Raw genomic sequence first — 211,121 nt, forward strand, 5'->3', positions numbered from 1 at the left:
GCATTGCGCGGCGTGCCGCGCTGCCAGCTGCCGTCATCGGCGCGTACATGGGGGCTGGCACGGTTGGCCTGCTGCATGAATTCGGCATAGACCGATGTGGTTCGCGTCATGCCCAGAGGCACATACAGGGTCTGGCGCGACAGACTCGCCCAGTCGGTATTGGCAGCGCCTGCGACGCCCACGGCGGCGGCGGTCAACCCGGCATTGGTGTAGGCGTATTCGCTGCGCAGCGGCTTGACGGGCAGCAGGCGCAGCCGCTCCAGCACCACCTGCTGGCCGTTGCCCAGCTCCTCGAGCTTGTCGCCCGCATGGTCGGGCAGGCCGCTGCGGTGGGCAAACAGATCGCCCACGGTCAGCACCGCGCTGCTGCCCGGATTGCGCAGCGCAAACCAGGGCAGCAAGTCCTGCATGCGGCTGTCCCAGGAGACCCGTCCCTGGCCGACCTGGCGCGCCACCACGGTGGCAGCCAGGGATTTGGAGACCGAGGCCAGCTGGAACACGGTGTCGGCATTCACGGCCGCACTGCCGTCGGTCTCGCAAAGCCCCAGGCCTTGGGCGGCAAGCGTTTGCGTGCCCTGGACCACGGCCCAGGCCATACCCGGAACACCGCTGACACGGCGCAGCGTCGCGGCCAGCTCGGGCAGTCGCCGGGCTGCCTCCGCGGCGCTCAGACCTTTTGCCGGCCCATCGTCTCCGCCGCAGCCCGCCAAAGCCAGCCCGGAGCCGGCCGCGATGCCCAGGCCGGCTCCGGCGCGGACGGTGCGATCGAGCATCTGGCGTCTGGTCCATTCAGTCTTGGATGGCTGGCTCATGATTTCTCCTCCCGGTTGGTGGGTCTGCGCTTGCAGAGGGGCAAGTTTCTGGCGAACTGCTTTTTGCTCCGCAGTATGGATTCCTGCAGGCCATTCTGGCAATTTGAAATTTCACACGAATTTCGTGTTGCACGAAATTCGTGTACCATGCGAGGCATGAAGAACGTCACCATCACCGTCGAAGACAGCGTGCTTGACTGGGCGCGCATTGAAGCGGCCAGGCGCGGCAGCAGCGTCTCGCGCATGCTGGGTGACTTCATGGCCGAGCTGATGCAGCGCGAGGATGCCTACGAGCGAGCCTATCTGGCCTGGCGCACGGATGAGCGCACCTGGCAAGCTGCCGGCCAGTCTGCCAAATCCGTGGCGCGCAGTGCCAGCAGCAAGCGTGCTGCAGTGCAAAGCAATGCCGAAGCCGAGGTGGCCAGGTGAACCCCGTATTTGTCGATACCTCGGTGCTGATCGCCGCGGAAGATGCGGCCGGCGGTGCGCTGTATGCGGCCACGCTGGAATGGCTGGATCTGCTGTGGCGCAGCCGTAGCGGCCGCACCAGCAACCAGGCGCTGGTGGAGTTCTATGACCAGGCGACCACGGCAGCCTTGCCCCTGCCTCAGGGCGATGCCCGCGCCGCCATCCGCCGCTACCAGACCTGGACGCCCTGGAAGACCGACGCCGCCACGCTGGAGACGGCCTGGGCCGTGCAAGCCCGCCATGCGCTGGACTTTGGCGACTGCCTGGCCGTGGCCTGCGCCCAGCACAGCGGCTGCAACCAGATGCTGAGCCTGCATCTGCCTCATGGGGCGGAGTTTGGCGGCGTAACCGTGGTGCACCCGCTGGAGCAAGCCGCCACGCAGAATCTTGAGGCTTGAGCGCCAGAATTGCAGCGATCGGTATCGACTGCATTGGCCAACGCAAGCCTTGTGTGAAGGAGTGAACCCATGACTGCTCAAGACATCCAGACCAAAGCCCTGCAACGCATTCGCGCCGATGTACGCGCCATGCAGGGCTACCATGTGCAGCCCGCGCAAGGCCTGCTCAAGATGGACACGATGGAGAATCCCTACCGCCTGCCGCCCGAGCTGCAGAAAAAGTTGGGCGAGCATCTGGGCGGCCTGGAAATCAACCGCTACCCCGGCGAGCGCCAGGAAGTGCTCAAGCAGATGCTGGCCGACTACGCCGGTGCTCCGGCCGGCACATCGGTGCTGCTGGGCAATGGCTCGGACGAGATCATCACCCTGCTGGCGCTGGCCACGGCCCAGCCTTGCAACAATGCCCGCGCCAAGATGCTGGCGCCCATGCCGGGCTTTGTGATGTATCCGCTGTCTGCCAAGCTGCAGGGCCTGGATTTCGTGGGCGTGAATCTGACGAGCGACTTCGACCTGGACGTGCCGGCCATGCAGGCCGCCATTGCTGAGCATCAGCCTGCCATCACCTATATCGCCTATCCCAACAATCCCACCGCCACGCTGTGGGCCGAGGACAAGGTTCAGGCCGTGATCGACGCCGTGGCCGAGGTTGGCGGTCTGGTCGTGATGGACGAGGCCTACCAGCCCTTCGCCAGCCGCAGCTGGATCACCCGCATGAAGGCCGACCCCGCGCGCAACGCCCATGTGCTGCTGATGCGCACTCTGTCCAAGTTCGGTCTGGCCGGTGCGCGCCTGGGCTATCTGATTGGCCCTTCGGCCATCGTCAACGAGATCGACAAGGTGCGCCCGCCCTACAACATCAGCGTGCTCAACTGCGAGACGGCGATTTTTGCGTTGCAGCACGAGTCCCTGTATGCCGAGCAGGCCGCTGCCATCCGCGCCGAACGCCAGCCGCTGATCGATGCCCTGGCCCTGCTGGACGGCGTGCAAAAAGTCTGGCCCTCCGAAGCCAATATGGTGCTGCTGCGCGTGCGCGATGCCGGCAAGGCCCAGATCGAGATGAAGCAGCGCGGCGTGCTGGTCAAGAACGTATCGGCCATGCACCCCTTGCTGCACAACTGCCTGCGCCTGACCGTGGGTACCCGCGAAGAAAACGCCCAGATGCTGGCGGCACTGAAAGAAAGCCTATGAGCAATATCGTCCCCTCCATCGCCCAGAACCTGCCGCGCATTGCCGAAGTGCAGCGCAACACGGCCGAGACCCGCGTCGCCGTGCGCGTCAACCTCGACGGCACGGGCAAGGCCAGCCTGAACTCCGGTATCGGCTTTCTCGACCACATGCTGGATCAGATCGCGCGCCACGGCCTGATCGACATGGACATCGAATGCGCGGGCGATCTGCACATCGACGGCCACCACACGGTCGAAGACATCGGCATCACCCTGGGCCAGGCCTTCGCCAAGGCCATCGGCGACAAGAAAGGCATTCGCCGCTACGGTCATGCCTATGTGCCGCTGGACGAAGCCCTGAGCCGCGTCGTCATCGACTTCTCGGGCCGTCCCGGTCTGCACATGGATGTGAAGTTCACGGCCGGCAGCATCGGCCAGCTCGACACGCAACTGGTCTTCGAATTCTTCCAGGGCTTTGTCAACCACGCCGGCGTGACCCTGCACATTGACAACCTGAAGGGCTTCAACGCCCACCACCAGTGCGAAACTATCTTCAAGGCCTTTGCGCGTGCCATGCGCTTTGCACTGGAGCATGATGAGCGCATGGCCGGCGTGATTCCCTCGACCAAGGGTGCTCTGTAATCAGGAGCGTCTTGCGCCTGTTTAAACTGCACTTCAAAGCTGTTTGTCTTTAAAAACCAATCTCCATAAGCGGTAGCTGCTATGAGTTTGAAGAACAACACCGTGGCCGTGGTCGATTACGGCATGGGCAATCTGCGTTCGGTCTCGCAGGCGGTGCGTACGGCCGCAGCCGATACCGGCTGGGACGTGGTCGTCACGGCCGATCCCGATGTGGTCCATGCCGCCAACCGCGTGGTCCTGCCCGGTCAGGGGGCCATGCCCGACTGCATGCGCGAGCTGCGCGAATCGGGCCTGCAGCAGGCCGTGCTCGATGCCGCCGTCAACAAGCCGCTGTTCGGCGTCTGCGTGGGCATGCAGATGCTGCTCGACCACAGCGACGAAGGCGATGTGCCGGGCCTGGGACTGATTCCCGGCAATGTGCGCAAGTTCGATCTCGAAGGAAGGATGCAGGCCGACGGCAGCCGTTTCAAGGTGCCGCAGATGGGCTGGAACCAGGTGCAGCAGACGCAGCAGGGCGGCAAGCACCATGCGCTGTGGGCCGGAATTCCCGACGGCAGCTTCTACTACTTTGTGCACAGCTTTTATGCGCAGGTGCAACAAAGCGCGCATTGCGCGGCCGAGACCGACTATGGCGGCCTCTTTGCATGTGCCGTCGCACGCGATAATATTTTCGCAACCCAGTTCCACCCCGAGAAAAGCTCGGACCAGGGACTGGCGCTGTTCCGCAACTTCCTGGGCTGGAAGCCCTAAGGGTCAACATTGAACCAGTCTTTGCGCGCATCGCATCCCTGGCTTGGGCGGTCTGCAGCGTTGCAAATCCTCGCCGGGCGATCAGCCCGGCTGTGGTTTGCGCCTCGCAGCCCATCTCAATCCAGTGCGCGCTGCATCGCAGGACTTATTCACTGTCAACCCGATTTTTCAACCGGCCATTTCTGACGGCCAAACTTGCTAGCAGATCACCATCATGTTGCTCATCCCCGCTATCGACCTCAAGGACGGCCACTGCGTTCGCCTGATTCAGGGTGATATGGACCAGTCCACCACTTTCGGTGAAGACCCCGCAGCCATGGCCGCCAAATGGCTGGATGCGGGCGCCCGTCGCCTGCATCTGGTGGACCTGAACGGCGCCTTTGCGGGCCAGCCCAAGAACCTGTCGGCCATCAAGAGCATCCTCAAGGAAGTCGATGGCGAGATTCCCGTGCAGCTGGGCGGCGGCATCCGTGATCTGGATACCATCGAGCGCTACATCGATCTGGGCATCGAGTACCTGATCATCGGCACCGCTGCCGTGAAGAACCCCGGTTTCCTGCAGGACGCCTGCAGCGCCTTTCCCGGCCACATCATCGTGGGCCTGGACGCCAAGGACGGGAAGGTGGCCATCGATGGCTGGAGCAAGCTCACCGGCCAGGATGTGATCGAGACCGCCAAGCGCTTCGAAGACTGGGGTGTGGAATCCATCATCTACACCGATATCGGTCGTGACGGCATGCTCAGCGGCATCAACATCGACGCCACCGTCAAGCTGGCCCAGTCGCTGAAGATTCCGGTCATCGCCTCGGGCGGTCTGGCCGGCATGGCCGACATCGAAGCGCTGTGCAAGGTGCAGGACGAGGGCGTGGAGGGCGTTATCTGCGGCCGGGCCATCTATACCGGCGATCTGGACTTCGCCGCCGGCCAGGAGCGTGCGGACGAGCTCACGGGTGAGTGATTTGACGTTTCAGGCCCAGGCCGTTGACTGGAAAGGGCTTCCTGCCATTGCTTTGAAGCTGGGTCAGGGGGATTCGGCGCTGATCTGCCTGCAGGGCGCCCAGGTGCTGTCCTGGATCGGCCAGGGGCAGGAACGCCTGTTTCTCAGTCCCCGCGCATCCCATGACGGCAAGAGCGCCATTCGCGGCGGCATTCCGGTCTGCTTTCCCCAGTTCAACCAGCGTGGTCCCTTGGTCAAGCATGGCTTTGCGCGCCTCAGTCACTGGCAGGCCGATGCTGCGCGGCCATTGGGCGAGGATGGTGTGCAAATCTCCTTGCGCCTGACGGACAGCGAAGCATCGCGCGCCGTCTGGCTGCACGCCTTTGAGGCAGTGCTCACGATTGAGCTCAGGCCCGGCGCGTTGCGTGTGGAACTGGCTGTGCATAACCGCGGCCGGCAGGACCTGTCTTTTACAGCGGCCTTGCACGGTTATCTTCGCGTTGCGCAGGTCGAGCAGACCAGCTTGCATGGTCTCGAAGGTTTGAGCTATTGGGATGCTGCTGCGGCTCAGCCGGACACCCATGTCACGCAGGAGGGCTGCGTCAGCTTCGGTGCGGAGACCGATCGCGTCTATCCACGTGCGGCTGCAGCCCTGCAGCTGCAAAGCTCGGGCCGGCCCTGGCTGCAGCTTGCCCAGGATGCGTCCTGGAGCGAAACCGTGGTCTGGAATCCCGGCCCTGCTCTGTGCGCCACGCTCAAGGACATGGAGGCCGACAGCTGGCAGCAAATGCTGTGTGTGGAGGCTGCGGCCATTGATGCTCCTGTGGTTCTTGGACCCGACCAGCGCTGGAAGGCGGCGCAAACCTTCGAATGCTTTTGAGGCTTTGAACGAGGCTGGGGGATGCCACCCCGAGCCTGGGTCTGTCCTCGTGCGAAGACCTGTTGGCCGTCAGCCTGCTCAGCCCTGTTGCAGGCTTCATGGGCCGCAGCTGCAGAGGCAAGGCGGATGGCGACTTATCGGGATTTGGTGCTCAGGGCATTCGCCAATGCATCGACCAGAGGCGGGTTCAGATAATGCGGGCCGTCGAATGCAAAGACCGTCCAGCCTTGGTAGGCCGCCAACTGCGGCAGGAATTCTTCTGCCATGGCGCTGCGAAAGCCGCCGCCCTGCGCAGGCCGGAAGGCCTCGGCAATCACGCGAACACGCGCCTGGCCCAGATGGGCGGTCAGCATTTGCAGGTATTCGCGTGCCACGCTGGGAGTGCGCGCGTGGACGCCGACTCCATCCTGGAAAAACACGCCCACATCTTCGGGTATCCAGCGCATGATCCAGTCAACCAGCGCCTGGGGACCCATATTGGCATTGTCATAGGCGCTGATCCACAGCGGACGAGGCAGCTTGTTGAGAACCTCGGTGAGAAGGCTGGGCGCAGCCCAGGTCGGATCGACTTCGACCGGGAAGTACCAGCCGGCAACCCGCAGTGGCAGCGCCGTGATAGCGGCTTTCAAAGCATAGGACTGCATTGCCAGATCCGCGAGACTGGCGCGGGCCTTGGCTTCGTCATGCATGCCGGCCAGGCCGAGAATCAGCTCCTGCGCCCAGGGCTCTGCAGCAATGCGCTCCCAGTCCGGGAGGTTGCGGCTCATGGAGGGCAGATAAGTGCCGGGCACCAGGCTCAGATTGTCCACGGCCGTCCATTGCACCAGCAGGCGGCGGATGCCCAGACGCTGCCATGCTCCATGGGGCCGCAGAGTGTCGGCACTGGGCTGCCAGACCATGCCAGGCAGACGCAGGCCGGGCTTGGCCTGTGCATCAGGCAGGCTGCAGCTCAGCGCCCAGGCCAGGCCCAGCGCCTCGCGTCTGGTGCATTGTTCCATCGTCATATCTATGGATCGAGCCGCTTTCTCCTTTCGGAGAAAGCGCTTTTCTTTCATGGCAGCTGACTCGGAACCGTCCAGGTGAAGCCCAGATTGGAGATGCCGCTGACAAGGCTCTTGAAGTCCGCCAGACCAGGGGTTCCAACCTGCGGCTCAAGCCAGAACGGGTGGAAGAAGAACGAGGCATAGCCGTCACGCACCGTCTTCACATACTGGGCATTGGTGAGAATGTCCTGCCATGTGTAGTTGTAAAAGGAGGTCGGATCGATCTGGGAGATGTCGTATTCGATGTTTCCCAGGCTTTCCGGCAGCACTTTCTGGCCGTAGTAGTCGGTCTGTATGGGGTAGGGGAAGATCTGGCCCACGGCAAAATCCTTCTCCACCGATGCAGTGAAATTGGGCTTGTCTGCGGTGTAGTACACCACGCGCTGATAAGTCTTGGCAAAGACCTGCGTAGTGGCCTTGGATGCCAGCGCCGAGCCCTGGTAGTGTGGGGTTTCCCAGGCTGTAGCGCGATATCCATTGAGAGACAACTCCAGCAGACCGGCCCGATAACGTCCCAACGCCCAGGTGGTCGAGTCTTCGGGCACGGGCTTGTTGTTGACAATGTCCCAGAACTCGTAGTCATCGCCACTCACGGCCGTATAGCGGTTGCGCATATTGCTGTACTGGTGCGTGTAGCCATGCATCACGATTTCGCCGCCGCGCACCAGTGCATAGTTGAGAGCTCTCTTCAGATTGGTAGCCAGTGACATTGGCACCTGCATAGGCACTCCCGAGTTATAGACGCCAAGAGGGTCGCGGTAGTACGGAATGGTCGCAATCGAAAACGGTATCCGTTGCTGGTAGAGGTAGTCCGTCAGCGATTTCATTGCCGCCACACTGACCAATGCGCTCACGTCTTCAAGACGGACCATGGCCTTGTGGCTTTCGGCATGGTTCACCCCCAGCATGTCATGCAGCATGTCTGCCAGCACGAGATAGCGATCGCGTGGTCCGATATAGCTGAACGGCAGATCCGCCACATACCAGAAGTTGCCCGACCTCACCACATAGGGCGCCTGCTCGCCGGTCTTGGGATTGGACATGGAAACCAGGTTCTGGGCCTTGGTGGTATCGGTGATGGCCGTCAGCCCCACATCGGGATCCGCATTCACGGCTCCGGTGCTGCTGTCGTATGCGTAGTATTTGACAAAGGGCAGGTTTTTGTAGGTGATGGTGTCGAAGAACCCCGGTGTGGTGTTGCTTGAGGTTGGTGCGGCATTGAGCCCGCGAAGCGCCGTCAGGTTGAAGCCATAGCGGGACTGGAAGCCGTAGGCCGCATCCCAGGCAAACTGCCAGATGTTGTACTTGAACCAGACTATGGTCTTGCTCGAGCTGGCGGCATCGGCCATGAAGGCGGCGGGCACCGGGTTGTCGTAATACGAGCCCAGATAGAACGTGGCATCGTAGCCGCTGAGTTTGCCTGCCGTGTAGTTCTGCACCGGGAGCATATCGACCTTGCTGTCGAAATGTCCGAGCAGATTGCGCAGCATGATGGCATAGCCCATGCCGAGCTTGGTGTAGGCCGTATTGGGCGGCGCGTCATAAAGGATCAGTGTGCGCGGACCTGTTTGCGCAAAGGCGCCAGGGCTCGCAAAGAGCATGGCTAGCAGCCATGCCCCAAGAATGCGTCCTAGGGTTTTCATGAGACTCTCCTGAGATCAGTACACGGTGAGGTCTATTGCTGCTGGCCACGGAATGGGCCACCCGGATTGGGCTTGTCCTTCGGGGGATTGCCGGGGGATGGGTTGCCGGGTTTGCTCGGCAGTTCATCCAGCGTGTCATCCCGTGTGAAATCCTTCTTGAAATGCCCTTTGTGGTGATGCGCACGTTCGTTGCGCTTGCGCTCTTCGGGGGCTGAGCCGATATCCATGCGGATCTGGGAGGCCCCAGGCGGCAATGGCGGCGGCATGACGTTCGAGGCCAGGGACCAGTTGGCCCAGGTCAGCAGCGCCAGCGCGAGCAGCGCGCGCGTGGCCTGCCTTTGATCATGGGAGTGCATGAGAGCCTCCTTTCTGGAGGGCAGAAAGAAAAAATGTCGAAGAACTCCATCTCCACAAACTCTAGAAATGGCGATGGGTTCGGGTCTTAGAGGCGTGCCATCTCAAAATACCAAGGCGGCACGTAGAAACACGCCTTTCCCTCGTTCGTCCCCGGCAAGCCGGGCGCGATACTGCAGGGAGAGGTCGAGGTAGGAGCGAGGTGCATGGTCACGGTCCTCGCGGAACCAGAAACGCATGCTCACACCAACGCCAGCGCCAACCGAGCTTTGCTTGCCCGAGGCTGTGCGTTCAGAGTTGTAATCAGCACCCAGGACTGCATGCGGAAACAGCACCAGTCTTGAGTCGCTCCCCCCCATTCGGAAACTGCGCCCTGCTTGGGCTTCGAACGTCGCGTAGTTCTGCTTGCGATGAATGAAGCGACCTACTTCGGCGTACATATTGAACGTGTTCCAGCTGGGCACATCCACGCGCAGGTCGGTGCCCATGCCGCCCGAATATCCCATGCGCAGCAACCAGTCGTTGCTGGACAGCGAGCCGATGCGCACGCGCCGTTCGGCCGCGAGTATGAGGTTGTGATCGCTCAGCGGCTTGGCACGGACACCGACGGCACCCTGGGTGGTTTCTCCGCCCGTGGGCACATCGTGGCGGCTGTAGACCGTTTGTGCAGCGCCGCCGTACAGCTCCCAGAAGCGGCCGTCGCCGAACTTCTGCGGGCGCCAGTACACCTCGCTGACGAGCTGGGCCACGTCGCCATAGAGTCCGGGCTGGGCGCCTGCCGCGCCCAGGGCAATGCCCCGATAGCCCAGCAAGGTGTTGATGCCCCAGGAGCGGTCCCGGTCGGCAACTTCACGCCGCGTCTCATATTGCTGCTGCGGCGTCATGGCGAGCCTGCCTTCATGTGCTGCGGCAATGGCCTGCTTGAAGTAGTCGATGGACTGCTCGTTCTCGGCCAGCCTGCTGGCTGCGTAGGCGCCATCGCGCAGCGCCGTGTCCGGCAGGCGGCTCTGGTCACGTGCGCGGTTGAAGATGGACAAGGCACTGCGATCATCCCCCACGCGGACGGCCAGATAGGCCAGATTGGGGTCGGCGCTTTGCTGCAGCTCAGGCTCCGAGACGGCCTGTGCAAAGCGTGCAGCAGCCTCGTCTCGCCGCCCCAGCTGAAGCAGCAGGTCCACCTCGCTGGACAGGGACAGGCCGCCCATCTGTAATGCCGTCCGTGCGTCGGCGTTGGCGGCCTCGGTCATGCCCTGCTCGTGGCGCAGGCGACTGCGCAAGGCCAGCACTTCGACTGCATCGGGCTGTAGCTGCAGTGTTTGATCGGCCTCTTCAAGCGCCTGCGCCTTCTGGCCTGCAGCCAGCAATGCCTGCAGGCGAAGCTGACGGTAGGGTAGATGTCCGGGGTTGAGCTGCGAGGCCGCCCCTGCCTTTTCTGCCGCCAAAGCATATTGCCCATCGCTGTAGGCTTGATAGGCCTCATGGGCGACTTTGTATGCCGGGTCTGGCGCTTCCTGCCCAGGCCAGATTTCGCAGCCGGGCACATCGCCGGCGCTGAAGCAGTTGACCAGGGGCAGTGGCAGCTCGTAGCTGCGTGACATGGTTGAGGAGCGCAGGGCCTTGAGCTGCTCTCGGCGGCTGCTGACGTCGGCATTGCTGTCCGTCTCCAGCGCCTGCACAAGTCGCTGCGCCCGATCGGTCTGACCGGCGGCCAGTGCCGCATCAACGGCAATGACGCCGTAATTCTGCCGTTCCGAGCGCGCCAGATGGGGGGCCGCCAGTGCAGCGTCGAAAGCCTGTACAGAAGCATTGCCGCGACCCTGTGCATGCAGGGCCACACCCAGCAGCACCTGCAGTGCTGGATCGTTCTGCAGTGCCAGCCCTTGCTCTGCCACGCGCTGTGCCTGGGCCGCCTGCCCATCCTGAAGCAGCAAGCCCAGCCACTGAAGGCGGGGAGCCAGCGCATCCGGCGCTATTCGGACGCTGGTCTCGGCATACCTGAGGGCCTTGACCATGTCGCCTTGCTCGCGTGCCTGCAAGGCCTGCTCGAAGGGACGCAGTGCGCGGCGCTGACGTATGGATGTGCGCAGCATCTGCCAATCGGAGTCCGACTGCAGTTGCTTGACCTTGTCCAGCCTTGTTGCCCGGGCTTCGGCCTCGTCGAAGCGCCCGTTCTCTACGAGCAGGTAGACCAGCAGGCGCTGATAGTCAAGACGCCCGGGGGCCGCAGCTACGGCCTGCCTTGCTAGAGGCAATGCCGTGGCGAAGTCACGCCGCTCGGTGGCGGCATAGGCCTGGCTGGCCTTGGCGTAACCAGCAGGCATGGCCTGTGCTGCCGGGCTCTTGCGCGGGCGTGGCGTGGTGTCCGCTGTCGAGGAGGCAGCCTTTGCCGGCTCCGGTGCTGGCGCTGCTGAAGGCGTGGCTGTGCCTGGCGTCTTCGGTGGAGCCTTGGCCGCAGGAGCGGGCAGGGCTTGAGACTCGGGCTGTCTGGCCGGAACGGCTCCCTGATGCATATCGCGCAGAGCCTGGGCCAGACGCGCATCGCCAGGGTGGCGCTGAAGCTGGGCCTTCAGTACAGCTTCGGCCTGTGCTGGTTGGCCAAAGCGGCGATGGGCTGCGGCCAACTGCAAGGCGATCTCGGTGTTGTCCGGTGCCAGACGCTGAGCCTGCTGCAGCTCGGAGATGGCGCGCTGGCCATCGCCGCGCGCCATGGCCTCATACGCCTTGTCGATCCGGGGATAGATCTGAAAGCGCTGTCTGGGAGTGATATCCGGACCTAGATCCACCGTCTGCGCCAGACCATCGTATGGAGTGGCGCATGCCAGGGAAAGAACCAGAATAGGACGAGAAAGCTTCATATATTGGCACCTAAGCAACGGACACGATCGGGGCGGCATCAAGGCGGCGCAAAAGTTGCGCCATGGTGACCTGCAGCTGTTGCTGCAGTCGCAGTGCTTCATCCAGCGTAGCCTGCGTCAACGCCCCCTGGTTCACCAGGAACAGGCCCAGGCTGTCATCGCTTTGCTCATGTCTGAGCAGCAAGGCATTCAGCACGGCTGTGTCGATGCGGCCCAGGGCTTGAAGCACTTCGCCCAGCATCAGCTGCCGCGATACATAGAATTTCCACAGCTCTTTCGCCTGTTCGGCGGATACGCGTTTGCGCTCCACGGCCCAGGCCAGCAGTTCGCGAGCCGGCTCCCCATGTTGTCTTGCATACAGACGCCGCAGCTCGACCGTGACCTCTCCCTTGGGGGCAATGAGGTAGCGCACGGGCCTCTCCAGCTTGCGCTCCAGGGCTGCGTGCGAGACCGGATCTATGACCGACTCGCTGGCCAGGATCAGTGTTTCTCCCTCCTCGCGCAGCGGCACCACGCTGTAATGCAGTGCCAGATGTGCAGGCAGCAGCGCCGCGATCTCGTCGGGGATCAGACGCTCTCCCAGAAATTCCCATGAAACACCAGCCTGCTGGGCAACTGCAGCTGCCAGCTGTGCGGTGCTGATCAGGTCCTTGTGCACCAGCGCACTGCCCAGGCGCAAGCCGGGAGTGGGGCGCAGCAGCGCTTCCTGCAGCTGGCTCTCTGTCAGGGCACCTTGTGCGATCAGTATCTGTCCCAGGGGCTGGCGCAGTCGGGGTCCCTCTCCCAGCATGGGAAAGTCATGGTCGGTCTTGGCCCAGGCCATGCGCCGGATATCCTTGGCCTGCAGCGCCTGGGCGATGGCCCGCCAGTTGGCCAGAAAGTTCACTAAATTGCCCCATAGCAGGCGCGGAAGCGACATCAATCCCTGGACGATGCCGTAGTAGCTGGTGACGAAGAACATGCGCTGGGCAATACGGTTGAGCATCAGCACGAAGTTCGCAGCCAGCAGTGCATACAGCCACCAGTCGCCCTGGAAGATGGAGAGAAACCGGTAGCTGTCCGGTACCAGGTGCTGGTAGAGCCAGATGGCAATCAGCTGCATCGCCAGCAGCATGGCCAGAAAGCTGGCGAAATTGGTGAGAGCACCCTTGCGGTCACGCCAGAGAAAATAGTTCAGCACGCCGCTATTGGTCCAGCGCAGGGTCTTGAAGCCCTGGATCACGATGCCCGTGATCCAGCGGGACTTCTGTCGCACCGCCGCATTCAGCGTATCGGGGAAGAACTCTCGCACGCAGATGACGCTGGCTTCACGCGCGCTGCGCCCGTGTCGGCGTGGCTGGTCGGGATCGGCAGGCTGGTCCGCGTCATGCACGGGAAAGCGCACGAAGATCTCGCGCATGCCCAACTGCTTGAGCCGGAAACCGATGTCGTAGTCCTCGGTCAGGCTCTGGGTGTCGAAGGCCACGCCGTCGCCCATCTCCAGCAGCGCCGTGATGGCGCGGCGGCTGAAGCAGGTGCCGACTCCGGCACTGGGCACCTGGCCCACCAGGGCCTCGCGCACCACGATGTCCTTGGCATGCAGCTCGGCAAACTCGTCCAGATAATGCCCGCCGGTGAACTCGCGCAGCGGCCGCTCCAGGGGGTAGACCGGCAACTGGATCAGATCCTTGCGATCCACGAGAAAGTTGAACAGTCTCAGCTCCAACCTGGACAGCACGTCTTCCGAGTCATGCAGGATGAAGCCTGCAAACTCGATGCCCGAGCGCTGCTCGAACTGGAAGATGGCATCGAGCACGTTGTTGAGGCAGTCGGCCTTGCTGGTCGGCCCGGGGCGTGCGCAGACCACGCTGTGCACATTCGGGAAATGGGCTCTTACCTGCTCCACATCGGCGTGGGTCTGGGGGTCGTTGGGGTAGGTGCCGATGAAGATGTGGTAGTTCTCATAGTCCAGCGTGGTTGCCGCCAGCTGCGCCATCTTGCCGATCACGCCATGCTCCTGCCAGGCGGGCACCATGATGGCCAGCGGCTTCTCGTCCACGCCGAGCAAGGCCTTGTGATTCATCTGCTCATGGCGCGAGTACACGGTCAGTGCACGCCAGGTGCGCCGCCCCCAGTAAAAGAGGTCGATGAACAGATCGTCCAGTCCGCTGATGAAGATCACTACCGCAATGACGATGGCGATGCTCTTGAGGACATAGAGATATCCGGTGAACAGGTCAAGCCAGGACATGGCGCGTCCTTTCTGCGGCTTTCTGTGCCAGGCCTGCGCGATCAGGCCTCAGCATCTGGTGCAGTCTTTTCTCAGTGCGTTGTGCTGCAGTCCCGTCACCAAACGGGTTGCTGCTGGCCTGCATGCTCCGGTAGGCAGCATCGTCATGCATCAGGTGGCGCACGGACTGAACGATCCTGCTTCTGTCGGCTCCAACCAAAGCGGCGCAGCCGGCTTCCAGCACCTCGGGACGCTCGGTCTCGTCGCGCAAGACCAGCACAGGTACCTTGAAGGTCGGTGCCTCCTCCTGCAGTCCGCCGGAATCGGTCAGCACCAGCCAGGCATCGGCCAGGGCCTGCTGCATGGCCAGGTAATCCAGCGGCTCTGTCAGCTTGACATTGGGAAGTCCGCCCAGCAGACGGTATACCGGCTCCTTGACCACCGGATTGAGGTGGACCGGGAACACCACCGGCATCTGGGGAAACTCGCGCGCGATATCGGCAATGGCTTCGCACACATGGTCTACATCGGGGCCCCAGTTCTCTCGCCTGTGCATGGTCACCAGAATATGGCCTCGGCCCTGCATGCGGCGGTGGATGTGGTGATGCTGGCTGGCCCAGAGCTGGGCATCGACGACGGTGTTGCCGGTGAGCTCGATCTTTTCCTTGGCCACGTTTTCGCGCTCCAGCGCCTGCTGGGCCCTCGGGGTGGGGGCCAGATGCAGGCTGGCGATGCGCCCTATCATTTGCCGCAGGCCTTCCTCCGGAAAAGGTCGGTGCAGGTTGTAGGTGCGCAGGCCGGCTTCGACATGGACGACGGGCACCTTGAGATAGAAGCCGGCCAATGCACCCTGAAACGCGCTTTCTGTGTCGCCCTGCACGATCACTGCCTCACAGCTCGTATCCGTCAGCACGGACTCCAGCTGAACCCTGCAGCCTGTGGCGAATTCCAGCAGAGAGCTTCCTTGCCTTTGCAGCACATGATCGGGCTGGATATGAAAGCAGTCCAGCATTTGCGCGGCCATGTCGCCATGCTGGCCGGTGTGCAGCCAGATGGGGCGGGCCCAGTGCGTCTGTTTCAGTGCGTGATAGACAGGGGCCAGCTTGATGATTTCGGGCCTGGTCCCGGACACGATGAGCAACTGCACGATGTCTGGCTTGGCGTGAAGAGCCTCGGAGTCCTGATTCATTGCGTTCTCCCTTTGAGTCAATTGGTATCAGACGTTCTTCATTCGTACCTGCTCAAAATCATCTTTCACGCTCTGCTTGGGGTATGTCAGCCAGCTCCTCGTGCTGGCCACAATTGGTGCCGGCTCTATCTGCTGCATGAGCGGCGCAGCTGCATCGGCGGGCTAACCGTCTCTGGCAGCCGTGACCAGCCTCTCGGCACAGCGGCTGGCCTGATCGCCATCCTGCGCTTCCACCATCACATGCAGCAGCGGCTCCGTGCCGCTGTGACGCACCAGCACACGCCCGGTAGAGCCCAGTTCGGCCTCGACCTGCGCCTGCACTCGTGCCAGCAAGGTATTGCTGCGCCAATCCCGGTCTGGCGACCAGTGCACATTGAGCAATGCCTGAGGGTAGAGCTGCACCGGCAGCAGCCATTGCGACAGCGTGCGGCCGGTGCGCACGCAGGCCTGCAATATCTGCAGCGCGTTCACCAGACCGTCGCCCGTGCTGTGCCGGTCCAGTATCAGCAGATGGCCTGACCCCTCGCCGCCGAAGGTCCAGCCCCTGCGGCTGAGCTCCTCAAGCACGTAGCGGTCGCCGACCTTGGTGCGCATGAAGTCCACATCCAGCACCCCGAATGCCCGCTCCACCGCCATATTCGTCATCAGCGTGCCGACGGCGCCCGCAATGCTCTCGTCATGCTCCAGGCGGTCGGCGACGATCAGGTACAGCAACTCGTCCCCGTTATAGAGCCGCCCGGCGGCATCGACGACCAGCAGGCGATCCGCATCGCCATCCAGGGCGATGCCGAAATCCGCACCGCAACCGGAAACGGTCGTGGCCAGGAGCTCAGGGTGTGCGGCTCCGGCCCCCTGGTTGATGTTCATGCCATCGGGAGCGCAGCCTATGGCCACCACTTCGGCACCGAGTTCATGCAAGACCATGGGCGCTATCTGATAGGCCGCACCATGGCCGGCATCGACCACGATCTTCAGTCCTCGCAAGGTGAACGCATGGTCGCTAGTGCTCTTGCAAAACTCTATATAGCGACCGGCGGCGTCATCCAGGAGCTGGGTTTTTCCGAGTGCGATTGCCGGGACCCAATGCGGCTCATCCAGCAGCATTTGCTCGACTGCTACCTCCCAGACATAGGGCAGTTTGGTGCCTTTGGCGCTGAAGAATTTGATGCCGTTGTCCTCGAAGGTGTTGTGGCTGGCGCTGATGACCACTCCCAGACTGGCACGCAAGGCCCGCGTGAGATAGGCCACTCCCGGTGTTGGCAGCGTCCCAAGCAGCACCACGTCCACGCCAGACGAATTGAAGCCCGACACCAAGGCGCTTTCGAGCATGTGACCCGAGATACGCGTGTCCTTGCCAATCAGCACCGTCGGGCGCTCTTCGTTGCGATGAAGCATTCGTCCGACGACATGGGCGAGATGCAGAGCGAAGTCCGGCGTGATGGGGAAATACCCAGCCCGCCCACGGATTCCGTCGGTACCGAAATATTGGCGTCTCATATCCATGATGATCACCTGTGCCTGAATACATTCATCGAATGGGATGGGTTTCCGGGTTCGGTCAACTATTTATGGGTTCAACACTGTCGAAATATTAAAAACTATTGATTTATTTTTTTCATAGTTTCACTAGCAAAAACAATCCGAACAAGAAGGCAGCGTAAAAAGAAACATCTTTTTACGTCATGAATATTTGGAAGCCGAATTGGGGTTTTATACACAATATTTAAGGTATTTCGCTGCCTGGTCGAGATTGCTTTGCATTGCTGTCAACCCTAGCGTCAGGCGGCTTGCCGAAGCCCAATCCGCAATAGCTTTGCTTGTCACGCAGTCATATGCCGCTCTCGGCAGTGCAGCTTCTCGCAGGTGTGGAGGCTTCTCATTGAGAATATCAGTGCCTTTATTTCCGGATCGCCTGTGGCATGCCTGGTCAGGAGTGGGCGATGGTTCTATGTGCGCCAGTTAATCGCAGCCGGAATATCGATGCAGGAAAGAGATTGCGGCTGAAAACAATAAATCGTGAGGCCGGCTCTGTGTTTACTGTTATTCAATTGGGAGCACGGGGATTTTGTGCCGCTTTATGGATTGGGGCTGCTGCTGAGTTGAATCGTTTCAAATCGAGCGGGTTTGACTCGCGATGCGATGGCTGTGGCCGGGCTGCGTGCCGCCGAAGCCAGTTGGCGTATTGCGGCAGCGGCAGGGGGCGCCGTCGGCAGATGCCCTAGGCAGCGGCGAGGCCGTGGTATCTTTGGCCTCCTTGTTCGTAGATATTCCGAGACTGGTCCATGCTTGCCAAACGCATCATTCCCTGCCTTGACGTGACCGGCGGCCGCGTGGTCAAGGGCGTCAATTTTCTGGAGCTGCGCGATGCGGGCGACCCGGTGGAAATTGCCGCACGCTACAACGCCCAGGGTGCAGACGAGCTGACTTTTCTGGACATCACGGCCACCAGCGATGGCCGTGACCTGATTCTGCCCATCATCGAGGCCGTGGCTTCGCAGGTATTCATTCCGCTGACCGTGGGCGGTGGCGTGCGCAGCGTCGAAGATGTGCGCCGCCTGCTCAATGCCGGAGCCGACAAGACCAGCTTCAACTCCGCCGCCATTGCCAACCCGGACACCATCAATGCCTGCAGCGACAAGTACGGCGCGCAATGCATCGTGGTGGCCATCGACGCCAAGCGCCGCACGCCCGAGGACGAGCAGCGCATCGGCCCCGGCGGCACGCCCATGGGGCCGGGCTGGGATGTGTACAGCCATGGCGGCCGCAAGAACGTGGGGCTGGATGTGGTGCGCTGGGCCGAAGAGATGGCCAGGCGCGGTGCCGGCGAGATCCTGCTGACCAGCATGGACAAGGACGGCACCAAGAGCGGCTTCGATCTGAAGCTCACGCGTGCCGTGGCCGATGCCGTGGCAGTGCCCGTGATCGCCTCGGGCGGTGTCGGCAATCTCGAAGATCTGGCCGATGGCGTGACCATTGGCGGCGCCGATGCCGTGCTGGCCGCCAGCATCTTCCACTATGGCGAGTACACCGTGCAGCAGGCCAAGGAATGCATGCGTGCGCGCGGCATTCCCGTGCGTCTCTAAAGTTTTTTTGAGAGCGGCTTGCGCAGGTTACAAGCGGCTTTCCATATGTTTTATGGTTGATGTTGGCTGCTGGCCTGCGCTGGCAGCTATACAAAGCAAAGGTCTGCAATGAGCTGGCTCGATCAAGTCAAATGGGATGCGCAGGGTCTGGTGCCCGTGATTGCGCAGGAGCAAAGCAGCGGCGACGTGGTCATGTTTGCCTGGATGAACCGCGAGGCACTGGAAAAGACCGCCGAGCTGGGGCGTGCCGTCTACTTCAGCCGCTCGCGCAACAAGCTGTGGTTCAAGGGCGAGGAGTCCGGCCATGTGCAGACCGTGCATGAGATGCGCATCGACTGCGACAACGACGTGGTTTTGCTCAAGATCACGCAAGAGGGGCATGATCCCGGTATTGCCTGCCATACCGGCCGCCACTCCTGCTTCTACAGCGTTTTCAAGGACGGACAGTGGCTTGCTGTCGATCCGGTCTTGAAAGATCCTGCTTCCATCTATAAATAAAGTCATGTCTGAACAAAACACCGCGTCGATCGAGGGCGCACTGGCCCGTCTGGCCGCCGTGATCGAAAGCCGCAAGGTCGCCAATGGCGGCGACCCTGAAAAAAGCTATGTCGCGCGCCTGCTGCACAAGGGGCCTGACGCCTTTCTGAAGAAGATCGGCGAAGAGGCCACCGAGGTCGTCATGGCCGCCAAGGATGTCGATCATGGTGCGGACAAGGGCAAGATCCTCTATGAAGTGGCGGATCTGTGGTTTCATTCCATGATTGCGCTGTCGCACTACGGGCTGACACCCGCAGAGGTGGTGGCCGAGCTGGAGCGCCGCGAGGGCACCAGCGGTCTGGAGGAAAAAGCCCTGCGCAAGGCCCAGGAACGCGCTGCTCAGGAAGGGGCGGCCAAGCAATAAGGAGGAAGCGCATGAATGACGATCGCGACATCATCGATGTAGGCAGCAGCAGCTCTACCGAGATCGAGGGCCTGAAGGCCTGGGGCTGGGTCAGCTATCTGCTGCACCTGGTCGTGGCCGTGGCCGCCGTGCTCCCGGGCGCGCAGGTCAGTGTGCTGCTGTTGCTGATTGCAGTTGTCATCGATCTGGTCAAGCGTGATGATGCGCGTGGCACCTGGCAGGAGAGTCATTTTTCCTGGCGGCTGCGCAGCGTGCTCTGGGCCATTGTGCTCTATGCGGTGACTTTCCCGTTCTTCCTGCTGGGCCTCTTGATCTTCAACCCTGCCTGGGTGCTGATCTCCATCTGGTTCCTCTACCGCATCGTCAGCGGCATGATCGCCATGAACAAGAATCGCGCGATCCAGCCCTGAACCGCACTTGCCAGACACCCAAGCCCCCGCTTTACGGCCGGGGCTTTTTTGTTTTTGCAAGCGGTTGTGCTGCGCTGCAACAGATTCGGGGTGGCAGGCTGACACGGGGCCCGGGCCTGTGCAATGCTCGCTGTGCTGGATAAGCTCCAGAACTTGCGCAGATTCGAATCGGGCATGGTGTTTTGTCCATGGATATGCCCGCTGTGCCTTCTTGCTTGCGTAAGTCCCAAGCCCCTTGCTTGGTTCCTCAACCCTCACAGGATCGTGCCATGGCTGCAGAGACTTCCCATACCCTCAACCTGGCCCTGCAAGGCGGGGGATCGCATGGTGCGCTGACCTGGGGCGTGCTGGATGCATTGCTGGACGATGACGGACTGATCTTCGAAGGCATCAGCGGCACCAGCGCCGGTGCCATGAACGCCGTGGCGCTGGCCCATGGTTTCGCGCAGGCGGCCGCGCAGGAAAAGAAAGTGGACGATGCCCGTTACCTGGGACGGCAACTGGCGCGCCAGTCTCTGCGCGAGCTGTGGGAGGGCGTGGGCACCATGGGCAGCGTGGGCAAGATGTTCTGGGCCGCACCGTTGCCGGGCAGCAAGCAGTTCATGGGCGTGCTCAACCAGTTTCTGTCGCCCTATCAGACCAATCCGCTCAATATCAACCCGCTGCGACAACTGCTCACCCGGGTGGTGGACTTCGAGATGCTGGCGCATCCCGAGCACCCCAGCGTGGTGCCCAAGCTCTTCATCTGCGCCACCAATGTGCGCACGGGCGGCGGCAAGATCTTCAAGGGCGAGCAGGTGACGGCAGACGCCATCATGGCCTCGGCCTGCCTGCCGCAACTGTTCAAGGCAGTGGAGATTGACGGGGAGTGCTACTGGGACGGCGGGTTCTCGGGCAATCCGGCCCTGTATCCGCTGATCTACGAGACCCGGAGCAGGGACATCCTGCTGGTGCAGATCAATCCCAAGGAGTCCGATGTCTCGCCCGACACGGCCCGCGAGATCATGGATCGCATGAACGAAATCACCTTCAACGCCAGCTTGCTGGCCGAGTTGAGGGCCATCGAGTTCGTGGTCAAGCTGCTGGAGCAAAAGCGCCTGGACCCCGAGCGCTACAAGCATGTGCTGATGCACCGTATCGATGGCGGCTCGGTGCTCAAGCCCTTTGGCGCCTCAAGCAAGGTGCGCGCAGACATGGGCATGGTGCGCAAGCTGTTCGAGCTGGGACGCGAGCGCGGTCAGCAATGGCTGCAGCTCAACCGCGAGCACCTTGGCGTCAAGCAGACGCTGCGATTCAACGAGAATAGGGGATAGCCCCGCAGGGGACGACGCCATTGCCTGCTTCCTGGCCTCCTAGGCCATGAATAGCGCAGGGCGTCCGGAATACTGAACCGTAGAGATACCAGAGACCATGCACGACCACCACGACCCCCATTGCATTTTCTGCCGCATCGCCAAGGGCGAGATTCCTTCGCGAAAGGTCTATGAAGACGAGGAGCTGTTCGCCTTCCATGACATTCACCCGGGGGCGCCCGTGCACTTTCTGGTGATTCCCAAGAAGCACATCCCCTCCATGGCCCAGGTCGGCGACGAGGATGCGCCCCTGCTGGGTCGCATGATGGCGCTGGCTCCCAAGCTGGCGATGGAGCAGGGCTGCAACCCTTATCCCGATGGCGGATTCCGCATCGTGGTCAACACCGGCAGCGAAGGCGGGCAGGAAGTGCACCATCTGCACCTGCACGTCATGGGCGGCCCGCGCCCCTGGCTCAAGGGCTGATCAGGCGGCGCACCGGGCCTGCACGCGGCGATAGAGCTGTGCGCTGCAGGCTTTTTGGGTGATTGATTCGTATCTGTCACAAGCCCCGTCTAAAATGGTTTGCAATTTCTAGGAGATTCTCATGGGCTCGTTTTCTATCTGGCACTGGGCGATCGTGCTGCTCATCGTGGTTCTGGTGTTCGGCACCAAGAAGCTCAAGAACATCGGCTCCGACCTGGGCGGTGCCGTCAAGGGCTTCAAGGACGGCATGAAGGACGGCGCGACTGACGCCGATGCCAATGCTGCGACCGGCCAAGTGGCCAACCAGCAGGCTGCCGAAAAGGCCACCATCGACGTGGAAGCCAAGCAAAAGAGCTGATCGCGGCAGGACTGACATTTAGATGTTTGATATTGGCCTGTCCAAAATGGCGCTGATCGGTGCCGTGGCCCTGGTGGTCATCGGTCCCGAGAAACTGCCGCGCGTGGCCCGCATGGTGGGCACCTTGCTTGGCAGGGCACAGCGCTATGTGTCCGACGTCAAGGCCGAGGTCAACCGCTCCATGGAGCTCGATGAGCTGCGCAAGATGAAGGACACGGTCGAGACCGCCGCGCGGGACGTGGAGTCCAGCATGCGCAATCAGGCCTCCGATCTTGAAAAGGACTGGAGTGATGCGACCAAGGACCTGCGCGACGACTCGAACATGACTTCGGCTTCGTCCTTCGGCTCCTATGACGCAGAAGGCGGCTACACCGGTCTGGATACGCACAGCAGCGTGGTGCCCAGCTATCGCCATCCGCGCAAGAACTGGCGCGTCAAGCGCGGTGCCGTGCCCCAGTGGTACAAGGCCCGCGCCGGGGTACGCAGCAAGGTCCAGTCGGGTGCGGCACGCGTGGCGCGCTTTCGCCCCAAGAAGTTCCATTGAACATGCAGCTCAGCAGCCTGCCGGCCGCAAGGTCCGCCATGGCCGGCCCCAGGGGCCAGGCCCTGCTGCCCGCATGTCGCTCTTTGCCCGTGATCCGCGGGCGTTGTTGTTTCTCAAGCGTGTGGAGCCGATCGGGCTCCGGCGCGGTTTTGCACCATGTCCGAACCCTCTAAAGAAGACGAACTCGCCGGCACGGAGCAGCCGTTTGTCCAGCACCTGATGGAGCTGCGTGATCGCCTGCTCTACAGCCTGTATGGCGTTTTGATCGGCGTCGGGCTGTTGATGTTCTGGCCGGGCCCCGATGGCCTGATCGACTTCATCGCCCTGCCCATCAAGGAGCATATGCCGCCCGGCGCCAAGCTAATTGCGGTGGGCGTTTTCTCGCCCTTCTTTGTGCCGCTCAAGGTGTTGATGATGGTGGCCGTGCTGCTGGCGCTGCCCTGGATCATGTACCAGATCTGGGCCTTTGTGGCACCGGGCCTGTACAGCCACGAGAAGAAGTTCGCCCTGCCGCTGATCCTGTTCGGCAGCCTGCTGGCCTATGCCGGCATTGCCTTCGTACAGTTCTTTGTGCTGGGCAATATGTTCAAGTTCATCCAGCACTTCACGCCGGCCAGCGTGGCGGCCACGCCCGACATCGCCTCGTATGTGGAAGCGATTCTGTCGCTCTACATCGCTTTTGCGGCGGCTTTCCAGGTGCCCATCGTGGTGATGCTGCTGGTGCGCTTCGGACTGGTGGAGATCGAAAAGCTCAAGGCCTTCCGCGGCTATTTCGTGGTGCTGGCCTTTGTGATTGCTGCCGTCATCACGCCGCCCGATGTGATCTCTCAGCTGGCCCTGGCCTTGCCCATGTGCCTGCTCTACGAGATCGGCATTCTGGGCGCCGGCTGGTTCAGCAGGGTATCGCGTGCGCCCGATGCCGAGGAAGGCTCGGGCTCGGAAGTGGAGAAATCCTCGGACGGCCACTGATCTTCGATCAGACTCTCTGCAAAGCCCTTGAAGCAATTCAAGGGCTTTTGTTTTGATGGCTGCCTGCACTTTTTTCCATCAGCGCTTGAGTCATATCTCTTGATGAATCGTGTTGAAGAAGTTGTGGCTGGCCCGGCCGGAGCATGAAAAAAGCCAGCGGCTGGCGCTGGCTTTTCGGTTTGTTGGCGCTGCAATCAGCGGCGTGGGCGACCCTGTTGCTGCAAGGTGCTGGCTGCTGGGCGGGCTCCCGGAGTGATGTCCAGCACCACTTCGCTGTCGCCGCGGCGCACATCGAACTTGGCGGCTTCGCCGGGCTTGAGCGAGGCCACGGCCGTCAGCAGTTCGGAGACATTGCGGGTCGCGGTCTCGCCCACCTTGACGATTACGTCGCCGGGACGCATGCCGGCCTGGGCGGCGGGGCCGGCCTGCAGCACGCCGGTGATGATGACGCCGGCATCGGCCTTGACGCCAAAGGTCTCGGCCAGCTCGGGCGAGAGCTCGTTGGGTTCCACGCCGATCCAGCCGCGCGTGACCTTGCCGTCCTTGACGATGCCGTCCAGCACCATCTTGGCGGTGGAGACGGGAATCGCGAAACCGATGCCCATGCTGCCGCCTGAGCGCGAGTAGATGGCCGTGTTGATGCCCAGCAGATTGCCGTTGGCATCCACCAGCGCACCGCCGGAGTTGCCGGGGTTGATGGCAGCGTCGGTCTGGATGAAGTTCTCGAAGGTGTTGATGCCCAGCTGGCTGCGGCCCAGAGCGCTGATGATGCCGCTGGTCACTGTCTGGCCCACGCCGAAGGGGTTGCCGATGGCCAGCACGCGGTCGCCCACAGCGACCTGATCGGAGTTGCCCAGCACGATGACGGGCAGCTTGTCGAGCTCGATCTTGAGAATGGCCAGATCGGTCTCGGGGTCTGTTCCTATGATCTTGGCCTTGGCCTGACGGCTATCGGTCAGCGTGACCTCGATATCGTCGGCGCCTTCCACCACATGGTTGTTGGTGAGGATGTAGCCATCTTGACTGATGATGACGCCGCTACCCAAACCAGATTGCTCCTGCGGACCCTGATCGCCAAAGAAGAACTGGAACCAGGGGTCGTTGGCGCGCGGGTGGCGAACCGCTTTGCTGGTGTTGATGCTGACCACGGCGGGCGAGGCCTTGCGCGCGGCAGGCGCAAAGCTGCCGGGAGCGACTTCACCCGCTGGAGTGGATGGCGCCTGCAGCAGCGAAACACCGGCACTGCTACGGATATTTCCGCGCTGAAGCCAAGTGGGCTGTAGGGTGGCCACTACAAAATAGATAGCCACCAGTACGGTGACGACCTGCGAAAACAGCAACCAGGTGCGTTTCATGTAATGCGTATAGGTAGTGAGGGGAACAAGCCCACATTGTGAAGCATGGCTGCGCCAGGCGTCGAAGCGAACATTTGCTTGCAAGCAAATGCATAACGCAAAGCTTTGCAGAATGCAGGGCTCATGGCTATAGGACTGCAAGCTCCTAAAGTTTTATGTGTCCAGGATATATGAGTGAAAACCCTAGAATGTTTTTTCGACTGCGCTTACGCCGCCGTTACTGAAGTGACTGCCCACAAGGTGCTCATATTCGGTCTGGTGTGGCTTTGCATCTGAAGCCCGCCGCAATCGGTCTGCCACTGCACGTTGACCCGTGATCAGCGGCCTTATCCGCGCTGTCCTGTTGTTCGATCTAGGAAACACCATGACTACGCTTGACCACGCTGCATCGGCTGACGCGCCGGCTGCAGCGACGAATCGTCTCCTGAACCGGGAGGACTACAAGACCCTGGGCTTATCGGCCCTGGGCGGAACGCTGGAGTTTTACGACTTCGTGGTGTTCGTCTTTTTTGCCAATGTGATTGGCAGCCTGTTCTTTCCAGCCTCGCTGCCGGAGTGGATGCGCCAGCTGCAGACGCTGGGCATTTTCGCGGCCGGCTATCTGGCGCGCCCCATCGGTGGCATTTTGATTGCCCACTTCGGCGACATCCTGGGCCGCAAGAAGATGTTCACGCTGTCGGTGTTCCTGATGGCCGTGCCCACGCTGGTCATCGGCCTGCTGCCGACCTATGAAACCATAGGCTTGGCCGCTCCCATCCTGCTGCTGCTGATGCGTGTGATGCAAGGGGCTGCCATCGGCGGTGAAATGCCCGGTGCCTGGGTGTTCGTGGCCGAGCATGCTCCCCAGAAGCGTTACGGCTTTGCGATTGGCGCACTGACCTCCGGCATTACCGGCGGCATTTTCCTGGGCTCCATCATCGGGGTCTGGCTCAACAGCACCTACAGCCAGGGCGAGATCCACGACTGGGCCTGGCGCATCCCCTTCATCCTGGGCGGTGTCTTCGGTCTGGTGTCGGTGTATCTGCGCAAGTTCCTGCACGAGACCCCCATCTTCCAGGAACTGCAGGCCCGCAAGGCCGCTGACCGCGAACTGCCGATAAAGACCATCCTGCGCGACCACCGGGAAGCCTGTGTCGTCGTGGCGCTGATGACCTGGGTGCTGTCCACGGCGATCGTGGTGGTGATTCTGTTCACACCAGCTTATCTGCAAAAGGTGTTCCACATCGAGCCTGCCATGGCCCTGAAGGCCAATGCCGTGGCGACCGTGACGCTGACCATAGGCTGCGTGTTCTGGGGCTGGCTGTCCGACAAGATCGGCACCAAGCTGACCATGCTCATCGGCTGGGGCGGCATGACGGCCACGGCCTATCTGTTCTACCTGAACCTGCCTGGCAACGAGGCATCGCTGATCTGCAACTATGCGACCGTGGGCTTCTTCGTGGGCTCCATCTCGCTGCTGCCCGTGGTGGGTGTGCGGGCCTTCCCGCCCGAGGTGCGCTTCACCGGTCTGTCCTTCTCCTACAACATGGCCTATGCCGTGTTCGGCGGTCTGACTCCCATGCTGGTGTCCGTGTGGCAGCAGGTGGATGTGATGGCTCCCGCCCACTATGTGGCGGCCATGGGCGTGCTGGGCATGGCCATGGGCTTCTGGCCTCTGGCCTGCAAGGGTTGGCAGCCGCGCAAAGCGTGAGCCTGCACAGGCGGATGAGAAAAGGCAGTCAGCAGTGGCTGCCTTTTTTTTCACTGCTCGCGCGTTTGCGGCGGCGCGGCTGCATGAGCTGCGCGGACACAGTGCTCAGCACCATGTCGGCAAAGGCGCTGCCGCCCGCCGATATATGGTTGCGCATGGCCTCGGCAGCAACTTCGCTGTTGCCCGCCAGAATGGCGGCCACCACGGCTTCATGCTCGGCCTGGGAGTGCAGTAGCCGCTCCGGCTTTTCGAACATCTTGCTGCGGTACGGTGCGACCCTGAGCCTGGCCTCGCGGGTCTGCTCGACGATAAAGGTGTTTCCGCTGGATTGATATATCAGATCGTGCAATCTGGCATTCGCTTGCTCATAGGCTATCGAATCGGCTTTCTGGGCATGGGCAGCGGTCTGCGCGAGAGCGGCCTGCAACTGCGCTCTCTGCTCAGCGTTGATGCGCCGGGCCGCCAGGCGCGCCAGCACGCCTTCCAGCTCGGCAAGCCCCTCCATCATCGCAATCAGCTCGCGGGGATCGAGGTGGCGCACGTAGATGCCCACGCGCGGAAGAATGCTCACCATCCCCTTGGCGGACAGCAGCAGCAAGGCCTCGCGGACCGGCGTGCGCGAGGCCTGGAAGCGCTCGCACAGCGCCTGTTCGTCGATGGCGGCACCTGGCCGCAATGCGCCGTTGCGCAGATCCTGCTCCAGAGCCAGGCGGATGCGGTCCTGCATGCTGGGCGCGTCTAGGGTTTCTTCCCTTGGTGAAGGTTTGGGGTTCATTGTTCAATATTAGATATATCTATTTATATGTCTGATACGCATGAATCCAAGACTGCACTACCAAGACCATATCGCAACCATTACTCTCCAGCGCCCCACGGTGGCAAACCGCCTGGCGCCCGATGACTTGCCGGTGCTCATGGAATCCATCGAGAGCGTCAATCGCAGATCGGAGGTGCGGGTGCTGGTGCTGCGTAGCGAAGGCAAGTATTTCTGCAGTGGCTACGATATATCACAAATCGAAAACAGCCAGAGCGAAGGCAGCAGCTTCGGCGAAATGGTGGACGTGGTGGAGCAGTGCCGTGCGGTGACCATCGCAGCCATCCAGGGCGGCGTCTATGGCGGCGGGACCGATCTGGCGCTGGCTTGCGACTTTCGCGTGGGTTCGATGGCGGCAGACATGTTCATGCCTGCGGCGCGGCTGGGCCTGCATTTCTACGCCTCAGGAATGGAGCGCTATGTCAGTCGCCTGGGACTCGATACCGCCAAGCGCCTGTTCCTGACCGGCGAGCGCCTGGATGCCGAGCAGATGAAGGCCTGCGGCTTTCTGACGCATCTGGCGGCGGCGCCGCAGCTCGACGAGACCGTGGCGGCTCTGGCCGAGACGATCGGCGCAATGGCGCCCCTGGCTTTGTCCGGCATGAAGAAACACCTGAATCTGATTGCCTGCGGCCGCCAAGACCGCGAGGCGATTGCGCGCGACGTGCAGCGCTCGGTCGAATCCGCGGATCTGCGCGAAGGCGGCCTGGCCTGGCGCGAGAAGCGCGTACCGGTTTTCAAAGGCTGCTAGCGCCGCTGTTGCGCCGAAAAACAACCCTAACTTCCATCAAGGAGACAAGCATGTTCAAGAAAGCATTGATATCGGTCTGCCTGCTGAGCGCCAGCGCCCTGGCACTGGCGGACGCCTACCCGTCGCGCCCCATCACCCTGATGGTGGGCTTTCCGCCCGGCGGCGGCGCCGACGCTGTGGCGCGCATCGTCAGCGAGAAGCTGGGGCGGGTGCTGAACCAGGCGGTGCTGGTGGACAACCGCCCCGGCGCCGGCACGACGATTGCGTCGGATCTGGTGGCGCGGGCGCCTGCGGACGGCTATACCTTGCTGTTGGGCTCCGCCAATCTCTACGGCACCGACCAGATTCTCTATAAGAGTGCGCGCTACGACGGTGCCAGGAGTTTCACGCCCATCATGCGCTGGAGCGATTCGCCGATGCTGCTGGCGGTGAAAAAGGACTTTCCCGAGAAAACCGTGGCCGGCCTGATAGAGCGGGCGCGCAAGAACCCCGGCAAGCTGAGCTATTCCTCATCCGGCACGGGCGTGGTCACGCATCTGGCGGGGGCCTCGTTTGCGCATGCGGCTGGCATCGACATGCTGCATGTGCCGTTCAAGGGCGGGGCGCCGTCGATTCAGGCCGTGGGTGCGGGCGATGTGGACATGACTTTCGGAACGCCCCCCTCGGTGATGCCCATGGCCGCCGGCGGCAAGCTGCGCATCATGGCCGTGACGACGGCCCAGCGCTCGCAGCTGTTCCCCGATCTGCCGGCCATGCAGGAGTCCGGCATCGATGGGGCGGACTTCACGCTCTGGTTCGGTCTCTACGGGCCGGCCAAGCTGCCCAGGGAGATCACGCAAAAGCTGTTCGAGGCCAGCCGCCAGGCCTTGAGCGACCCGGAAGTCAAGGCCAAGCTCGAAAAGCAGGGCGTCGTGGCCTATCCCTCGGCATCGCCCCAGGAGTTCGAGGCCTGGGCCCAGGCCGACGGCAAGAAGCAAAAAGCCGTTGCCGAGCGCGCCATGGCAGGGCAATGAAGCGGTTTCCAGCAAAGAGAGTTTTCCATATGTCTGACATGAATATGTTCACCGCCCTGCGCGCGGCTTTCCCGGTCGATCTGGACGAGGTCGCCATCGAGGCGGTATCGCCCCAGGCCCCGGCCGATGCACCGCTTTTCTATACCTGGCGCGAGCTGGATCGCATGAGCGCACGCATGGCGAATCTGTTGGCCTCGCTCGATTTGCCCGCCGCCAGCCGTATCGCGGTGCAGGTGGAAAAGTCGGTCGAGGCACTGATGCTGTATCTGGCCACCTTGCGTGCCGGTCATGTGTTCCTGCCGCTCAATACTGCCTACCAGAGTGCCGAGATCGAATATTTCATCGGCAATGCCGAGCCCGCCGTCGTAGTCTGCACGCCCGCCAATATGGACTGGGTGGCAAAGGTGGCAGCGGACTGCGGCACGCAGCATGTTTTCACGCTGGGTGAAGCGCAGGACGGCAGCCTGCTAGAGCAGGCGCTGCGCTTCGACGAGGTGCATGCACCCGTGCCGCGCCAGGCCGATGATCTGGCCGCCATCCTCTACACCAGTGGCACCACGGGGCGCAGCAAAGGGGCGATGCTCTCGCATGGCAATCTGCTCTCGAACGCGCTCATGCTCAAGCAGTACTGGGGCTGGCGCACGCGCGAGCAGGGCGGTGACGTGCTGATCCACGCCCTGCCTATCTTCCATGCGCACGGGCTGTTCGTCGCCATCCATGGTGCGCTGATCAATGGCAGCAAGATCATCTGGATGTCGAAATTCGACGCCAAAGCCGCGATCGCCGCCATGCCGCGCGCCACCGTGTTCATGGGCGTGCCTACGCTGTATGTGCGCATGCTGGCTGAGCCGACGTTGACCAGGGAGGCGGCCGGCCGGATGCGGCTGTTCATCTCGGGCTCGGCGCCGCTGCTCATCGAGACCTTTGGCGAGTGGCGCCAGCGCACAGGCCACACCATTCTCGAGCGCTATGGCATGAGTGAAACCATCATGCTCACCTCCAATCCCTACGGCCCCGATGCACGCCACGGCGGGCAGGACGAGCGCCGTGGCGGCACCGTGGGCTTTGCGCTGCCCGGTGTGAGTGTGCGCGTGGCGGGCGACAGCGGCCAGCCGTTGCCCACGGGCGAGGTCGGTGCCATCGAGGTCCGGGGACCCAATATCTTCAAAGGCTATTGGCGCATGCCGGAGAAAACGGCGCAGGAGTTCACGGCCGATGGCTGGTTCAGGACCGGCGACGTCGGCAGGCTCGACGAGCGTGGCTATGTCAGCATCGTGGGTCGCAGCAAGGATTTGATCATCAGCGGCGGTTACAACGTCTACCCGGCGGAGATCGAAGGCTTTATCAACGATATGCCCGGCGTGGCCGAGAGCGCCCTGGTCGGTGTGCCGCACCCGGATTTCGGCGAGGTGGGGGTGGCGGTGGTCGTTGCCAGGAGCGGCCATCCACTCGACGGCGCCGCCATTGTCGCCGCGCTCAAGTCCCGGCTTGCCAACTTCAAGATTCCCAAGCGCTGCGTTGTCGTCTCGGAGCTGCCGCGCAACACCATGGGCAAGGTGCAGAAAAACCTGCTGCGTGATCGCTACCGGGACTTGTTTCTCTGAAAACCATAGCTGCTACCTCATGGCAACAAAGGTATTTAGGTGTATTTCGTACTGAAATGCTTTGATTGCATGCGTTAGCAGCTCCTTATCTTGAAGTGCGGCGGGTGCGACAATCATGCCCATGATGATCACTCGCCAAGACATGCTGCAGGCGTTCGACGCCTTGCTGCAGCCCGAACGCTTCAAGGACTACGGACCCAACGGCCTGCAGGTCGAAGGCAAGAGCGAGATTCGTCGCATCGTCAGCGGTGTGACGGCCAGTCGCGCCCTGATCGAGGCGGCGATCGAGGCCGGGGCCGATGCCATCTTCGTGCACCACGGTCTGTTCTGGCGCGGCATGGATGGTCGCATCACGGGCTGGCTCAAGGAGCGCATCCGTCTGCTGCTGGCGCATGACATCAATCTGTTTGCCTATCACCTGCCGCTGGATGCCCATGCCGAACTGGGCAATAACGCGCAACTCGGGGCGCGGCTCGGAGTGCAGGGACAGGCCGCATTCGGCGACCAGAACCTGGGCTGGCTGGCCGATGTGGACTTTGCCGATGCCGCCGCTCTGGCAGGGCATGTGCAAAGCGTGCTGGGGCGAAAGGTGACGCTGGCCGGTGTGCAGGAGCACAAGCCGATTCGCAGGCTGGCCTGGTGCACCGGAGGGGCGCAGGGCTTTTTCGAGTCCGCGATTGCCGCCGGCGCCGATGCCTATATCACCGGCGAGATCTCCGAGCCCCAGATGCATCTGGCGCAAGAGATGGGCGTGAGCTTTATTGCTGCCGGCCATCATGCGACCGAGCGCTATGGTGCTCCGGCCGTGGCTGCCCATGTAGCCCGGGAGTGCGGGCTGGAGCACCGCTTCATCGATATCGACAACCCGGCCTGATCCGCTCCTGGACCTTCGTCTTTCACTTTTGATGGCTGCAAGCACTTTGGAACAGGAGGCTTGCGGCAACTCTGATGCCTATGTCCGTCATTGCTTCAACCCAAACCATCGCCATCACCCAGGGCGACTGCGCAGGCATAGGGCCTGAAATCATCGCCAAGGCCTTCCGGGCTGCGCCGCAGGCCATGCGCGGCTGCTTTGTAGTGGGCGAGTTGCAGACTCTGCGCCGGGCCACGGCGCTGGCCGCCAGGGCCGTCGACGGCGATCAGGCCATTGCCCAGCCCGTGGTGGTGATCGATGAGCCGGGCGAAGCCTGGTCTGTTCCGGAAGGTGCCGTCGCGCTGCTGAACTTGCCGGGGTTGGCGGGGCCTCAGCCCTATGGCCAGATTTGCGCGGCTGCCGGGCAGGCCGCGGCGCAATGCGTGGTCTGGGCCGCGCAAGCGGCTTTGCGTGGCGAGATTGCCGCCATGGTTACGGCGCCCTTGCATAAAGAGGCACTGCATCTGGCGGGCGTGACTTTCCCCGGGCACACGGAACTTCTGCAGGCCGAGGCGGCCGCCCATGCGGGCGTTTCGCTGGAGCAGATGCCGGTGCGCATGATGCTGGCCAATGACGAGTTGCGTACCGTGCTGGTCAGCATCCATGTGTCGCTGCGCGAGGCCATCGAGGCCGTGACAGGGCCGCAGATTCTGCAGACCTTGCGCATCACGCATCAGGCGCTGGGCAAGAGCCTGGGACGTACGCCTCGCATTGCCGTGGCAGGGCTCAATCCGCATGCGGGCGAGGGCGGCATCTTCGGACGTGAAGAAATCGAAATCATTGCTCCGGCGATCGCGGCAGCACAGGCCGAAGGCATGGATGTGCAGGGACCGTTTGCGCCGGACACAGTCTTCATGCGGGCTCGAAATACGCCAGCCCACCCGGGTGAATTCGATGTGGTGTTGGCGATGTACCACGACCAAGGGTTGATCCCAGTCAAATATTTGGGTGTGGAAAAAGGCGTCAACGTGACCCTGGGTTTGCCGCTGGTACGCACCAGTCCCGACCATGGCACGGCCTTTGATATCGCCGGTCAGGGAGTGGCCGATGAGGCCAGCCTGCTTGAAGCCGTGCATATGGCCCGCAGCCTGGCGAGTTGATGGGGCTTCAACTGCTGGTTCACCAGTCGTCAATGCTTCAGGCATCCAAGCACTTGCCGGATGGATTCATGCAGTGTGCTGGGTCGCGCTGAATGCTCGATGCCATGAAAAAAGCCTGCTGGAGGTCAGCAGGCTTTTCATCACTGGGCTGAACGCTCTCAGGCCTTGCGATTGAGGCTGTCGCGGATCTCGCGCAGCAGCTGAATGTCTTCGGGCGTAGCGGGTGCTTGCTCCGGTGCAGGCGGAGCCTCGCGCTTGAGGCGGTTTATCTGTTTGACCATCATGAAAATGATGAAGGCCAGAATCACGAAGTTCACCGCAACCGTGATGAAGCTGCCATAGGCAAATACGGGAATGCCGGCTTTTTTCAGCGCATCCAGAGTGCGTGGAACTCCTTCGGGCATGGTGCCCAGAACGACGAACAGGTTGGAAAAGTCCAGCTTGCCGAAGAGCAGGCCCACCAGAGGCATGATGAGGTCGTTGACCACGGAGTCAACGATTTTCCCGAACGCGCCGCCGATGATCACGCCCACGGCAAGATCCATGACGTTTCCCTTGATTGCGAACTCGCGGAATTCTTGCATCATGCCCATAAGCAGTTCCAGTCACTAAGAGTTTGAGATAGCGCAGTATTGCGTGACTTTGGCGGTTGTCAACGTCGGACTGGGGCTGGAATAACCATAACCCCACCGCTAGAATTTGCAGTTGACCCCAAATCAAGCGATGTACTTCGAGGAAATCCATGAGTGACTCTCCAGTCGACTCCAGCAAGCGCACGTGGATCATCACGTCAGCATGTGCTGGTGCCGTGGGCGGTGTGGCAACGGCCGTCCCTTTTGTGAGCTCCTTCCAGCCTTCTGAAAAAGCTAAAGCAGCAGGTGCTGCGGTAGAGGTGGATATCTCCAATCTCAAGGATGGTGAGAAGCTCACCGTCGAGTGGCGTGGCAAGCCGGTGTGGATCATCAAGCGCACACCCGAGCAGCTCAAGGACCTGCCAGGCCTCGATGGCGAACTGGCAGACCCGACCTCGGCGCGTCATCCCGAAGAGTTCACGCCGCCCTATGCGCAAAATGAAGCGCGCTCCATCAAGCCTGAAATCCTGGTGGTCGTGGGCATCTGCACCCACCTGGGCTGCTCTCCCACCGACAAGTTCGTCGCTGGGCCCCAGCCTTCGCTGCCTGCAGACTGGAAGGGCGGTTTCCTCTGCCCCTGCCATGGCTCCACCTTTGACATGGCCGGCCGGGTGTTCAAGAACAAGCCTGCGCCGGACAACCTGCAAGTGCCGCCACATATGTATCTGTCCGACACCAAGCTGCTGATTGGTGAAGACACCAAGGCAGCCTGAGGGAGACAAGAACAATGGCTCACGAATTCAAGCAAATCGACCCGAACTCCACAACCGGAGCGAAGGCCATGAACTGGCTGGAGAACCGGTTTCCGACGGCATTCGATGCGTACCGCGTCCATATGTCGGAGTACTACGCTCCCAAGAACTTCAACTTCTGGTACATCTTCGGCTCGCTGGCGCTGCTGGTGCTGGTGATCCAGATCGTCACCGGCATCTTTCTGGTGATGCACTACAAGCCCGATGCCGAAAAGGCGTTTGCTTCCGTGGAATACATCATGCGTGATGTGCCCTGGGGCTGGCTGATCCGCTACATGCACTCCACAGGCGCCTCGGCGTTCTTTGTGGTGGTCTATCTGCATATGTTTCGCGGTCTTCTGTACGGTTCTTACCGCAAACCGCGCGAACTGGTCTGGATCTTCGGTTGCGCCATCTTCCTGGTGCTGATGGCTGAAGCCTTTATGGGCTATCTGCTGCCCTGGGGTCAGATGTCGTACTGGGGCGCCCAGGTGATCGTGAACCTGTTCTCCGCCATCCCCTTTGTCGGTCCCGATCTGGCTCTGCTGATCCGTGGCGACTATGTGGTGGGCGATGCGACTCTGAACCGCTTCTTCAGCTTCCACGTGATCGCCGTGCCTCTGGTGCTGCTGGGTCTGGTCGTTGCGCATTTGCTGGCGCTGCACGACGTGGGCTCCAACAATCCCGACGGTATCGAGATCAAGGGCCCGAACGCGCCCAAGGATGAAAAGGGCCGCCCTCTGGATGGGGTGCCCTTCCACCCTTACTACACGGTGCATGACATCTTTGGCGTGACGGTGTTCCTGTTCCTGTTCTCGGCCGTGGTGTTCTTTGCGCCCGAGTTCGGCGGCTACTTCCTGGAGTACAACAACTTCATCCCCGCCGACCCGCTCAAGACGCCCAATCACATTGCCCCTGTCTGGTACTTCACGCCCTTCTATTCGATGCTGCGTGCCATCACCAGCGAGATGATGTATGTGCTGATCGCCTGCGTGGTGCTGGGTGCAGGCTACGGCATTCTCAAGTCGCGCCTGCCTGGTTTTGCCAAGGGCGCCGTCGCCATCGTGGCCCTGGGTGCCATCGCCATGATGCTGTCCATCGACGCCAAGTTCTGGGGCGTGGTTGTCATGGGTGGTGCGGTCATCATCCTGTTTGCCTTGCCCTGGCTCGATTGCAGCCCGGTCAAGTCGATCCGCTATCGTCCCAGCTGGCACAAATATGTGTATGCAGTGTTTGTGGTGAACTTCGTCGTCCTGGCTTATCTGGGGGTGCAGCCTCCGTCGCCGGTGGGCGAGAAGGTGTCGCAGGTCGGCACGCTGTTCTACTTCGGCTTCTTCCTGCTCATGCCCTGGTGGAGCCGCTTGGGTGAAACCAAGCCCGTGCCCGAGCGTGTCACCTTCAAGCCTCACTGAAGCAGGAGAGAACAAGAATGAAGAAACTGATTCTGACCCTGGTTGCAGCCCTGGGTATTGCCGGCGCTGCGCAAGCTTCTGAAGGCGGCATCCACTGGGACAAGGCGCCAGTCAACACCAGCGACACGGCATCCCTGCAAAATGGTGCCAAGATCTTTGTCAACTACTGCCTGAGCTGCCACTCCGCTGCCTTCATGCGTTTCAATCGCTTGAAGGACATCGGTCTGACCGATCAGGACATCAAGGACAATCTGTTGTTCACCACCGACAAGGTAGGTGAGACCATGAAGGCAGCCATCAATCCCAAGGAAGCCAAGGAGTGGTTCGGTGCCAACCCGCCCGACCTGACCGTGATCGCGCGCTCGCGTGCCGGCTCGGGCGGCTCGGGCGCTGATTACCTGTATACCTTCTTGCGTACTTTCTACAGGGATGACACCAAGGCCACGGGCTGGAATAATCTTGCCTTTCCCAGCGTAGGCATGCCGCATGCGCTGTGGGAGCTGCAGGGTGAGCGTCGCGCCATCTTCGAAGAGCATGACGACCATGGAACTAAGACCCAGGTCTTCAAGGGTTGGGAGCAGGTGTCTCCTGGCAAGATGAGCGCAGTGCAGTACGATCAGGCAGTTGGCGATCTGGTGAATTACCTGCAATGGATGGGGGAGCCGGCTCAGAACACCCGAACCCGTATCGGGGTGGGCGTGTTGATTTTCCTGGCCTTCTTCATCTTTATCGCTTGGCGCCTGAATGCCGCGTTCTGGAAAGACGTGAAATAGGCTTTGCCGCCGTGCAGAAGTTGTCTGCAGCCAAACCGTGTTAGTGCAGAGTGGGGTGCCGTGGGCAACCCACTCTTTTTGATTTTTAGGAGTCTCCACCATGATGGTGCTTTATTCGGGAACGACTTGCCCCTTCTCACACCGCTGCCGCTTTGTGCTGTTTGAAAAAGGCATGGATTTCGAGATCCGCGATGTGGACTTGTTCAGCAAGCCCGAAGAAATCGCCGTGATGAACCCCTATGGTCAAGTGCCAATCCTGGTCGAGCGCGACCTGATTCTGTACGAGTCCAACATCATCAACGAGTACATCGATGAGCGCTTTCCCCATCCCCAGCTGATGCCTGGCGACCCTGTGGACCGTGCCCGTGTGCGTCTGTTCCTGCTGAACTTCGAAAAGGAACTGTTCGTGCACGTGAGCGCTCTGGAAGAGCGCAACGTCAAGGGCAATGAAAAGGCTCTGGAGAAGGCTCGTGCCCATATCCGTGACCGCCTGACCCAGATGGCGCCCATCTTCCTGAAGAACAAGTACATCATGGGCGAGAACTTCTCCATGCTGGATGTGGCGATTGCTCCCCTGCTGTGGCGCCTGGACTATTACGGCATCGAGCTGTCCAAGAATGCTGCCCCTCTGCTCAAGTATGCCGAGCGCATTTTCTCGCGTCCCGCTTACATTGAAGCACTGACTCCTTCTGAAAAGGTCATGCGCAAGTAATTGCACATGAGCGCAGAGCGGGCATGTTGAAGGGCTCTCCTTCATCTGCCCGCTTTTTTGTCTTTGCAATCTTCTGGATTTGATTCGTCAGGAAATGAGATGACAGCCCCTGAAACGACTTCAACCCGTCCGTATCTGCTGCGGGCATTGTTTGAATGGTGTACCGACAATGGTTTGACGCCGCATATTGCCGTGCGTGTGGACCGCAGCACCCAGGTGCCCATGGAGTTTGTGCGTGATGGTCAGATCGTGCTCAACATCAGCTATGACGCGACCAGCGGCCTGCTGATCGGCAATGAGTATGTTGAATTCAAGGCACGCTTTGGCGGCCAGCCACGGGAAATCATGGTGCCTGTGGCGAACGTCATGGCCATCTATGCCCGCGAGACCGGCCAGGGCATGGCCTTCCCGCCCGAGGAGGACGAAGTCCCCGAGGACGACGATGCGCCATCGATGGAGGATGCCGAGCCCGACATGGAGTCGGATGAGGAGTCCTCGGCCGAGCGTGTGGTGCAACTGGTTCCCGTCAAGGCGGAAGCAGAAGCTTCCGGCGAAGATGATGCTCCTCGTACGCCGCCACCCGCAGGTGGTCGTCCGGCGCTCAAGCGTGTGAAGTAGTCCGGCCAGTGTTTTTGCCGGCAGATCGGGAAATTTCAGGATTCTTCTTTTGGGGCTGAATTTCTACGTTAGAATTCAGTCTTCGCCGGTTTAGCTCAGTTGGTAGAGCACCCGCCTTGTAAGCGGTAGGTCGTCAGTTCGAATCCGACAACCGGCACCAAACAAATAGGTCTCTTCGGAGGCCTTTTTTGTTTTTCTGCCTCTAAAAAGGTCTTGTCAGGCCTGAACCTTGATGCGGATGCTGTTGACGGCCCAGCCTTTGGTGCGCAGATGAGCCGCCATGGCCGGCAGCAATTGGCGCACTTTGGCCGCAGCAGCGTTGTTTTTCACGATCAGGCACCAGCCGTCTTCATCAATGGGGCCGGCCTGCAAGCTGGCGCGCAGCATGGGCGGAACCAGGGGTAAAACGGCTTTGAGCCGGTTGCTGGAGTCCTGAGTCAGGGCTGCCAGGCGCGCCAATGTGGGAGAAGACTCCATGGCATTGATGGCAGTTACGGCGTGATGGCGGCGAACAATGGTCATGCGAGCGGCAAACAGTTGGGCAAGGGCAAGCCCGAGCTTAGCTCAGCCGAGAATGAATGCCGCAGTGCCGGCTATTTGCGCGCGCGGTGCAATCCCATACGTGCTCTGGAGTAGCGAAAAGCCAAGGCAGGCTTGCGCGGTTAGAATCATTTTTTGGTTCTGTCCCTGTTTGGGGTGCGTCAGGAGGTTTTTTCACCCATTTCGGGTGTGGCTCTTGACTGCCGCAGGGACGGCCCCATCTGAAGACCAACAATCAAGGGATTCTGGACACATTGCTTTGCGCAACAGGCAAAAAAGCAATGTGCCTTCGCACGCATGGCCACCAATTTCCTCACCAAACTGTTCGGCAGCCGCAATGACCGGTTGCTCAAGCAATACCGTAAAACAGTCGCTCGCATCAATGCGATGGAGCCTGAGTACGAAAAGCTCAGCGATGAGGCATTGCGCGCCAAGACGCAGGAGTTCAAGGACCGCGTTGCCAAGGGCGAGGCGCTGGACGAGTTGTTGCCCGAAGCCTTTGCTGTAGTGCGTGAAGGCTCCAAGCGCGTCATGAAGATGCGTCACTTCGACGTGCAGATGCTGGGCGCCATGGCGCTGCATTACGGCAAGATTGCCGAAATGCGCACCGGAGAAGGCAAGACGCTGACCGCGACGCTGCCCGTGTACCTCAATGCCCTGTCGGGCGAGGGCGTGCATGTCGTGACCGTCAACGATTACCTGGCCAATCGCGATGCCACGACCATGGCTCGCCTCTACAACTTCCTCGGCCTGTCGGTGGGCATCAACCTGCCCAATCTGTCGCGTGAACAGAAGCAGCAGGCCTACAACTCCGACATCACCTACGGCACGAACAACGAATACGGCTTCGACTACCTGCGTGACAACATGGTGTACGAGCCCGGCGACCGCGTGCAGCGCGTGCTGAACTACGCCATCGTCGACGAGGTGGACTCCATCCTGATCGACGAGGCGCGTACTCCGCTGATCATCTCCGGCCCGGCCGAAGATCACACGGCCATGTACGTGGCCATGAATCAGATCGTGCCGAATCTGGTGCGTCAGGAGGGCGAAGCCGATCCCCGCACGGGTGAGGGCGTGACCAAGCCCGGCGATTTCACGGTCGATGAAAAATCCCATCAGGTCTACCTGACCGATCAGGGCTATGAAGCGGCCGAGCGCCTGCTGGCCCATGCCGGCCTGATCGCCGAAGGCTCGTCCCTGTACGACCCCTCCAACATCTCTCTGGTGCATCATCTGTACGCCGCGCTGCGTGCCAACCAGCTGTATTTCCGCGACCAGCACTATGTGGTGCAGAACGACGAAATCGTGATCGTGGACGAGTTCACCGGCCGTCTGATGGCCGGCCGTCGCTGGAGCGATGGCCTGCACCAGGCCGTGGAAGCCAAGGAAGGTGTGGCCATCCAGGCCGAGAACCAGACCATGGCCTCGATCACCTTCCAGAACTACTTCCGTCTCTACAAGAAGCTGTCGGGCATGACCGGTACGGCCGACACCGAAGCCTACGAATTCCAGGAAATCTATGGCCTGGAAACCGTGGTGGTGCCGCCCAACAAGCCCAGCAAGCGCCAGGACCAGCTCGATCGCGTCTACAAGACCACCAAGGAAAAGTACGACGCGGCGATCAAGGACATCCGCGAGTGCTACGAGCGCGGCCAGCCTGTGCTGGTCGGCACGACCTCGATCGAGAACTCCGAAATCATCGACCAGCTGCTGACCCGCGAAAAGCTGCCCCATCAGGTGCTCAACGCCAAGCAGCATGAACGCGAGGCCGACATCATTGCCCAGGCGGGCAGCGAAGGCATGATCACCATCGCCACCAATATGGCCGGCCGTGGTACCGACATCGTGCTGGGCGGCAATATCGACAAGCAGCTCAAGGCCATCGAGAGCAACGAGGCACTCAGCGAGACCGAGCGCAACCAGCAGATCGAGCAGCTGCGTGCCGACTGGCAAGTGGCCCACGACAAGATCGTGGCACTGGGCGGTCTGCGCATCATCGCCACCGAGCGTCATGAATCGCGCCGTATCGACAACCAGCTGCGCGGCCGCTCGGGCCGCCAGGGCGACCCCGGCTCTTCGCGTTTCTATCTGAGCCTGGACGACCAGTTGATGCGCATCTTCGCGGGCGACCGAGTCAAGGCCATCATGGACCGCCTGAAGATGCCCGAAGGCGAAGCCATCGAGGCCGGCATCGTGACCCGCTCCATCGAGTCGGCGCAGCGCAAGGTCGAAGCACGCAACTTCGACATGCGCAAGCAACTGCTCGAATATGACGACGTTGCCAACGACCAGCGCAAGGTGATCTACCAGCAGCGCAACGACATTCTGGATTCCACAGACCTGAATGGCATGCTGGCCGCCATGCGCGAGGACGTGATCACCGACCTGGTGCGTCAGTACGTGCCGGCCGAGTCCATGGAAGAGCAGTGGGATGTGCCCGGCCTGGAGAAGGCGCTGGCCAGCGAATGGCAGATCGATCTTTCCTTGCAGCAGGACGTGGCGGGTTCCGAATCCATCACCGACGAAGACATTCTGGAGAAGGTCGTCAAGGCAGCCCACGATCTGTTCGACGCCAAGGTGTCCTTGATCGGCCAGGAGAACTTCACGCAATTCCAGCGCGCCGTGCTGCTGCAGAGCTTCGACACCAACTGGCGCGATCACCTGGCCGCGCTGGACTATCTGCGCCAGGGCATTCACCTGCGCGGCTATGCCCAGAAGCAGCCCAAGCAGGAATACAAGCGCGAGGCTTTCGAGCTGTTCCGCCAACTGATCGATCAGGTCAAGACCGAAGTCACCCGCGTGCTGATGACGGTCCAGGTCCGCTCGCGCGAAGAGATGGACGAAGCCGCCGTCGCCATGAACGAGCGCGGCGCGCAGAGCCTGGAGCACATGAGCTATGCCTCGCCCTCGGAAACCGAAGGCATGAGCATCGAGGACGACGTGATGCTGGCCGAGCCTCTTGCCATGCCCGAGGGCGTGCACGTGGGTCGCAACGACCCTTGCCCCTGCGGCAGCGGCAAGAAGTTCAAGCTTTGCCACGGCAAGCTGTCCTGACCCCCTGAGGCGCTTGGCGCCTTCCCCCTGAAGGGGACTCATTGCGGTGGCGCCCCTTGCTGGCCGTCTCTGGCTTGGAGCATGCGTTATCGAACAACACGGGCTGCGGCCCGTGTTTGCATTGGGGCGCAGCTTTTTGCGCAACAAAATCCGGCAAGTCCGTTCAGGCCTCTGTTTGTTCCGATAATGGGGAACGTTTTAACTTTCGACCCCTAGGCTGCTGCACGGGGCGCGCTCTTGGCCGGAGACATCGAGCAAGAGCCGCCTCGCGGCGAAGATGTCGTCCCCCTCAGGGGGAAGCCGCGCAGCGGCTCAGGGGGAGGCTTTTCTCAGGAACATACAGAAATGTCCGTGAATCTTTCCGCTCCCGTCGCCGCTGATCTGCTGGCGATCAATGGCGTTCGCATTGGTGTTACCGAAGCCGGCGTGCGCAAGGCCAATCGCAAGGACCTGACGGTGTTCCTGCTCGACGAAGGCGCCTCGGTGGCCGGCGTGTTCACCCAGAACCGTTTCTGCGCCGCTCCCGTGCAGATCTGCCGCGAGCATCTGGCGGCCGGCACCGGCATCCGCGCCATGGTCATCAACACCGGCAATGCCAATGCCGGCACCGGCGCCGCCGGTCTGGCCAATGCCCGCGCCACCTGCGCGGCTCTGGCCAAGGAGCTGGACCTGGGCGCGGGCCAGATCCTGCCTTTTTCCACCGGCGTGATCATGGAAGAGCTGCCCGTGGACCGCATCGTGGCTGGCATGCCCAAGGCCATTGCTGCCGCCAAGGCTGATAACTGGGCCACGGCTGCCGAAGGCATCATGACCACCGACACCTTGCCCAAGGCTTTCAGCCGCAGCGTCAGCATTGGCGGCAAGACGGTTTCCATCACCGGCATCAGCAAGGGCGCGGGCATGATCCGCCCCAATATGGCGACCATGCTGGGCTTTCTGGCTACCGATGCGGCGATTGCCCCCGAGCTGCTGCAGCCCCTGGTCAAGGAACTGGCCGACGGCTCCTTCAACCGCGTGACCATCGATGGCGACACTTCCACCAATGACTCGTTCGTGCTGATCGCCACCCACAAGGCTGGCAATGCCCAGATCACGGCGCTCTCCAGTGCCGAAGGCGAGCAGCTCAAGGCAGCATTGCTGGAAGTAGCGCAAAAACTCGCGCAGGCCATTGTTCGCGATGGCGAGGGTGCTACCAAGTTCATCAGCGTCAAGGTCGAGGGTGGCAAGAATGAGGAGGAGTGCCGCCTGGTCGCTTACTCCATTGCCCACTCGCCCCTGGTCAAGACGGCCTTTTTTGCTTCCGACCCCAACCTGGGCCGCATCCTGGCCGCTGTAGGCTATGCCGGCATTGCCGATCTGGATCAGACCAAAATCGATCTGTACCTGGACGATGTGCATGTGGTGGTCGATGGCGGTCGCAATCCTTCCTACAAGGAAGAAGACGGTCAGCGCGTGATGAAGCAGCAGGAGATCGTGGTGCGCGTGCTGCTGGGTCGTGGCGATGCCGCGCAGACGGTGTGGACCTGCGATCTGAGTCACGAATATGTGACGATCAATGCTGATTACCGGTCGTAAATGAGCACCCCCTGAGGCGCGTTGCCTAGGCGGTTCCGCCTGGGCAACGCGCCTTCCCCCTCTCTCGATGCGTTGCATCGGGAGGGGGACGATACCTTCGCTGCGAGGCGGCTCTTGCTCGGTATCTCTGGCTTGGGCCGCGCCAGCCTCATGCCTCGCAGGCGACTGCGTGTGCTTCAATTTCAGGAGCTTCTTGCGCTTGTCTATATTGAGTTTTGATTGCTTTTTATTCTGAAATCAAGATTAAGCAAGCGCAAGAAGCTATAAAAACATGGAGATCTGGTCGTGCAAGATGTGATGAACCCTTTGGAGCGCTTGGTCGAGCGTGCCGAGCAATTGATGCAGCGCATCGAGTCCGTGCTGCCCCAGCCCCTGCAGGCGCCCGCCGACTGGGATGCGGCGATTGCCTGGCGCTACCGCAAGCGCGCCAACGGCTGCGGCGTGCTGGAGCCGGTGCGCCATGTGGGCGCCATGCAGCTGTCCGATCTGCAGAACATCGATGTGCAAAAGGAAAAGATTGCGCGCAATACCGAGCAGTTCGTCAGTGGTCGCACGGCGAACAACGTGTTGCTGACGGGGGCGCGCGGCACGGGCAAGTCCTCGCTGATCCGCGCCTGTCTGCACAGCTTTGCGCCCCAGGGCCTGCGTCTGATCGAGGTGGACAAGGCCGATCTGACCGATCTGCCCGACATCGTCGACGTGGTCGCCGGCCGCAGCGAGAAATTCATCATCTATTGCGACGATCTGAGCTTTGAAGAGGGCGAGCCAGGCTACAAGGCCATGAAATCCATGCTGGATGGCTCGGTTTCCGCAGCCACGCCGAATGTGCTGGTCTATGCCACCAGCAATCGCCGCCATCTGTTGCCCGAGTACATGACGGACAACCTGGCACAGCAAAAAAGCGAGAACGGCGAGATCCATCCCGGCGAGGTGGTGGAGGAAAAAATATCGCTGTCCGAGCGCTTCGGCCTCTGGGTGAGCTTCTACCCCTTCAGCCAGGACGAGTATCTGCGCGTGGTGGCGCAGTGGCTGTCTGCGCTGGGCATGGACCAGGCCACCATCGAGGCGGCCAGGCCCGAAGCCCTGGTCTGGGCGCTGGAGCGCGGCTCGCGCAGCGGTCGTGTGGCCCACCAGTTCGCGCGCGACTACGCGGGCCGCAACGAGCGCCCCGTGACGGTCAAGAAGCGCATTGAAGATGTGGACGGTCTGGCTGAAGAAGCAGACCTGGAATGAAGAAAGAGTTTTGTGGAAGTGACTGCTGAAACACAGGCGCAGCGCAAGCACACGGAAGTGGCCGTGGGCGTGCTGTTGCGCGAATCCGATGGGGCGCTGCTGATTTCAAGCCGCCCTGCAGGCAAGCCGTATGCAGGCTACTGGGAGTTTCCTGGCGGCAAGCTGGAGGCAGGCGAGAGCGTGGAGCAGGCTTTGCGCCGCGAGCTGATCGAAGAGCTGGGCGTGACCATTGGCCAGGCCCATGCCTGGAAGGTGACCGAGCATGACTACCCGCATGCGCTGGTGCGTCTGCATTGGTGCAAGGTGACGGAATGGACGGGCGAGTTCGAGATGCGCGAGGGCCAGCAAATGGCCTGGCAGCAGTTGCCGCTCGATGTGCACCCCGTCCTGCCCGGTGCCTATCCCGTGCTGCAATGGCTGAGCGAGGAGCGCGGCCTGGTCTTTGATCAAAGCCATTACGAGGCGCAGCAGCCTCTGGTCTGAAGCGGTATGCTCTGAAATAAAGAGCGCCTTGCTCTGGTTGAATCTCGATTTTCTTGGTCAATCAAGCTGAAATCAAGACATTCCATGCGCAAGGCGCTCTTGTTTTTTGCTGCCTTGCTTAGTTTTCCGTGCGTGGATCACCAAACGGCGCATCTTCGGGAGGTGTCTGAGCCGGGACGCGGAACTCTTCATTGCCCCAGGCGCCCAGGTCGATATTGCGGCAACGCTCGCTGCAGAAGGGGCGGAATTTGTTGCTGGGCAAAAAAACGCTGGGGCCGCCGCAGGTCGGGCATTTCACCATGGTGGGGGATTGCTTGTCAGTGCTCATGGCGTAGATGTATCACAGCTGGAAAACACGGGTGGCCGACCCTGAAAGCCATTGAGCCGCAATGTGCGGCTCAATCGGGACGAGAAGACTGCCGGGGACTTATGCGCAGAGCGTGAGCTCGAAAGTGGCGTCGTCATTGCTGGGCTGGGGCTTGCTGCCATGGGCCAGCTTGAGCAGGCGCACCGACACCAGCAGGCGGTTGCCGCTGATTTCCGGCACCAGATTCAGATGCGGCTCTATGCGCAGGCGCAGCAGCTGGAAGCTGCGGCCGGCCGGCATGGCCTGCTGGAACACGCCTTGCTCGGCCACCACGCGCTGGGGAATGCCGGTTTCGCGCAGCAGCTGCAGGATCAGCTCAAGCGCCTGACCCAGCGGGGTCAGCTCGCCGGCCCAGTCTTCGAGGTCGCGCTGGCGGTAGCGCGGATCGAGATTCTGCCAGGCGTGATAGGCCGGCAGGTCAAAGCTGCAGGTGCCGCCGGGTATGCCCACACGGCTGCGTATGGACATCAGCCATTCGTTTTCGGTCAGCGCCTGGCCGGTCTTGCCGGTCTGTGCATTGATGGTGGCAAAGCAGCTCTCCACCTGGCGCGCCACCTGGTGCAGCATGTGCTGGGAAATATCGGGGTTGTCGCGCAACACGTCCAGCAGGTGCTTCTGGCGCTCCAGGTCCTTGATGACGTCGGCTCGCAGATCGCTGCGCGAAGCCACATCCATGATCTCGAAGATGGTGATCAGGGCGAAATGATGATCGACCGAATGCGCGCGGGTCAGCAGCTCGCGCAGACGGCGATACAACTGCTCAAGACGCAGATAAGTTCTCAGACGCTCGTTAAAAGGATATTCGTACAGGATCACGTTTGCTGGGCTCCTCGGGGTGCACAGGAATCAGCGGTCAACGTGCACATGCGGCGATCACACGCACAGGCCAAGCCATGGTCTGCATCATAGCCCGAACCATGCAGCGATTTGATCGGTATATGCGTGGAGAGTTCCGATTGTGACCCCGTCATCGTTATAGATGACCCAGTCGGCCGTGGCCAGGCGCTGGGCACGCGTGGCCTGGGCGTCGATGATGGCCTGCACGGCCTCGCGTGTGAGAGCGCTGCGTGCCATGACGCGCTCTGTCTGAGTGCTTTCGCGGCAGTCCACGACCAGCACGCCATCCAGGCGTGTTCGCCAGTGGCCGGACTCGACCAGCAGCGGAATGTCGTGCACGATGAGTTTGCTGCCCGCAGCCACGGCTGCTTCATGCTGCTGCCGGGTCTGCTCGGCGATCAGGGGGTGGAGAATGGCTTCCAGGCGCTGGCGCGCGGACGGATCGGCGAAGACCAGCTCGCGCATGCGGGCGCGGTTGAGGGCGCCCTGTGCGCCGATCAGATCGGCACCAAAAGCCTGAGCGATGAGGGGCAGGGCCATGCCGCCGCTTGCCGTCAAGCTGCGCGAGATATGGTCGGCATCGATCAGCGTCGCGCCGCATGCCTGCAGCCTGGCAGCAACCGTGCTTTTGCCGCTGCCGATGCCGCCCGTCAGCCCCAGTCTGAATGGTGAGCGCTCAGGTGCGACTTTCATGGCTTACAGGCCTGCAAAGCTGAGCACCGCCTGCGGGCCCCAGATCAGGCTGACGAAACCGCCGCCGGCAAGAAAAGGGCCGAAGGGCACATAGCCGCCTTCTCGCAGCTTGCTGTTGATCTTGAGTGCAATGCCGATGACGGCGCCCACGACCGATGCCATGAGAATGATGGGCACCAGTGCCTGCCAGCCAAACCAGGCACCGAGTGCGGCAAACAGCTTGAAGTCGCCGTAGCCCATGCCTTCCTTGCCCGTTGCCAGCTTGAAGGCCCAGAAGATCAGCCATAGCGACATATAGCCTGCGACGGAGCCCCACAGCGATTGTTGCAGAGGCACGCTGGTCCACTGCAGTGCGGAGGCGATCAGGCCGGCCCAGAGCAGGGGCAGAGTGATGGAGTCCGGCAGGAATGTGGTGTCCCAGTCTATCAGTGCAAGCGCCAGTAGCGCCGCGCTGAAGCCGCACCAGGCAAAGCCGGTGGCGGTCAGGCCGTCGCGGCCCAGGCAGAAGGCAAACAGCGCGGCGCAGACCAACTCAACCACAGGGTAGCGCAGGCTGATGGGCTTTTTGCACTCGGCGCAGCGTCCGCGCAGAAACAGGTAGCTCAGCACGGGAATGTTCTCGTACCAGGCGACCTGATGGCCGCAATGCGGGCAGCGCGAACGAGGCTGGCTCAGCGTGATGGCAGGCTTGGCCGGCGGCAGCTCGATTCTGGCGCCCTTGTCCTTTTGTTCCTCGGCCCATTGCGCACCTTCGGCATGCCATTCCTGCTCCATCATCAGAGGCAGGCGGTGGATCACCACATTCAGAAAGCTGCCGATCAGCAAGCCCAGCACGCCGCCGACAGCGGCATTCAACACCAGTTCGGAAATCATCAGACCACTTGACCCAGCTTGAAGATAGGCAGATACATGGACACCACGATGCCGCCGATCAAGGTGCCCAGGAAGACGATGATGATGGGCTCCATCAGGCTGGAGAGGCCCGCCACCATTTCGTCGACTTCGCTTTCATAGAAATCGGCTGCCTTGCCCAGCATATGGTCGATGGCGCCCGATTCCTCGCCGATGGCACACATCTGCAGCACCATGGAAGGGAAGATGTTGGCATTGGCCATGGCAACCGTGAGGCTGGTGCCTGTGGAGACTTCCGACTGAATCCTGTCGGTGGCGTTTCTGTAGAGGTAGTTGCCCGAGGCGCCTCCCACGGAGTCCAGCGCCTCGACCAGCGGCACGCCGGCGGCAAACATGGTGGACAGCGTACGTGTCCAGCGGGCCACGCAGGACTTCTCGATCAGCACGCCGAAGATGGGCAGCTTGAGTATGGTGCGGTCCATGAACTGCTGCACGCGCTCGTTGCGCTTCCAGGCCTGCATGAAGAAATAGATGCCGCCGCCCAGCACGCCGAAGATCAGCCACCAGTACTGAACAAAGTAATCGCTGATGCCCATCACCAGCAGCGTGGGCGCGGGCAGGTCGGCGCCAAAGGAGGTGAAGACCTCCTTGAAGGCAGGGATCACGAAGATCATGATCACGGTCACCACGACGAAGGCCACGATCATGACCGATGTGGGGTACATCAGCGCCGACTTGATCTTGGACTTGATGGCTTCCGTCTTTTCCATATAGGTGGCAAGACGGTCCAGCAACGATTCCAGAATACCTGCGGCCTCGCCGGCCTCCACCAGATTGCAGTAGAGGCTGTTGAAATAGAGCGGAAACTTGCGAAAGGCAGCGCTCAGCGAGGTGCCGGTTTCCACATCGGATCGAATGTCGTTGAGCAGCTTGGTGACGTTAGGGTTGGTGTTGCCCCGACCCACAATGTCGAAAGACTGCAGCAGCGGCACGCCGGCCTTCATCATGGTGGCCAGCTGGCGAGTGAACAGCGCAATGTCCTTGGGCTTGATCTTCTTGCCGCCGCGGGTCCTGCGCTTCTTGATCTTGGACGGAGTCACGCCCTGGCGGCGCAGCATGGCCTGGATCTGGTTTTCTCCGCCGGCACGAGTTTCGCCGCGAACGATCTTGCCGTTGCGGTCCTTGCCTTCCCACTCGAAGAGAAATTCCTTGATTCCCTTGGACGCTGCGCTTGCCATGGCGTTCCCTCACTGATACTGGTTTTATTCGTTGGTGACCGCCAGCACTTCTTCGAGTGAGGTCAGACCCAGCTTGACTTTATGCAGGCCCGAGCCGCGCAGAGAGCGTACTCCCTCGGCCTTGGCCTGTGCGGCAATCTCCAGGGCGCTGCCGTCACGCAGGATGATGCGCTGAATTTCTTCGCTGATGGGCATCACCTGATAAATACCGACACGTCCCTTGTAGCCGTTGTTGCAGGCAGGGCAGCCGACAGGCTTGTAGCTGACCCAGCTGCCGTCGAGTTCGGCTTCGTCGTAGCCGGCATCGATCAGGGCGTCGTGCGGTATGTCGGCGGGCTCCTTGCACTGCGCGCACAGGCGTCGCGCCAGACGCTGGGCGGTGATCAGGATCACGCTGGAGGCAATATTGAAAGGGGCGATGCCCATATTGCGCATGCGCGTCAGCGTGGTCGGAGCGTCATTGGTGTGCAGCGTGGACAGCACCAGGTGTCCGGTCTGGGCGGCCTTGATCGAGATGTCGGCGGTTTCCAGGTCGCGGATTTCACCGACCATGATGATGTCCGGGTCCTGACGCAGAAAGGACTTGAGCGCAGCGGCAAAGGTCAGGCCGGCCTTCTCGTTCACATTCACCTGGTTGACGCCGGGCATGTTGATTTCGGAAGGGTCTTCGGCGGTGGCAATGTTCACGCCCGGCTGGTTGAGCAGGTTCAGGCAGGTGTAGAGCGACACGGTCTTGCCCGAGCCCGTGGGGCCGGTGACCAGAATCATGCCGTAGGGGCGGTTGATGGCCTTGAGCAGGCGCTCTTTTTCCTCGGGTTCGTAGCCGAGGGCATCGATGCCCATCTTGGCCGAGCTCGGGTCCAGAATACGGATCACGATCTTTTCGCCAAACAGCGTGGGCAAGGTGCTGACACGAAAGTCGATGACGCGATCAGGGCCGACCTTGAGCTTCATGCGGCCGTCTTGCGGAACGCGTTTCTCCGAGATGTCCAGGCGCGAGATCACCTTGATGCGCGAAGCCAGCTTGTCCTTGATCGCGATAGGAGGAGAGGCAATCTCACGCAGCTCGCCGTCGATACGAAAGCGCACGCGGTAATTGTGTTCGTAGGGCTCGAAGTGCAAGTCGGACGCGCGCATATTGAAGGCGTCCAGCAGCATCTTGTGCAGAAACTTGACGACCGGCGCATCCTCGACCTCGGCGCCGACGGCATTGTCTTTTTCCTCGGGAGCATCCTCGATCTTGACGTCGTCAAAGTCAAAGTCTCCAGAACTGGAATAGGTGTCCAGAGATTCGCTGACGCTCTTGCCGGTCTGCTCGACGAGCTTTTGCAGCTTGTCGGCCTCGACAACCACCCAGTCCACCAGCAACTGAGTCGTGAATTTGATCTGTTCGGCAGCTTCCTGCTGAGTAGGGTCTGCCGTGGCGATGGTGAGCCGATTGCCGCGCTTGCTGAGTGCCAGCACGCGATAGGCGTTGCTGATTTTCGGGTCCAGCAGCTCGCGCGGAAGTTGCTGGACGTCGATGGCATTGAGGTCCAGCAGCGGAGTGCTGAACATCATGGAAATGGTTTCGGCAATTTCCAGCGCGCTGATTTCACCAGACTGGCTGAGCTCGGTGATGAACGGGGTCTTGCCTGTGGCGGCTTTCTTGGCTGCGTTCTCGGCGGCTTGCTGCGAAACCTTTCCTGCGGAAATCAGGGCCCTGCCCAAACCTGGGATGGCAATGGGCGCAGGAGTGTTCTTTTGCAGAGTGTCGGCAGCAGCCATGTATCCAAGTCTGGGAGGGGAGTAGAGGATCTATCCTACCATTCTTGTTGTGGCAAACGGCAGGTCGCCAGGCGCGCATGCATGCGTCAATGCCGCGTCATTGAACATGGCGCAAGAAACTGCGACAAAAATGAGATTGGTCGGGGTGAGAGGATTCGAACCTCCGGCCTCTACGTCCCGAACGTAGCGCTCTACCAGGCTAAGCTACACCCCGCAGGCTTTGTTTGTCGAGCACCGTGGTGCACCTGGCGATTCAGGTGCGGCGCTCCAAAAGCTGAGAGGCCAATTGTAGCAAACTTGCGGTGTATGCATTGCTTGGCAGCGAGGCCAGTGCATCAATGGCGCGCTGGGCTTCCGCGTGCGCGGCGGCTCGGGCGACGTCAAGGGCACCGGTGCTGCGCACGATTTCCACCACGGCATCCAGTTGATCCGTAGAGCCTTGTTCGATGGCGTTGCGCACGATGGCGGCCTGCTCGGCGCTGCCGCGCTGCATGGCGGCGATCAGGGGCAGGGTGCATTTGCCTTCGCGCAGGTCATCGCCAAGGTTCTTGCCCATTTCCTGAGTGTTGCCGGTGTAGTCCAGCACATCGTCAATGATCTGGAACGCCGTTCCAAGTGCCTGGCCATAGGCGGCACAGGCCTGCTCCACTTCAGGCGTGGCACCCGCCAGCACGGCTGCCAGCTGGGCGCTGGCCTCGAAGAGCTGGGCGGTCTTGGAGCGGATGACGTGCAGATAGCCGGCTTCATTCAGCGAAGCATCATGGGTATTGATGAGCTGCTGGACTTCGCCTTCTGCGATCACGTTGGTGGCGTCGGACAGGATTTGCAGCACGCGCATGCTGCCCACTTCCACCATCATCTGGAAGGAGCGGGTGTGCAGAAAGTCTCCGACCAGAACACTGGCAGGGTTGCCAAAGGTCTCGTTGGCCGTGGCCCTGCCACGACGCAGCGTGGATTCGTCCACCACATCGTCGTGCAGCAAGGTCGCGGTGTGAATCAGCTCCACCACGGCGGCCAGAATGTATTTGTTCTTGCCCTGATGCCCCAGGGCACCGGCGATCAGCAGCAGCAGCGCCGGGCGCAGGCGCTTGCCGCCCGCGGCAATGATGTATTGGGAGATCTGTGCGATCAGGGGGACGCTGGTTGTCAGTCGCTGAGCAATGACGATATCCACTTCGCGCATGTCATCTGCGATCAAGGCAAGCGGATTGGATGTGGAAATTTCTGTAGTCAAGGTGATGAACCGCCAAGTGGACTCACGATTATAGGAAGATGCAACAGGGTTTTGCGTGGTGTCCTCAGAGCCCGTTCAAGTGAACAGAGGCTTTGCGGGCAGTCTGTGGCATTGCGGTCGCTTGCAAGGAGCAAGCCTTGCCACGCACCTGCGTGGCATCCCATTCCGCGCGGCCTCCGGAGATCCTGAATCGGTTCCTAGGGGTATGACAGCAGAAAAAATGCATGCGTGCTAGAATTGCCGGCTCCGTGGAAATCATTTCATGGAACTCTCAGACTTTAGAGGTTTTCAATGTACGCAGTCATAAAAACCGGCGGCAAGCAGTATCGCGTTGCAGCTGGCGAAAAGATCAAGGTAGAACAGATTGCTGCGGACGTAGGCCAGGAAATCGTGATCGACCAAGTTTTGGCCGTCGGCAACGGCGCTGAAATCAAGGTTGGTGCCCCCCTGGTGTCCGGTGCATCTGTAAAGGCAACTGTGGTTGCTCACGGCAAGCACGACAAGGTGCACATCTTCAAGATGCGCCGTCGTAAGCACTATCAAAAGCGCCAAGGCCATCGTCAGCAGTTCACCGAACTGCAAATCGTGGCAATCGCTGCTTAATTTTAGGAGCTAAGTCATGGCACAGAAAAAAGGCGGCGGCTCTACGCGTAACGGACGTGATTCCAAGCCAAAAATGCTGGGCGTGAAGGCCTTTGGTGGCGAGCTGGTGACAGCTGGTTCCATCATCGTGCGTCAGCGCGGCACCAAGTTCCACCCCGGTGAGAACGTTGGCGTGGGCAAGGATCACACCCTGTTTGCACTGGTTGACGGCCACGTGTCGTTCGGTGTGAAGGGCGCTCTGTCCAAGCAAACAGTCAACATCACGGCTGCATAAGTCGTCTTTGACTCAAACAAAGCCCCGACTTGTCGGGGCTTTGTTGTTTGAAAAGGCTCCAGGCAGCAGATTTCTGGCAGATGGGGCATGGTAATAGACCACTCAAGTGTGGCCCGGAGCTTCTGGTGCACACTGATTTTGTAGACTGGATGCCTCATGAAGTTCGTTGACGAAGCTTTTATCGACATTGCGGCCGGTGACGGCGGCAATGGTTGCGTGTCTTTCCGGCACGAGAAATACAAAGAATTTGGCGGCCCCGACGGTGGCGACGGCGGCCGTGGCGGTCATGTGTATGCCGTGGCCGATGTGAACCTGAACACGCTGGTGGATTACCGCTATTCGCGTCGCCACGAGGCCAAGCGCGGCCAGCACGGCATGGGTTCCGACATGTTTGGCGCCGCCGGCGACGACATCACGCTGAACATGCCCGTGGGCACCATCATCAGCGATGCGGATACCGGCGAAGTGCTGTTCGAGCTGCTGGAGCCCGGTCAGGTCATCACCATTGCCAAGGGCGGTGACGGCGGTTTCGGCAATCTGCGTTTCAAGAGCGCCATCAATCGTGCGCCGCGCCAGAAGACTCCCGGCTATCCCGGCGAGCGCCGTAACCTCAAGCTGGAGCTCAAGGTGCTGGCCGATGTGGGCCTGCTGGGCATGCCCAATGCGGGCAAGTCCACCTTCATCACGGCCGTCTCCAACGCCCGTCCCAAGATCGCCGACTATCCCTTCACCACCTTGCATCCCAATCTGGGCGTGGTGCGCGTGGCCGCCGAGCAGAGCTTTGTGGTGGCCGACATCCCCGGTCTGATCGAAGGAGCTTCCGAAGGTGCGGGCCTGGGTCACCAGTTCCTGCGCCATCTGCAGCGCACGCGTCTGTTGCTGCATATCGTGGACATTGCACCGTTCGACGAGGGCGTGGACCCGGTCGAGCAGGCCAAGGCCATCGTGGCCGAGCTCAAGAAGTACGATGCCGAGCTCTACGACAAGCCGCGCTGGCTGGTGCTCAACAAGCTGGACATGGTTCCCGAGGAAGAGCGTGCCGCCAAGGTCAAGGACTTCGTCAAGCGCTTCAAGTGGAAGGGCCCGGTCTATGAGATCTCGGCGCTGACCCGCGAAGGCTGCGAACCGCTGATCCGCAAGATCTACGAGCATGTACACAACCAGCAACTCGCGGAGCAGGCGCCCAAGGAAGTGGACCCCCGTTTTGCGGGAGGTGAGGATTCTGGTCTGGATATGACCGATCCGCGTTTTGCCTCTTACGATCCGGAATAAGCTAGAGGGTATAACCCAGCAGCGCACTTGGTGCGCTGTTTTGCTTTGAATTTAATAGCTTATTGCGCTTTACCCATAAGCGCCAGAGGCTTAAAACACTGTAAATTCTCATGTCTTCCAATGTGCTGCGTGATGCCCGTCGCATCGTCGTCAAAGTCGGCTCCAGCCTGGTTACGAATGAAGGTCGTGGTCTGGATGAGGCCGCCATTGAAGAGTGGAGCCGCCAGTTGGCGGCATTGGTGAATGGTGAAGACGGCGTCAAGCGCGAAGTCATAATGGTCTCCAGTGGCGCCATTGCCGAAGGCATGAAGCGCCTGGGCTGGGCCACGCGTCCGACCGAGGTGCATGAGCTGCAGGCCGCAGCCGCCGTCGGCCAGATGGGGCTGGCCCAGATGTACGAGACCAAGCTGCGCGGCGAAGGCGTGCCCAGCGCCCAGGTGCTGCTGACCCATGCGGATCTGGCCGATCGCGAGCGCTATCTGAACGCCCGGACCACGCTGCTGACGCTGCTGCAACTGGGCGTGGTGCCCGTCATCAACGAGAACGACACGGTGGTGATCGACGAGATCCGTTTCGGCGACAACGACACCCTGGGCGCGCTGGTGGCCAATCTGGTCGAGGCCGATGCACTGGTCATCCTGACCGATCAGCGCGGTCTCTACAGCGCCGATCCGCGCAAGAACCCCGATGCCAGGTTTATCGACGTGGCCGAAGCCGGCAACCCCGAGCTCGAAGCCATGGCCGGTGGTGCGGGCCTGTCCATCGGTACGGGCGGCATGATCACCAAGATCCTGGCGGCCAAGCGTGCGGCGGGCTCCGGTGCTTCCACCGTGATCGCCTGGGGACGTGAGAAAGACGTGTTGCTGCGTCTGACGCGTGGCGAGTCCATAGGCACGCTGCTGGTTGCCAACACGCACAAGATGCAGGCGCGCAAGCAGTGGATTGCCGACCATCTGCAGCTGCGCGGTTCGGTGACCGTGGATGCGGGTGCCGTCTCCAAGCTGCGCGATGAAGGCAAGAGCCTGCTGCCCATAGGCATGATCACCGTGGAGGGCGATTTCTCGCGCGGCGAAGTGATTGCCGTGCGTGATGAGAACGGTGCCGAGATCGCCCGTGGTCTGGCCAGCTATGCCAGCGCCGAGGCGCGGCTGCTGTGCCGCAAGAGCTCCTCGGAGATTGAATCGCTGCTGGGCTACTCGGCAGGTCCCGAAATGATGCACCGCGACAATATGGTGGTTGCCGGACACTGAGCCTCGGCTGTCAACAAAAAAAGCCGTAATGCTGCAAGGCATTACGGCTTTGTTCATTGCAGAGGCTTGTGATCGGGCGGATTGTCTATGCCGGTCTGCGGGTCCGGGTCAAAACTGGCACCGGGCGGCAGCTCTATGCCGGGGTTGATGCGAAAGCTCCCTGTGCGGGCAGGGTACATGACCTGATGGTGCTGCCCAGGATGGGGAGTGCCGCCAGTGGTCTGGCCTGCCTCCTGATCGCGTGGCCGCATGCCGCTGCGCAGATAGCGGTTGCGCTGCTGCTCGCCGCGCGGCAGAAAGCGCGCCAGCTCGGTCAGCGCCATTTCATAGACGCCGCGTTTGAATTCGACCACCACATCCAGAGGAACCCAGTAGTCATTCCAGCGCCAGGCATCGAACTCAGGGTGGTCGGTGGCACGCAGGTTCAAATCCCAGTCATGCCCGACCAGTTGAAGCAAAAACCATATCTGCTTCTGGCCTTTGTAATGCCCGCGCGCGTCGCGGCGGATGTACCTGTCTGGCACCTCGTAGCGCAACCAGTCCCTGGTGCGGGCAACCACGCGAACGTGATTGGGCTTCAGCCCCACTTCCTCGTGCAGCTCGCGGAACATGGCTTGCTCGGGTGTCTCACCCCGATCAATGCCACCTTGCGGAAACTGCCAGCTGTGGGTGCGAATGCGTTTTCCCCAGAACACCTGGTTTCTTTGGTTGAGCAGGATGATGCCGACGTTCGGGCGAAATCCGTCCCGGTCAAGCATAATCAAACCCCAAATTTTTGAATTGTGTTCATTATGCATGGCCCCTTGTGATCGACAAGCGGGCCATGCCTATTTCCACTGAATTGCCAGTTCCATGAAAGCCTCCCAATTTCTCATCTCCACCCTGAAAGAAGCTCCGGCCGACGCCGAAGTGGTCAGCCACAAGCTCATGATGCGGGCTGGCATGATCAAAAAGCTGGGTGCTGGCATTTACAACTACATGCCCATGGGCCTGCGCGTGATCCGCAAGGTCGAGGCCATCGTGCGCGAGGAAATGAACCGCGCCGGCGCCATCGAAACCACCATGCCCGTGGTCCAGCCTGCCGAGCTGTGGCAGGAAACCGGCCGTTTCGAGAAGATGGGCCCCGAGCTGCTGCGCATCCAGGATCGCCATGGCCGTGATTTCGTGATCCAGCCCACGTCCGAAGAGGTGGTCACCGATATCGCGCGCCAGGAGTTCAAGAGCTACAAGCAGCTGCCCAAGAACCTCTACCAGATCCAGACCAAGTTCCGCGACGAGCGCCGTCCCCGCTTCGGCCTGATGCGCGGTCGCGAGTTCATCATGAAGGACGCCTATTCCTTCGACAAGGATCGCGATGCGGCCCAGATCAGCTATCAGACCATGCGCGAAGCCTATAAGCGCATCTTCGACCGCTTCGGCCTGCAGTACCGCGCCGTGCGTGCCGATTCGGGCGCCATCGGCGGCGATCTGAGCGAAGAGTTCCAGGTCATCGCTTCCACGGGCGAGGACGCCATCGTCTACTGCCCGAACAGCGACTACGCGGCCAATATCGAGAAGGCCGAGAGCCTGGCGCCCACCCAGGCCCGTCCTGCCGCCGTCCAGGCCATGCAAAAGGTCGCCACGCCCGGCAACAGCACCTGCGAAGCCGTGGCCGAGCAGCTGGGTCTGCCTCTGGCGCAGACCGTGAAGTCGCTGGTGCTGGCCACGGACGAGCTCGACGACAAGGGTCTGATCGTCAAGTCGCAAGTGTGGCTGCTGCTGCTGCGCGGCGATCACGAGATGAACGAGATCAAGGTCGGCAAGGTCGAGGGCCTGGCGGGCTTCCGTTTCGCGACCGTAGGCGAGATCGAAGAGCATTTCGGTGCCAAGCCCGGCTATCTGGGCCCCATCGGCCTCAAGAAGCCCGTGAACATCGTGGTGGACCGCGATGTGGCCGTAATGGCCGACTGGGTCTGCGGCGCCAACGAGGAAGACTTCCACATCACCGGCGTGAACTTCGGCCGCGACCTGCCTGAGCCCGCCGTGGTGGCGGATCTGCGCAATGTGGTGGCGGGCGACCGCTCGCCCGACGGTGCGGGCGAGCTGGCGATCGAGCGCGGCATCGAGATCGGCCATGTGTTCTACCTGGGCACCAAGTACTCCAAGGCCATGGAGGCCACTTTCCTGGGCGACAACGGCAAGCCCCAGCACTTCGAGATGGGCTGCTACGGCATTGGCGTGACCCGCCTGCCCGCCGCTGCCGTGGAGCAGAACCACGACGAGCGCGGCATGATCTGGCCCGATGCGATTGCGCCGTTCACCGTGGTGATCTGCCCCATCGGCATGGGTCGCAGCGAGGCCGTGAAGGCCGAGGCCGAGAAGCTCTACGGCGAACTGCTGGCACTGGGCGTGGACGTGATCCTGGACGACCGCGACGAGCGCCCTGGTGCCATGCTGGCCGACTGGGAGCTGATCGGCGTGCCCCACCGCGTGGTGCTGGGCGACCGTGGCCTGAAGGAAGGCGTGGTCGAGTACCAGCAGCGCCGTGACACAGAAGCCACAAAGCTGGCGACGAATGAGGTGCTGGCTCACCTCAAGAGCCGCCTGGGCTTGTAAGCTGCTGTTTCCATGCCCGAGACCCTGCTGAGCCGACGCCATTGCCTGAGGACTGCCGCTGCGCTGGCCGCCCCGGCGGCCGGCTGGCTGTGGCCGCAGGCGGCCTGGGCCGGCGGGCAGCTCGAAGAGCCGCTGGCCGACTCTGTGCGTACGGCACTCAGCGCGGCCGTGGCGGGCTCGGGCGCGCCGCCCGAGCTGGAGTTCGCCTCCACAGCGGCGCGCATGAGCTATCTGCGCTGGCTGGTCGCCAGCAGCGACAAGCTGGCCAAGCGCAAGCCCGACCTGCAGGCGCGGCGCGAATTCCTGCAGACCGTCTGGTACGAGTCCAAGCGCGCGGGCCTCGATGTGTCCATGGTCATGGGCCTGATACAGGTGGAGAGCGGTTATCGCAAATACGCCATCTCCAGCGTGGGCGCGCGTGGCTATATGCAGATCATGCCGTTCTGGATGCGGCTGATCGGTGACGGCGATATCGGCAAGCTGTTCCACATGCAGACCAATCTGCGCTTCGGCTGCGTGATCCTGCGCCACTACATGGACCGCGAAAAAGGCGATGCCTACATGGCACTGGGCCGCTACAACGGCAGCCGGGGCCAGCCCCAGTATCCGAATGCCGTGTTCGGCGCCCAGCGGCGCTGGCTGGTGGAAGAGCCGCAGCCGGTCTGATGCCGTGACGATATACAGAAAAAAAGAGAGCGCCTGGCGCTCTCTTTTCATTGGTTTCAGCAAGAAAAGAACCTGAAGTCCTTTGGGGATAAGCGCAAGAAGCTACTGATTCAGGAGTGGCTGCTTTTGCCAGCCTGGGACTGGGCAGCGCTGCCCTGCACCTTGGCCGCTGCGGCCGCCGAAGGTGCGGCAGATTCGGCCGCGGGCTCGGGCAGATGGGTCACCATGACCTGGTCGATGCGATAGCTGTCCACGTCCAGCACCTCGAACTTGAAGCCGCCCCAGGTGACGGTATCGGTGCGGCGCGGCACGCGGCGCAGCATGACCATGAGAAAGCCGGCCAGCGTTTCGTACTCGTCGTCATGCGGCATATCGTCCAGATGCAGCACGCGCATCACGTCCTCGATGGGCGTGATGCCGTCGATCAGCCAGGAATGCTCGTCGCGGCGGATGATCTGCTCCTCGTCGGCCGGGCCGACCAGATCGCCCATCACTGTGCTCATCACGTCGTTGAGCGTCACCACGCCCACGACCAGGCTGTATTCGTTGACGATGACGGCAAAGTCCTCGTGCACCATGCGGAACTGCTCCAGCACCTCGGCCAGCGTCAGGCGGTCGGGCACGATGAGCACCTTGCGGATCAGGCTGTCGTCGCTGAGCGACAGCGGCTGGTTGTTGAGCGCGCGCTGGAACAGGTCCTTGGCATCCACATAGCCGATCACATGGTCGATATCGCCGTCGCAGACCGGGTAGGTGGAGAAGGGCTCCTCGGCAATGCGGGCGCGGATGATGGCGTCGCTGTCGTCGCGGTAGAAGAAGGCCACGCTGTCGCGCTGGGTCATGGCCGAGGCCACGGTGCGCGAGTCCAGCTCGAACACATTGGCAATCACCTGCTGCTCGCGGGCGGCCAGCACGCCGGCCTTGGTGCCCGCTTCGGTCATGGCCAGGATGTCGTCGCTGGTGATGCGCTCGTCGCGCGTCGCAGGCAGGCCCAGCAGGCGAAACAAGGTGTCGGTCGCCAGGTTGTAGAACCAGATGATGGGCTTGAAGATCACCACAAACCAGCGCATGGGCGCGAGCACGCGCACCACATAGCGCTCGGGCTCGTTCATGCTGATGCGGCGTGGCAACAGATCGGCCAGCAGGATGAAGGCCGAGGTGACTATGAAAAACGAGAGCAGGAACCCCAGAGTTGTAGAGAGGCTGGGCGAGAACCAGATCGAGAAGAACTCGGTCAGCGCAGGGCTGAACGCACCCTCGCCGACGATGCCGCCGAGTATGGCGACGGCATTCTGTCCCACTTGCACCACGGTGAAATATTCGCCCGGCTGCTCCTGTACGCGCAGCGCATGCTCGGCTCCCTCGTTGCCGTCGTCGGCCATCTGGCGCAGGCGCAGGCGGCGCGAGGCGGCCAGAGAAATCTCCGCCACAGAGAAAAAGGCGCTGAGCAGAATCAGCAGAACAATCACCGCAAGGCTTTGGGACACACTCATAGGCAGGGCTGCTGCGGCACCTGGCAGTGCCTGCGGCCGGTTATCAAGGAGTCTCTATTCGACCACATAAAGCCTGCGGCAGACAGCTGTACTGGCTTCAGGGCTGAAGCGCGGCTACCGAATGGGCCAGGCGTGCCAGCGCATCGGCCTCGGTATTGCGGTGTCTGGGCACCCATTGCAGCACCAGCTCGTCAAAGTCCTGCATCTGTGCGCGGGCGGCCTCGAACAGCTGGCTGAGCCGGGCGATGGGCCGCGCGGGCTTGGCCGTGGGCGGGCCAAGCTGCTCCAGCAGGACCTGTGAGTCGGTACGCACGGTCAGGCTGCGCGCGCCGAGATCGCGTGCCAGCTTCAGGGCGGCCATCAGCGCGCGCAGTTCGGCTTCGTTGTTGCAGCCGCTGCGGTGCAGATCCTGCGACAGCGTATGGCGGCTGCCATCGGGCAGCTGCAGCAACACGCCCAGGCTCATGGGGCCGGGGTTGGGCAGGGCACTGCCATCGATATGGATGCAGCAGTGGTGAGGGGGAACAGGTTTGGGGGGCGGCATGAAAAAAGCCACCGGGGTGCCGGTGGCTTGCAGACGGGGTTGGGCTTACTTGGCGGCCAGCACTTGCTGCAGCTCGCCCGATTCGTACATCTCCATCATGATGTCCGAGCCACCGATGAATTCGCCCTTGATGTAGAGCTGGGGGATCGTGGGCCACTGGCTGTAGTCCTTGATGCCCTGGCGGATTTCCTGGTCTTCCAGCACGTTCACGGTGGCGATGGACTTGGCGTCCACGCCGCAGGCCTTGAGGATCTGGATGGCACGGCCGGAGAAGCCGCACTGGGGGAAGCTGGCGTTGCCCTTCATGAACAGCAGGATATCGTTGTTCTTGACCAGGTCGTCGATGCGTTGTTGAGTGTTGCTCATAGTGGGCTCCGGATTTTGGAAATGGCGGTACCAGCCGCGATGTCTGCAATTATTTCACCGACCGCAAGGAATGCGATGCTGTGAGGAAATCTTGCTGACAGGATATTTTGGGGTGGAGGTCTGGAAATCAAGCCTTGCCGCTCCGGCAGCCGCCCGTGCAGCGCGCAATGCCGGCCAGGTCGTGGCGGTGCTGGACCTGTTCGAAGCCGGCCGCCTGCATGAGCCGCGCCACGTCTTCGGCCTGATCCCAGCCATGCTCGAAGAGCAGCCAGCCGCCAGCCTTCAGGTGTGTCGGGGCCTGGTCGATGATGCTGCGTATGTCCTCCAGCCCATCCGCGCCGCTGGCCAGGGCCGACAGCGGCTCGTGGGTCAGCGCCGCCAGATGCGGGTCGTCGGCGCGAATATAAGGCGGGTTGCTGACGATCAGATCGACAGGTTCCAGCCCGTCCAGAGGCTCCAGCCAGCTGCCATGGGCGAACTGCACGGGCAGTTGGAGTCGGGCGGCATTGCTGCGGGCCACGGCCAGGGCATCGGCGCTGGCGTCCACGGCGATGACCCGGGCTGAGGGGCGCTGGCTTTGCAGGGCCAGGGCGATGGCGCCGCTGCCGGTGCCCAGGTCTATAACGCGAACCGGCTGCCTTTCGGGCATGAGCTCCAGCGCCCAGTCCACCAGGGTCTCGGTATCGGGGCGCGGGTCCAGCACCCTGCTGTCCACGGCCAGATCCAGGCCGTAGAACTCCTTGTTTCCGGTCAGGTAGGCGACAGGCGTGCCTTGCTGGCGCAGGGCGCACAGCTGGTCCCAGCGTTGCTGCTGCTCCTGACTGAGGGCATCGCAGTCATGGGTGATGAGCCAGGCGCGGGCATGCGCTGGCTGCTGCATCAGGTGCAGCAGCAGCATCTGTGCATCGACACGCGCCAGGCCTTGGCGGGCGGCTTGCTGCAGGGCTTGAGCGACGGAGAAAGTGGGGGGCGAGGGTTCGGTCATGGCTTGGCCGGCGGCCATCTTCTTCGGAAATTCAGTAGCGGTATATCTCGGGGTCGCCCGCCTTGTAGAGCGTGCCGTACAACTGGGTCGACGACTGGCCGGGCTCCAGCATGGGGCGCGAACGTATTCCCAGCAACAGATGCTCCAGCGCCTGCTGAAGATTCTCGCCCTCGAAGCTCATACCTACAAAAGACCAGGAAAAGCAGCGTCCATCGCCGGCCATCAGCAGCTGGCCGTGGGAGTGGTGAACTTCGGCAACTGCTATCAGCCGGGTGTCCAGGCGCTGTTCCCAGGAGAGCAGGGCGTCGTCCGCATCTTCGCCGGTGAAATGCGCTTCGAGCCAATCAAACTCTATATCGCTGCTGGCGCATTCCAGCCCCTTGCCCACCTGGCCTATGTGCAAGCCCGCCAGGTTCTGCAGCGCAGCCACGGCGGGGTGGCAGGCCGGACCGGGCTGTTGGTCCAGAGCGCTCCGGACAAGCGCCGGTATGGCGACCTCTCGCTGCGGGGTCCAGCCCTGGGCTTGCAGCAGCTCAATGACGACAGGTGACTCGAAATTCAGCATGGCGGATTCTTAACGTCCGGGCGCCGAGATGAAGGGGCGCGATTGCAGGATGATGAGCTGATCGCCCTGCACGGCCCACTCGATGTCCTGGTCCTTGCCGCCAAAGCGTTGCTTGATGCCGGCTCCGGCACGCGCCAGTCGCTGCACCAGCGTATCGCTGAGCACGGCGCGGCCGGCAGTCACGGTCACTTCGCGCACGCCGCCCCTGGCATCCAGCTGCAGCGCCACATCGTCCTGGGAACGGTTGAGCACCTGCACGGCCTTGCTGCGGCTGGAGTAGAGGATTTGCTCCGCGACCCGCTTGCCCTCGACCACGCGGATGCCTATGCCGCGCTTGGCGGCGATATAGCTCATGTGGCGGTGCGAGGCATCGAAGGGGTCGCGGGTGATCATCACGCCAGAGGCGGAGGAGTCCACGGCTTTTTGCACAAACACCGACATCATCAGCTGCGCATCGTCGATGCCCGCTGCCTGTCTGGCTTCCCAGGCCTCGAAGTTGTAGATCGAGGCCCAGACCTTGCGCACCGCGGCGACCAGGTCCGTGTCGCTGCGTACATTGGGCACGGTGGTGTAGAGGCCTGCTCCGCTGAAGCTGGGCAGGTCCTCGGAGCTGGAAGAGCTGCGCACGAACACGCCCTGGCTGCCCAACTGGCCGGACCAGCGCCGGACCCAGGCATCGGCCACGGCCGGGCTGACGGGCCATTGCTCGATTTCGGCCTGCAGTGCGGACAGGGCCTGCCTTCGGATGCCTGCATCCGTCGCGAAGCCGGGCTGTTGGCGCATGCGGGCAATGCGCTCGGCCAGGCCGTTGGAGCGCATGAAGTCGGCATAGGCGGCAAACGGAATGCAAAAGCCATCGGGCACGCTGACGTCCGCGAGGCGGGCGGACTGGATCTCGCCCAGATTGGCGGCCTTGGCACCGCAGCGGCGGCGATCCGCGCTGCGCAGGGCCGCCAGGGGCACCAGTTCGCTGCGACTCAGATCGGGCTGAAGCAAGACCTTGCGGCCCTTGGGCGGCGGTTGCTGGGCCTGCTTTTCGGCGCTCTGTTGTTCGGCAGCCGTGGCGGCGCGCAGCGCAAAGCCGGCGGGCTGTACGTCGATATGCACCCAGCGGCCGTTGAAGTCCGCGTATTGCTCGGCCGCTTTTTGCACATAGGCATTAGGTATGCCCCAGCCACGCGCCAGCAGATTGACATGGGATAGCACCGTGGAAGGGCGCTCCGTCACCACGCCGGCCACGGGCGGCAGGCTGATGGGTACTTCGCGCAACAGCACGATGTCCCTGGGCTGGAGGTCATTCACGGCTTCGGCCTGGTTCAGGATGCGCAGCCGGCCCACGGCCTGGCCCTGGTTCAGCGGCAGATAGGTCTGGGCTCCCAGCAACTGGGCCTGGGTGACCGCTGCAACACCCGCCTGCTGGGCCACGGCTTCCTGCTGCGTGGAGTTGGCCTTGAAGCGCACAGGGGCGAAGAAGCCGGTTTTCAGCGCGGCCGCCGTGGTCTGCAGCAGCTCGGGCGTGAGCTGGTCGCCTTCCCAGAACTCGTAGCTGTAGTCCTTGAGCACGGGCTGCCAGCTCAGCGTGCCGAGAATGAAGCGGCGGCCCGGCTCGCGGTAATTGCGGTTGAGCTCTGGCTTGCCGCCCCGCAGCAGGCTTTTGGCACGTAGAAAATCTTCGTGAAACGCGTAACGCGGCGTGTTGATGAAATGCAGCGGCGTGCTCTTGCTTTGGCGGTCGATCACAAACAGCACATGGGGCATGGCGCTGACCGGATCGAAGATGCGGGCCACGCGATCGAAATCGGCGCGGCTGGTCAGGGCCGGCAGGCTGGCAGGAGCGTTGCGGTTGCCGCTGGCGTCAACCGGGCGCCCCGCACCCGAGTCATAGGCCGATGGCTTGCGCAAGGCCTGAGCCTGGGCGGCGGTCGATGCGAACAACAGGCCGGATAGCAGGGCAGAAACCAGAACCGGCAAAAAGCGCTGTGTCATCTTGAAATTGTTCCCATTTCTGGCGAAGCGTTCGAACGGACCCGGCTCGAGCCGGCTGCAGCCTGCCGGTGCCTGCAGACTCAGGAAGCGGCCAGCTCTGCCAGCAACTCGGCCTCGCGTGCATGTTGCAGGGCCTGGATCACGTCGCCCAGATCGCCTTCCATCACAGCCAGCAGCTTGTACAGCGTGAGGTTGATGCGGTGGTCGGTGAGGCGGCCCTGGGGAAAGTTGTAGGTGCGGATGCGGTCGCTGCGGTCGCCCGAGCCGATCAGGCCCTTGCGCATGGCCGCTTCCTTGGCGGCCCGCTCGCTGCGTTCCTTTTCCTGGATGCGGGCCTGCAGTACCTGCAGGGCCTTGGCCTTGTTGCTGTGCTGGCTGCGCCCGTCCTGGCATTCGGCCACGATGCCCGTGGGCAGGTGGACCACGCGCACGGCGGAGTCGGTCTTGTTGATGTGCTGGCCGCCGGCACCGCTGGCGCGAAAGGTGTCGATGCGCAGATCGGCGGGATTGAGGGTGATGGCCTCCGCCTCGTCGGGCTCGGGCATCACGGCCACGGTGCAGGCGCTGGTGTGGATGCGGCCCTGGGTTTCGGTGGCGGGCACACGCTGCACGCGGTGGCCGCCCGACTCAAAGCGCAGCGCGCCGTACACATTGTCGCCCTCAATGCGCAGCACGACTTCCTTGTAGCCGCCGATTTCGTTTTCGCTGGCGCTCATCACTTCCACCTTCCAGCCCACGTTGGCGGCGTAGCGGGTGTACATGCGGGTCAGGTCACCGGCAAACAGGGCCGATTCGTCGCCACCCGTGCCGGCGCGGATTTCGACAAAGGCGGGGCGGGCATCGTCGGGGTCCTTGGGCAGCAGCAGGCGCTGCAGTTCGTCCTCGAGCTTGATCAGCTCGGCCTCGCCGCTGCCGATCTCTTCCTGAGCCATTTCGGCCATGTCGGGGTCGTCCAGCATTTCACGCGCGGCGGCGATGTCGGCTTCGGTCTGCAGGTAGCGGGTGTAGCGACTGGCAATGGCCGTCACATCGGCATGTTCGCGCGAGATGGTGCGGTACTGCTTCATGTCGCCCATGATGTCTTCGCGCGAGAGCAGAAAATCCAGCTCCTGCAGGCGTTGGGCATAGCGTTCGAGCTGGTTGCGCAAAAAGTCTTGCATAGGGGGTACCTAGGGCTTGGGAAAGGTGAGAGTGCTCACCTTTGTGGAGTCAGGGAAGAGGGATGGCCACGGTCGGGCCTTGCGCTGCGCTAGGACGGCAGCGACCAAGCGGGCGAGCGCCGCTAAAGCTTGCTGGGGTTGCGGCTGGCGCGCAGGAACAGACGGGAGACGGTGTCTGCAGTCTGGGCGCGCTCTTCGGCATCGCCCTTGTGCAGCTCGGCCATGGTGCCGTGCAGCATTTTCTGTGTGAGGCCGCGCGAGAGCGCTTCCAGCACGGTATCGATGTCTTCGCCCTTGGCCAGTAGCTTTTTGGCGCGGGCAATTTCCAGCGCACGCCATTCGTCGGCCTGGGCATTGACCTGCTGGATCAGCGAGACCGCGCCGCCCACGGGATTGCGCTGGTCCATCCACTGCATAAAGCTCTGCACGCCGGTGTCGATGATGACTTCGGCCTGTTGCACGGCGGCCTGGCGCTGGGCCTGACCGGTGCGCACGACGGTTGCCAGATCGTCCACGGTATAGAGATAGACGTCGTTGAGGTCTTTGACCTCGGATTCGATATCGCGGGGCACGGCCAGATCGACCATGAAGATGGGGCGGCGCTTGCGCTTCTTGAGAGCGGACTCCACGGCACCCAGGCCGATGATGGGCAGGGTGGATGCCGTGCAGCTGATGATGGCGTCGTACTCGTGCAGATGCTCGGGCAGGTCGGCCAGACGCATGGTGCCGGCGCCGAACTGGGCGGCGAGCTTCTCGCCGCGCTCCATGGTGCGGTTGGCGATGGTGATCTGCCTGGGGTTGCGGGCGGCGAAGTGGGTGGAGACCAGCTCGATCATCTCGCCCGCGCCCACGAAGAGCACGCGAATCTTGCTGAGGTCTTCGAACAGCTGGCCGGCCAGGCGCACGGCAGCGGCAGCCATGGAGATGCTGTGTGCGCCGATCTCGGTGGAGCTGCGCACTTCCTTGGCCACGGCAAAGCTGCGCTGGAACAACTGGTTGAGCGTGGTGCCCAGGGCACCCGCAGTCTCGGCCGCGCGCACGGCGTTCTTCATCTGGCCGAGGATCTGCGCCTCGCCCAGCACCATGGAGTCCAGCCCCGAGGCCACGCGGAAGGCGTGGCGGGCGACCGAGCCATCCTGCAGCAGATACGAGTGCTGGCGCAGCAATTCAGGCGCCACGCCGCCGCTGTTGGCCAGCCAGTGCATGGTGTGATCCATGGCAGGGGCGTCGGCAGCGCAGTAGATCTCGGTGCGGTTGCAGGTGGAGAGGATGGCGGTTTCCACGGCGCTGTGAGCCCTGCCAGCGTGGGACAGAGATGCGCGCAGGCCTTGCAGCGTCGGCGCGATCTGATCGAGCGCGAACGCAAAACGGCCCCGCATATCGAGCGGAGCCGTGTGGTGATTGATACCTAAAGCCCAGACTGCCATAACAGGGGATTATAAAATTTAGTACCGAATTGGGCACCCCCCGGGCTCAAAGCCTTGGAATCGATTGTTGCCATGGATTTTGTTGCGAGCGTTAATCATTTACTCAACTTCCTCGCCCCTGCGTTTTTTCTCGCTCTGGGCCTGGCAATCTGTGCTCGCGTTTTAAAGCAAAACAAGGCTGGAGCCCAATCCTTGATTGCGCAGGTAGCTATTAATTTCATATTGGGTGGGGCGGTTTTGCTGCTCAGTCTCTGGCTGTTTTCACGCGACGGCAAGATGCTCGCTTATGCCGCACTGGTCTGCACAAGTGCCTGCTGCCAGTGGGTGCTTTCCAGAGCCTGGCGCTGATTGGCGTACCGGCCGGAAAGCTGTTTTGCGTGAAATCTTGATCTGACTCAAGAGTGCCTGTTGTATTCGCGCCAGTGTCTGGCCAGGCCTCAGTCGCTGACGGCCCTGGGCCCGGCCTGCTCCAGTATCCAGCGGCGAAACTGCTTCAAGGTCTCCGTGGGGGGGCGGTTGCCTTGCTGGCACAGAAAGTAGCCGCGTTCGATATGCACCGGCGCATCCAGCGCCAGAGCCACGCGGCCCGAGGCCAGATCCTCCTCCACCAGGCAGCGCTGTACCATGGCCACACCCATGCCCGCGGCCACGGCCTGCACCAGCAAGGCCACGGTCTCAAAGTCCGCGACCGGGGCGGGGCAGGGCTGGCTCAGGCCCCGGGCCTGCATCCAGCTGGCCCAGTTGCCCGGGTAGTTGGTGTGGAATAGCAGCGGGCGGCTCAGCAAATCCTGCTCGCTGCGGATGGGGTTCGGTCCCTGCAGCTCGCGCGGGTGGCAGATGGGGATGAGGTCGCGGCCGATCACATACTCGGCCTCCACGCCCGCCGGCCATTGCTGGCTGCCGACGCGAATCCAGGCATCGATCTCAGGCGCATTGAGTGGATCGTCGCGCCGGTAGGGCGCGAAGGAAAGCATGATTTGCGGATGACGGCGGTTGAAGTCGGGCAGGCGCGGAATCAGCCAGTGGCTGAACAGCGTGGGAACGACCGACAGGCGCAGCTGCGGCCCGTGGCGGCGCCTGCGGGCGGCGGCCGACGCGGCCTCTATCGCCATCACGGCAGGCTCTATCGCCTGCAGATAGTCCTGTCCTGCTGCGGTGAGCGCGTTGCGTCTGCCCAGGCGCTCGAACAGGGCAAAGCCCAGATGTTCCTCAAGCCTGGCGATGGCCCGGCTGATGCCGCCCTGCGTCATATACAGCTCCTGCGCAGCGAGCGAGTAACTGCCCAGGCGGGCGGCCGCGGCAAAGGCGTGAAGTTCGGAGAGGGAGGGAGAGTGCATGCGCATGACGGTTTGGATTATGACGGTTGGTAATACTTGCGTGCCGTCTTGTCGCTTTTCGCCATGCGGCCTGGGGCACAGAATGAAACAAAGGTCGGAGCGTCCGGTGAAACGCTCTGAACCGGCCCATAACCAGTCTTTCAAGAGATCCAAGGAGAAGCCGCATGGCCATTCGTCGTACCGTTCTGTCGTCCATTGCCGCCTGCGCAGCGGCAGCCGCGCTGTCCCCCGCGTTCGCTGCCAATGCCGCAGCGGACTACCCCAATCGCCCCATCCGCCTGGTTGTGCCCTTTGGCGCCGGCGGGTCCACCGACATGGTGGCGCGTCTGCTGGCCGAGAAAATGAGCACGGTGCTGGGCAAGTCCGTGGTGGTGGACAACAAGGGCGGCGCGGGCGGCTCCATCGGGGCGACTGAAATCGCCAAGGCGGCACCCGACGGCTACACCATCGGCATGGCCACGGTGTCCACCCATGGCTCCAATCCGGCCATCTTCCGCAAGCTGCCTTATGACGCGATCAAGGACTTCGCCCCCATCACCAATGTGATGAGCGTGCCCAGCGTGTTCGTGGTGAACGCCAGCGTGCCTGCCAAGACCATGAAGGAATTCATTGCACTGGCCAAGGCCAACCCCGACAAGTACACCTTTGCATCGCCGGGCACGGGTTCCCTGGGTCATGCCAATATCGAGAACTTCATGAATCTGGCTGGTATCCAGTTGCTGCACATTCCCTACAAGGGTGCGGGCCAGGCCATTACCGATGCGCTGGGCGGGCAGGTCAATGCCATGACGGACAACCTGCCTTCGACCCTGCCGCATATCAAGGCCGGCCAGCTGCGTCCTCTGGCCGTGCTGGCGCTCAAGCGCAGCGATGTGCTGCCCGATGTGCCCACCTATACCGAGCTGGGCTATCCTCAGATGGGTGACGGCGGCTGGTTCGGCCTGGTGGCGCCTGCGGGCACACCCAAAGCGATCATCGACAAGCTCAACGCTGCGGCGCACAAGGTCATGGCTTCGCCCGACTATCTGGAAAAGCAGAAGTCCATCTCCGGCGAGTCCATGGGCAACACGCCCGAGCAGTTTGCCAAGCAGATCAAGACCGCGATCGAGCGTTACACGGCCGTGGCCAAGCGCGCCAATATCAAGCTGGACTGATGAAGGTTTGAATGTCTGTGCCTGATTTTCTGCAAGCCAGACCGGCCGAGCCGGTGCTGGTGCACCCGGCCCGGGGCGAGGTTCTGCCCATAGTCTGCGACTCGCCGCACAGCGGCACGGCCTACCCCGAGGACTTCGGCACCGTCGTGCCCATGAGTCTGCTGCGCCGCGGCGAGGACACGCATGTGGCCGCGCTCTGGGACCGCTGGCCCGAGTTCGGCGCCACATTGCTGGAAGCGACTTTTCCGCGTACCTATGTCGATCCCAATCGCAACGAGTCCGACCTGGACCCTGCGCAGATCGAGGGCGAGTGGCCGGCGCCGCTGTCGCCCAGCATCAAGACACAGCAGGGACTGGGCCTGATCTGGCAGCGCATCAGCAAGGCCGGCGTGGCCACTTCCTTGTATGAGCGCAAGCGCACCGTGGCCGAAGTGCAGCACCGTATCGAGCGCTACTGGCGCCCCTATCACGCGGCGCTGGCGCAGGCCATCGACGACAGCGTGGCGCGCTTCGGGGCCGTGTGGCACCTGAATCTGCACTCCATGCCCAACGATGTGTACCAGCGACTGGGACGCAGCGATGCGCCGCCGCTGGCCGACTTCGTGCTGGGCGACCGCGACGGCACGACCTGCGCGCCCGAGTTCATCCATCTGGTGGGCGATACGCTCAAGGGCTTTGGCTACAGCGTGGCCTACAACGAGCCCTACAAGGGTGTGGAGTTGATCGGGCGCATAGGCCAGCCGCAGCTCAATCGCCACTCGATGCAGATCGAGATCCGTCGCCCCGTCTATATGGATGAGGACACGCGCGAACCGAATGCCGGCTTCGAGCCGCTGCGCACGCATTTTGCCGAGCTCATGCAGGTGCTGGCGGACTATGTGCGCCAGCAGATGACCAGAGGCTGAAACCAGTCCATCGCTCCAGGCCCGGCTTTGCCGGGCTTTTTCATGTCACGGTCAAATGTCAAAAAACTGTGGCTAGGATGCCGCGATTGAGGGATTCCTTATCGAAGCTGCTATCAGAATCAGTTACGCTCGCAGGTTGGTGTCATCGTATGTCTGATGTAACAACAAGCGTCTAGGAATCGTACCGGAATGAAGTTCACTCCCATCGCAGCGCTGGTCATGTCGAGTCTGGCGGCCTTTGCCCAGAGCGCATCCGCGCAAACCGGTGCGGAAGGTCGCATGAATTTTTTGCGCGATTCCAGAGCCGCCACATCGGGCCCCCAGTTTGAATTCAGCCGTCTGCAATACGGCCCGCTGCCGATTGCCGGCACACGCGTGGCCTCCACTGCCGGTCCGCTGCAGGCTGCCGAGCGCGGCGATGCCAAGGCGCAGAACCAGCTGGGCGAAATGTATGTGCATGGACAGGGCGTGCCCCAGAATGCCGCCACAGCCGCGCAATGGTTCCGCAAGGCCGCAGCCCAGGGGCATGCGGGTGCCCAGAACAGCCTGGGGGCACTGTATGCCAACGGCCAGGGCCTGCCGCAGAACTATCGCGAGGCTGCCCAGTGGTATGGCCGCGCGGCGCAGCAGAACAATGCCGTGGCCCAGTACAACCTGTCCCACCTCTATCAGGAAGGTCTGGGCGTGCCCCAGAGCTTCAGCACCGCTGCCCAGTGGCTGGAAAAATCCGCTGCGCAAGGCCATGTGACGGCCCAGTTCGAGCTGGGCCAGCGCTACCTTAAGGGCAATGGCGTGGCCGTGAACTACATGACGGCTGCAGACTGGTTCAAGAAAGCCGCCGATCAAGGCCATGCGGAAGCGCAGAACCAGCTGGGCTCCATGCTGTCCGACGGCGTGGGCGTGAAGCTGGACCCCGTGCAGGCTGCCCAGTGGCTGCAGCGCGCTGCCGAGCAGGGCGATGCCAGGGCCCAGAACAGCCTGGGCCGCATGTATATGGATGGCGTGGGTGTTCCGCGCGACTACAAGCTGGCGGCGTCCTGGTTCCAGAAGAGTGCCGAGCAGTGGAATGCCGACGGCCAGAACCATCTGGGCCGTCTGTATCTTTACGGTCTGGGGGTGGAGCAAAGCCCTGCCTATGCGGCGCAATGGTTCCAGCGCGCGGCCGACCAGAATCATGCCGATGCACAGTACAACCTGGGCACCATCTATGCCGAAGGTCTGGGCACGCCCCAGAACTACGGCACGGCCCTGCAGTGGTATCAGAAGGCAGCCGAGCAAGGCCATGCCGCCGCCATCAACAACGTGGGCACCTTGTACGCCGAAGGCCGTGGTGTGCCGCAGAACTATGCGACGGCCATGCAGTGGTTCCGCCGCGCAGCCGACAAGGGCGATGCCTCGGCCCAGTTCAACCTGGCGCGTCTGTATGCCGATGGTCAGGGCAGTGCCGCCAGCCCCGCTCAGGCGATGAAGTGGTATGCCGCGGCAGCCGAGCAAGGTCATTCTGGTGCACAGAACCGCCTGGGCGTGATGTACGCCGAAGGCCAGGGCGCTGCGCGCGACTACGGCAAGGCCGTGCAGTGGTATCAGCGTGCGGCCGAGCAGGGCGATGCCGCTGCCCAGTACAACCTGGGCATGGTCTATGCACAGGGTCAGGGTGTGGCGCGTGACAATGCCAGGGCCTACTTCTGGTACAACCTGGCAGCCATGGAGCTGGGTGGCGACGCCGCCAAGCGCCGCGACGAAGCGGCCAACAAGCTCAGCATTGCCCAGGTGGCCGAGCAGCAGAACAAGGCGCTGGCCTGGCAGCCCAAGCGCTGATTGCCGCTTGGCACTCAGGCATCCAAGCGCTTCCATCGAGAAGCGCTTTTTTATGCCGGCCGGCTCCCGCCATGGCTCAAATCATGGCTCGAATGCTGCGATCCAGCGCAGGCTGGCTACCAGATCAGGCTGCCCGGACAGCGCTTCGTGCGGCCGATGATTTCTAAAACCAAGGAGACAACAATGAAGAAGACTTCAATGAACATACTGGCCGGCCTGATGGCTGGCGCAGGCCTGCTTTTGTCCGCGTGCGCACAGGCTCAGGACGCCTTTCCCACCAAGCCGATTCGCATCGTGCTGGGCTTTCCCGCCGGCGGACCGCTGGACCAGCATGCCCGTCTGCTGACCGACAAGCTGCAGGGCGTGCTCGGTCAGCCGCTGGTGGTGGATTACAAGCCCGGAGCGGGCGGCTCGGTGGGAGCACAGGACGTGATGCGCTCGCCCGCCGACGGCTACACGCTGATGCTGGCCAATACCGGCGTGATGGTCATCAACCCTGCGCTCTACAGCAAGCTGCCCTACAACACGCTCAAGGATTTCACGCCGATTGCCCGCACCGCCATGCAGCCGCTGGCGCTGCTGGTCAACAACAAGGTGCCGGCCAAGACGCTGACCGAGTTCACGACCTATGCCAAGGCCAACCCCGGCAAGATCAACTTCGGCTCGGCCGGCAACGGCGGTATCAGCCATCTGGTGCCCGAGATGTTCAAGAGCGCTGCAGGCGTGGACCTGGTGCACATTCCCTACAAGGGCAGCGCGCCTGCGTTCACCGATCTGATCGGTGGCCAGGTGCAGTTCATGGCCGAGAGCATTCCCCAGGCGGCCGCTTATCACAAGCAGGGCAAGGTGCGCGCCCTGGCCGTGACCAGCAAGGAACGCAATCCCGCGCTGCCCGAGGTGCCGACCGCCATAGAGTCCGGCCTCAAGGGCTTCGAGGTAGTGGGCTTCTATGGCTTCCTCGCGCCTGCCGGCCTGCCCAAGGAGGTGACGGCCAAGCTCAGCAATGCCTTCCAGCAGGTGATGAACCTGCCCGATGTGAAGAGCCGCATGGTGGAGCAGGGCGCCGATCCGGCCTTCCTCGGCTCCGAGGCCTTCGGCAAGTTCCTGGCCGGCGAGACTCCGCGCTGGGCGGCAGCCGTCAAGGCCTCGGGTACGAAGCTGGATTAACCCCCTGAGGCGCTGCGCGCCTTCCCCCTTTCTCTACGCGCTTTGCGCTAGGTAAGGGGGACGACAGCCTCGGTGCGGGGCGGCCCTTCCTCGCTGTCCCTTTGCTGGGGCACGCCAGTTTTTGATGCCTTTGAGCGCAAAAAAGCCCGGTCACTTTGCGTGGCCGGGCCTTTGTTTTGCTATGGGTATCGAAGCTGCTTGCGCTTGATTAGAGAGAAATTCAGCATTGATTGATACTGAAATTCAAGATGGATCTGCGTAAGCAGCTACTGATTTACAGCTGAGCGCCTGTCTGCGCAGGGCTGAACATGTCCACATGATCGGTGATGATGCCGTCTGTGCCCAGGTCTATCAGGCGCTGTGCGGCCCATTGGTCGTTGACGGTGTAGCTGCTGCAGTAGAGGCCGGCGCCATGCACCTTGGCCACCAGCTCGGGTGTCCACAGCGCATGGTTGAGCACCATGGCGCTGCAGTCCAGCTCCAGGGCCAGCTTCAGGTCGGAGTCGCCGCTGGCGTCGGCCAGCTTGTCCACCAGCAGGCCGCGCGGAATATGGGCTGCGGTCTCGCGGGCGCCCTTGAGCGACTCGGACTTGAACGAGGTGAACAGCGGCTGTACCTCGGTTTGCGGCCAGATGCGCTGCATCAGCTCGCCGCAGGCACGGCCGGTTTCCAGTTCCTGGCCCGGGGTCGGCTTGATCTCCACATTCAGGTGCAGATGGTTGGCCAGGCACCAGCGTGCCAGGGCTTCCAGCGTGGGCAGGGCCTCGCCCGCATAGGCGCGCGAGTGCCAGCTGCCGGCGTCGAGCTGGGCGATCTCGCCCATGCTCAGTTCGCCGCCAATGCCGTGGCCGTTGGTGGTGCGCTCCAGCGTGGCGTCATGCATCAGAAACAGCACGCCGTCCTGGCTGAGCTTGGCATCGCATTCAAAAAAGCGGTAGCCATGCTGCGCGCCCAGACGGAAGGCGCTCATGGTGTTCTCAGGTGCCAGCTTGCCGGCGCCGCGGTGGGCCACCCAGCGGGGATAGGGCCAGGGTTTCAAAGCAGTAGTCATAGTGGATTTGCGCCCATGTAGACGTGAAAAAAGCGCCGTCAGCGTGGGCTTGGGCGCTTGGAGAAGTTTATGGCAGAAGGAATTCTGCAGTCATGAGCGTATGCATGCGATGAGATTGAGTCGGTCATTGGCGTCCGTGGACTCGTTCTTGAGGGCTGCGCATTCACGGTGCCAGGGCACCGAGACAGGGCCGCCTCGCAGCGAAGTTGCCGTCCCCCTCGGGCGCCAGGCGCCCAGCAGGGGAAGCGGCGAAGCCGCTCAGGGGGTGTTTCGATTTATACGCGTTTGCCGGTTTCGGCGTTGAACCAGTGCAGGCGGTCTTCGCGCGCCGAGATGCGGGCCGTTTCACCGGGCTTGGGATAGGGCTTGCCTTCTTCCACGCGCACGGTGACGTCTTCGTCGCCCACCTTGCCATAGAGCAGGCGTTCGGCGCCCAGCAGTTCCACGGTCTGGACCTTGAACTCCACGCCGCCGGCTTCCACCAGGTCGATATGCTCGGGTCGGATGCCCAGGATCATGCCGGGCTTGCCGTTGGGCGAGTGCTTGAGCAGGTTCATGGGAGGAGAGCCGATGAAGCCAGCCACAAAGGTGGAGGCGGGCGTGTGATAGACCTCTTCGGGCGTGCCGAACTGCTCCACATTGCCGCCGTTCATCACCACCATGCGCTGGGCTAGGGTCATGGCCTCGACCTGGTCGTGGGTCACGAACAGGCTGGTGATGCCCAGCTCGGCGTGCAGCTTCTGGATTTCCAGGCGGGTCTGGCCGCGCAGCTTGGCGTCCAGATTGGACAGGGGCTCGTCGAACAGAAAGACCTGGGGCTGGCGCACGATGGCGCGGCCCATGGCCACGCGCTGGCGCTGGCCGCCGGAGAGCTGGCGCGGCTTGCGGTCCAGCAGATGGCTCAGCTCCAGAATCTTGGCAGCCTTGTCCACGCGGCGCTTGATCTCGTCCTCGGGCACCTTGGCGAGCTTCAGGCCGTAGGCCATGTTCTCGTAGTTGCTCATGTGGGGGTAGAGCGCGTAGTTCTGGAACACCATGGCGATATTGCGCTTGGCGGGCTCCAGGTCGTTGACCTTGTTGCTGCCGATCAGCAGGTCGCCGTCGGTGATTTCTTCGAGGCCGGCGATCATGCGCAGCAGGGTGGACTTGCCGCAGCCCGAAGGGCCGACCAGCACGATGAATTCGCCGTCGTTGATTTCGACGTTGATGCCGTGGATGACGGGTACGGCGGACTTGCCGGTGCCGTAGCGCTTGACGATGTTCTTCAGGGAGATGGATGCCATGAGAGGTATTCCAGGTATTCGTTCAATGGGTCAAAAGAAGGTGGCGGAGGCAGTGGGGGCGAGCTTTATTTCTCGGTATCCACCAGGCCTTTGACAAACCACTTTTGCATCAGCATCACCACGGCTGTCGGGGGCAGCATGGCCAGAATGGCGGTCGCCATCACAATGTTCCAGTCCACAGCGGCTTCACCACCGGCCAGCATGCGCTTGATGCCGATCACTACGGGGTACATGTCTTCCGAGGTGGTCATCAGCAGCGGCCACAGGTACTGGTTCCAGCCGTAGATGAACTGGATCACGAACAGCGCGGCAATCGAGGTCTTGGACAAGGGCACCAGGATGTCCTTGAAAAAGCGCATGGCGCCGGCGCCGTCGATGCGGGCGGCCTCCACCAGCTCGTCCGGCACGGTCAGGAAGAACTGACGGAACAGGAAGGTGGCGGTTGCCGAAGCAATCAGGGGCAGGGTCAGGCCGGCGTAGCTGTTGAGCATGCCCAGCTCGGCCACGACCTTGTAGGTGGGCAGGATACGCACTTCCACGGGCAGCATCAGCGTCAGGAAAATCGCCCAGAAGCAGACCATCTTGAACGGGAAGCGGAAGTAGACGATGGCAAAGGCCGACAGCAGCGAGATGGCGATCTTGCCCACGGTGATGACCATGGCCACGACAAAGCTCACCCACATCATCTGCACGACATTGGTGTTGGAGCCGAGCTTGCCCGAACCGAGCAGGGCGTCGCGGTAGTTTTCCCACATATGCGAGCCGGGCAGCAGCGGCATGGGGGACTGCACGATGGCGTCCGCCGTATGGGTGGATGCGACCAGCGCCAGATACAGCGGAAAGGCCACGATGGCCACGCCCAGCAGCAGCACGGCGTGGGAGATGAAGGCAAGCCAGGGATTACGATCGACCATGATCAGTACTGCACTTTCTTTTCAACATAGCGGAACTGGATCACAGTCAGCACGACAACAATCAGCATCAGGATCACGGACTGGGCTGCGGAGCCGCCCAGGTCCAGCGCCTTGAAACCGTCCTGGTAGACCTTGTAGACCAGAATCGATGTGGACTGGCCGGGGCCGCCCTGCGTGGCTGCATCAATGATGCCGAAGGTGTCGAAGAAGGCGTAGACGACGTTGATCACCAGCAGGAAGAAGGTGGTGGGCGAGAGCAGCGGCAGCTGGATGTTCCAGAAGCGGCGCCATGGGCCGGCACCGTCGATGGACGCGGCTTCGATCAGTGCCTTGGGAATGGACTGCAGTCCGGCGAGGAAGAACAGGAAGTTGTAGGAAATCTGTTTCCACACCGAGGTGATGACGATCAGGGCCATGGCCTGGTTTTCGTTCATCAGATGGTTCCATTCATAGCCCAGCTTGCCCATGTAATGGGTCACCACACCGATGGAGGGCGAGAACATGAAGACCCACAGCACGCCCGCGATCACGGGAGCCACTGCGTAGGGGATGATCAGCAAGGTCTTGTAGACCATGGCAAAGCGGATGATGCGATCCGCAAAGATGGCCAGAGCCAGCGAAACGGCAATGCCGACGCCGGCCACCAGCACCGAGAACAGTGCTGTGCGCTTGAAGGAATTCAGATAGGTGGGGTCGGCGAACAACTGGCGGAAGTTGTCCAGGCCAACCCATTCGGTACTCATGCCGAACGCGTCTTCCATCTGGAATGACTGGAGCACAGCCTGACCGGCGGGCCAGAAGAAGAAGATGCCGATGATCAGTAGCTGGGGGGTGATCAGCACCCAGGGAAGCCACTTGGATCGGAAAAGAACGCGTTTTTCCATGAGGAGTTACAAATAAAAAAACCGCCGGAGCCTGGGTGCAGTCAACGGGGTATTTGGGGGTGCAGAGCCTTGTTTGAAGGCCCCGCAGGCCTTGGCGGCACCCTTGCGGGTGCCTGGAGGGTTTACTGTTTGTAGGAGCGCTCGAAGCGAGCCAGCAGTTCGTTGCCACGGCTCACGATGGAGTCCAGCGCCTGCTTGCCGGTCTTCTTGCCAGCCCACACCTGTTCGAGTTCTTCGTCCTCGATGGTACGGATCTGCACGTAGTTGCCCAGACGGATGCCGCGCGAGTTGTCGGTCACCTTGCGGATCATCTGCGTCACGGCGGTGTCGGTGCCGGGGTGCTTGGCGTAGAAACCGGACTTTTCGGTCAGGTCATAGGCCGCCATGGTCACGGGCAGGTAGCCGGTGCGCTGGTGCGAAGCGGCCTGTACCTTGGTTTGCGACAGGAACTCGAAGAACTTGGCCACGCCCTTGTACTCTTCGGCCTTCTTGCCAGCCATGACCCATAGCGAAGCGCCGCCGATCACGGTGTTCTGGGGAGCGCCCTTGACATCGGGATAGTAGGGCAAGGGAGCCAGGGCGTAGTTGAACTTGGCGTTCTTGGCCACATCGCCGTAGAAGCCGGACGAAGTCTGGATCATGGCGCATTCACCGGCGGTGAACGAAGCCTGGGAAGTGGAGGCGCGACCCTTGTAGACAAACTCGCCAGCCTTGGCTGCTGCGGCCAGGTTGTCGATGTGCTTGACGTGCAGAGGCGAGTTGATCTTCATGCGCGCCTTGTAGCCGTTGGCGCTCAGACCGTTGTGCTCGGTGGCGAATTCCACGTTGTGCCAGGTGGAGAAGGACTCCAGCTGGGTCCAGCCTTGCCATGCCAGAGTCATGGGGCAGCTGTGGCCGCTTTCCTTGAGCTTCTTGGCGGCAGCAAAGACTTCGGGCCAGGTCTTGGGGGCGACGTCGGGGTTCAGGCCGGCCTTCTTGAAGGCGTCCTTGTTGTAGTAGAAGATGGTTGTCGAGCTGTTGAAGGGGAAGCTCAGCATCTGGCCGTTGGGGGCCGTGTAGTAACCGGCCACGGCGGGAATGTAGGTCTTGGGATCGAAAGCGACGCCGGCGTCCTGCATCACCTTGCCCACGGGCACCGTCGCACCCTTGGAAGCCATCATGGTGGCAGTACCCACTTCAAACACCTGCAGGATGTGAGGGGCGTTGCCCGAGCGGAAGGCTGCAATCGCGGCCGTCATGGATTCGTCGTACACACCCTTGAACGTGGGCACGACCTTGTAATCCTTCTGGCTTTCGTTGAACTGCTTGGCCAGGTCATTGACCCACTCGTTATTCACGGCAGTCATCGAGTGCCACCATTGGATTTCGGTGACGGCTTGTGCCGAGAAAGTAGTAGCGGCGACGGCGGCGGCCATGGCCAGTTGCTTGAATTGCATGAAGGCTCCTCTAACGATCGTTGACGAAATATGCGGTGATGCACACTAAGTCATCCGTATGACATATGGATGTCATTGTTTGCATGGGCAACGCGCCGCACCATGGGCAGAACCCGCAGTCACAAGCCTTTGTATGACGATCAGGTGACATCTGATGGTGCGCGAAGCTGCGCCATTCTAGGTCAACGGCATTTCGTTTGTTGTTGGTAGTCTTTCGTATTGAGTTGTTTTTGATTCGGAAATGTATGATTTTTGTCTAAATAGCCTATGAAAGATTCATCTACCCTTTGGCTGCGTGCAGCGGTGAACGGGTTCGCAGCGCCTTTGTGCATCGTCATGCAGCGGATCGCCTGCGAAATGCCGATGGGGCTTGCTGCTTTGGCGATAGCAGGGCTGGCCACTCAGAACCCATAGCAAAGCATGGCTGAGCCTCCGTCGCTTAAAATCGTCATCCCACTGGCTTAGGGGCGCCACACAGAGGGCGCCCGACACGGTCTACCCCCATGAATGTACCGATTGCGTTGGCTGCCGCCCTCCAGGCCCAGGCTGCCGAACCCGCACGACTGCGCGAGATTCCCTATAACTACACATCGTTCTCTGACCGTGAGATTGTGATTCGTCTGTTGGGCTCATCCATGTGGGATGTGCTCAATCAGCTGCGTCAGGAACGCCGTACCGGCCGATCCGCCCGCATGCTCTACGAAGTGCTGGGGGATATCTGGGTTGTGCAGCGCAATCCCTATCTTCAGGACGACCTGATCCACAACCCTGACCGCCGCAAGTCGCTGGTCGAGGCGCTGGAGCATCGCCTGGCCGAGATCGACAAGCGCCGCGAGCCCAACGAGGATGCGCTGCGCGATCAGCTGGTGGGTCAGCTGGTGGAAGCGGCCCACCGCGCCGTGCATGAATTCAACGCCACTTTTGTCGAGGCCGAGCAGCTGCGCCGCCGCGCGCAGAAGACGCTGCGTCGCTATACCGCCAAGGACAACATCAAGTTCGACGGTCTGTCGCGCGTGGCCCATGTGACCGATGCGACCGACTGGCGCGTCGAATACCCGTTTGTCGTGCTGACGCCCGATACCGAAGCCGAGATGGCCGGTCTGGTCAAGGGCTGCATCGAACTCGGTCTGACCATCATTCCGCGCGGAGGCGGTACTGGATACACGGGTGGCGCCATACCTTTGACCTGGCGCTCGGTGGTCATCAACACCGAGAAGCTGGAAGCGCTGACCGAAGTCGAGATGCGCATGATTCCCGGCGTGGATCACGAAGTGCCCACCATCTACTCCGAAGCCGGTGTGGTGACCCAGCGTGTGGCCGATGCGGCCGAGCGCGGCGGCTTTGTGTTCGCCGTGGACCCGACCTCCATCGAGGCCTCCTGCATAGGCGGCAATATCGCCATGAACGCGGGCGGCAAAAAGGCCGTGCTCTGGGGTACTGCCCTGGACAATCTGGTGTCCTGGCGCATGGTCACGCCCGATGCGCAATGGCTGGAGGTCACACGCCTGGATCACAACCTCGGCAAGATCCATGATGCCGAGATGGCCTGTTTCGAGCTGAAGTACTTCGAGGCGGACGGCAAGACCTATGTGCGCACCGAGCGCCTGGACATCCCCGGTCACACCTTCCGCAAGGAAGGCCTGGGCAAGGATGTGACCGACAAATTCCTCTCGGGTCTGCCCGGCATCCAGAAGGAGGGCACGGACGGCCTGATCACCAGCGCGCGCTGGGTGGTGCACCGCATGCCGGCGCATACGCGTACCGTTTGCATGGAATTCTTCGGCAATGCCAAGGATGCCGTGCCCTCCATCGTCGAGATCAAGGACTATATGTTCGCCGAGCAAAAGCGCTCGGGCGTGCTGCTGGCCGGCCTTGAACATCTGGACGACCGCTACCTCAAGGCCGTGGGCTACGCGACCAAGAGCAAGAAGGGCAACGGCCGTCTGCCCAAGATGGTGCTGCTGGGCGATATCGCCGGTGACGATGCCGACGAAGTGGCCCGCGTGGCTGCCGAGGTGGTGCGCATCGCCAATTCACGCAACGGCGAGGGCTTTACCGCCGTCAGCGCCGAGGCGCGCAAGAAGTTCTGGCTGGACCGCAAGCGCACGGCAGCGATCTCGCGCCATACCAACGCCTTCAAGATCAACGAAGACGTGGTGATTCCGCTGCCGCGCATGGCCGAGTACACCGATGGCATCGAGCGCATCAATATCGAGCTGTCGCTGCGCAACAAGCTCAAGCTCTGCGACGAGCTGAGCGGCTTCTTCAAGCACTCCGATCTGCCCCTGGGCAAGAGCGACGATGCCGGCGACATCCCCAGTGCCGAACTGCTGGAAGACCGCGTGCAGCAGGCCCTGGCGCTGGTGGCCGAGGTGCGCGAGCTCTGGCAGGGCTGGCTGGACGGCGTGGCCACGCTGTTCCCCGAGCTGCAGGATCACCGCCTGCGTGCGAGCTGGAAGACCCAGCTCAAGGAGCCGCTGTCCAAGATTTTCGCGGGCGCTGCCTTCCAGCCGCTGCGCGAGTCCGTCAACGAGATTCACCAGACCGTGCTCAAGGGGCGTGTCTGGGTGGCCCTGCACATGCATGCCGGCGACGGCAATGTGCACACCAACATCCCCGTCAACTCCGACGACTATGAAATGCTGCAGACCGCGCACGAAGCCGTGGCCCGCATCATGGAACTGGCGCGCAGTCTGGACGGCGTGATCTCGGGCGAGCACGGCATCGGCATCACCAAGCTGGAATTCCTCTCGGATGCCGAGCTGGCACCGTTTGCCGATTACAAGAAGCGTGTGGACCCCGAAGGCCGCTTCAACAAGGGCAAGCTGATCCGCAACGAAGAGTGGGATGCCCTGGCGCACCAGAGTCATGACGGTCGCTCGCCGCGCGAGTCGCTGATGTTTGCCGATCTGACCAATGCCTACACGCCCAGTTTCGGCCTGATGGGTTATGAATCCATCATCATGCAGCAGTCGGACATCGGCGCCATCGCCAACTCCGTCAAGGACTGCCTGCGCTGCGGCAAGTGCAAGCCCGTGTGCGCCACCCATGTGCCGCGCGCCAATCTGCTGTACTCGCCGCGCAACAAGATTCTGGCCACCTCGCTGCTGGTGGAGGCCTTCCTCTACGAAGAGCAGACACGCCGTGGCGTCTCCATCAAGCACTGGCAGGAATTCGAAGACGTGGCCGACCACTGCACGGTCTGCCACAAGTGCTTCAATCCCTGCCCGGTCAAGATCGACTTCGGCGACGTGACCATGAATATGCGCAATCTGCTGCGCAAGATGGACAAGAAGAGCTTCCGTCCCGGCAACAAGCTGGCCATGGCCATGCTCAATGCCACCAACCCCGACACCATCAAGTTCATGCGCACGGCCATGGTGGGTGTGGGCTTCAAGGCCCAGCGCCTGGCGGCCGACGTGCTGGGGGCTGTCGCCAAGAAGCAGACCGCACATCCGCCCGCATCCGTGGGCACGGCTCCCATCAAGGAGCAGGTGATTCACTTCATCAACAAGAAGCTGCCCGGTGGTCTGCCGACCAAGACGGCGCGCGCCTTGCTGGATATCGAAGACAAGGATTACGTGCCCATCATCCGCGACCCGCAGGCCACCAAGTCGGACACCGAGGCGGTGTTCTACTTCCCCGGCTGCGGCTCGGAGCGCCTGTTCAGTCAGGTGGGTCTGGCCACGCAGGCCATGCTCTGGCATGCCGGCGTGCAGACCGTGCTGCCGCCCGGTTATCTGTGCTGCGGCTATCCCCAGCGCGGTTCGGGCCAGTTCGACAAGGCCGAGAAGATGATCACGGACAACCGTGTGCTCTTCCACCGTGTGGCGACCACGCTCAACTATCTGGACATCAAGACCGTGGTGGTGAGCTGCGGTACCTGCTATGACCAGTTGCAGGGCTACCAGTTCGACAAGATCTTCCCCGGCTGCCGCATCATCGACATCCACGAATATCTGCTCGAAAAGGGCATCACGCTGCAGAACAAGGGTGCTTACCTGTACCACGACCCCTGCCATACGCCCATGAAGCAGCAGGACCCGATGAAGACCGTCAAGGCCTTGATGGGTGACAACGTGCTCAAGAGCGAGCGCTGCTGCGGCGAATCCGGCACGCTGGGGGTGACGCGTCCCGATATCTCCACGCAGATCCGTTTCCGCAAGACCGAGGAGATCCGCAAGGGCGAGGCCGCGCTGCGCGACAACGGTCAGTTGGGTGCCCAGGACAACGTCAAGATCCTGACCAGCTGCCCCAGCTGCCTGCAGGGCCTGAGCCGCTACGGCAACGATCTGAACAACGGTCTGCTCGAAGCAGACTACATCGTGGTCGAGATGGCGCGCGATATTCTGGGCGAGAACTGGATGGCCGAGTATGTCAATCGCGCCAACCAGGGCGGTATCGAGCGTGTGCTGGTGTGATGCCCCCTGAGTCGCTCCGCGCCTTCCCCAAGGGAGGCCGGGGCGGTCCTGCCTCGGTGTCTCTGGCCTGCGCTGGGGTCACATCGCAGTGATGTGGGTAAGAAGCATTGCAATGGAGATTTCAGATGCTGGTTGAAAATTGTCCTCTGTGTGCAACCGATGGCGGCGCATTGATCTGGAGCGGTGAGAAGCTGCGCGTGATCCGCGCAGCGGAAGCTGGCTTTCCGGCCTTCTATCGCGTGGTCTGGAATGAGCATGCGGCCGAGTTCTCGGATCTGAGCGCGGCGGATCGCATTGTCTGCATGGATGCCGTGGCCCTGGTGGAGCGCGTGCTGCGCGAGCAACTGGCTCCAACCAAGATCAACCTGGCGGCTCTCGGTAATATGGTGGCGCATCTGCACTGGCATGTGATTGCGCGCTATGACTGGGACAGCCACTTTCCCGCTTCCGTCTGGGCTGCGGCCCAGCGCGAGCGCAATGAAGAGCGCGAAGCTGAGATCGCACGCCAGCTGCCTCAGGTGGATGAAGTGCTGCAAAAGGCGTTGGCCCTCTGGGCCGCGTGATGTTTTTCATCTCCGTCGGGAGATTCAAAGGGCAGCTTGAGGCTGCCCTTTTATGCATTGATTAGGAGAGAACCATGGCAGGACTGCAAGCCAATACTCCCACCCCCCAGTCATTGACCGTGCATGGCGCATCGCGCGTGCTGGAGGTTTCTTATTCGGACGGCAAGACTTTCCGCATCCCGTTCGAGTTGCTACGCGTGTACTCGCCCTCGGCCGAAGTGCAAGGCCATGGCCCGGGCCAGGAAGTGCTGCAGACCGGCAAGCGCGATGTGGGCATCAACACCATAGAGCCGGTCGGCAACTACGCCATCAAGCCCTTCTTCAGCGATGGGCATGAAAGCGGTCTGTACACCTGGGAATACCTCTACCAGCTGGGCAGCCAGCAGGATGCTCTGTGGCAGCAATATCTGCAGCGCCTTGAAGAGGCCGGGGTGGAGCGCGACACGCCCATGCCCGAGAAGGGCGCCGGCGGTCATGGCTGCAGCGTGCATTGAGCTTTGACTCCCAGGGGCTTGCATGTCGGCTCAAAAGCCGGCAGCAACGTCCCGTACACGCCACATAGCCCATGCATACGGTACAGGGTTATTGAGGCTGGTGCTATATTTCCAATAGCTGGCAGCGCATGTGAAATAAGCGCTCAAGGCGAATTCCTTCCAAAAACCATAGTGCTTCAAAGCCTGTAGCCATACGGGGTTGTCGCTGTACGCGCAAGCACTGCCTGCTTAGCATTCTTTGTTATGAGCTCCACACACTTCGGATTCCAGACTGTTGATGAAAGCGAGAAGGCATCGCGCGTACGCGGTGTGTTCGACTCCGTGGCTTCCAAGTACGACGTCATGAACGACGTGATGTCGGGCGGTCTGCACCGCGCCTGGAAGGCTTACACGCTGATGGTGGCCAACCTCAAGGAAGGCGACAAGGCGCTGGATATCGCGGGCGGCACAGGAGATCTGTCCCTGGCTTTTTCCAAGAAGGTGGGCGCCAGCGGTCAGGTGGTGCACACCGACATCAATGAAGCCATGTTGCGCGTGGGGCGTGACCGTTTGACCGACAAGGGCGTGATCCTGCCCACGCTGGTCTGCGATGCTGAAAAGCTGCCCTTCCCCGACAACTATTTCGATCTGGTCAGCGTGGCCTTCGGTCTGCGCAATATGACGCACAAGGATGCAGCGCTCAAGGAAATGAACCGCGTGCTGCGTCCCGGCGGCAAGCTGCTGGTGCTGGAGTTTTCCAAGGTGGCCAAACCGCTGGAGAAAGTCTATGACTGGTACTCGTTCAAGATTTTGCCGACCATGGGCAAGATGATTGCCGGCGATGCCGAAAGCTATCGCTATCTGGCTGAGTCCATCCGCATGCACCCAGGCCAGAAGGAGCTCAAGGCCCTGATGCAGCAATGCGGCTTTGGCCATGTGGACTATCACAACATGACAGGAGGCGTCTGTGCCTTGCATGTGGGAATCAAATGTTAAGTGCGCCCTGTGCGCAGATTTGTAGCGACTTTCTATAAGAAGGGAGATGAGATGAAGAAACTTTGGTCAATCGCCTTGGTGGCAATGCTGGTGTTGGCACATGGTCAGGCCGATGCAAAACGCATGGGCGGTGGCTCATCGTTCGGCAAGCAGTCGGGCAACGTCACTCAACGCGAAGCGTCTCGTGCTCCCGCTCAGAATACCCAGCAGGCTCCGCAGCAGAGTGCGGCGCAGCAAAACCGTGCTGCTCCGCCTGCAGCGGCTCCGGCCGCTGCACCCAAGAAGCCATGGGGCGCCATGCTGGGCGGCCTGGCCGCAGGCCTGGGCCTGGCCTGGCTGGCCAACTCGCTGGGCATGGGCGAAGCCTTTGCCAATATGCTGATGTTCGGTCTGCTGGCCATGGTGATCATGGTGGTGGTCGGCATGATCATGCGCCGTCGCAAGGCAGCGCCTGCCGTGCAGAGCACCAGCAGTCCATTCGCCTTTCAGGGCGCAGGCAATCTGGGCGGTGATGTGAATGCACCTCAGGCACGCCAGTACAACCCCGAAAAAGTGGGCAATGACGCGTCGGCTCGTCCTTGGGAACAGAACCATATTCCCGAAGCCGCAGCTGCAGCTGGCGGCTCCATGATCGGCTCTGCCCTGTCGGGTTCGCAGAACTGGGGCGTGCCTGCAGACTTCGATGCCGAAGGTTTTCTCACGGCAGCCAAGCGCAACTTCGTGACGCTGCAGTCGGCCTGGGACAGATCCGACATCACCACTCTGCGCTCCATGATGACCGACGAGATGCTCGCGGAAATCCGCAGCCAGCTGTCCGAGCGCGAGAGCCAGCGTGCCGGTGAACCCAACCACACCGACGTGCTGATGATCGATGCGCAACTGCTGGGCATCGAAGATCTGGGCAATGGCTATATGGCCAGCGTCGAGTTCTCCGGCATGATCCGCGAAGAGGCATCGGCAGGCCCCAGCCCCTTCCGTGAAGTCTGGAACATGACCAAGCCCAAGAGTGGCACCAGCGGCTGGCTGGTGGCAGGCGTGCAGGCGCTGCAATAAGCGCCGCCCCGCAGCGATGGTGCCGTCCCCCTTGGGGGGAAGGCGCAAAGCGCCACAGGGGGGAATCAATTTCATGAATAATCGGGGACTATGGCAACACAGTCCCCTTTTTCTTTTCTGGGCGGTCTCGTCGAACGCGTGATGGCCGGTCCCCAAGCTCCCGAATGGCTGGTGAGTGAAATGCACCAGCGGCTGGTGCTTTTCCTCAATCATGTGCTGATGCAGGAAAAAGAGGCCATGGACCGCCTCGTGCGCCAGAAGGGACGTATTGCGCGCGTGCAATGGCGCCAGTATTCGGTCGCCTTGCTGGTCACTCCTGCTGGCCTGTTCGACGTGGCTCCTGCGGAGGCCGCACCCGATCTGATGCTGGAAGTCACCGAGACCTCTCCTCTGTCGCTGGCCCAGACGGCCTTGCGTGGCGACAAGCCCAGCATTCGCATCGAAGGCGATGTGCAGTTTGCCGCCGAGATCAATTGGCTGGTGGATAACGTCAAGTGGGATGTGGAGGAGGATCTGGCTCGCCTGATTGGCGATGTGCCGGCCCACACCATTGGCAAGGTGGCACGCACGGCCGCACAGGGGCTGCGTCAGTTCGTCGGCGCACGCATGGGCAGCAAGTCTGCCTCTGCTGCCGATGTCGCCAATCCTGCCGGCACGGCACCCGTGGCAGCCATGCCCGGGGCCGATTACACACAGCCATGAGCCGCTTTCTGCGGGGCTGGGCCATCCTCTGGGTGGTGTTTCGTTATGGACTCGATGAGCTGGTGCTCTCCGGGATTCCTCATCCGCGTCTGCGCAGCCTGCGCGGCGTGCTGACCTTTGGCCGCAAGCTGGACAAGCCACGTGGCGTGCGCCTGCGCGAAGCGCTGGAAGAGCTGGGACCCATCTTCGTGAAGTTCGGTCAGGTGCTGTCTACGCGCAGCGACCTGATGCCGCCCGATGTGGCCGAGGAACTGGCCAAGCTGCAGGACCGCGTGCCGCCGTTCGATTCCCAGATCGCGGTGGACACCATCGAGCGTTCCTTTCGCAAGCCGCTGGAGCAGATCTTCATCAGCTTCGAGCGTGAGCCCGTGGCCAGCGCGTCCATCGCCCAGGTGCACTTTGCCAGGGTTCGCGACAAGTCCGGCGTCGAGCACGATGTCGCCGTCAAGGTGCTGCGCCCGGGCATGAAGTCCGTGATCGACAAGGATCTGGCGCTGATGCACATGATGGCGAGCTGGCTGGAAAAGCTCTCCCATGATGGCAAGCGCCTCAAGCCAAAGGAAGTGGTTGCCGAGTTCGACAACTATCTGCATGACGAGCTGGACCTGATCCGCGAAGCCTCCAATGCCGCGCAACTGCGTCGCAATATGGAAGGGCTGGATCTGGTGCTGATCCCCGAGATCCACTGGGATTACTGCCACACCGACGTGATGGTGATGGAGCGCATGAAGGGCGTGCCCATCAGCCAGGTCGAGCGCCTGCGCGAAGCCGGCGTGGACATCCCCAAGCTGGCGCGCGATGGCGTGACCATCTTCTTTACCCAGGTGTTCCGCGACGGCTTCTTTCATGCCGACATGCACCCGGGCAACATCATGGTCAGCCTGGAGCCCGATACCTTCGGGCGCTATATCTCGCTGGACTTCGGCATAGTCGGTACGCTGACCGAGTTCGACAAGGAATATCTGGCGCAGAACTTCCTGGCCTTTTTCCGCCGCGACTACAAGCGTGTTGCCGCCTTGCATGTGGAAAGCGGCTGGGTGCCGGCCACGACGCGCGTCGAGGAGCTGGAGGCGGCCATCCGCGCCGTCTGCGAGCCTTATTTCGACCGGCCTCTGGCTGAAATCTCGCTGGGCATGGTGCTGATGCGCCTGTTCCAGACCTCGCGCCGTTTCCAGGTCGAGATTCAGCCCCAACTGGTGCTGCTGCAAAAGACGCTGCTCAATATCGAAGGCCTGGGCCGTCAGCTCGACCCCAACCTTGACCTCTGGAGCACGGCCAAGCCATTCCTCGAGAAATGGATGCTGGACCAGATGGGGCCGCAGCGCCTATGGCATGAGCTGCAGGCGCAGGCGCCGCGTTACGCCAAGATCCTGCCCGACATTCCGCGTGTGCTGCACCAGTATCTGTCCAGGCATGGCGCTGGCAATGACAGCGAAGCCCTGCTCAAGGAGCTGCTGCAGCAGCAGAAAACGACAAACCGTTTGCTGCAGGCCATCCTTTGCGGCGGCATCGGTTTCGTCATCGGTCTGGTGGTGCTGCAGGTTCTGCTGCGCATCCGCTTCTGAGCTTTCCCTTTCTTTAGAGTTCGAGGAGTGCCAGCGTGCTGCTCTCATTGGTGATCGTCTACCTGTTAGTGACCATCGGCATCGGCCTGTGGGCCGCCAGACGCGTGAAGAACACGGCGGACTTCGCCATTGCCGGCCGTCATCTGCCGCTCTACATGATCATCACCACCACATTCGCGACCTGGTTCGGGTCCGAGCTGGTGCTGGGCGTGCCGGCCAAGTTCATCGAAGGCGGTCTGCATGCGCTGGTGGAGGATCCGTTTGGCGCGGGCATGTGCCTGATCCTGGTGGGCGTCTTTTTTGCGGCCAAGCTCTACCGCATGAATCTGCTGACCATCAGCGACTACTACCGCTCGCGCTATGGCCGAGCTATCGAGGTGGTCTGCTCGCTGATCATCATGCTCAGCTATCTGGGCTGGGTCTCGGCCCAGGTCACGGCGCTGGGCCTGGTGTTCAACCTGCTCTCGGGCGGTGTCGTCAGCATTCCCATGGGCATGACGATAGGCGTGCTCTCGGTGCTGGTCTACACCCTGTTCGGTGGCATGTGGTCCGTGGCCGTGACGGATTTCGTGCAGATGATCATCCTGGTCGCCGGCCTGCTGATACTGGCCTTTTTTGCCGGTGACATGGCGGGCGGCGCGGGCAAGGTGGTCGATCTGGCCACCAGCCGCGATCTCTTCAAGTTTCTGCCCGAGCCCTCGCTGCATGAAATCGTTTTCTTCATCGGTGCTGCCGTGACCATGATGCTGGGCTCGATTCCGCAGCAGGACATCTTCCAGCGCGTGATGTCGGCAGACACCGAGAAGTCGGCCGTGCGCGGCACCATCATCGGCGGTGCCTGCTATGTGATCTTTGCCTTCGTACCCATGTTCCTGGTGGCCAGTGCGCTCATCATCATGCCCGCCGAAGCCACGGCCCTGCTGGCCGATGATCCGCAGAAGGTGCTGCCCACCCTGGTGATGGACAAGATGCCGTTTGCCATGCAGGTGCTGTTCTTCGGCGCGCTGCTCTCGGCCATCAAGTCCTGCGCGTCGGCCACCTTGCTGGCTCCCAGCGTGACCTTTACCGAGAACATCTGGCGCCAGTTCCGTCCCTACACCACGGACAAGGAAAACCTCAGGACCATGCGCATCAGCGTGCTGGTGTTTGCGGCCTGCGTGCTGGCCTATTCGATAGCCATGGAGGGCACGCCCATCTATGAGCTGGTCGCCAGCGCCTATCAGGTGCCGCTGGTGGGGGCCTTCGTGCCGCTGGTGTTCGGCCTGTACTGGAAGCGAGCCACCACCCAGGGTGCCATCAGTGCCGTGGCGCTGGGCATAGGTGTGTGGCTGGTCTTCATGGTCACGCCCGCGCTCAACCAGGCTTTTCCACAGCAGCTGGCTGGTCTTTTGGCTGCGGTTGCCGGCATGCTTGCAGGCTCGCTGCTGCCCCAGTGGATCAGCAACCATCACCGTGAAATCGAGTCCTTGGCCGAGATCAAGGCTTGAGAGAGCAAACCGGCTGCACCGGGGCTTGCTTGCGCAGCGCAGCAAAACCAGGGGCGGCGCCTATAATTGAGGGTTTTTGCACTTTCTCCGTTTTTAGCGCTATGCCTATCTATGCATACAAGTGTGGCTCCTGCGGTCACGCCAAGGATGTGCTGCAGAAAATCTCGGACGCGCCGCTGACCGTGTGCCCAGCTTGCGGGGCCGAGGCGTTTTCCAAGCAGCTCACCGCTCCGGGCTTTCAGCTCAAGGGTTCTGGCTGGTATGCCACGGACTTCAAGAACAGCGGCAGCAAGCCGGCTGCAAGCACCTCTTCATCCAGTGACAGTGCCGCTGCACCTGCAGCAGCTGCCCCTGCCCCTGCGCCCGCCAATTCCTGAGGCTTACCCACACTATGTCTGCATTGCGCAAGTGGCTGATTGCCGGTTTGCTGGTCATCGTTCCCCTGGTGATCACGCTGGGCGTGCTCAACTGGATCATCGGAACGCTTGATCAGACGCTGGCCATTCTTCCCGAGGCCTGGCAGCCCGACAGATTGCTGGGCATGCATATTCCGGGCTTTGGCGTTATTCTGACCTTGCTGATTCTGCTGCTCGTGGGCGGCATTGCCAGCAATTTCATCGGCCGCAAACTGGTGGGCTGGGGTGATGCGCTGGTGCGTCGCATTCCCGTGGTGCGCTCCATCTATTCCAGCGTCAAGCAGGTCTCGGACACCGTGTTCTCCGACAGCGGCAACGCTTTTCGCACGGCAGTGCTGGTGCAGTGGCCGCGCGAGGGCGTATGGACCGTGGCTTTCGTCACAGGCCAGCCCAGCGGTGAAGTGGCGGCTTTGCTGCGCGATGAATATGTGAGCGTCTTCGTGCCCACCACACCCAACCCCACCGGGGGTTACTTCGTGCTGGTGCGCAAGAGCGAGTGCATCGAGCTGGAGATGAGTGTGGATGCGGCGCTCAAATACATTGTTTCGATGGGCGTGGTGGCTCCGCCAGACCTCGCTCTGATCGAAGAATCCAAACAAACAACCTTGTCGCACCCCTAAGGTGCAGGAAGAATTTTCATGGCAATGCGTTCTCAATACTGCGGTCTGGTGACCGAAGCCCAAATGGGCGAAACCGTGACCCTGTGCGGCTGGGTGAATCGCCGCCGTGACCATGGTGGCGTGATCTTCATCGACCTGCGCGACCGTGAAGGCTATGTGCAGGTGGTCTGCGACCCCGACCGCGCCGAGATGTTCAAGGTGGCCGAAGACGTGCGCAACGAGTTCTGCGTGCAGGTCAAGGGTGTGGTGCGTGCGCGTCCCGCCGGCACTACCAACGACAAGCTCAAGAGCGGTCAGATCGAAGTGCTGTGCCATGAGCTGAACGTGCTCAACGCTTCCGTCACGCCTCCTTTCCAACTGGACGATGACAATCTGTCGGAAACCGTGCGCCTCACGAATCGCGTGATGGATCTGCGTCGTCCCGTGATGCAGCGCAATATGATGCTGCGTTACAAGACCGCCATCCAGGTGCGCAACTTCCTCGACAAGGAAGGCTTCATCGACATCGAGACCCCCATGCTGGGCAAGTCCACGCCTGAGGGCGCCCGTGACTACCTGGTGCCCTCGCGTGTGCATGACGGCGAATTCTTCGCGCTGCCCCAGTCGCCCCAGCTGTACAAGCAGATGCTGATGGTCTCGGGCTTCGACCGCTACTACCAGATCACCAAGTGCTTCCGCGACGAAGACCTGCGCGCTGATCGCCAGCCCGAATTCACGCAGATCGACTGCGAAACCTCTTTCCTGAACGAAGAGGAAATCCGCGCCATCTTCCAGCGCATGATCAAGGAAGTGTTCCAGACCCAGCTGAACGTGGATCTGGGCGAGTTCCCCATCATGACCTACCAGGACGCGGCCTTCCGCTTCGGTTCGGACAAGCCCGACCTGCGCGTCAAGCTGGAGTTCACCGAGCTGACCGACATCATGGGCGATGTGGACTTCAAGGTCTTCTCCACCCCCGCCACCACCAAGGGCGGCCGTGTCGTGGCCCTGCGCGTGCCCGGCGGCGCTGCCATCTCGCGTGGCGAGATCGACGGCTACACCGAGTTCGTCAAGATCTACGGTGCCAAGGGCCTGGCCTGGATCAAGGTCAACGAAGTGGCCAAGGGCCGTGAAGGCCTGCAGTCGCCCATCGTCAAGAACCTGCACGATGCTGCGCTGGCCGAAATCGTCAAGCGCACCGGTGCACAGGATGGCGACCTCATCTTCTTCGGCGCCGACAAGGAAAAAATCGTCAACGACTCCATCGGCGCCCTGCGTCTGAAGGTCGGCCACAGCGAATTCGGCAAGAAGAGCGGCCTGTTCGAAGACAAGTGGGCGCCTCTGTGGGTGGTGGACTTCCCCATGTTCGAACATGACGAGGACAGCGGCCGCTGGGTGGCCGTGCACCACCCCTTCACCTCGCCCAAGGATGGTCACGAAGACCTGATGGACACCGATCCAGGCAAGTGCATTGCCAAGGCCTACGACATGGTTCTGAACGGCTGGGAGCTGGGCGGCGGCTCGGTGCGTATCCACCGTGCCGACGTGCAGGCCAAGGTGTTCGAAGCCCTGAACATCACGCCCGAGCAGCAACGTGCCAAGTTCGGCTATCTGCTGGACGCGCTGCAGTACGGTGCGCCTCCCCACGGCGGTCTGGCCTTCGGCCTGGATCGTCTGATCACGCTGATGACCGGCTCCGACTCCATCCGCGACGTGATTGCCTTCCCCAAGACACAGCGCGCCCAGGATCTGCTGACCCAGGCTCCCTCGCCCGTGGACGAGAAGCAGCTGCGCGAGCTGCACATCAAGCTGCGCAACCCCATGGTGGTCACCACCGAGGCTTGATTGCCAAGCTCCCCGTGAACAGCGCCGGTCGCTGTTCACCGCCGGGCGCCAGTTCGCGAAAGCGGCTGGCGCTTTTTTGTTGCTTTGAAATCGGGAGCTGCTTGCGCCTGTCAATCTTGAAATTCAGATGGTTATCAGTCTGAATTCAATGAATGGAAAGCGGTTGAAGCTATGAATATTGATGGCTATCAAGCAGCAGGGCGACTCAGCCTGCTGTCATGCTGGCCGCGCTAATATGCTGCGATGGAAGCCAGGCCCTACAAGATTCCGCAGTCCGTGCTGGTCGTGATCTACCGTGAAGACGGGCAGGTGTTGCTGCTGCGTCGAAGCATTGCCGCGCCCGAGGGAGAGCCTTTCTGGCAATCCGTCACGGGCAGCAAGGACAGCCTGGACGAGGACTGGCATGAAACCGCCGTGCGCGAGGTGCTCGAGGAAACCGGCATCGATGCGCTGGCGCCGGAGTGTTGCCTGACCGATTGGGAACTCGAGAACGTCTACGCCATCTATCCGCAATGGCTGCATCGTTACGCGCCGGGCGTCAGCCATAACCAGGAGCGTGTCTTCGGCCTTCGTGTGCCACTTCACATGAGCGTGCACTTGAATCCCCGGGAGCACACCGCACATGATTGGCATGATTGGCGTGAGGCAGCCCAGCGCTGCTTTTCTTCTTCCAACGCAGAAGCTATTTTGCTGTTGCCGCGCTTCGAGCCGGCGCTGGTCGAGCGCCGCTGCAGGCAACAGCCTTGAAACCCACAGTGCCTATGTCTGAAGTTCAGTTGTTTACGCCGCCAGAGCCGCAGATCCTGCGCGTGGCCACCTACAACATTCACAAGGGTGTGCAGGGCCTGGGCCCTGCCAGGAGGCTGGAGATTCACAATCTGGGACTCGCGGTGGAGCAGCTCGATGCGGACATCGTCTGCCTTCAGGAGGTTCGCAAGATGAACCGCAAGGAGGAGCAGTATTTCGACCGCTGGCCCAATGTGCCTCAGGCCGAGTATCTGGCTCCCGAAGGCTACGAGTCCGTCTATCTGACCAATGCCTATACCCGGGACGGCGAGCACGGCAATGCGCTGCTCAGCCGCTGGCCGGTGATCGGCTACCAGCACGAGGACATCTCGGACCATCGCTTCGAGCAGCGCGGCCTGCTGCATGTGGAGCTGGACATCCACGGCAAGCGCGTGCACTCCATCGTCGTGCACCTGGGTCTGATTCCGGGCAGCCGCATTCGCCAGATTGCACTGCTGCAGCGTTTCATCGAGCGAGAGGTGCCGCCCAATGCGCCGCTGGTGGTGGCGGGCGACTTCAATGACTGGGGCAACCAGATCAAGCGCATGCTGGCGGGTTTCGGCCTGTTCGAGTACGAGGAAACGCAGGGCATTCTGACCTATCCTTCGCGGCTGCCGATTGCGCAGCTCGACCATATCTATGTGCGCGGCCTGACCCCGCTGGGGCTGCAGGTGCCCAAGGGGCGCATCTGGTGGCGCATGTCGGATCATCTGCCGCTGATCGCAGAGTTCAAGCTGTAGCGGCCCTGAGCCCGGCCCCGCGCCCGCTGCTCGGGCGGGCGCGACAGCCTCGCCGCGTGGCGGCGCTTGCTCGCTGTCTCTGGTCGGGTGCATGCTTATTTTGAGATTGCTCCTGAAACCATAGCTTCCAATGCCTTGTAAACATGCATATGGACGGCAAATCCTTTGTGGCTTCGGGAAGTTGATTCACTGGTACCATTCTTGGATGTTCAGAGATCTCGCCGACATGAAAAAAGACAACTCAGCCGAAGGAACACCCGTTTCGGTCAAGATCCGCGAGCGGCTGCAGGCAGCTAAAAAACGTTTCCACGCCAACGACAACATTGCCGAATTCATTGAGCCCGGCGAGCTGGAGAAGCTGCTGGACGAGGTGCAGGAGAAGATGCAGGGCGTGCTCGACTCCATGGTCATCGACACCGTGCACGACCACAACACGCGCGCCACGGCCCGCCGTGTGGCCAAGATGTATGTGAATGAGGTGTTCCGCGGCCGTTATGTGCATCAGCCGGCCATCACCGAATTCCCCAACGCCGAACACTTGAACGAGCTGATGATCGTCGGCCCGATCACCGTGCGCAGCGCCTGCAGCCACCACCTGTGCCCCGTGATCGGCAAGATCTGGATCGGCGTGCTGCCCAACAAGAACACCAATGTGATCGGTCTGTCCAAGTACGCGCGTCTGGTGGACTGGATCATGGGTCGCCCGCAGATTCAGGAAGAGGCCATCATCCAGCTGGCCGACCTGATCATGGACAAGACCCGACCCGACGGGCTGGCCGTGGTCATGGAAGCCTCGCATTTCTGCATGTCCTGGCGCGGCGTGCGCGAGATGGATTCCAAGATGTTGAATTCCGTCATGCGCGGCGCTTTCCTCACCAACTCCGAACTGCGCCGCGAATTCCTGTCGCTCATAGCAGCTAGAAAATAAATGCCCCCTGTGGCGCTTTGCGCCTTCCCCCGAGGGGGGAGGACACCTTCGCCGCGAGGCGGCTCTTGCTCGGTGTCTCTGGCCTGGGGCACGCTAGTTTGTGGGTTGTGTTCTGTGTTGAAAACTGATCTTTGGAAGGGCTGCGCATCGCGCGGCCTTTTGCATTTCCGGCTCTCATGTCCCTGCAAGCGTTCACTCTCATCATTCTGGCCGGCCTGATCCATTCGGGCTGGAATATCGTGGCCAAGAAGGCGGGCGGAGATGCCCGTTTTTCGCTCTACACCGCCATTTGCAATGCCGTCATCTGGCTGCCGCTGGGCTGGTGGCTGGGCAAGGATGTGGTGCCGGGCTGGGGCTGGATGGAGTGGGCCTTCGTCACCGCCAGCGCCGTGCTGCATGTGGCTTATTTCGTGGTGCTGCTGCGCGGCTACCGCGTGGCCGATCTCACCGTGGTCTATCCGCTGGCGCGCGGTAGCGGGCCACTGATCTCATCGCTGGTGGCGGTGATGTTTTTAGGGGAACAGATTTCAACGCTGGGGGCTGCCGGCATTGCGGGCGTGGTGCTGGGCGTGTTCCTGATCGCGGGCGGTCCGCGCATGATCGTGGCCATTCGCGACGGACAGGACCTGGAGGCGCGTCAGCGTGTGCTGGCGGGCCTCTACTACGGCCTGCTGACGGGCTTGTTCATTGCCAGCTACACCGTGGTGGACAGCTATGCCGTCAAGATGCTGCTGATGTCGCCGATTCTGGTGGACTATATGGGCAACCTGATCCGCCTGGTGATTCTGGCACCGCTGGCCGCCCGGGACTGGCCCGAGACCAAGCGCCTGTGGCGACTGCAATGGCGCTATGCAGCCGTGGTGGCTTTCTTCAGCCCCATTGCCTATGTGCTGGTGCTCTATGCCGTGCAAAGCGCGCCAATCTCTCACGTCGCACCGGCGCGCGAGGTGTCCATGTTGTTCGCAGCCCTGATCGGCGGCAGGTTGCTGGGCGAGGGCGACCGGGCCTTGCGCATTGCCGGGGCCGTGATGATTGCCCTGGGCGTGACGGCACTGGGGCTGGGTTGAAGTGAGTCGTTTGTCGAAAAGGCCTGTAGCCCTTGTCGATGAATCGCAAATAGCTATTTTTTTTGAAGAGAGCTGAAAATGCCGACCTGGGAAGTCCTGATCACATTCTTTGGCGTGGCCTTGCTGCTGGGCCTGAGCCCAGGCCCCGACAACCTGTTTGTGCTGGTGCAATCGGCACAGCGCGGCTGGCGCGTGGGGCTGTGCGTGGTGCTGGGCCTGTGTCTGGGCATTGTCGGACATACGGCCGCCGTGGCGCTGGGGCTGGCGGCCGTGGTGGCCACATCGCCCATGCTGTTCACGGCGCTCAAGCTCTGCGGCGCCGCCTATCTGGCCTATCTGGCCTGGGGCGCATGGCATGCGCCGGTCAGCGTCGAAGAAAGTGCCAAGGCGCAGGAGCAGCGCGATGTGCTGACTCTGCGCTCCGCCATGGGCTGGGTGGGCAGAGGCGTGGTCATGAACCTGACCAACCCCAAGGTGCTGATCTTCTTTCTGGCCTTTTTGCCTCAGTTTGCCGACCCCGCTCGCGGCAGCGTGCCAGTGCAGGTCATGGTGCTGGGCAGCGTCTTCATGGCAGCAGCTTGGCTGGTCTTTGGCTCTATCGCCTGTTTCTCGGGGCTCTTTGGCCAGATCCTGCAGCGCTCCGTGCGCGCCCAGCGCTGGCTGAACCGCATCGCTGCGACCGTTTTCGGTGCGCTCGCACTTCGTCTTGTGATGGTGCAACGCTAGAGGCAAACACTCTTAAAACTGGCGCGACTCAAAAGGCCAGGACAGCGAGGAAGGGCCTGTGCCGGCTGCAACGCCCCGCAGCGAGGCTGTCGCCCCCTCCCATGTAGAGAGAGGGGCGCCCGGCCAGGGGGAAGGCGCATGGCGCCTCAAGGGGAGCTTGTCGCTCTTATCCCCAGGACAGAGCAGACAAGTCATTCACAAACACCGGCATGTCCTTCCACAGCCCGCGCAGCTTCTTGTTTGCCACGGTCACCCACTGCGGGGTGTAGAGAAAGCCGTGCACCGAATCATGCGCCAGCAGGCGCTGGGCATCGCCAAGCAGGCGTGCGCGGTCGGCGGGGCGCGGTGTGTGCTTGATCTTGTCGAAAAGCTCGTTGAATTCCTGGGATTGGTAGCCCCAGTAGTAATCGGGCTTGGCAAAGTTGCCCAGATCAAACGGCTCCACATGCGAAATGATGGTCAGGTCGTAGTTCTTGTTGGTGTAGGTGCCCGACAGCCACTGTGCCCATTCCACATTCTGCAGCTTGAGCTGGATGCCGATCTTGGCCAACTGGGCTGCAATCAGCTCACCGCCTTGGCGCGCATAGGGCGCGGGCGGCAGCGTCATGGTCAGCGTCAGCGGGGTCTTGACGCCAGCTTCAGCCATCAAAGCCTTGGCTTTTTCCAGGTCAAAGGGGTTGACACCTGTGGTGTCCACATAGCCAAAGGCCGTGGGCACATAGTAGCTGCCGATGGGCACGCCATAGCCATCGGCGGCACCGGCAATCACGGCCTTGCGATCGATGGCGGCGGCAATGGCACGGCGCACGCGGATATCGCTGAGCGGCTTTCGCGCATTGTTGATGGCCAGAATGGTCTTGGCGCGCGAGTTGCTCACCACCACCTGAAAGCGGGCGTTGGCCTTGAACTGGGGCACGCTGCGCGGCGAGACGCGCGGGAAGGCATCGACATCGCCGGCCAGCAGGGCTGCAACCTGTGCTGCGGGATCGGGGATGAAGCGGAACACGGCGCGCTTGATGCGAATGCTCTGTGCCGAGCGATAGCCGGGCCAGGCGGTCAGCGTGACCGATGCACCCTTGGCCCAGGCCGCCAGCTTGTAGGGGCCGGTGCCCACGGGCTTGCTGGCGTTTGTGGTGGCGCTCTTGGGTTCGACAACGATGGAGGTTGCCTGACCCATCATGAACAGAAAGTCGGGATCGATTTCCTGGTTGGTCAGCACCACCGTATGCTCGTCGGCGACCTTGGTGCTCAGATTGGCAAAGGTGCGCTTGTCCTTGTTGGTGCTTTTGTCGGCGGCCGCGCGGTCGAACGAGAACTTGACGGCGGCAGCGTTGAAGGGCTCTCCGTTCTGGAACTTCACATCCTTGCGCAGGCGAAAGGTATAGGTCTTGAGATCGGACGAGACTTCCCAGCTTTCGGCCAGCAGAGGCGAGACGCTGCCGTCGGAGTTGATCTTGGTCAGCGTCTCAAACACGTTGTAGAGCACGACTTCGGCAATCGAGGAGGCAGCCCCGGCCGTGGGGTCCAGTCCTGGCGGCTCCAGCGTCATGGCCAGCGTGACACTGTCTTTCTTGGCCTGGGCCATGGCAGGCCAGGCAGCGAACAAGGGCAAGCTGGCAGCCGAGCTGGCCAGCAAGGAGCGGCGATTGAGCATCAACAAAGTCTCCGATGGGGGGGCTGGCCGCATGGGGCCATCAAAAGCGCTGCAAGTCATCGCGGGGAGCGGACTTGTTTCATATGCGTTTTTACACCAGTCGGAGCAGTCTTTGCAGTGGTCGCAGGCATATCGCTGCTGCGAGTGTGAACAACTGTTTGCCGGCCCGGTTCAGATGACTCGCGGTGCGGCCTTGACCAAGGCCTGGGTATAGGGGTGCTCGGGGGCGGAGAACAGCTTGCGCGGTGTGCCGCGCTCCACCACTTCACCCTGATGGAGCACGATGACCTGATCGCAGACATGCTGGACCACGGCCAGGTCATGGCTGATGAACAGATAGGACAGGCCCAGCTCGCGCTGCAGGTCCTGCATGAGATTGAGCACCTGGGCCTGCACCGAGACATCGAGCGCACTGACCGGCTCGTCGGCCACGATCAGGCGGGGGCGGGTTATCAGAGCGCGGGCAATGGCAATGCGCTGGCGTTGGCCGCCGGAGAACTCGTGCGGATATTTGTCGGCGTCCTGCGCGCGCAGACCGACCTGGTCAAGCACGCTCAGCACCTGCTGGCGCCTGGCAGGGCGACTGAGCTTCTCATGAGTCGTTCCCAAAGGCTCGCTGACGATGGCTTCCACTGTCATGCGCGGGTCCAGCGACCCATAGGGGTCCTGAAACACCATCTGGAAGTCGCGCCGCGCGGCGCGCAGTTCCTGTTCGGACAGCAGGTGCAGATTGCGGCCCAGCAGTTCCACCCTGCCTTCGCTGGGGCGGTCCAGAGCCATGACCAGACGCGCCAGCGTGGACTTGCCGGAGCCCGATTCGCCGACCACGCCCAGGCTTTGTCCGCCCTGCAGCTCGAAGCTCACGCCGCGCAGCGCCTGCAGCGGCTCGGGCTTGTGCCACAGTGATGTGCGGGGACGTGAATATGCGCGTTTCAGGCCGCTAACCCTGAGCAAGATTGCGCTGCTGGTTCCAGCTTCAGAGGTTTCGGCTGGCTCGTTCATGTCCTTGCTCCTGCCGTCAGCACCTGTTCATACAGGCAGCGTGCCACATGGGGCTGGCGCCAGGAAGCGAGAGAGGCCGGTGCCATCATGCTGGGCTGGTGTAGCGTGCGAGGCTGGGGGCGCTCCACATAGCACTCGTCCTGAGTATGGGCGCAGCGGCCCGCAAACGGGCAGCCTGCGGGCAGGTCCACGAGCTCTGGCACGGCTCCGGCAATGGTGGGCAGATGGGCTGTACCTTCTGTGGCGTGGAGTTGCGGGCGTGCAGCAAACAGGCCGCGCGTATAAGGGTGGGCGCGCCTGGCGAACACCGCTTCCGTCATGCCGGATTCGACCACGGTGCCGCCATACATGACCAGCAGCTGTTCCGCATTCTGGGCAATCACGCCCAGGTCATGGCTGATGAGTACCAGCGCCATGGAATGCTCGGCCACCAGCTCCTGCAGCAGATCCAGAATGCGCTGCTGAACCGTCACATCCAGGGCTGTGGTGGGCTCGTCGGCCACCAGCAGATCGGGACCGCAGGCCAGAGCCATGGCAATCATGATGCGCTGGCGCTGGCCGCCGGAGAACTGGTGCGGATATTCATCGAGCCGCTGCGCAGCCTGCGCGATGCCCACCCTCTCCAGCAGCTCGGTGGCGCGGGCGCGGGCCTGGGCGCGGCTCATTCCCAGATGAAGCCGCAGGGGTTCTGCCACCTGGCGGCCGATGCTGTGCACGGGGTTGAGGGCACTCATGGGTTCCTGAAACACCATGGCCATGCGGTTGCCACGCAGGGCGCAGAGCTGGCGCTCGCTCAGGCACAGCAGTTCCTGGCCGTCCAGCTGGATGCTGCCGTCCACTTGCGCGTGCTCGGGCAGCAGGCCCATCAGCGCCAATGCCGTCAGCGATTTTCCGCAGCCCGATTCGCCGATCAGGCCCAGCGTGGCACCGCGCTCCAGCGTAAAGCTCACATCGCGCACGGCCTGGGCCCGGCCGCGATGGGTCTGCAGATTGATGGTGAGGTTGGAGACTTCAAGCAAAGCCATGGTGATTCAACGCTCGCGTGTCAGTCGAGGGTCCAGCAGGTCGCGCAGACCGTCGCCCAGCAGGTTCAGACCCAGCACCGACAAGGCGATTGCCAGGCCGGGCCAGACGGCCAGCAGCGGCGCCTGGAACATCAGGGTCTGGGCTTCGCTGAGCATGCGTCCCCAGGATGGCTGGGGCGGCTGCGTGCCCAGGCCCAGATAGGATAGGGCGGCCTCGGCCAGAATGGCCAGTGCAAACTGAATGGTAGCCTGCACGACGAGTACGGCCGCAATATTGGGCAACACATGCTGCAAAGTGATGGCACTGCGGCTTTTGCCGCAGGCGCGCGCGGCCAGCACGTAGTCGCGCGCCCAGATGGCGTTGGCCGAGGCGCGGGTGATGCGCGCAAAGGTGGGGATGTTGAAGATGCCGATGGCAATGATGGCATTGACCATGCCGGCTCCAAACACGGCTGTGAGCATGATGGCCGAGAGCAGGGCTGGAAAGGCAAAGGTGAAGTCCGCTAGCCGCATGATGATTTCCTCCACCCAGCCACGGCGTGCAGCGGCGACCAGGCCCAGCACCACGCCCAGCGTCAGACCTATGCCCACGGCGATCAGGCCCACGGCAATCGATGCACGTGCACCGACCAGAATCTGCGAGGCAATATCGCGCCCGAAGGCATCGGTGCCCAGCCAGTGCCGGCTGCTGCTGGCCTGCAGGGCTGCGTCCATATCCACTTCATAGGCTGAGCCGGGGGTCCAGGCAAAAGACAGCAGCGCGGCGGCAACCAGCAAGGTCGTGAGCAGGGCGCCGAGCACAAAGCTGCGGTGCTGCAAGGCGCGCCGGCCAAAGCTTTGGGGCTGTGTGCGCGTGAAGGCGCGTGTCGGGTAGTCGCTCACGCTGGCGCGGGTATCGGTCTGCCTGCTCATATATCGCTGGCCTTGATGCGGGGGTCGATGGCGGCATAAAGCACGTCGACGACAAAATTCACCACCACCACCATGGCGGCCAGCAGCAGCACGCAGTTGCGCACCACGATCACATCTCGGTTGGAAATGGATTGAAAGATCAGTCGGCCCAGGCCCGGCAGATAGAACACGTTCTCCACCACGATGGTGCCTGCCAGCAGGTTGGCGAACTGCAGGCCCATGACGGTGACGACGGGAATCATGGCGTTGCGCAGCACATGACGCCAGAGCGCCGCGCCGCGTGAAAGCCCCTTGGCGCGGGCCGTGCGCACAAAGTCCTCGCGCAGCACCTCCAGCACCGCAGAGCGGGTGATGCGTGCCAGGATGGCTGCCTGCACCACGGCCAGCGCAACGGCAGGCAGCAGCAGTGCCTGCAGCGCAGGCCAGAAGCCGCCGCCGGCCTCCTCGCTCCAGCCCGGAAAGCCGCCGGCCGAGAACCATTGCAGCTTCACCGAGAACAGCAGGATCAAAAGAATCGCAAACCAGAAGTTGGGGATGGCAATGCCGATCTGGGCCAGGCCCATGAGGCCCACATCGCCCCAGCGTTTGTGGTTGGCGGCCGCAAACACTCCCGCAGCAATGGCCAGCACGGCGGTGATGCACATGGCCATGATGGCCAGCGGCACGGTGACCGCAAGGCGTTCCCAGACCAGCTCGGTCACGGGCGAGCCATAGACGTAGCTGTCGCCCATGTCGCCGTGCAGCAAGCCGGCTATCCACTGCCAGTAGCGTGTCAGCACGGGCTGGTCCAGGCCCAGTTGCTGAGCCATGGCCGTCACGGCCTCGGGCTCGGCATCGGGGCCCATGAGCATCTGGGCTGCATCGCCGGGCAGGACTTCCAGCACGGCAAAAACCACGATGGAGGCACCGATCAATGTGGCGACCAGCGTGAGCAGGCGTTTGAGCAGGAAGATGCTCATGGCGTGGGGCGTTGTTTCATCGTGAAGTGGGCTCAGACGCGGTGTTTGCGTGCTGCGCAGCATAGCGGCAATTGTGCCGTGTCCGAGAGGGGGCGGCTTTGTCCCAGGCGCTGCCATGTCTTGGGGAGCTTGGGATAATGTGGGCCGATACCGAGAACTGCACAGGAGCTGGCACATGGCATTGATGATTACCGATGAATGCATCAACTGCGATGTGTGCGAGCCCGAGTGCCCCAACGATGCCATCTATATGGGTGAGGAGTTCTACGAAATCGATCCGCACAAGTGCACCGAGTGCGTGGGCCACTTTGACGAGCCCCAGTGCGTGCAGATCTGCCCCGTGGCCTGCATACCGGTGAATCCGGAGTACATCGAAAGCCGTGAGGTTCTGTTCAAAAAATATGAGCTGCTTACGCAGGCCAAGAAAGAAAGTTAAGGCTTTTTTAGCCTGAATTACTTGTATATCAAGCGCAAATAGCTCCTTATTCAGGAGCTATTTTTCATTCTGTCTCGGGTTCAGGCCTCGCCAGCTGCGGGCTGGGCGGCATCGGGCGCAGGCTTGCGGGGCGGTTTGGGGCGGGGCGCCTTGGTGGTGTGAATCGCGAGAGTCGCCTTGTCCATCTGGCCGGCCACCATATCGGGCCAGGCCTTGAGCGAATGTGCGATGGCGTCTTCGATCAGCTTGAGCTGGTCGGGGGCCGGCTTTTTGAGCACCCAGTTGGCGACCTCGCCCTTGTGGCCGGGGTGACCGATCCCTACGCGCAGACGCCAGTAATTGGGCGAGCCGAGCTGGGCATGGATATCTCGCAAGCCGTTGTGGCCGCCATGGCTGCCGCCGAGCTTGAGCTTGACCACGCCGGGCTCGAAGTCCAGCTCGTCATGCACGACCAGGATTTCCTCGGGCTGAATCTTGAAGAAGCGGGCCAGTGTGCCGACCGACTTGCCCGAGAGATTCATGAAGGTCTGCGGCTCCAGCAGCCAGATGCTCTGGCCGTGGATGCTGGTGCGTGCCATCAATCCCCAGTAGCTGCGTTCTGGAACCAGGTTGACCTTGAGTTCGCGCGCCAGCGCATCAATCCACCAGAAGCCGGCATTGTGCCGGGTGTCTTCATATTCAGGGCCGGGATTGCCGAGGCCGACAAACAGTTTGATCATTGCTCGATTATCTTCTTGCCAGCAAGGCTGGGCGGGCAGGGGCTGTTGTGCATGGGCCAAAGAAAAAGCCCACCGAGGTGGGCCTTTTCTTGGAGTACAGCGGCAGGCGCCGTACCGAAGTCACAAGAATTACTTCTTGCCCTTCTTGGCGGGAGCAGCTGCGGGAGCAGGTGCGGCGCCTTCGGCAGGAGCCACTTCGGGCAGCTTGATGGAGATCAGCGAAGGGTTCTTGTTGGCGCCACGCACCACAGCCTTCACGCCATTGGGCAGCTTCAGAGCTTGCAGGCCCAGCACGGACTTGGAAGTCAGAGCGCTCAGGTCCACCTTGATGAACTCGGGCAGGTTTGCGGGTTCGCAGATCACTTGCAGCTCGTGCATCAGAGGAGTCACGGTGCAGTTCTCGACCTTCACGGCGGGGGATTCAGCAACGCCTTCGAAGTGCAGGGGCACGTTCATGTGCAGCTTGGTGTTGCCGTCCACGCGCTGGAAGTCGATGTGTTGCACCAGCTTCTTGTAGGGGTGGAACTGCACGTCGCGCAGCACGACCTTGGTCACTTGACCGTTGATTTCCATGTCCAGGATGCTGGAGTGGAAAGCTTCCTTGTGCACAGCGTGCCACAGGGCGTTGTGATCGATTTCGATCAGTTGGGCTTCACCAGCACCGTAGACGATACCGGGGGTCTTGCCCGACAGACGCAGACGGCGGCTCGCACCCGTACCTTGCTTGGCGCGCTCAGTAGCGACGAATTGCATAACTAACTCCTAGATGGGCGGACCGCGACCAGTCTCGCCCGATTGATAAAAGAATCTGCACCTTGCAGCAAGGCCGTGGATTCTTGCGGTGGCCTCGAAACGGTCAAACCTCCCGAAGGAGGTTTGCTTGGGCTCGAAGCCGAAAAACCAGAGATTTTAAGCGGTAAACAGACTGCTCACCGAATCACCTGTGGAAATGCGGTGAATTGTCTCGGCAAACAGGCCGGCCACAGACAGCTGGCGAATCTTGCCGCACTGCTGGGCTGCGGGGCTCAGAGGAATGGTGTTGGTCACAACCACTTCGTCCAGAGCGCTGCCGTTGCCGATGCGTTCCAGGGCCGGGCCCGAGAAGATGGGGTGCGAGCAGTAGGCGTACACGTTCTTGGCGCCGCGCTGCTTGAGCACTTCGGCGGCCTTCACCAGCGTGCCGGCGGTGTCGATCATGTCGTCCATGATCACGCAGTTGCGGCCGTCGATATCGCCGATCACGTGCATGACTTCGGACACGTTCGCCTTGGGGCGACGCTTGTCGATGATGGCCAGATCGCAACCCAGTTCCTTGGCCAGGGCGCGAGCACGCACCACACCGCCAACGTCGGGGGAGACGACGATCAGGTCTTCGTAGTTCTTCTGACGCAGGTCACCCAGCAGCACGGGGGTGGCGTAGATGTTGTCCACGGGGATGTCGAAAAAGCCCTGGATCTGGTCGGCGTGCAGGTCCATGGTCAGCACGCGCTCGACACCTACGGCCTGCAGCATGTTGGCCACCACCTTGGCGGTGATGGGCACGCGGCTGGAGCGGGGGCGGCGGTCCTGACGGGCGTAGCCGAAATAAGGGATCACGGCGCAGATGCGCTCGGCCGATGCGCGCTTGAGGGCATCGACCATGACCAGCAACTCCATCAGGTTGTCGTTGGTCGGAGCGCAGGTGGACTGAACCACGAAAACGTCGCGGGCGCGAACGTTCTGCTTGATCTCGACCGCGACTTCTCCATCGGAGAAACGGCCAACGTCAGCAGCACCAAGAGAGGTGCCGAGGTGCTTAACAATCTCTTCGGCCATGCCAGCATTGGCATTGCCTGTGAAGACCATGAAATCAGAGTGATGTGAATGCATTGTGCGTCCCAGTGCTGTGGGTTGCTATGACGCAAGAAGATGTTTGGCAGGGGAAGAAGGATTCGAACCTTCGCATGCCGGAATCAAAATCCGGTGCCTTAACCAACTTGGCGACTCCCCTACACAGGCCTTTTGTCGAAGACAAACAGCCTTATAACTTGTTCTCTGGAATCCAGCTATTAAGTGGGTGTTTTTCCAGATTTCTGCAAACCTTGATCTGCCATGTGCCAGGAGCACAGCTCAAATCAATGCTTTGCGCTATCGGTGCAAATACCGCACTTCCAGAGCCCGTCATTCTAGCATGCAATTTGAGTGATTCGAGCCAGCTTCTGACTTTCATCACCTCGGGCTGCAAGCCTTCAGCGACCGGCTGCAGGTCGTTTCGGCCAAAGCCGAAGTGATTTGCAGCGAAGTCCGCAACTATAGCAGGCTTTGTGTCTCGTTTCAGGAGATCACTGGAAAAAATCTTGCCAGTTTCCAGGCCCTGTTCGGGTTTGACCACCAGGAACTGCTGCTCCGGCAAGGCATTGCGGCCTGTCAGCGGGGTGATGAATTCGCCGATGCCGCTGACCCAGGCCGAGTGACCGCAGAGGAAAAAGGGAACATCGGCGCCGAGCTTCACGCCTATGCTTTGCAGTTCCTGGCGCGATAGGTTCAGATTCCAGAGGCGGTTCAATGCCATCAGTGTGCTGGCCGCATCGGATGAGCCGCCCCCCATGCCGGCCTGGGCGGGCAGGTGCTTTTCAACCCCTATGCGCACGCCTTGCGTGCAGCCTGTGGCTTGCTGCAGGGCGCGGGCCGCGCGTGTGATCAGATCATCGGCAGGCAGGTCAACGCCATTGAGGTCTTCACGGCTGATCTGGCTGCTGACCGTGCGCTCGAGATGCAGCACATCATGCCAGTCGATGAGCATGAAGACGGATTCCAGCAGGTGATAGCCGTCAGGCCTGCGGCCGGTAATGTGCAAAAAAAGGTTGAGCTTGGCCGGGGCCGGCACGTCATAAAGCGAGTGCATGGCGTGTATGTGTCAATAAGAGAAAAACGGTGCAACGATAGCACCGGGTTGCCGGCCAGTCAGCGAGCGTCCTGATCGAGAACGATGCGCAAGGAGGCCTCGGGTGGCGGGCTGATGCGGTCGGCACGCAGGCGGCCATCGCTGATGCGCGAAAGATCTGTCTGCCAGCCGGTCACAGCCGTGTTCTTGCCTTGCAGCCAGTCGAACAGCGCGGTGACGGGAATCTCGCTGCCTGTCATGCGGGTGATGAGTTCAGGCAGGGAGTCTGACTGGGTGATCTGATCGCCCTGCTGCAAGGTGGCTCCGGCACGCGTCCATTGCAGGCGGGCCATGATGGATCCCAGCGGGTTGAAGACCAGCAGTGTTCCGCTCTCGGGCTGGCCTTGCAGCTCAAAACCGGCGCTGAAGGATTGCTGCTGGGCATCCTGGACCTGTAGTGCCATGCGGCCGGACCAGTGGTGGCTGGCCGTCACATCGAGCTGCAGCTGCCGTGCCGGTTGGGCGCAGCCGCCGAGCATGGCCGCTCCCAGGGCCAGCCCGAGGGCTGGAAGAATTTTCAAGAAAGTCGGCCTGCGCTTCATGGCGTCACTTTGTGGCGTTTGAGGGTTTCCAGCAGAGTGTCATTGCTGCTGTCTGCCTTCATGCCCTGGCGCCAGATGAGTTGGGCGCGGTCTTGCTTGCCCTGGGCCCAGAGAACTTCCCCCAGGTGGGCGGCAATTTCCGCATCCTGACGCGTGGCATAGGCCTGCTCCAGCAGTTTTTCGGCTTCGTCCAGATTGCCGCGGCGGAAATGCACCCAGGCCAGACTGTCGGTGATGAATGGATCGCCGGGCTGCATGTCCAGAGCGGTCTGGATCAAGGTCTGCGCTTCTTCCAGCTTGATGCCGCGATCAGCGTAGGAATATCCCAGTGCGTTGTACGCATGCTTGAAATCGGGCTTGCGCTTGATGATGTCGCGCAGCAGGCGCTCCATCTCGCTGAAATTTCCGGCTCTTTCCGCGAGCAAGGCGGTGTCGTAGGCCAGCTCCACATCATCGGGTGCCTGGCTCAGCAACTGAGCTTGCAGCGCATAGGCTTCCTTGTTCAGGCCTGCATCGCGCAGCAGCTGCACCTCGGCAATCTGCTTGAGGCGCTTCTGGTTGGGGCCGTTTGCCGGAATGGCCTGGATCAGGGCACGAGCTTCCTTCACCTTGCCCTGGCGAGCCAGCAGATCGGCGCGCCGGGCCTGCACGCTGAGCAGGTTGGCGGCATCGGGAATGCGCTGCAGATAGATGTCGGCTTCGTCGTAGCGCTGACGCTTCTCTGCCAGGTCGGCCCTGAGCAGATAGAGCTGGGATTCGCCAGCAGCGCGACCCACACCCTCAGGCAGCTTGGGCAGCAGAGCGCTGAACTGTGTCAGGGAGACGTCGGCAGCATCCAGCTCACCATCCTGCAATTGCAAATTGGCGAGCATGACCCAGGCTTCCGGAAATTCGGGCGCCTCGCGCGTTATGAGCTGCAACTGGGTCTTGGCATCGGCGTTGCGTTTTTGTCCAAGCAGCACGCGGGCATAGGTCAGGCGCAGTTGTGGCGAATGATTCTTTTCAAGATAGCGCTTGACCAGCGGCTCCACTTCGGCGGATCCCGATTCCAGCAGTTCCATGGCCAGCAAGGCGACGGCACCCGATTCAGGACCCAGCTTGGCGCCGTTCTGCAGCGCCTGCAGGGCGGCAGGCTTCTGACCGGCGATCAGGCGCATATGGCCTATGGCGGCCCAGGCCATGGGGCCGTTCTTCGGGTCCTTTAAATCGATTTCCAGCGCTTGCTCGACCACATCGGCGGCCAGAGGCTTGTCCGAGGCATTGTTGTAGAGCTGGGTGATGGCCAGAAAAGTGGCGCTGCGATTGGCTTGAGGGGTCAGCTCGACCTCTCGACGCAGATAGCTGGCCGAGTCTGCAATGCGGTTCATCACCACCAGAATGCGCAGCACTGCGCGGTTGGCATCGCGTGATTCGGGGTAGGCCTCCAGCCAGGCGCGGGCATTGCGCAGTGCGCGGTCGCCCGAGCGGGACTGAATGGCAAGTTCGGTGGCGCGGCGATAGAGCTTTTCGTTGTTGCTGCTGCGCGCGGCCTCCATCATCAGGGCCTGGGCGTCCGTCAGGGCGCCTTCCTGAGCGGCCATCTCTCCCACCAGGATTTCGTAGAACAGCTCGGCAGAGAGGGCCGCTTGCTCATTCTCACGCTCCGCGGCCTGCTCTAGATCGGTGCTTTGCTCGATCTTGTCCTGCTGGGATGGCGGGTCAGCGGTCTGGGCGGATGCGATTGCCGATCCCATGGCCAGAACGGCGGCCACGGCGAGTCCCTGAAAACGTAGAGGATGAACCATCGGCTCATAATAATCCAAGCTTGTTGAACACTTGGCGAAGATGAGATTGCATGCCTGAGTTGCCCGAAGTCGAGGTTACGCGCCGCTCTTTTGCTGACCGCATTGCGGGTGCGCAGATTGAGAAAGCCACCTTGGGAAAGCCCCTGCGCTGGCCTCTGGGGCTGTTGCCGCAGGCATTGGTCGGCAGGGTCGTGCTGGGCGTGCGCAGACGCGGCAAGTATCTGCTGCTGGACCTGAGCGAGGGTCTGCTGCTCATGCACCTGGGCATGTCTGGCAGTCTGCGCTTTGTGGGCCGCGACGAGGAGCCGCTGGGAACTGGCGGAGTGCATGATCACTTCGACCTGCAGACATCGCGCGGCTTGCTGCGTCTGCATGATCCGCGCCGCTTCGGAGCCGTGATCTATGTTCCGGATGAAGGCGATGCCCTGGCGCGCAAGCTGCTTGACCATCTGGGTATGGAGCCGCTGAGCGACGGATTCACGCTGGACGCCTTTCAAGCCGGGCTGGCGGCCAGTCGCTCGCCCATCAAGCAACTGCTGCTCAGCGGCAGCGTGGTCGTCGGTGTCGGCAATATCTATGCTTCCGAGGTGTTGTTTCTCTCGCGGATTCACCCGACAACACCGGCGCGCGATGTGGGCAGGCGCAAGGTCAAGGTTTTGTATGAGGCCATTCGAACCGTGCTGGCCTTGGCGGTGGAGAAAGGCGGCACGACCTTGCGCGATTTTTCCGCGGCCAACGGCATGGAAGGGCACTTTCAGTTGGAGGCCCAGGTTTATGGCCGCGATGGCCTGCCTTGCTCGCATTGCGGCGCCGCCATCCAGCTCATGCGCCAGGGGCAGCGCAGCACCTATTACTGCGCCCGCTGCCAGAAGGCCGCAAAAACTCTCTGAATTTGATAGCTAATACCGCAGTTTGAGTATGCGTTCAGGCATGTTTTGACGTCACAATTTCATTTTGATGCTTGATATGCCTCAGAGGCGTCGCCAGTGCCCAGGCATTGGCGCTGTTCTGCGCCGTTGCGTGCAGATACTTTGCGGCTGGAGATATCAGGCCAGCCTCTGGAAGAGCCGTAGATGCTGTCAAGGGGCAATGCTATATATTGATCAGGCGGTCAGCCTTGGCTGACCCGGCGACTCAGACAAACAAGAGGGGTAGATGTGTCAGCTTCATTCAACGAGCAGTTTGGTCAGTATGGCGCATGGCGACGGGGCTTTGCCACCCAACTGCAGGAGCTGCGTGAATGGTTGATTGCCCAGGATCTGCTGGACGCTTCGGTGCAGGAGCGCTTGCAGAGACTGGAAGAGCAGATGCGCACCGACAAGGTCATGGTTGCCTTCGTGGCCGAGTTCTCGCGCGGCAAATCCGAGCTGATCAACGCTGTCTTCTTTGCCCATTACGGCCGCCGGCTGATGCCGGCCAGTGCAGGCCGCACCACCATGTGTCCGGCGGAGCTGGGCTGGGAGCCGGAGCTGCCGCCTTGTCTGCGTCTGCTGCCCATTGATACCAGAGAGTCGCCGGAGAGCCTCGGCCAGTGGCGCATGCGTCCCGACGCCTGGGTGCAGCAGCCGCTGGATATCGCCGATGCGCAGCAGATATCCGACACGCTGGCCAAGGTGGCTGAGGTGCGCAAGGTCTCCATCGATCAGGCCAGGGCCTGGGGCTTTTGGCATGACGACGAGGCTGCCGACAACCCCATGGTCGATGCCGACGGCTGGGTCGAAGTGCCGATGTGGCGCCATGCCTTGATCAATATGCCCCATCCTCTGCTCAAGCAGGGACTGGTGATTCTCGACACGCCTGGTCTGAATGCCGTGGGGGCCGAGCCGGAGCTGACCGTCAATCTGATACCCCAGGCACATGCCGTGGTCTTTGTGCTGGGCGCCGATACCGGCGTGACCAAGTCCGACCTTGCCATCTGGCGCGACCATGTGCTGCCGGCAGGAGCCGGCAAGGCGGGGGGCGATGACGCCCTGGCTGCATCGCGTCTGGTGGTACTCAACAAGGTGGATACGCTGTGGGACAGTCTGAGTTCTGGCGCGCAGGTGCAGGCCCAGTTGCGCCGTCAGCAGCAGGACTCGGCCCAGTTGCTGGGGGTGGCGCTGGAGCGCGTGCTGCCCATCTCCGCCCAGAAGGGGTTGGTCGCCAAGGTGGGGCGTAACGACAGCCTGCTTCAGGCCAGCGGCCTGCCCGCTTTTGAAGACCTTCTGGCCAATGGCATCATGGGGCAGCGCCAGAAAGTGCTGCAGGCCGCTGTGCGCACCAATGTGCAACAACTGCAGTCGCAGGTGGAGCGTGTCATCAATATGCGCCGCGGCGATCTCGACGACCAGCTGGCCGAGCTCTGCGGCCTGCGCGGCAAGAATGCGACGGTGATTGCCAGCATGCGTGCCCGTATCGAGGCCGAGCACAAGGAATTCGACCAGAGTGCCAGCCGCATCCAGGCCATGCGCAATATCCACATGCGCATGCTCAAGGAGCTTTTCCTGCTTCTGAGCTCGAGCACTTTGAAGGCCGAATTGGCCGAGCTGAAAGAAGCGCTGGATCAGCGTGGGCTCAAACTTGGCCTGCGCAAGGTCTATGAGCAGACTTTCGAGCGCCTGCATGCCGTGGCTGCAAAGGCGCAGGACCAGGCCGATGAGATCCAGGCAATGATGAGTTCCTCGTTCAAGGAGCTTAATGCGGAGTTTGGCTTTTCCCTGCAGACACCGCCGCAGCTGGTGCTGTCCGAGCTCAAGGACGACTTGCGCAGCATCGAAGGCAGTTACACCCAGTATCTGGGGCTAAGCAGTGTCATCAAGCTCGGCAGTGCCGACTTTTCGCAGCGCCTGATCAAAGCTCTGGCGCTGCGTCTGCGCACGGTGTTTGAAGCGGCATCGAACGACGTGGATATGTGGAGCAAATCACTGACTGCACCAGTCGATGCACAATTGCGCGAACGTAAACGCAGTTACACGCGCCGCCTGGAGGCTGTGGACCGGATCAGCGGTGCAGCCACTGAGCTGGAGGAGCGCATTGCAGACATGGAAAATGCGCAAGCCCGCCTGGGCATGCTGCAGACGCAGCTGATCAGCGCATCGGCGCAATTGCTGGATCCGATTGCGGCCGAGCGGCCGCAGGCCGCGTCCATGCCGTTGGACATCAACCTGGTAGCTTGAAATCTTGACTCTCCCTTCGATTGCCGCAGCCGTAGTGCAGTGGCAGGCCAGCCATGGCCGCAATCATCTGCCCTGGCAGCAAACCCGTGACCCTTACCGCGTCTGGCTGTCTGAAATCATGCTGCAGCAGACCCAGGTCAGCACCGTACTGGGCTACTACCAGCGCTTCCTGGACGCTTTCCCGGATGTGGCCAGCCTGGCGGCTGCACCGCAGGATGCCGTGCTGGCGCTGTGGAGCGGCCTGGGCTACTACAGCCGCGCGCGCAATCTGCATAAATGCGCGCAGACCGTGATGGAGCAATGGGGCGGGGCTTTTCCGCAAACGGCCGAAGAATTGGCGACCTTGCCAGGCATTGGCCGTTCCACGGCCGGCGCCATTTCATCGTTCTGCTTTTCCGAGCGGGTGCCGATTCTGGATGCCAATGTGCGACGTGTTCTCACAAGGGTGCTGGCGTTCGATGCGGATCTGGCTCAGTCCAGAAATGAAAAGCAGCTGTGGGAACACGCCCAGCAACTGTGTCCCACCGAGAATCTGCACGAAGCCATGCCGCGCTACACCCAGGGCATGATGGATCTGGGCGCCAGCGTCTGCACATCGCGCAAGCCCACCTGCCTGGTGTGCCCTCTGCACTCCGAATGCCGGGCGGCCCGTGCCGGCAACCCGGAGAACTATCCCGTGCGCACGCGCAAGATCAAGCGCAGCGCCGAGTCCTGGTGGCTGCTGCTGGCGGTGGATGCACAGCGCCGCGTATGGCTGCAAAAGCGCCCGCAAGCCGGTATCTGGGCCGGGCTTTACAGCCCGCCGGTCTTTGAAGACTATGCGGCACTGCAAAGCCATGCGCGGGCCGCATGGCCTCAGGACGGAACCCGGAGCTGGCAGGACCTTCCCGCTTTTCTGCATGTGCTGACCCACAAGGATCTGCACCTGCATCCGGTTCTGGTGCCCGTCGATCAGGCGCACGCCGCCTTGGTCTCAGAGGCCGATGAATCCTGCTGGGCGGATGCCGCGGCCTGGGCGGAGCTGGGTCTGCCGGCCCCGATCCGCAAGCTGCTCGATGCCGGGCTGGCCTGAACGCCTGCCGCATGAATGAAAAAAGGTGACGGCAGGCGTCACCTTTTTTCATGGCTGAAGATTTCAGAAGCGCAATCTGGGCATCAGCATGGAGCAGCGCAGCCCCATCAAGGCCAGCCACAGGGCCCTGGCCTGAGGGTTGCCGCGCTGTGTCTGCAATTGCCGGCCCGCGGCCACCACCTGCTGGCGCAGGACTTGCTGCGCCTTGCGGTCGCCTTGGCTTTGTGCGCTCAGCCAGAGTTGCTGGTACTGCTGCACGCTGAGCTGGCAAGGCTCGCCAAGCAGATGGCGCGACGAAGTGTTCAGCAAGGCCTGAGCCTGCGGGGTGTGTCGTGACTGGTTCATGCGGCCTCCTCTTGTTTCGAAGACTTGCTTGGCGCTTCGCTCTCGCTGCGTCCAAAGGCGTACCAGTCCACATGACGGGTACAGATCATGACCAGGGCCAGCACGCCGAACAGGGCGATGGAGCCGACGACCAGAGCGGTCTGCTCCAGCTGCAGCAGCACATACAGCAGGCCGTACAGGGCCGAGATGGCAATCGCGAACGGCAGGCCGCGTCTGATGCTGCCCAGAATGTGGCTGGCATAAAAGGCCAGCAGAGCCACGCAGGAGCTGGCCGCAATCGCATAGGCCGTGGCAAAGCCCAGGTGTTCGGACAGGCTGATCAGCAACAGGAAGAAGCTGCACAAGGCCGAGCCGACCAGCAGGTACTGCACGGGGTGAACGCGCAGCTTTTTCATGACTTCGAACAGGCCGACCGCGACAAAGGTCAGGATCACAAAAAGAATGCCGTATTTGGTGGCGCGCTCGCTCAGCGAGTAGACATTGACGGGGTTGACGAACTCCGTGTCCATGGTTTCGAGGCAGGGGCCGCTGTCGTCATGACTGCGGGCTGCAGAGGCGGCATAGGTTTCCGAGCTGCCCCAGTAGCCAGGGCTGCAAAGACGTTGCTGGCGGGTAAAGGCCGTGCTGGCAGAGGTGGCCAGCGAGGACAGCTCCCAGCTGGCGGTAAAGCCGCTGTCCGTCACTTCGCGTCGGCTGGGTAGAAAGCTGCCGCCAAACGAGGGATGAGGCCAGTCGGCCGTCAGCGTGACCTTGCTTTCCGTGGCGATGGGGCTGAAGGCGAGCTGTTCCGTGCCCAGCAACTGCAGCTTGAGTTCCAGATTCAGGGCTTCGCCTTTTTTCAGCAGGCTGGAGTCAATTTCCGCCTGGATGCCCTTGCCGTAGCGCTCCAGCGGAGTGCCGGATTCGACCGCCAGGTCCTGGCCGTTGGCCTGCAGCGTCGCGCTGCGGATGCCGCGGGGGTCGCTGAGCGCGAATGCCGCAAAGACTTTCTTGCAGCGCACCACGGCGTTGGGCTCGCTGGGTTTGGGCAGCTCCGCATACTGCGCGGCATTGGCAAAACCGGCCGAGATCTGGTCGTGCAGCACATAGGTGTTGATGTGGTGCAGGCCGCGTGAGCGCTCTTCCATTTTGGCGTTGGCATCGTGGTTGAGTGTGTCGGGCAGCAGCATGCGCTGGAATTCGCGGGTGCTGTACTCGATTTTCTTGCCATTGGTCGTGCTGGTGGTTTCGGTGCAGTTCTGCACCAGGGCCGGGCCGATCAGCGTCTGCGTGCCGGCCAGGCTGGAGACCACGCTTTGCACGGCGTAGTCGCGGTTGCGTATGCGGTCTTTCACCACATCCTGAATCATGGACAGGCCGGCCATGAGCAAGGCCAGAACGATCAGCAGTGAGACTGTCTTGAACAGCAGTCGGTTTTTCATGCGTGCTCCTGAATGAAGGGTTTCAGGACGCAGTGTCGGCAGCGACTGTGTGGGCGCAATGAAGTCTGTGAAGCGGGTGTGAAGTCCTGCTCGAAAGCCTTGGCTGCTCAGCTTTGGGGAGCAAAATCCAGTGTCACGGCGAGGCCGGGGTGGCGATTTCGGACCTGCATGCTGCCGCCATGAAGATGCATGATGCGGGTGACGATGGACAGGCCCAGCCCGGTGCCGCTGCGCTCTCCGTTAGGTCTGGGGGTCGTGAAGAAGCGCTCGCCCAGGCGGGCCAGCAAGGGCTCGGCCACGCCCGGACCCTGATCGCTGACGGTGATGCGGTGAGGGGCCAGCTCAAGCTCGATCACGCTGTTCTCTGCAGAGAAATCCAGGGCGTTCTGCAGCAGATTGCTGATGGCCAGGGTGACCAGGCCGGCCTCCCAGGGGCCGTTGCTGTCCACACCGCTCAGGTGCAGGGCCATGCCGCGTTGCTCGGCATGGCTTTGCAGCGCAGCCATGGCTTGCCGGGCACATTCCATCAGGCTGCAGCCATGGCTGGTGTCCAGTTGCTGGCGCTGCTCGAGGCGGCTGAGCTGGAGCAGCTGGTCGATCAGATTCTGCAGACGCAGGCTCTGGTCCACCACCTGTCCGGCAAACATGGCCCGGTCCTGGGGCGGCAGCTCTTCCTGCAGCAACTCGCCCGCGCCGCGTATGGCGGCAACCGGGCTTTTGAGTTCGTGGGTCAGGGCGCGCACATAGCCCTCGATATAGTCGCGCCCCTCCAGGCGCTTGCGCATATTGTCCATGGCCTGTGCCAGCTCGCCCAGCTCGCCGGGCATGTCGGGTATGGAAGCAGGGGCAGAGGTCTGAGCGGGGTGGGCAGACTCGTTGAGCGTGGGGGCCTGCACCTGTTGTGCATAGTTGCGCAGCCGGCGCACGTGAAGCACAAACCACCAGGTGACCGCACAGCCCACGGCGGCGGACAGCAGCACAAACAGCAGGCCGCCGCGCAGAATCTTCTGCTCCGCGCCGTCGACGATTTTCTGTACCGAGCTGGAGGGCTTGGAGGTGGTCAGCACCCCGGCAATCTGGCCGTCCACCATGATGGGCGCGGAGACATACATGACGCTGCTGGATTCGTCCTCCTTGACGGCTCGCGTGGTGCGTGCGCCATATTCACCGCGCAGCGTCAGATAGACATCGCGCCAGCGCGAGTAGTCGGCGCCCTGGTCCCTGCCCAGGGAGTCGAACAGCACCGTGCCCCGGGCGTCGGTGACGGTGATGCGCAGATCCAGCGTGGTCTTGCGCGTGTCCCAGATCCAGGCCTGTATCGGCTTTTGTGTGTAGCCCTGCAGCTGAGCGGCAAACGTGCTGTCCGCACCGGCTTGCAGCCGGCCTTTTTCCATGTCGGCACTGGCCAGCGTGGCAAGCGCATAGGCGGTCTCCACTAGCGTGTCCTCGGTCACCTTGCGCACGCTGGGCTTGATCTCCACCATGAAGACGCGCAGTACGAAAAAGGCGGCCAGACCGTTGATCAGGAAGAAGGCGAAGAAGAGACGCAGGCCCAGACGCATACCGGCTATCCGGGCTGGTTCAGGCTATAGCCCAGACCGCGGTGGGTGACAATGAGCTCCTGGTCGGGCAAACGCTCGCGCAGTTTGGCGCGCAGGGTCTTGATGTGGGTATCCACCGTGCGGTCCGTGCTCTCGCTGTCCAGCCCCCAGATTTGCTCCAGCAAGGCGTCGCGGCTCAGGATGCGGCCTGCCGCGTTGACCAGACTCTGCAGCAGCTGATATTCGCGCCTGGTCAGATCCAGCGCCTTGCTGTGGATCAGGGCACGCTGCCCTTGCTCATCTATTTGAAGTACTCTTGCAAGCTGGACGGGCGCTGCAGGCTGAAATTGCCTGGAGCGGCGCAGCAGGGCGCGGGTGCGCGCCAGCAGTTCGCGCGGGCTGAAGGGCTTGGTCAGGTAGTCGTCTGCGCCCAGCTCCAGGCCCAGAACCTTGTCCATCTCCTCGCCTCTGGCGCTGAGCACCAGCACCGGAACAATGGAGCCGGCAGAGCGCAGCTCGCGGCACCAGTCCAGGCCGTTGCCATCGGGCAGGCCTATGTCCATGAGCAGCACATCAAACGCTGTCCTGCTCCATTGCTGACGCGCATCGGCGATCAGCAGGCTGTGGGTGACGGCAATGCCCTCGCGCCCCAGAGCGTAGCAAATCGTTCTTGCAATGGCTGGGTCGTCTTCGAGCAGCAGCACCTGCATGGCTGACGTCTGAGGGCTGAGCATGCGGGTCAGCTGATCGGGTGGATGGCGTCCGGGGCCAGAAACTGCTGAGAGACCTGGATGAACTTGTCGCGAAAATCCAGTGAGCGGTGGCGGCGTACGGTGGGCCACTGCTTCTCGAAGTGCCTGGCGAGAGCTTCGACGAGAAAGACCGAGCGGTGCTGCCCGCCCGTGCAGCCTATGCCCACGGTGACATAGCTGCGGTGGTCTCTGGCCAGCAGCGGCAGCCAGCGTTCGAGGAACTGCTGTATATCCAGCTGCATCTGCTGCACCTCGGGCAAGGCGCCCAGATAGTCGGCAACCGGCTTGTCCAGGCCCGTCAAGGCACGCAGTTCCTTGTCGTAGAAGGGATTGGGCAGCATGCGCACATCAAACACATAGTCAGAGTCTGTAGGCATGCTGTGCTTGAACCCAAAGGACTGGAACATCAGCGTCATCTGCCCTGTGGGTGCTTCGATGATCTGCTTGATATAGCTTTGCAGCTGCGCCGACTTGAGGTCGCCGGTGTCGATGACGATGGAGCGGTCGCGTAGCAGGCCCAGCAGCTCGCGCTCCTTTTCGATATCGAGCTCCAGTGCCTGGCGCTCGTTCGTCAGGGAGCCGGGGGACAGAGGATGGCGCCGGCGGGTTTCCGAAAAGCGCCTGATCAGGGTGCTGCTGTCGGCATCGAGAAAAATCATGCGCGGCATCAGCCCCTGCTTTTTGAGGCGATGCAGCTGATCAGGCAGCTGAGGCAGGCCCTTGGCGCTGCGTGCATCCATGGCAATGGCCACTTTCTCGTCCTGATGATTGAGCTTGAGCTCCACAAAGGACTGCAGCAGTTCCGGGGGCAGGTTGTCGACGCAGTAGTAGCCAGCATCCTCCAGCGCATGCAGCGCAACGGATTTGCCCGATCCGGACATGCCGCTGATCAGAACAATCTCCATGGACATGATTTCAAACTCCTCTGACTTTGCTGCTTTTGCGTGCTGTAGTGCTGGCCTTGGCACTTCGGGCCTGGGTGCCCGATGGACGCTGGGCGCCGTTTGCGGCCTGCTTTGCAGGCAATCTTGCCATGGCCAGCATTTCTCTGGCATGGGCCATGGTTGCTTCGGACAGGTGCTCGCCGCCCAGCATGCGGGCCATTTCCATCTCGCGCTCCTCGCCAGTCAGCGGATCCACACTGCTGATGGTGGTGTTGGACTTGGGGCGCTTGGTCACTCGGTAGTGCTGGTCTGCGTAGGCAGCGACCTGGGGCAGGTGAGTGACGGCCAGCACCTGGCGTGAATCGCCGAGCGAGTGCATGAGGCGGCCCACGGTTTCGGCCACGGCTCCGCCCACGCCGGAGTCCACCTCGTCAAAAATCAGGGTCCCGGCTTGGCCCAGTTCGCTGGTGGTCACGGCAATGGCCAGTGAGATGCGCGACAACTCGCCGCCCGATGCCACCTTGGCAACGGGTTTGGGCGTGGCGCCGGTATGGCCTGCAACCAGAAAAGTGATGCTGTCCGTGCCCGCAGGACTGGCGGCATCGGCATGTTCCAGCTGCACTTCGAAACGGCCGCCCTTCATGCCCAGACTTTGCATGGACTGGGTGATGGCGCGTGACAGGCGTGGTGCTGCCAGGGTGCGCTGCTGCGAGATTTTGCGCGCCTCGGCCTGATACCTGAGGTGGGCGGCTTGCTCTTTGGCGCGCAGCCCCTCCACATCGACGGCAGCATCCAGCTGGTGCAGCTCCTGTTTCCAGCCTTCGAGCAGGGCGGGCAAGTCCTCGGGTGTGCGCTTGTAGCGGCGCGCCAGTTGCATCCACAGCGACAGGCGTTCATCGAGATCGGCCAGCAGCTCGGGATCCAGATCGGCGCGGCGCAGATAGGCCTGCAGCGAGTGACGGGCATCGTGCAACTGGGCCACACAGGAGCCCAGTACGTCGGCAATGCTCTGAAACTCAGGCTCAAGATGCTCCTGGTCCTGCAGCAGGTGGTGGGCCCTGCCCAATGGGGTGGCCGCTCCCGAATCGTCATCCTCCAGCAGTTGCAGGCAGGACTGGGCCGAGTCCATCAAGGTCTGCGCGTGTGACAGACGTGTGTGCTGGGCATTGAGCTCATCCCACTCTTCGGCGCGCGGCGACAGCTTGTCCAGCTCCGAAATCTGCCATTGCAGGCGTTCCCGTTCGCGTTGCAGATTGTCCTGGGCCGAGAGCGCCTGCTCCAGTGCCTGATGGTTCTGGCGCCAGTCCAGCCAAAGCGATTTGAGCTGGGCCGTTTCAATGCCGCCGTAGGTATCCAGCATGGCGCGTGCTGCATCCGGGCGGGTCAGGCTTTGCCAGGCATGCTGGCCGTGAATGTCGATCAGCTGATCGCCCAGATGGCGCAGCTGCGTGGCCGTGGCGGGAGAGCCGTTGATCCAGGCGCGGCTGCGGCCCAGACTGTCGATGACGCGGCGCAGCAGCAAATCCTGCTCCTGCGCAAAACCCGACTCTTCCAGCCATTCATGAAGATGGGATGGGCAATCGAACTCTGCGCAAATATCGGCCTGAGGGCAGCCTTCGCGCACCACCTGTGCATCGGCTCGTGCGCCCAGAACCAGTTGCAGAGCGTCGAGCATGATGGATTTGCCGGCCCCGGTTTCGCCGGTAAGCACCGTGAAGCCGGTCTGCCAGTCCAGATCGAGTGACTGGACAATCACAAAGTCCCGCAGGACGATGCGCTTCAAGGCCATGGTCAGACGCCTCCCTCGTTCCAGCCCAGTTTTTTGCGCAGGGTGTCGAAGTAATTCCAGCCCTTGGGGTGCAGAAAGTGCACGCTGTGATCGGCGCGCGTCACCAGGATGCGGTCACCATGCTGCAGCGATTTCAGTGACTGCATGTCAAAGTTCGCGCTGGCGTCGCCTCGGCCGCCCACCACCTCGATAGTCACTTCCTGAGCGTCGGAGAGCACGATGGGGCGGTTGGAGAGGTTGTGCGGCGCGATGGGCACCATCACCCAGGCCGGAATCGAAGGGTGCAGCATGGGGCCGCCGGCCGAGAGCGCATAGGCGGTGGAGCCCGTGGGGGTGGCCACGATCAAGCCGTCCGCGCGCTGGTTGGAGACAAAGCTGCCGCCGACCTCGATGCGCAGCTCCACCATGCCCGAGGTCGAGCCACGGTTGACCACCACATCATTCATGGCCTGGGCTTCAAACACGCACTGGCCGTCGCGCATGACGCGAGCATTCATCAGGGTGCGTTCGTCTTCCTCGTACTCGCCCTGCAATATGGGCGTGATGGAGGCTTCGAATTCATCCAGGGCGATATCGGTGACAAACCCCAGGCGTCCCTGGTTGATGCCGACCAGCGGCGTGCCATAGCGCGCCAGATGGCGGCACACGCCCAGCATGGTGCCGTCGCCGCCCACCACCAGGCCGAGGTCGCAATGCCTGCCCAGACCGTCCACGTCCATGCTCGGGTAATCGGGCAGGCCCGCATAGATGGCGGACTGGGTATCCAGAATCACCTCACAACCCAGGCTGCGCACGTAACCGGCAATCCGTTGCAGCGCTTCGCTGGCTGCATCGGACGGAACGCCTGCTGCGGGTGTGTGGTACTTGCCGATCAGGGCAATATGGTGGAACGTGGATGTCATCTGGGAAATTACATCATTAAAATGAAATCATGCTCGACGAACGTGCCAAGTTATTGCTCAAAGCGCTGATCGAGCGTTACATCGCTGACGGTCAACCAGTCGGCTCGCGCACTCTTTCACGTGCATCCGGGCTTGAATTGTCGCCTGCCACCATACGCAATGTGATGGCCGACCTGGAAGAGATGGGTCTGATCATCAGCCCTCACACATCGGCAGGCCGCGTGCCGACAGCCAGGGGATACCGCCTGTTTGTCGACACCATGCTGACTGTGGACCGCTGCGATCTTGTAACGCCCGGCCTGATGCCTGAACAGCCGCAGAAGGTAATTGCCAATGCGGCCAATCTGCTGTCCAACCTCTCCCAGTTCGTGGGTGTGGTCATGGTGCCGCGTCGCAGCTCCGTCTTCAAGCATATCGAGTTCGTGCGCCTGTCGGAGCGGCGCTTTCTGGTCATCATCGTCTCGCCCGAAGGCGATGTGCAAAACCGCGTGATCTTCACGGATGTGGATTACGAGTCCTCGCAACTGATAGAAGCCTCGAATTTCCTCAATCACCATTACGCCGGTTTGACAATGGAGGAGGTGCGCACGCGGCTGCAGACCGAGGTGGAGCAATTGCGGGGCCAGGTTGCCAGCCTCATGCAGGCAGCGGTGAATGTAGGCACTGAGGTCATGAGCAACCATGATCGCGAGGATGTGGTGATCGCCGGCGAGCGCAATCTGCTGTCCGTGAGCGATTTTTCCAGCGATATGGGCAATCTGCGCCGCGCTTTCGACCTGTTCGAGCAGAAAACGCAAATCCTTAGGTTGCTGGACTTCTCCAATCAGGCTGATGGCGTGCGCATTTACATCGGCGGCGAGAGCCAGACCGTGCCGTTTGAAGATTTGTCTGTAGTGAGTGCTCCCTATGAGCTCGACGGCAAGGTGGTTGGCACCTTGGGGGTGATCGGCCCCACGCGTATGCACTACGACAAGATGATCCAGATTGTCGATATCACATCCAAACTGGTGAGCAATGCTCTGAGTCACAAGCGTTAGGCCCTACAATGGCGAAGTTTTTCTGGTGGCAGCCACGGCTGTTGTCAGTGTTGGGGCGTTAGCTCAGTTGGTTAGAGCAGAGGACTCATAATCCTTTGGTCGTCGGTTCAAGTCCGCCACGCCCTACCAAGCTGCATGAAAGCCTGCCGTCTTCATTGATGGCAGGCTTTTTCTTTGCATGAACGTGAAAAAGTTGTCGATTTGGTCCGAGAGCCGTTTTTGCACTGCTAGAATACAACCCTGTTGCGGCTGTAGCTCAGCTGGATAGAGTACTTGGCTACGAACCAAGGGGTCGTGGGTTCGATTCCTGCCAGCCGCACCACAAAACGTCAAGCCTCAGAACTGAAAAGTTCTGAGGCTTTTTCGTTTCTGGGCTCAGGCTTTGGGTATCAGCAAGGTGAAGCTGCTGCCTTGGCCCAGCTGGCTGCTTATCTGCAGGCTGCCGCCATGACGCTGTGCCACGGTGCGCGTGAAGGCCAGGCCCAGGCCCACGCCATCCATGCGCTGGTGTTGCTGCAGGCGCTCGAAGGGCTGGCTGAGTCTGGCCAGCGATGCCTCGTCCATGCCTGAGCCGTGATCGCGCACGGCGATGCCCCATTGGCTGTCTTGCTCGACAACGGCGATTTCCACTTGGGCACCGCCATCCCCAGTCTGTGGCTTGCCGTATTTGATGGCATTGCTCAACAGGTTGATGACGGCGCGGTGCAGCAGGCCGGGGTCGCCATGCACGCAGGCTTCGGCATCCGGCAGCTCGAACACCAGTTGCATGTTCTGCTGCTGGGCAAGGGTCCAGCAATCCGAGACGGCCTGGTCCGCCAGCAGGCCCAGGTCCAGGACTTCGCTGCGGTATTGCTGCTGCTGGGCTCTGGCCAGATGCACAAAATCGTCTGCCAGCTGAAGAGACGACTGGGCATAGCCCTCAATGCGGTCAAACAGTGCATCTTGCGAATCGATGCGCTTGCCTGTGCGCTGCATCTCCAGCAAGGTGATGATGGAGCCTATCGGTGCACGGATATCGTGGGAGATGAACTGCATGGCCTGGTCGCGCTGGGCCTGTGCGCTGCGCAGGTCGCTGATATCGACCAGGGTGATGAGCCAGCCCGAGGTGGGCGGTGCCTCGAAGCTCTGGCTCAGCAGCATCAGATGGCGGCCCTGGGTGTCGCGCCCTTCGCTCTGGCGTGACAGCGTGGCTTGCTGCAATGCGCTGTGCGTGAGCAGTGGCGTGCTGCTGGCAGCGCGGCCGCCGTCGCTGCTGGCGCTGTTCAGGCCGTGGAGCAGGGCGACCAGATCGTCACCTTGCTGGAGTTTGTGCTCCAGGCTTTCGATATAGCGGTGCGCGGCCGTGTTGGCAAGCAGCAGCAGCCCCTCGCGGTCGCAGACAAAAGTGGCCGAGGGCAGCTGGCGCAGGCTTTCGCTGACGAAGTGATGCAATGCGCGCAGCTGGCGCGAGGCTTGCTCCACAGCGTCGATCCGCTGATCGAGTGCGTCGCTCTTGAGCGAGGGGGCGGGCAGGCCCTGGCCTTGCAGATCGCGCAGCTCCAGCGCCAGAAAGCGTGTGGCGGCGCGCAGGCGCAGCCAGCTCCAGAGCGGGTAGGCAAGCGACAGGCCCAGCAGTGCCGCCGCGGGGGCGGTCTGCACATGACCCCAACGCGGCGCCAAACCGGCTATCGACAGACTGAGCAAGGCCAGCAGGATGCTGGAAATCAGCCCGCCAGAAGGGCCGAGCCAGGCCAGAGCCAGCAGGCCCAGCAGCACGGGCAGCACATTGAGGCTGCGGTTGAGCGTGGCAGTGGCTGGCTCCAGATGTGTGTCCTCAAGGATGCCATTGAGCACATGGCCCAGCATCTCCACATTCGAGATCAGGCGCGCATCAAAGCCGATAGGGGCCGTGAATTTTTCGCCAAGACCTGCGGCAGTGGCTCCAATCAGCACGTATTTGCCGCGAAAAGCGACCGCTGGGATATTGCCGCGCAGGATGTCGATATAAGAGTAGGTGGTGAACGGCGAGCCCGGGCTGTTCTGGCGGTCCCGCGAAGCCCGGGCAAAAGCGATGAACTGGGGCTGCAGCTTTTGCCAGGAGTTGGCTGCAACCGAGTCTGCTGGAGGTGGGGCAGATGGTTGGCAGGGTCGGGTGGTCTGGCCCACGCAGTGCAGGCTCAGCGCCATATGCCACCAGAGCTGGCCGGCCTTGCCTTCCTGTGCATAAAAGCGTCGCACCACACCATCGGCATCCACAGGCATCTGGGTGTGCCCCAGAGCAGCAGCCTCGCTGGCAAGGCTCTGTAAAGGGGCGGTGGCGGCGCTTTGCGCGGCGCGCGTGACGGGCAGCACTACGTTGCCGCTTTTTTGCAGTGCTCGTTGCAGCAGCAGATCGTCGCCGGGGTAGTCCCAGTCTTCCTCGCTGAAGACCACATCCATGCCGATGGCGCGGGGCTGTCCTTGAGTGATGCGCTCCAGCACGGCGGCGTGCAGTGCACGCCGCCAGGGCCAGCGGCCTATGCTGTCGATGCTGTCATCGTCGATGGCCACGATGACAACATCGGGCGAGGCTGGACGCTGGTGAAGCCAGGCCGAGGTGTCCTGAATAATGCCGTTGAAACGTGCCAGCTGCCCCGGGCCGCTGAGCCACCAGGTCATGCCGAGCAGGAAAGCGCTGAGCAGCAGCCAGCTCAGGCGCAGGTCCTGCAAGCGGTTTTTACGCAGGTTGGGCGCTTCAACCATGTGGGTGACTCGGTGAGAAGCTCATAAAACAATAGCTTCCAGCGCTTGTCATATAAGTGATCAAGATATGAATCCTATGAAGCTTCATGGAATTCAAGCGCTGGCAGCTATGGTTTTTACTGGCGCATCAGGCGTGAACCGTCGCCGGAAGTCAGCGCCTGCCCCTCGGACGAGGTTACCCAGTTGCCGGTCTGGAATTGGCGCGCGACAGAGAGATTGCTGCGCAGGCCGTTGGCATCCTCGACCTGCATCTGCAGATAGTAGGTGCCAGGAGGCAGATCCTGCGTGCTCCACTGAGGCTGGGTTATCCAGGTGTCAATCAGGGGCGCAGTGAAACCGGCGTCGCTGGCCACCACGATACGGTAGCGTTGACCCTCTTCACCTGCCCAGTGAATATGGCTGCTGCCTTCGCCGGGCGCGCCGCCGATCTCCAGCTCGGGCGATTTGGGTGCCAGGGCCAGTTTCATCTTTTGCGGGGCTGCGAAAGGACCCGCATCCGGCTGGCCGTTGCCGAGCTTACGGATGCTGCCTACGCGCCACATATATTCGCCGACAGGCAGCTTGGCCAGCGCACTGGCAGGCAGGGCGCAGTCCTTGAGGTCGTTGGCGTCGATCAGCGGCTGGGCAAAGCTGCCGTCGGCGGTGGCTACCTGGATGCGGTAGGCCGAGGCTTCCGCTACCTGGGTGCATTGCAGGCCGTGCTGGCCCTGTCCGATGGTGGCTTCAGGTGCTGGAGACTCATAGAGCGGCGGCACCGGATGAGCTTTGACGCGCAACACTTGCAGGCTGCGTTTGCCAGGAATGCCGTTGGCGTCAATGGCGCGAATGGCCGCAATGTAGCTGCCGTCTTCGACACCCGTCAGGCGTGCTGGTGACCTTGTGAACATGCCGCCGCGCACGATCTGGGTCAGCTCCTTGTCCTGAGCGAGCAGCACTTGGTAGCGCACGGCACCAGCCATGGCTGGCAGGGGCAGGCTGACCCAGTTGGCGTCTTCGACAAGAGCGGGCCAGGCCGCAATATCGGGAGCACCCAGCATGGTTGTGGGCTTGCCGATCTGGCCGTTTGCGGAGACGGACAGACCTTGACCTGGCCTGAGCAAGGCTGAGGGCTGGCCCGTCTGCACGGCGACCGAGCCTTCGTCGACGGCAGCAGCCGTGCGGCCCTCGTCATCACTCATCACCAGAAACTGGGTGCCGCGCACGCTGGTCGAGGCCGCCGGGGTGCGCACCTCGAAGCGGCGCTCGCCATTGGCTTGCCTGGACACTTTTGCTTCAATTGCGCCCTCGCGCAGATCGATGATGGACTGCAGACTGCCGGCTCGGCCTTTGCGGCGCATCTGGCGCAGCTCGACATCGGATTCGGACTGCACGCGCACCAGTGAGCCATCTGCCAGGCGCACGGAGACAAAGGCGTTGGCCGGAACCTGGAGCGAATCGCCTTCCTGCAGCAACTGGCCTTTTTGCACGGGCTGAGGCGGCGCGTTGACGGAGTCTGCGAGATGGCTCGCAGAGCGTGTGCTTTGCACATCGCCTTGCACAAACACCACCGAAGCCATCGCTGCGCGCAACAGACGCGTGGGAATTTCCAGCACCGAACCGGGGCGCAGGCGCAGGGGGTTTTCCACCTTGTTGTGACTTTGCAGCGCTGTCCGGCGCTTGTGGTCGCCCAGATAGCGTGCTGCCAGCATCTCCAGCGTATCTCCAGTCACCACGCGGTGGGCAATGACATCGTTGCCGCGGGGAGTGATCTGGGCATGGGCCAGACCTGTTGCCGTCATCCCTCCAAACGCCACCCACAGCATGCCTGCACTCAGAATGGGCATCGGGGAGTGGACGGAAAAGAGGTTTTGACGTAAATCAGGCATTTTTTAAAGCTAGGTTATGGGGGGCTGCCGAACTCAGGCAGCTGGGGCTGCGGGCTGCGCAGCTTCGGGGACATCCAGGCGGTAACCATAGCCATAAACGGCTGAAATGGCATAGGGCTGACCGGCGCGCAGGTTCAGCAGATTGCGCAGGCGCGAGACATGGGTGTCCAGCGAGCGCGACTGCACCTCGGCGTTGTGGCCCCAGACGACTTCGCGCAGATGATCGCGCGAGAGCAAACGGCCCTGATTCTGGAACAGCGTCAGTGCCAGAGTGTATTCACGGTGCGTAACCTCCACGGGCTGGCCGTCCATCTCTATCCCATTGGTGGTGGTGAGAAAGCGGTAGGGGCCGAAGTCCAGCACGCTTTGTGCGGTCAGCGGATAGGCGCGGCGCAGCAGGGCGGAGATGCGAGCACGCAGCTCGCCCGCACGTATGGGCTTGATCATGAAGTCATCGGCGCCGCTGGCCAGGCCTTCGACAATGTCGGCCTCTTCGCTGCGGTGGGTCACGAAGATGACCGGCACTTCCTTGCTGATCTGCTCGCGCACCCAGCGCACGATATCCGGACCGCTGCTATCGGGCAGCTCCCAGTCAATCAGCAGCAAATCGAAGCTTTCGCGGCGCAGGGCTTGCTGCAGGGCGGCCCCCTTGAGGTAAGAGTGACAGCTATGTCCGGCTTCCGTCGCGACTTGTTGCAACAGTTCCAGTTGTAGCGGATCGTCATCCAGAGCAGCAATACGCATCGGTAGTTCCTTTAGTGCGAAGGATTACATCCACGCTGTCCTTTGAATTCGGAGGCAGCGTCCATCGGGCAGCGAGGAGCTATTGCTCGGCCGCCTCACGCAGTTGTTCCAGAGCCTGGATCACCAGGTCATCGCTGACACCATCCAGTGTCTGCAGGCACGGCTTGATGGCGGCCAGAGCCGTCGCGCCTTCGCGCTGCAACCGGGCGATGTTCTGCCCCGCTTCCTTGGGGGCGGTAAAGCCCAGGCTTTGCAGCAGCAGCTGACCGTCAGCGGCCACCAGCTTGAAGTAGAACTGGCCATCGGATTCGCGATACTGCTTGAACTGGGGCAGTGCAGTCTTGGCAGCCTTGGTCTTGGCCTTGCTGGCTTGCGCCAGGTTGCGGATGCCGACGGCGCCGCGCAGTTGCTGCAGCAAAGGAGTCGCCAGCTTGCGTGCCTTGATGGCACCGGCCTGAAGAATCTCTTCCAGCTCTGCCGGGTGGGCAATCAGGTATTCATAACGCTCGCGCATGGGGGCGATTTCACGGTCGATGCGCTCGAACAGGATCTGCTTGGCATCGCCCCAGGCAATGCCTTCGGCATATTGCTGGCGCAGGGCGGCACTTTCCTCTTCGCTGGCAAAGCCTTGATAGATCTGGAACAGGGCGGAGCCTTCGACTTCCTTGGCCTCGCCGGGGGCGCGCGAGTCGGTGGTGATGCTGTTGATGAGCTTCCTGAGTTGTTCACGTGGCGCAAACAGCGGAATCGTGTTGTTGTAGCTCTTGCTCATCTTGCGGCCGTCAAGGCCGGGCAGGGTGGCGACGGACTCCTCCACCACGGCCTCAGGCAGCGTGAAGTACTCGCCGCCGTAGATGTGGTTGAAGCTCGACGCCATGTCGCGCGCCATCTCCAGGTGTTGCACCTGATCGCGGCCCACAGGAACCTTGTTGGCGTTGAAGATCAGAATGTCGGCACCCATGAGCACGGGGTACATGAAGAGACCGGCGGTCACGCCGTCGTCAGGTTCGCTGCCGGATGCATTGTTCTTGTCCACCGCCGCCTTGTAGGCGTGGGCGCGGTTGAGCAGGCCCTTGCCAGTCACGCAGGTCAGGAACCAGGTCAGCTCCGGAATCTCGGGGATGTCCGACTGGCGGTAGAAGGTCACATGCTCGGGGTCGAGACCAGCGGCCAGCCAACTGGCGGCGATTTCGATGGTCGAGCGCTGAACGCGCTCGGGGTCCTGGCACTTGATGAGCGCGTGGTAGTCGGCCAGAAAGTAGAAGTTCTCCACATTCTTGTCGCGACTGGCTTCGATGGCGGGGCGCATCATGCCTGCGTAGTTGCCAAGGTGTGGGGTACCGCTGGGGGTGATGCCGGTCAGAAAACGGGTGGTGCTCATAGGGATCAACAACAGATATCAGTAGCAGACCAGGCGCTGGGTTCAGCGCAGCAAGGCCATGAAGGGGTAGAGGATCAGATCGATGGCCGAGTAGCCCAGGCTCATCAACGGGCGCAGCCAGTAGCTGCCGACCACGCCGGCAATCACCAGTGCCATGACGATGAAAAAGCCATAGGGCTCGACACGCGCCACCAGTTGCGCCTGTTTCCAGGGCAGCAGACCGACCAGAATGCGGCCGCCGTCCAGAGGCGGCAGCGGAAAGAGATTGAAAGCCCACATCACCAGGTTGACCAGAATGCCGGCGCGGCACATCTCTAGGAAAAAGCGCTCGTGCAGACCTGTGCCTACCAAGACGATCAGCAGCAGGCCCCAGAACACGGCCTGCACGAAATTGGAGGCAGGGCCGGCCAGCGCTACCCAGATCATGTCGCGCTTGGGGTGGCGCAGATGGTCAAAGCGCACGGGCACGGGCTTGGCATAGCCGAAAAGAAACGCGCCCGAGGTAGCGAAATACAGCAGCAGCGGCATCAAGATGGTGCCGATGGGGTCGATATGCTTGATGGGGTTGAGCGTGATGCGACCCATCATGGCTGCGGTGTTGTCGCCAAAGTGACGCGCAGCATAGCCGTGCGCCGCCTCATGAATGGTGATGGCGAACAGCACGGGCAGTGCGTAAATCAGTACGGTTTGTATGAGTTCGGTGAGTTCCACGCACTGATTGTCTCAGACGCCGCGCCAAGCTGCTGTCTTGTACCGGGACAAGCCGTTTGCTGTTGCAGAAATACGGGTTGCACATAGTTGTGTGGTAAACCAGATGTTGCAAAATGCAACTCGCGCAAATCCGTGGTTGCTGCCTGCACAGCGGAACAGGTTTTGTGCGGGTTGACGAAATCAATACATAACACGGCGTTCGGCAGGACAGGGCAAGGGGATCAATATGACGGTAAGCAAGCGACTGGTGATTGCATTTGTCAGCATCAGTGTTTTTGTCCTGGCTTTGATGGGAATTGCCTGGTCAGCGATGTCTGATGTGCTGGAGGTGTTGAAGGCGGGATCGCTCACGGCGCAGCAGTCGCAGAACTTGATGGCGGAGGTCGAGCGTTCGCGCTGGTGGCTGCTGGCACTGGGCGCCTGGGTCTGCATTTCCTGCACGTGGTCCTGGATCAGCCTGCGCCGCCGCATCGTGGCGCCATTGCAGGAAGCCATCCTGATTGCCGAGACCGTGGCAGCAGGTGATTTGAGCAAGGAGTTCTCTTCGAATGCCGAAGGCGAGTTCGGTCGTCTTCTGACTGCGCTGAGCACCATGGAAGACACGCTGACCGAGTTGGTGGGTCGCATCAAGCAGTCCACCGATTCACTGGCCGTTTCGGCCTATGAAATCGATGCGGGCAACATCAACCTCTCCAGCCGCACCGAGCAGCAGGTCAGCGCGCTGACCGAAACCGCAGCCAGCATGGAGCAGCTCACCGTCACAGTGCGCCAGAACGCAGAGCGCGCTCATTCGGCCAGCTCTCTGGCAGTCACTGCATCGGCCACGGCCGGACGTGGCGGTGATGTGGTGGACCAGGTCGTTCACACCATGGATGCCATCAGCGGCAGCTCGCGCAAGATTGTGGACATCATTCAGGTCATTGAAGGCATCGCCTTCCAGACCAATATCCTGGCCCTCAATGCGGCCGTGGAAGCGGCCCGCGCCGGAGAGCAGGGGCGTGGCTTTGCCGTGGTGGCCAGCGAGGTGCGCTCGCTGGCGCAGCGCAGTGCCGAAGCGGCCAAACAGATCAAGGAGCTGATCACGGCCAGCGTGACTCAGGTGGAAAGCGGCTCTGGCCTGGTGGGCCAGGCCGGCAGCACCATGAAGGAAATCATGCAGTCCGTAGGTCAGGTCACAGGTCTGCTGAGCGAAATCTCCGGTGCGCTGCAGCAGCAAAGCGAGGGCATCGCCCATGTGAATACGGCCGTGGCTCACATGGACAGCACCAATCAGGAAAATGCCGCCTTGGTCATGCAGGCCACGCAAGCCGCTGCTGCGCTCAATGCGCGTACGCAGGATCTGCAGCAGGCGGTGGGGGCCTTCAAACTCGATGACGATGAGTCACCTTGTCTGGCTCCTTCTGCCATGCCGGCTCCGCGCGGAGCCGGGGCCGCGCAGGCGCGTCCAGCTCGTGCCCGCGAGCTGGCCTATGAAGAGCTTTGATTCAGCGAATTTCGTGCAGATAGCCGTAAATGGCCACGCCGGTAAAGCCGAAATGGAGGCAGATAGCAGTTCCCAGCAGGACCCTGCGGCGCAGTATGGAGTCATCGGCCTGTGCCGACAGCCCTGGCGAGACATGGAATGACTTGTCTCCCGCATAAGCCCGAATCGTCCATGCCGTCCAGAGGGTCGCGAGGGCATAGACCGTCCATAGCTGGGATGTCTGCCGAAACACCAGCGCCACGACCAAGGAGTAAGCGCACAAAGAGACGATGAGCCAGGGCCAGTGGCGCTGAACAAAGTCTTGCGGCAGCTGCTTTTCCTGCATGAGGCCGTGCCTATTCGGGCTGAAGGCCTATGTCTTTCAGGCCGCCCATGCCCTGGCGCACCACGACGGGGGGATTGTTCAAGGCCATGGGTGTGAGGTCCAGCACCGTGGTGGGTTGCTGCGGGCAGGCACCGGAGTCGACCACGGCGTCCAGCTCATGGGGGAAACGCTCCAGAATCGACTCGGCATCATTGAGCGGCTCGGTCTCGCCGGGCGCGATCAAGGTGGTGGCCAGCAAGGGCTCGCCCAGTTCTTCCAGCAGCAGTTGCAGACCTTTGCGATCCGGCACGCGCAGGCCGATGGTCTTGCGCGAAGGGTGGCTCAGGCGCTTGGGCACTTCCTTGCTGGCTTCAAGAATAAAGGTGTAGGGGCCTGGCGTGGCCAGCTTGAGCAAGCGGTACTGGCGGTTGTCCACGCGGGCATAGTTGGCCAGCTCGGACAGGTCGCGGCACAGCAGCGTGAGGTGGTGCTTGTCGTTGATCTGCCGGATGCGGCGCATGCGGTCCACGGCGTTCTTGTCGTCCAGGTGGCAGACCAGGGCATAGCTGGAATCGGTGGGTACGGCAAGAATGGCACCCTTGCGCAGCATGTCCGCCGCCTGCTTGATGATGCGGGGTTGCGGGTTCTCTGGATAGACTTCAAAAACGATGGTCATGCAATCTCTCTCTGTGATTTATGCACGCTGTATGCGGTCCTGCAGCAGCTCCCAGACGGGAGTGAGCTGACTGGGCAGATAGGGCAGCTGCCCCAGGTCTATCTGCGATTCATCGGGGCTGTGAAAGTCGCTGCCGCGCGATGCGGCCAGGCCGAATTCCAGGGCCAGATCGGCATAGATCGCATATTCGTGCGGACGGTGGCTGCCGGTCACGACCTCCACGCCCTGGCCGCCGAGTTCCTTGAACTTGGAAAACAGCGCATATTCCTCGTTATGGCTCAAGTCGTAACGTGCCGGGTGGGCAATCACGGCCACGCCGCCTGCATCCACGATCCAGCGCACGGCGTCCTCCAGATTCGCCCAGACATGGGCGACATAACCGGGCTTGCCTTCTGTCAGATAGCGTTTGAAGACTTCATAGGTGTCGCTGCAGACTCCGCTCTCCACGAGAAAGCGCGCGAAGTGGGTGCGCGAGATCAGCTCGGGGTTGCCTGCATGGCGCAGTGCTCCTTCATAGGCGCCGGGAATGCCGGCCAGTTCCAGCTGCCTGGCCATTTCGCGGGCGCGTGGGCCGCGACCGTTGCGAGTGTCGTACAGGCCTTGGGTCAGAGCTGCGTTATCGGCGTCAAAGCCCAGGCCCACGATATGTACGCCGCTGCCCGAGAAGCTGACGGAAATTTCAGTGCCTGTCAGATAGTCCAGCCCTGCTGACCTGGCTGCGGCTGCTGCCCGATGCTGGCCGCCGACCTCGTCGTGATCGGTCAGCGCCCAGAGCTCAACCCCTCGCTCGGCAGCACGCAGAGCCAGTTGCTCGGGCGTCAGAGTGCCGTCGGAGACGACGGAGTGGCAGTGCAGATCGGCGTTCAGATAGGTTTTGGGCACGGCTTGATTGTAGGCGGCTGTACGCAATCATGATTTGTGTCATAACACGAGCGCTATTGCGGTCGTAGCTTGTAACAAAGCTCAAATCTCCCGCCAGTATGCCGATTAAGGATTGGCTACAGCGCTTGTGAGTTTCTGAATTCGTTAAGGCTGCCACGGTGTTGCTTGATCTATTGAGATGGATAAAAAATGAAATTGAATCAGTTCTCTGTGTCACAAAAGCTGTGGGCTTTGGTGATTGGCTTGCTGGCGGGCTTGCTGCTGGTGTCTGCAGGCAGCCTGATCTATCTGGACCGCGTGTACGTGAGCATCTCCAAGGAGGCCACGCGTACCCGAATGGCAGCCAACATTGCCAGCGAGTGGCGTCATCTGACCGAGCAAAGTGTGGATCGCTCCATCGTCGCGGCCATTTCCTCCGAGGAAAACCTGGTGGAGCAGCAGCGCAAGCTGATGAGTGACGGGATTGCGCATATCACCGAGCTGCAGAAAAAGCTCAACGAACTGGTCACTGACGAGGAATCACGCAAGGTGCTGGACGAGGTCGCCGAGCGCAGGCGCGCGACGCTGGAGAGCAATGCAGCCGTGCAGGCCGCGCGCAAGGACAATGATTTTGCGGCGGCCTTCGATCTGGTTGAAAAACAGCTGCGTCCCAACGCCAAGGTCTACGTGGATGCGCAGCGCAAGTTTGTGCAGTTGCAGGAGCAACGCAGCCAACGTGCGGTTGCCGATGGCGAAGCAAGCCAATCTCAGGCCTATGTGGCTATCGGTCTGGTCTGCGGCCTGATCGTTCTGCTGGGGCTGGCGATGGCGGCTCTGATCCTGCGCTCGATCATCGCTCCGTTGAATGAGGCGGTAACTCTGGCCGACTCCATCGCTGCCGGCGATTTGACGGCAACGGTGCGCAATGACCGTCATGACGAACTGGGCCGTCTGCTCAAGTCCCTGAACGCCATGGCCGAGCGCTTGCGCTCCGTCGTCGGCCAGGTGCGCTCGGGCGTGGAATCCGTCTCTTCGGCCTCGGGCCAGATTGCCACGGGCAACCAGGATCTGTCGGCCCGCACCGAGCAGACGGCGGCCAACCTTGAGGAAACAGCAGCCAGCATGGAAGAGCTGACGGCCACCGTTACTCAGTCTGCCGACACTGCGCGTCAGGCCAATCAGCTGGCATCGACAGCCGCCCAGGCGGCCGAGCAAGGCGGTCGCGTGGTGCAGCAAGTGGTGCAGAGCATGGGCCAGATCACCGACAGCAGCCGCAAGATTGCCGACATCATCGGCGTGATCGACTCCATTGCCTTCCAGACCAATATCCTGGCCCTGAATGCAGCCGTCGAGGCGGCACGCGCCGGCGAGCAGGGACGTGGTTTTGCCGTGGTGGCGGGCGAGGTGCGCAGCCTGGCGCAGCGCAGCGCCGAGGCGGCCAAGGAGATCAAGCAGCTCATCACCACCAGCGTGGACAATGTGCAGTCGGGCTCGCAGCAGGTGGAGCTGGCGGGCCAGAGCATGAGCGAGATCGTGGCCAGCGTGCGCCGTGTCAGCGATCTGATCGGCGAGATCACGGCCTCGTCCACCGAGCAGCGCGACGGCATCAATCAGGTCAATCAGGCGGTGAGCAATCTGGACCAGATGACGCAGCAGAACGCGGCGCTGGTGGAGGAGTCCAGTGCGGCAGCGCTGTCCATGCAGGAGCAGGCGCGTCGCCTGGCGGAAGTGGTCTCAGTCTTCAAGCTCGGCCATGAATCCGGCTATGCCAAGGTTGCCGCACCTCAACGCTCGGCCAGCCGCGCCATGCCGGCCATGGCGCCAGTGAAGCAGACTGCTGCTGCAGCCAGACCCGCGATCAAGAAAGCGCCTGCTGGCCCGGCTCCCACGGCACTGAGTGCCAGCAAGGCCAAGCCTGCTGCGGACTCCGACGATGGGGACTGGGAAACTTTCTAAACCGCAGGCTGACACCCGCCTGCAGGCCCGCCGCTTCTGACAGGAGGCGGCGGGCTTTTTCATTCTGACTTGCCAACTCCAGCCGTGTCGAAAAGCGGGAAAGTACTGAGAACATCAGTTGTGCGTAATGCGCAAAGCAGTTGTAACAATTATTAATATATTGATGCAACCTCGGGAGAGCATCCCGAAGAGGTGGAGGGAGGACGTCAGGGGCCAGGAATTGACCGCCAGAGTCATGCACAAGCCAGCCCGGAGTTCACGATGCGGACGTGCCTGTGTGTGTGGGTTCTTTTGTCTGGATTGGTTGGTTCATGAAGTTGTTTCAATTCACCGTGGCTCGGAAGCTGTGGGCATTGGTGATCGGTCTTTTGGCTGGGATGTTGCTGCTGGTGGCAGGCAGCCTGGCTTATTCCAAACGTGTCAACGAGGGCGTTCTTGCGGCGGTGGTGGAGGCGCAGACTGCTGCTGCGCAGGCCAAGGAGTGGCGCATCCTGACCCAGATGAGCATGGATCGCTTCACGGCGGCTGCCATGTCCACGGAAGAGAATCTGGTCGAGCACCAGTACAAGGCCATGGCTGGCCTGATCGCCAGCATCAACGAGTTGCGAGACAAGGTGCTGGCACAGGTTCATACCCAAGAGGCCAGGAGCCTGATGGCCGATGTGAACACGCATAGAGATGCCTTGTTTGCGGTGAACAAGGAGGTGGATCAGGCTCGTCAATCCAAGGATTTCGAGCGTTCGCAAAAGCTGATCGAAGAGCGGCTCAACCCCATGGCGCAAAGGTACTACGCGGCCCTGGATGCCTATGTGCAACTGCAGGACCGCTACCGGGTTCAGGCGCTGGAGCTGGGTGAGTCCAGCCGCTCCAAAGCCTATGTGGTGATAGCCGTCGCTTGTGGCGTCATCATGTTTTTGGGATTGGTGACTGGCCTGCTCATCATGCGCTCCATCACCCGGCCTCTTGTCAAGGCCGTGGAGCTGGCAGATGCGATCGCCGAGGGCGATCTGAGTTTCAGAAGCGGGCATGGCAGCGAAGACGAACTGGGGCATCTGCACCAGTCCCTGAACGCCATGGCCGAGCGCCTGCGCTCCGTCGTCGGCCAGGTGCGCTCGGGCGTGGAATCCGTCTCTTCGGCCTCGGGCCAGATTGCCACGGGCAACCAGGACCTGTCGTCCCGCACCGAGCAGACGGCGGCCAACCTCGAGGAAACCGCGGCCAGCATGGAAGAGCTGACGGCCACCGTCACCCAGTCTGCCGACACGGCGCGTCAGGCCAATCAGCTGGCATCGACAGCCGCCCAGGCGGCCGAGCAAGGTGGCCGTGTGGTGCAACAGGTGGTGCAGAGCATGGGCCAGATCACCGACAGCAGCCGCAAGATTGCCGACATCATCGGCGTGATCGACTCCATTGCCTTCCAGACCAATATCCTGGCCCTGAATGCGGCCGTGGAAGCAGCACGCGCCGGCGAGCAGGGCCGTGGCTTTGCCGTGGTGGCGGGCGAGGTGCGCAGCCTGGCGCAGCGCAGCGCCGAGGCTGCCAAGGAGATCAAGCAGCTCATCACCACCAGCGTGGACAATGTGCAGTCGGGCTCGCAGCAGGTGGAGCTGGCGGGCCAGAGCATGAGCGAGATCGTGGCCAGCGTGCGCCGTGTCAGCGATCTGATCGGCGAGATCACGGCCTCGTCCACCGAGCAGCGCGACGGCATCAATCAGGTCAATCAGGCAGTGAGCAATCTGGACCAGATGACGCAGCAGAACGCAGCGTTGGTGGAGGAGTCCAGTGCGGCGGCGCTGTCCATGCAGGAGCAGGCGCGCCGCCTGGCCGAAGTGGTCTCAGCCTTCAAGCTGGGACGCAATGCCGAGGCTTTCACGACCGTGTCCGCAGTGCTCCCCAAGCCGCTAGCGACGATCAAGGCGCTCAACCCGGCCGCTCATCCTGCCGTTGCAGTTCCCAGGCCGGTAGCGTCCAGGTCCAAGGAGCAGTCCCTTGCAAGCACTGCGGAGGACGATAGCTGGGAGCAGTTCTAAGTGTCGGGCACAGCGTGAAATGGACAGCCGCCACGTTTGCTGTGGCGGCGGTCCTGGCTGGGGCGAGGATCAGAAGCCCATGTTGCCGGCACCGCCCTCGAAGTCCTGCGCGGCTTCCACGAGAAACTGCACCTTGCGTTCGCCGCGCCATTCGTTGATGTCCAGGCGATAGGCCAGGGTGGTGCGCGCGGGCAGCGGGTCGGTGTGGTTGAACCAGATGCCGTCGATCTTGGAGCCATGGTGCAGCAGCTCCAGCTTCAGGTGCTTTTCGCCGACCAGGCGCTGCGAGGTGATTTCCAGCTCTTCGCTGAAAGTCGGCGCGGCAAAGCCCTGGCCCCAGACGGCCAGCTGCATTTGTTCGATCAGGCCGGTGTCCAGCCATTGGGGCGACAGCGGGCCATCGGTCTCCAGCCTGCGCGTCAGCGTGGCGGCATCCAGCCATTCCCTGGCGACCTGGGCAAAAGCCTTTTCGAACTCGTCAAAGTGCGCTTCCGCGATGGTGCAGCCTGCTGCCATGGCGTGGCCGCCAAAACGCAGTATCAGACCGGGGTGGCGCTTGCTGACCAGATCCAGCGCATCGCGCAGGTGAAAGCCTGGAATGGAGCGGCCCGAGCCCTTGAGCTCGTGTTCCTTGCCCGGGGCGCCGCTGGCTGCAAACACAAACGTGGGCCGGTGCAGCTTGTCCTTGATGCGCGAGGCCACCACACCGACCACGCCCTCGTGAAAGTCGGGGTCGAACACGCTGATGGCAGGCGGCGGCGTCATGCCGTCCTCGCAAAGGCCTTCGGCCATGAGCAGGGCATGCTCGCGCATGCTGACTTCGATCTCGCGGCGCTCGCGGTTGATGCTGTCCAGCATGCGTGCCAGATTGTCGGCGCGGCTGACATCTTCCGTGGTTAGGCACTCGATGCCTATGGTCATGTCTGCCAGACGACCGGCGGCATTGATGCGCGGGCCCAGGGCAAAGCCGAAGTCGATGGTGGTGGCCATGTCGAAGCGGCGGCCCGATGCCTCGAACAGCGCGCGTATGCCGGGCTGCATGACGCCTTTGCGAATCTGCTTGAGACCCAGTGCCACCAGGCGGCGGTTGTTGGCATCGAGCTTGACCACGTCGGCCACCGTGCCCAGTGCTACCAGAGGCAGCAATTGCTCGAGACGGGGCTGGTTGTGGCGGTCAAAGCGGCCGCGATTGCGCAGCTCGGTGCGCAGGGCCAGCAGCACATAGAACATGACTCCCACGCCGGCCATGGATTTGCTCGCGAACTCGCAGCCGGGCTGGTTGGGGTTGACGATGGCATCGGCCAGCGGCAGGTGGTCGCCGGGCAGATGGTGGTCGGTCACCACGACCGACATGCCCAGCTCCTTGGCCACGGCCACGCCTTCGACGCTGGCAATACCGTTGTCCACGGTGATCAGCATGTCGGCACCGGTCTCCTTGACTCGGCGCGAGATGGGGGCCGTCAGGCCATAGCCGTCGACCACGCGGTCGGGCACCAGATAGTCGGCATGAGCCGCGCCCAGCATGCGCAGGCCGCGCAGGCCCACGGCGCAGGCCGTGGCGCCATCGCAGTCATAGTCGGCGACGATGCACAGGCGCTTTTGCGCGGTGATGGCATCGGCCAGGAGCTGTACGGCAGTATCGATGCCGCGCAGGCCCGAGGGCGGCAGCAGGCGGGCCGGGGCATCGTCCAATTCGTCGGCTGAGCAGACGCCTCGCGCTGCATAGAGCTGGGCCAGCAAGGGATGAATCTTGGCCTGCAGCAGTGCAGAGACACTGCTGTCGGGAATGGACCTGGGGATTATTTTCATAGCATCTCTCGCAGGTCAGGTAAGCGTTTCGTGCCAAAAACACTCTTGATCTTGTCCATCAGGCCACGTGGCTGGCTTTGCCATTGCACGGCATTGCGCTCGCCGCAGAGCGTGAGCTTGACGGGCTCGCCCCGGGCGGCCCGCTGCTGCAGCTCGGCGATCAGGCCGCTGTCCAGCGCCTGCCAGGCTTTTTGCCAGCCTTGCACATCGCTCTGCAGCGCAGTGTGGCGCAGATCATCGACACAGACTGCGGCAGGGTTCGCTGCGGGCAGGCTGCTCAGGCTTCCCGTGCCATGTACCCAGAAGGAGTTGATGGGCGGTAGACCGCGTGCGGCACGCTGGTCGTTGAAGACATGGGTGTAGAGCAGCATCTGCAACTCGGTCTGCAGACGCTGGATGATGGCACCCTGGATGGGCTCGGGCATCCAGGGGCGCACGTCGCGACCCAGTGCCCGGTCCATCGAGGCGGTAGCCAGGTCCTTGAAGGCCGCCCCGCGTGCCAGCCAGAGGTCGGCGCGCAGATATTCCAGCGTGATGCCGTCGTCGCTGAACCAGGGCGCGATCAGCGCCAGCAACTGGCGGGATTCGTCTTCGTCCAGTGGCGCGCTGGCCGGGTCGGTCTGGTGGACCTGGTCCGGCGTGATATGCCAGTGGCAGGGCGTGATGAAGGCACAGGCCTGGCTGCTGTCTCCGGCCGCCAGCGCTGCCCAGGGAATCAGCCCGGGTGTATCGGGCAGCTGCATGCTGCGGGCCAGGGCGCGTTCATGCGGGGGAGAGAAATCCATCTCGTCGCCCTGCACCAGCGTGGTCGGGGCCAGCGTTGCCAGCAAGGCCTGCAGGTGAGGGAGTTGCAAACCGTCCCATGCCTGGGGAATGTCGGCAGGGCCGCTGGCATAGGCAACAATGATTTCAGAGGCGCCTGTGCCCAGGGCTTGGGCGGCAGGCAGCAAAGGCGCGGTCAAAGACATGGGCGCTATTGTCGGGCATGGCCGCCGCCCGGGCATGGTGCGGGGTGCTTTGTCACCTCGCCGGCATATTTTTCAGGGTGTAGACCAGGCTGTAACTCGCATCATCGGCAATGGCGGGCATGCCGGCATTCCAGTCGTCCCAGCGCTGTCGCATGGCCTGCAGGCGCTCGGGGTGCTGGCCGGCCAGATTGGCACGCTCGCGTTCGTCCTGCGCCAGATTGAACAGGTATTCGTTGTCTTCCACGCGCAGGTATTTCCATTCGCCTTCGCGCAGCGCACGCTGGTTGCGGTAGAGCATGCGCCAGTACAGAGGCCGGGCAAACTCCGCACCGTCGGTGCGCAGCACGGGCAGGATGGAGACGCCGTCCAGCGGGTAGTCCGGATCGGCGCTCACACCGGCTGCATCCAGCACCGTGGCCGACCAATCCATGCTCATGCATTGTTGGGCGCTGCTGCGACGGGCCGCGATCACGGCAGGCCAGTGGGCGATCCAGGGCACGCGGATGCCGCCTTCGGTCAGGTCCATCTTGCCGCCCACGAGAGGCCAGCTGTCCGAGAAGCGCTCGCCGCCGTTATCGCTGGTGAAGATGATCAGCGTGTTGTCCAGTTGGCCGTTCTTGCGCAGTGCTTCGACGATCCAGCCTATGCCCTCATCCATGTGATGAATCATGCGGCGGTACTGGTGAATATTGCCGCCCGCCAGATGCGTGATGCCCGCCCCCAACTGCTCGGCAGTCTCACGGTCATCACGGGTTTCCCAGGGCCAGTGCGGGGCCGTGTAGTGAAGGCTCAGGAAGAAGGGGGCGTTGCCCTCGCTCATGCGGTTGACGAAGTCCACGCTGCGCTGGGACAGCAGGTCGGTCAGATAGCCTTCGTCGTGATGCTCCTCTTCGCCCACCCACAGATCGTGCTGGCCCGAGCTGCTCAGATGGGTGAAGTAATCCACGCCGCCCGACATGGGACCGAAGTATTCCTCGTAGCCCGAGCGCAGCGGGCCGAAGTGGGGAGGGTAGCCCAGATGCCATTTGCCTATCAGTGCCGTGCGATAGCCCGCGCCCTTGAGCAGCGAGGCAACGGTGGGGATTTCGGGCGGCAGGCCTAGCTTGGCGCCCAGCGGCGTGCCGCGCGTCTTGCTGTTGATGGGCTCCTCGGCCGCGCCGCGCAAGCGGTATTGATAGCGGGCCGTGGCCAGGGCAAAACGCGTGGGCGAGCACACGGGTGAATTGGCATAGCCCTGGGTGAGCCTGAGGCCGTTGGCCGCCAGGCGGTCGAGCACGGGGGATATCGGGCCGAACTCGGCATCGCGGCCGCCGTAGCAGCCCAGATCGGCATAACCGAGATCGTCGGCGACGATAAAGATGATGTTGGGGCGAGTCATGAAATGCGGGTCGTTGTCATGGGGCTGATGGCTGGCGCAAGCGCTCATTCCATCTTCATGCCGGTGGCCTGGGCCAGAACCCGGTAGCGGTCGGCCAGGGCCTGAATGCGCTTGACGGCCGCATCGCCTGTCAGCCCTTCGTAGACCATGTCGTTGACACGCATGCGTTCACGCAAAGTGCCGTCCTTCATGGCCTTCTCGAACTGTGCCTGGATTTTCTGCACCAGTGGCTCGGGTGTGCTGCTGGGCACCCAGGCGGCGAAAAGCACTTCCTGCTGCAGCTCCTTGTGCCCCAGTTCGGCCACCGAGGGGACTTCCGGCAGCAAGGGGTTGCGCTGGGCCGTGGTCACGGCCAGCGCCGTGATCTTTCCAGTGGCCACATGGGGCAGCATGGCGGTGGAGCTGATGACGCCGCCGTCCACCTCGCCAGAGAGCATGGCCAGCGTGGCAGGTGCATTGCCTTTGTAGGGCACATGGTTGACCTTGGCTCCGGTGGCGTAAGTCAGGATGCTGGAGGCCAGATGGCCGGGGGTTCCATAGCCGGCGGACCCCAGGGTCAGGCCCTTGTCCTTGCCGCGGGCGATGAACTGCTCCAGTGTCTTGATATTTGTCTTGGGACTGACGGCCATCAGCATGCCTTGCGAGGCGAACACCATGACAGGACGCAGGTCGCCATTTTTGAACGGCATGCTTTTGTAGATCAGCGGGTTGACTGTGAAGCTCGTGTCCAGGCCGATCAGCATGGTGTATCCGTCGGCGGCAGCCTTGGCGACGTAATCGGCTCCTATATTGCCGCCAGCGCCGGTGCGGTTTTCAACAACGAATGGCTGCTTGGTCTCACGTTGAAGCACTTCTCCGACGCCGCGCGCCAGTATGTCCACAGCCCCACCGGGAGCGAAGGCTGCTATCAGCCGAACTGGCTTGTGAGGCCAGGCGGCGACGGCTGCGCCATCGGCAGGCTGGGCCTGGGAGGCGAAGGCGGAGCAGCCCAGCAGCAGAGCCAGGCTGGTTTGAAGAAGGCGGTGGGGTGCAGTCAGGCGAGCCATGGAATCACTCTCTTGTCTGAGGGAAGAGCCGGCATTTGCGAAAATCCCCAGCACTTCCCTTTGTCTCTGTATTGGGAATGCACACTGTAGAAGTGACATCCACAATTGATCTAATCAACTCATCCCCGTGAATACCCGACAACCCACCTCCATTCAGCAGATGCTGCTGTTTCGCATCAGCCGCTTTTTTGGCGTGGCGGGCGGCATGGCCATGCGCATGTGCGAGGCCCGCTTCGGCCTGACGCGCCGCGAATGGGGCGTGATGGCGACGCTGGCGACCGAGGAGGGTTTGCTGTCCTCCGAGCTGGCGCAGAAGGTGCAGCTGGACAGGGCGCGCACTTCGCGGGCGCTCAGCGGCCTGGAGGAAAAAGGCTGGGTGCTGCGCCAGCCTCTGGATGGAGACCGTCGGCGCGTGGCCATTTATCTGACCGAGGAGGGGCGGCGCATGTACGGCCTGATCCTGCCCGAGATGGTCAAGATTCATGCCGACATCGTGTCCGTCCTCAGCGATGAAGAGCTGGCCTTGTTTGACGGCCTGCTGGCCAAGCTTCAGGCCCATGCGGTGACGCTGGAGCAGCAGGAGCAATACGCGGACCTGCCGCGCATAGGGCGCAGCAAGCCGCCCCGATAGAGGGGCGGCGGGCAGTCAGATCGCATAAGGCTGGCGCCGCCGGCAGGGCATTGCCGGCAATGCCACAATGCTGACAACATGCAATTTCCCTACGAACTGGCCGTGGGCTGGCGCTATACCCGTGCAGGACGCGCCACACGCCGCAATGGCTTCATCTCCTTTATCTCGGGTGTCTCCATGCTTGGCATTGCGCTGGGCGTGGCGGCGCTGATCATTGTGCTGAGCGTGATGAACGGCTTCCAGAAGGAAGTGCGGGATCGCATGCTCAGCGTCGTCTCCCATGTAGAAATCTACGCCCCGCAGGGCGCGCCTCTGCCTGATGTGGAGCGCACCATGCGCGAGGCCAGGGCCAACCCCGATGTGGTGGGGGCCGCGCCTTTTGTGGCAGCTCAGGCCTTGCTGGCGCGTGGCGAGGATATGAAAGGCGCCTTGGTGCGCGGTATCGATCCAGCGCGTGAGGGCGAGGTGACCGATCTGGCGGCCACCAGCGGCGAGGTGCTCAAGCGTCTGGTGCCTGGCGAGTTCAAGGTGGTTCTTGGCATCGAGCTGGCGCGCAATCTCGGTGTGAGCGAAGGCGATGTGATCACGCTGATCGCTCCCAGCGGACAGGTCACTCCGGCTGGCGTGCTGCCGCGCATGAAGCAGATGACGGTGGCCGGCACCTTCGATTCCGGTCACTATGAATATGACTCGGCGCTGGTGATGATGCATTACGAGGATGCACAGCGCATCTTCCGCCTGGAAGGGCCGACCGGCATTCGCCTCAAGCTCAAGGATTTGCACGAGGCCCCGCGCGTGGCGCATGAACTCGCTGACACCTTGACGGACCGCTTGTTCATCCGTGACTGGACGCAGCAGAACAAGACCTGGTTTGCCGCCGTGCAGCTCGAAAAACGCATGATGTTCATCATCCTGACCCTGATCGTGGCCGTGGCGGCTTTCAATCTGGTGTCCACCCTGGTGATGAGCGTGCAGGACAAGCGTGCCGATATTGCCATCCTGCGTACCCTGGGGGCCTCGCCCTCGTCCATCATGGGCATCTTCATGGTGCAGGGTGCCATGGTCGGCGTCATCGGTACCTTGGCCGGTCTGGCGCTGGGGCTGGCGATTGCCTTCAATATCGACGTCATCGTGCCGGCCATAGAGCAGGCGCTGCATGCCAATTTCCTGCCCAAGGACATCTACCTGATCAGCAAGATGCCCAGCGAGCCGCAGTCCACGGACATCGTGCCGATCGCCGTGATTTCCCTGATTCTTTCTTTTGTGGCCACGATTTACCCCAGCTGGCGTGCCAGCCGCGTGAACCCTGCGGAGGCACTGCGTTATGAATGATGTTGTGATGGGCCAGAGCGTGCTGGAGGCACGCGGCCTGACCAGGCGCTTTGCCGAAGGCAAGCTGGATGTGACCGTGCTACAGGGCGTGGATCTGCAGGTTCAGGCGGGCGAGACACTGGCGATTGTCGGCGCCTCGGGTTCGGGCAAGTCCACCTTGCTGCACTTGCTGGGCGGGCTGGATGCGCCCTCCACCGGCAGCGTCAGCCTCATGGGCCAGCCCTTGCACCAGCTCAGCCCGCAAAAGCAGGGCGCGCTGCGCAACCAGCATCTGGGCTTTATCTACCAGTTCCATCATCTGCTGGCCGAGTTCTCGGCCCAGGAGAATGTGGCCATGCCGCTGCGCATTCGCCGCGATGCCAAGGAGGACTGCATGGATCGCGCGGCTGAGATGCTGCGCGCCGTGGGCCTGGGCCAGCGCATGGCGCATCGCCCGGCCGAGCTGTCGGGAGGCGAGCGTCAGCGCGTGGCCATTGCACGTGCCCTGGTTACGCGTCCGGCCTGCGTGCTGGCCGACGAGCCCACGGGCAATCTGGATCGCGGCACGGCCGATACGGTGTTTGCGCTGATGCTGGAGCTGGCGCGCAGCCATGGCACGGCGTTTGTGATGGTCACTCATGACGAAGGACTGGCAGCGCGTTGCGATCGCATGGTCAGGCTGGGGCAGGGACAGTTGGCCTGACTTCCTGCCTGCCGACGGGCAAAGGCCCGGTCGCTGCCTTTGCAGCGCCGGGCCTTTTTCATGAAGTGCCTGGGGCGCTTTTCCTGTTTCAATAAGCGCCGACCGCCGCGTTCCGGATGGCGATCGTGGCCTGCTCGCGGGCCGAAGCCTGCAGCGGCACGGCAGGGCGCGGCTTGACCGAGCCTGGATTGGCCGAAACATCCTGCGCCGTCAGATCGTCGGTGACCTCGCGCAGCCTGGCGGACTGGGCCAGCGAGGTCTGCACCACCTCGCCCATGATCTGCGTGACCTGGCGCGAGGAGTTCACGATCTCGGCCATGGTGGTGCCGGCCTCGCGCACCTGGTTCACCCCCTGGGTGACCTGGGTGACGGAGGTCTGGATCAGCTGCTTGATCTCCTTGGCGGCTTCGGCGCTGTGCTGGGCCAGCTGGCGCACCTCATTGGCCACCACGGCAAAGCCGCGCCCCTGGTCGCCGGCGCGGGCCGCTTCCACGGCGGCGTTGAGCGCCAGCAGATTGGTCTGGAAGGCGATGGAGTCCATCATGCCGATGATGTCGCTGATCTTGCGCGAGCTGGCGCTGATGGATTCCATGGTGGTCACCACATCCTGCACGGTGCGGCCGCCGGCCTCGGCCACGCTGCAGGCGTCCTGGGCCAGCTCGTTGGCCTGGCGCGCATGGTTGGCGCTTTCGGTCAGACCTTCCACCGTGGCACGCAGGGTTTGGGCTGCGGTCACGCGGCGCGTGATGTTGGTGGCGAACTTGACGACCTTGAAGGGGCGCCCTTCGGCGTCGAGTATGGGGTTGTAGCTGGCTTCGATCCAGACCTGGCGACCGGCCTTGCCTATGCGCAGGTACTGGCCGGCATCATGATGGCCCAGGGCCAGCTTGTGCCAGAAATGCTGATAGGCCGGGGACTGGCGCTCGTGCGGCTGGACGAACATGCTGTGGTGCCTGCCCACGACTTCGGCGAGGGAGTAGCCCATGGTCTGCAGGAACAGATCGTTGGCCGTGAGGATGTTGCCGTTCAGATCGAACTCGATGATGGCCTGTACCTTGGCAATGGCCTGGAGCTGGCCGCGGGCATCGTCTTCGTGCTGCTGCTGCTCGGTGATGTCGGTGGCGTACTTGATGACTTTGCGCGGCTGGCCCTGGCTGTCGAAGATCGGGTTGTAGCTGGCCTGCAGCCACACGTCCTCGCCCCGGCTGTTGATGCGGCGGTAGCGTCCGCTGTCGTGCAGACCCGCTGCCAGGCGCTGCCAGAACTGGGCGTACTCGACAGAGCCGCGGGTTTCCTCATCGACGAACATGCGGTGATGCTGGCCGATGATCTGTTCGGGGCTATAGCCCATGGTACGCAGAAAGTTGTCATTGGCCGTCAGCACATGACCTTGCAGATCGAATTCGATCACGGCCTGCACCTGATCCAGCGCGGCCAGCTTGCCCTGCATGTCGGCGCGCTGATGACTTTGGCTCAGGCGTTGCCAGAGCGTGCTTTGCAGAAGTCCCGTCATAACTTGCTCCTTTGGCCGGTCGCGCAGGGTAGGGGGTAAAGTTGCTTAATGTTTTATTTGTTTCAATATGTGAATCGTAGGACAAGGCAGGAAACTGTCTGTAGTCACTTGACGTGTCATCGGCCGAGGCCGGGCTGCGCAAGCAGCCCAGCCGATGCATGATGTGTGGATGCCAACCTGGATAGATACTCATTGCCATCTGGATGCGCCCGAGTTCGCACCTGACAGAGATGCCGTGCGCGCCGCTGCGCAGGCCGCAGGCGTCACGCATCTGGTCATTCCTGCCGTACAGCGCAGCCATTGGCAGGATGTGATTGCGCTTGCCCATCGCCATGGCGACAGCTATGCGCTGGGCATTCATCCGCTCTACACGCCCGGCGCGCAGGAGTCCGATATCGCGGCGCTGCGCGAGCTGCTGCATCAGCAGCGCGGCGACCCGCAACTGGTGGCGGTGGGCGAAATCGGTCTCGACTTTTTTGTCCCCGGACTGGACGAGCAGTGCCAGATCTGGTTCTACGAGCAGCAGATCCGGCTGGCACGTGAATTCGAGCTGCCCGTCATCCTGCATGTGCGCAAGAGCAGCGATCGTCTGCTCAAGACCTTACGTCAGCACAGGGTTGTGGGTGGCATTGCCCATGCGTTCAACGGCAGCGCCCAGCAGGCGCAGGCCTTCATCGATATGGGCTTCAAGCTGGGCTTTGGCGGCGCCATCACCTATGAGCGCGCGCTCAAGCTGCGTGAGCTGGCGGCCAGCCTGCCGCTGGAGGCGCTGGTTCTGGAAACCGATGCTCCCGATATTCCGCCGCACTGGCTCTACACCACGGCTGAACAGCGTGCGGCCGGCCAGCCCCAGGGGCGCAACAGCTCCGCCGAGCTGCCGCGCATTGCGGCGGAGATCGCGCGGCTGCGCGGCATGGGCATTGAGCAGCTGGCGCAGGCCTGCACGGCCAATGCACGTAAGGCGCTCAAAGGGCTGCCGGCACTGCCGTAGATGGGGCAGCAGCTATCCTTTGCAGGCAAAGAGGCTCATGCTCATCTTTTTGAATGTCAGCCCAAGATCCAGGATGATGATGGCTGGGCGACAATAGGGCATGACTGAGGATTCTTCTGCCACCGTGACAGAGACAGGCCCGCGCTGGCAGGGGCTGGCCGCGGTGGCCGATGGCCGCACGCGGGCCCTGGTGCTGGGCAGCTTTCCGGGCCTGAAGTCGCTGCAGCAGGCGCAGTACTACGCCCATCCGCAAAACCAGTTCTGGCCGCTGCTGCAGGCCTTGTGGCCCCTGCATCTGCAGCCGCCACGTAGTGATTACGCGGGCCGCTGCGAATGGCTGCTGGCACGCGGGCTGGGTCTGTGGGATGTGTATGCGAGCTGCGAGCGCGAGGGTAGTCTGGATAGCGCCATTCGCGCGGCCCAGGTCAACGACTTTGCCGGACTGCGTCAGCGCTGCCCTGATCTGCAACTGGCGTTGCACAACGGCGGCGAGAGCTACAAGCATGCCCGTCAGACAGAGGCGCTGGGGCTGATCGCCCTCAAGCTGCCATCCACCAGCCCGGCCAATGCCGGCTGGTCGTTCGATAGAAAACTGCAGGCCTGGCGCCATGCGCTGGCGGCCCATGGCCTGCTTTGAAGATTGGTGTGAAACGTGATCCGTAAAACCCGTGGCGGTGCCAAATCCGCGCAAGACAAGAATGTGGCCAGCGTGCAGGAGCTGCCAGAAGTCAGCGTCTCCGACGACGGCGATATCCGCTATCTGCATCTGGGCACGCCCTGGGTCCAGGGCTCCATGCGTATTCGCGATCCTTTTGATATCGACCTGGAGTATGTGCAGCGCATGATGGGTTGGCTGCTGTTTGCCGAGCCTGCTGAAGTGCCCCGGATGCACGCCATGCAACTGGGTCTGGGAGCGGCCGCCATCACCAAGTTCTGCCACAAGAAGCTGCGCATGAAGACCACGGCGGTCGAGCTGAACCCTCAGGTCCTGGCCGTGTGCCGCAGCTGGTTCAAGCTGCCGCCTGACAGCAGCACGCTGCAGGTGGTGCTGGCCGATGCAGCCCAGGAAATCAAAAAGCCCGAATGGCAGGGCACGGTCGATGCACTGGCAGTCGATCTGTATGACCATGAGGCTGCGGCTCCCGTGCTCGACAGCGCCGAGTTCTATGCCGATTGCCGCAATCTGCTGACCGAGGACGGCATCATGACCGTCAACCTCTTTGGCCGCTCCTCCAGCTTTGACAAAAGCCTGGATCAGATGGCCCAGGCTTTTGGCGAGGACGCGCTCTGGGCCTTCCGCCCCACACGCGAAGGCAATACCGTGGTGCTGGCACAGCGCACACCGCGTGTGCTGCAGGGCGCCGAGCTGGATCTGGCCTGCGATCAGGTGCAGGCCCGTTGGGACCTGAACACCACCCGCTGGGCCAAGGTGTTTGTGCCTGCACGCGATGCAGAGGCAGGCAGCAAGACGGCCAAAGCCAAAGTCAGCCGCATCGGCCGGGGCGCTACCGTGTAATTGCAAAGCCTGAGTAAAGTGCTTGTGTCGGCCTTGATGGTGGCGGTTTTCTGCCGATGATGTGGACATGACGATCAGTGCCATTTCCTCCAGTTCTGCCGGTTCGGCCCCTTCGGGGGCTGGCGTGGCATCGCGTATCCAGCAGCTGCAAAGGCAGATCAAGGATGCCACCAACGAACTCAAGGAAGTTGCCAACAGCGACGCTGATGCCAAAACCAAGGAGCAGCAGGCGCAACTGCTGCAGACCAAGATCCAGATGTTGCAGGCCCAGATAGAGGCATTGCAGAACCAGCAGGCACAGCAAGCCCAGCAGGCTGCCCAGCGCGGGACCGAGGCAGTCCAGCAAAAGCAGGATGAGCAGATGCAGAGCAGAAGTCGCGGCAATCCGGGCCAGGGCGGCCTGGGCGGACTGCTGGACGAATATGCCTGAGCTACATCAGAGATGAATGCCATCGTTCGCCTGCTTTGTATCGTCCTAGTCAGAAGCGCGGGCCGATGGCGGTACAGTCAAGGCAGTTTTGTTGCCACTGCCGCCCATGTCATTGACTGAATCCCTTCTGCCACAGTCCATCAAGCCTGCTCAATACCAGGGACCGCTGGACTGGCGCAAGCTGGTGCAATGGTTGCAGGAAGACGCTGTGATCACGGCGCAGGAGGCCGAGCGCACGATTGCGCGCTGCTCGGCCGCAGAGAGTGCGCAACTGCCGCTGGTGCGGCTTGCCAATGTAGGTGTTGTCGGCGCCCAGACGCGTCAGCCGCTGGATCTGGAGACCCTGACCCAGTATCTGGCACAGCGCAGCGGTCTGGCCTATCTGCGCATCGATCCGCTGCGTGTGGATGTGGGCCGCGTGGGTGAGGTCATGAGCGCCAGCTATGCCGAGCGCCACAAGGTACTGCCCGTGCAGGTGACCGCCAAGGAGGTGGTGATTGCCACGGCCGAGCCCTTCATCAGCGACTGGGTGAGCGAGGTGGAGCGGCAGGCACGCCGCAGCGTGCGCTGCGTGGTGGCCAATCCGCAGGATATCAAGCGCTATACGGCAGAGTTCTTCGCCCTGGCCAAGTCCGTGCGTGCGGCAGAGAAAGCCGGTGGAGCGACCGGCGGCGCCAGTTTTGAACAGCTGGTGGAGCTGGGCAAAAGCAACAAGCAGCTCGATGCCAACGACCAGGGCGTGGTGCGCGTGGTGGACTGGCTGTGGCAGTATGCCTTCGACCAGCGGGCCAGCGACATTCATCTGGAGCCCAGGCGCGAGCAGGGCGTGATCCGCTTTCGCATCGATGGCGTGCTGCATCCGGTCTACCAGATGCCCATGGGCGTGCTGAATGCCATGGTGGCGCGCGTCAAGTTGCTGGGGCGCATGGATGTGGTGGAAAAGCGGCGGCCGCTGGATGGCCGTATCAAGACGCGCAACCCGCGCGGCGAGGAAGTGGAAATGCGCTTGTCCACCTTGCCCACGGCTTTTGGCGAGAAGATGGTGATGCGCATCTTCGACCCGGAGAACACGGTCAAGAACCTGGATGCGCTGGGCTTCAGTGCCCATGACGCGCAGCGCTGGGAAGATCTGGTCAAGCGCCCGCACGGCATCATCCTGGTCACCGGCCCCACGGGATCGGGCAAGACCACCACGCTGTACTCCACGCTCAAGCGTGTAGCGACCGAGGAGGTCAATGTCAGCACGGTGGAAGACCCCATCGAAATGATCGAGCCCAGCTTCAATCAGACCCAGGTTCAACCCCAGCTCGACTTCGGCTTCACCGAAGGCCTGCGTGCGCTGATGCGTCAGGACCCGGACATCATCATGGTGGGCGAGATTCGCGATCTGGCCACTGCCGAGATGGCGGTGCAGGCTGCACTGACCGGCCACCTGGTCTTCTCCACGCTGCATACCAATGATGCGCCCAGCGCCGTCAGCCGCCTGATGGAGCTGGGCGTGCCCTCCTATCTCATCAACGCCACCTTGCTGGGCGTGCTGGCCCAGCGTCTGGTGCGTACGCTGTGCTCCAGCTGCAAGGTGCGCGATGAAGACGCAAAGCCCGAGGATCTGGCCGAATCGGTCAAGCCCTGGAAACTGACCGGCAGTTACCAGCCCTACAAGCCCGTGGGCTGTGAGGACTGCCGCATGACAGGCTACCGCGGCCGCATGGGTCTGTACGAGTTGCTGATGGTGACCGAGGCCCTCAAGAAGCAGATTCACGATGCCCCGTCCATGGACGTTCTGCGCCGTCAGGCCGTGCAGGACGGCATGCGCCCTCTGCGCCTGGCCGGGGCTTTGCGCGTTGCCGAGGGCGTGACCACCTTGCCCGAGGTGCTGGCCTGCACGCCGCTGATGAGCGAAATCTGAAAGTCCGGGTGCTAGTGCTTGCTTCTTGGCTGGTGTAGCAAGTGCAGGCCGGCATTGGCCTGGTTGAATGCGGTAAATGTGTACAAAGCGTCGGCATTAGGGTATGCCCTCTGTAGGTGGAATCCACATCAATTTGGCATTTCTATGAAACGAGAATCGCCAAGTCGTGATTTCCGTAAGGAGACGTTTTGTGAAAATCAAGAGCCAAAAAGACTTTTTCTCCGGTCTGATGTTCTTGGCCGTCGGTCTCGCATTTGCGATCGGCGCGTCCAACTACACCATTGGCACCGGCGCCCGTATGGGTCCAGGTTACTTCCCTCTGATCCTGGGTGTGCTCATGGCCATCCTGGGTGCAGCCATCTGCGTCGGCGGCCTGACCAAGGGCCCCGAAGGTGGTGACAAGATCGGTAAGTGGGCCTGGAGGCAGGTGTTCTTCATCCTGGCAGCCAACTTTGCCTTCGGCATCTTGTTGGTGGGCGTGCCTGCTGTGGGTATCCCTCAGTTCGGTCTGATCATCGCTATCTATGCGCTGGTCTTCATCGCCAGCCTGGGCGGTCATAGTTTCAACTTCAAGGAAACAGCAATCCTGGCCACCGTGCTGGCAGTGGGTAGCTATTTCGCTTTCGTGTGGGCGCTGAATCTGCAGTTCCCCGTGTGGCCTAGCTTCATTGCAGGCTAATCAGGAGCATCGTCCATGGATCTGATTCAGAACTTGTCGACGGGTTTTGGCGTGGCTTTCACGTTCCAGAACCTGATCTACTGCTTTGTGGGCTGTTTGCTCGGTACGCTGATCGGCGTGCTGCCCGGCATTGGCCCCGTGGCGACCATCGCCATGCTGCTGCCCGCCACTTACGCTCTGCCTCCCGTGGCGGCGCTGATCATGCTGGCCGGTATCTACTACGGCGCCCAGTACGGTGGCTCCACCACTGCCATTTTGGTGAACCTGCCAGGTGAATCCTCGTCGGTGGTGACCGTGATCGACGGCTACCAGATGGCGCGAAAAGGTCGAGCAGGCCCTGCGCTGGCAGCGGCCGGTATCGGCTCCTTCTTCGCAGGCTGCGTGGGCACCGTCATCCTGGCTGCCTTCGCTCCACCCCTGACCGAAGTGGCTTTCAAGTTCGGCCCCGCCGAATACTTCTCGCTGATGACCCTGGGTCTGATCGGTGCCGTGGTGCTGGCTTCCGGTTCGCTGCTCAAGGCGATCGCCATGATCGTGCTGGGTCTGCTGCTGGGCATGGTCGGAACCGACGTGAACTCCGGTGTGGCTCGTTACAGCTTCGACATTCCTGAACTGACCGACGGCATCGACTTCGTCGTGATCGCCATGGGTGTGTTCGGCTACGGCGAAATCATTGCCAACCTGTCCAAGCCCGACGACGAGCGCGAAGTGTTCGCTGCCAAGGTGACGGGTCTGCTGCCCACAAGCGAAGACTTCAAGCGCATGCTGCCAGCCATGCTGCGCGGTACGGCTCTGGGTTCGGCCCTGGGTATCTTGCCCGGTGGCGGTGCCATGCTGTCGGCCTTTGCTGCCTACACCATCGAAAAGAAGACCAAGCTGAAGCCCGGCGAAGTTCCTTTCGGTCAAGGCAATATCCGTGGTGTGTGCGCTCCTGAATCCGCCAACAACGCTGGCTCTCAGACATCGTTCATTCCTCTGCTGACCCTGGGTATTCCTCCCAACGCCGTGATGGCGCTGATGGTGGGTGCCATGACTATCCACAACATCCAGCCCGGTCCTCAGGTGATGACCAGCAACCCCGAACTGTTCTGGGGTCTGATCGCCTCCATGTGGATTGGCAACCTGATGCTGATCATCTTGAACCTGCCGCTGATCGGCGTCTGGATCAAGCTGTTGACCGTGCCTTATCGCTGGCTGTTCCCGTCCATCGTGCTGTTCTGCGCGATCGGCGTGTACGGTACCAACAACAACGTCTGGGACGTGTGGATGGTAGGTATCTTCGGCTTCATCGGCTATGTGTTCCACAAGCTGGGTACCGAACCTGCTCCTCTGCTGCTGGGCTTCATCCTGGGCCCGATGATGGAAGAAAACCTGCGTCGAGCCCTGCTGCTGTCGCGTGGTGACTGGTCCGTGTTCGTGACGCGTCCCATCTCCGCCTGCCTGCTGGCTGCCGCCGTGGTGCTGCTGGTGATCGTGCTGATGCCTGCAGTGAAGAACAAGCGTGAAGAAGCTTTCGTGGAAGACTGATCGTCAACCTGATCGCTGATCATCGTTAAAGCGGCCCTTCTGGGGCCGCTTTTTTTATATGAGGACCTTTGTTTCGGGGACTATGGATTAGGGCGGCAAAATAGCTGCAGTTATTCGAAAGATTGCATGGCCTTGTCTTTATTGCCCGCGCAGCACCCTCAGCGGGTCTTGCTGCACAACGAAATTCATGCCCGTCCTGCGGAAATCATGCAGGCCCCTCTGGCCATCACGCATATCGTGATGCTCACCGATGCGGCACAGCGTGAAGCCAGCCGCGAGCATGTGGCGGCCCTGCTGCGCAACCACCATCGCCCTCTGCCCGATGCGGCAACCACCCATGTGCTGATCGACCTGGGCGCGTTTCGCCTGCGTTGGGAACAGCACACCGAGTTCGTGGCCTGGACCTTCACCACGCCCATGGCGCAAGCCGGCGTGGCCGATGTGCGCGAGCCCGAGACAGCCATCGACGCCGTTCCGCGCGACTGGCTGGCAACCCTGCCAGGGCAGTGCCTGAGCAGCCTGCACCTGTGGGCGCTCAACGAGCAGGATGTGGACCCGCAGTATCTGATGCGTCACATGTTGCAGGCCGATACTCTGGTCGGCTCGCGCGTCTCCGGCGGTGCGGGGGCCATCTATACCGACTTTGCGATTCACCCCGATGGTTTCTCGCGAATGTTGCTGCTTGCGGGCGCCGATCTGTCTCCGCGCCGCCTGGGCCGTCTGGTGCAGCGTGTGCTGGAGATTGAAACCTATCGCATGGCGGCGTTGCTGGGTTTGCCAGCCGCACGCAAGGCAGCAGCCGTGCTGGCCACGGCCGAGCGTGAACTGGCCGAGCTGGCCAATGCCATCCGCGCTGCCGACCGCGACACCGAACCGGCGCTGCTGGACCGACTGACCCGCTTGGCCGGGCAGGTGGAGAGCGAATATGCGGCCACGCATTCGCGCTTCTCGGCCAGTTCCGCCTATTTCGAGCTGGTGGACAGGCGTATTCAGGAAATTCAGGAGACGCGGGTGGATGGCATTCAGACCATCCGTGAATTCATGGACCGGCGACTTACACCTGCGCGTGCCACCTGCGAATGGGCGACACGCCGCCAGAATGCGCTGTCCGAGCGAGTCTCCCGCGTCAGCAGTCTGTTGCGCACGCGTGTCGAGATCGAGCAGCAGCAAAGCAGCCAGCAGCTGCTGGGCACGATGAACGACCGCCAGGGCACCCAACTCAAGTTGCAGTCCACGGTGGAAGGCCTGTCGGTCGCGGCCATCACCTACTACATCACCGGCCTGATCAGCTATCTGGCCAAGGGCGGGCAGAAGCTGGGCTGGCCCTGGTCGCCCGAGTCGACGGCGGCCGTGGCCATTCCGGTTGTGGCACTGGGCGTCTGGTGGTCGCTGCGCAGGCTGCACCACAAGCTGTTTCATGGTCGCAGTCATTGAGCATGACATTGGATGCCAGCGCTTTCTGATAAAGCTCTAGCAGTTATTGATTTTGATAGCGTCGGGCAGTTTGTCCGGCTTGGAAACTGTGTGAAAGGACACTGACATGGACTTTGGTATCGCCGGGCGCTGGGCTCTGGTCTGCGGCGCCAGCAAGGGGCTGGGTTTTGGCTGCGCCAAGGCTCTGGCCGAAGAGGGAGTGAATCTGGTCATCAACGCCAGAAACGCCGAGGCATTGCAGCTGGCCGTGCAGAAGCTGCAAGCCATTGCTCCTCAGATCAAGGTCATCGGTGTCGCTGCAGACATCACCACGCCAGAAGGCCGCACGGCAGTGTTCGAAGCCGCCGGCGGCCCGGGCAAGGACTACGACATCGTCGTGACCAACGCCGGTGGCCCGCCTCCTGGCGACTTCCGTACCTGGGATCGTGAGGCCTGGATCAAGGCGGTGGACGCCAATATGCTGACCCCCATCGAGCTGATCAAGGCTACGGTGGACGGCATGGCCGAGCGCGGCTTCGGTCGCATCGTCAACATCACCTCGAGCGCGGTGAAGGCGCCCATCGACATCCTGGGCCTGTCCAACGGCGCGCGCAGCGGTCTGACGGGCTTTGTGGCTGGTCTGGCGCGTTCGGGCATTGCCGCCAAGGGCGTGACCATCAACAGCATACTGCCCGGCAAGTTCGACACCGACCGCCTGGTGGCAACCCATCAGGCGGCGGCCAACAAGACCGGTCAGGACCTGGATGCCGTGCGCCAGGCCCAGGCTGCCCAGATCCCCGCCAAGCGCTTTGGCACGGCCGAAGAGTTCGGCGCCATCTGTGCCTTCCTGTGCAGCCGCCAGGCCGGCTATATGACGGGCCAGAACATCCTGCCCGACGGCGGTCTGTATCCCGGCACTTACTGATCCGTGATCGAGTGCTGAAACGACAAAGCCCCGCAATGCGGGGCTTTTGTCTGGGTGGCAGCCGTTTATTTGCGGGATGACACGACGATGCCGGTCACGATCAGCGCAAACGCAAGCGCGTGGTAGAGGTGCGGGGTTTCGCCGAGCACGGGAATCGACAGCAGGGCCGTGAACAGCGGAATCAGATTGCCGAAAAAGCCCGCAATGGCGGGCGTGGAGCGCTGCACGCCCATGCCCCAGAAGCGGTAGGCCAGAATGGCCGGGCCCACGGCGATGAACAGCAGGCTGCCCAGCAGCGGCCAGCCCGGCACTAGGCGGAACTCGCCCAGCAAGGCTTCGCCGCCCGTGAAAAGGCCGGACCAGAGCAGGCCGAAAACGATCTGTGCGAGCAGAAAGCTGGCCCAGTGCGACTTCACTTCCTGGGGGCCGGTGCTGCGCGACAGCAGCCAGGTGTAGAAGGCCCAGGCAATCGTCGCCAGCACCATGAACAGGTCGCCGGGCACAAAGCGCAGAGCAAGCAGCGTCTGCCAGTCGCCGCGCGACATTACCACCGCCACGCCCAGCACGGACAGCAGGGCGCCGCCCATCTGCCGGCGGCTGACACGAATACCCCAGCACAGCCGGCCTATGGCCAGCATCCACACCGGCATGCTGGAGCTCACCAGCGTCACATTCAGCGGGGTCGAGGTCTTGAGTGCCAAGTACAGCAAGGCGTTGTAGCAGCCTATGCCCAGCAGCCCCAGCAGCATGTACTGCCGCCACAGCGGCCAGATCGGACTGTCCTTGCGCAGCACCCGCCATGCCAGCGGCAGCAGCAGCACAAAGGCGATGCACCAGCGCAGGAAGTTGAGTGCAAAGGGCGAGATCAGATCGTGAGCGAGGCGGCCCACGATGGCATTGCCGGCCCACAGTGCCGGAGCCAGGCTGAGCATGGCGACCGTGGTGGGTTTCAGGGGGGAATTCATGGGTTGTCACTGTAACGCGCGGCAACTGGCCTCCGGATCTTCAGCGCGGTGTGGCAGCGGCTGTTGCCGGCAAACTGGCGACCATCAATAGTGAGGCAAGCCTTCCCGTTTTGCGAAGCTGAGCACAATGCAGGCCAGGGAGATTTTTCATGAAGCAGCAAACCACGTCGCTCCAGCAGCAATGGCTGCAGTCACAGCAGGCCATGGCCAGCAGGCAGCCTCTGCGCCCGCGCCAGCCGCTGTGCATCGATGATCAACAGGTCGGCAGTATCGAGGAAGACTTTGCGCGCAAGCTGGGGCCCGACCTGCTGGCAGCGCACGGAATAGCGCTGAGGCTGCTGGCCGGGCAATGGCGCCTGGAAGGCCGGGGCGGGGCGACGGACAATCTGAACCGGCTGGCACAGGCCATGCGCAGCGCCGGTCTTGCCGGTGCCTGGCGCAACGAACAACTGGCGGTCTGCAATGCCGATGGTCGGCAACTGGCCACCGTCGAGCGCGGTGCTGTGCGGCCGCTGGGCATTGCCACCAGAGCCGTGCATCTGGTGGGCATTTGCGCGGATGGCTCGATCTGGGTGCAGCAGCGCTCGGAGGACAAGGCCAACAACCCCGGCATGTGGGATACCTTGATGGGCGGCATGGTCTCGGCGGCAGATGGTCTGGCCGAGGCGCTGGCGCGTGAAACCTGGGAGGAGGCCGGTCTGCATGTGGCAGAACTCGGCGAGCTTCGGCACGGCGGAAATGTGATGTTCGCCAGACCCAGCGACGAAGCAGAGGGACAGGGTTATATGGTCGAGCGCATAGACTGGTTTTCGGCCCTGGTGCCCGATGCGCTGCAGCCTGTGAATCAGGATGGCGAGGTACAGCGTTTCGAGCGGCTGGAGCGGACCGAGGTCCAAGGCTGGATGCTGCAGGGGCGTTTCACCCGCGAGGCCTCCCTGGTGCTTGCCGCCTACATGGGCTGGTAGGGCGGCAGAGCAGCTAGCGCTGGTTCTCCAGTGCGGTGGACTTGAGCCGGCTGGGTGCCAGGGCTCCGGCCTGCTCGAGAATCGGGTAGGCCACCGAGCACAGCAGCGAGTTGATGCGCTTGAGGTCGCTGATCATGTCGATATGCAGGGAGCTGGTCTCTATGCTCGATACCGTGTGCTGGGACAGGCGCTCCAGGTGGGTGGCCGAGTAGGCCAGCTCCAGATCGCGAAAGCGCGCTTTTTCCTCGAGCAGCTTTTGCGCCTCGCGCACATTGCCGTTGAGGAAGACGCTCATGGCCAGGCGCAGATTGTCCAGCAGATGCTGGGTCAGCTCGTGAATTTCCTGTTTTCCGGCAGCCGAGAACTGGCGGCCCTTCTTGATCTTCTTGTCTTCCAGATCCAGCAGCACGCGCTCGATGATGTCGCCGATCTGCTCCATATTGATGGTGAAGCTGATGATTTCCGTCCAGCGCTGACCTTCGCGTTCGTCGAGTTCGGCGCGCGAGATCTTGGTCATGTAGTACTTGATGGCCGAGTACAGATCGTCCACCGTGCCTTCCAGGTGGCGCACTTCCTCGGAGAGCTTGGCATCGTCGGTTTCAGCCACTTTTTGCAGGCCGATCAGCATGGACTCAATCACGTCGGCCTGATGCAGTGACTCGCGCACGGCACAGGTTATGGCCAGCGAAGGGGTGGACAGGGCCGAGGGGTCCAGGTGGCGTGGGCGCAGCAGCTTGGCCGCACTTTCTTCCTCGGGCTTGGGCAGCAAGGCGGTCACCCAGTGGGCCACGAGCTGGGTCAGGCCGATGAAGCACAGGCTGTTGAAGACATTGAACGCCAGATGGAACATCACCACGTTCTGGCCGGCGCTGGGCAGATAGGGCTGGGCGTACTGCGACCACAGCCCGATAAAGGGCGCGACGATGGCCACGCCCATGATCTTGAACAGCAGATTGCCTATGGTGACCTGACGCTCCTCCACCGCCGATTTGGCGGTGGTGAGCGCCGCGACCAGACCGCTGCCCAGATTGGCGCCCAGGGTCAGGCCCAGAGCCACATCCAGCGGAATGGCGCCGGAGCTGGCCATGGCCGCAATCAGCAGCACCACGGCCAGGCTGGAGTAGGCCAGCACGGCCAGTACCGCGCCCAGCAGCAATTCCATGAACAGATCGCTGCTGACCGAGGCCAGCAGGGTACGCACGGCAGGGGCCTGCAGCAGGGGCTCGGTGGCTTCCACCACCAGGCGCAGGGCCAGCAGCATCAGGCCCAGGCCGATGAGCACGCGGCCGATACGACCGGGCTTGGAGTCCTTGCGCGAGATATAGAGCACCACGCCGACAAAGATGAACAGCGGCGACAGCCAGGAAAGGTCGGTGGAGAACAGCACGGCCATCAGAGCCGTTCCGACATCGGCACCGCGCATCACGGCCAGGGCCGAGGGCAGGGTGATCAGACCCTGGCCTACAAAGGACGAGGTCATCAGCGAGGTGGCCGTACTTGATTGCACCAGGGCCGTGACGCCCATGCCGGAAAGCGCTGCCGAGAAACGGTTGCTCATGCTGCGGGCGAGAATATTGCGCAGGTTTGCGCCGAAGACCTGCAGAACGCCGGTGCGAACCATCTGAGAGCCCCAGATCAACAGGGCAATGGCTGCTAAAAGATTCAATAAATGCTTCATGTTCTGCCCGCGAAGGAGCGACCTAATATACCCCTGAGTGAGGTCGGTCTGCCCGGATGCCTCACTCTTCACGCACAAATAAGTGCGGAATAAGGAACACAATAGAACAAAAACGAATTATTCGAAACATCGTTTCTACGGATGAGATTTCAGAGGTGACCGAGTTTCCCGTATATCTGTATTGCGTTCGACGCTATTAAAAAGGTGGGTTCATGATTCCTGCCATGTCCGGTGCTGCTGCAGTGAGCTTTCTTTTGATGTTGCTGGCAGCCATGGCGGCTGTGGGCTGTGGCATTTGCGGCGCGGCAAGCCCAGGCGGCCGCTGCGCATCTGGCAATGGGTGGCGGCGGTATTGCTGTCCATCTCCACGCTGCTCGGGCCGGCGCAGATTGCATGGATCGATCAGCGGCAGGCGCAGCAGATGGCCGAGCAAGAACAGCTGACGCACATCACGCTGGGTCAGTCCGTGGTCCGGGGCTGCATCACCTTGTCTGCGGGCAGCCATATTCAGCGCGATATGCCTGAAGGTGCTGCCGAGCCCGCCTATGAGCCGGCCGAATCCGGCCGGAGCGGGGCGGAATGAGCAAGGCCCGCTGTCTGCTGGAGAGACAGCGGGCCTTGGGCCTTGCCGATGGAAAGCGACTGGCGCTTACACGCTCTGGTTCTTGGCGCGTTTTGCGCGCAAGAACTCATCCAGGATCAGCAGTATGGCGCCTAGCGTGATGCCCATATCGGCCACGTTGAAGGCCGGGAAATGGCTGCTGCCCCAGTAGAAGTCCAGAAAGTCCACCACATAGCCGTGCTGCAGGCGGTCCACCACATTGCCAATGGCTCCGCCCAGGATGCTGGACAGCGACAGGCAGAACATCTTCTCGCCGGGGTGTTTGCGCAGCTGCCAGACGATGAGCACGGTGGCAATCGCGCCGATGGCCACGAACAGCCAGCGTTGCCAGCCGCTGCCGCCCGCGAGGAAGGAGAAGGCTGCGCCCGTGTTGTGTGCGCGCACGATGTTGAAGAAGCTGGTGATGGGAGTCCAGTCCCCATACTGGTAGTGGCTCAGAATCATCTGCTTGGTGATCTGATCCACGCCGATGATGACAAGCGCCCACAGCAGCCAGGGCCAGATACGGCCAAGGCCTGCGGAGGAGGTCTGGGTGTTGCTCATGGCAGCTCTTTGCTAAGGTTTTTTGATAGCGGTTAGCGCTTGATTCGAAAGGATTTCAGCAAAAATAAATGCTGAAAATAGCTGCCAGCAGGTGCTGGCAGCTCACTTTTTGAAGACTCAAGCCTTGGTGCGGACTTCGCCCGTGCCGTGCAGATTGCTGTCGCAGCGGCCGCAGATCGAGGGGTGCTCGGGGTTCACGCCCACGTCTTCACGGTAATGCCAGCAGCGCTCGCACTTGGCGTGCTCACTGGCCTTCACGGTGGTGCTCAGCGCATCGCCGGCCACGGCAGTCGCTGCCGAGGTGATGAAGACAAACTTCAGATCGTCCTTGAGGCTTTGCAGCAGGGCCAGGTCCTCGGGCTCGGCCGTGAGCGTGACTTCGGCCTGCAGGGAGGAACCCACGGCGCCGGTGGTGCGCACCACTTCGATGTCCTTGTTGACCTGGTTGCGGATCTCGCACAGGCGCGTCCACTTGGCCAGCAGGCCTTCGTCGCCGGCGGGCAGCTCGGTGAACTTCTCCAGGAAGATGGATTCGCTGTGGCCCACGATCTTCCAGGCTTCCTCGGCCGTGAAGGACAGGAAGGGCGACATCCAGCGCAGCAGCGCCTGGGTGATCTGGTAGAGCGCGGTCTGGGCCGAGCGGCGTGCCAGGCTCTTGGGGGCGCTGGTGTAGAGGCGATCCTTGAGCACGTCCAGGTAGAAGCCGCCCAGGTCTTCGGAGCAGAACAGCTGCAGCTTGGCGACCACGGGGTGGAACTCGTAGACCTTGTAGTGGGCCAGGATCTCCTGCTGCAGCTGGGCCGAGCGCGCCAGCGCGAACTGGTCGATCTCCAGCATCTCGCCATAGGCCACGGCATCCTTGCTGGCGTCGAAGTCGCTGGTGTTGGCCAGCAAAAAGCGCAGCGTGTTGCGGATGCGGCGATAGGCGTCCACCACGCGGGCCAGGATCTTGTCGTCGATGCCCAGGTCGCCCGAGTAGTCGGTCGAGGCCACCCACAGACGGATGATTTCCGCGCCCATCTTGCTCGACACGTCCTGCGGGGCCACGGTGTTGCCTAGCGACTTGGACATCTTCTTTCCCTGGCCGTCCACGGTGAAGCCGTGGGTCAGCAGGCCGCGATAGGGCGCGCGGCCGAAGATGGCCGACGCCAGCAGCAGCGAGCTGTGGAACCAGCCGCGGTGCTGGTCGTGGCCTTCCAGGTACAGGTCGGCCTCGGGGCCGTGGTCGTGGTGGTGCTCGGGGTGGGTGCCGCGCAGCACATGCCAGAAGGTGGAGCCGGAGTCGAACCACACCTCCAGAATATCGGTGCTCTTGGTATAGCTCCTGGCCTCTTCGGCGCCCAGGATATCTTCGGTGCTGACGCGGCTCCAGGCCTCGATGCCGCCTTGCTCGATCATGGCGGCCGCCTGGTCGATGATCTCCATGGTGCGGGGGTGCAGAGCGCCCGTGTCCACATGCAGGAAGAAGGGGATGGGCACGCCCCACGAGCGCTGGCGCGAGATGCACCAGTCGGGACGGCCGGCGATCATCGCGCGCAGGCGGTCCTGGCCGTTTTGCGGGTAGAAGTTGGTTTGCTCGATGGCGTCCAGCGCGATCTGGCGCAGGGTCTTCTCGGGCTTTTGCGCGGGATCGGTGAACACGCCTTCGCCTTCGTCCATGCGGATGAACCACTGGGCGGCAGCGCGGTAGATGACGGGCGTCTTGTGGCGCCAGCAGTGCGGATAGCTGTGGCTGATGGTGGTGGTGTCCATCAGGCGGCCCGCGACCTTCAGTGCGTCGAGGATGACGGGCACGGCCTTCCAGATATGCTGGCCGCCGAACATGGGCAGGTCGGCCGCGTACACGCCGTTGCCCTGCACGGGGTTCAGGATCTGCTTGTAGTCCATGCCGTTGGACATGCAGCTGTTGAAGTCGTCCACGCCATAGGCAGGGGCCGAGTGCACGATGCCGGTGCCGTCGTCGGCGGTGGCGTATTCGGCCAGGTAGACGGGCGAGATGCGGTCAAAGCCCTTGTCCACATGGGCCAGCGGGTGCTTGAAGGGCATGTGGTCGAGCTTTTCGCCCTTGGCGGTGGCGAGCACGCGGCCTTCCAGCTTCCAGCGGGCCAGGCATTTCTCGACCAGGGCGGAGGCCACGATCAGCAGGCCGCGCTCGGTCTCCACCAGGCTGTATTCCAGGTCGGGGTTGACGTTGAGCGCCTGGTTGGCGGGGATGGTCCAGGCCGTCGTCGTCCAGATGACGATAAAGGCTTCCTTGTCGAGCTTGTCCAGGCCGAATGCTGCGGCCAGTTTGGCCGGCTCGGCAGCGGGGAACATCACGTCCAGGGTCTGGCTTTGCTTGTCGGCGTATTCGATCTCGAACTCGGCCAGCGAGGAGGCGCAGTCAAAGCACCAGTACACGGGCTTGAGGCCGCGGTAGACAAAGCCACGCTCCATCACCTTCTTCAAGGCACGCAGCTCGGCGGCCTCGTTGGCGTAGTTCATGGTCTTGTAGGGGTGATCCCAGTCGCCGAGCACGCCCAGGCGCTTGAAGTCCACCATCTGCTGCTCGATCTGCTCGGCGGCAAAGGCGCGGCTCTTGGCCTGCATCTCGTCGCGCGGCAGATTGCGGCCATGCAGCTTCTCGATGGCATTCTCGATGGGCAGACCGTGGCAGTCCCAGCCCGGTGCATAGAGCGCGTCGAAGCCTTCGAGCTGGCGGCTCTTGACGATCATGTCCTTGAGGATCTTGTTCACCGCATGGCCGATGTGCAGCTTGCCGTTGGCGTAAGGAGGGCCATCGTGCAGGATGAACTTGGGTGCGTCGCTGCGGGCGTCGCGCAGCTTCTTGTAGATGCCCTTGTCGTCCCATTCCTTGGCCCAGGCGGGCTCGCGCTTGGGCAGGTCGCCGCGCATGGGGAAAGGGGTGTCGGGCATGTTCAGCGTGGCGCGGTAAGCGGACGCTTCGGGCTTGTTGGACTTCGAATCAGACATGGGAAACCTTGAAGGCAATGCAATGCCCGGGCAGTTCTGCCTGGGCGTGAATGGTGAGGTGAGCGCCAGTGCGCTGCTGCGCCTGGGACGTGCGAGCAGCGAGCTTCAAATTCGGTCGCGCGTGGTCTGGCGACGGGTCTCTGTGTGCGACGAGGTGTGAGACGGTATGTGGGCCGAGGCGAAAAACGCGCGCGCGTCATCGCAGTCCTTGGCGATGCCGACCGTCAGGGCATCGAGACTGTCATACTTCAGCTCGTCGTGCAGTTTGTGCAGAAGTTCCACGCGGATGATTTTACCGTAGGCACCTTCTCCACCCAGTTGGGCGGGCCAATCGAAACAGTGGGTCTCCAGCAGCACCCGCCCGCCGTTGATGTCGTTGGGGTCCAGCGAGGGGCGCACGCCGAGGTTGGCCACGCCCTGCAGCGGTTGGTCCGTCAGCCCATGCACCAGCACGGCAAAAATGCCGCTGGCGGCAGGTTTCCAGTGGTCGAAACGCAGATTCAGCGTGCGAAAGCCGTCCTCGGCTCCGCTCATTGATTCGGCCAGCTTGCGGCCCAGCTTGCGGCCATGCACCACATGGCCCGAGATGCGGTAGGGGTGGCCCAGCAGCTTGGCGGCCTGCTGCATGTCGCCGGCGGCCAGGGCCTCGCGCACGGCCGTGCTGGAGACGCGCAGCCCATGGACTTCATAGCTGTTCATGCGGGCCACATCAAAGCCCAGGGCCTGGCCGGCGTTGTCCAGCATGGCGTAATCGCCGGCGCGCTTGGAGCCAAAGCGGAAGTCGTCGCCCACCAGCACGTATTTGGCGCCCAGGCCCGAGATCAGCACGTCCTGAATGAAATCCTCGGGACTTTGGCTGGCCAAGGCCTGGTTGAAGGGTAGGATCACGACCTGATCGACGCCGCAGACCTCGAGCTGGCTGAGCTTGTCACGCAGCGTGCCCACGCGGGCCGGCGCCAGCTCAGGCTTGCCCAGCTTCTTGGCAAAGTAGTCGCGCGGGTGCGGCTCGAAGGTCATGGCGCAGCTGGGAATGCCGCGCTGTGCCGCCTCGGCCTTGAGCAGGCCCAGCATGGCTTGATGTCCCCGGTGTACACCATCAAAATTGCCAATGGTCACAGCGCAGGCCGGAGCCAGGCCGGGATGATTGATACCGCGAAAAATCTTCATGGGCTGCTTTGTTATTTGTAGCAACTGGCGCCGATGCATGCGACACAAGCCGTCAATTTGACATAGTTTCAGAGTATATTGCTTCAAATCAGGCAGCTGTGCAGGCTGCACGATTGTGCGCAAAAGCGCCAAGACGCTTGTCCGTTTTCCGTGGTCGATGTTTGACTGTATGGAGGCTGGTTGTGAAAGTCTTGAAGCTGACAGCCCAGGGGCTGCCGCAGTCCTGGGTAACGCTGGAGCAGGCGGCGCTGCATTACGCAGCAGAAGATGTGCGCTGGGAAGCCGGTGTCGAAATCGCCTGCTTTCGCGGTGGCCACAATGCGGTGACCGGCAAGCAGTCAGTCATTCACATCAACTCCATCATCGGCACCAAGGGCATGCCGAACATCAACCCGCATGAGCTGCTGCCGGGTCTGACCAATGGCAAGCTCTTTGCTCGTGACCGCTGCGTCTGCGCCTATTGCGGGCGGCGCTTCCATGAGAGCGATCTCACGCGCGAGCACATTGTTCCCGTGAGCACCGGCGGGCAGCACAGCTGGATGAATCTGGTCACGGCCTGCCGCGCCTGCAACCACCGCAAGGGGGCCAGAACGCCGGAGCAGGCCCGCATGCCCTTGCTCTACACCCCCTACACGCCCACGCTGTGGGAGGACTTCATCCTGAGAAACCGCCGCATTCTGGCCGACCAGATGGAGTTTCTCGTGGCCCATGTGCCGCGTGGATCGCGCTGGCGCAGCTAGGGCGTAAAAAAAGCCCCGGGCTGGCGCCGCGGGGCAGGAGCAAGAGGACAGAAACGCGTTCAGACTGTGGTGGAGACGGCTTTTTGCCAGGCTTCGTAGAGGTCTTCGCCCTCGTCGCGCACGCGCTGGCCGATCAGTGCCATCTCGCGCTGCTCCTCCGGCTTGGCCAGTTCCACATAGCCGCGCGAGGCCGACAGATCGTAGGGCTCGCCGTCTTCGTTGGAATAGGCGAAGTACACCTTTTTCACGCCGGCCAGCAACATGGCCGTGTAGCACATGGAGCAAGGATAGCCGCTGGCATACATGACGGCCCCCGACAGATCGGTGCTGCCCTGAGCCTTGGCGCCTATGCGCAGGGCCTGCATCTCGGCGTGGGCCGAGGGGTCGCAGAGCTCATCGACCTGATTGACGGCGCGCGCCAGGACCTTGCCCTCACGCACCAGCACGGCGCCGAAGGGCCAAGTGGGCTGCTGGCGGCCTTTGACATTGCCCATGGCCAGGCGTATGGACTCAAGCAGGTATTTGCCGCTGTCGTTTTCGTTGTTCATCGAGTCGTTCTCCTTGGTAAAAAATCAGCTGCCGCGGTAGGTGTTGAAGAACCACGGCGAACACAGCATGGGCACGTGGTAGTGCTGGGCCGCGTCGAAGATGGAAAAGCGCACCAGCACTTCTTCCGACAGCGCCGTGGGCTCCTTGAAATGCTCGCCTGTGTAAAAGCGCAGCTCGAAGTCCCCGGTGCGGGCCGCGGCGGCGGGCAGCATGGGGGCGTCGGTGCGGCCGTCGGCATTGGTACGGGTGCTGTTCAGACGCTGCGCCGGGGTCTGCGCCACGTCGTAGAGTTCCACCCGCATGCCGGCGATGGGGCGACCGGTGGTGAGGTTGAGTACATGGGTGCTGATGCCTGCCATGGTGGTCTTTCGATGGGTTGCGATAGAGCGCGGATATGCCGGCTCAGCTGCCGCGCGAATAGGTGTAGCTCCAGGGGCCGAACTGGATGGGCAGATGGATGCGCTCTGCCGTGTTCACGATCTGGAAGCGCACCGGCACCTTGGACAGAAAGGCCGGGCGCGGCAGCTTGGCGCTCTTGGCAGCAAAGTACTCGTCCACGTGCAGCAGCATTTCGTAGCGCCCGCTGCGGTAGCTGTCGCCGATCAGCAGCGGCTCGTCGGCCCGGCCGTTGGCGTTCACGACAAAGCTGCGTATCGGCACATAGGTTTCGCCGTCGAAGCGCGAAAAGTCGATGCGCAAGCCCGTGGCTGCAGAGCCATGGAAGGTGTCCACGGCATGCATGGTCAGGCGCGGGCTGACACCATGCAGCACGATGGGGCCGGTGGCCTGGGCCGGCGCTGCCGGGTGTGTGTCGGCGGCCAGCGCGCCGTGTGCGCCCGTCAGGGCCGAGGCGCCGAGCACGAGGCCCGAGAGTGCGAACTGTCGGCGCGACGGGGTCGGTGTGGGTGTGGGATGCATGCGGGATGACTCCTTCAGGCGTTCTTGCGGCGCTGGATGCGGGCGACGAAGGCGATGGCGAGAACGGCTGCCAGCGCTTCCACGATGGCCACCAGGTACAGGCCCGGAGCGACCTTGCCGGTGGAGGCCTTGATCACGCCCATCAGATAGGGGGCACCGAAGCCGGCCAGATTGGCCACCGAGTTGATCAGCGCCACGCCCACTGCAGCAGCGCCGCCGCTGAGCAGCATATTGGGCATCTGCCAGAACACGGGGATCGCGCTCATGGTGCCCACCAGTGCCAGGACCATGGCCGACAGCGCCACGATCACGGGGATGCTGTCCATGCCCATGGTGAAGGCCAGGGCCAGCATGCCCACGGCGCCCAGCAGGGTCGAGCCCGCGAAGTGCCAGCGTACCTCGCCACGGTGGTCGGAATGGCGACCGTTGATGATCATGCCGGCCGCGCCGAGCAGATAGGCGGCACCGGCGATCCAGCCCACCTGCATGGGCGAGGTGAAGCCCGCTTCGCGAATCACGGTGGGAATCCAGAAGGTCAGCGTGGAGTTGGCGCACAGCAGGCAGAAGAACACGGCGATCAGCAGCCACACCATGGGGTTGCCGAACAGGGTACGCCAGTCGCTGTGGCGCTCGCCCTGAGCCTTCTGGTCGATTTCGAGCTGCTGGCGCACGACGGCGCGGTCCGTGTCGGTGAGCCATTTGGCTTCCTCGGGGCGGTCGGTCATGTAGAAGTAGGCAAAGATGCCGGCCAGCACCGAGGGGATGCCTTCGATGATGAACAGCCACTGCCAGCCGTGCATGCCGTGCGCGCCTGCGGCCCAGGTCATGATGCCGCCAGCCAGCGGGCCGCCGATGACGCCGGCGATGGCCGAGGCCGACATGAAGGTGCCGAAGGCCTTGGCGCGGCGCTTGGACGGATACCAATAGGTCAGGTAGAGGATGATGCCGGGGTAGAAGCCTGCCTCGAACACGCCCATCAGAAAGCGCAGGATGTAGAACTGAGTCGGTGTCGTCACCCAGGCCTGCAAGATGCAGATCAGGCCCCAGCCTATGGTGATGCGCATCACCGTCTTCTTGGCGCCTATCTTCTGCAACAGCATGTTGGAGGGCACTTCGAACAGGAAGTAGCCGATGAAGAAGATGCCGGCGCCCAGGCCGTAGACGGCTTCGCTGAATTTCAGGTCGTCGAGCATCTGCAGCTTGGCGAAGCCGATGTTGACGCGGTCCAGCCAGGCCAGCACCCACAGCACGCCCAGAAAGGGCAGCAGGCGCCAGGAAATCTTGGAGTAGGTGGCGTCGACCTGATCGACGGAAGCAGCAGTGCCGCTGATCGGCACATGGTGAGCACTCATGGCAAGTCCTTGTCTCGGAAATTTGTTGTTGGGTTTGCGGACACTTGCATGGTCGCGACTTGTGGCGATATGCGAAACTAAGCGCCTGCTATGAGCCGCATAGCAAAATGCATATCTCTAGGGAAAACACGTGTCTCGCAGCGAAGAACCATTCGATACCTATTTGCTGCGCGTGCTGTGCACCTTGATCAGCGAAAAAAGCGTGTCGCGCGCGGCAATACGTCTCAATCAGTCACAACCGGCCATCAGCGCGGCGCTGCGGCGATTGCGGGCCATCTTCAACGACCCTCTGCTGGTGCGGGACAAGAACCGCATGGTCCCGACGGCACGCGCGCTTCAGGCCGTGGAGCAGGCACGTGCGGCGCTGGGCCTGATCGACGGGCTGCTGAGCGTCGGCAAGGAATTTGTGGCCGAGACCACGCAACTGCGCTTCACCATCGCCATGCCCGACTATCTGGCACCGCCCTTCATGGCGCGTGTGGTCCAGCTCATGCGTGCGCAGGCACCGGGCGCGAGGCTGGTCCTGCTGCCGCTGGGCCAGAACTTCGACTACGAGCAGGCCCTGCAAAGCGGCGAGGTGGATATCGTCATCGGCAACTGGCCGAGCCCGCCCGAGCATTTGCACATGTCCACGCTGCTCGAGGACGAGGTGGTCTGCCTGCTCGACGAGAAGCATCCTCTGGCCGGGCCGGGCCGGCTTACGGCCGAGCACTATCTGCAGGCCGCGCATGTGGTGTTCACGCCTTACTCGCCCGATCAGCGCGGCGTGGTGGAGAGCAGTCTGGGCACCATGCGCGTGAGCCGTGACGGCCGCGTGCAATGCTCGCATTTCTCGCTGGCTCCGGACTTGCTGGTGGGCACCGATCTGCTGCTGACCACCAGCCGCCATTTCGCGGCCTATCATGCAAGGCGGCTGCCGCTGGCCATGGTGCCTCTGCCCATGGGCAACCGCGTCATGCGCTTCTACCAGCTCTGGCATTCGTCCCGGCACCGGGATGCCTCCCATATCTGGCTGCGCGCTCTGCTCAATCAGGCCTCGCAGGTGCTGACGGCATCGACGTAGCCGGCTGCTATACGGGCTATAACAAGCCAGCACTGTGAGGCGGGAAACGTGCTTCCTACACTGGCCTCATGACTAGCACCACTACCTCCTCCATCCCCACGCTCGACGAGCTCAACGTCATGACGCACGCAGACTTTGCGGCCGCGCTCGGCGAGGTTTTTGAATACGCCCCCTGGGTGGCCGAGGCAGCCGCGCAGCAGCGCCCCTTTGCCAGCCTGGACGCACTGCACCAGGCCATGCTGGCCGCCGTGCATGGCAGCCCACGTGAGCAGACCCTGCACTTTCTCTGTGGTCACCCCGAGCTGTCGGCCAGCGCCGTGCGCTCCGGCACGCTGACCGTTGACTCCCAGCAGGAGCAGCAAAGCGCGGGCCTGGGGGATCTGGCGCAGGAGCAGGGCGAGCGCCTGGCCGAGCTGAACCAGGCCTATCGCACGCGCCATGGCTTTCCCTTCATCGCCTGCGTGCGCCACTACACGCGCGCCGGCCTGTTTGCCGAACTGGCCTCGCGCACTGAGCGCGGCACCGAGCAGGAGTTTGCCGAAGCCCTGCGCCAGATCGGCTTCATCAGCCGCCTGCGCCTAGCGCAGCGCGTGAGTGCTGGCAGCCTGCAGGCCGCCTGAGCCCCTATCGCCGCCCAAGCCCCGCAATGCGGGGCTTTTCTTATGCTGGCTGGAGGGGGAGCCCTATGTCGGGGGGCGCTGCCCATGTGCAGCAGATGCCGCATGGAGCGTGCTGGCGCGGCCCTGGCTGCCTACTGCCGCAGTGGGAGTTCTCGGCGCTGGCTGAAATCCCCGGATGCTTGTGATTGAATTCGGGTTTAGACCTTATTTCTCGTTTTCATGATCGTCAGAGATCGCCCGTCGGGCTTCAAGCTGCTGTGGATTGTCCGGGGCTCGGTGCTGCAACGCATCAAAGGCGTGCTTGCCGTCAATATCGTGCTGGCCATCATTGTCACCGTGGCGCATGGCACGCTGTTCCACACCAAGATCCCCATCACGCCGATTCCGTTCACCCTGATCGGCCTGCCGCTGGCGATTTTTCTGGGCTTTCGCAACAACACCGCGTATGCGCGCTACTGGGAAGGACGCAAGCTCTGGGGCGAGATCGTGATCTATGCACGCACGCTGGCCCGCCAGTGCCTGAGTCTGATCGAGCTCGATCACCCCATAGACCCGCGCCAGCGGGCCAGCGATGTGCGGGTGCGCATGGTGCACCGGGCCGTGGCTTTTTCTCATGTGCTGCGGGCCCAGCTGCGCAGCCTCAAGGACGATGTGGCGGCCCAGCAGTGGCTGACTCATGCCGAGTGGCAGCGCCTGCAACTGCTGCCGCTGAATCAGCGCACCGATGCGCTGATGCTGGCCATGGGCAAGGATCTGGGCCAGTGCGTGCGCGAGCAGCGCATAGACCCCTGCCTGGCCGTGGAGCTGGACCGCACCCTCAATGGCTTCACGACGGCCGCTGCCTCCTGCGAGCGCATCCGCAATACGCCGATTCCGTTTTCCTACACCTTGCTGCTGCACCGCACGGCCCATCTGTACTGCTTTTTGCTGCCGTTCGGCCTGGTGGACATCACGGGCTTCATGACGCCGTTTGTCGTAGCCATCGTGGCCTATACCTTCTACGGTCTCGATGTGCTGGGTGACGAGCTGGAAGAGCCGTTCGGCATGGAAAGCAACGACCTGGCACTGGACAGCATCTGCCGCAGCATCGAGATCAGCCTCAGCCAGTCGCTGGGCGACCCCCAGGTTCCGGCGCCGCTCAAGCCGGTGGACTATCTGCTGACCTGAGGTCCTCCAGAATGCAAAGCCCTGAACTCGTCATTCAGGGCTTTGTTCTTGATGGCGGCTGGAGCCAGTGCTGGCTAGACCGTGGCGCGATCTTCGTCCACGGCCTTTTGCCAGGCCTGGTACAGGTCCTCGCCGGCATCGCGCACGCGGTGGCTGATGACGGGCAGTTCGCGCCGGCCTTCGGGGCGAGCCAGTTCCTCATAGCCGCGCGCAGCCGACAGGTCGTAGGGCTCGCCGTCTTCGTTGGAGTAGGCGAAGTACACCTGCTTCACGCCGGCCAGCAGCATGGCGGTGTGGCACATGGAGCAGGGATAGCCGCTGGCATACATGACCGAGCCGGACAGATCCGTGCTGCCCATGGCCTTGGCGGCAATGCGCAGGGCCTGCATCTCGGCGTGGGCCGTGGGGTCGCACAGATCATCGACCTGGTTGACGGCGCGCGCCAGGACCTTGCCGTCACGCACCAGCACGGCGCCGAAGGGCCAGGTCGCGGATTCGCGGCCCTTGACATTGCCCATGGCCAGGCGAATGGACTCCAGCAGATACTTTTCGCTGTCTTGCTTGCTCATGCATGTCTCCTTGATCTTGTGAATGGCGCAAGGATCATAGGAAGAGCAGCAGGGTCCATAGTGCATGCAGGAAGCAAAACAGCACGCCGAAGCGTGCTGTTGACTTTTAGTTTTGGGTTGAATGCAGTTGCCGTGATCTTGATGAATGTTGATGCAGGCTTTCAGGCAAAGACGCCGGCGCTGTCCTGCATATGGGCCGATACCGTACCCAGGTGGTGCAGGGTGTCGCCACCCGTCATCTCCATCTGGGTCAGTCGCTTGAAATAGTGGCTGCCCACATATTCGTCCGTCACGCCGATGCCTCCATGCAGCTGCACGGCCTGCTGGCCCACATAACGCATGGACTGGCCCAGCTGCACCTTGGCGCGCGCGATGGCGACATGGCGCTCCTCGGCAGGCGCCACCAGCTTGAGCGTGCCGTAGTAGCTCATGGAGCGGGCCAGCTCCAGCTGCATCTTCATATCGGCCACGCGGTGGCGCAGGGCCTGGAAGCTGGAGATCACCACGCCGAACTGCTTGCGCTGGTTCATGTACTCGGTGGTGAGCTTGAGCGTCTGCTCCATCACGCCCACGCCTTCGGCGCAAAGAGCGGCATTGGCCACATCCTGTGCCAGGGTGAGGGCAGCCACGCCATTGGTGGTGATCAGGGTGGCCGATGCGGCATGGCAGACCAGATCGGCCGCGCGTCCCTCATCCTGCGTGGCATAGGGCTTGGTGGCGACGCCTTCGCGGCCGTTCTCGACGAGGAAGAGCGCAATCTTGCCGTCGAGCTGGGCCGGCACGATGAAGGCGTCGGCCTGGTCGCCCGCTGGAACAATGTTTTTCCTAGCATCTACCGTATATCCATCGCCGGATTTGGAGGCCTTTGCGGCGCAAACATCAATCTGGTAGCGCGCCTTGCGCTCCTGCGATGCGAGCACCACCAGCTTTTCACCGCTGGCGATGCGGGGCAGCCAGGCTTGCTTGACGGCTTCGTCGCCGAACTGGCCGAGCAGGGCGGAGGCCACGAAAGCCTGGGTCAGAGGCTCCATCACCAGACCGCGGCCCAGCTCCTCCATGACCACCATCACATCAACCGCGCCCTGGCCCAGACCGCCATATTGCTCGGGCACGGTGAGAGCCGTCAGGCCCAGCTCGGCCAGCTCGTTCCAGACCTCGCGCGAGAAGCCGCCTTGTTTGGCAATGCTCTGGCGGCGCTCAAAGGTATAGCCCTTGTCCACCCAGCGGGCCACGGCATCGCGCAGTTGTTGCTGGTCGTCGGAAAAATCGAAATCCATATTTGTCTCCTGCTGCTGAAGCGAGTGCGCCTTGCGCACCATCACATTCAGCGAAGCTCTAGCAAGAACCCCCTCCCGGAGGGGGCACGGGGTAGCAGTGCGAGTTCACGCAAGCGAAATCTCCGCGCTGCCGCCAGTTCCGAATCAGCCCAGCACCGTCTGCGCGACGATGTTTCGCTGCACCTCGTTGGAGCCGCCATAGATGGTGGTCTTGCGCATATTGAAGTAGGTCGCGGCCAGCGGCGCATTGCCCAGCACATTGCCGGGAAAGTCGCCCTGGTAGCCGGCTTCCATGGCTTCCTGGATATAGGGCAGGGAGTAGGGGCCTGCGGCCAGCATCATCAGCTCGGAGTAGCGCTGCTGAATCTCGCTGCCCTTGATCTTGAGCAGGCCGGCGATGTCCAGCGGGTTCTTGCCCGACTTCATCGCCGAGAGCACGCGCAGCACCAGCATTTCCAGCGCGATCACATCGATCTCCAGCAGGGCGATCTGATCACGGAAGCGCTGGTCTTCCCAGACGCCTTCGGTCTTGGCGATGCGCTTGAGGCGCTCCAGCTCGCGCTTGGCACGGTTCACATCGGCGATGTTCGTGCGCTCGTGGCTGAGCAGGTGCTTGGCATAGGTCCAGCCCTTGTTTTCCTCGCCGATCAGCTGGTCGGCAGGCACTTGTACATTGTCGAAAAAGACCTCGTTGACTTCGTGCGAGCCGTCCAGCAGCTTGATGGGGCGCACGGTCACGCCCGGCGACTTCATGTCGACCAGCAGGAAGCTGATGCCGGTCTGGGGCTTGCCCTCGTTGCTGGTGCGCACCAGGCAGAAGATCCATTCGCCGTACTGGCCCAGCGTGGTCCAGGTCTTCTGACCGTTGACGATGTATTTGTCGCCCACGCGTTCGGCGCGGGTCTTGACGCTGGCCAGGTCCGAGCCCGAACCCGGTTCGGAATAGCCCTGGCTCCACCAGACTTCGCCGCTGGCGATGCCGGGCAGAAAGCGCTGATGCTGCTCCGGCGTGCCATAGGCCATGATCACCGGCGCCACCATCACGGGGCCGAAGGGCACGATGCGCGGCGTGCCGGCGAGTGCGCATTCTTCCTCGAACAAATGCTTTTGTACGGCGCTCCAGCCGGGGCCGCCGAATTCCTTGGGCCAGCCGTAGCCGAGCCAGCCTTTTTTGCCCAGAATCTTGGCCCAGCGCTGCATGTCCTCGCGCGTCAGGTGCAGATCGTTGCGCACCTTGTGCGCAATATCCTCGGGCAGATTTGCCCGCACCCAACTGCGGATCTCTTCGCGAAAAGCCTGTTCTTCAGGGGTGAATGCCAAGTCCATGCGTTGTCTCCTGCAAATGCTGGAGATTTGTAGCACGCACGTTCTTTTTCTGGCTGTCCGGGTTGCGACAAATGGCGGGAAACCCCAGGGATGAGTCCCCGAACGGCTGCGCCGCTTCTCCCAAGGGGGACGACAGCCTCGCTGCGGGACGGCTCTTGCTGGTCGTTTCTGATCGGGAGTGTGCCCGCTTGTGGTGACTGTGAACTTTGGATCTTGATTGAAAAAGGCCACCAGCGCTTATTGGATGAACGCTGGCAGCTATCAGTTTCTGTCGGGATTCATTCAGCCGGGGCAGCAGGCGGTTCCACGCCCAGCGATTCGCACAGCATCTGCACGGTGGCGCGCAGCTGGGCGACTTCGGTTTCGAGCGCATCCACACGCTGCTGCAGGGCCGATGCATTGCCGCCTGTGCTGGCGCTGCTGGTGCTTGCCAGGGCGTTGACATCCACCGGACCGCAAAGCAGATGGGCCCAGCGCTGTTCGCGGGCACCAGGGGCGCGCGGCAGCTGCACGACCAGCGGACCGCCTTTTTCCTCGCTGCGTTCGCGCAGTTCGTCGAGAAAGGCTTCGACCGAGGAGATGTCGGCAAAGCGGTGCCAGCGCTCGGAGTTGATGCGCAGCTCGCCAGCGGTCTGGGGGCCGCGCAGCATCAGCAGGGCCAGCAGCACGGCAGATTGGTCAGGCACGCCAATGCCGCGCGGGAAGTTGTGCTCCCAGCGCGTGGAGCGCACGCTGCTGATCTGCACCGACAGGGTCTTGAGGCGCAGGCTGTCCAGTGCCTCCTGGGCCTCGCCCTCGCTGACCTCCATCACCGGGTCGCGGCTGGACTTCTGGTTGCAGCCCGTGACCAGGCTGTTGAGCGTGAGCGGATAGCTGTCGGGCACGGTGCGGGCCTTTTCCATCAGCGTGGCCAGAACGCGGGCTTCGATGGCGCTCAAAGGGGTGTTGCGTGGGTCAAACGGCATGGGGTCTCCTCGAAAGTCTTAGGGCAGCGCACAGGAACTGGTGCAAACCCGATAGGGTTTGTCCGTCAATGCGACAATCGCCGCCCATGAAAAACATCGTGATCCTCATCTCGGGCGGCGGCTCGAACATGGCTGCCATTGTGCGTGCATCCCAGCAGCAGAACTGGGCAAAGCAGTACAACGCCCGCGTGAGCGCCGTGGTGAGCAACAAGGCCGAGGCCAAGGGCCTGGTGTTCGCGCGGGACAACGGCATCGCCACCGAGGTTCTGGATCACAAGCAGTTCGACAGCCGCGAGGCCTTTGATGCCAAACTGACGCAGGTCATCGATCGCCATGCGCCCGATCTGGTGGTGCTGGCCGGTTTCATGCGCATTCTCACGCCAGGCTTTGTTGCGCACTATGAGGGCCGGCTGATCAACATCCATCCCTCGCTGCTGCCGGCCTTCACCGGTCTACACACCCATCAGAGAGCGATCGATGCGGGCTGCAAGTTTGCGGGCTGCACCGTGCACCGCGTGACGGCCGAGCTCGACGTGGGCCCCATCCTGGAGCAGGCCGTGGTGCCCGTGCTGCAGGGTGACACGGCCGAGCTGCTAGCTGCACGCGTGCTGGTTCAGGAGCACATCATCTATCCGCAAGCCGTGCTCAATCTGATCAAGGCTTGATCAGATTTGATGGCTTCTATCCCTTTATAGGTAAGCGATAGAGCCTGTCTTTATGCTGATTTCTGCTCCTCGGCGGGCAGGCGGCGAAAGCGTGGCCGCTCCACGCCGTCGATTACCACCGTCTCGTTGAACATGGTGGCCGGGCGCACCCACAGGCCACGCTCGCCATAGAGCGCGCGATATAGCGTCATGGGCTCCAGCGTCTCGCTGTGGCGCACCGTGCCTATGACTTCATAGCGCATGCCTTTGTAGTGTTCGTAGAGACCGGGCTCGGTGGTGATGAGTGCAGGCAGATCGTGGTCGGACATGTTGCTTTAAAAAGATGAGCTGTCAACGCTTGAAGGAAAAGGGCTGAAGCCTGTTTTTACTATGAATCGTTTGGAGCAGGCCGGCGTCATAGATTTCTGGTGCCAGCCAGGGCCAGGGCGAGAGTGGGACAATTGCGCCCATGCATCCCAAAGCCCTTCTCGACGCTTGCTCTGAACTCGTCAAGCGCGCCCTGACATTTGAACACCCGGCCGATGCCGTGGTGTCCCGCTTTTTCCGCGAAAACCGCTATCTGGGCCCGCGCGAGCGCGCCACCCTGGCCGAAACCGTCTACACCGTGCTGCGCAAGAAGCTGCTGTTCGAAGCGCTGGCGCATTCGGGCAGCGGCGCACGTGAGCGCCGGCTGGCCATCCTGGGCTTTGCCGCCGTGCTGCGCGAGCAGGCCAAGAAGGAAGGCAAGGTCAAGAACAAGGACGGCCAGGACAGCGAGACCTTTATCAAGGCCGCGCTGACGCCCCAGGAACTCAAGTGGCTGGCTGCCTGCGACGGCGTCAAGTCCGAAGAGCTGATGGAGGCGCACCGTCACAATCTGCCCGAATGGCTGGTCGAGCCGCTCAAGGCCCAGCTGGGCGATGGATTCTGGGCACTGGCCGCCAGCATGGAGCAGGCAGCTCCATTGGACCTGCGTGTCAACACGCTCAACGACAAGCGCTCCGATCTGCGCAAGGAACTGGAAAAAGCCGGCATCAAGGCCGAGCCCACGCCGTTCTCGCCCATCGGTCTGCGTGTGGACGGCAAGCCTGCGCTGGCCAAGATTGATGCCTTCAACCGCGGCGCCATCGAAGTGCAGGACGAAGGCTCGCAACTGCTGGCACTGATGCTGGATGCCAAGCGTGGCGAAATGGTGGTGGACTTTTGCGCCGGCGCCGGCGGCAAGACCCTGGCCATTGGCGCGGCCATGCGCAACACCGGCCGCCTGTATGCCTTCGACGTCTCGGGTCATCGCCTGGATGCGCTCAAGCCTCGTCTGGCGCGTTCGGGTCTTTCCAATGTCCACCCTGCCGCGATTGCCCACGAGCGCGACGAGCGCGTCAAGCGCCTGGCCGGCAAGATCGACCGCGTGCTGGTCGATGCTCCCTGCTCGGGCCTGGGTACGCTGCGCCGCAATCCCGACCTCAAGTGGCGCCAGAGCGTCAAGGCCGTGCAGGAGCTGACGCAGAAACAGGCAGCCATCCTGGAAAGCAGCGCGCGCCTGGTCAAGGCCGGCGGCCGTCTGATCTATGCCACCTGCTCCATCCTGCCAGAGGAAAACGAAGCCATTGCCGAAGCCTTCAGCGCCGCTCACCCCGAGTTCGTTCCGATGGACGCGGGCGAGGTGCTTGAGCAGCTCAAGATTGCCGACGGCGACAAGCTTTGCAGCGGTGGTGACGAGGGTCGACGCTATCTGCGTCTGTGGCCACATCAGCACGAGACAGACGGGTTTTTCGCCGCTGTTTGGGTGAAAAAGGCGTAACTTCGGTGCAAATCCGGTATCTGCTGTCGGGGAATCGACAACAGACCGGTCGGCGGCTCACATAAAATGGCACGACCGTGCTTATCGAGTGGGCGCGGTTTTTTGCCAAAGGCTTTGTTATTTATGTCGCTGGATATCGCCTCGATCTGGAATGCCGTCGTGGATTGGATGGCCAATGGCCTGTGGGATCTGACGTGGTGGCAATTGCTGCTCTACACCCTGATCACCACCCACTTCACGATTGCGGGTGTCACCATCTATCTGCACCGCAGCCAGGCGCATCGGGCACTGGATCTGGGGCCTGTTCCCTCGCATTTCTTCCGCTTCTGGCTCTGGCTGGGCACGGGCATGGTGACCAAGGAATGGGTAGCCATCCACCGCAAGCACCACGCCAAGTGCGAGACCGCAGATGACCCGCACAGCCCGCAGACGCGCGGCCTGGGCAAGGTGATGCGTGAAGGTGCCGAGCTGTACCGCGCCGAGGCCAGGAACGAGGAAACGCTCAGGAAATACGGTCACGGCACGCCCGATGACTGGATGGAGCGCAATGTCTACCGCCATTCGGTGATGGGCCCCTCGCTGATGCTCATCCTGAATGTGGCGCTGTTCGGCGTGATCGGCCTGTCGATCTGGGCCGTGCAGATGGTCTGGATTCCATTCTGGGCTGCGGGCGTGGTCAACGGCGTGGGGCATTTCTGGGGCTATCGCAACTACGAGGCGACGGATGCCTCCACCAATCTGGTGCCCTGGGGCCTCATCATCGGCGGCGAAGAGCTGCACAACAACCACCATACCTTTCCCACTTCGGCCAAGTTCTCCGTCAAGCCCTACGAGTTCGATATCGGCTGGGTCTATATCAGCCTCATGCAGAAGCTGGGCTGGGCCAAGGTCAAGAAAACCCCGCCGCGCCTGCGCATGGGCGTCGTCAAGCCCGTGGCCGACGAGCTGACGCTGGAAGCCATCATTGCCAATCGCTACGAGGTCATGGCCCGTTATGCGCGCGGCGTGCGCACGGCGGTTCAGCACGAGCTGGACCTGCTCAAGCAGAAGCAGGCACAGAAGTCGGATGTTTCCCTGCTCAAGGGCGTGCAACGCTGGCTGCACCGCGATGCCGACAAGGTGCCCGAGCGTGCCCAGAGCCAACTGGCGCAGGCGCGCGCTGCGCACCCGGTGATTGACCAGATGCTGGTCATGCGCGAAGAGCTGCGTCAGCTGTGGCTCAACACCAGCCTGAGTCGCGAGCAACTGACCGGTCAGCTGCAGGCCTGGTGCCAGCGCGCCGAGGCCAGCGGCATTGCGGCACTCAAGGATTTCTCCGTCAAGCTGCGCGCTGCCCACGTCTGAGGCCGAGCTTGCCAAGCTGCTGCCAGATTCTGGCAAGCGCGAAGCTCAGGCCTTTTCCCTCTTCAAGCCGCTTCGCTGTCCGGCTTTGCTGTATCCGTGCCACCGGATATTGAATCCAGGCCGCACCTGCCGGCGTGCTCAGCTGCACCCAGGTGCGACTGGGGCAACGCCAGCTTTGCCCGGTTTGCAGCACCATGACCTGACCGAAGTGATTGTCGGTAAAGCTCAGCGGCCCGATGGCCAGACGCAGCGGCCCTTGCTGGCAGAACAGTTCGCTGCCTGGTTCAAACAGCAGCGATGCAGCTTGGCCGCTGTTGAGGCTATGTATTTTCGAGGGGAAGTTCGGCTGTGACATGGTGGCTGGAGGTCTGTGATTCAGACCTCAAGCGTAGGGAAGCACGGCTTGGCAGAACAGGCACAGCAAGCGTTCCGTGCAGGCGTAGCAGCGTGGATTTCGGTGCATCTGTTCCGGTATGTTTGCTGACAATCTGTATCTGTTGCAGAACAGGGCTTGCTGGCATGATGCCTGCCCGGTCCTGCGTTTTTGTCATCATGCTGACTTCCACCACCTCCGAATCACAGCCTGCCGATCATGCGACAGGCGATGTGCTGCTGCCGCTGTATCAACGGCTGGCCGCGCACTACAGCAAGGCCATGGAGCTGGGGAGCCTGAAGCCCGGGGAGCGCATGCCGTCGGTGCGCGAGCTGATGGCGCGGCATGACATCAGTCTCTCGACGGCCTTGCAGGTGCTGCGTTTTCTGGAAGCGCAGGGTTGTCTGGAGGCCAGGCCCCGCGTGGGCTACTTTGTGTGCGCGACGATGACGGGCGATATTCCTCTGACCAGCGAACCGGACCTGAGCCAGCCGCTGTCTCCCGGCGCGCATGCGCATTTCGTGGGCATCAACGAGCATATTTCTCTGCTGCTCGAGCGCGGCCGTCAGGCCGAGGTCTATATGGACATCGGTGGCTGCACGCCGCCTGCCTCCTTGTTCGATCATCACTATCTGAACAAGACCGTCACCAGGCTGCTGCGCGAGCATCCGACGCTGCTCTCGCAGGGGCGCTCTCTGCTGGCCAATCAGGGCAATCATCCGCTGTTTCAGCAGGCCATGGCCAGACGGGCGCTGGCCTCCGGTATCCGTGTTGCGCCTGTCGATGTGCTGGCAACCACCGGCAATTCCGAAGCGGTGAGTCTGGCGCTGGCTGCCGTGGCATCACCCGGGGATATGGTGGCCGTCGAATCGCCAACCTATTACGGCCTGCTGCAAGTGGTGGAGTCCTTGCAGCTGAAAACGCTGGAAATTCCCTGCAGCCCGCGCACCGGCATGTCCATCGAGGCGCTGGAGCTGGCTTTTCAGACCCAGCCGCGCCTGAAGGCCGTGGTGGTGGTGCCGGATCTGCAGATGCCGCTGGGCGCGCGCATGCCGGACGAGAAAAAGGCCAGACTCGTGGCCCTGTGTGCAGCCCATGGGGCGGCGCTGATCGAGGACGACTCCTATGGTCTGTTTGTCGAAGGGCTGCCGGTGAAGCCGCTCAAGGCCTGGGACAGTGTCTTCGGGCATGTGATCTATTGCCAGGCCTTCAACAAAAGTCTGGCGCCGGGCCTGCGCCAGGGCTGGATGAATGGCGGCCAATGGCATGGCCGTATCCAGATGCTGAAATTTGCACAAAGCCGCAATACCCAGACGCTGGGGCAACTGGTCGTGTCCGAGGTGCTGGGGTCACCCACCCATCAGCGCAGCCTGGAAAAGCTCAGGCAGCAGCTCAAGCGACAGCGCGAGGCCATGGCCAGACTGGTTGCACGTCATTTCCCGCTGGGCACGCGCATGAGCCTGCCAGGCGGCGGCCTGTGCCTGTGGCTGGAGTTCCCCGCGCAGATGTCAACCTCGGACCTGTTCACGGCAGCCCTGGCGCGCGGCATACGTATTGCGCCGGGCAGCATGTTTTCCAACTCCGGCAGGTATGAGCACTGCATGCGCCTAGCCTGCACCCATCCGGTCGACGAACTCATGGAGAGGGCGATGCAGGATCTGGGCGCGATGGCCTGCCGGCAACTGGGGCAGAGTCCGCGCAGCTAGCTCTGGCCGGGGTTCTTTACTTCGTCGGCTGACCGGCCATGCACTTGCTCAGGAATTCACGGGCCTTGCCGCCTTCCTTGTAGAAGGTGCTGATGACCTCCTTGCCTTCCACAGAGACCTTGAAGCGGGCTTCTTCCTCTTCCCCAAGCTCCTTGACCAGTGCTTCGGGGCCGCCCAGCGCATAGACGATGGCTCCCCATTTGCCATTGGACATGGTGTAGTTGATGGCGCCGACCTCCTGGGGCCGGTCCTGGTTCTGGGTCAGAGTGGTTCTGATCTTGCGCGGGCTGGCGGGCTGGGGAATGTCCATGCCCAGAAAGGTCAGCAGGGCACCGTTGTGCTTGGCCGTGGGGCCGGAAAGCTGAACGGCACCGGACATGCTGCCAAAGATCGCCGCACATTCAAGACCGGAGCGCGGGTTTTTCTCGTCATGCGAGAACATCCAGTAGCCCTTGCGCAGTTTCTGATACTGCGGGTCTTGTGCAATTCTCTGTCCTTCCTTGATCAGCTCCTGCCCCTCGCGCAGCAGCTCCAGCTGGCTGCGCGCCAGACCGCCCAGGGCATCGGCGGGCGACGGTTCGGCGCGTTGGGTGGCGGCGGGCGCCGAGCTGAACTGCTCGCAGACGGGCACCGAGGCCAGACCCGGTGAGCCGCCTGTCATGCCGACCTGGCGCTGGCCGGGGCCGGGACCCGTGGGGCAGATGAAGGTCTGGCCGAAGACGGCTGGCGACACGGCAAGCGAAAAAAGCAATGTGCTCAGCGTCCTGTGATTCATGTGATCCATCCCTGTTCGTTGCAAACTGCCAAGTATAGGGAGGGTCACTGCGTCAGCTCTCGCGCCGCGACAGGAGTCGCAAAGGCATGAAAAAACCGCCTGCACTTGCGTGAGGCGGTTTTTCAAGAAACAGGCCGAATTACTTCAGCTTGGTTTCCTTGTACTCGACGTGCTTGCGAGCCTTGGGGTCGAACTTGATGATCGACATCTTTTCAGGCATCGTCTTCTTGTTCTTGGTCGTTGTGTAGAAGTGACCGGTACCAGCAGTGGAAGCCAGCTTGATCTTTTCGCGTCCGCCTTTAGCAGCCATGGTGTTTCTCCTTCAGGAAATTAAGCTTGGCCACGAGCGCGCATGTCTGCGAGCACGGAGTCGATACCGTTCTTGTCGATCAGGCGCAGAGCAGCGCTGGAAACGCGCAGGCGCACCCAACGGTTTTCGCTCTCCACCCAGAAGCGGCGGTATTGCAGGTTGGGGAGGAAACGACGCTTGGTCTTGTTGTTGGCGTGGGAAACATTGTTGCCCACCATGGGCTTCTTGCCCGTAACTTCACATACGCGTGCCATTGGGACACTCCGATAGTTGAATCGGCCGCCGGCTCTGGAATCCTGCAGGAGCAGGAGGTGCCGACAACCTCACCTCGCCAGTTTGTAATGGGTGGCGGTAGCCCGATTGCGGAAGTCCCGAAGCACGGTAAAGCGCGAACCTGGAATTCAGCAAAGTCTGCGATTATAGCGTTTTCGCAAAAAAGCCCCTGGTGCCGGCCAAAACTGGCCAAACCCAAGGGCTTTTGCGCCGAACATGCGCTAACAACCGCTCAAACGCCGAAGCGTCTTGGCGTCATCAGGATTCCTGTTCCAGGAAGCGCTGGGCGTCCAGGGCCGCCATGCAGCCGGTGCCGGCACTGGTGATGGCCTGGCGGTAGACATGATCCTGGCAGTCGCCAGCGGCGAATACGCCGGGCACGCTGGTCTGGGTTGCAAAGCCCTTGAGACCGCCCTGGGTGATGATGTAGCCGTTTTCCAGCTCCAGCTGACCCTGGAAGATGTCGGTGTTGGGGTGGTGGCCGATGGCGATGAAAGCGCCTTGCAGCTTGACCTCTTCGGTGTGGCCGTCCTGCGTGCTCTTGATGCGGATGCCGGTCACGCCACTCTGGTCACCCAGCACTTCATCCAGTGTGAAATGGGTCTTGAGCTCGATCTTGCCTTCCTCGACCTTTTCCATCAGCTTGTCCACGAGGATGGGCTCGGCCTTGAACTTGTCGCGGCGGTGCACGAGGGTGACCTTGCTGGCAATGTTGGACAGGTAGAGGGCTTCTTCTACGGCCGTGTTGCCGCCGCCGATCACGCAGACGGGCTGCTCGCGATAGAAAAAACCGTCGCAGGTGGCGCAAGCGGACACGCCGCGACCCATGAAGGCTTCTTCGGAGGGCAGGCCCAGGTACTTGGCCGATGCGCCGGTGGCGATGATCAGCGAGTCGCAGGTATAGACGCCGCTGTCGCCGGTCAGGGTGAAGGGGCGCTTGGAGAGGTCAACCTGGTTGATGTGGTCGAAAACGATTTCGGTCTTGAAGCGCTCGGCATGTTCCTGAAAACGCTGCATCAACTCGGGGCCCTGCACGCCCATGACGTCGGCAGGCCAGTTGTCCACTTCGGTGGTGGTCATCAACTGGCCGCCCTGGGCCATGCCGGTAATCAGCAGGGGCTTGAGGTTGGCACGGGCCGCGTATACGGCTGCGGTATAGCCGGCAGGGCCGGAGCCGAGGATGAGAACTTGTGCGTGTTTGGTAGAGGACATGGAGCGGAACTCTGAAAAAAGCAGGCCGACAGCCGGCGCGCGGTCATGAAAACATTGGGAAGATGTGGGAGTATCGCTCCGGATCAAGGTCTGCGCGTGCAGCTGTTTTTAATCACCGGAATTGTTAAAAATGATAGTGATGAAGCGAATCCGGCTGCCGTATGGCAGTTTTGTTGCATGTGCTTGCATTACGCTGAGCGATCGTCTTGGCCGAATGCACCGCTTGGATAAGGGCCTAAGGTAAGCTTGCGCCTGCGTATGACATACACATTGAACGCTTCGAACGCGTCTTCTTCCAGCAAATCAAAATCCCGCGCTGCGACTCCGCGCTATGGAGTGATTCGCTTCAGCCAGGAGGTTTTGCTGTTGATCGGCCTGCTGGCGCTGGTGTTCTGGCTCATGGCCATGTTCACCTACTCGCCGCAAGACGCAGCCTGGTCCACTTCGGGCGCCGGGCAAAAGCCGTTTGTGCACAACTGGATGGGCCGTGTGGGTGCCTGGCTGGCCGATGCCTGCTACTTCGGCTTCGGCATGTCCATCTGGTGGCTGGTGCTGGCCGCCGTGCAGACCTGGGTGACATCGCTGGTGCGCTGGATGCGTGGCGGGGTGAACAAGGACGGAAGCCCTCTGGCGCTGATGCCGCTGTGGCGCCGCCGCTTTCTGTTCTGGGGCGGTCTGGCCATTCTGATGATTGCCAGCTGCGCGCTGGAATGGACGCGTCTGTACCGTTTCGAGAACCTGCTGCCGGGCCCCGCTGGCGGCGTGTTTGGTTACATGATGGGCTTCAACGCCCTCAAATGGCTGGGCTTTGCCGGCTCGGGCCTGATCGGCATCTGCCTGTTCGTGCTGGGCGCAGCCATGGTGTTCGGCTTTTCCTGGGGCAAGCTGGCCGAAGGCCTGGGCGCGCGCCTGGACGGCATGGTGCAGTTTGGCCGCGAGCGTCGTGAAATTGCCAAGGATGTCTCTGTCGGCAAGAGAGCAGCCCGAGAACGCGAGGAAGTGGTGTTTGACCGCACAGAAGGTGCGATTGCTGCACCGGTGCATCAGCCTGTGCAGATCATCGAACCCGTGCTGCAGGAGGCCAGCCAGCCCAGCGCACGGGTGGTGAAGGAACGCCAGAAGCCGCTGTTCACCGATCATCCGGACAGCAAGCTGCCGCAGGTGGATCTGCTGGACCAGGCCCAGCAGCGCCAGGAACTGGTGTCTGCCGAGACGCTGGAGATGACCAGCCGGCTGATTGAAAAGCGCCTCAAGGACTTTGGCGTGGAAGTGCGGGTGGTTGCGGCCATGCCCGGTCCTGTGATCACTCGCTATGAGATTGAACCTGCCACGGGCGTCAAGGGCTCGCAGATCGTCAATCTGGCCAAGGACCTGGCGCGTTCGCTGTCCCTGGTCTCGATTCGCGTGATAGAGACCATTCCCGGCAAGAACTTCATGGCGCTCGAGCTGCCCAATGCCAAGCGCCAGTCGATCCGTTTGTCCGAAGTGCTGGGCTCGCAGGTCTACCACGACGCCAAGAGCCTGCTGACCATGGGGCTGGGCAAGGACATCGTGGGCAACCCCGTGGTCGCCGATCTGGCCAAGATGCCCCACGTGCTGGTGGCCGGCACGACCGGCTCGGGCAAGTCCGTGGGTATCAACGCCATGATTCTGTCTCTGCTCTACAAGGCAGAGGCGCGCGATGTGCGTCTGCTCATGATCGATCCCAAGATGCTGGAAATGTCGGTCTATGAAGGCATTCCCCATCTGCTGTGCCCTGTGGTCACCGACATGAAGCAGGCGGCCAACGGTCTGAACTGGTGCGTGGCCGAGATGGAGCGCCGCTACAAGCTCATGAGCAAGCTCGGTGTGCGCAATCTGGCCGGCTACAACAGCAAGATCGATGAGGCCAAGGCGCGCGAGGAGTCGATTCCCAACCCCTTCAGCCTGACGCCCGAGGAGCCCGAGCCGCTGCAGCGCCTGCCGCACGTCGTCATCGTGATCGACGAGCTGGCCGATCTGATGATGGTGGTGGGCAAGAAGATCGAAGAGCTCATCGCCCGCCTTGCGCAAAAGGCGCGTGCGGCCGGCATTCATCTGATCCTCGCAACCCAGCGCCCCAGCGTGGACGTGATCACCGGCCTGATCAAGGCCAATATTCCGACGCGTATTGCCTTTCAGGTCTCCAGCAAGATCGACAGCCGCACCGTGCTGGATCAGATGGGGGCCGAGACCCTGCTGGGCATGGGCGACATGCTGTACATGGCCAGCGGTACCGGCCTGCCGATCCGTGTGCATGGCGCTTTTGTCTCCGACGACGAGGTGCATCGTGTGGTCAGCTATCTCAAGGAGCAGGGGGAGCCGGACTACATCGAAGGCATCCTGGAAGGCGGCTCTGTCGATGGCGAGGGTGGTGATGACGATGGCGAAGGCGGCGGCGAAAAGGACGAGCTCTACGATCAGGCGGTAGAAATCGTGCTGAAAGACCGCAAGGCCAGCATTTCCTACGTTCAGCGCAAACTGCGTATCGGCTACAACCGCTCGGCCAATCTGCTCGAGCAGATGGAAAAGGCCGGCCTGGTCAGCTCGCTCACATCCAGTGGGCAGCGCGATGTTCTAGTTCCGGCCCGCAGTGAGTGAGCCACGCACAAGAGAGAGAGTCATGAAACGTCTTTTGACTGCAATTTTGATAGCTGGCAGTGCAAGTGCTGCAATGGCTGATGGTCTGAAAAGCCTTGAGTCCTTCATGAAGAATGCCCAGGCGGGCAAGGCCGACTTCACCCAGTCCGTGACCTCGCCACCCAAGTCCGGGCAGGAGGCACGTACCAAGGTGTCCAGCGGCAGCTTCGAATTCCAGCGCCCCGGCAAGTTCCGTTTCAACTACACCAAGCCTTTTGAGCAGCTCATCGTGGCCGACGGCAAGACGCTGTGGCTGTACGACGCCGACCTGAATCAGGTGACGGAGCGTGCCCAGGCCCAGGTGCTGGGCAGCACGCCAGCGGCCATCCTGACATCGGCCACCGACCTCAAGGCCTTGAAGGCCGATTTCGAGCTGGGCAACCAGCCTGACGCCGATGGCCTGGAATGGGTGCTGGCCAGCCCCAGGCAGAAAGGCGGTCAGCTCAAGAGCGTGCGCATAGGCTTCACACCCGAAGGCAAGCTGGCTGCGCTGGATATCGAGGACAGCTTTGGCCAGCGCTCGCTGATGCAGTTCAAGGGCCTGCAAACCCAGGCTTCGCTGCCGGCATCGACCTTCCACTTCACGGTGCCCAAGGGGGCCGATGTGCTCAAGCAGTAAAGATCGCGGCGCGCATCAGCAAAAAGGCCTGAGGATTGTGTCCGCAGGCCTTTTTTATGCAGGAATCGGGTTTGAGCCCTTGTGAGTGGAGCGCAGCCAGCTGCGCTTTGGTGGGGACTGTTGTGATCAGGCGCGCGTGGCGTTTGCGGCACTTTGCTTGTTGCCGATGGCGAAGTCCAGCAGGCCTGCAATCACCAGCACGCCGACCACAGGGGCGACCCAGCCCATGCCCAGGGCGGCGCCGGGCAGCTTGTCCAGCCAGGCGGGCACCAGTGCATCAAGCTTGGCAGCCTTGGCAGCGTCAAACAGGCCGAAGAGCAGGGCGGTGCCCATTGAGGGGATGTAGACGCGCGGTGGCTGATTCCAGCGATGCAGCAGGCTCAGGGCGATCAGGGCGATAGCCACGGGATACAGCCCCACAAGCACGGGCACGGCCACGGCGATCAGCTGGGCCAGGCCCTGGTTGGCTACGGCTGCACTGAAGACCGACAGGCCGATGACCATGGTGCGGTAGGAGATGCCGGTCAGCTCACTGAAGAAGCTGCTGCAGGCCGTGATCAGGCCCACGCCGGTGGTCAGGCAGGCCAGCATGATGACGATGGCGAGCAGCCACAGGCCTGCGGGGCCAAAGGTTTGCTGTACAAAGGCTGTGAGAATCTGCACACCGGTGGTGGCGTTGGCAGCCAGTTGGCTGTTGGTGGCGCCCAGATACATCAGCGAGACATAGACCAGGCCCAGGCAGGTCGCGGCAATGATGCCGGCGTAGATGCAGTATCGGGTGTGCAGCTTGCTGTCGCTCACGCCGGCAGCCTTGATCGCGTTGACGATGACGATGCCGAAGATCAGCGAGGCCAGGGCGTCCATGGTCTGATAGCCCTGCAGAAAGCCTTCGGAAAAGGCGGCCGCCTGCGTGGCATAGGCCTCGGTGCTGAGACTGTATCCATCCACAGGGGCCAGCACGGCGGAGCCGCCGAGAACGGTCAGTGCCAGAATCAGCACGGGCGTGATGATCTTGCCCACGTTGTCCATGAGCTTGCCGGGGAACAGCGACAGCAGCGCCACCGCCACAAAGTAAGCGATGGTGAAGGCCAGCAGCATGGCAGGTGTGTTGCCGACAAAGGGAGCCAGACCCATCTCGAAGGATACGGTGGCCGTGCGCGGCGTCGCAAACAAAGGGCCGATGGTCAGATAGATGGCCACGGCCAGCACCAGGCCGGCAATGCGGCCTATGGGGCTGGTCAAGGTGTCCAGACCGCCACCCACGCGTGCGAGAGCGACTACGCCGAGAAGGGGCAGACCGACACCCGTCAGCAGAAAGCCGGTCGAGGCGCCGAGCAGGTTTTCACCGGCTGCCAGGCCCACCATGGGTGGAAAGATGATGTTGCCGGCCCCGAGGAACAGGGCAAAGGTCATGAAACCGAGGGCAAAAATGTCCCAGGTCTTGAGTTTTTTCATACGCGTAGACTCAGACGTGCAGCGCTGGCACGCCCTGTAGCAGTGTGGAGCCAAGGAAAGTTGCGGATGCTTTCGATTGATTTCTGGCTGATGGCGGTAGCCCTATCAGGCACAGGCATTGCGCGGCGCAGATGAGGCGGCCCGCAATGAATCTAAGCGCGCTGCCAGGCCTGGCTGGCCTGGTTTTTGGCAGGCCGGATGGGGGCAGTACCTCCATGGGGCGAGGGGTGGCCTCGTTAATGGAGAGATTGAATCCGTTGAAACGCTATTTTCTCTTATGAAAAATTCTGATAAGGATGCAAGGGTTAAGGTGGATAAGTATTGACTGCCTTCGGTGTGCAAACAGCCCCAACCCATTTGGATGCGCAACTGGCCGGAGAGTTGGATACTTGAGGGGTCATGGTTACGCACAACAACTCCTCATCTTCAGCCATTCCTCATCAGCCCCTGGCCGAGCGCCTGCGGCCGCACACTCTGGCCGAAGTCATCGGCCAGCAACATGTGCTGGGAGAGGGCATGCCGTTGCGCCTGGCCTTCGAGTCGGGTCGCCCGCATAGCTGCATACTCTGGGGCCCGCCGGGGGTGGGCAAGACCACGATTGCCCGGCTCATGGCCGATGCCTTTGATGCGCAGTTCATTTCCATCAGCGCCGTGCTGGGCGGCGTCAAGGACATCCGCGAGGCCGTGGAGCAGGCGCAGGCCGCCCAGAGCGGACTGCTGCAGCAGCGCACCATCGTGTTTGTGGATGAGGTGCACCGCTTCAACAAAAGCCAGCAGGACGCTTTCTTGCCCCATGTGGAAAGCGGGCTGTTCACCTTCATCGGAGCGACCACGGAAAACCCCTCGTTCGAGGTCAACTCGGCCCTGCTTTCGCGGGCGGCGGTCTATGTGCTGCAAAGCCTGACTCCGGACGACTTGAAGCAGATTGTGGCCAAGGCCCAGGCCATCCAGGCGATTCCTGCGATCGAGGACGAAGCGCTGGAGCGCCTGATTGCTTATGCCGACGGCGATGCACGGCGCTTGCTGAACACGCTGGAGACCCTGTCCATCACGGCCGAGCAGGCCGGGGTGCAGAGCATCACCGATGCCTGGCTGCTCAAGGTGCTGGGCGAGCGCATGCGCCGCTATGACAAGGGCGGCGAGCAGTTCTACGACACCATCAGCGCCCTGCACAAATCCGTGCGCGGCTCGGACCCCGATGCGGCGCTTTACTGGTTTTGCCGCATGCTGGATGGCGGTGCCGACCCGCGCTATCTGGCGCGCCGCATCGTGCGCATGGCATGGGAAGACATAGGACTTGCCGACCCGCGTGCCATGCAGATGTGCAACGATGCTGCTGCGACTTATGAGCGTCTGGGCAGCCCCGAGGGCGAATTGGCCCTGGCTCAGGCAGTGATCTACCTGGCCGTCGCGCCCAAGAGCAATGCCGGTTACATGGCCTACAACAAGGCCAAGGCCTTTGTGAAGGGAGACACTACAAGGCCTGTGCCGCTGCATCTGCGCAATGCACCTACCAAGCTGATGAAGCAGCTGGACTATGGGAGGGACTACCGCTATGCCCACAGCGAGGAGGGCGGCTTTGCGGCGGGCGAGCGCTATCTGCCTGAAGGAATGGAAGATCCGGGCTTCTACCAGCCCGTGGCGCGCGGGCTGGAAATCAAGATCGGCCAGAAACTGGCGGAGCTCAAGGCGCTCAACGACGCCGCTCGTGCGGAAGATGACGAGCCGGCAGGCTTGTAAAGAGCGAGTTGCACAGGTGTTGCAAGACTGGCACTAGTTGAATGCTGCATTTTTTGCGGTGTTTCCAGGGTTTTTCGCTAGATTGAGTGGCAGCACATGACTAAGTGCCTGTATTTATTGGACTTGCATTGCCGATGAAATTGTTGCGTTGCAGCATTTTGAGCCTGCGCACGGGAAACCCCGGCCCTGAGTCCTGAAAACAGCTCCCTAGAATCGATTCACTCTTTTGCGACAAGCGGCCCACAAAGCGGCGGACTGCAGAAGGGGAACCATGGCATCGCTGGCTCCGTCGTTCGGGATGAGAGGCTCGCAGTGTCTCCGTCTTGGATCGAGGGAAGGGGAGCGCGCTTATGGATATCTTGCTGCAGCAGATCATCAATGGTCTGGTGTTAGGCAGCATGTACGCCTTGATAGCCCTGGGCTACACCATGGTGTACGGCATCATTCAGCTGATCAACTTCGCGCATGGCGAGGTGCTGATGGTGGGGGCTTTGACCAGTTGGAGCTGCATCGGCCTGATGCAGGAGGCCATGCCCTATCTGCCGGGCTGGCTCATGCTTTTGATAGCCGCCATCATCGCCTGCGTGGTGGCCGCATCGCTGAACTTCGTGATCGAGAAGGTGGCCTACCGGCCGCTGCGCAACAGCCCGCGTCTGGCGCCGCTGATCACAGCCATCGGTGTCTCCATCCTGCTGCAGACCCTGGCCATGATCATATGGAAACCCAATTACAAGGCTTATCCCACGCTGCTGTCGTCCACCCCCTATGAAATCGGCACGGCGGTGATCACGCCCACGCAGATTCTGGTGCTGGTGGTCACGGCGATTGCACTTGCCACGCTGATGTATCTGGTCAACTACACCAGGCTGGGGCGCGCCATGCGGGCCACGGCAGAGAATCCGCGTGTGGCGGCGCTGATGGGCGTCAAGCCCGACATGGTGATTTCCGCCACCTTCATCATCGGTGCCGTGCTGGCGGCGATTGCCGGCATCATGTACGCCTCCAACTATGGCACGGCCCATCACACCATGGGCTTTCTGCCAGGTCTCAAGGCCTTCACGGCCGCCGTTTTCGGCGGCATCGGCAATCTGGCCGGGGCCGTGGTGGGAGGCCTGCTTCTGGGGCTGATCGAGTCCATCGGGTCCGGCTATATCGGTGACCTGACGGGGGGCGTGCTGGGCAGCCAGTACACCGACATATTTGCCTTCATCGTGCTCATCATCATCCTGACGCTGCGCCCTTCGGGCCTGCTGGGTGAGCGTGTGGCGGACCGTGCCTGAGGAGTGCCCATGAAGAACAACAAGACACTCCACTGGATTCTGGGCGGCATAGGCCTGCTGGTGCTGCCGCTGATCCTGCAGTATTTCGGCAACGCCTGGGTGCGCATCGCCGATCTGGCTCTGCTCTACGTGATGCTGGCGCTGGGCCTGAACATCGTGGTCGGCTACGCAGGCCTGCTGGATCTGGGCTACGTGGCCTTCTATGCCGTGGGCGCCTATATGTTTGCGCTCATGGCATCGCCTCATCTGGCCGAGACCTTCGAAGGCTTTGTCGCCATGTTTCCCAACGGACTGCACACCTCGATCTGGTTGGTGATTCCGTTAGGAATGCTGCTGGCCGCCTGTACGGGTGTGCTGCTGGGCCTGCCGGTGCTGCGGCTGCGCGGTGATTACCTGGCCATCGTGACACTGGGCTTCGGCGAGATCATCCGCATCTTCCTGAACAACCTGGACCAGCCAGTCAACATCACCAACGGCCCCAAGGGCATTGGCCAGATCGACTCGGTCAAGATCTTCGGCTTCGACCTGGCCAAGCGTCATGAGATCTTCGGCTACGACATCGCTTCCGTCACGCTGTACTACTACCTGTTTCTGGTGCTGGTGCTGGCCACCATCGTGATCTGCTACCGCTTGCAGGATTCGCGCATAGGCCGCGCCTGGATGGCGATTCGCGAGGATGAAATCGCCGCCAAGGCCATGGGTATCAATGTGCGCAATATGAAGCTGCTGGCCTTCGGCATGGGCGCTTCGTTCGGCGGTGTGGCAGGTTCTATGTTCGGTGCCTTCCAGGGCTTTGTATCGCCCGAGTCCTTCAGCCTCATGGAGTCCGTGATGATTGTGGCCATGGTCGTGCTCGGCGGCCTGGGCCATATTCCCGGCGTGATTCTGGGGGCCGTGCTGCTCTCGGCCCTGCCCGAGGTACTGCGCTATGTGGCTGGGCCGCTGCAGCAGATGACCGATGGACGCCTCGACGCGTCCATCCTGCGCCAGTTGCTGATTGCCCTGGCCATGATCGTCATCATGCTGATGCGTCCGCGCGGCCTCTGGCCCACGCCCGAGCATGCCAAAAGCCTGGACCGTCAGTCCTGATGACTGCACAGACAAGGAATGTGAACTGATATGGCAGAGAGCACGACTTCAGCGGTCCTTCATGTCTCGGACATCTCCAAGCGCTTTGGCGGTTTGCAGGCACTGTCCGGTGTGAGCATGAAGATTGATAGAGGCCAGGTCTATGGCCTGATCGGCCCCAATGGCGCAGGCAAGACCACATTTTTCAACGTGATCACCGGCCTCTATACGCCCGACACCGGCAAATTCGAGCTGGCCGGAAAGCCCTATGAGCCGACGGCGGTGCACAAGGTGGCCAGGGCCGGCATTGCTCGGACCTTCCAGAACATCCGGCTGTTTGCCGAGATGACGGCACTGGAGAACGTCATGGTCGGGCGTCATGTGCGCACGCATTCCGGTCTGCTTGGTGCGGTGTTTCGCACCAAGGGTTTCAAGGCCGAGGAGGCCGCAATTCGCGCCCGCTCCCGTGAGTTGCTCGACTATGTCGGTATCGGCAAATATGCGGACTTCAAGGCGCGCACCTTGTCCTATGGCGACCAGCGCCGGCTGGAGATTGCCCGTGCACTGGCGACGGACCCGCAGCTGATTGCGCTGGATGAGCCGGCCGCCGGCATGAATGCGACCGAGAAGGTGCAGCTGCGTGAGCTGATCGACCGCATTCGCAACGACCACCGCACCATCCTGCTCATCGAGCATGATGTGAAGCTGGTCATGGGCCTGTGCGACCGCGTGACGGTGCTGGACTATGGCAAGCCGATTGCCGAAGGCACGCCTGCCGAAGTGCAGAAGAATGAAAAAGTGATTGAAGCCTATCTGGGCACGGGAGGCCATTGAAGATGCAGGATCAAGTGCTGGAACAGGCGCAGGCCTCCAAATCCACGGCCCCGGTATTGCTGCAGGTGAAGGGCCTGAAGGTGGGCTATGGCGGTATTCAGGCTGTCAAGGGCGTGGACTTTCAGGTGCATCAGGGTGAACTGGTGTCGCTGATCGGCTCCAACGGTGCGGGCAAAACCACGACCATGAAGGCTGTCACGCGGGGTCTGCCGATTGCCGATGGCGAAATTCTCTATCTGGGCCAAAGCATCAAGGGCAAGGGCGCCTGGGATCTGGTGGCCGAAGGCCTGGTCATGGTGCCCGAGGGGCGCGGCGTGTTCGCACGCATGACGATTACCGAAAACCTGCTCATGGGGGCCTACACGCGCAAGGACAAGGCTGGCATACAGACGGATATCGAGCGCATGTTCGGCATCTTTCCGCGCCTGAAGGAGCGCAAGGATCAGCTGGCAGGCACCATGTCCGGGGGCGAGCAGCAGATGCTGGCCATGGCCCGCGCGCTCATGAGTCAGCCCAAGGTGCTGCTGCTGGACGAGCCGTCCATGGGTTTGTCGCCCATCATGGTGGACAAGATCTTCGAGGTGGTCAGCGATGTCTATGCGCTGGGCGTGACCATGGTGCTGGTGGAGCAGAACGCCAGTCGCGCGCTGGCGCTGGCCGATCGAGGCTATGTCATGGAGTCCGGCATCATCACCATGACGGGGCCGGGCCAGACCTTGCTGAGCGATCCGCGCGTGCGTGCGGCTTACCTGGGAGAGTAAGCCCCGACGAGACTGCCGGCGCTTTCGATCGCAGTGCGCTATCTCGCCGTGACGCTCTGCTGCAGTCAAGGGTGAACCCTAATTCCCTTTAAATTCAAGAAAATGACAAAAAAATGACGTTTTTCATGGCTCTTTGATTGTTTTATTTATTTCTTTTTAGTTCCTTTTAATTCTTTTTTGTCATTGACTAGAATTTGCTTATTACAAAAAGAAGTATTTGGAACGTTTTCGCGTGGCTCAGTGACATGCTCAAGGAGTCGGCGCGTTGGGTGGGCGGATTGCTGCTCTCCGGTGTTGTCTGGAGGAATCACTGGCTTTGTGACAGCGCCTAGCATGGCGAAGAGCTTGTATTTTATTTTTCGTGGTGCCCGAAGGGGTGTCTTGAAGACGCGCTGAAACGCACAATGACTCAAGAGTAAACTCCGCCCGTTTAAGCCGGGAACCATGCACTTTTTTTTGCAGTGAGTCGCCTGGTTTCTTTTCCCCGGTAAGGAGCATTCATGCTGTTTGGCAAGCTATTGCCGCGCGAAGGCAATTTTTTCGAGATGTTCAATCAACATGCGGACCGCATCGTTGAAGCAGCTCATGCCTTCTCGCAACTCGTTGCAAATTACAACGATCCCCATCTGCGCGAAAAATACAACGCTGATGTGGACAACGCCGAGCGCGCAGCCGATCGCGTGACCCATGATGTCACCAAGCTGCTGCACAAGACCTTCATCACGCCCCTGGATCGCGAGCATATCCACTCGCTGATCAACACCATGGACGACGTGGCCGACCTGATTCAGGACTCGGCCGAGACCATGGCCCTGTATGACGTGCGTCACATGACAGACGAAATCACACGTCTGACCGATCTGTGCGTGCGTTGCTGTGAGCGTCTGCGTGATGCCGTCAAGCTGCTGGACCGTCTCTCGGATCCCACGATTGTGGACGCCGCGAGCAAGACCTGCGACGAGATCGACCGCCTGGAAGGCGATGCCGACCGCGTGATGCGCGCGGCCATGAGCAAGCTGTTCCGTGAAGAGCCCGATGTGCGTGAGGTGATCAAGCTCAAGGCCATCTATGAGCTGCTGGAAACCATCACGGACCGCTGCGAAGACGTGGCGAACCTGATCGAGGGCATCGTCCTCGAGAATTCCTGATTCTCGCTGGAGCCCGATCATGGAGCCGGTACAGGCAGCCCTCTGGGTTGTGATTTTGCTGGTGGTGCTCGCCTTGCTGTTCGATTTCATGAACGGCTTTCACGACGCTGCCAATTCGATTGCCACCGTGGTTTCCACGGGGGTTCTCAAGCCTACTCAGGCCGTGGCATTTGCCGCGTTCTTCAACGTTGTCGCGGTTTTTGTCTTCCACCTCAGTGTGGCGGCAACCGTGGGCAAGGGTATTGTTCAGCCGGGCATTGTTGACACCCATGTCGTGTTCGGCGCTCTGGTGGGTGCCATCACCTGGAACGTCATCACCTGGATCTACGGCATTCCCAGCAGCTCCTCGCATGCCCTGATTGGCGGTATCGTGGGTGCGGTGATTGCCAAGGCCGGTGCAGGTGCGCTGATCGCCAGCGGCATCTGGAAGACGGTGGCCTTCATCTTCGTCTCTCCCGTGCTGGGCTTTCTGCTGGGCTCGCTGATGATGGTTCTGGTGGCCTGGATTTTCCGTCGTGCCAGTCCCAATCGCGTGGACAAGTGGTTCCGCCGTCTGCAATTGGTTTCTGCCGGTGCCTACAGCCTGGGTCACGGCGGCAACGATGCGCAAAAGACCATCGGTATCATCTGGTTGCTGCTGATTGCCACGGGCTATGCCAATGCCGGTGATGCCGAGCCTCCCATGTGGACCATCGTCAGCTGCTACCTGGCCATCGGCCTGGGTACCATGTTTGGCGGCTGGCGCATCGTCAAGACCATGGGCCAGAAGATCACCAAGCTCAAACCCGTCGGTGGCTTCTGTGCCGAATCCGGTGGTGCTCTGACTCTGTTCTTTGCCACCTTCCTGGGCGTTCCGGTCTCGACCACGCACACCATTACCGGTGCCATCGTGGGCGTGGGTTCCACGCAGCGCGCGAGTGCCGTGCGCTGGGGCGTTGCAGGCAATATCGTCTGGGCATGGATTCTGACGATTCCGGCCAGCGCCTTTGTGGCATCCATTGCCTACTGGGTCAGCCTGCAACTGTATTGAGTTTTTGTACTCCTTGATTGATAGCTGTAACTGCTTGTCGATCAAGGGCTTAATGGAAAAAAGGCTTCGCGTTGCGAAGCCTTTTTTCATGGCTGAAACATGGAGGTCAAGCTGCAGCCTCTTGCAGACCGAGCATTGCCTGCCGCTGCATCAGGGATTTGAGCTGGCTGACCGGAGTTGGGGGGCTGAGCAGATAGCCCATGAAATGCTCGCAGCCATGCTGCGCCAGCAGGGCACGCTGCTCCAGGGTCTCCACCCCTGCGCCGACGATCGTCATCTGATGGCGGGCAGCCAGCGCGATGGCTGCCTGTACGGCGGCCTCGGCGGCATTGTTGGGGCCCAGGCGCTGCACCAGGGAATGCGAGAGCTTGAGCTGGTTCAGGGGGAGCTGCTGCAGCGCTTCCTGCATATTGGAGCTGCCACCAAAATTGTCGAGTGACAGCCGCACACCCATGGCGCCGATGCGCTTGAGGCTGCTCGCGCTATCCGCATCCAGAGGACTCAGGGTCTGGGCGGAAAGCTCCAACAGCAGCAATGCAGGATCGGCCCCTGTCTGGCTGAGAATGCTCTGCACTTGCTCGGCCAGGTCCGCTTGCCGAAGCTGTTTGGCGCTGATGTTGACGCAGATGGGCAGCCTGTCCAGTTGCGGCTCGGCTTTCCATCTGGCCAATTGTTCACAGGCGGCTTGAATGCTCCAGCGGCCAAGCGGAACGATGATGTCGGTCTCCTCTGCCACGGACAGGAAGATGCTCGGGGGTACCAGACCTCGCCTGGGATGACGCCAGCGCAGCAGGGCCTCCAAGCCGTTGACTTCGCCGCTTGCGGAATACTGGGCCTGGTAATGCAGCTCGAACTGGCCGAGGCGCAGGGCTTCCCGCAGATCCTGCCCCATGCGGCTGCGGTCGTTGGCCGGAACCTGCTGCTCGGGGCTGAAGAAGTGCAGGCCGCGAGCCTCTTCATCGCGCAGACGGTACATGGCGACCTCTGCCTGCTGCAGCAACTCGGTGGCGGAGCGGGAGTGCGGGCCGAACAGGGTGGCGCCTATATTGGCCTCCAGCATCGCGCTTTTGTGGCCGAGCTGGTAGCTGCCGTTCAGGCTTTCCTGCAGACGCTCTCCAAGACGTTCCACCAGCACCGTGGTCATTTCGATATCCGGGGACAGATCCGAGACCATGATGACGAAGTGCGCGGCATCCAGTCTGGCCACGGTATCGCAGGAGCGTACGCAGCCGAGCAGGCGCTGTGCGATGTGCGGAGCCAGGCAGGACTGGCTGTCTCCCGTGCTGGCGGCCGGGCCCGCCACCGGCTCCATGTCTATGGTCAGCAATGCGCCGCGCCAGCCCGTGCGCTCGGACTGGATCATGGCTTGGGACAGCCTGTCCAGCAGCAGGCGCCGGTTGGGCAGATTGGTCAGCACATCGAAGAAGGAAAGGCTTTCTGCCTCGTTGCCATGAGGCAGCAGTTCCTTGCAGGCGAGCACCGTGTAATTGGCCGATAGGGCGTGAGCCGACAGATTGAGCTTGCGTCCATTGGGCAGCTGAAACTGGGCATTGGCTTGCTGGCGCGCAATCAGGGCTTGATGACTTTCGGCGATATGGTTCAGGGCTGGTGCAGCGTTGGCCGGGGCTGCTGTTGCGGCAGCTTGCAGAGCGGCTTGCAGAGGTATGCCTACTTTGAGGGCGGAAGTCAGCCAGGGGAATATCTGCAGATAACCATCATTCCAGCGTTGTGCCCGGTTCTGAGCATCAAGCAACACATAGCCGCTGCTGGTTTGTTCAAGAATGCGGAAAAGCTGTTCTCCGTACACACCCACCAGGCTGGTGGCAGCTGGAAAGGCATTTTGCCCATGCACTTCGGATCTGGCAGACTTTTCGTTGGTTGCAGACATAAGACCTCTTCGGACTGGTGCAGCAAAGCCGTCGTAGTGCGAAAACTGCTTGGATGCAGTCTTTGCAAGAAGTTCGTCAGTTGGGCATTGTGAGTTCTGTGGAGTCGGCAGGCGCTGCTTTGCGCCCAGTAGGTGAAAAATTAGACTTTTGCTTACAAAAGCGGCAAGGCCGAAGCCGCTTCGGAGTGGGTGAGAGCCCCCTGGTTCGGAGAGCTGCAGCTACTGTGAAATCTTGCGCGCCTCTTCGACCTGATATTCAAAGTAGTGCTGGAAGCTGTAGGCGATGCTGGCCATCAGCACGGTGGCACCCAGCATCAGGGACAGGCTTACGGCAAAAATCGTGGTCCATTGGGTGCGCCCTGCAGGCGCGTCGGCATCCATCCATGGATTGAAGAGCCGGTTCCAGTTTCCTTGCTCCATCAGGCCGTAAAGGATGGCGCGCAGGGCGCAGCCTGCTATCGTGAAGCCGAGCAGGGGGATTAGCAGCCAGCTCAGCCTGTCGTCCTGCCCCAACTGCTGCACGCGCTCGATGCCGTAGATGCCAAGTGCAGTGGGAATGGGCAACAGCCAGCCCAGCCAGTCCCCAAGGCCGTGCAGGTAGAAGCGATGCAGCCCCAGTGGTCCGCCGATCAAGGCCAGCCAGGAGGCAATCGTCTTGTTTTTGGGGCGAGGGGCCGGGGTGGTGGCGGGAACAAGTTGGTTCATGGTCTGATGCGCGGGCAGAAAACGAAAGAACCCGTCCATTATTCCCTTCGCGTCAATTACGGGGCTCAGGGCAATTGCGCTTCATTTTCAGGAAGTCCTCTGTGCCGACTATGCTCATTTGCCGCTGCTATAGGCAGATTTGACAGAACTCGATATAATTTCCGGTTTTACGGCGTGTCGCTGGCCGGGTGGTCATGTCGCGTGTCTCAAACGCTGTAAGAAAACCTGCGCAGCTGGTCAAATTTTTTGATGGCACTGGCTGTAACCACCCGAAGGAAACATCATGGTTGTTATTCGTCTCTCCCGCGGCGGCTCTAAGGCTCGTCCTTTCTACAACATCGTTGCAGCTGACAAGCGCGTGCGTCGCGACGGTGCTTTCATCGAACGTCTGGGTTTCTACAACCCTAGCGCTCGTGGCGCCGAAGAAGGCCTGCGTCTGGCTCTGGACCGCGTGAACTACTGGAAGAGCGTTGGTGCTCAAACTTCCGATACGGCTGAACGCCTGATCAAGGAAGCTGCAAAGAAGGTTGCTGCCTAATTTAGGCGGTCGCTCTCTAGGCACCTTTACCAAAGCGGGTTCCGTTGGCTTGCCTGACGGGACCCGTTTTTTATTGAAATTCTGCATTTTCTGCTGATCCCATGAGCCACATGCCTGTTCTTCAAGCCACGAGCTTGCCTGCTGATGCCATTGAAGTCGGTCGCATTGCCGATGCCTGGGGAATCAAGGGCTGGTTCAAGGTGCATGCCTTCAGCAGCGCCCCAGAGGCCCTGTTTGCCGCCAAGGACTGGTTTTTGCAGCCTGCCGAGAAAGGTGCCAAGCATTTCACGGGTACCGTGGTGCTGCCCGTCAAGCAGGCCCGCTTCCATGCCGACACCATTGTGGCAACCTCGCTTGAAGTCGCCGACCGCAACGCCGCAGAGGCTCTGCGCGGTGCCCGCGTCTTTGTGGCGCGCGAGCATTTCCCCAAGACCGAGGATGGTGAGTTCTACTGGGTGGATCTGATGGGGCTGAACGTGGTCAACCGCGAAGGTGTGACCCTGGGGGTGGTCAAGGACTTGATGGCCACCGGCCCGCAGACTGTTCTGGTGCTGGGCTATGAACAGGACGGCAAGGAGCAGGAGCGTCTGATACCCTTTGTCGATGCCTATGTGGATTCGGTGGATCTGGCCGGCAAGAAGATCGTGGCCGACTGGCAGCCCGATTATTGAACTGGAATGCTTTTTTTGCTATTTGGTTTGTAGCTTAAATCGCTTTTATATCAATGCGTTTCGACATTATTACGCTGTTTCCTGAGCTGTTCGCTCCATTTCTTGAGAGCGGGGTGACGCGCCGTGCCTACAGCTCGGGCCAGGTGGCAGTGCATCTGTGGAATCCGCGTGACTGGGCCGACGGCAATTACCGCCGTGTGGATGATCGTCCATTTGGCGGAGGCCCCGGCATGGTGATGATGGCCGAGCCGCTGCAGCGCTGCCTCGAAGCGATTCGCTCGGCACGCGCCGAAGTCGATGCACAGGAACAGGCGGAGCCTGCTCCTGTGGTGTTGTTCTCACCCATAGGTACGACCCTCAAGCATGCCGTGGTGGCCGATTGGGCCGAAAGCCGGGGGGCGGTGCTGCTCTGTGGTCGCTATGAGGGCATTGACCAGCGTTTTATTGATAGAAATGTCACTCATCAACTGAGTCTGGGTGACTTTGTACTTTCGGGCGGTGAGCTGGCAGCCATGGTGCTGCTGGACTCTTTGGCGCGTCTGCAGCCCGGTGTGCTTAACGATGAAGGCAGCTTTCAGCAGGACAGCTTCAATCCTGCGCTTGACGGTTTGCTGGACTGCCCCCACTACACTCGCCCAGAAGTCTGGAATGACCAGGAGGTGCCAGCCGCGCTGCTCTCCGGCCATCACTCCAATATCGAGCGCTGGCGTCGCGATCAGCGCTTGCGCATTACGGCCGAGCACAGGCCCGAATTGATAGAGCAGGCCCGCGAACAGGGGCTGCTCAATGCCAAGGATGAGGGTTTTTTGGCAAAAACAGCGTCCAAGCTATAATTGCAGGTTCTTTGATCCTCTATCCGGCCGCTGCAAGGAAATAGCGGGACAGCTTTCGGGCTGTTCTTGTAATGCAGCAATAGCGCCAATCCCGGCGCTTGCCAATTCTGGCGCGGACAAGATCAAGGTGGACTAAATCATGAATCTGATCCAGACCCTCGAGCAAGAAGAAATCGCTCGCCTGAACAAGACCATCCCCGAATTCGCCCCCGGTGACACCGTCATCGTGAGCGTGAACGTGGTGGAAGGTAACCGTAAGCGCGTGCAGGCTTACGAAGGCGTGGTGATTGCCAAGCGTAATCGCGGCCTGAACAGCGGCTTCACAGTGCGCAAGATCTCCAGCGGTGAAGGCGTGGAACGTACGTTCCAGACCTACTCTCCCCTGATCGCCAAGATCGAAGTCAAGCGTCGCGGTGATGTGCGCCGTGCCAAGCTGTACTACCTGCGTGAGCGTAGCGGCAAGTCTGCTCGTATCAAGGAAAAGCTGCCCCAGCGTGTTAACAAGACTGCTGCTGCAGCCGAGTAATACACGCATCGGAAGTGATTCCGTAAAAGCCGCTACAGTTCGCTGTGGCGGCTTTTTTTATGTCTGCCTTGGTTCGTGATTCTTGCTTTGGGGTTTGGCTGAACACATACATGCCTGCATCTGATAATTCTTCGCTCCCCGTGGTGGGCATTGTTGATCCGCGCAAGGCTCGCCTTCTGGGCATTGATAGCCAGTTGCCGGCTGTGCCGCTGGCTGCTCAGACGCCTCAGGCCTTGCGCACGCGCTTTGCCCAGCCACCGCAGTGGCTGCCCGAGGCCATGCAGGAAAAGCGCATCACGGCCAGGCAGCCTTCCGATGCGGCCGTGCTCGTGCCCATCGTCATGCGCGAGCAGCCCACCGTGTTGCTGACCGTGCGCTCGGCCAGGCTGTCCACACACTCGGGTCAGGTGGCTTTTCCGGGCGGTAAGCGTGACCCGCAGGATGTTTCGGCCGAGGCCACGGCATTGCGCGAGGCGCATGAGGAAGTGGGACTGGCTCCGAAGAATGTCGAGGTGCTGGGTCGCTTGCCCATTTACGTGACGGGGACGGCGTTTCACATCACCCCTGTGGTGGCGCTGGTCCATCCGCAGGCCAGTTATTTCCCCAATCCGGGAGAGGTGGCCGATCTGTTTGAGGTTCCCCTGTCCTATCTGCTCAACCCCGCACATCATGAGCGTCACGCCATGCTGTGGCAGGGGGTGGATCGCGAATGGTTTGCCATGCCTTATCAGGATGGTGAGCAGCAACGCTATATCTGGGGCGCGACAGCGGGCATGTTGCGCAATCTTTACCGTTTTTTGGCGGCTTGAGACAGCAGTTGTAACAAGTCGACAAACAGCGCAGCTATGATGAAGCAATGAGCTTTTTTGCCATCCTGATCGCACTGCTGCTGGAACAGGCGCGCCCGCTGGCCCGATCCAATCTGGTACAGGCCGGTTATCGCGCCTGGACCGTGACCGTGCGCAGCAACTTTGATGCGGGCAAGCCTCTCCATGGCTGGCTTGCCTGGGCGATGGCCGTGCTGCTGCCCAGCGTTATCGTGTTGGGCATATTCTGGGCGCTGATGGAGTTCATAGGCTGGCCTGCAGCCATGCTGTGGAATGTCGCGGTGCTCTATGTCACGCTGGGTTTTCGCCAGTTCAGCCACCACTTCACGCGGATTCGCGATGCGCTTGATGCCGGTGATGAATTTGCCGCCCGTCAGGCCCTGGCCGACTGGCAGCAGGTCGATGCCAGCGAGGTGCCACGCAGCGAAGTAGTGCGCCATGTCATCGAGTACTCGGTGCTGGCAGCACACCGTCATGTGTTTGGCGTGCTGTTCTGGTTTTCGATTCTCTCGGCTCTGGGGCTGGGGCCGCTGGGTGCCATTCTCTACCGCATGGCTGAATATCTGTCGCGTGCCTGGTCGCGCAAGGGGGCGGAAGGTCTTCGGGCACCGACCAGCGAGCGTTTGCAGTCCGCCGCAGCCAAGGCCTGGTATGTGATCGATTGGCTGCCGGCGCGGCTGACGGCGCTGTCCTTTGCCATGGTGGGCAGCTTTGAGGAGGCCATAGACAACTGGCGCGTCTATGCCCAGCGCTTTCCCAATGACAACGATGGCGTGATTCTGGCTGCCACTGCGGGTGCCATCAATGTACGCCTGGGGGGGGAGGCCTTGCGCCGCCGCGATGCGGCTGACGGCGAAGAGGGCGACGATGCGCAGTGGACGGGCAGCGATGTCACTCCGGGGCGAGAGCCGGAAATGGCTCATTTGCGCAGTGTGGTGGGGCTGGTCTGGCGATCGGTCGTGGTCTGGCTGCTGCTGCTGGCCTTGCTGACCTTTGCTCGTCTGCTCGGGTGAGCACCCGGACATCGCCTTCTGTGTGGCAGCAGCTTGGTGCATGAGCGCTCAAGCCGCAGCGGGTCATAGAAGTCCTGTGTTGCGCAGTGCCACATACCAAGGTGGCTCAGGTGCGACGGGCATGCCGGGCACTGTTCAAGGTTCCATCAGCGAGCCGGGCGCTCGTGGTGCTTGGCGCGATAGAAGCTGAGTATGCGTCGCACATATTCACGCGTCTCCGCATAAGGAGGCACACCGCCATACTGTTGCACGGTTCTCTCGCCCGCGTTGTAGGCTGCCGATACCAGTGCCACATCGCCCTCGAAGCGCTCCAGCAGCCAGCGCAGGTAGGCCAGGCCGCCACGCACGTTCTGCTCGGGATTCCAGGCATCGCGCACGCCAAAACGCTCGGCCGTCTCAGGAATGAGCTGCATGAGGCCCTGAGCATTGCGCGGCGACAGCGCCTGTGCCTCGAAATTCGACTCCGAACGCACAATGGCCAGTGCCAGCCGCGGATCAATCGAGAAGCGTGGCGCGAGGCGCTGCACCAGTTCGGCCATGCGTCGCTTCTCCCTGGGCAGACTGCTCACATAGCTGGCTACCACCTCGTGGGGGGCGGCCTCCTGGCTGGCCTCCAGAAACTCCTGTGCGGGCGCATCGCCCTGGGTCAGGCAGTCGGGCAGCCGGTCGCCGGGGAGCTTGCCGGCCAGCAGCAAGCGGGCTTTCTCGTGGCCACGCTGGGCGGCCAGAGCCAGCAGCGTCGTGCCCGTGGCAGGGTCGGGAGTCAAGCCTCGCCCCAGCAACAGCAGCCGGCCCAGCCGGTATTGGGCTTCGAGGCTGCCATAGCGTGCTGCCGCGCAATAGCGCTGCGCTGCGCGCCATGGCTGCCGGCTCAGCTCGGCCTTGTAACCTTCTTCGATCCAGCGAGACAGCGTGGGTGGCTCGTCCTCCCAGCTGGGGGCGGAGTCCGTGCCCTGGGCCCAGGTCAGGCCCATGCCCGCAGACAGCGCGATGGCGAGGGCGGCTTGCAGGCAGGGCTGAAAAATTCTGGGCTTCATGACGTGAACACCGGGTTGTGGCCGGCAGCCAAGCCAGGCGGCGGGCGCTCATCGGGCTTGGAATGGCTGCGTGGCAAACGCTGAAATTGCTCTCATATGGCGCGGCCCTCCGGCTTGGCTGGCCTCGCGCTCAGTAGCGGGGCTCCTGACTCAGTTCATCGAACAGCTCGCCATAGATCCGGTAGCGGTTGGCACTGATGGAGTGGGGGCTGTCCTGCGCTTCAACCTGGGCCATGACAGCGCAGCCAGGCTCATGCAGATGGGTGCAGTTGTAGAACTTGCACTGGTCCGCCAGTGCGCCGATGTCGGGCATGCAGGCTGCCAGTTGCGTGGCGGCAATGTGATAGAGGCCGAACTCCTGAAATCCTGGCGAGTCGATGATGGCGGTGGTGCGTGCCTCATCCACCCAATACAAGGTGGTGCTGGTGGTGGTGTGCTTGCCGGTGTTCAGCGCCTGCGAGATTTCGTTGGTCGCCACCCTGGCGTCGGGCAGCAGCAAGTTGATCAAGGTGCTCTTGCCTACGCCCGAAGGACCGAGGACCAGTGTGGTCTTGCCTTGCAGCAGACCGATGATGGCGTCGCGATCCTCGTCGTCTGCATCTTCCAGCGACAGCGGCAGCACCATGTAGTGCGGTGAAGCGTTCGCGGCATCACGCATGGTCCGGTAAGGCTCCAGCCGCTGCCAGGCGCGCAGGAAGGGCTCTTCCAGGTCCATCTTGTTGAGCGCAATGATGGGCTTGATGTGTGCGGCCTCGGCGGCGATCAGCGCGCGGGCAAGCTGCACTTCGCTGAATACCGGCTCGGCGGCTATCAGAATCAGGAGCTGGTCCAGGTTGGCGGCAAAGGTCTTGGTGCGGATGTCATCCTGGCGGTAGAAGACGTTGCGGCGCTCCACAATTTTTTCGATCGTGCCCTCATCGCCCTGGCCGGGTGGGGGAGCCAGCCATTGCACATGGTCGCCCACCACGGCCTGGCTTTTCTTGCCGCGCGGGTGGCAGATGCGGCGTTCGCCGTCCGGGGTCTCGACCACGCAATGGCGGCCATAGCTGGCGACCACCAGGCCTGTCTGGGTGTCGCCTGTTGCTTGGGCGCCTGGGCGCCGTCCTTGTTTTGCCATAAGGATCAGGCCGGATTCAGCAGTGCTTCGATGCGGCGCGCGCAATCGATGTCGGTCTCGGAGATGCCGCCCACATCATGGGTGTTGAGGCTGACCTTGCAGCGGTTGTAGCCGACTTCCAGATCGGGGTGGTGGTCCTGCTGATGGGCAACCAGGGCCAGCGCGTTCACAAAGGCCATGGTTTCGTAGAAATTCACGAAACGGAAGGTCTTGCTGATGGCCGCGTTGCCGGCCAGCAGCTCCCAGCCCTCAAGGGTTGCCAACTGCTCTTGCACTTGCTCTGTGCTCAGGGCGCTGCGCTTGAGTTGGGACCAGTCTTTCTGTTGCAGTGTGGGTGTGCTCATGTCTGAAATCGTTGTGGTGTTACAAGCTGCCTGCAGGAGCCGGCATGCGCGCCAGGCGATCCACGGCAGGAGGGTGTGAATAGTAAAAGCTCACATACCATGGGTCTGGCGTGAGTGTGGAGGCATTGTCCTCGTAAAGCTTGAGCAGTGCCGAAGCCAGTTGTGCACCATCGGCCTGCTGCATGGCATAGGCATCGGCCTCGAACTCGTCGCGGCGCGACATGGCGGACATCAGCGGCGTGACGAAGAAGCTGAACACCGGCACCGCCAGCATGAACAGCAGCAGGGCCAGCGCATTGTTTTCGGCAGCCACGCCGATGTTCGGACCCAGCAGCACAGAGACTCCGAGTCCCGTGTAGAACCAGAGTTGCTGGCTGAGCCAGCCCAGCAGCGCAAAGCCTAGCAGCGAGACGCCGAACATCAGGACCATGCGCTTGCTGATGTGCTTGTGCTTGAAGTGACCCAGCTCGTGAGCCAGTACGGCTTCGACTTCGCCGGGGCTGAGCTGCCTGAGCAGGGTGTCAAAGAACACCACGCGCTTGGAATTGCCGAAACCCGTGAAATAGGCGTTGGCATGCGCCGAGCGGCGGCTTCCGTCCATCACGAACAGTCCCTTGGCCGCAAAGCCGCAGCGTTCCATCAGCCGGGTCACGCGGCTCTTGAGGCTTTCATCGGCCAGCGGCTCGAACTTGTTGAACAGCGGTGCAATAAAGCTGGGGAAAATCCACATCAGCAGCAGATTGAAAGCCGTCCAGGCGCCCCAGGTCCAGAGCCACCACAGCGGGCCGGCCCCGCCCATGAGCCAGAGAATCAAGGCCGCCAGCGGCAGGCCGATGATGGCGCCCACCAGCGTCGACTTGAGCAGATCGGCCAGCCACAGGCCTGGCGTCATCTGGTTGAAGCCAAAGCGCTGCTCCAGTTTGAAGGTCTGATAGAGCGACAGGGGAAGCTCGATCAGCGCCGAGATCACGGCAAAGCTGGCCAGCAGCGCCAGCTGCTGCCACAGGCCGGGGTTGATGAATTCCAGCAGCCAGCGGTTGAGCCAGTCCAGCCCGCCCAGCAGTGTCCAGCACAGCAGCACGGCGGCCGACAGCGTGATGTCGATCAGCGACACCCTGGCCTTGGCCAGCGTGTAGTCGGCCGCCTTCTGATGGGCGGACAGGCTGATGCGATGGGCAAATGCCGGTGGCACGGCGCCGCGGTGGGTGGCCACATGGCGCACCTGGCGCGAAACAAGCCACACGCGCAGCAGCCATTGCAGGGCCACGGCCGTCGCAAACAGCAGCGAAAGTGCCAATGTGAAATCTAGTCTGGAAGCCATGTATTGGCAGTGTAGGCGACAATTTGCGCCATGTCTGAAGCTTCCTGTACGAATTCCGTCAGCGCCGCCCCCGTGGCCGCTACTCCACCGGTTCTGCCCAAATCCGATCTCAATATGGTGTGGCTGGACTGCGAAATGACGGGGCTGAACCCCGACCGCGACCGCATCATCGAGATTGCCGTGGTGGTCAGCAGCTCCGATCTGCAGATTCGCGTCGAAGGCCCGGTATTCGCCATTCATCAGTCCGACGAGCTGCTGGGCGGCATGGATGCCTGGAACAAGGGCACGCATGGCAAAAGCGGCCTGATCGACAAGGTCAAGGCTTCGACCATCAGCGAAGCCGAGGCGGAGGCCGCGCTGATTGCCTTTCTGGGCAAATACGTGCCCAAGGGCAAGACGCCGCTGTGCGGCAACAGCATTGGTCAGGACAGGCGCTTCATGGAGCGCTACATGCCCAAGCTCAATAATTTCTTTCACTATCGCAATATCGATGTGAGCACGCTCAAGGAGCTGGCCAAGCGCTGGAAGCCCGAGGCCTATACCTCCTTCAAGAAGGCGCAGCGCCACACGGCCCTGGCCGATGTGCACGAGTCTATCGACGAGCTGCAGCATTACCGCCAGCAACTGCTCAGCGTCTGATGGTGCGGTGGCGGTTCGGTATAGCCCTGCCACTTGCGGGAAAACCCGGTACATGCGACAATGCACTGCTTACCCGATCAATGGGTAATTTTTGCGCATCTCCATCACACACCGGGTTCTTACTTGCGTGCAACGGCCTGCCCAGCGCCGACACGACAAGCCATAACACCCATCTGCCCCGTTTTGCGAACGGGCCAGTCAAAGTCTGACGGTGGATGTTGATAACCAACCGTCAAAGAAGCGAGCAGCACGCTGACTGCGTCGCTTTTTGCGTGAGCTATTCATGACAGAAAACTCCCTGGAGCAGGGCCAAGTGGCCGCTGCTGATATTGCTTTGTCTTCTCCCGAACTCGATTCCCGTCTGGACGCCATGCTGGCCGACATGGACGCGGAAGATGCCGCTGTCGAAGAAACCCAAGCCGCTGGCGAACCCAATGGCTTCGTCGAACTGGGTCTGGCCCCTGAACTGATCCAGGCCGTGACCGACCTGGGCTATACCCAGCCTACCGCTGTGCAGCTGCAAGCCATTCCCCTGGCCATGGGCGAAGGTGCCGATGCCGACGGCTTCATCGACCTGATGGTCTCCAGCCAGACTGGCTCGGGCAAGACCGCTGCCTTCCTGCTGCCCGTGCTGCACACCCTGATCAAGCAGCGTGCCGTGGCCGATGCGGCCGCCAAGGCTGAATTCGAGCGCCTGTGCGCCGAAGCTGCGGCCAAGGGCGAGCCCGCTCCCAAGCGCAACAAGCGCAAGGACCCCACCAACGCCCGCAACTTCAAGGCCGCCGTGCCCGGCGCCCTGGTGCTGTGCCCCACGCGTGAGCTGGCCCAGCAGGTGGCGCATGACGCCATCGAGCTGGTCAAGCACTGCCGCGGCATCCGCATCGCCAACGTGGTGGGCGGCATTCCTTACCAGCTGCAAATCGCCAAGCTGCAGAACGCCGATCTGGTGGTGGCCACTCCCGGCCGTCTGCTGGACCTGCAGCGCTCCATGCAGATCAAGCTGGACAAGGTGCAATTCCTGGTGGTCGACGAAGCCGACCGCATGCTGGACCTGGGCTTCTCCGACGATCTGGCCGAAGTCAATCAGCTGACTGCCGAGCGCAAGCAGACCATGATGTTCAGCGCCACGTTTGCTCCCCGCATTCAGCAACTGGCCATGCGCGTGATGCATGACGGCGGTGCCAACGTGAAGAAGATCACGATTGCCACGCCCCAGGAGAAGCACGCCAACATCAAGCAGGCACTGTTCTGGGCCGACAACATGCAGCACAAGCGCAAGCTGCTCGACCACTGGCTGCGTGACAGCAGCATCAACCAGGCCATCGTGTTTGCGTCCACCCAGGTGGAATGTGACGGTCTGGCCAACGATCTGCAGCAGGACGGTTTCTCTGCCGTGGCCCTGCACGGTGCTCTGAGCCAGGGCCTGCGCAACCGCCGCCTGATGGCGCTGCGCAACGGCCAGGTGCAGATCCTGGTGGCCACCGATGTGGCTGCTCGCGGTATCGACGTGCCCACCATCACCCACGTCTTCAACTACGGCCTGCCGATGAAGGCTGAAGACTATACCCACCGTATCGGCCGTACCGGTCGTGCGGGCCGCGAAGGCGTGGCCGTGACGTTTGCGGAATTCCGCGACCGTCGCCGCGTGTTCGACATCGAAGGCTATACCCGCCAGCAGTTCAAGGCCGAGACCATTCCCGGCATGGAACCCCAGCAGCGTTTCCCCGCCTCTGGCGAGCGTGACGGTCGTCGTGGCGGCGGCGCCGGTGGTCGCGGTGGCTTCGGTGGTCGTCGCGATGGCGAAGGCTACGGCCGCAAGTCCGGCTTCGGCAGCTTCGGCGGCGGCCGTGGCAATGATCGCGGTGGTTTCGGTGGCGACCGTGGCGGTGACCGTTTCGGTGGCGATCGCGCCGGTTTTGGTGCACCTCGCGGTGATCGCTTTGCCGATCGCGGCGGCGATCGTGGTGGTGATCGCGGCTTCGGCGGTGGCCGTCCCAGCTTCGGTGGCGAGCGTCAAGAGCGCAGCTTCGAGCGTCGTGATGATCGCGGCAGCTTTGGTGGCGATCGCGGCGGTTTCCGTGGTGGCGAGCGTCAAGAGCGCAGCTTCGGCGGCGGCGAATCGCGTGGCGGCTTCGGTGGTGGTGCCCAGCGCCGTGAAGGCGGCGATTTCGGTCGCAAGAGCTTTGGCGGTGGCCGTGAAGGCGCTCATGCCGGTGCTCCCCGCGAAGGCGGCTTCCGTAGTGGTGAATCGCGCGGCTTCGGCGGCGGCGATCGTCGTCCTGCCTTTGGTCAGGGTGCCGGCAAGCCTTATCAGCCCCATGGCGAACGTGGTGGCGAGCGCAGCTTCGAGCGCAAGCCCCGCGCACCGCGTCGTGACGAGCGTTGATCGCTGATTCGGGCTGCGGCCCGAAGCATGAAAAAAGCCGGCTCTTGAAGTCGGCTTTTTGTTGCCCGTACAGGGCTGAGATAGCTCTTGAAAAGAGAGCTTCTAGCGCATGTCATTCAAGGCTTTCAGATACTTTTCAATCTGAAGTCTATGAATGACGTGCGGTAGCAGCTCCTTTTTAATGCTCGGAGGCATGGCGGCCGATGTCCGGCCAGCGGTGGTGCAGATAGATCCAGGCGACCAGACCGATCAGCATCATCAGAATCGAGCCCGTGGCCAGCAGTGCGGCCGAATGCATGACCAGCGGTGCAATCACGCCGGCCACAAAGCCGTTGGCCACCGAGCCCACCACAGCCTGCAGCGAGGAGGCCAGGCCGCGCCGCGCAGGGTGGATGTCCAGCACCAGAAGCGTCACCACGGGCACCATCAGCGCCCAGCCGTAGGCGAACAGGCTGATGGGAATCAAGGCCCAGCTCACATGGGCGGGCCAGATCAGATTGGCCACCAGATTGATGATGGAGGTCACGCACATCACCAGAAAGCCGTGGCGGATCTGGCGCTTGGGCGGGATGCGTCCGGCCAGGCGTCCGCTGGTCCAGCTGCCGGCCATGATGCCGCCGATGGTGGCGATGAAGAACCAGAAGAACTGCGTGGGCTCCAGCTGCAAGATATCGCCCAGAAAAGCCGGGGCCGACAGCAGATAGAGAAACATGCCGTTGAACGGAATGCCGCTGGCCAGGGCCAGCAGCAGAAAGCGCGGATCGGTGAGCAAGATGCCATAGCCCTGCATCAGCGGTCTGAACTGGAAGGGCTGGCGTTTTTGCGGCGGCAGCGATTCGGGCAGAAACTTGACGTTGATGAGCCAGAGCAGCACGCCCACGATGCTCAGGAACCAGAACACGGCCTGCCAGCTTAGGTGCACGAACAGCCAGCCGCCAATCACGGGAGCCAGCGCCGGCGCAACGCCGAAGAAGATGGTGATCTGCGCCATCACGCCCTGGGCCTGGGTCGGCGGAAAGATGTCGCGCACGATGGCGCGCGAGACCACGATGCCGGCACCGGTGGACAGGCCCTGCAGCGTGCGGAAGATCACCAGCTGGGTGATGTTTTGCGACAGCGCGCAGCCGGCCGAGGCGATGGTGAACATCACCAGTCCCCAGAGGATGACGGGGCGGCGTCCGAAGCTGTCGGCAAGGGCGCCATGAAACAGGTTCATGAAGGCAAAGCCCAGCAGGTAGGCAGACAGGGTCTGCTGCATTTCTACGGGGGTTGCGCCCAATGCCTTGGCAATGCCCGAGAAGGCGGGAATATAGGTGTCAACCGAGAACGGGCCGAGCATGCCGAGAATGGCAAGCAGCATGGCCAGAGTCCAACGCGGTCCGCGCCAGAACGTGGAGAGGTCGTTTTGCATAGTGAGTCTTGGGTGGGCAAATACTGCCCGGGGATGCCTGCATGATGCCTGATATGGCGCGGCTCCGGTGTCGGCACCCATGCTTTTGCAGATTCGGCGGCGCTTGGGCGCGGCCAAGAAAAAAGCCAAAGTTCCTGAGAACTTTGGCTTTTGAATT

Annotated in this window: 198 protein-coding genes and 5 tRNA genes (1 of these 203 running past the window's edge); 108 read left to right on the forward strand and 95 right to left on the reverse strand. The window is 62.0% G+C overall.

Features of this window, described 5'->3' with window-relative positions:
* Positions 1-812: the 5' portion of a serine hydrolase gene (locus CSE6_RS02310; protein WP_059439806.1), read on the reverse strand. 754 nt of this gene lie to the left of the window's left edge; the window shows 812 of its 1,566 coding nt (coding positions 1-812); the start codon lies at positions 810-812; the stop codon falls past the left edge of the window.
* Between the two features lie 156 nt (positions 813-968).
* On the opposite strand from CSE6_RS02310, the gene CSE6_RS02315 reads away from it, so the two are divergent.
* The 7 genes from CSE6_RS02315 to CSE6_RS02345 all read left to right on the forward strand — a co-directional run bounded on the left by CSE6_RS02315 (position 969) and on the right by CSE6_RS02345 (position 6,053).
* Entirely contained in the window at positions 969-1,241 is a 273-nt protein-coding gene (locus tag CSE6_RS02315; protein ID WP_034357468.1) for a hypothetical protein, read from the forward strand.
* Positions 1,238-1,678 (forward strand): PIN domain-containing protein, encoded by a 441-nt coding sequence (locus CSE6_RS02320; RefSeq protein ID WP_003058641.1) that lies wholly within the window; start codon positions 1,238-1,240, stop codon positions 1,676-1,678. Before CSE6_RS02315 ends, CSE6_RS02320 begins: the two co-directional genes overlap by 4 nt.
* Positions 1,679-1,747: 69 nt before the next feature.
* Positions 1,748-2,866, forward strand: a complete 1,119-nt coding sequence (gene hisC, locus CSE6_RS02325; protein ID WP_039049597.1) for a histidinol-phosphate transaminase — start codon at positions 1,748-1,750, stop codon at positions 2,864-2,866.
* Positions 2,863-3,486, forward strand: a complete 624-nt coding sequence (gene hisB / locus CSE6_RS02330; protein ID WP_003058637.1) for an imidazoleglycerol-phosphate dehydratase HisB — start codon at positions 2,863-2,865, stop codon at positions 3,484-3,486. The genes hisC and hisB overlap by 4 nt, the downstream gene beginning before the upstream one ends.
* An 81-nt stretch (positions 3,487-3,567) precedes the next feature.
* On the forward strand, positions 3,568-4,236 hold the full coding sequence (hisH, locus tag CSE6_RS02335; protein WP_059439807.1) for an imidazole glycerol phosphate synthase subunit HisH: 669 nt from the start codon (positions 3,568-3,570) through the stop codon (positions 4,234-4,236).
* Between the two features lie 214 nt (positions 4,237-4,450).
* On the forward strand, positions 4,451-5,194 hold the full coding sequence (gene hisA, locus CSE6_RS02340; protein ID WP_003058631.1) for a 1-(5-phosphoribosyl)-5-[(5-phosphoribosylamino)methylideneamino]imidazole-4-carboxamide isomerase: 744 nt from the start codon (positions 4,451-4,453) through the stop codon (positions 5,192-5,194).
* Positions 5,187-6,053: a D-hexose-6-phosphate mutarotase gene (locus CSE6_RS02345; RefSeq protein WP_059439808.1), complete on the forward strand. Its 867-nt coding sequence runs from the start codon at positions 5,187-5,189 to the stop codon at positions 6,051-6,053. Before hisA ends, CSE6_RS02345 begins: the two co-directional genes overlap by 8 nt.
* A 134-nt stretch (positions 6,054-6,187) precedes the next feature.
* On the opposite strand, the gene CSE6_RS02350 is transcribed toward CSE6_RS02345, so the two are convergent.
* From CSE6_RS02350 to glmM, 7 genes are all read right to left on the reverse strand, one after another.
* Entirely contained in the window at positions 6,188-7,057 is an 870-nt protein-coding gene (locus tag CSE6_RS02350; protein WP_233425098.1) for a hypothetical protein, read from the reverse strand.
* Between the two features lie 47 nt (positions 7,058-7,104).
* Positions 7,105-8,739, reverse strand: a complete 1,635-nt coding sequence (locus CSE6_RS02355; protein WP_034357481.1) for a DUF2334 domain-containing protein — start codon at positions 8,737-8,739, stop codon at positions 7,105-7,107.
* Positions 8,740-8,771: 32 nt separating this feature from the next.
* Positions 8,772-9,095, reverse strand: coding sequence for a hypothetical protein (locus CSE6_RS02360; protein ID WP_034381597.1), 324 nt, complete (start codon positions 9,093-9,095; stop codon positions 8,772-8,774).
* 102 nt (positions 9,096-9,197) lie between these two features.
* Complete coding sequence (locus CSE6_RS02365; protein ID WP_059439809.1) at positions 9,198-11,948, reverse strand: tetratricopeptide repeat protein; 2,751 nt, start codon at positions 11,946-11,948, stop codon at positions 9,198-9,200.
* Positions 11,949-11,958: 10 nt separating this feature from the next.
* Positions 11,959-14,178 (reverse strand): cyclic di-3',5'-guanylate-activated glycosyltransferase NrfB, encoded by a 2,220-nt coding sequence (gene nrfB / locus CSE6_RS02370; protein WP_034357488.1) that lies wholly within the window; start codon positions 14,176-14,178, stop codon positions 11,959-11,961.
* The gene (gene wecB, locus CSE6_RS02375; protein ID WP_059439810.1) at positions 14,165-15,346 is read right to left on the reverse strand and encodes a non-hydrolyzing UDP-N-acetylglucosamine 2-epimerase; all 1,182 of its coding nucleotides are present in this window, start codon (positions 15,344-15,346) and stop codon (positions 14,165-14,167) included. Before wecB ends, nrfB begins: the two co-directional genes overlap by 14 nt.
* Before the next feature lie 162 nt (positions 15,347-15,508).
* Positions 15,509-16,843, reverse strand: coding sequence for a phosphoglucosamine mutase (gene glmM / locus CSE6_RS02380; RefSeq protein WP_059439882.1), 1,335 nt, complete (start codon positions 16,841-16,843; stop codon positions 15,509-15,511).
* Positions 16,844-17,628: 785 nt separating this feature from the next.
* Between glmM and hisF the strand changes: the two genes are divergently transcribed.
* The 9 genes from hisF (at position 17,629) to tatC (ending at position 23,387) form a co-directional block, all read left to right on the forward strand.
* The gene (gene hisF, locus CSE6_RS02385; RefSeq protein WP_003058607.1) at positions 17,629-18,429 is read left to right on the forward strand and encodes an imidazole glycerol phosphate synthase subunit HisF; all 801 of its coding nucleotides are present in this window, start codon (positions 17,629-17,631) and stop codon (positions 18,427-18,429) included.
* Positions 18,430-18,498: 69 nt separating this feature from the next.
* A complete protein-coding gene (gene hisI / locus CSE6_RS02390; RefSeq protein ID WP_255538961.1) occupies positions 18,499-18,927 on the forward strand; it encodes a phosphoribosyl-AMP cyclohydrolase in 429 nt (142 codons plus the stop codon).
* Positions 18,928-18,931: 4 nt separating this feature from the next.
* Entirely contained in the window at positions 18,932-19,330 is a 399-nt protein-coding gene (locus CSE6_RS02395) for a phosphoribosyl-ATP diphosphatase (RefSeq protein ID WP_034357492.1), read from the forward strand.
* Positions 19,331-19,341: 11 nt separating this feature from the next.
* Positions 19,342-19,740: a membrane protein gene (locus CSE6_RS02400; RefSeq protein WP_034409137.1), complete on the forward strand. Its 399-nt coding sequence runs from the start codon at positions 19,342-19,344 to the stop codon at positions 19,738-19,740.
* A gap of 269 nt (positions 19,741-20,009) precedes the next feature.
* Entirely contained in the window at positions 20,010-21,053 is a 1,044-nt protein-coding gene (locus tag CSE6_RS02405; RefSeq protein ID WP_034357495.1) for a patatin-like phospholipase family protein, read from the forward strand.
* A 97-nt stretch (positions 21,054-21,150) separates the two neighbouring features.
* Complete coding sequence (locus CSE6_RS02410; RefSeq protein WP_059439811.1) at positions 21,151-21,516, forward strand: histidine triad nucleotide-binding protein; 366 nt, start codon at positions 21,151-21,153, stop codon at positions 21,514-21,516.
* 121 nt (positions 21,517-21,637) lie between these two features.
* Positions 21,638-21,874: a Sec-independent protein translocase subunit TatA gene (gene tatA, locus CSE6_RS02415; protein WP_003058595.1), complete on the forward strand. Its 237-nt coding sequence runs from the start codon at positions 21,638-21,640 to the stop codon at positions 21,872-21,874.
* 22 nt (positions 21,875-21,896) lie between these two features.
* The gene (gene tatB, locus CSE6_RS02420) at positions 21,897-22,418 is read left to right on the forward strand and encodes a Sec-independent protein translocase protein TatB (RefSeq protein ID WP_003062149.1); all 522 of its coding nucleotides are present in this window, start codon (positions 21,897-21,899) and stop codon (positions 22,416-22,418) included.
* 156 nt (positions 22,419-22,574) lie between these two features.
* Positions 22,575-23,387 (forward strand): twin-arginine translocase subunit TatC, encoded by an 813-nt coding sequence (tatC, locus tag CSE6_RS02425; RefSeq protein ID WP_059439812.1) that lies wholly within the window; start codon positions 22,575-22,577, stop codon positions 23,385-23,387.
* A gap of 194 nt (positions 23,388-23,581) precedes the next feature.
* Here the strand turns inward: tatC and CSE6_RS02430 are convergent, their stop codons facing one another.
* Positions 23,582-24,742, reverse strand: coding sequence for a trypsin-like peptidase domain-containing protein (locus CSE6_RS02430; protein ID WP_034357502.1), 1,161 nt, complete (start codon positions 24,740-24,742; stop codon positions 23,582-23,584).
* A gap of 364 nt (positions 24,743-25,106) precedes the next feature.
* Here CSE6_RS02430 and CSE6_RS02435 point away from each other — a divergent pair, with 364 nt between their 5' ends.
* Entirely contained in the window at positions 25,107-26,432 is a 1,326-nt protein-coding gene (locus CSE6_RS02435) for an MFS transporter (protein WP_003062155.1), read from the forward strand.
* 28 nt (positions 26,433-26,460) lie between these two features.
* Here CSE6_RS02435 and CSE6_RS02440 read toward each other — a convergent pair whose 3' ends face one another.
* Positions 26,461-27,159 carry a GntR family transcriptional regulator gene (locus CSE6_RS02440; protein WP_003062157.1) on the reverse strand — a complete coding sequence of 233 codons (699 nt, stop codon included), beginning with the start codon at positions 27,157-27,159 and terminating at the stop codon, positions 26,461-26,463.
* 88 nt (positions 27,160-27,247) lie between these two features.
* On the opposite strand from CSE6_RS02440, the gene CSE6_RS02445 reads away from it, so the two are divergent.
* The 5 genes from CSE6_RS02445 (at position 27,248) to pdxA (ending at position 32,627) form a co-directional block, all read left to right on the forward strand.
* Complete coding sequence (locus tag CSE6_RS02445) at positions 27,248-27,997, forward strand: enoyl-CoA hydratase/isomerase family protein (protein WP_034409139.1); 750 nt, start codon at positions 27,248-27,250, stop codon at positions 27,995-27,997.
* A 50-nt stretch (positions 27,998-28,047) separates the two neighbouring features.
* Positions 28,048-29,010: a tripartite tricarboxylate transporter substrate binding protein gene (locus CSE6_RS02450; protein ID WP_003062161.1), complete on the forward strand. Its 963-nt coding sequence runs from the start codon at positions 28,048-28,050 to the stop codon at positions 29,008-29,010.
* 29 nt (positions 29,011-29,039) lie between these two features.
* A complete protein-coding gene (locus CSE6_RS02455) occupies positions 29,040-30,614 on the forward strand; it encodes a malonyl-CoA synthase (protein WP_059439813.1) in 1,575 nt (524 codons plus the stop codon).
* A gap of 115 nt (positions 30,615-30,729) precedes the next feature.
* Positions 30,730-31,488 (forward strand): Nif3-like dinuclear metal center hexameric protein, encoded by a 759-nt coding sequence (locus CSE6_RS02460; RefSeq protein ID WP_083994672.1) that lies wholly within the window; start codon positions 30,730-30,732, stop codon positions 31,486-31,488.
* 80 nt (positions 31,489-31,568) lie between these two features.
* Positions 31,569-32,627 (forward strand): 4-hydroxythreonine-4-phosphate dehydrogenase PdxA, encoded by a 1,059-nt coding sequence (pdxA, locus tag CSE6_RS02465; protein ID WP_082085624.1) that lies wholly within the window; start codon positions 31,569-31,571, stop codon positions 32,625-32,627.
* A gap of 158 nt (positions 32,628-32,785) precedes the next feature.
* Here pdxA and mscL read toward each other — a convergent pair whose 3' ends face one another.
* Complete coding sequence (mscL, locus tag CSE6_RS02470; protein WP_034357508.1) at positions 32,786-33,220, reverse strand: large conductance mechanosensitive channel protein MscL; 435 nt, start codon at positions 33,218-33,220, stop codon at positions 32,786-32,788.
* 149 nt (positions 33,221-33,369) lie between these two features.
* Here mscL and petA point away from each other — a divergent pair, with 149 nt between their 5' ends.
* The 6 genes from petA (at position 33,370) to CSE6_RS02500 (ending at position 37,665) form a co-directional block, all read left to right on the forward strand.
* Positions 33,370-33,972 (forward strand): ubiquinol-cytochrome c reductase iron-sulfur subunit, encoded by a 603-nt coding sequence (petA, locus tag CSE6_RS02475; protein WP_034357510.1) that lies wholly within the window; start codon positions 33,370-33,372, stop codon positions 33,970-33,972.
* A gap of 14 nt (positions 33,973-33,986) precedes the next feature.
* Entirely contained in the window at positions 33,987-35,402 is a 1,416-nt protein-coding gene (locus tag CSE6_RS02480) for a cytochrome bc complex cytochrome b subunit (RefSeq protein WP_003062172.1), read from the forward strand.
* Positions 35,403-35,419: 17 nt separating this feature from the next.
* Positions 35,420-36,175, forward strand: coding sequence for a cytochrome c1 (locus CSE6_RS02485; protein ID WP_003062174.1), 756 nt, complete (start codon positions 35,420-35,422; stop codon positions 36,173-36,175).
* A gap of 100 nt (positions 36,176-36,275) precedes the next feature.
* Positions 36,276-36,887, forward strand: a complete 612-nt coding sequence (locus CSE6_RS02490; protein WP_003058564.1) for a glutathione S-transferase N-terminal domain-containing protein — start codon at positions 36,276-36,278, stop codon at positions 36,885-36,887.
* Between the two features lie 99 nt (positions 36,888-36,986).
* Positions 36,987-37,505: a ClpXP protease specificity-enhancing factor gene (locus CSE6_RS02495; protein WP_034357512.1), complete on the forward strand. Its 519-nt coding sequence runs from the start codon at positions 36,987-36,989 to the stop codon at positions 37,503-37,505.
* Positions 37,506-37,589: 84 nt separating this feature from the next.
* Positions 37,590-37,665: transfer RNA gene (locus tag CSE6_RS02500), tRNA-Thr, on the forward strand.
* A 56-nt stretch (positions 37,666-37,721) separates the two neighbouring features.
* Here the strand turns inward: CSE6_RS02500 and CSE6_RS02505 are convergent.
* Positions 37,722-38,027: a hypothetical protein gene (locus CSE6_RS02505; RefSeq protein WP_003062178.1), complete on the reverse strand. Its 306-nt coding sequence runs from the start codon at positions 38,025-38,027 to the stop codon at positions 37,722-37,724.
* A gap of 315 nt (positions 38,028-38,342) precedes the next feature.
* Here CSE6_RS02505 and secA point away from each other — a divergent pair, with 315 nt between their 5' ends.
* The 4 genes from secA to CSE6_RS02530 all read left to right on the forward strand — a co-directional run bounded on the left by secA (position 38,343) and on the right by CSE6_RS02530 (position 44,393).
* A complete protein-coding gene (gene secA / locus CSE6_RS02510) occupies positions 38,343-41,102 on the forward strand; it encodes a preprotein translocase subunit SecA (RefSeq protein WP_034357514.1) in 2,760 nt (919 codons plus the stop codon).
* Positions 41,103-41,447: 345 nt separating this feature from the next.
* Positions 41,448-42,677 (forward strand): bifunctional glutamate N-acetyltransferase/amino-acid acetyltransferase ArgJ, encoded by a 1,230-nt coding sequence (gene argJ / locus CSE6_RS02515; protein WP_059439814.1) that lies wholly within the window; start codon positions 41,448-41,450, stop codon positions 42,675-42,677.
* Between the two features lie 297 nt (positions 42,678-42,974).
* The gene (locus CSE6_RS02525) at positions 42,975-43,910 is read left to right on the forward strand and encodes an ATP-binding protein (protein ID WP_034381627.1); all 936 of its coding nucleotides are present in this window, start codon (positions 42,975-42,977) and stop codon (positions 43,908-43,910) included.
* Between the two features lie 12 nt (positions 43,911-43,922).
* A complete protein-coding gene (locus tag CSE6_RS02530; protein ID WP_003062186.1) occupies positions 43,923-44,393 on the forward strand; it encodes an NUDIX domain-containing protein in 471 nt (156 codons plus the stop codon).
* Positions 44,394-44,511: 118 nt separating this feature from the next.
* Here CSE6_RS02530 and CSE6_RS02535 read toward each other — a convergent pair whose 3' ends face one another.
* The 8 genes from CSE6_RS02535 to CSE6_RS02570 form a co-directional block, all read right to left on the reverse strand.
* Positions 44,512-44,721: a DNA gyrase inhibitor YacG gene (locus CSE6_RS02535; protein ID WP_034357520.1), complete on the reverse strand. Its 210-nt coding sequence runs from the start codon at positions 44,719-44,721 to the stop codon at positions 44,512-44,514.
* 99 nt (positions 44,722-44,820) lie between these two features.
* Positions 44,821-45,576, reverse strand: a complete 756-nt coding sequence (gene zapD, locus CSE6_RS02540) for a cell division protein ZapD (protein ID WP_003062189.1) — start codon at positions 45,574-45,576, stop codon at positions 44,821-44,823.
* An 87-nt stretch (positions 45,577-45,663) separates the two neighbouring features.
* Positions 45,664-46,290 (reverse strand): dephospho-CoA kinase, encoded by a 627-nt coding sequence (gene coaE / locus CSE6_RS02545; protein WP_059439815.1) that lies wholly within the window; start codon positions 46,288-46,290, stop codon positions 45,664-45,666.
* A 3-nt stretch (positions 46,291-46,293) separates the two neighbouring features.
* On the reverse strand, positions 46,294-47,163 hold the full coding sequence (locus tag CSE6_RS02550; RefSeq protein ID WP_059439816.1) for an A24 family peptidase: 870 nt from the start codon (positions 47,161-47,163) through the stop codon (positions 46,294-46,296).
* A complete protein-coding gene (locus CSE6_RS02555) occupies positions 47,163-48,380 on the reverse strand; it encodes a type II secretion system F family protein (protein WP_012837103.1) in 1,218 nt (405 codons plus the stop codon). The genes CSE6_RS02550 and CSE6_RS02555 overlap by 1 nt, the downstream gene beginning before the upstream one ends.
* A 24-nt stretch (positions 48,381-48,404) precedes the next feature.
* A complete protein-coding gene (pilB, locus tag CSE6_RS02560) occupies positions 48,405-50,147 on the reverse strand; it encodes a type IV-A pilus assembly ATPase PilB (protein WP_003062195.1) in 1,743 nt (580 codons plus the stop codon).
* A 137-nt stretch (positions 50,148-50,284) separates the two neighbouring features.
* A tRNA-Pro gene (locus CSE6_RS02565) sits at positions 50,285-50,361 on the reverse strand.
* 39 nt (positions 50,362-50,400) lie between these two features.
* A complete protein-coding gene (locus tag CSE6_RS02570; protein WP_003062198.1) occupies positions 50,401-51,330 on the reverse strand; it encodes a polyprenyl synthetase family protein in 930 nt (309 codons plus the stop codon).
* Positions 51,331-51,672: 342 nt separating this feature from the next.
* Here CSE6_RS02570 and rplU point away from each other — a divergent pair, with 342 nt between their 5' ends.
* From rplU to proB, 4 genes are all read left to right on the forward strand, one after another.
* Positions 51,673-51,984, forward strand: a complete 312-nt coding sequence (gene rplU / locus CSE6_RS02575; RefSeq protein ID WP_003058536.1) for a 50S ribosomal protein L21 — start codon at positions 51,673-51,675, stop codon at positions 51,982-51,984.
* A gap of 16 nt (positions 51,985-52,000) precedes the next feature.
* Positions 52,001-52,258, forward strand: coding sequence for a 50S ribosomal protein L27 (gene rpmA / locus CSE6_RS02580; RefSeq protein WP_003058534.1), 258 nt, complete (start codon positions 52,001-52,003; stop codon positions 52,256-52,258).
* A 156-nt stretch (positions 52,259-52,414) separates the two neighbouring features.
* On the forward strand, positions 52,415-53,530 hold the full coding sequence (gene cgtA / locus CSE6_RS02585) for an Obg family GTPase CgtA (RefSeq protein WP_034409156.1): 1,116 nt from the start codon (positions 52,415-52,417) through the stop codon (positions 53,528-53,530).
* A gap of 110 nt (positions 53,531-53,640) precedes the next feature.
* Positions 53,641-54,780, forward strand: a complete 1,140-nt coding sequence (gene proB / locus CSE6_RS02590) for a glutamate 5-kinase (protein ID WP_034381631.1) — start codon at positions 53,641-53,643, stop codon at positions 54,778-54,780.
* A 53-nt stretch (positions 54,781-54,833) separates the two neighbouring features.
* Here proB and CSE6_RS02595 read toward each other — a convergent pair whose 3' ends face one another.
* On the reverse strand, positions 54,834-55,538 hold the full coding sequence (locus CSE6_RS02595; protein WP_034357533.1) for an RNA pyrophosphohydrolase: 705 nt from the start codon (positions 55,536-55,538) through the stop codon (positions 54,834-54,836).
* A 94-nt stretch (positions 55,539-55,632) separates the two neighbouring features.
* Between CSE6_RS02595 and CSE6_RS02600 the strand changes: the two genes are divergently transcribed.
* Together CSE6_RS02600 and CSE6_RS02605 are read left to right on the forward strand one after the other, a co-directional pair.
* Entirely contained in the window at positions 55,633-57,375 is a 1,743-nt protein-coding gene (locus CSE6_RS02600) for a proline--tRNA ligase (protein ID WP_034409158.1), read from the forward strand.
* A gap of 12 nt (positions 57,376-57,387) precedes the next feature.
* The gene (locus tag CSE6_RS02605) at positions 57,388-58,041 is read left to right on the forward strand and encodes a lytic transglycosylase domain-containing protein (RefSeq protein ID WP_012837108.1); all 654 of its coding nucleotides are present in this window, start codon (positions 57,388-57,390) and stop codon (positions 58,039-58,041) included.
* 110 nt (positions 58,042-58,151) lie between these two features.
* Here the strand turns inward: CSE6_RS02605 and CSE6_RS02610 are convergent, their stop codons facing one another.
* The 8 genes from CSE6_RS02610 to hemA form a co-directional block, all read right to left on the reverse strand.
* Positions 58,152-59,534, reverse strand: a complete 1,383-nt coding sequence (locus tag CSE6_RS02610; protein ID WP_034381637.1) for a hemolysin family protein — start codon at positions 59,532-59,534, stop codon at positions 58,152-58,154.
* Positions 59,535-59,631: 97 nt separating this feature from the next.
* The gene (locus CSE6_RS02615) at positions 59,632-60,090 is read right to left on the reverse strand and encodes a ribonuclease HI family protein (RefSeq protein ID WP_059439817.1); all 459 of its coding nucleotides are present in this window, start codon (positions 60,088-60,090) and stop codon (positions 59,632-59,634) included.
* 33 nt (positions 60,091-60,123) lie between these two features.
* Positions 60,124-60,444 (reverse strand): Grx4 family monothiol glutaredoxin, encoded by a 321-nt coding sequence (gene grxD, locus CSE6_RS02620; protein ID WP_003058519.1) that lies wholly within the window; start codon positions 60,442-60,444, stop codon positions 60,124-60,126.
* A gap of 127 nt (positions 60,445-60,571) precedes the next feature.
* Positions 60,572-61,447 carry a peptide chain release factor N(5)-glutamine methyltransferase gene (prmC, locus tag CSE6_RS02625; RefSeq protein WP_059439818.1) on the reverse strand — a complete coding sequence of 292 codons (876 nt, stop codon included), beginning with the start codon at positions 61,445-61,447 and terminating at the stop codon, positions 60,572-60,574.
* A gap of 13 nt (positions 61,448-61,460) precedes the next feature.
* Positions 61,461-61,994 (reverse strand): SUKH-3 domain-containing protein, encoded by a 534-nt coding sequence (locus CSE6_RS02630; protein WP_034409163.1) that lies wholly within the window; start codon positions 61,992-61,994, stop codon positions 61,461-61,463.
* Between the two features lie 9 nt (positions 61,995-62,003).
* Positions 62,004-63,980: a PEP/pyruvate-binding domain-containing protein gene (locus CSE6_RS02635; protein WP_059439819.1), complete on the reverse strand. Its 1,977-nt coding sequence runs from the start codon at positions 63,978-63,980 to the stop codon at positions 62,004-62,006.
* Positions 63,981-64,060: 80 nt separating this feature from the next.
* Positions 64,061-65,140, reverse strand: a complete 1,080-nt coding sequence (prfA, locus tag CSE6_RS02640; protein ID WP_003058512.1) for a peptide chain release factor 1 — start codon at positions 65,138-65,140, stop codon at positions 64,061-64,063.
* A gap of 122 nt (positions 65,141-65,262) precedes the next feature.
* On the reverse strand, positions 65,263-66,567 hold the full coding sequence (hemA, locus tag CSE6_RS02645; RefSeq protein ID WP_012837115.1) for a glutamyl-tRNA reductase: 1,305 nt from the start codon (positions 66,565-66,567) through the stop codon (positions 65,263-65,265).
* A 72-nt stretch (positions 66,568-66,639) separates the two neighbouring features.
* Between hemA and CSE6_RS02650 the strand changes: the two genes are divergently transcribed.
* A complete protein-coding gene (locus tag CSE6_RS02650) occupies positions 66,640-66,915 on the forward strand; it encodes a hypothetical protein (RefSeq protein WP_034389210.1) in 276 nt (91 codons plus the stop codon).
* Positions 66,916-67,004: 89 nt separating this feature from the next.
* On the opposite strand, the gene CSE6_RS02655 is transcribed toward CSE6_RS02650, so the two are convergent.
* The gene (locus CSE6_RS02655) at positions 67,005-67,910 is read right to left on the reverse strand and encodes a LysR substrate-binding domain-containing protein (RefSeq protein ID WP_059439820.1); all 906 of its coding nucleotides are present in this window, start codon (positions 67,908-67,910) and stop codon (positions 67,005-67,007) included.
* A gap of 158 nt (positions 67,911-68,068) precedes the next feature.
* Here CSE6_RS02655 and CSE6_RS02660 point away from each other — a divergent pair, with 158 nt between their 5' ends.
* From CSE6_RS02660 to CSE6_RS02675, 4 genes are all read left to right on the forward strand, one after another.
* Positions 68,069-69,058, forward strand: a complete 990-nt coding sequence (locus tag CSE6_RS02660; protein ID WP_034389215.1) for a tripartite tricarboxylate transporter substrate binding protein BugE — start codon at positions 68,069-68,071, stop codon at positions 69,056-69,058.
* Positions 69,059-69,069: 11 nt separating this feature from the next.
* Positions 69,070-69,963, forward strand: a complete 894-nt coding sequence (locus CSE6_RS02665; protein ID WP_059439821.1) for an N-formylglutamate amidohydrolase — start codon at positions 69,070-69,072, stop codon at positions 69,961-69,963.
* A gap of 189 nt (positions 69,964-70,152) precedes the next feature.
* Positions 70,153-71,781 carry an SEL1-like repeat protein gene (locus CSE6_RS02670; protein ID WP_059439822.1) on the forward strand — a complete coding sequence of 543 codons (1,629 nt, stop codon included), beginning with the start codon at positions 70,153-70,155 and terminating at the stop codon, positions 71,779-71,781.
* A gap of 183 nt (positions 71,782-71,964) precedes the next feature.
* The gene (locus CSE6_RS02675) at positions 71,965-72,948 is read left to right on the forward strand and encodes a Bug family tripartite tricarboxylate transporter substrate binding protein (protein WP_370545694.1); all 984 of its coding nucleotides are present in this window, start codon (positions 71,965-71,967) and stop codon (positions 72,946-72,948) included.
* Between the two features lie 274 nt (positions 72,949-73,222).
* Here CSE6_RS02675 and ugpQ read toward each other — a convergent pair whose 3' ends face one another.
* From ugpQ to CSE6_RS02705, 6 genes are all read right to left on the reverse strand, one after another.
* Positions 73,223-73,999: a glycerophosphodiester phosphodiesterase gene (gene ugpQ / locus CSE6_RS02680; protein ID WP_059439824.1), complete on the reverse strand. Its 777-nt coding sequence runs from the start codon at positions 73,997-73,999 to the stop codon at positions 73,223-73,225.
* Positions 74,000-74,274: 275 nt separating this feature from the next.
* Entirely contained in the window at positions 74,275-75,282 is a 1,008-nt protein-coding gene (locus CSE6_RS02685; RefSeq protein WP_034381667.1) for a sn-glycerol-3-phosphate import ATP-binding protein UgpC, read from the reverse strand.
* Positions 75,283-75,347: 65 nt separating this feature from the next.
* A complete protein-coding gene (gene ugpE / locus CSE6_RS02690) occupies positions 75,348-76,196 on the reverse strand; it encodes a sn-glycerol-3-phosphate ABC transporter permease UgpE (RefSeq protein ID WP_034357561.1) in 849 nt (282 codons plus the stop codon).
* Positions 76,197-76,198: 2 nt separating this feature from the next.
* A complete protein-coding gene (gene ugpA, locus CSE6_RS02695) occupies positions 76,199-77,080 on the reverse strand; it encodes a sn-glycerol-3-phosphate ABC transporter permease UgpA (protein ID WP_034357563.1) in 882 nt (293 codons plus the stop codon).
* Positions 77,081-77,202: 122 nt separating this feature from the next.
* The gene (ugpB, locus tag CSE6_RS02700) at positions 77,203-78,516 is read right to left on the reverse strand and encodes a sn-glycerol-3-phosphate ABC transporter substrate-binding protein UgpB (RefSeq protein WP_034357566.1); all 1,314 of its coding nucleotides are present in this window, start codon (positions 78,514-78,516) and stop codon (positions 77,203-77,205) included.
* Between the two features lie 182 nt (positions 78,517-78,698).
* Positions 78,699-78,917: a hypothetical protein gene (locus CSE6_RS02705; protein ID WP_131324692.1), complete on the reverse strand. Its 219-nt coding sequence runs from the start codon at positions 78,915-78,917 to the stop codon at positions 78,699-78,701.
* Between the two features lie 102 nt (positions 78,918-79,019).
* Between CSE6_RS02705 and CSE6_RS02710 the strand changes: the two genes are divergently transcribed.
* The 16 genes from CSE6_RS02710 (at position 79,020) to CSE6_RS02785 (ending at position 96,883) form a co-directional block, all read left to right on the forward strand.
* A complete protein-coding gene (locus tag CSE6_RS02710) occupies positions 79,020-82,937 on the forward strand; it encodes an FAD/FMN-binding oxidoreductase (protein WP_059439825.1) in 3,918 nt (1,305 codons plus the stop codon).
* A gap of 125 nt (positions 82,938-83,062) precedes the next feature.
* Positions 83,063-83,500: an HIT family protein gene (locus CSE6_RS02715; RefSeq protein WP_034389225.1), complete on the forward strand. Its 438-nt coding sequence runs from the start codon at positions 83,063-83,065 to the stop codon at positions 83,498-83,500.
* 74 nt (positions 83,501-83,574) lie between these two features.
* Positions 83,575-83,994, forward strand: a complete 420-nt coding sequence (locus CSE6_RS02720; RefSeq protein WP_059439826.1) for a gamma-butyrobetaine hydroxylase-like domain-containing protein — start codon at positions 83,575-83,577, stop codon at positions 83,992-83,994.
* Positions 83,995-84,237: 243 nt separating this feature from the next.
* On the forward strand, positions 84,238-84,969 hold the full coding sequence (ubiE, locus tag CSE6_RS02725) for a bifunctional demethylmenaquinone methyltransferase/2-methoxy-6-polyprenyl-1,4-benzoquinol methylase UbiE (RefSeq protein WP_003065997.1): 732 nt from the start codon (positions 84,238-84,240) through the stop codon (positions 84,967-84,969).
* Positions 84,970-85,020: 51 nt separating this feature from the next.
* Positions 85,021-86,022, forward strand: coding sequence for a Tim44 domain-containing protein (locus tag CSE6_RS02730; protein WP_059439827.1), 1,002 nt, complete (start codon positions 85,021-85,023; stop codon positions 86,020-86,022).
* Between the two features lie 90 nt (positions 86,023-86,112).
* Positions 86,113-86,724: a hypothetical protein gene (locus CSE6_RS02735; protein ID WP_003065999.1), complete on the forward strand. Its 612-nt coding sequence runs from the start codon at positions 86,113-86,115 to the stop codon at positions 86,722-86,724.
* On the forward strand, positions 86,721-88,289 hold the full coding sequence (gene ubiB / locus CSE6_RS02740; RefSeq protein ID WP_034357575.1) for a ubiquinone biosynthesis regulatory protein kinase UbiB: 1,569 nt from the start codon (positions 86,721-86,723) through the stop codon (positions 88,287-88,289). The genes CSE6_RS02735 and ubiB overlap by 4 nt, the downstream gene beginning before the upstream one ends.
* A gap of 35 nt (positions 88,290-88,324) precedes the next feature.
* Positions 88,325-89,776 carry a sodium:solute symporter family protein gene (locus tag CSE6_RS02745; protein WP_034357577.1) on the forward strand — a complete coding sequence of 484 codons (1,452 nt, stop codon included), beginning with the start codon at positions 88,325-88,327 and terminating at the stop codon, positions 89,774-89,776.
* A gap of 101 nt (positions 89,777-89,877) precedes the next feature.
* The gene (locus tag CSE6_RS02750; protein ID WP_012837126.1) at positions 89,878-90,153 is read left to right on the forward strand and encodes an FmdB family zinc ribbon protein; all 276 of its coding nucleotides are present in this window, start codon (positions 89,878-89,880) and stop codon (positions 90,151-90,153) included.
* A 14-nt stretch (positions 90,154-90,167) separates the two neighbouring features.
* Positions 90,168-90,812 (forward strand): DUF502 domain-containing protein, encoded by a 645-nt coding sequence (locus CSE6_RS02755; protein WP_003058473.1) that lies wholly within the window; start codon positions 90,168-90,170, stop codon positions 90,810-90,812.
* A gap of 18 nt (positions 90,813-90,830) precedes the next feature.
* Entirely contained in the window at positions 90,831-92,636 is a 1,806-nt protein-coding gene (gene aspS, locus CSE6_RS02760; RefSeq protein ID WP_059439828.1) for an aspartate--tRNA ligase, read from the forward strand.
* Positions 92,637-92,879: 243 nt separating this feature from the next.
* Positions 92,880-93,383 (forward strand): dihydroneopterin triphosphate diphosphatase, encoded by a 504-nt coding sequence (nudB, locus tag CSE6_RS02765; RefSeq protein WP_045838426.1) that lies wholly within the window; start codon positions 92,880-92,882, stop codon positions 93,381-93,383.
* 14 nt (positions 93,384-93,397) lie between these two features.
* Positions 93,398-94,162: an endonuclease/exonuclease/phosphatase family protein gene (locus CSE6_RS02770; RefSeq protein ID WP_003066010.1), complete on the forward strand. Its 765-nt coding sequence runs from the start codon at positions 93,398-93,400 to the stop codon at positions 94,160-94,162.
* A 205-nt stretch (positions 94,163-94,367) separates the two neighbouring features.
* Complete coding sequence (folE, locus tag CSE6_RS02775) at positions 94,368-95,090, forward strand: GTP cyclohydrolase I (protein WP_003073932.1); 723 nt, start codon at positions 94,368-94,370, stop codon at positions 95,088-95,090.
* Positions 95,091-95,266: 176 nt separating this feature from the next.
* Entirely contained in the window at positions 95,267-96,157 is an 891-nt protein-coding gene (locus CSE6_RS02780) for a DMT family transporter (RefSeq protein WP_003066016.1), read from the forward strand.
* A 78-nt stretch (positions 96,158-96,235) separates the two neighbouring features.
* The gene (locus tag CSE6_RS02785) at positions 96,236-96,883 is read left to right on the forward strand and encodes a LysE family translocator (RefSeq protein WP_059439829.1); all 648 of its coding nucleotides are present in this window, start codon (positions 96,236-96,238) and stop codon (positions 96,881-96,883) included.
* Positions 96,884-97,049: 166 nt separating this feature from the next.
* On the opposite strand, the gene CSE6_RS02790 is transcribed toward CSE6_RS02785, so the two are convergent.
* The 5 genes from CSE6_RS02790 to CSE6_RS02810 all read right to left on the reverse strand — a co-directional run bounded on the left by CSE6_RS02790 (position 97,050) and on the right by CSE6_RS02810 (position 102,435).
* Positions 97,050-98,537, reverse strand: coding sequence for an ABC transporter substrate-binding protein (locus CSE6_RS02790; protein WP_003066019.1), 1,488 nt, complete (start codon positions 98,535-98,537; stop codon positions 97,050-97,052).
* A 171-nt stretch (positions 98,538-98,708) separates the two neighbouring features.
* A complete protein-coding gene (locus CSE6_RS02795; protein ID WP_054073486.1) occupies positions 98,709-99,539 on the reverse strand; it encodes an ATP-binding cassette domain-containing protein in 831 nt (276 codons plus the stop codon).
* Complete coding sequence (locus CSE6_RS02800; protein WP_059439830.1) at positions 99,536-100,564, reverse strand: ABC transporter ATP-binding protein; 1,029 nt, start codon at positions 100,562-100,564, stop codon at positions 99,536-99,538. The genes CSE6_RS02795 and CSE6_RS02800 overlap by 4 nt, the downstream gene beginning before the upstream one ends.
* 6 nt (positions 100,565-100,570) lie before the next feature.
* Entirely contained in the window at positions 100,571-101,476 is a 906-nt protein-coding gene (locus CSE6_RS02805; protein WP_059439831.1) for an ABC transporter permease, read from the reverse strand.
* Positions 101,473-102,435: an ABC transporter permease gene (locus CSE6_RS02810; protein WP_059439832.1), complete on the reverse strand. Its 963-nt coding sequence runs from the start codon at positions 102,433-102,435 to the stop codon at positions 101,473-101,475. The genes CSE6_RS02805 and CSE6_RS02810 overlap by 4 nt, the downstream gene beginning before the upstream one ends.
* Positions 102,436-102,610: 175 nt before the next feature.
* On the opposite strand from CSE6_RS02810, the gene CSE6_RS02815 reads away from it, so the two are divergent.
* Positions 102,611-102,871 (forward strand): YfhL family 4Fe-4S dicluster ferredoxin, encoded by a 261-nt coding sequence (locus tag CSE6_RS02815; protein ID WP_003066028.1) that lies wholly within the window; start codon positions 102,611-102,613, stop codon positions 102,869-102,871.
* 80 nt (positions 102,872-102,951) lie between these two features.
* Here CSE6_RS02815 and pth read toward each other — a convergent pair whose 3' ends face one another.
* From pth to CSE6_RS02850, 7 genes are all read right to left on the reverse strand, one after another.
* On the reverse strand, positions 102,952-103,590 hold the full coding sequence (gene pth, locus CSE6_RS02820) for an aminoacyl-tRNA hydrolase (protein WP_034357598.1): 639 nt from the start codon (positions 103,588-103,590) through the stop codon (positions 102,952-102,954).
* 129 nt (positions 103,591-103,719) lie between these two features.
* Positions 103,720-104,343, reverse strand: coding sequence for a 50S ribosomal protein L25/general stress protein Ctc (locus CSE6_RS02825; RefSeq protein WP_034389256.1), 624 nt, complete (start codon positions 104,341-104,343; stop codon positions 103,720-103,722).
* Positions 104,344-104,499: 156 nt separating this feature from the next.
* Positions 104,500-105,459: a ribose-phosphate pyrophosphokinase gene (locus CSE6_RS02830; protein WP_003066035.1), complete on the reverse strand. Its 960-nt coding sequence runs from the start codon at positions 105,457-105,459 to the stop codon at positions 104,500-104,502.
* A 44-nt stretch (positions 105,460-105,503) separates the two neighbouring features.
* Positions 105,504-105,580: transfer RNA gene (locus CSE6_RS02835), tRNA-Gln, on the reverse strand.
* A 30-nt stretch (positions 105,581-105,610) separates the two neighbouring features.
* Positions 105,611-106,474: a 4-(cytidine 5'-diphospho)-2-C-methyl-D-erythritol kinase gene (ispE, locus tag CSE6_RS02840; RefSeq protein ID WP_059439833.1), complete on the reverse strand. Its 864-nt coding sequence runs from the start codon at positions 106,472-106,474 to the stop codon at positions 105,611-105,613.
* Between the two features lie 59 nt (positions 106,475-106,533).
* Positions 106,534-107,055 (reverse strand): outer membrane lipoprotein LolB, encoded by a 522-nt coding sequence (locus CSE6_RS02845; RefSeq protein ID WP_034357603.1) that lies wholly within the window; start codon positions 107,053-107,055, stop codon positions 106,534-106,536.
* Entirely contained in the window at positions 107,052-108,839 is a 1,788-nt protein-coding gene (locus CSE6_RS02850) for a tetratricopeptide repeat protein (protein ID WP_059439834.1), read from the reverse strand. The genes CSE6_RS02845 and CSE6_RS02850 overlap by 4 nt, the downstream gene beginning before the upstream one ends.
* 50 nt (positions 108,840-108,889) lie before the next feature.
* Here CSE6_RS02850 and mutM point away from each other — a divergent pair, with 50 nt between their 5' ends.
* The 3 genes from mutM to mutY all read left to right on the forward strand — a co-directional run bounded on the left by mutM (position 108,890) and on the right by mutY (position 113,066).
* A complete protein-coding gene (gene mutM / locus CSE6_RS02855) occupies positions 108,890-109,729 on the forward strand; it encodes a bifunctional DNA-formamidopyrimidine glycosylase/DNA-(apurinic or apyrimidinic site) lyase (RefSeq protein WP_059439835.1) in 840 nt (279 codons plus the stop codon).
* A gap of 267 nt (positions 109,730-109,996) precedes the next feature.
* The gene (locus tag CSE6_RS02860) at positions 109,997-111,994 is read left to right on the forward strand and encodes a dynamin family protein (protein ID WP_059439836.1); all 1,998 of its coding nucleotides are present in this window, start codon (positions 109,997-109,999) and stop codon (positions 111,992-111,994) included.
* 4 nt (positions 111,995-111,998) lie between these two features.
* The gene (gene mutY, locus CSE6_RS02865) at positions 111,999-113,066 is read left to right on the forward strand and encodes an A/G-specific adenine glycosylase (RefSeq protein WP_059439837.1); all 1,068 of its coding nucleotides are present in this window, start codon (positions 111,999-112,001) and stop codon (positions 113,064-113,066) included.
* A gap of 63 nt (positions 113,067-113,129) precedes the next feature.
* Here mutY and CSE6_RS02870 read toward each other — a convergent pair whose 3' ends face one another.
* The 7 genes from CSE6_RS02870 to CSE6_RS02900 all read right to left on the reverse strand — a co-directional run bounded on the left by CSE6_RS02870 (position 113,130) and on the right by CSE6_RS02900 (position 120,700).
* Entirely contained in the window at positions 113,130-113,411 is a 282-nt protein-coding gene (locus tag CSE6_RS02870) for a hypothetical protein (protein ID WP_012837143.1), read from the reverse strand.
* On the reverse strand, positions 113,408-114,832 hold the full coding sequence (gene creD / locus CSE6_RS02875) for a cell envelope integrity protein CreD (RefSeq protein WP_059439838.1): 1,425 nt from the start codon (positions 114,830-114,832) through the stop codon (positions 113,408-113,410). Before creD ends, CSE6_RS02870 begins: the two co-directional genes overlap by 4 nt.
* Before the next feature lie 107 nt (positions 114,833-114,939).
* Complete coding sequence (creC, locus tag CSE6_RS02880; RefSeq protein WP_059439839.1) at positions 114,940-116,394, reverse strand: two-component system sensor histidine kinase CreC; 1,455 nt, start codon at positions 116,392-116,394, stop codon at positions 114,940-114,942.
* Positions 116,395-116,399: 5 nt separating this feature from the next.
* Positions 116,400-117,083 (reverse strand): winged helix-turn-helix domain-containing protein, encoded by a 684-nt coding sequence (locus CSE6_RS02885; RefSeq protein WP_059439840.1) that lies wholly within the window; start codon positions 117,081-117,083, stop codon positions 116,400-116,402.
* Between the two features lie 29 nt (positions 117,084-117,112).
* Positions 117,113-118,036: an RNase adapter RapZ gene (gene rapZ / locus CSE6_RS02890; protein ID WP_034357618.1), complete on the reverse strand. Its 924-nt coding sequence runs from the start codon at positions 118,034-118,036 to the stop codon at positions 117,113-117,115.
* A gap of 4 nt (positions 118,037-118,040) precedes the next feature.
* The gene (gene recN, locus CSE6_RS02895) at positions 118,041-119,798 is read right to left on the reverse strand and encodes a DNA repair protein RecN (RefSeq protein ID WP_059439841.1); all 1,758 of its coding nucleotides are present in this window, start codon (positions 119,796-119,798) and stop codon (positions 118,041-118,043) included.
* A 2-nt stretch (positions 119,799-119,800) separates the two neighbouring features.
* A complete protein-coding gene (locus tag CSE6_RS02900) occupies positions 119,801-120,700 on the reverse strand; it encodes an NAD kinase (RefSeq protein ID WP_003066061.1) in 900 nt (299 codons plus the stop codon).
* 29 nt (positions 120,701-120,729) lie between these two features.
* Between CSE6_RS02900 and hrcA the strand changes: the two genes are divergently transcribed.
* From hrcA to CSE6_RS02915, 3 genes are all read left to right on the forward strand, one after another.
* Positions 120,730-121,737, forward strand: a complete 1,008-nt coding sequence (gene hrcA, locus CSE6_RS02905; protein ID WP_003066063.1) for a heat-inducible transcriptional repressor HrcA — start codon at positions 120,730-120,732, stop codon at positions 121,735-121,737.
* Between the two features lie 52 nt (positions 121,738-121,789).
* Positions 121,790-121,866: transfer RNA gene (locus tag CSE6_RS02910), tRNA-Ile, on the forward strand.
* A 116-nt stretch (positions 121,867-121,982) separates the two neighbouring features.
* A tRNA-Arg gene (locus tag CSE6_RS02915) sits at positions 121,983-122,059 on the forward strand.
* Between the two features lie 53 nt (positions 122,060-122,112).
* Here CSE6_RS02915 and CSE6_RS02920 read toward each other — a convergent pair.
* The 5 genes from CSE6_RS02920 to CSE6_RS02940 all read right to left on the reverse strand — a co-directional run bounded on the left by CSE6_RS02920 (position 122,113) and on the right by CSE6_RS02940 (position 129,159).
* On the reverse strand, positions 122,113-124,458 hold the full coding sequence (locus CSE6_RS02920; protein ID WP_059439842.1) for a CHASE2 domain-containing protein: 2,346 nt from the start codon (positions 124,456-124,458) through the stop codon (positions 122,113-122,115).
* A 116-nt stretch (positions 124,459-124,574) separates the two neighbouring features.
* Complete coding sequence (locus tag CSE6_RS02925; protein ID WP_059439843.1) at positions 124,575-126,281, reverse strand: FecR domain-containing protein; 1,707 nt, start codon at positions 126,279-126,281, stop codon at positions 124,575-124,577.
* A 75-nt stretch (positions 126,282-126,356) separates the two neighbouring features.
* Positions 126,357-127,067 carry a response regulator transcription factor gene (locus CSE6_RS02930; RefSeq protein ID WP_034357649.1) on the reverse strand — a complete coding sequence of 237 codons (711 nt, stop codon included), beginning with the start codon at positions 127,065-127,067 and terminating at the stop codon, positions 126,357-126,359.
* Between the two features lie 79 nt (positions 127,068-127,146).
* Complete coding sequence (locus CSE6_RS02935; protein WP_034357651.1) at positions 127,147-128,448, reverse strand: tryptophan--tRNA ligase; 1,302 nt, start codon at positions 128,446-128,448, stop codon at positions 127,147-127,149.
* A 42-nt stretch (positions 128,449-128,490) separates the two neighbouring features.
* The gene (locus CSE6_RS02940) at positions 128,491-129,159 is read right to left on the reverse strand and encodes a site-2 protease family protein (protein WP_003066089.1); all 669 of its coding nucleotides are present in this window, start codon (positions 129,157-129,159) and stop codon (positions 128,491-128,493) included.
* 226 nt (positions 129,160-129,385) lie between these two features.
* Between CSE6_RS02940 and CSE6_RS02945 the strand changes: the two genes are divergently transcribed.
* Positions 129,386-130,642: a methyl-accepting chemotaxis protein gene (locus CSE6_RS02945; RefSeq protein WP_034381733.1), complete on the forward strand. Its 1,257-nt coding sequence runs from the start codon at positions 129,386-129,388 to the stop codon at positions 130,640-130,642.
* 1 nt (position 130,643) lies between these two features.
* Here CSE6_RS02945 and CSE6_RS02950 read toward each other — a convergent pair whose 3' ends face one another.
* Genes CSE6_RS02950 through CSE6_RS02960 form a run of 3 tightly spaced genes read right to left on the reverse strand, consistent with a single transcriptional unit; the run spans position 130,644 to position 132,504 of the window.
* Positions 130,644-130,967 (reverse strand): hypothetical protein, encoded by a 324-nt coding sequence (locus CSE6_RS02950; protein WP_059439844.1) that lies wholly within the window; start codon positions 130,965-130,967, stop codon positions 130,644-130,646.
* Positions 130,968-130,977: 10 nt separating this feature from the next.
* Complete coding sequence (locus tag CSE6_RS02955) at positions 130,978-131,622, reverse strand: L-threonylcarbamoyladenylate synthase (RefSeq protein ID WP_012837154.1); 645 nt, start codon at positions 131,620-131,622, stop codon at positions 130,978-130,980.
* An 18-nt stretch (positions 131,623-131,640) separates the two neighbouring features.
* Positions 131,641-132,504: a 3',5'-nucleoside bisphosphate phosphatase gene (locus CSE6_RS02960; protein WP_034357719.1), complete on the reverse strand. Its 864-nt coding sequence runs from the start codon at positions 132,502-132,504 to the stop codon at positions 131,641-131,643.
* Between the two features lie 189 nt (positions 132,505-132,693).
* Here CSE6_RS02960 and CSE6_RS02965 point away from each other — a divergent pair, with 189 nt between their 5' ends.
* Together CSE6_RS02965 and CSE6_RS02970 are read left to right on the forward strand one after the other, a co-directional pair.
* Positions 132,694-134,439, forward strand: coding sequence for a methyl-accepting chemotaxis protein (locus tag CSE6_RS02965; protein WP_059439845.1), 1,746 nt, complete (start codon positions 132,694-132,696; stop codon positions 134,437-134,439).
* Between the two features lie 311 nt (positions 134,440-134,750).
* Complete coding sequence (locus CSE6_RS02970) at positions 134,751-136,469, forward strand: methyl-accepting chemotaxis protein (protein WP_059439846.1); 1,719 nt, start codon at positions 134,751-134,753, stop codon at positions 136,467-136,469.
* 69 nt (positions 136,470-136,538) lie between these two features.
* On the opposite strand, the gene recJ is transcribed toward CSE6_RS02970, so the two are convergent.
* Genes recJ through CSE6_RS02990 form a run of 4 tightly spaced genes read right to left on the reverse strand, consistent with a single transcriptional unit; the run spans position 136,539 to position 141,670 of the window.
* The gene (recJ, locus tag CSE6_RS02975) at positions 136,539-138,278 is read right to left on the reverse strand and encodes a single-stranded-DNA-specific exonuclease RecJ (protein WP_034389293.1); all 1,740 of its coding nucleotides are present in this window, start codon (positions 138,276-138,278) and stop codon (positions 136,539-136,541) included.
* Positions 138,275-139,246 (reverse strand): phosphoglycerate mutase, encoded by a 972-nt coding sequence (locus tag CSE6_RS02980; RefSeq protein ID WP_034389295.1) that lies wholly within the window; start codon positions 139,244-139,246, stop codon positions 138,275-138,277. The genes recJ and CSE6_RS02980 overlap by 4 nt, the downstream gene beginning before the upstream one ends.
* 52 nt (positions 139,247-139,298) lie before the next feature.
* Positions 139,299-140,672, reverse strand: coding sequence for a sulfatase (locus CSE6_RS02985; protein ID WP_238585632.1), 1,374 nt, complete (start codon positions 140,670-140,672; stop codon positions 139,299-139,301).
* Positions 140,669-141,670, reverse strand: coding sequence for a tripartite tricarboxylate transporter substrate binding protein (locus tag CSE6_RS02990; protein ID WP_034389297.1), 1,002 nt, complete (start codon positions 141,668-141,670; stop codon positions 140,669-140,671). The genes CSE6_RS02985 and CSE6_RS02990 overlap by 4 nt, the downstream gene beginning before the upstream one ends.
* Before the next feature lie 160 nt (positions 141,671-141,830).
* Between CSE6_RS02990 and CSE6_RS02995 the strand changes: the two genes are divergently transcribed.
* From CSE6_RS02995 to lolD, 3 genes are all read left to right on the forward strand, one after another.
* The gene (locus CSE6_RS02995; RefSeq protein WP_034389298.1) at positions 141,831-142,301 is read left to right on the forward strand and encodes a MarR family winged helix-turn-helix transcriptional regulator; all 471 of its coding nucleotides are present in this window, start codon (positions 141,831-141,833) and stop codon (positions 142,299-142,301) included.
* Between the two features lie 78 nt (positions 142,302-142,379).
* Entirely contained in the window at positions 142,380-143,633 is a 1,254-nt protein-coding gene (locus CSE6_RS03000; RefSeq protein WP_003066109.1) for a lipoprotein-releasing ABC transporter permease subunit, read from the forward strand.
* Positions 143,626-144,315: a lipoprotein-releasing ABC transporter ATP-binding protein LolD gene (gene lolD, locus CSE6_RS03005; protein WP_059439847.1), complete on the forward strand. Its 690-nt coding sequence runs from the start codon at positions 143,626-143,628 to the stop codon at positions 144,313-144,315. The genes CSE6_RS03000 and lolD overlap by 8 nt, the downstream gene beginning before the upstream one ends.
* A gap of 88 nt (positions 144,316-144,403) precedes the next feature.
* On the opposite strand, the gene CSE6_RS03010 is transcribed toward lolD, so the two are convergent.
* On the reverse strand, positions 144,404-145,828 hold the full coding sequence (locus CSE6_RS03010) for a methyl-accepting chemotaxis protein (RefSeq protein WP_059439848.1): 1,425 nt from the start codon (positions 145,826-145,828) through the stop codon (positions 144,404-144,406).
* A 169-nt stretch (positions 145,829-145,997) separates the two neighbouring features.
* Here CSE6_RS03010 and CSE6_RS03015 point away from each other — a divergent pair, with 169 nt between their 5' ends.
* From CSE6_RS03015 to CSE6_RS03055, 9 genes are all read left to right on the forward strand, one after another.
* Positions 145,998-146,819, forward strand: a complete 822-nt coding sequence (locus tag CSE6_RS03015; RefSeq protein ID WP_034356580.1) for a TatD family hydrolase — start codon at positions 145,998-146,000, stop codon at positions 146,817-146,819.
* A gap of 100 nt (positions 146,820-146,919) precedes the next feature.
* Positions 146,920-147,456, forward strand: a complete 537-nt coding sequence (locus CSE6_RS03020) for a DNA-deoxyinosine glycosylase (protein ID WP_059439849.1) — start codon at positions 146,920-146,922, stop codon at positions 147,454-147,456.
* A gap of 15 nt (positions 147,457-147,471) precedes the next feature.
* Positions 147,472-148,335, forward strand: coding sequence for a hypothetical protein (locus tag CSE6_RS03025; protein WP_012837166.1), 864 nt, complete (start codon positions 147,472-147,474; stop codon positions 148,333-148,335).
* Between the two features lie 67 nt (positions 148,336-148,402).
* On the forward strand, positions 148,403-148,765 hold the full coding sequence (locus CSE6_RS03030) for a FlxA-like family protein (protein ID WP_034378578.1): 363 nt from the start codon (positions 148,403-148,405) through the stop codon (positions 148,763-148,765).
* Positions 148,766-148,871: 106 nt separating this feature from the next.
* Positions 148,872-150,674 (forward strand): GspE/PulE family protein, encoded by a 1,803-nt coding sequence (locus tag CSE6_RS03035; protein ID WP_034356460.1) that lies wholly within the window; start codon positions 148,872-148,874, stop codon positions 150,672-150,674.
* A 190-nt stretch (positions 150,675-150,864) separates the two neighbouring features.
* On the forward strand, positions 150,865-151,353 hold the full coding sequence (locus CSE6_RS03040) for a tripartite tricarboxylate transporter TctB family protein (protein ID WP_003066123.1): 489 nt from the start codon (positions 150,865-150,867) through the stop codon (positions 151,351-151,353).
* A 15-nt stretch (positions 151,354-151,368) separates the two neighbouring features.
* Positions 151,369-152,880, forward strand: a complete 1,512-nt coding sequence (locus CSE6_RS03045) for a tripartite tricarboxylate transporter permease (protein WP_003066124.1) — start codon at positions 151,369-151,371, stop codon at positions 152,878-152,880.
* A gap of 126 nt (positions 152,881-153,006) precedes the next feature.
* Positions 153,007-154,314, forward strand: coding sequence for a DUF3422 family protein (locus CSE6_RS03050; protein ID WP_034378581.1), 1,308 nt, complete (start codon positions 153,007-153,009; stop codon positions 154,312-154,314).
* A gap of 106 nt (positions 154,315-154,420) precedes the next feature.
* Positions 154,421-155,218, forward strand: coding sequence for an SDR family oxidoreductase (locus CSE6_RS03055; RefSeq protein ID WP_034356466.1), 798 nt, complete (start codon positions 154,421-154,423; stop codon positions 155,216-155,218).
* A 65-nt stretch (positions 155,219-155,283) separates the two neighbouring features.
* On the opposite strand, the gene CSE6_RS03060 is transcribed toward CSE6_RS03055, so the two are convergent.
* Entirely contained in the window at positions 155,284-156,183 is a 900-nt protein-coding gene (locus tag CSE6_RS03060) for a DMT family transporter (RefSeq protein ID WP_045838399.1), read from the reverse strand.
* A gap of 149 nt (positions 156,184-156,332) precedes the next feature.
* Here CSE6_RS03060 and CSE6_RS03065 point away from each other — a divergent pair, with 149 nt between their 5' ends.
* Positions 156,333-157,148 (forward strand): NUDIX hydrolase family protein, encoded by an 816-nt coding sequence (locus tag CSE6_RS03065; protein ID WP_059439850.1) that lies wholly within the window; start codon positions 156,333-156,335, stop codon positions 157,146-157,148.
* A gap of 13 nt (positions 157,149-157,161) precedes the next feature.
* On the opposite strand, the gene CSE6_RS03070 is transcribed toward CSE6_RS03065, so the two are convergent.
* Complete coding sequence (locus CSE6_RS03070) at positions 157,162-158,826, reverse strand: Na/Pi cotransporter family protein (protein ID WP_034356476.1); 1,665 nt, start codon at positions 158,824-158,826, stop codon at positions 157,162-157,164.
* Between the two features lie 295 nt (positions 158,827-159,121).
* Between CSE6_RS03070 and CSE6_RS03075 the strand changes: the two genes are divergently transcribed.
* Positions 159,122-159,409, forward strand: a complete 288-nt coding sequence (locus CSE6_RS03075; protein ID WP_059439851.1) for a hypothetical protein — start codon at positions 159,122-159,124, stop codon at positions 159,407-159,409.
* Between the two features lie 66 nt (positions 159,410-159,475).
* Here CSE6_RS03075 and lspA read toward each other — a convergent pair whose 3' ends face one another.
* From lspA to CSE6_RS03090, 3 genes are all read right to left on the reverse strand, one after another.
* Positions 159,476-159,991 carry a signal peptidase II gene (gene lspA / locus CSE6_RS03080; protein WP_034356478.1) on the reverse strand — a complete coding sequence of 172 codons (516 nt, stop codon included), beginning with the start codon at positions 159,989-159,991 and terminating at the stop codon, positions 159,476-159,478.
* Between the two features lie 117 nt (positions 159,992-160,108).
* Positions 160,109-162,964, reverse strand: a complete 2,856-nt coding sequence (ileS, locus tag CSE6_RS03085) for an isoleucine--tRNA ligase (protein WP_059439852.1) — start codon at positions 162,962-162,964, stop codon at positions 160,109-160,111.
* Positions 162,965-163,069: 105 nt separating this feature from the next.
* On the reverse strand, positions 163,070-164,131 hold the full coding sequence (locus tag CSE6_RS03090) for a bifunctional riboflavin kinase/FAD synthetase (RefSeq protein WP_034356484.1): 1,062 nt from the start codon (positions 164,129-164,131) through the stop codon (positions 163,070-163,072).
* A gap of 182 nt (positions 164,132-164,313) precedes the next feature.
* Between CSE6_RS03090 and CSE6_RS03095 the strand changes: the two genes are divergently transcribed.
* Complete coding sequence (locus CSE6_RS03095) at positions 164,314-164,871, forward strand: HNH endonuclease (protein ID WP_003066139.1); 558 nt, start codon at positions 164,314-164,316, stop codon at positions 164,869-164,871.
* A gap of 59 nt (positions 164,872-164,930) precedes the next feature.
* Here CSE6_RS03095 and CSE6_RS03100 read toward each other — a convergent pair whose 3' ends face one another.
* Genes CSE6_RS03100 through CSE6_RS03115 form a run of 4 tightly spaced genes read right to left on the reverse strand, consistent with a single transcriptional unit; the run spans position 164,931 to position 167,690 of the window.
* Positions 164,931-165,419 carry a nucleoside deaminase gene (locus CSE6_RS03100; protein ID WP_034389310.1) on the reverse strand — a complete coding sequence of 163 codons (489 nt, stop codon included), beginning with the start codon at positions 165,417-165,419 and terminating at the stop codon, positions 164,931-164,933.
* Positions 165,420-165,443: 24 nt separating this feature from the next.
* Complete coding sequence (gene uraH / locus CSE6_RS03105; RefSeq protein ID WP_012837181.1) at positions 165,444-165,779, reverse strand: hydroxyisourate hydrolase; 336 nt, start codon at positions 165,777-165,779, stop codon at positions 165,444-165,446.
* A 43-nt stretch (positions 165,780-165,822) separates the two neighbouring features.
* Positions 165,823-166,338, reverse strand: a complete 516-nt coding sequence (locus CSE6_RS03110; RefSeq protein WP_059439853.1) for a hydroxyisourate hydrolase — start codon at positions 166,336-166,338, stop codon at positions 165,823-165,825.
* Between the two features lie 14 nt (positions 166,339-166,352).
* Positions 166,353-167,690 carry an MFS transporter gene (locus CSE6_RS03115; protein WP_059439854.1) on the reverse strand — a complete coding sequence of 446 codons (1,338 nt, stop codon included), beginning with the start codon at positions 167,688-167,690 and terminating at the stop codon, positions 166,353-166,355.
* Positions 167,691-167,820: 130 nt separating this feature from the next.
* Here CSE6_RS03115 and CSE6_RS03120 point away from each other — a divergent pair, with 130 nt between their 5' ends.
* The 3 genes from CSE6_RS03120 to CSE6_RS03130 all read left to right on the forward strand — a co-directional run bounded on the left by CSE6_RS03120 (position 167,821) and on the right by CSE6_RS03130 (position 170,540).
* Complete coding sequence (locus tag CSE6_RS03120; protein ID WP_059439855.1) at positions 167,821-168,753, forward strand: LysR family transcriptional regulator; 933 nt, start codon at positions 167,821-167,823, stop codon at positions 168,751-168,753.
* Positions 168,754-168,821: 68 nt separating this feature from the next.
* Positions 168,822-169,373 carry a 2-oxo-4-hydroxy-4-carboxy-5-ureidoimidazoline decarboxylase gene (gene uraD, locus CSE6_RS03125; RefSeq protein WP_059439856.1) on the forward strand — a complete coding sequence of 184 codons (552 nt, stop codon included), beginning with the start codon at positions 168,822-168,824 and terminating at the stop codon, positions 169,371-169,373.
* Between the two features lie 219 nt (positions 169,374-169,592).
* Entirely contained in the window at positions 169,593-170,540 is a 948-nt protein-coding gene (locus CSE6_RS03130) for a bestrophin family protein (protein ID WP_034356503.1), read from the forward strand.
* A gap of 74 nt (positions 170,541-170,614) precedes the next feature.
* Here the strand turns inward: CSE6_RS03130 and CSE6_RS03135 are convergent, their stop codons facing one another.
* The 4 genes from CSE6_RS03135 to CSE6_RS03150 all read right to left on the reverse strand — a co-directional run bounded on the left by CSE6_RS03135 (position 170,615) and on the right by CSE6_RS03150 (position 174,677).
* The gene (locus CSE6_RS03135) at positions 170,615-171,109 is read right to left on the reverse strand and encodes a nucleoside deaminase (RefSeq protein ID WP_059439857.1); all 495 of its coding nucleotides are present in this window, start codon (positions 171,107-171,109) and stop codon (positions 170,615-170,617) included.
* A gap of 161 nt (positions 171,110-171,270) precedes the next feature.
* Entirely contained in the window at positions 171,271-172,386 is a 1,116-nt protein-coding gene (locus CSE6_RS03140) for an acyl-CoA dehydrogenase family protein (protein ID WP_034408772.1), read from the reverse strand.
* A 144-nt stretch (positions 172,387-172,530) separates the two neighbouring features.
* Complete coding sequence (locus CSE6_RS03145; protein WP_059439858.1) at positions 172,531-173,712, reverse strand: acyl-CoA dehydrogenase family protein; 1,182 nt, start codon at positions 173,710-173,712, stop codon at positions 172,531-172,533.
* A 278-nt stretch (positions 173,713-173,990) separates the two neighbouring features.
* Complete coding sequence (locus tag CSE6_RS03150) at positions 173,991-174,677, reverse strand: YceH family protein (RefSeq protein ID WP_034408508.1); 687 nt, start codon at positions 174,675-174,677, stop codon at positions 173,991-173,993.
* A gap of 86 nt (positions 174,678-174,763) precedes the next feature.
* Here CSE6_RS03150 and purN point away from each other — a divergent pair, with 86 nt between their 5' ends.
* The gene (gene purN / locus CSE6_RS03155; protein ID WP_034378596.1) at positions 174,764-175,342 is read left to right on the forward strand and encodes a phosphoribosylglycinamide formyltransferase; all 579 of its coding nucleotides are present in this window, start codon (positions 174,764-174,766) and stop codon (positions 175,340-175,342) included.
* A gap of 50 nt (positions 175,343-175,392) precedes the next feature.
* On the opposite strand, the gene CSE6_RS03160 is transcribed toward purN, so the two are convergent.
* Positions 175,393-175,650, reverse strand: a complete 258-nt coding sequence (locus CSE6_RS03160) for a DUF1653 domain-containing protein (RefSeq protein WP_034378597.1) — start codon at positions 175,648-175,650, stop codon at positions 175,393-175,395.
* 140 nt (positions 175,651-175,790) lie between these two features.
* Between CSE6_RS03160 and CSE6_RS03165 the strand changes: the two genes are divergently transcribed.
* On the forward strand, positions 175,791-177,122 hold the full coding sequence (locus CSE6_RS03165; RefSeq protein WP_059439859.1) for an RsmB/NOP family class I SAM-dependent RNA methyltransferase: 1,332 nt from the start codon (positions 175,791-175,793) through the stop codon (positions 177,120-177,122).
* Between the two features lie 123 nt (positions 177,123-177,245).
* The gene (locus CSE6_RS03170; RefSeq protein WP_059439860.1) at positions 177,246-178,466 is read left to right on the forward strand and encodes a fatty acid desaturase; all 1,221 of its coding nucleotides are present in this window, start codon (positions 177,246-177,248) and stop codon (positions 178,464-178,466) included.
* Here CSE6_RS03170 and CSE6_RS03175 read toward each other — a convergent pair.
* Positions 178,441-178,821, reverse strand: coding sequence for a hypothetical protein (locus CSE6_RS03175; protein ID WP_034356529.1), 381 nt, complete (start codon positions 178,819-178,821; stop codon positions 178,441-178,443). The two genes, CSE6_RS03170 and CSE6_RS03175, sit on opposite strands and share 26 nt — an antisense overlap.
* A 299-nt stretch (positions 178,822-179,120) precedes the next feature.
* Between CSE6_RS03175 and CSE6_RS03180 the strand changes: the two genes are divergently transcribed.
* Positions 179,121-180,545 carry a PLP-dependent aminotransferase family protein gene (locus tag CSE6_RS03180; RefSeq protein WP_045838546.1) on the forward strand — a complete coding sequence of 475 codons (1,425 nt, stop codon included), beginning with the start codon at positions 179,121-179,123 and terminating at the stop codon, positions 180,543-180,545.
* Between the two features lie 16 nt (positions 180,546-180,561).
* Here the strand turns inward: CSE6_RS03180 and CSE6_RS03185 are convergent, their stop codons facing one another.
* The 4 genes from CSE6_RS03185 to trxB all read right to left on the reverse strand — a co-directional run bounded on the left by CSE6_RS03185 (position 180,562) and on the right by trxB (position 183,115).
* A complete protein-coding gene (locus tag CSE6_RS03185) occupies positions 180,562-181,320 on the reverse strand; it encodes a hypothetical protein (protein WP_034356590.1) in 759 nt (252 codons plus the stop codon).
* 139 nt (positions 181,321-181,459) lie between these two features.
* The gene (rpmG, locus tag CSE6_RS03190; protein ID WP_003058233.1) at positions 181,460-181,630 is read right to left on the reverse strand and encodes a 50S ribosomal protein L33; all 171 of its coding nucleotides are present in this window, start codon (positions 181,628-181,630) and stop codon (positions 181,460-181,462) included.
* A 20-nt stretch (positions 181,631-181,650) separates the two neighbouring features.
* On the reverse strand, positions 181,651-181,884 hold the full coding sequence (gene rpmB, locus CSE6_RS03195; RefSeq protein ID WP_003058229.1) for a 50S ribosomal protein L28: 234 nt from the start codon (positions 181,882-181,884) through the stop codon (positions 181,651-181,653).
* Positions 181,885-182,161: 277 nt separating this feature from the next.
* Positions 182,162-183,115 carry a thioredoxin-disulfide reductase gene (trxB, locus tag CSE6_RS03200; RefSeq protein ID WP_003067867.1) on the reverse strand — a complete coding sequence of 318 codons (954 nt, stop codon included), beginning with the start codon at positions 183,113-183,115 and terminating at the stop codon, positions 182,162-182,164.
* Positions 183,116-183,373: 258 nt separating this feature from the next.
* Between trxB and CSE6_RS03205 the strand changes: the two genes are divergently transcribed.
* Together CSE6_RS03205 and lolA are read left to right on the forward strand one after the other, a co-directional pair.
* A complete protein-coding gene (locus CSE6_RS03205; RefSeq protein ID WP_034356532.1) occupies positions 183,374-185,734 on the forward strand; it encodes a DNA translocase FtsK in 2,361 nt (786 codons plus the stop codon).
* Positions 185,735-185,756: 22 nt separating this feature from the next.
* Complete coding sequence (gene lolA / locus CSE6_RS03210; protein ID WP_012837199.1) at positions 185,757-186,392, forward strand: outer membrane lipoprotein chaperone LolA; 636 nt, start codon at positions 185,757-185,759, stop codon at positions 186,390-186,392.
* Between the two features lie 126 nt (positions 186,393-186,518).
* Here the strand turns inward: lolA and brnQ are convergent, their stop codons facing one another.
* Positions 186,519-187,847 (reverse strand): branched-chain amino acid transport system II carrier protein, encoded by a 1,329-nt coding sequence (brnQ, locus tag CSE6_RS03215; RefSeq protein ID WP_059439861.1) that lies wholly within the window; start codon positions 187,845-187,847, stop codon positions 186,519-186,521.
* A 399-nt stretch (positions 187,848-188,246) separates the two neighbouring features.
* On the opposite strand from brnQ, the gene CSE6_RS03220 reads away from it, so the two are divergent.
* The 7 genes from CSE6_RS03220 (at position 188,247) to CSE6_RS03250 (ending at position 195,708) form a co-directional block, all read left to right on the forward strand.
* The gene (locus CSE6_RS03220; protein ID WP_034356539.1) at positions 188,247-189,587 is read left to right on the forward strand and encodes a replication-associated recombination protein A; all 1,341 of its coding nucleotides are present in this window, start codon (positions 188,247-188,249) and stop codon (positions 189,585-189,587) included.
* Positions 189,588-189,937: 350 nt separating this feature from the next.
* Positions 189,938-190,867, forward strand: a complete 930-nt coding sequence (locus CSE6_RS03225; protein WP_003067858.1) for a branched-chain amino acid ABC transporter permease — start codon at positions 189,938-189,940, stop codon at positions 190,865-190,867.
* Positions 190,868-190,876: 9 nt separating this feature from the next.
* Positions 190,877-191,956, forward strand: a complete 1,080-nt coding sequence (locus CSE6_RS03230) for an ABC transporter ATP-binding protein (protein WP_003067856.1) — start codon at positions 190,877-190,879, stop codon at positions 191,954-191,956.
* A 30-nt stretch (positions 191,957-191,986) separates the two neighbouring features.
* Entirely contained in the window at positions 191,987-192,769 is a 783-nt protein-coding gene (locus CSE6_RS03235; protein WP_059439862.1) for an ABC transporter ATP-binding protein, read from the forward strand.
* A 2-nt stretch (positions 192,770-192,771) separates the two neighbouring features.
* Positions 192,772-193,530, forward strand: a complete 759-nt coding sequence (locus CSE6_RS03240) for an ABC transporter ATP-binding protein (RefSeq protein ID WP_034356547.1) — start codon at positions 192,772-192,774, stop codon at positions 193,528-193,530.
* A gap of 500 nt (positions 193,531-194,030) precedes the next feature.
* Entirely contained in the window at positions 194,031-194,678 is a 648-nt protein-coding gene (locus CSE6_RS03245; protein WP_003067851.1) for a DUF47 domain-containing protein, read from the forward strand.
* A gap of 19 nt (positions 194,679-194,697) precedes the next feature.
* Positions 194,698-195,708 (forward strand): inorganic phosphate transporter, encoded by a 1,011-nt coding sequence (locus tag CSE6_RS03250; protein WP_003067849.1) that lies wholly within the window; start codon positions 194,698-194,700, stop codon positions 195,706-195,708.
* A 106-nt stretch (positions 195,709-195,814) separates the two neighbouring features.
* Here the strand turns inward: CSE6_RS03250 and CSE6_RS03255 are convergent, their stop codons facing one another.
* Positions 195,815-197,596: a bifunctional diguanylate cyclase/phosphodiesterase gene (locus CSE6_RS03255; RefSeq protein WP_059439863.1), complete on the reverse strand. Its 1,782-nt coding sequence runs from the start codon at positions 197,594-197,596 to the stop codon at positions 195,815-195,817.
* 219 nt (positions 197,597-197,815) lie between these two features.
* A complete protein-coding gene (locus CSE6_RS03260; protein WP_034356593.1) occupies positions 197,816-198,301 on the reverse strand; it encodes an NINE protein in 486 nt (161 codons plus the stop codon).
* Between the two features lie 283 nt (positions 198,302-198,584).
* Between CSE6_RS03260 and rpsP the strand changes: the two genes are divergently transcribed.
* The 6 genes from rpsP to CSE6_RS03290 all read left to right on the forward strand — a co-directional run bounded on the left by rpsP (position 198,585) and on the right by CSE6_RS03290 (position 202,709).
* Positions 198,585-198,839, forward strand: coding sequence for a 30S ribosomal protein S16 (gene rpsP / locus CSE6_RS03265; protein ID WP_003058210.1), 255 nt, complete (start codon positions 198,585-198,587; stop codon positions 198,837-198,839).
* A 101-nt stretch (positions 198,840-198,940) separates the two neighbouring features.
* Positions 198,941-199,510: a ribosome maturation factor RimM gene (gene rimM / locus CSE6_RS03270; RefSeq protein WP_003067842.1), complete on the forward strand. Its 570-nt coding sequence runs from the start codon at positions 198,941-198,943 to the stop codon at positions 199,508-199,510.
* 53 nt (positions 199,511-199,563) lie between these two features.
* Entirely contained in the window at positions 199,564-200,343 is a 780-nt protein-coding gene (gene trmD / locus CSE6_RS03275) for a tRNA (guanosine(37)-N1)-methyltransferase TrmD (RefSeq protein ID WP_059439864.1), read from the forward strand.
* Positions 200,344-200,482: 139 nt separating this feature from the next.
* Complete coding sequence (gene rplS, locus CSE6_RS03280; protein WP_003067838.1) at positions 200,483-200,869, forward strand: 50S ribosomal protein L19; 387 nt, start codon at positions 200,483-200,485, stop codon at positions 200,867-200,869.
* Positions 200,870-200,979: 110 nt separating this feature from the next.
* Positions 200,980-201,678 carry a CoA pyrophosphatase gene (locus CSE6_RS03285; RefSeq protein ID WP_034356559.1) on the forward strand — a complete coding sequence of 233 codons (699 nt, stop codon included), beginning with the start codon at positions 200,980-200,982 and terminating at the stop codon, positions 201,676-201,678.
* A 47-nt stretch (positions 201,679-201,725) separates the two neighbouring features.
* Positions 201,726-202,709: a CobD/CbiB family protein gene (locus tag CSE6_RS03290; RefSeq protein ID WP_034356562.1), complete on the forward strand. Its 984-nt coding sequence runs from the start codon at positions 201,726-201,728 to the stop codon at positions 202,707-202,709.
* Positions 202,710-202,855: 146 nt separating this feature from the next.
* Here the strand turns inward: CSE6_RS03290 and CSE6_RS03295 are convergent, their stop codons facing one another.
* The 4 genes from CSE6_RS03295 to CSE6_RS03310 all read right to left on the reverse strand — a co-directional run bounded on the left by CSE6_RS03295 (position 202,856) and on the right by CSE6_RS03310 (position 206,528).
* The gene (locus tag CSE6_RS03295; RefSeq protein WP_059439865.1) at positions 202,856-203,746 is read right to left on the reverse strand and encodes a lytic transglycosylase domain-containing protein; all 891 of its coding nucleotides are present in this window, start codon (positions 203,744-203,746) and stop codon (positions 202,856-202,858) included.
* Between the two features lie 130 nt (positions 203,747-203,876).
* The gene (rsgA, locus tag CSE6_RS03300) at positions 203,877-204,863 is read right to left on the reverse strand and encodes a ribosome small subunit-dependent GTPase A (RefSeq protein ID WP_059439866.1); all 987 of its coding nucleotides are present in this window, start codon (positions 204,861-204,863) and stop codon (positions 203,877-203,879) included.
* Between the two features lie 5 nt (positions 204,864-204,868).
* Positions 204,869-205,207 carry a 4a-hydroxytetrahydrobiopterin dehydratase gene (locus CSE6_RS03305; protein ID WP_059439867.1) on the reverse strand — a complete coding sequence of 113 codons (339 nt, stop codon included), beginning with the start codon at positions 205,205-205,207 and terminating at the stop codon, positions 204,869-204,871.
* Positions 205,208-205,226: 19 nt separating this feature from the next.
* Positions 205,227-206,528 (reverse strand): M48 family metallopeptidase, encoded by a 1,302-nt coding sequence (locus tag CSE6_RS03310; RefSeq protein ID WP_059439868.1) that lies wholly within the window; start codon positions 206,526-206,528, stop codon positions 205,227-205,229.
* Between the two features lie 30 nt (positions 206,529-206,558).
* Here CSE6_RS03310 and orn point away from each other — a divergent pair, with 30 nt between their 5' ends.
* On the forward strand, positions 206,559-207,167 hold the full coding sequence (gene orn, locus CSE6_RS03315) for an oligoribonuclease (RefSeq protein ID WP_003067823.1): 609 nt from the start codon (positions 206,559-206,561) through the stop codon (positions 207,165-207,167).
* Between the two features lie 283 nt (positions 207,168-207,450).
* Positions 207,451-209,553: a DEAD/DEAH box helicase gene (locus tag CSE6_RS03320; protein WP_059439869.1), complete on the forward strand. Its 2,103-nt coding sequence runs from the start codon at positions 207,451-207,453 to the stop codon at positions 209,551-209,553.
* A 178-nt stretch (positions 209,554-209,731) separates the two neighbouring features.
* Here the strand turns inward: CSE6_RS03320 and CSE6_RS03325 are convergent, their stop codons facing one another.
* Positions 209,732-210,964: a multidrug effflux MFS transporter gene (locus CSE6_RS03325; RefSeq protein WP_034356577.1), complete on the reverse strand. Its 1,233-nt coding sequence runs from the start codon at positions 210,962-210,964 to the stop codon at positions 209,732-209,734.
* Positions 210,965-211,121: the final 157 nt, after the last annotated feature.

The organism is Comamonas sp. E6, assembly GCF_001010305.1.
Taxonomy (GTDB): Bacteria; Pseudomonadota; Gammaproteobacteria; order Burkholderiales; family Burkholderiaceae_C; genus Comamonas; species Comamonas thiooxydans.

Excerpts from the sequence above, each read along its gene's own strand:
- CSE6_RS02315 (WP_034357468.1), top strand. The coding sequence starts at position 969 with ATGAAGAACGTCACCATCACCGTCGAAGACAGCGTGCTTGACTGGGCG.
- hisC (WP_039049597.1), top strand. The coding sequence starts at position 1,748 with ATGACTGCTCAAGACATCCAGACCAAAGCCCTGCAACGCATTCGCGCC.
- hisB (WP_003058637.1), top strand. The coding sequence starts at position 2,863 with ATGAGCAATATCGTCCCCTCCATCGCCCAGAACCTGCCGCGCATTGCC.
- hisH (WP_059439807.1), top strand. The coding sequence starts at position 3,568 with ATGAGTTTGAAGAACAACACCGTGGCCGTGGTCGATTACGGCATGGGC.
- hisA (WP_003058631.1), top strand. The coding sequence starts at position 4,451 with ATGTTGCTCATCCCCGCTATCGACCTCAAGGACGGCCACTGCGTTCGC.
- CSE6_RS02350 (WP_233425098.1), bottom strand. The coding sequence starts at position 7,057 with ATGACGATGGAACAATGCACCAGACGCGAGGCGCTGGGCCTGGCCTGG.
- CSE6_RS02355 (WP_034357481.1), bottom strand. The coding sequence starts at position 8,739 with ATGAAAACCCTAGGACGCATTCTTGGGGCATGGCTGCTAGCCATGCTC.
- CSE6_RS02360 (WP_034381597.1), bottom strand. The coding sequence starts at position 9,095 with ATGCACTCCCATGATCAAAGGCAGGCCACGCGCGCGCTGCTCGCGCTG.
- CSE6_RS02365 (WP_059439809.1), bottom strand. The coding sequence starts at position 11,948 with ATGAAGCTTTCTCGTCCTATTCTGGTTCTTTCCCTGGCATGCGCCACT.
- nrfB (WP_034357488.1), bottom strand. The coding sequence starts at position 14,178 with ATGTCCTGGCTTGACCTGTTCACCGGATATCTCTATGTCCTCAAGAGC.
- wecB (WP_059439810.1), bottom strand. The coding sequence starts at position 15,346 with ATGAATCAGGACTCCGAGGCTCTTCACGCCAAGCCAGACATCGTGCAG.
- glmM (WP_059439882.1), bottom strand. The coding sequence starts at position 16,843 with ATGAGACGCCAATATTTCGGTACCGACGGAATCCGTGGGCGGGCTGGG.
- hisF (WP_003058607.1), top strand. The coding sequence starts at position 17,629 with ATGCTTGCCAAACGCATCATTCCCTGCCTTGACGTGACCGGCGGCCGC.
- CSE6_RS02395 (WP_034357492.1), top strand. The coding sequence starts at position 18,932 with ATGTCTGAACAAAACACCGCGTCGATCGAGGGCGCACTGGCCCGTCTG.
- CSE6_RS02400 (WP_034409137.1), top strand. The coding sequence starts at position 19,342 with ATGAATGACGATCGCGACATCATCGATGTAGGCAGCAGCAGCTCTACC.
- CSE6_RS02405 (WP_034357495.1), top strand. The coding sequence starts at position 20,010 with ATGGCTGCAGAGACTTCCCATACCCTCAACCTGGCCCTGCAAGGCGGG.
- CSE6_RS02410 (WP_059439811.1), top strand. The coding sequence starts at position 21,151 with ATGCACGACCACCACGACCCCCATTGCATTTTCTGCCGCATCGCCAAG.
- tatA (WP_003058595.1), top strand. The coding sequence starts at position 21,638 with ATGGGCTCGTTTTCTATCTGGCACTGGGCGATCGTGCTGCTCATCGTG.
- tatB (WP_003062149.1), top strand. The coding sequence starts at position 21,897 with ATGTTTGATATTGGCCTGTCCAAAATGGCGCTGATCGGTGCCGTGGCC.
- tatC (WP_059439812.1), top strand. The coding sequence starts at position 22,575 with ATGTCCGAACCCTCTAAAGAAGACGAACTCGCCGGCACGGAGCAGCCG.
- CSE6_RS02430 (WP_034357502.1), bottom strand. The coding sequence starts at position 24,742 with ATGAAACGCACCTGGTTGCTGTTTTCGCAGGTCGTCACCGTACTGGTG.
- CSE6_RS02435 (WP_003062155.1), top strand. The coding sequence starts at position 25,107 with ATGACTACGCTTGACCACGCTGCATCGGCTGACGCGCCGGCTGCAGCG.
- CSE6_RS02440 (WP_003062157.1), bottom strand. The coding sequence starts at position 27,159 with ATGCAGGACCGCATCCGCCTGGCTCTGGAGCAGGATCTGCGCAACGGC.
- CSE6_RS02445 (WP_034409139.1), top strand. The coding sequence starts at position 27,248 with ATGAATCCAAGACTGCACTACCAAGACCATATCGCAACCATTACTCTC.
- CSE6_RS02450 (WP_003062161.1), top strand. The coding sequence starts at position 28,048 with ATGTTCAAGAAAGCATTGATATCGGTCTGCCTGCTGAGCGCCAGCGCC.
- CSE6_RS02455 (WP_059439813.1), top strand. The coding sequence starts at position 29,040 with ATGTCTGACATGAATATGTTCACCGCCCTGCGCGCGGCTTTCCCGGTC.
- CSE6_RS02460 (WP_083994672.1), top strand. The coding sequence starts at position 30,730 with ATGCCCATGATGATCACTCGCCAAGACATGCTGCAGGCGTTCGACGCC.
- pdxA (WP_082085624.1), top strand. The coding sequence starts at position 31,569 with ATGTCCGTCATTGCTTCAACCCAAACCATCGCCATCACCCAGGGCGAC.
- mscL (WP_034357508.1), bottom strand. The coding sequence starts at position 33,220 with ATGGGCATGATGCAAGAATTCCGCGAGTTCGCAATCAAGGGAAACGTC.
- petA (WP_034357510.1), top strand. The coding sequence starts at position 33,370 with ATGAGTGACTCTCCAGTCGACTCCAGCAAGCGCACGTGGATCATCACG.
- CSE6_RS02480 (WP_003062172.1), top strand. The coding sequence starts at position 33,987 with ATGGCTCACGAATTCAAGCAAATCGACCCGAACTCCACAACCGGAGCG.
- CSE6_RS02485 (WP_003062174.1), top strand. The coding sequence starts at position 35,420 with ATGAAGAAACTGATTCTGACCCTGGTTGCAGCCCTGGGTATTGCCGGC.
- CSE6_RS02490 (WP_003058564.1), top strand. The coding sequence starts at position 36,276 with ATGATGGTGCTTTATTCGGGAACGACTTGCCCCTTCTCACACCGCTGC.
- CSE6_RS02495 (WP_034357512.1), top strand. The coding sequence starts at position 36,987 with ATGACAGCCCCTGAAACGACTTCAACCCGTCCGTATCTGCTGCGGGCA.
- CSE6_RS02505 (WP_003062178.1), bottom strand. The coding sequence starts at position 38,027 with ATGACCATTGTTCGCCGCCATCACGCCGTAACTGCCATCAATGCCATG.
- secA (WP_034357514.1), top strand. The coding sequence starts at position 38,343 with ATGGCCACCAATTTCCTCACCAAACTGTTCGGCAGCCGCAATGACCGG.
- argJ (WP_059439814.1), top strand. The coding sequence starts at position 41,448 with ATGTCCGTGAATCTTTCCGCTCCCGTCGCCGCTGATCTGCTGGCGATC.
- CSE6_RS02525 (WP_034381627.1), top strand. The coding sequence starts at position 42,975 with ATGAACCCTTTGGAGCGCTTGGTCGAGCGTGCCGAGCAATTGATGCAG.
- CSE6_RS02535 (WP_034357520.1), bottom strand. The coding sequence starts at position 44,721 with ATGAGCACTGACAAGCAATCCCCCACCATGGTGAAATGCCCGACCTGC.
- coaE (WP_059439815.1), bottom strand. The coding sequence starts at position 46,290 with ATGAAAGTCGCACCTGAGCGCTCACCATTCAGACTGGGGCTGACGGGC.
- CSE6_RS02550 (WP_059439816.1), bottom strand. The coding sequence starts at position 47,163 with ATGATTTCCGAACTGGTGTTGAATGCCGCTGTCGGCGGCGTGCTGGGC.
- CSE6_RS02555 (WP_012837103.1), bottom strand. The coding sequence starts at position 48,380 with ATGGCAAGCGCAGCGTCCAAGGGAATCAAGGAATTTCTCTTCGAGTGG.
- pilB (WP_003062195.1), bottom strand. The coding sequence starts at position 50,147 with ATGGCTGCTGCCGACACTCTGCAAAAGAACACTCCTGCGCCCATTGCC.
- CSE6_RS02570 (WP_003062198.1), bottom strand. The coding sequence starts at position 51,330 with ATGCGCGAAGTGGATATCGTCATTGCTCAGCGACTGACAACCAGCGTC.
- rplU (WP_003058536.1), top strand. The coding sequence starts at position 51,673 with ATGTACGCAGTCATAAAAACCGGCGGCAAGCAGTATCGCGTTGCAGCT.
- rpmA (WP_003058534.1), top strand. The coding sequence starts at position 52,001 with ATGGCACAGAAAAAAGGCGGCGGCTCTACGCGTAACGGACGTGATTCC.
- cgtA (WP_034409156.1), top strand. The coding sequence starts at position 52,415 with ATGAAGTTCGTTGACGAAGCTTTTATCGACATTGCGGCCGGTGACGGC.
- proB (WP_034381631.1), top strand. The coding sequence starts at position 53,641 with ATGTCTTCCAATGTGCTGCGTGATGCCCGTCGCATCGTCGTCAAAGTC.
- CSE6_RS02595 (WP_034357533.1), bottom strand. The coding sequence starts at position 55,538 with ATGCTTGACCGGGACGGATTTCGCCCGAACGTCGGCATCATCCTGCTC.
- CSE6_RS02600 (WP_034409158.1), top strand. The coding sequence starts at position 55,633 with ATGAAAGCCTCCCAATTTCTCATCTCCACCCTGAAAGAAGCTCCGGCC.
- CSE6_RS02605 (WP_012837108.1), top strand. The coding sequence starts at position 57,388 with ATGCCCGAGACCCTGCTGAGCCGACGCCATTGCCTGAGGACTGCCGCT.
- CSE6_RS02610 (WP_034381637.1), bottom strand. The coding sequence starts at position 59,534 with ATGAGTGTGTCCCAAAGCCTTGCGGTGATTGTTCTGCTGATTCTGCTC.
- grxD (WP_003058519.1), bottom strand. The coding sequence starts at position 60,444 with ATGAGCAACACTCAACAACGCATCGACGACCTGGTCAAGAACAACGAT.
- prmC (WP_059439818.1), bottom strand. The coding sequence starts at position 61,447 with ATGGCCGCCGGCCAAGCCATGACCGAACCCTCGCCCCCCACTTTCTCC.
- CSE6_RS02630 (WP_034409163.1), bottom strand. The coding sequence starts at position 61,994 with ATGCTGAATTTCGAGTCACCTGTCGTCATTGAGCTGCTGCAAGCCCAG.
- CSE6_RS02635 (WP_059439819.1), bottom strand. The coding sequence starts at position 63,980 with ATGACACAGCGCTTTTTGCCGGTTCTGGTTTCTGCCCTGCTATCCGGC.
- prfA (WP_003058512.1), bottom strand. The coding sequence starts at position 65,140 with ATGCAAGACTTTTTGCGCAACCAGCTCGAACGCTATGCCCAACGCCTG.
- hemA (WP_012837115.1), bottom strand. The coding sequence starts at position 66,567 with ATGGCAGTCTGGGCTTTAGGTATCAATCACCACACGGCTCCGCTCGAT.
- CSE6_RS02650 (WP_034389210.1), top strand. The coding sequence starts at position 66,640 with ATGGATTTTGTTGCGAGCGTTAATCATTTACTCAACTTCCTCGCCCCT.
- CSE6_RS02655 (WP_059439820.1), bottom strand. The coding sequence starts at position 67,910 with ATGCGCATGCACTCTCCCTCCCTCTCCGAACTTCACGCCTTTGCCGCG.
- CSE6_RS02660 (WP_034389215.1), top strand. The coding sequence starts at position 68,069 with ATGGCCATTCGTCGTACCGTTCTGTCGTCCATTGCCGCCTGCGCAGCG.
- CSE6_RS02665 (WP_059439821.1), top strand. The coding sequence starts at position 69,070 with ATGTCTGTGCCTGATTTTCTGCAAGCCAGACCGGCCGAGCCGGTGCTG.
- CSE6_RS02670 (WP_059439822.1), top strand. The coding sequence starts at position 70,153 with ATGAAGTTCACTCCCATCGCAGCGCTGGTCATGTCGAGTCTGGCGGCC.
- CSE6_RS02675 (WP_370545694.1), top strand. The coding sequence starts at position 71,965 with ATGAAGAAGACTTCAATGAACATACTGGCCGGCCTGATGGCTGGCGCA.
- ugpQ (WP_059439824.1), bottom strand. The coding sequence starts at position 73,999 with ATGACTACTGCTTTGAAACCCTGGCCCTATCCCCGCTGGGTGGCCCAC.
- CSE6_RS02685 (WP_034381667.1), bottom strand. The coding sequence starts at position 75,282 with ATGGCATCCATCTCCCTGAAGAACATCGTCAAGCGCTACGGCACCGGC.
- ugpE (WP_034357561.1), bottom strand. The coding sequence starts at position 76,196 with ATGGTCGATCGTAATCCCTGGCTTGCCTTCATCTCCCACGCCGTGCTG.
- ugpA (WP_034357563.1), bottom strand. The coding sequence starts at position 77,080 with ATGGAAAAACGCGTTCTTTTCCGATCCAAGTGGCTTCCCTGGGTGCTG.
- ugpB (WP_034357566.1), bottom strand. The coding sequence starts at position 78,516 with ATGCAATTCAAGCAACTGGCCATGGCCGCCGCCGTCGCCGCTACTACT.
- CSE6_RS02710 (WP_059439825.1), top strand. The coding sequence starts at position 79,020 with ATGAATGTACCGATTGCGTTGGCTGCCGCCCTCCAGGCCCAGGCTGCC.
- CSE6_RS02715 (WP_034389225.1), top strand. The coding sequence starts at position 83,063 with ATGCTGGTTGAAAATTGTCCTCTGTGTGCAACCGATGGCGGCGCATTG.
- CSE6_RS02720 (WP_059439826.1), top strand. The coding sequence starts at position 83,575 with ATGGCAGGACTGCAAGCCAATACTCCCACCCCCCAGTCATTGACCGTG.
- ubiE (WP_003065997.1), top strand. The coding sequence starts at position 84,238 with ATGAGCTCCACACACTTCGGATTCCAGACTGTTGATGAAAGCGAGAAG.
- CSE6_RS02730 (WP_059439827.1), top strand. The coding sequence starts at position 85,021 with ATGAAGAAACTTTGGTCAATCGCCTTGGTGGCAATGCTGGTGTTGGCA.
- CSE6_RS02735 (WP_003065999.1), top strand. The coding sequence starts at position 86,113 with ATGGCAACACAGTCCCCTTTTTCTTTTCTGGGCGGTCTCGTCGAACGC.
- ubiB (WP_034357575.1), top strand. The coding sequence starts at position 86,721 with ATGAGCCGCTTTCTGCGGGGCTGGGCCATCCTCTGGGTGGTGTTTCGT.
- CSE6_RS02750 (WP_012837126.1), top strand. The coding sequence starts at position 89,878 with ATGCCTATCTATGCATACAAGTGTGGCTCCTGCGGTCACGCCAAGGAT.
- CSE6_RS02755 (WP_003058473.1), top strand. The coding sequence starts at position 90,168 with ATGTCTGCATTGCGCAAGTGGCTGATTGCCGGTTTGCTGGTCATCGTT.
- aspS (WP_059439828.1), top strand. The coding sequence starts at position 90,831 with ATGGCAATGCGTTCTCAATACTGCGGTCTGGTGACCGAAGCCCAAATG.
- nudB (WP_045838426.1), top strand. The coding sequence starts at position 92,880 with ATGGAAGCCAGGCCCTACAAGATTCCGCAGTCCGTGCTGGTCGTGATC.
- CSE6_RS02770 (WP_003066010.1), top strand. The coding sequence starts at position 93,398 with ATGTCTGAAGTTCAGTTGTTTACGCCGCCAGAGCCGCAGATCCTGCGC.
- folE (WP_003073932.1), top strand. The coding sequence starts at position 94,368 with ATGTTCAGAGATCTCGCCGACATGAAAAAAGACAACTCAGCCGAAGGA.
- CSE6_RS02780 (WP_003066016.1), top strand. The coding sequence starts at position 95,267 with ATGTCCCTGCAAGCGTTCACTCTCATCATTCTGGCCGGCCTGATCCAT.
- CSE6_RS02785 (WP_059439829.1), top strand. The coding sequence starts at position 96,236 with ATGCCGACCTGGGAAGTCCTGATCACATTCTTTGGCGTGGCCTTGCTG.
- CSE6_RS02790 (WP_003066019.1), bottom strand. The coding sequence starts at position 98,537 with ATGCTCAATCGCCGCTCCTTGCTGGCCAGCTCGGCTGCCAGCTTGCCC.
- CSE6_RS02795 (WP_054073486.1), bottom strand. The coding sequence starts at position 99,539 with ATGAACGAGCCAGCCGAAACCTCTGAAGCTGGAACCAGCAGCGCAATC.
- CSE6_RS02800 (WP_059439830.1), bottom strand. The coding sequence starts at position 100,564 with ATGGCTTTGCTTGAAGTCTCCAACCTCACCATCAATCTGCAGACCCAT.
- CSE6_RS02805 (WP_059439831.1), bottom strand. The coding sequence starts at position 101,476 with ATGAGCAGGCAGACCGATACCCGCGCCAGCGTGAGCGACTACCCGACA.
- CSE6_RS02810 (WP_059439832.1), bottom strand. The coding sequence starts at position 102,435 with ATGAGCATCTTCCTGCTCAAACGCCTGCTCACGCTGGTCGCCACATTG.
- CSE6_RS02815 (WP_003066028.1), top strand. The coding sequence starts at position 102,611 with ATGGCATTGATGATTACCGATGAATGCATCAACTGCGATGTGTGCGAG.
- pth (WP_034357598.1), bottom strand. The coding sequence starts at position 103,590 with ATGATCAAACTGTTTGTCGGCCTCGGCAATCCCGGCCCTGAATATGAA.
- CSE6_RS02825 (WP_034389256.1), bottom strand. The coding sequence starts at position 104,343 with ATGCAATTCGTCGCTACTGAGCGCGCCAAGCAAGGTACGGGTGCGAGC.
- CSE6_RS02830 (WP_003066035.1), bottom strand. The coding sequence starts at position 105,459 with ATGCATTCACATCACTCTGATTTCATGGTCTTCACAGGCAATGCCAAT.
- ispE (WP_059439833.1), bottom strand. The coding sequence starts at position 106,474 with ATGCACTCGCTTTATGACGTGCCGGCCCCGGCCAAGCTCAACCTTTTT.
- CSE6_RS02845 (WP_034357603.1), bottom strand. The coding sequence starts at position 107,055 with ATGAAGCGCAGGCCGACTTTCTTGAAAATTCTTCCAGCCCTCGGGCTG.
- CSE6_RS02850 (WP_059439834.1), bottom strand. The coding sequence starts at position 108,839 with ATGGTTCATCCTCTACGTTTTCAGGGACTCGCCGTGGCCGCCGTTCTG.
- mutM (WP_059439835.1), top strand. The coding sequence starts at position 108,890 with ATGCCTGAGTTGCCCGAAGTCGAGGTTACGCGCCGCTCTTTTGCTGAC.
- CSE6_RS02870 (WP_012837143.1), bottom strand. The coding sequence starts at position 113,411 with ATGAACCAGTCACGACACACCCCGCAGGCTCAGGCCTTGCTGAACACT.
- creD (WP_059439838.1), bottom strand. The coding sequence starts at position 114,832 with ATGAAAAACCGACTGCTGTTCAAGACAGTCTCACTGCTGATCGTTCTG.
- creC (WP_059439839.1), bottom strand. The coding sequence starts at position 116,394 with ATGCGTCTGGGCCTGCGTCTCTTCTTCGCCTTCTTCCTGATCAACGGT.
- CSE6_RS02885 (WP_059439840.1), bottom strand. The coding sequence starts at position 117,083 with ATGCAGGTGCTGCTGCTCGAAGACGACCCAGCCATTGCAAGAACGATT.
- rapZ (WP_034357618.1), bottom strand. The coding sequence starts at position 118,036 with ATGTCCATGGAGATTGTTCTGATCAGCGGCATGTCCGGATCGGGCAAA.
- recN (WP_059439841.1), bottom strand. The coding sequence starts at position 119,798 with ATGGCCTTGAAGCGCATCGTCCTGCGGGACTTTGTGATTGTCCAGTCA.
- CSE6_RS02900 (WP_003066061.1), bottom strand. The coding sequence starts at position 120,700 with ATGACATCCACGTTCCACCATATTGCCCTGATCGGCAAGTACCACACA.
- hrcA (WP_003066063.1), top strand. The coding sequence starts at position 120,730 with ATGCTCGACGAACGTGCCAAGTTATTGCTCAAAGCGCTGATCGAGCGT.
- CSE6_RS02920 (WP_059439842.1), bottom strand. The coding sequence starts at position 124,458 with ATGGTTGAAGCGCCCAACCTGCGTAAAAACCGCTTGCAGGACCTGCGC.
- CSE6_RS02925 (WP_059439843.1), bottom strand. The coding sequence starts at position 126,281 with ATGCCCATTCTGAGTGCAGGCATGCTGTGGGTGGCGTTTGGAGGGATG.
- CSE6_RS02930 (WP_034357649.1), bottom strand. The coding sequence starts at position 127,067 with ATGCGTATTGCTGCTCTGGATGACGATCCGCTACAACTGGAACTGTTG.
- CSE6_RS02935 (WP_034357651.1), bottom strand. The coding sequence starts at position 128,448 with ATGAGCACCACCCGTTTTCTGACCGGCATCACCCCCAGCGGTACCCCA.
- CSE6_RS02945 (WP_034381733.1), top strand. The coding sequence starts at position 129,386 with ATGACGGTAAGCAAGCGACTGGTGATTGCATTTGTCAGCATCAGTGTT.
- CSE6_RS02950 (WP_059439844.1), bottom strand. The coding sequence starts at position 130,967 with ATGCAGGAAAAGCAGCTGCCGCAAGACTTTGTTCAGCGCCACTGGCCC.
- CSE6_RS02955 (WP_012837154.1), bottom strand. The coding sequence starts at position 131,622 with ATGACCATCGTTTTTGAAGTCTATCCAGAGAACCCGCAACCCCGCATC.
- CSE6_RS02965 (WP_059439845.1), top strand. The coding sequence starts at position 132,694 with ATGAAATTGAATCAGTTCTCTGTGTCACAAAAGCTGTGGGCTTTGGTG.
- CSE6_RS02970 (WP_059439846.1), top strand. The coding sequence starts at position 134,751 with ATGAAGTTGTTTCAATTCACCGTGGCTCGGAAGCTGTGGGCATTGGTG.
- recJ (WP_034389293.1), bottom strand. The coding sequence starts at position 138,278 with ATGAAAATAATCCCCAGGTCCATTCCCGACAGCAGTGTCTCTGCACTG.
- CSE6_RS02980 (WP_034389295.1), bottom strand. The coding sequence starts at position 139,246 with ATGTCTTTGACCGCGCCTTTGCTGCCTGCCGCCCAAGCCCTGGGCACA.
- CSE6_RS02985 (WP_238585632.1), bottom strand. The coding sequence starts at position 140,672 with ATGAGCGCTTGCGCCAGCCATCAGCCCCATGACAACGACCCGCATTTC.
- CSE6_RS02990 (WP_034389297.1), bottom strand. The coding sequence starts at position 141,670 with ATGGCTCGCCTGACTGCACCCCACCGCCTTCTTCAAACCAGCCTGGCT.
- CSE6_RS02995 (WP_034389298.1), top strand. The coding sequence starts at position 141,831 with ATGCTGCTGTTTCGCATCAGCCGCTTTTTTGGCGTGGCGGGCGGCATG.
- CSE6_RS03000 (WP_003066109.1), top strand. The coding sequence starts at position 142,380 with ATGCAATTTCCCTACGAACTGGCCGTGGGCTGGCGCTATACCCGTGCA.
- lolD (WP_059439847.1), top strand. The coding sequence starts at position 143,626 with ATGAATGATGTTGTGATGGGCCAGAGCGTGCTGGAGGCACGCGGCCTG.
- CSE6_RS03010 (WP_059439848.1), bottom strand. The coding sequence starts at position 145,828 with ATGACGGGACTTCTGCAAAGCACGCTCTGGCAACGCCTGAGCCAAAGT.
- CSE6_RS03015 (WP_034356580.1), top strand. The coding sequence starts at position 145,998 with ATGCCAACCTGGATAGATACTCATTGCCATCTGGATGCGCCCGAGTTC.
- CSE6_RS03020 (WP_059439849.1), top strand. The coding sequence starts at position 146,920 with ATGACTGAGGATTCTTCTGCCACCGTGACAGAGACAGGCCCGCGCTGG.
- CSE6_RS03030 (WP_034378578.1), top strand. The coding sequence starts at position 148,403 with ATGACGATCAGTGCCATTTCCTCCAGTTCTGCCGGTTCGGCCCCTTCG.
- CSE6_RS03035 (WP_034356460.1), top strand. The coding sequence starts at position 148,872 with ATGTCATTGACTGAATCCCTTCTGCCACAGTCCATCAAGCCTGCTCAA.
- CSE6_RS03045 (WP_003066124.1), top strand. The coding sequence starts at position 151,369 with ATGGATCTGATTCAGAACTTGTCGACGGGTTTTGGCGTGGCTTTCACG.
- CSE6_RS03050 (WP_034378581.1), top strand. The coding sequence starts at position 153,007 with ATGGCCTTGTCTTTATTGCCCGCGCAGCACCCTCAGCGGGTCTTGCTG.
- CSE6_RS03055 (WP_034356466.1), top strand. The coding sequence starts at position 154,421 with ATGGACTTTGGTATCGCCGGGCGCTGGGCTCTGGTCTGCGGCGCCAGC.
- CSE6_RS03060 (WP_045838399.1), bottom strand. The coding sequence starts at position 156,183 with ATGAATTCCCCCCTGAAACCCACCACGGTCGCCATGCTCAGCCTGGCT.
- CSE6_RS03065 (WP_059439850.1), top strand. The coding sequence starts at position 156,333 with ATGAAGCAGCAAACCACGTCGCTCCAGCAGCAATGGCTGCAGTCACAG.
- CSE6_RS03070 (WP_034356476.1), bottom strand. The coding sequence starts at position 158,826 with ATGAAGCATTTATTGAATCTTTTAGCAGCCATTGCCCTGTTGATCTGG.
- lspA (WP_034356478.1), bottom strand. The coding sequence starts at position 159,991 with ATGAGCAACACCCAGACCTCCTCCGCAGGCCTTGGCCGTATCTGGCCC.
- ileS (WP_059439852.1), bottom strand. The coding sequence starts at position 162,964 with ATGTCTGATTCGAAGTCCAACAAGCCCGAAGCGTCCGCTTACCGCGCC.
- CSE6_RS03090 (WP_034356484.1), bottom strand. The coding sequence starts at position 164,131 with ATGAAGATTTTTCGCGGTATCAATCATCCCGGCCTGGCTCCGGCCTGC.
- CSE6_RS03100 (WP_034389310.1), bottom strand. The coding sequence starts at position 165,419 with ATGAACAACGAAAACGACAGCGGCAAATACCTGCTTGAGTCCATACGC.
- uraH (WP_012837181.1), bottom strand. The coding sequence starts at position 165,779 with ATGGCAGGCATCAGCACCCATGTACTCAACCTCACCACCGGTCGCCCC.
- CSE6_RS03110 (WP_059439853.1), bottom strand. The coding sequence starts at position 166,338 with ATGCATCCCACACCCACACCGACCCCGTCGCGCCGACAGTTCGCACTC.
- CSE6_RS03115 (WP_059439854.1), bottom strand. The coding sequence starts at position 167,690 with ATGAGTGCTCACCATGTGCCGATCAGCGGCACTGCTGCTTCCGTCGAT.
- uraD (WP_059439856.1), top strand. The coding sequence starts at position 168,822 with ATGACTAGCACCACTACCTCCTCCATCCCCACGCTCGACGAGCTCAAC.
- CSE6_RS03130 (WP_034356503.1), top strand. The coding sequence starts at position 169,593 with ATGATCGTCAGAGATCGCCCGTCGGGCTTCAAGCTGCTGTGGATTGTC.
- CSE6_RS03135 (WP_059439857.1), bottom strand. The coding sequence starts at position 171,109 with ATGAGCAAGCAAGACAGCGAAAAGTATCTGCTGGAGTCCATTCGCCTG.
- CSE6_RS03140 (WP_034408772.1), bottom strand. The coding sequence starts at position 172,386 with ATGGATTTCGATTTTTCCGACGACCAGCAACAACTGCGCGATGCCGTG.
- CSE6_RS03145 (WP_059439858.1), bottom strand. The coding sequence starts at position 173,712 with ATGGACTTGGCATTCACCCCTGAAGAACAGGCTTTTCGCGAAGAGATC.
- CSE6_RS03150 (WP_034408508.1), bottom strand. The coding sequence starts at position 174,677 with ATGCCGTTTGACCCACGCAACACCCCTTTGAGCGCCATCGAAGCCCGC.
- purN (WP_034378596.1), top strand. The coding sequence starts at position 174,764 with ATGAAAAACATCGTGATCCTCATCTCGGGCGGCGGCTCGAACATGGCT.
- CSE6_RS03160 (WP_034378597.1), bottom strand. The coding sequence starts at position 175,650 with ATGTCCGACCACGATCTGCCTGCACTCATCACCACCGAGCCCGGTCTC.
- CSE6_RS03165 (WP_059439859.1), top strand. The coding sequence starts at position 175,791 with ATGCATCCCAAAGCCCTTCTCGACGCTTGCTCTGAACTCGTCAAGCGC.
- CSE6_RS03170 (WP_059439860.1), top strand. The coding sequence starts at position 177,246 with ATGTCGCTGGATATCGCCTCGATCTGGAATGCCGTCGTGGATTGGATG.
- CSE6_RS03175 (WP_034356529.1), bottom strand. The coding sequence starts at position 178,821 with ATGTCACAGCCGAACTTCCCCTCGAAAATACATAGCCTCAACAGCGGC.
- CSE6_RS03180 (WP_045838546.1), top strand. The coding sequence starts at position 179,121 with ATGGAGCTGGGGAGCCTGAAGCCCGGGGAGCGCATGCCGTCGGTGCGC.
- CSE6_RS03185 (WP_034356590.1), bottom strand. The coding sequence starts at position 181,320 with ATGAATCACAGGACGCTGAGCACATTGCTTTTTTCGCTTGCCGTGTCG.
- rpmG (WP_003058233.1), bottom strand. The coding sequence starts at position 181,630 with ATGGCTGCTAAAGGCGGACGCGAAAAGATCAAGCTGGCTTCCACTGCT.
- rpmB (WP_003058229.1), bottom strand. The coding sequence starts at position 181,884 with ATGGCACGCGTATGTGAAGTTACGGGCAAGAAGCCCATGGTGGGCAAC.
- trxB (WP_003067867.1), bottom strand. The coding sequence starts at position 183,115 with ATGTCCTCTACCAAACACGCACAAGTTCTCATCCTCGGCTCCGGCCCT.
- CSE6_RS03205 (WP_034356532.1), top strand. The coding sequence starts at position 183,374 with ATGACATACACATTGAACGCTTCGAACGCGTCTTCTTCCAGCAAATCA.
- lolA (WP_012837199.1), top strand. The coding sequence starts at position 185,757 with ATGAAACGTCTTTTGACTGCAATTTTGATAGCTGGCAGTGCAAGTGCT.
- brnQ (WP_059439861.1), bottom strand. The coding sequence starts at position 187,847 with ATGAAAAAACTCAAGACCTGGGACATTTTTGCCCTCGGTTTCATGACC.
- CSE6_RS03220 (WP_034356539.1), top strand. The coding sequence starts at position 188,247 with ATGGTTACGCACAACAACTCCTCATCTTCAGCCATTCCTCATCAGCCC.
- CSE6_RS03225 (WP_003067858.1), top strand. The coding sequence starts at position 189,938 with ATGGATATCTTGCTGCAGCAGATCATCAATGGTCTGGTGTTAGGCAGC.
- CSE6_RS03230 (WP_003067856.1), top strand. The coding sequence starts at position 190,877 with ATGAAGAACAACAAGACACTCCACTGGATTCTGGGCGGCATAGGCCTG.
- CSE6_RS03235 (WP_059439862.1), top strand. The coding sequence starts at position 191,987 with ATGGCAGAGAGCACGACTTCAGCGGTCCTTCATGTCTCGGACATCTCC.
- CSE6_RS03240 (WP_034356547.1), top strand. The coding sequence starts at position 192,772 with ATGCAGGATCAAGTGCTGGAACAGGCGCAGGCCTCCAAATCCACGGCC.
- CSE6_RS03245 (WP_003067851.1), top strand. The coding sequence starts at position 194,031 with ATGCTGTTTGGCAAGCTATTGCCGCGCGAAGGCAATTTTTTCGAGATG.
- CSE6_RS03250 (WP_003067849.1), top strand. The coding sequence starts at position 194,698 with ATGGAGCCGGTACAGGCAGCCCTCTGGGTTGTGATTTTGCTGGTGGTG.
- CSE6_RS03255 (WP_059439863.1), bottom strand. The coding sequence starts at position 197,596 with ATGTCTGCAACCAACGAAAAGTCTGCCAGATCCGAAGTGCATGGGCAA.
- CSE6_RS03260 (WP_034356593.1), bottom strand. The coding sequence starts at position 198,301 with ATGAACCAACTTGTTCCCGCCACCACCCCGGCCCCTCGCCCCAAAAAC.
- rpsP (WP_003058210.1), top strand. The coding sequence starts at position 198,585 with ATGGTTGTTATTCGTCTCTCCCGCGGCGGCTCTAAGGCTCGTCCTTTC.
- rimM (WP_003067842.1), top strand. The coding sequence starts at position 198,941 with ATGAGCCACATGCCTGTTCTTCAAGCCACGAGCTTGCCTGCTGATGCC.
- trmD (WP_059439864.1), top strand. The coding sequence starts at position 199,564 with ATGCGTTTCGACATTATTACGCTGTTTCCTGAGCTGTTCGCTCCATTT.
- rplS (WP_003067838.1), top strand. The coding sequence starts at position 200,483 with ATGAATCTGATCCAGACCCTCGAGCAAGAAGAAATCGCTCGCCTGAAC.
- CSE6_RS03285 (WP_034356559.1), top strand. The coding sequence starts at position 200,980 with ATGCCTGCATCTGATAATTCTTCGCTCCCCGTGGTGGGCATTGTTGAT.
- CSE6_RS03290 (WP_034356562.1), top strand. The coding sequence starts at position 201,726 with ATGAGCTTTTTTGCCATCCTGATCGCACTGCTGCTGGAACAGGCGCGC.
- CSE6_RS03295 (WP_059439865.1), bottom strand. The coding sequence starts at position 203,746 with ATGAAGCCCAGAATTTTTCAGCCCTGCCTGCAAGCCGCCCTCGCCATC.
- rsgA (WP_059439866.1), bottom strand. The coding sequence starts at position 204,863 with ATGGCAAAACAAGGACGGCGCCCAGGCGCCCAAGCAACAGGCGACACC.
- CSE6_RS03305 (WP_059439867.1), bottom strand. The coding sequence starts at position 205,207 with ATGAGCACACCCACACTGCAACAGAAAGACTGGTCCCAACTCAAGCGC.
- CSE6_RS03310 (WP_059439868.1), bottom strand. The coding sequence starts at position 206,528 with ATGGCTTCCAGACTAGATTTCACATTGGCACTTTCGCTGCTGTTTGCG.
- orn (WP_003067823.1), top strand. The coding sequence starts at position 206,559 with ATGTCTGAAGCTTCCTGTACGAATTCCGTCAGCGCCGCCCCCGTGGCC.
- CSE6_RS03320 (WP_059439869.1), top strand. The coding sequence starts at position 207,451 with ATGACAGAAAACTCCCTGGAGCAGGGCCAAGTGGCCGCTGCTGATATT.
- CSE6_RS03325 (WP_034356577.1), bottom strand. The coding sequence starts at position 210,964 with ATGCAAAACGACCTCTCCACGTTCTGGCGCGGACCGCGTTGGACTCTG.